Source organism: Pseudomonas sp. COW5, from assembly GCF_026240005.1.
Lineage (GTDB): Bacteria > Pseudomonadota > Gammaproteobacteria > Pseudomonadales > Pseudomonadaceae > Aquipseudomonas > Aquipseudomonas kribbensis.
In genome coordinates, this window is sequence record NZ_JAPHVP010000001.1 from 576,095 (window position 1) to 803,791 (window position 227,697).

221 protein-coding genes, 1 tRNA gene and 1 pseudogene (2 of these 223 only partly in view) are annotated in these 227,697 nt (G+C 60.4%); 77 read left to right on the forward strand and 146 right to left on the reverse strand.

Annotation, left to right across the window (positions count from 1 at the left end):
• The 54 genes from flhB to OQ248_RS02795 all read right to left on the reverse strand — a co-directional run.
• Positions 1 to 1,020: the 5' portion of a flagellar biosynthesis protein FlhB gene (flhB, locus tag OQ248_RS02530; protein ID WP_265811939.1), read on the reverse strand. The gene continues 120 nt to the left of window position 1, outside the view; only the first 1,020 of its 1,140 coding nucleotides appear in the window; the start codon lies at positions 1,018 to 1,020; the stop codon falls past the left edge of the window.
• Between the two features lie 3 nt (positions 1,021 to 1,023).
• Positions 1,024 to 1,809 (reverse strand): flagellar biosynthetic protein FliR, encoded by a 786-nt coding sequence (gene fliR, locus OQ248_RS02535; protein WP_114881905.1) that lies wholly within the window; start codon positions 1,807 to 1,809, stop codon positions 1,024 to 1,026.
• 3 nt (positions 1,810 to 1,812) lie between these two features.
• On the reverse strand, positions 1,813 to 2,082 hold the full coding sequence (fliQ, locus tag OQ248_RS02540) for a flagellar biosynthesis protein FliQ (RefSeq protein WP_085710476.1): 270 nt from the start codon (positions 2,080 to 2,082) through the stop codon (positions 1,813 to 1,815).
• Positions 2,079 to 2,837 carry a flagellar type III secretion system pore protein FliP gene (fliP, locus tag OQ248_RS02545; RefSeq protein WP_265811940.1) on the reverse strand — a complete coding sequence of 253 codons (759 nt, stop codon included), beginning with the start codon at positions 2,835 to 2,837 and terminating at the stop codon, positions 2,079 to 2,081. The genes fliQ and fliP overlap by 4 nt, the downstream gene beginning before the upstream one ends.
• Positions 2,837 to 3,304, reverse strand: coding sequence for a flagellar biosynthetic protein FliO (fliO, locus tag OQ248_RS02550; RefSeq protein WP_265815054.1), 468 nt, complete (start codon positions 3,302 to 3,304; stop codon positions 2,837 to 2,839). Before fliO ends, fliP begins: the two co-directional genes overlap by 1 nt.
• A 12-nt stretch (positions 3,305 to 3,316) precedes the next feature.
• Positions 3,317 to 3,778, reverse strand: a complete 462-nt coding sequence (gene fliN / locus OQ248_RS02555) for a flagellar motor switch protein FliN (protein ID WP_167748731.1) — start codon at positions 3,776 to 3,778, stop codon at positions 3,317 to 3,319.
• Positions 3,779 to 3,831: 53 nt separating this feature from the next.
• On the reverse strand, positions 3,832 to 4,800 hold the full coding sequence (gene fliM / locus OQ248_RS02560; RefSeq protein ID WP_003222890.1) for a flagellar motor switch protein FliM: 969 nt from the start codon (positions 4,798 to 4,800) through the stop codon (positions 3,832 to 3,834).
• A 9-nt stretch (positions 4,801 to 4,809) separates the two neighbouring features.
• Complete coding sequence (gene fliL / locus OQ248_RS02565) at positions 4,810 to 5,313, reverse strand: flagellar basal body-associated protein FliL (RefSeq protein WP_065260765.1); 504 nt, start codon at positions 5,311 to 5,313, stop codon at positions 4,810 to 4,812.
• A gap of 290 nt (positions 5,314 to 5,603) precedes the next feature.
• Positions 5,604 to 6,980, reverse strand: a complete 1,377-nt coding sequence (locus OQ248_RS02570) for a flagellar hook-length control protein FliK (protein ID WP_265811941.1) — start codon at positions 6,978 to 6,980, stop codon at positions 5,604 to 5,606.
• A gap of 105 nt (positions 6,981 to 7,085) precedes the next feature.
• Entirely contained in the window at positions 7,086 to 7,433 is a 348-nt protein-coding gene (locus OQ248_RS02575; protein ID WP_265811942.1) for an Hpt domain-containing protein, read from the reverse strand.
• Between the two features lie 30 nt (positions 7,434 to 7,463).
• Positions 7,464 to 9,167: a fused response regulator/phosphatase gene (locus OQ248_RS02580; protein WP_265811943.1), complete on the reverse strand. Its 1,704-nt coding sequence runs from the start codon at positions 9,165 to 9,167 to the stop codon at positions 7,464 to 7,466.
• A gap of 5 nt (positions 9,168 to 9,172) precedes the next feature.
• The gene (locus tag OQ248_RS02585; protein ID WP_119428818.1) at positions 9,173 to 9,478 is read right to left on the reverse strand and encodes an STAS domain-containing protein; all 306 of its coding nucleotides are present in this window, start codon (positions 9,476 to 9,478) and stop codon (positions 9,173 to 9,175) included.
• A 101-nt stretch (positions 9,479 to 9,579) separates the two neighbouring features.
• Positions 9,580 to 10,029 (reverse strand): flagellar export protein FliJ, encoded by a 450-nt coding sequence (fliJ, locus tag OQ248_RS02590; protein WP_114881898.1) that lies wholly within the window; start codon positions 10,027 to 10,029, stop codon positions 9,580 to 9,582.
• Between the two features lie 6 nt (positions 10,030 to 10,035).
• Complete coding sequence (fliI, locus tag OQ248_RS02595; protein ID WP_085710464.1) at positions 10,036 to 11,394, reverse strand: flagellar protein export ATPase FliI; 1,359 nt, start codon at positions 11,392 to 11,394, stop codon at positions 10,036 to 10,038.
• Positions 11,384 to 12,190, reverse strand: a complete 807-nt coding sequence (fliH, locus tag OQ248_RS02600) for a flagellar assembly protein FliH (protein ID WP_265811944.1) — start codon at positions 12,188 to 12,190, stop codon at positions 11,384 to 11,386. Before fliH ends, fliI begins: the two co-directional genes overlap by 11 nt.
• 4 nt (positions 12,191 to 12,194) lie before the next feature.
• Positions 12,195 to 13,214 carry a flagellar motor switch protein FliG gene (gene fliG, locus OQ248_RS02605; RefSeq protein WP_007958288.1) on the reverse strand — a complete coding sequence of 340 codons (1,020 nt, stop codon included), beginning with the start codon at positions 13,212 to 13,214 and terminating at the stop codon, positions 12,195 to 12,197.
• On the reverse strand, positions 13,207 to 14,994 hold the full coding sequence (fliF, locus tag OQ248_RS02610) for a flagellar basal-body MS-ring/collar protein FliF (RefSeq protein ID WP_119428822.1): 1,788 nt from the start codon (positions 14,992 to 14,994) through the stop codon (positions 13,207 to 13,209). The genes fliG and fliF overlap by 8 nt, the downstream gene beginning before the upstream one ends.
• A 15-nt stretch (positions 14,995 to 15,009) precedes the next feature.
• Entirely contained in the window at positions 15,010 to 15,339 is a 330-nt protein-coding gene (fliE, locus tag OQ248_RS02615; RefSeq protein ID WP_085710460.1) for a flagellar hook-basal body complex protein FliE, read from the reverse strand.
• Between the two features lie 128 nt (positions 15,340 to 15,467).
• Positions 15,468 to 16,859, reverse strand: coding sequence for a sigma-54 dependent transcriptional regulator (locus OQ248_RS02620; RefSeq protein ID WP_265811945.1), 1,392 nt, complete (start codon positions 16,857 to 16,859; stop codon positions 15,468 to 15,470).
• A gap of 5 nt (positions 16,860 to 16,864) precedes the next feature.
• On the reverse strand, positions 16,865 to 18,058 hold the full coding sequence (locus OQ248_RS02625; RefSeq protein WP_265815055.1) for an ATP-binding protein: 1,194 nt from the start codon (positions 18,056 to 18,058) through the stop codon (positions 16,865 to 16,867).
• Positions 18,059 to 18,186: 128 nt separating this feature from the next.
• Positions 18,187 to 19,662 carry a sigma-54 dependent transcriptional regulator gene (locus OQ248_RS02630; RefSeq protein WP_003222863.1) on the reverse strand — a complete coding sequence of 492 codons (1,476 nt, stop codon included), beginning with the start codon at positions 19,660 to 19,662 and terminating at the stop codon, positions 18,187 to 18,189.
• Positions 19,663 to 19,834: 172 nt separating this feature from the next.
• Complete coding sequence (locus OQ248_RS02635; RefSeq protein WP_085733751.1) at positions 19,835 to 20,131, reverse strand: flagellar protein FliT; 297 nt, start codon at positions 20,129 to 20,131, stop codon at positions 19,835 to 19,837.
• A gap of 10 nt (positions 20,132 to 20,141) precedes the next feature.
• A complete protein-coding gene (fliS, locus tag OQ248_RS02640; RefSeq protein ID WP_085733752.1) occupies positions 20,142 to 20,540 on the reverse strand; it encodes a flagellar export chaperone FliS in 399 nt (132 codons plus the stop codon).
• Positions 20,541 to 20,669: 129 nt separating this feature from the next.
• Positions 20,670 to 22,133: a flagellar filament capping protein FliD gene (gene fliD, locus OQ248_RS02645; RefSeq protein ID WP_265811946.1), complete on the reverse strand. Its 1,464-nt coding sequence runs from the start codon at positions 22,131 to 22,133 to the stop codon at positions 20,670 to 20,672.
• Between the two features lie 81 nt (positions 22,134 to 22,214).
• Positions 22,215 to 22,571 (reverse strand): flagellar protein FlaG, encoded by a 357-nt coding sequence (locus OQ248_RS02650; RefSeq protein WP_085733754.1) that lies wholly within the window; start codon positions 22,569 to 22,571, stop codon positions 22,215 to 22,217.
• Between the two features lie 71 nt (positions 22,572 to 22,642).
• Positions 22,643 to 23,494 (reverse strand): flagellin domain-containing protein, encoded by an 852-nt coding sequence (locus tag OQ248_RS02655; RefSeq protein ID WP_064594348.1) that lies wholly within the window; start codon positions 23,492 to 23,494, stop codon positions 22,643 to 22,645.
• 243 nt (positions 23,495 to 23,737) lie between these two features.
• The gene (locus tag OQ248_RS02660; RefSeq protein WP_119428827.1) at positions 23,738 to 24,004 is read right to left on the reverse strand and encodes a hypothetical protein; all 267 of its coding nucleotides are present in this window, start codon (positions 24,002 to 24,004) and stop codon (positions 23,738 to 23,740) included.
• Positions 24,001 to 25,293, reverse strand: coding sequence for a 6-hydroxymethylpterin diphosphokinase MptE-like protein (locus OQ248_RS02665; protein WP_265811947.1), 1,293 nt, complete (start codon positions 25,291 to 25,293; stop codon positions 24,001 to 24,003). The genes OQ248_RS02660 and OQ248_RS02665 overlap by 4 nt, the downstream gene beginning before the upstream one ends.
• 86 nt (positions 25,294 to 25,379) lie before the next feature.
• A complete protein-coding gene (locus OQ248_RS02670) occupies positions 25,380 to 26,306 on the reverse strand; it encodes a ketoacyl-ACP synthase III (RefSeq protein ID WP_085710450.1) in 927 nt (308 codons plus the stop codon).
• Between the two features lie 226 nt (positions 26,307 to 26,532).
• The gene (gene pseI, locus OQ248_RS02675) at positions 26,533 to 27,585 is read right to left on the reverse strand and encodes a pseudaminic acid synthase (RefSeq protein WP_265811948.1); all 1,053 of its coding nucleotides are present in this window, start codon (positions 27,583 to 27,585) and stop codon (positions 26,533 to 26,535) included.
• Complete coding sequence (gene pseG, locus OQ248_RS02680) at positions 27,582 to 29,084, reverse strand: UDP-2,4-diacetamido-2,4,6-trideoxy-beta-L-altropyranose hydrolase (protein ID WP_265811949.1); 1,503 nt, start codon at positions 29,082 to 29,084, stop codon at positions 27,582 to 27,584. Before pseG ends, pseI begins: the two co-directional genes overlap by 4 nt.
• The gene (gene pseF, locus OQ248_RS02685) at positions 29,081 to 29,776 is read right to left on the reverse strand and encodes a pseudaminic acid cytidylyltransferase (RefSeq protein WP_265811950.1); all 696 of its coding nucleotides are present in this window, start codon (positions 29,774 to 29,776) and stop codon (positions 29,081 to 29,083) included. Before pseF ends, pseG begins: the two co-directional genes overlap by 4 nt.
• Complete coding sequence (locus tag OQ248_RS02690; RefSeq protein WP_265811951.1) at positions 29,773 to 30,393, reverse strand: pseudaminic acid biosynthesis-associated methylase; 621 nt, start codon at positions 30,391 to 30,393, stop codon at positions 29,773 to 29,775. Before OQ248_RS02690 ends, pseF begins: the two co-directional genes overlap by 4 nt.
• Before the next feature lie 31 nt (positions 30,394 to 30,424).
• Entirely contained in the window at positions 30,425 to 31,582 is a 1,158-nt protein-coding gene (gene pseC, locus OQ248_RS02695) for a UDP-4-amino-4,6-dideoxy-N-acetyl-beta-L-altrosamine transaminase (protein WP_265811952.1), read from the reverse strand.
• Positions 31,579 to 32,580, reverse strand: coding sequence for a UDP-N-acetylglucosamine 4,6-dehydratase (inverting) (gene pseB, locus OQ248_RS02700; RefSeq protein WP_085710442.1), 1,002 nt, complete (start codon positions 32,578 to 32,580; stop codon positions 31,579 to 31,581). The genes pseC and pseB overlap by 4 nt, the downstream gene beginning before the upstream one ends.
• Positions 32,581 to 32,605: 25 nt before the next feature.
• Positions 32,606 to 35,530, reverse strand: coding sequence for a TIGR00180 family glycosyltransferase (locus OQ248_RS02705; protein WP_265811953.1), 2,925 nt, complete (start codon positions 35,528 to 35,530; stop codon positions 32,606 to 32,608).
• Between the two features lie 49 nt (positions 35,531 to 35,579).
• Complete coding sequence (locus tag OQ248_RS02710; RefSeq protein ID WP_265811954.1) at positions 35,580 to 36,308, reverse strand: cephalosporin hydroxylase family protein; 729 nt, start codon at positions 36,306 to 36,308, stop codon at positions 35,580 to 35,582.
• A gap of 29 nt (positions 36,309 to 36,337) precedes the next feature.
• The gene (locus OQ248_RS02715) at positions 36,338 to 37,003 is read right to left on the reverse strand and encodes an acetyltransferase (RefSeq protein WP_119428837.1); all 666 of its coding nucleotides are present in this window, start codon (positions 37,001 to 37,003) and stop codon (positions 36,338 to 36,340) included.
• A complete protein-coding gene (locus OQ248_RS02720) occupies positions 37,000 to 38,121 on the reverse strand; it encodes a DegT/DnrJ/EryC1/StrS aminotransferase family protein (protein ID WP_265811955.1) in 1,122 nt (373 codons plus the stop codon). The genes OQ248_RS02715 and OQ248_RS02720 overlap by 4 nt, the downstream gene beginning before the upstream one ends.
• Entirely contained in the window at positions 38,118 to 39,344 is a 1,227-nt protein-coding gene (locus OQ248_RS02725; protein WP_265811956.1) for a class I SAM-dependent methyltransferase, read from the reverse strand. Before OQ248_RS02725 ends, OQ248_RS02720 begins: the two co-directional genes overlap by 4 nt.
• On the reverse strand, positions 39,341 to 39,901 hold the full coding sequence (rfbC, locus tag OQ248_RS02730; RefSeq protein WP_265811957.1) for a dTDP-4-dehydrorhamnose 3,5-epimerase: 561 nt from the start codon (positions 39,899 to 39,901) through the stop codon (positions 39,341 to 39,343). Before rfbC ends, OQ248_RS02725 begins: the two co-directional genes overlap by 4 nt.
• The gene (gene rfbG / locus OQ248_RS02735; protein ID WP_096822204.1) at positions 39,898 to 40,980 is read right to left on the reverse strand and encodes a CDP-glucose 4,6-dehydratase; all 1,083 of its coding nucleotides are present in this window, start codon (positions 40,978 to 40,980) and stop codon (positions 39,898 to 39,900) included. The genes rfbC and rfbG overlap by 4 nt, the downstream gene beginning before the upstream one ends.
• Complete coding sequence (gene rfbF, locus OQ248_RS02740; protein WP_085733770.1) at positions 40,962 to 41,735, reverse strand: glucose-1-phosphate cytidylyltransferase; 774 nt, start codon at positions 41,733 to 41,735, stop codon at positions 40,962 to 40,964. The genes rfbG and rfbF overlap by 19 nt, the downstream gene beginning before the upstream one ends.
• A 253-nt stretch (positions 41,736 to 41,988) precedes the next feature.
• Positions 41,989 to 44,397, reverse strand: coding sequence for a calcium-binding protein (locus OQ248_RS02745; RefSeq protein WP_265811958.1), 2,409 nt, complete (start codon positions 44,395 to 44,397; stop codon positions 41,989 to 41,991).
• A gap of 219 nt (positions 44,398 to 44,616) precedes the next feature.
• Positions 44,617 to 47,646 (reverse strand): calcium-binding protein, encoded by a 3,030-nt coding sequence (locus OQ248_RS02750; RefSeq protein ID WP_265811959.1) that lies wholly within the window; start codon positions 47,644 to 47,646, stop codon positions 44,617 to 44,619.
• 229 nt (positions 47,647 to 47,875) lie between these two features.
• Positions 47,876 to 51,472 carry a glycosyltransferase gene (locus OQ248_RS02755; protein ID WP_265811960.1) on the reverse strand — a complete coding sequence of 1,199 codons (3,597 nt, stop codon included), beginning with the start codon at positions 51,470 to 51,472 and terminating at the stop codon, positions 47,876 to 47,878.
• A gap of 117 nt (positions 51,473 to 51,589) precedes the next feature.
• Positions 51,590 to 53,161 carry a flagellar hook-associated protein 3 gene (locus tag OQ248_RS02760; protein ID WP_119428843.1) on the reverse strand — a complete coding sequence of 524 codons (1,572 nt, stop codon included), beginning with the start codon at positions 53,159 to 53,161 and terminating at the stop codon, positions 51,590 to 51,592.
• Between the two features lie 13 nt (positions 53,162 to 53,174).
• Positions 53,175 to 55,220, reverse strand: coding sequence for a flagellar hook-associated protein FlgK (gene flgK, locus OQ248_RS02765; protein WP_119428844.1), 2,046 nt, complete (start codon positions 55,218 to 55,220; stop codon positions 53,175 to 53,177).
• Positions 55,221 to 55,241: 21 nt separating this feature from the next.
• Complete coding sequence (gene flgJ / locus OQ248_RS02770; RefSeq protein ID WP_119428845.1) at positions 55,242 to 56,534, reverse strand: flagellar assembly peptidoglycan hydrolase FlgJ; 1,293 nt, start codon at positions 56,532 to 56,534, stop codon at positions 55,242 to 55,244.
• An 11-nt stretch (positions 56,535 to 56,545) separates the two neighbouring features.
• The gene (locus tag OQ248_RS02775) at positions 56,546 to 57,634 is read right to left on the reverse strand and encodes a flagellar basal body P-ring protein FlgI (protein WP_065260802.1); all 1,089 of its coding nucleotides are present in this window, start codon (positions 57,632 to 57,634) and stop codon (positions 56,546 to 56,548) included.
• Between the two features lie 27 nt (positions 57,635 to 57,661).
• On the reverse strand, positions 57,662 to 58,357 hold the full coding sequence (gene flgH, locus OQ248_RS02780) for a flagellar basal body L-ring protein FlgH (RefSeq protein WP_007965503.1): 696 nt from the start codon (positions 58,355 to 58,357) through the stop codon (positions 57,662 to 57,664).
• A gap of 53 nt (positions 58,358 to 58,410) precedes the next feature.
• Positions 58,411 to 59,196, reverse strand: coding sequence for a flagellar basal-body rod protein FlgG (gene flgG / locus OQ248_RS02785; protein ID WP_007958342.1), 786 nt, complete (start codon positions 59,194 to 59,196; stop codon positions 58,411 to 58,413).
• A 45-nt stretch (positions 59,197 to 59,241) separates the two neighbouring features.
• Complete coding sequence (locus OQ248_RS02790; protein WP_085710427.1) at positions 59,242 to 59,982, reverse strand: flagellar basal body rod protein FlgF; 741 nt, start codon at positions 59,980 to 59,982, stop codon at positions 59,242 to 59,244.
• Positions 59,983 to 60,186: 204 nt separating this feature from the next.
• A complete protein-coding gene (locus OQ248_RS02795; RefSeq protein ID WP_085710425.1) occupies positions 60,187 to 61,749 on the reverse strand; it encodes a sigma-54-dependent transcriptional regulator in 1,563 nt (520 codons plus the stop codon).
• Between the two features lie 223 nt (positions 61,750 to 61,972).
• Between OQ248_RS02795 and phhA the strand changes: the two genes are divergently transcribed.
• The 6 genes from phhA to OQ248_RS02825 all read left to right on the forward strand — a co-directional run bounded on the left by phhA (position 61,973) and on the right by OQ248_RS02825 (position 66,401).
• Complete coding sequence (gene phhA / locus OQ248_RS02800; protein ID WP_225739972.1) at positions 61,973 to 62,809, forward strand: phenylalanine 4-monooxygenase; 837 nt, start codon at positions 61,973 to 61,975, stop codon at positions 62,807 to 62,809.
• A gap of 110 nt (positions 62,810 to 62,919) precedes the next feature.
• A complete protein-coding gene (locus tag OQ248_RS02805; protein WP_003222798.1) occupies positions 62,920 to 63,276 on the forward strand; it encodes a 4a-hydroxytetrahydrobiopterin dehydratase in 357 nt (118 codons plus the stop codon).
• Positions 63,276 to 64,469 (forward strand): amino acid aminotransferase, encoded by a 1,194-nt coding sequence (locus OQ248_RS02810; protein ID WP_265811961.1) that lies wholly within the window; start codon positions 63,276 to 63,278, stop codon positions 64,467 to 64,469. Before OQ248_RS02805 ends, OQ248_RS02810 begins: the two co-directional genes overlap by 1 nt.
• Before the next feature lie 261 nt (positions 64,470 to 64,730).
• Positions 64,731 to 64,862: a hypothetical protein gene (locus tag OQ248_RS02815; protein ID WP_263860085.1), complete on the forward strand. Its 132-nt coding sequence runs from the start codon at positions 64,731 to 64,733 to the stop codon at positions 64,860 to 64,862.
• 73 nt (positions 64,863 to 64,935) lie between these two features.
• Positions 64,936 to 65,118: a hypothetical protein gene (locus OQ248_RS02820; protein ID WP_265811962.1), complete on the forward strand. Its 183-nt coding sequence runs from the start codon at positions 64,936 to 64,938 to the stop codon at positions 65,116 to 65,118.
• 95 nt (positions 65,119 to 65,213) lie between these two features.
• Positions 65,214 to 66,401 (forward strand): MFS transporter, encoded by a 1,188-nt coding sequence (locus tag OQ248_RS02825; protein ID WP_248738403.1) that lies wholly within the window; start codon positions 65,214 to 65,216, stop codon positions 66,399 to 66,401.
• Here OQ248_RS02825 and arfB read toward each other — a convergent pair.
• The 8 genes from arfB to OQ248_RS02865 form a co-directional block, all read right to left on the reverse strand.
• The gene (gene arfB / locus OQ248_RS02830; RefSeq protein WP_007958352.1) at positions 66,398 to 66,811 is read right to left on the reverse strand and encodes an alternative ribosome rescue aminoacyl-tRNA hydrolase ArfB; all 414 of its coding nucleotides are present in this window, start codon (positions 66,809 to 66,811) and stop codon (positions 66,398 to 66,400) included. The two genes, OQ248_RS02825 and arfB, sit on opposite strands and share 4 nt — an antisense overlap.
• A gap of 91 nt (positions 66,812 to 66,902) precedes the next feature.
• Positions 66,903 to 68,321 (reverse strand): amino acid permease, encoded by a 1,419-nt coding sequence (locus tag OQ248_RS02835; RefSeq protein WP_265811963.1) that lies wholly within the window; start codon positions 68,319 to 68,321, stop codon positions 66,903 to 66,905.
• Positions 68,322 to 69,170: 849 nt separating this feature from the next.
• Entirely contained in the window at positions 69,171 to 70,382 is a 1,212-nt protein-coding gene (gene rluB, locus OQ248_RS02840; RefSeq protein WP_085710417.1) for a 23S rRNA pseudouridine(2605) synthase RluB, read from the reverse strand.
• Positions 70,383 to 70,537: 155 nt separating this feature from the next.
• Positions 70,538 to 70,735 (reverse strand): DUF1289 domain-containing protein, encoded by a 198-nt coding sequence (locus OQ248_RS02845; RefSeq protein ID WP_265811964.1) that lies wholly within the window; start codon positions 70,733 to 70,735, stop codon positions 70,538 to 70,540.
• Entirely contained in the window at positions 70,732 to 71,757 is a 1,026-nt protein-coding gene (gene scpB / locus OQ248_RS02850; protein ID WP_265811965.1) for an SMC-Scp complex subunit ScpB, read from the reverse strand. Before scpB ends, OQ248_RS02845 begins: the two co-directional genes overlap by 4 nt.
• Positions 71,758 to 71,768: 11 nt before the next feature.
• Complete coding sequence (locus tag OQ248_RS02855; protein ID WP_265815057.1) at positions 71,769 to 72,467, reverse strand: ScpA family protein; 699 nt, start codon at positions 72,465 to 72,467, stop codon at positions 71,769 to 71,771.
• 120 nt (positions 72,468 to 72,587) lie between these two features.
• Positions 72,588 to 73,217 (reverse strand): L-threonylcarbamoyladenylate synthase, encoded by a 630-nt coding sequence (locus OQ248_RS02860; RefSeq protein ID WP_096822250.1) that lies wholly within the window; start codon positions 73,215 to 73,217, stop codon positions 72,588 to 72,590.
• A 13-nt stretch (positions 73,218 to 73,230) separates the two neighbouring features.
• Positions 73,231 to 74,094 carry a PHP domain-containing protein gene (locus OQ248_RS02865; RefSeq protein WP_114881867.1) on the reverse strand — a complete coding sequence of 288 codons (864 nt, stop codon included), beginning with the start codon at positions 74,092 to 74,094 and terminating at the stop codon, positions 73,231 to 73,233.
• 87 nt (positions 74,095 to 74,181) lie between these two features.
• On the opposite strand from OQ248_RS02865, the gene OQ248_RS02870 reads away from it, so the two are divergent.
• From OQ248_RS02870 to OQ248_RS02895, 6 genes are all read left to right on the forward strand, one after another.
• On the forward strand, positions 74,182 to 74,778 hold the full coding sequence (locus OQ248_RS02870) for a septation protein A (RefSeq protein WP_085710410.1): 597 nt from the start codon (positions 74,182 to 74,184) through the stop codon (positions 74,776 to 74,778).
• A gap of 1 nt (position 74,779) precedes the next feature.
• A complete protein-coding gene (locus OQ248_RS02875) occupies positions 74,780 to 75,079 on the forward strand; it encodes a YciI family protein (RefSeq protein ID WP_265811966.1) in 300 nt (99 codons plus the stop codon).
• 109 nt (positions 75,080 to 75,188) lie between these two features.
• Positions 75,189 to 75,599, forward strand: a complete 411-nt coding sequence (locus OQ248_RS02880; RefSeq protein ID WP_265811967.1) for a translation initiation factor 2 — start codon at positions 75,189 to 75,191, stop codon at positions 75,597 to 75,599.
• A gap of 7 nt (positions 75,600 to 75,606) precedes the next feature.
• Complete coding sequence (locus tag OQ248_RS02885) at positions 75,607 to 76,284, forward strand: response regulator transcription factor (RefSeq protein WP_085710405.1); 678 nt, start codon at positions 75,607 to 75,609, stop codon at positions 76,282 to 76,284.
• Between the two features lie 141 nt (positions 76,285 to 76,425).
• The gene (locus OQ248_RS02890) at positions 76,426 to 76,875 is read left to right on the forward strand and encodes an LTXXQ domain protein (protein WP_134825859.1); all 450 of its coding nucleotides are present in this window, start codon (positions 76,426 to 76,428) and stop codon (positions 76,873 to 76,875) included.
• 178 nt (positions 76,876 to 77,053) lie between these two features.
• Positions 77,054 to 78,394 (forward strand): HAMP domain-containing sensor histidine kinase, encoded by a 1,341-nt coding sequence (locus OQ248_RS02895; RefSeq protein WP_265811968.1) that lies wholly within the window; start codon positions 77,054 to 77,056, stop codon positions 78,392 to 78,394.
• A 51-nt stretch (positions 78,395 to 78,445) separates the two neighbouring features.
• Here the strand turns inward: OQ248_RS02895 and OQ248_RS02900 are convergent, their stop codons facing one another.
• The gene (locus tag OQ248_RS02900) at positions 78,446 to 79,012 is read right to left on the reverse strand and encodes a nitroreductase family protein (protein WP_119430020.1); all 567 of its coding nucleotides are present in this window, start codon (positions 79,010 to 79,012) and stop codon (positions 78,446 to 78,448) included.
• A gap of 121 nt (positions 79,013 to 79,133) precedes the next feature.
• Between OQ248_RS02900 and OQ248_RS02905 the strand changes: the two genes are divergently transcribed.
• Positions 79,134 to 80,588, forward strand: a complete 1,455-nt coding sequence (locus tag OQ248_RS02905; RefSeq protein ID WP_265811969.1) for a TrkH family potassium uptake protein — start codon at positions 79,134 to 79,136, stop codon at positions 80,586 to 80,588.
• Here OQ248_RS02905 and OQ248_RS02910 read toward each other — a convergent pair.
• Entirely contained in the window at positions 80,545 to 81,606 is a 1,062-nt protein-coding gene (locus OQ248_RS02910; protein WP_265811970.1) for an AraC family transcriptional regulator, read from the reverse strand. The genes OQ248_RS02905 and OQ248_RS02910 overlap by 44 nt on opposite strands.
• Before the next feature lie 168 nt (positions 81,607 to 81,774).
• On the opposite strand from OQ248_RS02910, the gene OQ248_RS02915 reads away from it, so the two are divergent.
• Complete coding sequence (locus OQ248_RS02915; RefSeq protein WP_265811971.1) at positions 81,775 to 82,086, forward strand: DUF962 domain-containing protein; 312 nt, start codon at positions 81,775 to 81,777, stop codon at positions 82,084 to 82,086.
• Positions 82,087 to 82,110: 24 nt separating this feature from the next.
• Entirely contained in the window at positions 82,111 to 82,701 is a 591-nt protein-coding gene (locus OQ248_RS02920; protein ID WP_265811972.1) for an HD domain-containing protein, read from the forward strand.
• A 153-nt stretch (positions 82,702 to 82,854) separates the two neighbouring features.
• On the opposite strand, the gene OQ248_RS02925 is transcribed toward OQ248_RS02920, so the two are convergent.
• Positions 82,855 to 83,670 (reverse strand): UDP-2,3-diacylglucosamine diphosphatase, encoded by an 816-nt coding sequence (locus OQ248_RS02925; protein WP_007958385.1) that lies wholly within the window; start codon positions 83,668 to 83,670, stop codon positions 82,855 to 82,857.
• A gap of 132 nt (positions 83,671 to 83,802) precedes the next feature.
• On the opposite strand from OQ248_RS02925, the gene OQ248_RS02930 reads away from it, so the two are divergent.
• Together OQ248_RS02930 and OQ248_RS02935 are read left to right on the forward strand one after the other, a co-directional pair.
• Complete coding sequence (locus OQ248_RS02930; RefSeq protein ID WP_265811973.1) at positions 83,803 to 84,567, forward strand: AraC family transcriptional regulator; 765 nt, start codon at positions 83,803 to 83,805, stop codon at positions 84,565 to 84,567.
• A gap of 72 nt (positions 84,568 to 84,639) precedes the next feature.
• Positions 84,640 to 85,533 (forward strand): DMT family transporter, encoded by an 894-nt coding sequence (locus OQ248_RS02935; RefSeq protein WP_096822236.1) that lies wholly within the window; start codon positions 84,640 to 84,642, stop codon positions 85,531 to 85,533.
• On the opposite strand, the gene OQ248_RS02940 is transcribed toward OQ248_RS02935, so the two are convergent.
• Positions 85,527 to 85,814, reverse strand: a complete 288-nt coding sequence (locus OQ248_RS02940) for a SelT/SelW/SelH family protein (RefSeq protein ID WP_134825853.1) — start codon at positions 85,812 to 85,814, stop codon at positions 85,527 to 85,529. The two genes, OQ248_RS02935 and OQ248_RS02940, sit on opposite strands and share 7 nt — an antisense overlap.
• A 71-nt stretch (positions 85,815 to 85,885) precedes the next feature.
• Here OQ248_RS02940 and OQ248_RS02945 point away from each other — a divergent pair, with 71 nt between their 5' ends.
• The gene (locus OQ248_RS02945; protein WP_265811974.1) at positions 85,886 to 88,075 is read left to right on the forward strand and encodes a patatin-like phospholipase family protein; all 2,190 of its coding nucleotides are present in this window, start codon (positions 85,886 to 85,888) and stop codon (positions 88,073 to 88,075) included.
• A gap of 6 nt (positions 88,076 to 88,081) precedes the next feature.
• Here OQ248_RS02945 and OQ248_RS02950 read toward each other — a convergent pair whose 3' ends face one another.
• The 3 genes from OQ248_RS02950 to recQ all read right to left on the reverse strand — a co-directional run bounded on the left by OQ248_RS02950 (position 88,082) and on the right by recQ (position 92,892).
• Positions 88,082 to 89,887 (reverse strand): FimV/HubP family polar landmark protein, encoded by a 1,806-nt coding sequence (locus tag OQ248_RS02950; protein WP_265811975.1) that lies wholly within the window; start codon positions 89,885 to 89,887, stop codon positions 88,082 to 88,084.
• A gap of 127 nt (positions 89,888 to 90,014) precedes the next feature.
• On the reverse strand, positions 90,015 to 90,449 hold the full coding sequence (locus OQ248_RS02955; RefSeq protein ID WP_065260957.1) for a MarR family transcriptional regulator: 435 nt from the start codon (positions 90,447 to 90,449) through the stop codon (positions 90,015 to 90,017).
• 313 nt (positions 90,450 to 90,762) lie between these two features.
• The gene (gene recQ, locus OQ248_RS02960) at positions 90,763 to 92,892 is read right to left on the reverse strand and encodes a DNA helicase RecQ (RefSeq protein WP_265811976.1); all 2,130 of its coding nucleotides are present in this window, start codon (positions 92,890 to 92,892) and stop codon (positions 90,763 to 90,765) included.
• A gap of 277 nt (positions 92,893 to 93,169) precedes the next feature.
• Here recQ and OQ248_RS02965 point away from each other — a divergent pair, with 277 nt between their 5' ends.
• From OQ248_RS02965 to OQ248_RS02980, 4 genes are all read left to right on the forward strand, one after another.
• Positions 93,170 to 93,757, forward strand: coding sequence for a YecA family protein (locus OQ248_RS02965; RefSeq protein ID WP_085710385.1), 588 nt, complete (start codon positions 93,170 to 93,172; stop codon positions 93,755 to 93,757).
• 10 nt (positions 93,758 to 93,767) lie between these two features.
• A complete protein-coding gene (locus OQ248_RS02970; protein WP_265811977.1) occupies positions 93,768 to 94,163 on the forward strand; it encodes a YbaN family protein in 396 nt (131 codons plus the stop codon).
• Between the two features lie 108 nt (positions 94,164 to 94,271).
• Positions 94,272 to 95,483, forward strand: coding sequence for an Ig-like domain-containing protein (locus OQ248_RS02975; protein WP_265811978.1), 1,212 nt, complete (start codon positions 94,272 to 94,274; stop codon positions 95,481 to 95,483).
• Positions 95,484 to 95,979: 496 nt separating this feature from the next.
• On the forward strand, positions 95,980 to 96,351 hold the full coding sequence (locus OQ248_RS02980; RefSeq protein WP_265811979.1) for a DUF6124 family protein: 372 nt from the start codon (positions 95,980 to 95,982) through the stop codon (positions 96,349 to 96,351).
• Positions 96,352 to 96,418: 67 nt separating this feature from the next.
• On the opposite strand, the gene OQ248_RS02985 is transcribed toward OQ248_RS02980, so the two are convergent.
• Positions 96,419 to 103,600 carry a retention module-containing protein gene (locus tag OQ248_RS02985; protein ID WP_265811980.1) on the reverse strand — a complete coding sequence of 2,394 codons (7,182 nt, stop codon included), beginning with the start codon at positions 103,598 to 103,600 and terminating at the stop codon, positions 96,419 to 96,421.
• A 533-nt stretch (positions 103,601 to 104,133) separates the two neighbouring features.
• Between OQ248_RS02985 and OQ248_RS02990 the strand changes: the two genes are divergently transcribed.
• Genes OQ248_RS02990 through OQ248_RS03000 form a run of 3 tightly spaced genes read left to right on the forward strand, consistent with a single transcriptional unit; the run spans position 104,134 to position 109,053 of the window.
• Positions 104,134 to 105,492, forward strand: a complete 1,359-nt coding sequence (locus tag OQ248_RS02990; RefSeq protein WP_265811981.1) for a TolC family outer membrane protein — start codon at positions 104,134 to 104,136, stop codon at positions 105,490 to 105,492.
• 30 nt (positions 105,493 to 105,522) lie between these two features.
• Positions 105,523 to 107,682, forward strand: coding sequence for a type I secretion system permease/ATPase (locus OQ248_RS02995; protein ID WP_265811982.1), 2,160 nt, complete (start codon positions 105,523 to 105,525; stop codon positions 107,680 to 107,682).
• Positions 107,683 to 107,691: 9 nt separating this feature from the next.
• A complete protein-coding gene (locus OQ248_RS03000) occupies positions 107,692 to 109,053 on the forward strand; it encodes an HlyD family type I secretion periplasmic adaptor subunit (RefSeq protein ID WP_085710363.1) in 1,362 nt (453 codons plus the stop codon).
• A 145-nt stretch (positions 109,054 to 109,198) separates the two neighbouring features.
• Here the strand turns inward: OQ248_RS03000 and OQ248_RS03005 are convergent, their stop codons facing one another.
• The gene (locus OQ248_RS03005; protein ID WP_265811983.1) at positions 109,199 to 109,792 is read right to left on the reverse strand and encodes a DTW domain-containing protein; all 594 of its coding nucleotides are present in this window, start codon (positions 109,790 to 109,792) and stop codon (positions 109,199 to 109,201) included.
• Between the two features lie 6 nt (positions 109,793 to 109,798).
• Entirely contained in the window at positions 109,799 to 110,692 is an 894-nt protein-coding gene (locus OQ248_RS03010) for a LysR family transcriptional regulator (RefSeq protein ID WP_007956593.1), read from the reverse strand.
• A 407-nt stretch (positions 110,693 to 111,099) separates the two neighbouring features.
• Between OQ248_RS03010 and speB the strand changes: the two genes are divergently transcribed.
• The 6 genes from speB (at position 111,100) to OQ248_RS03040 (ending at position 116,617) form a co-directional block, all read left to right on the forward strand.
• Positions 111,100 to 112,050, forward strand: coding sequence for an agmatinase (gene speB, locus OQ248_RS03015; RefSeq protein ID WP_007956591.1), 951 nt, complete (start codon positions 111,100 to 111,102; stop codon positions 112,048 to 112,050).
• A 10-nt stretch (positions 112,051 to 112,060) separates the two neighbouring features.
• Positions 112,061 to 112,483: a nuclear transport factor 2 family protein gene (locus tag OQ248_RS03020; protein WP_265811984.1), complete on the forward strand. Its 423-nt coding sequence runs from the start codon at positions 112,061 to 112,063 to the stop codon at positions 112,481 to 112,483.
• A 56-nt stretch (positions 112,484 to 112,539) separates the two neighbouring features.
• Complete coding sequence (locus tag OQ248_RS03025) at positions 112,540 to 114,051, forward strand: cytosine permease (protein WP_265811985.1); 1,512 nt, start codon at positions 112,540 to 112,542, stop codon at positions 114,049 to 114,051.
• A 79-nt stretch (positions 114,052 to 114,130) separates the two neighbouring features.
• Positions 114,131 to 115,510, forward strand: coding sequence for a sodium:solute symporter (locus OQ248_RS03030; protein WP_265811986.1), 1,380 nt, complete (start codon positions 114,131 to 114,133; stop codon positions 115,508 to 115,510).
• Between the two features lie 85 nt (positions 115,511 to 115,595).
• Entirely contained in the window at positions 115,596 to 116,321 is a 726-nt protein-coding gene (locus tag OQ248_RS03035) for an MBL fold metallo-hydrolase (RefSeq protein WP_265811987.1), read from the forward strand.
• 47 nt (positions 116,322 to 116,368) lie between these two features.
• Positions 116,369 to 116,617: a phosphopantetheine-containing protein gene (locus OQ248_RS03040; protein WP_085710356.1), complete on the forward strand. Its 249-nt coding sequence runs from the start codon at positions 116,369 to 116,371 to the stop codon at positions 116,615 to 116,617.
• A 100-nt stretch (positions 116,618 to 116,717) separates the two neighbouring features.
• Here the strand turns inward: OQ248_RS03040 and OQ248_RS03045 are convergent, their stop codons facing one another.
• Both OQ248_RS03045 and OQ248_RS03050 read right to left on the reverse strand, forming a co-directional pair.
• Positions 116,718 to 116,846, reverse strand: coding sequence for a PA1414 family protein (locus tag OQ248_RS03045; RefSeq protein WP_007914492.1), 129 nt, complete (start codon positions 116,844 to 116,846; stop codon positions 116,718 to 116,720).
• Between the two features lie 142 nt (positions 116,847 to 116,988).
• Entirely contained in the window at positions 116,989 to 117,882 is an 894-nt protein-coding gene (locus OQ248_RS03050) for a LysR family transcriptional regulator (protein ID WP_265811988.1), read from the reverse strand.
• 105 nt (positions 117,883 to 117,987) lie between these two features.
• On the opposite strand from OQ248_RS03050, the gene OQ248_RS03055 reads away from it, so the two are divergent.
• On the forward strand, positions 117,988 to 119,169 hold the full coding sequence (locus OQ248_RS03055) for an MFS transporter (RefSeq protein ID WP_265811989.1): 1,182 nt from the start codon (positions 117,988 to 117,990) through the stop codon (positions 119,167 to 119,169).
• On the opposite strand, the gene OQ248_RS03060 is transcribed toward OQ248_RS03055, so the two are convergent.
• The 3 genes from OQ248_RS03060 to OQ248_RS03070 all read right to left on the reverse strand — a co-directional run bounded on the left by OQ248_RS03060 (position 119,114) and on the right by OQ248_RS03070 (position 121,491).
• Positions 119,114 to 120,046: a DMT family transporter gene (locus OQ248_RS03060; RefSeq protein ID WP_134825833.1), complete on the reverse strand. Its 933-nt coding sequence runs from the start codon at positions 120,044 to 120,046 to the stop codon at positions 119,114 to 119,116. The two genes, OQ248_RS03055 and OQ248_RS03060, sit on opposite strands and share 56 nt — an antisense overlap.
• Positions 120,047 to 120,198: 152 nt before the next feature.
• The gene (locus OQ248_RS03065; RefSeq protein WP_265815058.1) at positions 120,199 to 120,609 is read right to left on the reverse strand and encodes a DUF2177 family protein; all 411 of its coding nucleotides are present in this window, start codon (positions 120,607 to 120,609) and stop codon (positions 120,199 to 120,201) included.
• Between the two features lie 45 nt (positions 120,610 to 120,654).
• On the reverse strand, positions 120,655 to 121,491 hold the full coding sequence (locus tag OQ248_RS03070) for a S1-like domain-containing RNA-binding protein (RefSeq protein ID WP_192563931.1): 837 nt from the start codon (positions 121,489 to 121,491) through the stop codon (positions 120,655 to 120,657).
• Between the two features lie 350 nt (positions 121,492 to 121,841).
• Here OQ248_RS03070 and OQ248_RS03075 point away from each other — a divergent pair, with 350 nt between their 5' ends.
• From OQ248_RS03075 to OQ248_RS03085, 3 genes are all read left to right on the forward strand, one after another.
• Positions 121,842 to 122,030 (forward strand): hypothetical protein, encoded by a 189-nt coding sequence (locus OQ248_RS03075; RefSeq protein ID WP_016985943.1) that lies wholly within the window; start codon positions 121,842 to 121,844, stop codon positions 122,028 to 122,030.
• Between the two features lie 215 nt (positions 122,031 to 122,245).
• Positions 122,246 to 122,962: a TorF family putative porin gene (locus OQ248_RS03080; RefSeq protein WP_265811990.1), complete on the forward strand. Its 717-nt coding sequence runs from the start codon at positions 122,246 to 122,248 to the stop codon at positions 122,960 to 122,962.
• 71 nt (positions 122,963 to 123,033) lie between these two features.
• Positions 123,034 to 123,903 (forward strand): DUF6279 family lipoprotein, encoded by an 870-nt coding sequence (locus OQ248_RS03085; RefSeq protein ID WP_265811991.1) that lies wholly within the window; start codon positions 123,034 to 123,036, stop codon positions 123,901 to 123,903.
• Positions 123,904 to 123,961: 58 nt separating this feature from the next.
• Here OQ248_RS03085 and OQ248_RS03090 read toward each other — a convergent pair whose 3' ends face one another.
• Positions 123,962 to 124,354 (reverse strand): transcriptional regulator, encoded by a 393-nt coding sequence (locus tag OQ248_RS03090; protein ID WP_085710345.1) that lies wholly within the window; start codon positions 124,352 to 124,354, stop codon positions 123,962 to 123,964.
• A 175-nt stretch (positions 124,355 to 124,529) separates the two neighbouring features.
• On the opposite strand from OQ248_RS03090, the gene OQ248_RS03095 reads away from it, so the two are divergent.
• Positions 124,530 to 125,264 carry a thioredoxin family protein gene (locus tag OQ248_RS03095; protein ID WP_265811992.1) on the forward strand — a complete coding sequence of 245 codons (735 nt, stop codon included), beginning with the start codon at positions 124,530 to 124,532 and terminating at the stop codon, positions 125,262 to 125,264.
• Positions 125,265 to 125,371: 107 nt separating this feature from the next.
• On the opposite strand, the gene OQ248_RS03100 is transcribed toward OQ248_RS03095, so the two are convergent.
• Entirely contained in the window at positions 125,372 to 125,719 is a 348-nt protein-coding gene (locus tag OQ248_RS03100) for a hypothetical protein (protein WP_265811993.1), read from the reverse strand.
• Between the two features lie 197 nt (positions 125,720 to 125,916).
• Here OQ248_RS03100 and OQ248_RS03105 point away from each other — a divergent pair, with 197 nt between their 5' ends.
• The 3 genes from OQ248_RS03105 (at position 125,917) to OQ248_RS03115 (ending at position 127,614) form a co-directional block, all read left to right on the forward strand.
• The gene (locus OQ248_RS03105; protein WP_248738005.1) at positions 125,917 to 126,192 is read left to right on the forward strand and encodes a hypothetical protein; all 276 of its coding nucleotides are present in this window, start codon (positions 125,917 to 125,919) and stop codon (positions 126,190 to 126,192) included.
• 225 nt (positions 126,193 to 126,417) lie between these two features.
• On the forward strand, positions 126,418 to 127,002 hold the full coding sequence (locus tag OQ248_RS03110; RefSeq protein ID WP_265811994.1) for a papain-like cysteine protease family protein: 585 nt from the start codon (positions 126,418 to 126,420) through the stop codon (positions 127,000 to 127,002).
• Between the two features lie 12 nt (positions 127,003 to 127,014).
• Complete coding sequence (locus OQ248_RS03115; RefSeq protein WP_265811995.1) at positions 127,015 to 127,614, forward strand: hypothetical protein; 600 nt, start codon at positions 127,015 to 127,017, stop codon at positions 127,612 to 127,614.
• 63 nt (positions 127,615 to 127,677) lie between these two features.
• On the opposite strand, the gene OQ248_RS03120 is transcribed toward OQ248_RS03115, so the two are convergent.
• A complete protein-coding gene (locus OQ248_RS03120) occupies positions 127,678 to 129,018 on the reverse strand; it encodes a DEAD/DEAH box helicase (protein ID WP_085710336.1) in 1,341 nt (446 codons plus the stop codon).
• Positions 129,019 to 129,209: 191 nt separating this feature from the next.
• On the opposite strand from OQ248_RS03120, the gene OQ248_RS03125 reads away from it, so the two are divergent.
• Positions 129,210 to 130,508, forward strand: a complete 1,299-nt coding sequence (locus tag OQ248_RS03125; RefSeq protein WP_085710335.1) for a mechanosensitive ion channel family protein — start codon at positions 129,210 to 129,212, stop codon at positions 130,506 to 130,508.
• A gap of 63 nt (positions 130,509 to 130,571) precedes the next feature.
• Here OQ248_RS03125 and OQ248_RS03130 read toward each other — a convergent pair whose 3' ends face one another.
• A complete protein-coding gene (locus OQ248_RS03130) occupies positions 130,572 to 131,213 on the reverse strand; it encodes a hydrolase (protein ID WP_265811996.1) in 642 nt (213 codons plus the stop codon).
• Positions 131,214 to 131,382: 169 nt separating this feature from the next.
• On the opposite strand from OQ248_RS03130, the gene OQ248_RS03135 reads away from it, so the two are divergent.
• Positions 131,383 to 132,288, forward strand: coding sequence for a LysR family transcriptional regulator (locus tag OQ248_RS03135; RefSeq protein ID WP_265811997.1), 906 nt, complete (start codon positions 131,383 to 131,385; stop codon positions 132,286 to 132,288).
• Here the strand turns inward: OQ248_RS03135 and OQ248_RS03140 are convergent.
• From OQ248_RS03140 to OQ248_RS03150, 3 genes are all read right to left on the reverse strand, one after another.
• Positions 132,233 to 133,114, reverse strand: a complete 882-nt coding sequence (locus OQ248_RS03140) for a carboxylate/amino acid/amine transporter (protein WP_114881835.1) — start codon at positions 133,112 to 133,114, stop codon at positions 132,233 to 132,235. The two genes, OQ248_RS03135 and OQ248_RS03140, sit on opposite strands and share 56 nt — an antisense overlap.
• 212 nt (positions 133,115 to 133,326) lie before the next feature.
• Positions 133,327 to 133,926, reverse strand: a complete 600-nt coding sequence (locus tag OQ248_RS03145; protein WP_134825822.1) for an FMN-dependent NADH-azoreductase — start codon at positions 133,924 to 133,926, stop codon at positions 133,327 to 133,329.
• Positions 133,927 to 134,095: 169 nt separating this feature from the next.
• Positions 134,096 to 134,410 (reverse strand): 3-phosphoglycerate kinase, encoded by a 315-nt coding sequence (locus OQ248_RS03150; protein WP_114881834.1) that lies wholly within the window; start codon positions 134,408 to 134,410, stop codon positions 134,096 to 134,098.
• Between the two features lie 49 nt (positions 134,411 to 134,459).
• Here OQ248_RS03150 and OQ248_RS03155 point away from each other — a divergent pair, with 49 nt between their 5' ends.
• The 5 genes from OQ248_RS03155 to aqpZ all read left to right on the forward strand — a co-directional run bounded on the left by OQ248_RS03155 (position 134,460) and on the right by aqpZ (position 139,570).
• Entirely contained in the window at positions 134,460 to 135,383 is a 924-nt protein-coding gene (locus OQ248_RS03155; protein ID WP_007956543.1) for a LysR family transcriptional regulator, read from the forward strand.
• A 14-nt stretch (positions 135,384 to 135,397) separates the two neighbouring features.
• Positions 135,398 to 136,201: an alpha/beta hydrolase gene (locus tag OQ248_RS03160; protein ID WP_265811998.1), complete on the forward strand. Its 804-nt coding sequence runs from the start codon at positions 135,398 to 135,400 to the stop codon at positions 136,199 to 136,201.
• 3 nt (positions 136,202 to 136,204) lie between these two features.
• Positions 136,205 to 136,768 (forward strand): peptidylprolyl isomerase, encoded by a 564-nt coding sequence (locus tag OQ248_RS03165; RefSeq protein WP_085700647.1) that lies wholly within the window; start codon positions 136,205 to 136,207, stop codon positions 136,766 to 136,768.
• Positions 136,769 to 136,856: 88 nt separating this feature from the next.
• Positions 136,857 to 138,689, forward strand: coding sequence for an ABC transporter ATP-binding protein (locus OQ248_RS03170; protein WP_265811999.1), 1,833 nt, complete (start codon positions 136,857 to 136,859; stop codon positions 138,687 to 138,689).
• 185 nt (positions 138,690 to 138,874) lie between these two features.
• Positions 138,875 to 139,570: an aquaporin Z gene (gene aqpZ, locus OQ248_RS03175; RefSeq protein WP_119428708.1), complete on the forward strand. Its 696-nt coding sequence runs from the start codon at positions 138,875 to 138,877 to the stop codon at positions 139,568 to 139,570.
• Between the two features lie 16 nt (positions 139,571 to 139,586).
• Here the strand turns inward: aqpZ and OQ248_RS03180 are convergent, their stop codons facing one another.
• Complete coding sequence (locus OQ248_RS03180) at positions 139,587 to 140,711, reverse strand: GNAT family N-acetyltransferase (RefSeq protein ID WP_265812000.1); 1,125 nt, start codon at positions 140,709 to 140,711, stop codon at positions 139,587 to 139,589.
• A gap of 280 nt (positions 140,712 to 140,991) precedes the next feature.
• Here OQ248_RS03180 and OQ248_RS03185 point away from each other — a divergent pair, with 280 nt between their 5' ends.
• Complete coding sequence (locus OQ248_RS03185) at positions 140,992 to 142,323, forward strand: putative porin (protein ID WP_114881829.1); 1,332 nt, start codon at positions 140,992 to 140,994, stop codon at positions 142,321 to 142,323.
• Between the two features lie 136 nt (positions 142,324 to 142,459).
• On the opposite strand, the gene OQ248_RS03190 is transcribed toward OQ248_RS03185, so the two are convergent.
• The 5 genes from OQ248_RS03190 to aceK form a co-directional block, all read right to left on the reverse strand.
• Positions 142,460 to 142,696, reverse strand: coding sequence for a zf-HC2 domain-containing protein (locus OQ248_RS03190; protein ID WP_265812001.1), 237 nt, complete (start codon positions 142,694 to 142,696; stop codon positions 142,460 to 142,462).
• On the reverse strand, positions 142,690 to 143,301 hold the full coding sequence (locus OQ248_RS03195) for a sigma-70 family RNA polymerase sigma factor (protein ID WP_119428711.1): 612 nt from the start codon (positions 143,299 to 143,301) through the stop codon (positions 142,690 to 142,692). The genes OQ248_RS03190 and OQ248_RS03195 overlap by 7 nt, the downstream gene beginning before the upstream one ends.
• A 149-nt stretch (positions 143,302 to 143,450) precedes the next feature.
• On the reverse strand, positions 143,451 to 144,572 hold the full coding sequence (locus OQ248_RS03200; RefSeq protein ID WP_114881826.1) for a beta-ketoacyl-ACP synthase III: 1,122 nt from the start codon (positions 144,570 to 144,572) through the stop codon (positions 143,451 to 143,453).
• A 212-nt stretch (positions 144,573 to 144,784) separates the two neighbouring features.
• The gene (hrpA, locus tag OQ248_RS03205; protein ID WP_265812002.1) at positions 144,785 to 148,696 is read right to left on the reverse strand and encodes an ATP-dependent RNA helicase HrpA; all 3,912 of its coding nucleotides are present in this window, start codon (positions 148,694 to 148,696) and stop codon (positions 144,785 to 144,787) included.
• 297 nt (positions 148,697 to 148,993) lie between these two features.
• Entirely contained in the window at positions 148,994 to 150,715 is a 1,722-nt protein-coding gene (gene aceK / locus OQ248_RS03210) for a bifunctional isocitrate dehydrogenase kinase/phosphatase (RefSeq protein ID WP_265812003.1), read from the reverse strand.
• Positions 150,716 to 151,132: 417 nt separating this feature from the next.
• Between aceK and OQ248_RS03215 the strand changes: the two genes are divergently transcribed.
• Both OQ248_RS03215 and OQ248_RS03220 read left to right on the forward strand, forming a co-directional pair.
• The gene (locus tag OQ248_RS03215) at positions 151,133 to 152,758 is read left to right on the forward strand and encodes a methyl-accepting chemotaxis protein (protein WP_265812004.1); all 1,626 of its coding nucleotides are present in this window, start codon (positions 151,133 to 151,135) and stop codon (positions 152,756 to 152,758) included.
• Between the two features lie 84 nt (positions 152,759 to 152,842).
• On the forward strand, positions 152,843 to 153,751 hold the full coding sequence (locus OQ248_RS03220; protein ID WP_265812005.1) for a DMT family transporter: 909 nt from the start codon (positions 152,843 to 152,845) through the stop codon (positions 153,749 to 153,751).
• Positions 153,752 to 153,808: 57 nt separating this feature from the next.
• On the opposite strand, the gene OQ248_RS03225 is transcribed toward OQ248_RS03220, so the two are convergent.
• On the reverse strand, positions 153,809 to 154,672 hold the full coding sequence (locus OQ248_RS03225) for a DMT family transporter (protein ID WP_265812006.1): 864 nt from the start codon (positions 154,670 to 154,672) through the stop codon (positions 153,809 to 153,811).
• A gap of 451 nt (positions 154,673 to 155,123) precedes the next feature.
• Here OQ248_RS03225 and OQ248_RS03230 point away from each other — a divergent pair, with 451 nt between their 5' ends.
• Both OQ248_RS03230 and OQ248_RS03235 read left to right on the forward strand, forming a co-directional pair.
• On the forward strand, positions 155,124 to 155,669 hold the full coding sequence (locus OQ248_RS03230) for a hypothetical protein (RefSeq protein ID WP_265812007.1): 546 nt from the start codon (positions 155,124 to 155,126) through the stop codon (positions 155,667 to 155,669).
• 35 nt (positions 155,670 to 155,704) lie between these two features.
• Entirely contained in the window at positions 155,705 to 155,866 is a 162-nt protein-coding gene (locus tag OQ248_RS03235) for a hypothetical protein (RefSeq protein WP_248738017.1), read from the forward strand.
• A 55-nt stretch (positions 155,867 to 155,921) separates the two neighbouring features.
• Here OQ248_RS03235 and OQ248_RS03240 read toward each other — a convergent pair whose 3' ends face one another.
• Both OQ248_RS03240 and cysK read right to left on the reverse strand, forming a co-directional pair.
• Positions 155,922 to 156,860, reverse strand: a complete 939-nt coding sequence (locus OQ248_RS03240) for an aspartyl/asparaginyl beta-hydroxylase domain-containing protein (protein WP_085710304.1) — start codon at positions 156,858 to 156,860, stop codon at positions 155,922 to 155,924.
• 187 nt (positions 156,861 to 157,047) lie between these two features.
• Positions 157,048 to 158,022: a cysteine synthase A gene (cysK, locus tag OQ248_RS03245; protein WP_265812008.1), complete on the reverse strand. Its 975-nt coding sequence runs from the start codon at positions 158,020 to 158,022 to the stop codon at positions 157,048 to 157,050.
• A gap of 128 nt (positions 158,023 to 158,150) precedes the next feature.
• Between cysK and OQ248_RS03250 the strand changes: the two genes are divergently transcribed.
• The gene (locus OQ248_RS03250) at positions 158,151 to 159,227 is read left to right on the forward strand and encodes a DUF748 domain-containing protein (RefSeq protein WP_265812009.1); all 1,077 of its coding nucleotides are present in this window, start codon (positions 158,151 to 158,153) and stop codon (positions 159,225 to 159,227) included.
• Here OQ248_RS03250 and OQ248_RS03255 read toward each other — a convergent pair.
• Both OQ248_RS03255 and OQ248_RS03260 read right to left on the reverse strand, forming a co-directional pair.
• Positions 159,224 to 159,724, reverse strand: coding sequence for a helix-turn-helix domain-containing protein (locus OQ248_RS03255; RefSeq protein ID WP_265812010.1), 501 nt, complete (start codon positions 159,722 to 159,724; stop codon positions 159,224 to 159,226). The genes OQ248_RS03250 and OQ248_RS03255 overlap by 4 nt on opposite strands.
• Entirely contained in the window at positions 159,712 to 159,942 is a 231-nt protein-coding gene (locus tag OQ248_RS03260) for a DUF4160 domain-containing protein (protein ID WP_064594177.1), read from the reverse strand. Before OQ248_RS03260 ends, OQ248_RS03255 begins: the two co-directional genes overlap by 13 nt.
• 200 nt (positions 159,943 to 160,142) lie before the next feature.
• Between OQ248_RS03260 and OQ248_RS03265 the strand changes: the two genes are divergently transcribed.
• Together OQ248_RS03265 and OQ248_RS03270 are read left to right on the forward strand one after the other, a co-directional pair.
• Positions 160,143 to 160,988 carry a MoxR family ATPase gene (locus tag OQ248_RS03265; RefSeq protein WP_007911294.1) on the forward strand — a complete coding sequence of 282 codons (846 nt, stop codon included), beginning with the start codon at positions 160,143 to 160,145 and terminating at the stop codon, positions 160,986 to 160,988.
• A 12-nt stretch (positions 160,989 to 161,000) separates the two neighbouring features.
• Positions 161,001 to 162,179 (forward strand): VWA domain-containing protein, encoded by a 1,179-nt coding sequence (locus tag OQ248_RS03270; protein WP_007956512.1) that lies wholly within the window; start codon positions 161,001 to 161,003, stop codon positions 162,177 to 162,179.
• A 110-nt stretch (positions 162,180 to 162,289) separates the two neighbouring features.
• Here the strand turns inward: OQ248_RS03270 and OQ248_RS03275 are convergent, their stop codons facing one another.
• The 4 genes from OQ248_RS03275 to OQ248_RS03290 are packed head-to-tail and all read right to left on the reverse strand — an operon-like array spanning position 162,290 to position 166,004.
• Positions 162,290 to 163,207, reverse strand: a complete 918-nt coding sequence (locus tag OQ248_RS03275; protein WP_265812011.1) for a biotin-dependent carboxyltransferase family protein — start codon at positions 163,205 to 163,207, stop codon at positions 162,290 to 162,292.
• A complete protein-coding gene (pxpB, locus tag OQ248_RS03280) occupies positions 163,204 to 163,908 on the reverse strand; it encodes a 5-oxoprolinase subunit PxpB (protein ID WP_265812012.1) in 705 nt (234 codons plus the stop codon). The genes OQ248_RS03275 and pxpB overlap by 4 nt, the downstream gene beginning before the upstream one ends.
• Positions 163,905 to 164,657, reverse strand: a complete 753-nt coding sequence (locus OQ248_RS03285; protein ID WP_265812013.1) for a 5-oxoprolinase subunit PxpA — start codon at positions 164,655 to 164,657, stop codon at positions 163,905 to 163,907. Before OQ248_RS03285 ends, pxpB begins: the two co-directional genes overlap by 4 nt.
• Before the next feature lie 60 nt (positions 164,658 to 164,717).
• Complete coding sequence (locus OQ248_RS03290; protein WP_085710290.1) at positions 164,718 to 166,004, reverse strand: MFS transporter; 1,287 nt, start codon at positions 166,002 to 166,004, stop codon at positions 164,718 to 164,720.
• 146 nt (positions 166,005 to 166,150) lie between these two features.
• On the opposite strand from OQ248_RS03290, the gene OQ248_RS03295 reads away from it, so the two are divergent.
• Positions 166,151 to 167,062, forward strand: a complete 912-nt coding sequence (locus OQ248_RS03295) for a LysR family transcriptional regulator (protein WP_192553062.1) — start codon at positions 166,151 to 166,153, stop codon at positions 167,060 to 167,062.
• A 34-nt stretch (positions 167,063 to 167,096) separates the two neighbouring features.
• On the opposite strand, the gene OQ248_RS03300 is transcribed toward OQ248_RS03295, so the two are convergent.
• From OQ248_RS03300 to OQ248_RS03310, 3 genes are read right to left on the reverse strand one after another with little or no spacing between them, the layout of a single operon-like run.
• Positions 167,097 to 167,639: a DUF2937 family protein gene (locus tag OQ248_RS03300; protein ID WP_007956487.1), complete on the reverse strand. Its 543-nt coding sequence runs from the start codon at positions 167,637 to 167,639 to the stop codon at positions 167,097 to 167,099.
• A gap of 14 nt (positions 167,640 to 167,653) precedes the next feature.
• Positions 167,654 to 168,430 (reverse strand): class II glutamine amidotransferase, encoded by a 777-nt coding sequence (locus OQ248_RS03305; protein WP_003222625.1) that lies wholly within the window; start codon positions 168,428 to 168,430, stop codon positions 167,654 to 167,656.
• A gap of 16 nt (positions 168,431 to 168,446) precedes the next feature.
• Positions 168,447 to 168,947 (reverse strand): MFS transporter, encoded by a 501-nt coding sequence (locus tag OQ248_RS03310; RefSeq protein ID WP_085710282.1) that lies wholly within the window; start codon positions 168,945 to 168,947, stop codon positions 168,447 to 168,449.
• Positions 168,948 to 169,046: 99 nt separating this feature from the next.
• Between OQ248_RS03310 and OQ248_RS03315 the strand changes: the two genes are divergently transcribed.
• The gene (locus OQ248_RS03315; protein WP_265812014.1) at positions 169,047 to 171,101 is read left to right on the forward strand and encodes a S9 family peptidase; all 2,055 of its coding nucleotides are present in this window, start codon (positions 169,047 to 169,049) and stop codon (positions 171,099 to 171,101) included.
• 109 nt (positions 171,102 to 171,210) lie between these two features.
• A complete protein-coding gene (locus OQ248_RS03320) occupies positions 171,211 to 171,684 on the forward strand; it encodes a cyclic nucleotide-binding domain-containing protein (protein ID WP_085710279.1) in 474 nt (157 codons plus the stop codon).
• On the opposite strand, the gene OQ248_RS03325 is transcribed toward OQ248_RS03320, so the two are convergent.
• On the reverse strand, positions 171,681 to 171,965 hold the full coding sequence (locus OQ248_RS03325; protein WP_265812015.1) for a hypothetical protein: 285 nt from the start codon (positions 171,963 to 171,965) through the stop codon (positions 171,681 to 171,683). The genes OQ248_RS03320 and OQ248_RS03325 overlap by 4 nt on opposite strands.
• Before the next feature lie 78 nt (positions 171,966 to 172,043).
• On the opposite strand from OQ248_RS03325, the gene OQ248_RS03330 reads away from it, so the two are divergent.
• The 4 genes from OQ248_RS03330 (at position 172,044) to OQ248_RS03345 (ending at position 174,273) form a co-directional block, all read left to right on the forward strand.
• Positions 172,044 to 172,730 (forward strand): hypothetical protein, encoded by a 687-nt coding sequence (locus OQ248_RS03330; RefSeq protein ID WP_265812016.1) that lies wholly within the window; start codon positions 172,044 to 172,046, stop codon positions 172,728 to 172,730.
• Between the two features lie 49 nt (positions 172,731 to 172,779).
• Positions 172,780 to 173,151: a YajD family HNH nuclease gene (locus OQ248_RS03335; RefSeq protein WP_007944009.1), complete on the forward strand. Its 372-nt coding sequence runs from the start codon at positions 172,780 to 172,782 to the stop codon at positions 173,149 to 173,151.
• A gap of 192 nt (positions 173,152 to 173,343) precedes the next feature.
• Complete coding sequence (locus tag OQ248_RS03340; protein WP_007958066.1) at positions 173,344 to 173,814, forward strand: RNA methyltransferase; 471 nt, start codon at positions 173,344 to 173,346, stop codon at positions 173,812 to 173,814.
• Between the two features lie 81 nt (positions 173,815 to 173,895).
• Positions 173,896 to 174,273 (forward strand): DUF2892 domain-containing protein, encoded by a 378-nt coding sequence (locus OQ248_RS03345; protein ID WP_096819384.1) that lies wholly within the window; start codon positions 173,896 to 173,898, stop codon positions 174,271 to 174,273.
• Positions 174,274 to 174,276: 3 nt separating this feature from the next.
• Here OQ248_RS03345 and OQ248_RS03350 read toward each other — a convergent pair whose 3' ends face one another.
• Together OQ248_RS03350 and OQ248_RS03355 are read right to left on the reverse strand one after the other, a co-directional pair.
• Positions 174,277 to 175,506: a hypothetical protein gene (locus tag OQ248_RS03350; protein WP_265812017.1), complete on the reverse strand. Its 1,230-nt coding sequence runs from the start codon at positions 175,504 to 175,506 to the stop codon at positions 174,277 to 174,279.
• A gap of 50 nt (positions 175,507 to 175,556) precedes the next feature.
• A complete protein-coding gene (locus OQ248_RS03355; RefSeq protein WP_003222605.1) occupies positions 175,557 to 176,006 on the reverse strand; it encodes a YcgN family cysteine cluster protein in 450 nt (149 codons plus the stop codon).
• 282 nt (positions 176,007 to 176,288) lie between these two features.
• Between OQ248_RS03355 and OQ248_RS03360 the strand changes: the two genes are divergently transcribed.
• Positions 176,289 to 176,882, forward strand: a complete 594-nt coding sequence (locus tag OQ248_RS03360; RefSeq protein ID WP_007958056.1) for a nitroreductase family protein — start codon at positions 176,289 to 176,291, stop codon at positions 176,880 to 176,882.
• Positions 176,883 to 177,008: 126 nt separating this feature from the next.
• On the opposite strand, the gene OQ248_RS03365 is transcribed toward OQ248_RS03360, so the two are convergent.
• From OQ248_RS03365 to OQ248_RS03380, 4 genes are all read right to left on the reverse strand, one after another.
• Positions 177,009 to 177,941, reverse strand: coding sequence for a D-2-hydroxyacid dehydrogenase (locus OQ248_RS03365; protein ID WP_265812018.1), 933 nt, complete (start codon positions 177,939 to 177,941; stop codon positions 177,009 to 177,011).
• A gap of 106 nt (positions 177,942 to 178,047) precedes the next feature.
• Complete coding sequence (locus OQ248_RS03370) at positions 178,048 to 178,341, reverse strand: YcgL domain-containing protein (RefSeq protein ID WP_085703814.1); 294 nt, start codon at positions 178,339 to 178,341, stop codon at positions 178,048 to 178,050.
• On the reverse strand, positions 178,338 to 179,471 hold the full coding sequence (gene rnd / locus OQ248_RS03375; protein ID WP_085730021.1) for a ribonuclease D: 1,134 nt from the start codon (positions 179,469 to 179,471) through the stop codon (positions 178,338 to 178,340). The genes OQ248_RS03370 and rnd overlap by 4 nt, the downstream gene beginning before the upstream one ends.
• A 131-nt stretch (positions 179,472 to 179,602) precedes the next feature.
• A complete protein-coding gene (locus OQ248_RS03380; protein ID WP_265812019.1) occupies positions 179,603 to 181,246 on the reverse strand; it encodes a phosphoethanolamine--lipid A transferase in 1,644 nt (547 codons plus the stop codon).
• Between the two features lie 308 nt (positions 181,247 to 181,554).
• Between OQ248_RS03380 and OQ248_RS03385 the strand changes: the two genes are divergently transcribed.
• Positions 181,555 to 182,739 carry a cyanate transporter gene (locus OQ248_RS03385; protein WP_265812020.1) on the forward strand — a complete coding sequence of 395 codons (1,185 nt, stop codon included), beginning with the start codon at positions 181,555 to 181,557 and terminating at the stop codon, positions 182,737 to 182,739.
• A gap of 213 nt (positions 182,740 to 182,952) precedes the next feature.
• Positions 182,953 to 183,888, forward strand: coding sequence for a LysR family transcriptional regulator (locus tag OQ248_RS03390; RefSeq protein ID WP_085710261.1), 936 nt, complete (start codon positions 182,953 to 182,955; stop codon positions 183,886 to 183,888).
• A gap of 3 nt (positions 183,889 to 183,891) precedes the next feature.
• Here the strand turns inward: OQ248_RS03390 and OQ248_RS03395 are convergent, their stop codons facing one another.
• The 7 genes from OQ248_RS03395 to OQ248_RS03425 all read right to left on the reverse strand — a co-directional run bounded on the left by OQ248_RS03395 (position 183,892) and on the right by OQ248_RS03425 (position 190,744).
• The gene (locus tag OQ248_RS03395; RefSeq protein ID WP_192553054.1) at positions 183,892 to 184,257 is read right to left on the reverse strand and encodes a 5-carboxymethyl-2-hydroxymuconate Delta-isomerase; all 366 of its coding nucleotides are present in this window, start codon (positions 184,255 to 184,257) and stop codon (positions 183,892 to 183,894) included.
• 53 nt (positions 184,258 to 184,310) lie between these two features.
• On the reverse strand, positions 184,311 to 185,519 hold the full coding sequence (locus tag OQ248_RS03400; protein WP_265812021.1) for a low temperature requirement protein A: 1,209 nt from the start codon (positions 185,517 to 185,519) through the stop codon (positions 184,311 to 184,313).
• Between the two features lie 63 nt (positions 185,520 to 185,582).
• A complete protein-coding gene (locus tag OQ248_RS03405) occupies positions 185,583 to 186,503 on the reverse strand; it encodes a LysR family transcriptional regulator (RefSeq protein WP_248738031.1) in 921 nt (306 codons plus the stop codon).
• A gap of 70 nt (positions 186,504 to 186,573) precedes the next feature.
• The gene (locus tag OQ248_RS03410; protein WP_265812022.1) at positions 186,574 to 188,682 is read right to left on the reverse strand and encodes a DUF6311 domain-containing protein; all 2,109 of its coding nucleotides are present in this window, start codon (positions 188,680 to 188,682) and stop codon (positions 186,574 to 186,576) included.
• Complete coding sequence (locus tag OQ248_RS03415; RefSeq protein ID WP_347710543.1) at positions 188,679 to 189,065, reverse strand: GtrA family protein; 387 nt, start codon at positions 189,063 to 189,065, stop codon at positions 188,679 to 188,681. The genes OQ248_RS03410 and OQ248_RS03415 overlap by 4 nt, the downstream gene beginning before the upstream one ends.
• Complete coding sequence (locus OQ248_RS03420) at positions 189,062 to 189,772, reverse strand: methyltransferase domain-containing protein (RefSeq protein ID WP_265812023.1); 711 nt, start codon at positions 189,770 to 189,772, stop codon at positions 189,062 to 189,064. The genes OQ248_RS03415 and OQ248_RS03420 overlap by 4 nt, the downstream gene beginning before the upstream one ends.
• A gap of 3 nt (positions 189,773 to 189,775) precedes the next feature.
• Positions 189,776 to 190,744, reverse strand: coding sequence for a glycosyltransferase family 2 protein (locus OQ248_RS03425; RefSeq protein ID WP_265812024.1), 969 nt, complete (start codon positions 190,742 to 190,744; stop codon positions 189,776 to 189,778).
• 278 nt (positions 190,745 to 191,022) lie between these two features.
• On the opposite strand from OQ248_RS03425, the gene OQ248_RS03430 reads away from it, so the two are divergent.
• Entirely contained in the window at positions 191,023 to 191,214 is a 192-nt protein-coding gene (locus OQ248_RS03430; protein WP_085730015.1) for a DUF1508 domain-containing protein, read from the forward strand.
• Positions 191,215 to 191,301: 87 nt separating this feature from the next.
• On the opposite strand, the gene ppk2 is transcribed toward OQ248_RS03430, so the two are convergent.
• Positions 191,302 to 192,126 (reverse strand): polyphosphate kinase 2, encoded by an 825-nt coding sequence (gene ppk2 / locus OQ248_RS03435; RefSeq protein WP_265812025.1) that lies wholly within the window; start codon positions 192,124 to 192,126, stop codon positions 191,302 to 191,304.
• 115 nt (positions 192,127 to 192,241) lie between these two features.
• A pseudogene (locus tag OQ248_RS03440) lies at positions 192,242 to 192,439 on the reverse strand (type II toxin-antitoxin system HicB family antitoxin); the annotation flags it as partial.
• A 400-nt stretch (positions 192,440 to 192,839) separates the two neighbouring features.
• Here OQ248_RS03440 and OQ248_RS03445 point away from each other — a divergent pair.
• Complete coding sequence (locus tag OQ248_RS03445) at positions 192,840 to 193,130, forward strand: DUF3077 domain-containing protein (RefSeq protein ID WP_265812027.1); 291 nt, start codon at positions 192,840 to 192,842, stop codon at positions 193,128 to 193,130.
• Between the two features lie 200 nt (positions 193,131 to 193,330).
• Entirely contained in the window at positions 193,331 to 194,794 is a 1,464-nt protein-coding gene (locus tag OQ248_RS03450; RefSeq protein WP_265812028.1) for a site-specific integrase, read from the forward strand.
• 319 nt (positions 194,795 to 195,113) lie between these two features.
• Here OQ248_RS03450 and OQ248_RS03455 read toward each other — a convergent pair whose 3' ends face one another.
• The 18 genes from OQ248_RS03455 to dapA form a co-directional block, all read right to left on the reverse strand.
• Positions 195,114 to 195,863 (reverse strand): hypothetical protein, encoded by a 750-nt coding sequence (locus OQ248_RS03455; RefSeq protein WP_265812029.1) that lies wholly within the window; start codon positions 195,861 to 195,863, stop codon positions 195,114 to 195,116.
• A 30-nt stretch (positions 195,864 to 195,893) separates the two neighbouring features.
• Positions 195,894 to 196,730: a hypothetical protein gene (locus tag OQ248_RS03460; protein WP_265812030.1), complete on the reverse strand. Its 837-nt coding sequence runs from the start codon at positions 196,728 to 196,730 to the stop codon at positions 195,894 to 195,896.
• Positions 196,731 to 196,966: 236 nt separating this feature from the next.
• A complete protein-coding gene (locus tag OQ248_RS03465; RefSeq protein ID WP_236196145.1) occupies positions 196,967 to 197,521 on the reverse strand; it encodes a tyrosine-type recombinase/integrase in 555 nt (184 codons plus the stop codon).
• Between the two features lie 126 nt (positions 197,522 to 197,647).
• Positions 197,648 to 197,863, reverse strand: coding sequence for a hypothetical protein (locus OQ248_RS03470; protein ID WP_265812031.1), 216 nt, complete (start codon positions 197,861 to 197,863; stop codon positions 197,648 to 197,650).
• Positions 197,864 to 198,445: 582 nt separating this feature from the next.
• Positions 198,446 to 198,739, reverse strand: a complete 294-nt coding sequence (locus OQ248_RS03475; RefSeq protein ID WP_265812032.1) for a hypothetical protein — start codon at positions 198,737 to 198,739, stop codon at positions 198,446 to 198,448.
• 126 nt (positions 198,740 to 198,865) lie between these two features.
• Entirely contained in the window at positions 198,866 to 199,096 is a 231-nt protein-coding gene (locus OQ248_RS03480) for a hypothetical protein (protein ID WP_265812033.1), read from the reverse strand.
• An 11-nt stretch (positions 199,097 to 199,107) separates the two neighbouring features.
• A complete protein-coding gene (locus OQ248_RS03485) occupies positions 199,108 to 200,262 on the reverse strand; it encodes a hypothetical protein (RefSeq protein WP_265812034.1) in 1,155 nt (384 codons plus the stop codon).
• 129 nt (positions 200,263 to 200,391) lie between these two features.
• A complete protein-coding gene (locus OQ248_RS03490) occupies positions 200,392 to 200,574 on the reverse strand; it encodes a hypothetical protein (protein ID WP_265812035.1) in 183 nt (60 codons plus the stop codon).
• Between the two features lie 135 nt (positions 200,575 to 200,709).
• Complete coding sequence (locus OQ248_RS03495; RefSeq protein ID WP_265812036.1) at positions 200,710 to 200,916, reverse strand: hypothetical protein; 207 nt, start codon at positions 200,914 to 200,916, stop codon at positions 200,710 to 200,712.
• On the reverse strand, positions 200,913 to 201,158 hold the full coding sequence (locus tag OQ248_RS03500; RefSeq protein WP_265812037.1) for a hypothetical protein: 246 nt from the start codon (positions 201,156 to 201,158) through the stop codon (positions 200,913 to 200,915). The genes OQ248_RS03495 and OQ248_RS03500 overlap by 4 nt, the downstream gene beginning before the upstream one ends.
• Positions 201,158 to 203,425 carry a hypothetical protein gene (locus OQ248_RS03505; protein WP_265812038.1) on the reverse strand — a complete coding sequence of 756 codons (2,268 nt, stop codon included), beginning with the start codon at positions 203,423 to 203,425 and terminating at the stop codon, positions 201,158 to 201,160. Before OQ248_RS03505 ends, OQ248_RS03500 begins: the two co-directional genes overlap by 1 nt.
• Positions 203,422 to 203,793, reverse strand: a complete 372-nt coding sequence (locus OQ248_RS03510; protein ID WP_265812039.1) for a hypothetical protein — start codon at positions 203,791 to 203,793, stop codon at positions 203,422 to 203,424. Before OQ248_RS03510 ends, OQ248_RS03505 begins: the two co-directional genes overlap by 4 nt.
• Positions 203,790 to 204,296, reverse strand: a complete 507-nt coding sequence (locus OQ248_RS03515) for a hypothetical protein (protein ID WP_265812040.1) — start codon at positions 204,294 to 204,296, stop codon at positions 203,790 to 203,792. The genes OQ248_RS03510 and OQ248_RS03515 overlap by 4 nt, the downstream gene beginning before the upstream one ends.
• A gap of 1,017 nt (positions 204,297 to 205,313) precedes the next feature.
• Positions 205,314 to 205,403 (reverse strand) — tRNA-Ser (locus OQ248_RS03520).
• An 84-nt stretch (positions 205,404 to 205,487) separates the two neighbouring features.
• On the reverse strand, positions 205,488 to 206,201 hold the full coding sequence (gene purC / locus OQ248_RS03525) for a phosphoribosylaminoimidazolesuccinocarboxamide synthase (protein WP_007958019.1): 714 nt from the start codon (positions 206,199 to 206,201) through the stop codon (positions 205,488 to 205,490).
• Positions 206,202 to 206,229: 28 nt separating this feature from the next.
• Positions 206,230 to 206,991, reverse strand: coding sequence for an MBL fold metallo-hydrolase (locus OQ248_RS03530; protein WP_265812041.1), 762 nt, complete (start codon positions 206,989 to 206,991; stop codon positions 206,230 to 206,232).
• A gap of 4 nt (positions 206,992 to 206,995) precedes the next feature.
• Positions 206,996 to 208,111: an outer membrane protein assembly factor BamC gene (gene bamC / locus OQ248_RS03535; RefSeq protein ID WP_085710245.1), complete on the reverse strand. Its 1,116-nt coding sequence runs from the start codon at positions 208,109 to 208,111 to the stop codon at positions 206,996 to 206,998.
• A gap of 17 nt (positions 208,112 to 208,128) precedes the next feature.
• A complete protein-coding gene (dapA, locus tag OQ248_RS03540; RefSeq protein WP_085710243.1) occupies positions 208,129 to 209,007 on the reverse strand; it encodes a 4-hydroxy-tetrahydrodipicolinate synthase in 879 nt (292 codons plus the stop codon).
• A 312-nt stretch (positions 209,008 to 209,319) separates the two neighbouring features.
• Here dapA and OQ248_RS03545 point away from each other — a divergent pair, with 312 nt between their 5' ends.
• Complete coding sequence (locus OQ248_RS03545) at positions 209,320 to 209,880, forward strand: glycine cleavage system protein R (RefSeq protein WP_085710242.1); 561 nt, start codon at positions 209,320 to 209,322, stop codon at positions 209,878 to 209,880.
• A gap of 10 nt (positions 209,881 to 209,890) precedes the next feature.
• Positions 209,891 to 210,364, forward strand: a complete 474-nt coding sequence (locus OQ248_RS03550) for a peroxiredoxin (RefSeq protein WP_192560023.1) — start codon at positions 209,891 to 209,893, stop codon at positions 210,362 to 210,364.
• A gap of 122 nt (positions 210,365 to 210,486) precedes the next feature.
• Here the strand turns inward: OQ248_RS03550 and OQ248_RS03555 are convergent, their stop codons facing one another.
• Positions 210,487 to 211,557 (reverse strand): AI-2E family transporter, encoded by a 1,071-nt coding sequence (locus OQ248_RS03555; protein ID WP_085710240.1) that lies wholly within the window; start codon positions 211,555 to 211,557, stop codon positions 210,487 to 210,489.
• A gap of 32 nt (positions 211,558 to 211,589) precedes the next feature.
• The gene (locus OQ248_RS03560) at positions 211,590 to 211,829 is read right to left on the reverse strand and encodes a sulfurtransferase TusA family protein (protein ID WP_007963279.1); all 240 of its coding nucleotides are present in this window, start codon (positions 211,827 to 211,829) and stop codon (positions 211,590 to 211,592) included.
• A gap of 97 nt (positions 211,830 to 211,926) precedes the next feature.
• On the opposite strand from OQ248_RS03560, the gene OQ248_RS03565 reads away from it, so the two are divergent.
• The gene (locus OQ248_RS03565; RefSeq protein WP_265812042.1) at positions 211,927 to 213,360 is read left to right on the forward strand and encodes a M48 family metalloprotease; all 1,434 of its coding nucleotides are present in this window, start codon (positions 211,927 to 211,929) and stop codon (positions 213,358 to 213,360) included.
• A gap of 77 nt (positions 213,361 to 213,437) precedes the next feature.
• Here the strand turns inward: OQ248_RS03565 and OQ248_RS03570 are convergent, their stop codons facing one another.
• The 4 genes from OQ248_RS03570 to rpoE all read right to left on the reverse strand — a co-directional run bounded on the left by OQ248_RS03570 (position 213,438) and on the right by rpoE (position 217,265).
• Positions 213,438 to 214,886 (reverse strand): DegQ family serine endoprotease, encoded by a 1,449-nt coding sequence (locus OQ248_RS03570; RefSeq protein WP_265812043.1) that lies wholly within the window; start codon positions 214,884 to 214,886, stop codon positions 213,438 to 213,440.
• Positions 214,887 to 215,093: 207 nt separating this feature from the next.
• On the reverse strand, positions 215,094 to 216,056 hold the full coding sequence (locus tag OQ248_RS03575; protein WP_085710237.1) for a MucB/RseB C-terminal domain-containing protein: 963 nt from the start codon (positions 216,054 to 216,056) through the stop codon (positions 215,094 to 215,096).
• Between the two features lie 8 nt (positions 216,057 to 216,064).
• Positions 216,065 to 216,652: an anti sigma-E factor RseA C-terminal domain-containing protein gene (locus OQ248_RS03580; RefSeq protein ID WP_114881793.1), complete on the reverse strand. Its 588-nt coding sequence runs from the start codon at positions 216,650 to 216,652 to the stop codon at positions 216,065 to 216,067.
• 31 nt (positions 216,653 to 216,683) lie between these two features.
• Positions 216,684 to 217,265 (reverse strand): RNA polymerase sigma factor RpoE, encoded by a 582-nt coding sequence (rpoE, locus tag OQ248_RS03585; RefSeq protein WP_003172477.1) that lies wholly within the window; start codon positions 217,263 to 217,265, stop codon positions 216,684 to 216,686.
• A gap of 558 nt (positions 217,266 to 217,823) precedes the next feature.
• Here rpoE and nadB point away from each other — a divergent pair.
• Positions 217,824 to 219,440 carry an L-aspartate oxidase gene (gene nadB, locus OQ248_RS03590; RefSeq protein ID WP_265812044.1) on the forward strand — a complete coding sequence of 539 codons (1,617 nt, stop codon included), beginning with the start codon at positions 217,824 to 217,826 and terminating at the stop codon, positions 219,438 to 219,440.
• Here nadB and OQ248_RS03595 read toward each other — a convergent pair.
• Both OQ248_RS03595 and OQ248_RS03600 read right to left on the reverse strand, forming a co-directional pair.
• On the reverse strand, positions 219,409 to 219,861 hold the full coding sequence (locus tag OQ248_RS03595) for a protein YgfX (protein WP_265812045.1): 453 nt from the start codon (positions 219,859 to 219,861) through the stop codon (positions 219,409 to 219,411). The two genes, nadB and OQ248_RS03595, sit on opposite strands and share 32 nt — an antisense overlap.
• The gene (locus tag OQ248_RS03600; protein ID WP_065257636.1) at positions 219,845 to 220,099 is read right to left on the reverse strand and encodes a succinate dehydrogenase assembly factor 2; all 255 of its coding nucleotides are present in this window, start codon (positions 220,097 to 220,099) and stop codon (positions 219,845 to 219,847) included. Before OQ248_RS03600 ends, OQ248_RS03595 begins: the two co-directional genes overlap by 17 nt.
• A gap of 149 nt (positions 220,100 to 220,248) precedes the next feature.
• Here OQ248_RS03600 and OQ248_RS03605 point away from each other — a divergent pair, with 149 nt between their 5' ends.
• Together OQ248_RS03605 and OQ248_RS03610 are read left to right on the forward strand one after the other, a co-directional pair.
• Entirely contained in the window at positions 220,249 to 221,190 is a 942-nt protein-coding gene (locus tag OQ248_RS03605; RefSeq protein ID WP_265812046.1) for a folate-binding protein YgfZ, read from the forward strand.
• Between the two features lie 35 nt (positions 221,191 to 221,225).
• The gene (locus OQ248_RS03610; RefSeq protein ID WP_114881789.1) at positions 221,226 to 222,047 is read left to right on the forward strand and encodes an HDOD domain-containing protein; all 822 of its coding nucleotides are present in this window, start codon (positions 221,226 to 221,228) and stop codon (positions 222,045 to 222,047) included.
• Between the two features lie 3 nt (positions 222,048 to 222,050).
• Here the strand turns inward: OQ248_RS03610 and OQ248_RS03615 are convergent, their stop codons facing one another.
• Positions 222,051 to 223,436, reverse strand: coding sequence for a sensor histidine kinase (locus tag OQ248_RS03615; RefSeq protein ID WP_265812047.1), 1,386 nt, complete (start codon positions 223,434 to 223,436; stop codon positions 222,051 to 222,053).
• Positions 223,429 to 224,100 (reverse strand): response regulator, encoded by a 672-nt coding sequence (locus tag OQ248_RS03620; protein ID WP_265812048.1) that lies wholly within the window; start codon positions 224,098 to 224,100, stop codon positions 223,429 to 223,431. Before OQ248_RS03620 ends, OQ248_RS03615 begins: the two co-directional genes overlap by 8 nt.
• A 238-nt stretch (positions 224,101 to 224,338) precedes the next feature.
• On the opposite strand from OQ248_RS03620, the gene OQ248_RS03625 reads away from it, so the two are divergent.
• The 4 genes in view from OQ248_RS03625 to OQ248_RS03640 are tightly spaced (at most 58 nt apart) and all read left to right on the forward strand, a layout consistent with a single transcriptional unit that may run on beyond the window.
• Positions 224,339 to 225,631: an OprD family porin gene (locus tag OQ248_RS03625; RefSeq protein WP_085710229.1), complete on the forward strand. Its 1,293-nt coding sequence runs from the start codon at positions 224,339 to 224,341 to the stop codon at positions 225,629 to 225,631.
• A gap of 39 nt (positions 225,632 to 225,670) precedes the next feature.
• Entirely contained in the window at positions 225,671 to 226,648 is a 978-nt protein-coding gene (locus OQ248_RS03630; RefSeq protein WP_085710228.1) for a tripartite tricarboxylate transporter substrate binding protein, read from the forward strand.
• Between the two features lie 58 nt (positions 226,649 to 226,706).
• Positions 226,707 to 227,165, forward strand: coding sequence for a tripartite tricarboxylate transporter TctB family protein (locus OQ248_RS03635; RefSeq protein WP_114886620.1), 459 nt, complete (start codon positions 226,707 to 226,709; stop codon positions 227,163 to 227,165).
• Between the two features lies 1 nt (position 227,166).
• On the forward strand, positions 227,167 to 227,697 hold the beginning of the coding sequence (locus tag OQ248_RS03640; RefSeq protein WP_265812049.1) for a tripartite tricarboxylate transporter permease. 984 nt of this gene lie beyond the right edge of the window; the window shows 531 of its 1,515 coding nt (coding positions 1–531); its start codon is at positions 227,167 to 227,169; its stop codon lies beyond the right edge, outside the window.

The window sequence follows — 227,697 nt, forward strand, 5'->3', positions numbered from 1 at the left end:
CGCCAGGTACAGGCCGCCGGGAATCTCTTCTTCCAGCTCGGTGGAGTAGTAGATCGAACGCGCCAGGGCCGGCGACTCCAGAAGCATCACCTCGTTGGCGGTGGCGATCTCACGGATTTTCAGCGCCAGGAAGTCGGTGCCCTTGGCCAGCAGCACCGGCGCCCCGCCCTTCTCCGAGTCGTACTTGAGTGCCACGGCATAGTGGGTCGGGTTGGTGATGACCACGTCGGCATCCGGGATCGCCGCCATCATCCGCCGCTGCGACATCTCGCGCTGCACCTGACGAATCCGCTGCTTGACCTCCGGCCGGCCTTCCTGGTCCTTGTGCTCGTCGCGCACTTCCTGCTTGGTCATCTTGAGCTTTTTGATGCTCTCCCAGAGCTGCACCGGGACGTCGACGGCCGCGATGATGATCAATCCGCACGCCATCCACAGCGTGCTCCAGCCCACCACTTGCAGGCTGTGAATGATGGCCCGGTCCATCGGCTCATGGGCGATGCGCAGCAGGTCGTCGACATCACCGGACAACACCACCAGCGCCACAGCCAGAATGATCAGGAATTTAGCCAGCGCCTTGAGCAGTTCGACCACCGACTTCATGGAGAACATGCGCTTGATACCGGACAACGGGTTCATCCGACTGAACTTGGGCGCCAGAGAACCCGCCGCGAACAACCAGCCACCGAGGGCGATCGGCCCGAGAAACGCAGCCAGCAGCAACGTGATCATGATCGGCTGAATCGCCAGCAACGCTGACAGCCCGGAACTCATCAGGAACCTGCCCATGGCACCCTGATCCATGATCACTTCCCGCGACAGCGTGAAGTTCATGCGCATCAGTTCCATCAGGTCCTGCGCGAGCATGCCGCCGAACACCAGCAGCGCGCCGGAACCGGCGAGCATGATCGCCAGGGTGTTGAGTTCCTTGGAGCGCGCAATCTCACCCTTTTCCCGGGAGTCCTTTTTGCGCTTCTCCGTGGGGTCTTCTGTCTTGTCCTGACCGCTCTCGCTCTCTGCCATGACTCAGCGCGCCTGTGCCAGTTCGCGTAGCAGCTGCAAGGCCTCGACGGCCAGCGGCTGATACTGGTTGAGAATGTCCGCCAGACCGACCCAGACAATGAACAGACCGAGCACGAGGGTCAGCGGGAAACCGATGGAGAAGATGTTCAATTGCGGCGCCGCCCGGGTCATCACGCCGAACGCAATGTTGACCACCAGCAGCGCGGTCACCGCCGGCAACACCAGCATCAATGCCGCGCCCAGCACCCAACCGAGCTTGCCGGCCAGCTCCCAGTAATGCGCGGTCATCAGGCCCGCGCCGACCGGCAGCGTGGTGAAGCTTTCAGTCAACACCTCGAAGACGACGAGGTGACCGTTCATGCCGAGGAACAGCAACGTCACCAGCATGGTGAAGAACTGCCCGATCACTGCCACCGACACGCCGTTGGTGGGGTCGATCATCGAGGCAAAGCCCATGCCCATCTGAATCGCAACGATCTGCCCCGCGATGACAAACGCCTGGAAGAACAGTTGCAAGGAGAAGCCCAGCACGGCACCGACCAGGATCTGCTCGGCGATCAACAACAAGCCGCTGAGATCGAGAGGACTGACCGCCGGCATGGGCGGCAGGTTGGGCGAGATCACCACGGTGATCGCCAGTGCGAGGTACAGGCGGATGCGTTTGGGAACCAGCGTAGTGCCGAAGACCGGCATCACCATCAGCATCGAGCCGATGCGAAACAGCGGCAACATGAACGTCGCCACCCAGGTGCTGATCTGGGTGTCGGTCAACTGAAGCAGCGATTGCATGACCTAGCCGATGACCAGCGGAATGTTTTTGTACAGCTGGATGATGTATTCCATGAAGGTCTGGATGATCCACGGACCGCCGACGATCAGGGTCACCAGCATCACCAGCAGACGCGGCAGAAAGCTCAGGGTCTGTTCGTTGATCTGCGTCGCCGCCTGGAACATCGACACCAGCAGGCCCACCAGCAGACTCGGGACCACCAGGATCGCGACCATCATCGTGGTCAGCCACAAGGCCTCGCGAAAGATGTCGACCGCTACTTCTGGGGTCATGGCGAAACACCTCCGAAACTGCTGGCCAGGGTGCCGATGATCAGCGCCCATCCGTCAACAAGCACGAACAGCATGATCTTGAACGGCAAGGAAATGATCAGCGGCGACAGCATCATCATACCCATCGCCATCAGCACACTGGCCACGACCAGGTCGATGATCAGGAACGGGATGAAGATCATGAAGCCGATCTGGAACGCGGTTTTCAGTTCAGACGTCACGAACGCCGGCACCAGAATGGTCAGCGGCGCAGCATCCGGAGTGGCGATGTCGGTGCGTTTGGACAGACGCATAAACAGCTCCAGATCGCTGGAGCGGGTCTGCGCGAGCATGAAGTCTTTGATCGGCACCTGGGCCTTTTCCACCGCTTGCTGGGCGGTGAGCTTCTCCGCCAGATACGGTTGCAGCGCATCGTTGTTCACCCGGTCGAACACCGGCGCCATGATGAACAGCGTCAGGAACAGCGCCATGCCGGTGAGGATCTGGTTCGACGGCGTCTGTTGCAGGCCGAGGGCCTGACGCAGGATCGAGAAGACGATGATGATCCGGGTGAAGCTGGTCATCAGGATGACGGCGGCCGGGATGAAGCTCAGCGCCGTCATGATCAGCAGGATCTGCAGGCTGACCGAATACTCCTGCGCCCCGTTGGCATTGGTGCCCAGAGTGACCGCCGGGATCGACAACGGATCGGCGGCGAACGCCAGAGGCGCGGCCAACATCAAGGCCAGGGTCAAGACGATGCGCAACGCACCCATTACTTCTTATCCTTCTGATCCTTGCCGAGGATCTTCAACAGATGCTGGGCAAATTCCGGAGTCGCTTTTTCGGAGGTGGCCGGGACGTCCACCGGTTCCTTGAGTACGTGCAGCGCGGTGATCGTGCCGGGACTCAGCCCAAGCAGGATCTGCTCGTTGCCGACCTGAACCAGCATCAAGCGGTCACGCGGTCCGAGCGCCCGGGAACCGATCAGTTCGATCACCTGCCCCTTGCCCGCCGGCCCTGCGTTCTGCACCCGGCGCAGCAGCCAGGCGAGGAAGAAGATCAACCCCAGCACCAGCAGCAGGCCGAACACCAGTTGCGTCAATTGCCCGGCGACGCCACTGCTGACCGCCGGAGCAATCGCGGGCGCCGCAGGAGACGCCGCAGCGGCAGTCGCGACCGCAGGCTCAGCGGCCATGACCGTCAATGGCAGCGCCAGCACCGCGGCCAGCAAGGAACCCAGAACCTTTTTCACTCAGCGCAGCTTCTTGATGCGTTCGCTTGGGCTGATCACGTCGGTCAGGCGGATGCCGAACTTTTCGTTGACCACAACCACTTCGCCGTGGGCGATGAGGGTACCGTTGACCAGCACGTCCAGCGGCTCACCGGCCAGACGATCGAGCTCGATCACCGAACCCTGGTTGAGTTGCAGCAGGTTACGGATGTTGATGTCGGTACTGCCCACTTCCATCGAGATCGACACCGGGATGTCGAGGATCACGTCCAGGTTCGGACCGTCCAGGCTGACCGGCTCGTTGCTCTTCGGCACGCTGCCGAACTCTTCCATCGGCAGACGGTTGGAGCTCGAAACGCCAGCGTCGGCGGCCAGCAGCGCGTCGATGTCGGCCTGCCCGGCTTCACCGGTTTCTTCCAGGGCGGCAGCCCACTCGTCGGCCAGTGCCTGATCGTCCTGGGCGTTCATTTCGTCGTTCATCATTTGTCCTCGGCGGGCAACAATTCAGTTAAAGGCGTAAGGGGTATTGCGCCGCTTCAGCGGCGCTCGATCGGCTCGATCACCTGCAACGCGAGGTTGCCTTTGTGCGAGCCCATCTTGACCTTGAAGGCCGGCACGCCGTTGGCGCGCATGATCATGTCTTCCGGCATCTCGACCGGGATCACGTCACCCGGCTGCATGTGCAGGATGTCGCGCAGTTTCAACTGGCGGCGAGCCACGGTGGCACCGATCGGCACGTCGACATCGAGCACGTCCTGGCGCAGGGCGTTGACCCAGCGCTCGTCCTGGTCGTCGAGGTCTGACTGGAAACCGGCGTCGAGCATTTCGCGCACCGGCTCGATCATCGAGTACGGCATGGTCACGTGCAGGTCGCCGCCACCGCCGTCGAGTTCGATGTGGAACGTGGAGACCACGATCGCTTCGCTCGGACCGACGATGTTGGCCATGGCCGGGTTCACTTCCGAGTTGATGTACTCGAAATTGACTTCCATGATCGCCTGCCAGGCTTCCTTCAGGTCGACGAACGCCTGCTCCAGCACCATGCGCACCACGCGCAGTTCGGTCGGGGTGAATTCACGCCCTTCGATCTTGGCGTGACGGCCGTCGCCGCCGAAGAAGTTGTCCACCAGCTTGAACACCAGTTTGGCGTCGAGGATGAACAGCGCGGTGCCGCGCAGGGGTTTGATCTTGACCAGGTTAAGACTGGTCGGTACGTACAGCGAGTGCACGTATTCGCCGAACTTCATCACCTGCACGCCACCGACGGCAACGTCCGCCGAGCGGCGCAGCATGTTGAACATGCTGATGCGGGTGTAGCGGGCAAAACGCTCGTTGATCATTTCCAGAGTCGGCATGCGTCCACGGACGATGCGATCCTGGCTGGTCAGGTCGTAGCTTTTGACACTGCCGGGTTCGGCAGCGTTATCGGTCTGTACCAGACCATCGTCGACGCCATGCAACAGCGCGTCGATTTCATCCTGGGACAGCAGATCCTGCACGGCCATGTCGTGTTCCTACTGCAGTACGAAATTAGTGAAAAGCAACTGTTCGATCACCACTTTGCCCAGCTCTTTCTGCGCCACTTCCTGGACGCTGGCCGTGGCCTTCTGGCGCAACATCTCCTGGCCGACCGGGGTCGCCAGTGTGGCGAAGTCCTGACCGGAGAAGAGCATCACCAGGTTGTTGCGGATCACCGGCATGTGCACTTTGAGCGCGTCCAGATCAGCCTGGTTGCGCGCCAGCATGGTGATGCTCACCTGCATGTAGCGCTGACGGCCGTTCTGGTTGTAGTTGGCCACGAAGGCCGGCGCCATCGGCTCGAAAATCGCCGGCTGCTTGCCGACCGGAGCGGTTTCCACGGCAGCCGCAGGTTTGCTCTGGGCGCTGTGCATGAAGAACCACGTCGCCCCCACAGACGCGCCGATGGCCAGCAGCAACCCGAGCACGATCGCGATGATCATCTTGAGTTTGCCTTTGGTTGCGGGGTCTTTTACTGCTGCTGCTTCGCTCTTCGCCATGCCAATAATCCGTCACTAATCGGGTTTTCACAGTCGCACGGCAAGGCAAGAGCAAGTGTTATGCCAGAAGTGTCTGGTAGTAGTGGAGACATCGCTGAAGTCAAAAGCAACCCTCACCCCAGCCCTCTCCCAAAGGGAGAGGGAGCCGATCGAGTTGTTTTGTCGTAATACGTCGACCTGAAGCACCGTGTCGACTTGGATTCAGCTGAAAACAATCAGGTTAGCGAGCATCCCCCAATCAGTTCCCTCTCCCCTTGGGAGAGGGTTAGGGTGAGGGGCTCTTGATTTGATCAGGCGTAATAGTCGACGGCACTGGAGCCGATCACGTGAGTAGTCGCAGCAGCCGCTTCTGCCACGGCCGCAGACGTCAACTCTTCTTCCGAAGAGTCCAGGCGACCGCCGGCGGCACTGGTGCGACCCGTCTGGCCCTGCTGCGCCTGCTCCTGACCCTGCCCTTGCCAGCCACGGTTCTGGTCAGAAACGTTGACATCGACCTGCCCCATGCCCTGCTGGGTGAACATGTCTCGCAGGCGATGCATCTGGCCGTCGAGGGCTTCGCGAACGCTCGGGTGAGCACTCATGAAGGTCACCTGGGTCTGCTGGTCCGGCACCATGTTCACCCGGATATCCAGACGACCCAGTTCAGCCGGCTGCAACTGGATATCGGCAGACTTCAGGTTGTTGCTCGACAGGTACATGACGCGGTTGACCACTTCTTCGGTCCAGCCGTTCTGATGCATGGCAATCGGCTGGTTCACCGGCACCGCGTTGGCGGTTTTCGGTGTGGCGGCCTGAGTCAGTGCCGCCAGACGGTTGGCGAAATCATCGACGCGGGTATCGCTGGTAGCGGATTTCAGGTCTTTCAGGCCATCATCAATCAGACCACTGAAGGCTTTTTCGCCGCCCTGACTGGTGCTGTCCTTGTCGGCCTGCACATCCAGCATGCTGGCCATGCCGGCGGCGAAGGTCTGGGCCGAGGTCAGCTCGCCGTCAGCCTGAGCCTGGGCCGGGGTCGTCTTGGGTTGCGACTGGCTGGAGGCGGAAATGTGACCGCTCTGCTCCATCGCCATACGCAAGGCCGGCATCGAATCGAGCGGATCGGCCTCGGGATCGAAATCACTGTCAACGGCAGGCGTCGTCGCAGTGGCGGCAGCTGGCAATGCCGCCACTGCCGGCGCCTGGGTCTCAGGCTTCACCGGAGGTGTTTCAACGACCGGCGCAGCGACAACCGGCGGCGTGACGACCGGCTGCACGACCTGCATCAGCGCCGGGTCCAGCGTCGGATCCACAACCGGGGTGGTGTCGGCGACCGGCGTGGTCGGCGTATCAGACGTATCGTCGCTGGCCACCGAATCATCCGTTGCGGTCGACGAAGTTTTGTCGGCGGGCAAGGCTTTGCCGCTATCGGCAACCGTCGCGTCCGGAGCGGCAGACTGATCCTTGCCGGCGTCCTTCTTGCCGCTGTTGTCGGCGACCTTGTCGCGTGCGGGTTTTACCGAGTTATCGACCGTGACGGAAGGCTTGTTCTGCCCCTGATCGGCAAACACCTGAGCGAAGCTCGAAGCCTTGTCCCCGGGGCCTGCGGCCACCACTGACGGTTTGGCAGAGGCGGCTTGCGCCTTGGCCTGGGCGGCAGTCTGAATAAGAATGTTAGGGGTTGCAGGCATGGCACGGTCTCCGCTGCACTGGGATCGTAGGTACAGTTGAACGAGATGACTGCAAGTGCCGGGCCAGTTTCGTCCGACGCCGGATAAAAACGCCGGACGGTTGGCTCAATGGGCGGGAGAGCGCTGTCGCTCGGCTTCATAGACGGGGCGCACATCCGCGAATTCATCGTGGATTTCGGCCACCAGCTTGATGATTTCGGACGGGCTCTTGTCCCTGGCGTGCTGTTCCAGCTCCTGACAAAGTTCAGCAAGACGGGTTGCGCCCATGTTGCTGCTACTGCCTTTGAAGCTATGAGCCACCGACGACAAGGCGTCGGCATCGGCGGTTTTTTGCAGTTCACGCAGGCGCGCTTCGGAATCTGCCAGGAACGTATCCAGCAATTCCGGATAGCCATCCTCCATGACTTCTTGCAACGCACTCAGTACGTCGCGATCTACACAGGCATCAGTCACTTGTTCACTCCTTGATCAAGAATGCGCGGATTATGCCAGAGCCTCCCAGAAAAACTCCACGCGAGCACTACGACCATCGTCCGACCAGCTTGGATTCCTGCTCAATTGCCGGATCAGGCTGACGCCGCGCCCCGACAGGCGGACACCGTCGAGCGGCCGCTCCATCACCCGAGCCACGTCAAAGCCTTTGCCGCTGTCTTCGACACGTACGATCAGACAACCGCCCTCGCCCTCTGGGCGAACCTCCAGATGCACGCGCACATATCCATCCTGCAGGGCATCGAGGCGCGCATTGCGCTGCTCATAGTAACGGGCAAAACCCGAAGCGTCGCGCTTGAGGCTGGAGTCCAGCCCCAGCACCCCATGCTCCAGCGCATTGGAGTAAAGCTCGGCGAGCACGCTGTACAGTGCGCCACTCTGCGTGCGCAAGCCATGCACTTCGAGCAGCAATTGCAGCAGGTAGGGCAGCGGATTGAAGCGCTTGAGCGTGGCGCCGCGAAATTCGAAGCTCACCGACCAGTCCAGCGGACAGGACTGACCGCTGTCGGAATACACCGGTGCCGACGGATTGACCTGCGCCATTTCCAGCAGGCTGACCTCGACCATGCTCACATCGTCCCGGGCTTCGCCGCGAAAATCCTGCAACGCCTGCTCGATCTCGGCGAACAGCCGATCCGGCTGGCGATTGCCGGCAAACACCCGCTGCAGGCGCTCGACACCGAACAACTGGTCATTGGCGTCGCAGGTATCGATCACCCCATCGGACAACAGGAACACCCGATCGCCCACCGCCATCGACAGCACTTCGGTTTGATCGTCAAAGACCTGCGGGCTGAGCACACCCAGCGGCAGATGCCGCGCCGTCAGCGGTACCCGCTCGCCCGTGGCGATGCGATGCAGATAGCCGTCGGGCATGCCGCCGTTCCAGATCTCCACGCTGCGCCGCTGAAAACTCAGGCAGAGCAGCGTCGCGCAGCAGAACATGTCCACCGGCAGGATGCGCTTGAGCTTGGCGTTCATTTCCCGCAGGGTTTCGGCCAGCCCGTAACCCTTGGCAGTCATGCCGTAGAACACTTCCGCCAGCGGCATGGCTCCTACCGCCGCCGGCAGACCGTGCCCGGTGAAGTCGCCGAGCAATACATGCATGTCGCCGGCCGGCGTGTAGGCCGCGAGCAATAGATCGCCGTTGAACAGCGCATAGGGTGATTGCAGGTAGCGGATGTTCGGCGCACTCAGGCAACCGGAATGCGCAACCTTGTCGAAAACCGCCTTGGCGACCCGCTGCTCGTTGAGCAGGTAGTCGTGGTGCCGGGCAATCAGGTCGCGCTGCTCCAGCACCGTGGCTTGCAGGCGGCGCAAGCGATCCATCGCCTTGATTTTGGCGGACAGGATCACCTGGTTGTAAGGCTTCGCCAGAAAGTCGTCGCCGCCAGCCTCCAGGCATCGCACCAGCGCTTCGCTCTCGGTCAGCGACGTGAGGAAAATGATCGGCACCAGATTCTCACCCGCCAGCACCTTGATCTGCCGCGCGGCCTCGAAGCCGTCCATGACCGGCATCATCGCGTCCATCAGTACCAGATGCGGCTGCTGACGGGAAAACACCTCGACCGCTTCGGCCCCATTGGTGGCCGTCAGTACCTCATGCCCCTGGCGTCGCACGATGGTCGACAACAGCAGCCGGTCAGCGGCGCTGTCCTCGGCGATCAGGATCGTCAGGGGTTCTTGCGGCTGCATGGCCGTCAACTGATGTCGAACAGTTTGTCGAAGTTGGAGATGGCGAGGATCTTGCGCACATCCGAATTGCTGTTGACCACCCGCACATCGGAGTCGTCGCCGCCGGCATGATCGCGCAGCAGAAGCAGCATGCCCAGGGCCGAACTGTCGAGATAGGTGGCATCCTTGAGATCCACCACGATGGAGTCGGGCTTTTTATTGAGTCGCTCGTAGGACTCGCGAAACTCCTGATGGCGACCGAAATCGAACCGCCCCTTGATCGAGATCGTCAGCTTTTGGCCATCCGGAGAAACTTCTGTAACGACTGACATGTACTGGCTTCCTTGTCATTGACGAACCTGTACAAGGTTTAGCACTTGCAAGGGTAAGGGGCAAGGCAGGAAGTCACCGCAAACTGTCAGAGATCAACCTGTCAGTAGGCGTCGCGGCGCGGCAAACGCTGGGACAGTTCGTCCAGCAGCTTCTGCTCGCGCTTGTCTTCGACTCGCTGGGCTTCATCGCGATAGCGTTGTACAAGTTTTCGCAAGCCTTCGACCCGGGCAAACGCCTGCTGCCAGGCCTCGCGAGCCTTGTCCAGATTGTTCTGGTGCCACTGCAGGCTTTGCCGTTGCTGGTCGACCGCCGTATCGAGCTGGGTCAGAAACCCCTGGAACCCGAGCAGCCACTGCCCGGTCACCCCGGTACTGCCGCGCACAATCCATTGCTCGGAGTAATCCAGACGAAAGGCATGCAGGTCGGCGAGTTTGCTTTCGGCCACTTTCACCTGTCCCTGGAAATACCCGAGACGCTGCACGGCGGTTTTCTCGGCCTTTTCGGCCATTTCCACCACCGGTGCCAGACGCGCGGCGCGGCTCAGGGCCATGGCCGGTTACCCGCCGGTCGCAGGGGCGAGAATCGTTTCGAGGTACGCCTCGCTCTCGCCCAGGCTGATGCTGTCGTTCAGGCCCTGGCGCAGGTATCTGACCAGTTGTGGCTGCAGATTGATAGCAAGGTCAGTCTCGCGATCACCGCCGGCGACATAGGCACCGACACTGATCAGGTCGCGACTCTGCTGATAACGCGACCACAACTGCTTGAAGAATTGCGCCCGGACCATGTGATCGGGTGGCACCACGGCCGGCATTACCCGGCTGATCGACGCTTCGATATCGATGGCCGGGTAATGCCCTTCTTCGGCCAGACGCCGGGACAACACGATGTGGCCGTCGAGCACGCCTCGCGCCGAGTCGGCAATCGGGTCCTGCTGGTCATCGCCCTCGGACAGCACGGTATAGAACGCGGTGATCGAACCACCGCCCTTCTCCGCGTTACCGGCGCGCTCCACCAGTTTCGGCAGTTTGGCAAACACAGAAGGCGGATAACCCTTGGTCGCCGGCGGCTCGCCAATGGCCAAAGCGATTTCCCGCTGGGCCTGGGCAAAACGGGTCAGGGAATCCATCAGCAACAGGACGTTCTTGCCCTTGTCGCGGAAATATTCGGCGATGCGCGTGCAGTACATCGCCGCGCGCAGACGCATCAGTGGCGCGTCGTCCGCAGGGGACGCAACCACCACGGAACGCTTGAGGCCTTCCTCACCGAGAATGTGCTCGATGAATTCTTTAACTTCTCGACCCCGCTCACCGATCAGGCCGACGACGATGATGTCGGCCTCGGTGAAGCGGGTCATCATGCCCAGCAGCACCGACTTACCGACACCGGTACCGGCAAACAGGCCCAGACGCTGGCCGCGACCGACCGTCAGCAAACCGTTGATGCAACGAATGCCCACGTCCAGCGGTACGCTGATCGGGTCGCGGTTGAGCGGGTTGATGGTCGGACCGTCCATCGGCACCCAGTCTTCGGCCTTCATGCCGCCCTTGCCGTCCAGCGCACGTCCGGCGCCGTCCAGCACACGACCGAGCATGCTCATGCCCATCGGCAAACGACCGGTATCAGCCAGCGGCACCACACGGGCGCCCGGCGCAATACCGGCAACACTGCCGACCGGCATCAGGAACACCTTGCTGCCGGAGAAGCCCATCACTTCGGCTTCAACCTGCGACGGGTGATAGCTGTCGTCGTTGATCACCATGCAGCGCGTGCCCATGGCGGCGCGCAGGCCTTCGGCTTCGAGGGTCAGGCCGACCATGCGCAACAGGCGCCCTTCGAGGATCGGCGCACCAGGGATCTCGGTGGCCTCGGCGTAGGTGCTCAGGCGCTTGGCGAAACTGGTGCGTTCAAGGCGCATCGGGGGCGTCCGCGAGCGGCTCGTCGGTGACGGGGGCCGGTTTCGGCGTTTCCGGCAAATCGAGGCTCAAATCCGGTTCGGCCGGATGCAGGGCCTGTTCGTGCAGTTGATCGAACAACTTGGCCATGACCTGGCCGACACGGGTTTCGATGCTCGCATCGATCCGGCTGTGTTCGGTTTCAACGCGGCAACCGCCCGGCAGCAGCGATTCGTCCTCGACGATACGCCAGGTTTCCTCATGGCGTTCGCGCAAGGCTTTGACCTGCTCGAAGTCCTGCGGATTGACGTACAGCCGCACATTGCCCACGCCCAGCGGCAACAGCTTGAGGGCGTCGCGCATGACGTGTTCGATCTGCGTCGAGTCGATGGCCAGCTCGCGCTGGATCACCTGACGGGCGATATGCTGCACGAGGTCGACCAGCGACTTTTCAATCTGCGTGTCTTGTTCGGCGATAGGCTCGAACAGGTTCACCATCAACTGCTCAAGACTATTGACCTTGGCGCTGAGAACCACCTCGGCTTCCTGGCGCACCTTGAGGGTGGCGCTGTGGAAACCTTCTTTTTCGCCGATGGCGAAGCCCTCGTTGTAAGCCTCCTGACGGATGCTTTCGAGTTCTTCCAGGGTCAGTGGCTGGACTTCCTCCAGCGGCACTTCTTCCATTTCCGGCGGTTCGGGCTCCGGCTCCGGCTCGGGTTCCGGTGGCGGCGGATCGAAACTCGGGATGGCCCAGGTTTCGAAACCGCGGACGTCCCGGGCACGGATCAGGTCCGTCACATCGTCGTCGTTCTTGCCCATGGTGTTAGATCATTTCCTCGCCGCCCTTGCCACCGAGCACGATTTCTCCGGCTTCGGCCATACGGCGGGCGATGGTGAGGATTTCCTTCTGCGCGGTTTCCACGTCGCTGACGCGCACCGGGCCTTTGGCCTCGAGGTCGTCGCGCAGCAGTTCGGCAGCACGTTTGGACATGTTCTTGAAGATCTTTTCCTTGACGCCTTCGTCCGAACCCTTGAGGGCCAGCACCAGCACATCGGAGGACACTTCGCGCAACAGCGCCTGGATACCGCGGTCGTCGACATCGGCCAGGTTGTTGAACACAAACATGAGGTCTTCGATCTGACCGGACAGGTCTTCGTCGACTTCGCGGATCGAGTCCATGAGCTGGCCTTCGATCGAGCTGTCGAGGAAGTTCATGATGTCCGCCGCCCGCTTGATACCACCCAGGGTGGTGCGCGAGGCGTTCGAGTTGCCCGAGAACTGCTTCTCGAGGATCTGGTTCAATTCTTTCAGTGCGGCCGGCTGCACGGTGTTCAACGACGAGACGCGCAGGATGATGTCCAGACGCACCTTGTGGTCGAAGTTGCCCAGCACTTCACCGGCCTGGTCCGGATCGAGGTACGCGACCACGATCGCCTGGATCTGCGGGTGTTCGTAGCGGATCACGTCGGCTACGGCGCGCGGCTCCATCCATTTCAGGCTGTCGAGGCCGCTGGTGTTGCCGCCCAGCAGAATGCGGTCGATCAGGCCGTTGGCCTTGTCTTCACCCAGGGCCTGGGTGAGCATTTTGCGCACGTAGTCGTCGGAGCCGACACCCAGGCTGGTCTGGTCGCCGACGATGTCGACGAACTCGCTCATGACCTGCTCGACCTGCTCACGGTGGACGTTGCCCATCTGGGCCATGGCCACGCCGACTCGCTGAACCTCTTTCGGGCCCATGTGGCGCAGCACTTGTGCAGCATCGGTCGAACCCAGGGACAGCAGCAGAATCGCGGCTTTATCGACCCGGGACAGTTTGGCGACGGCGGCTCGGTTATCACTCATCTGCGTTAATCCACTCTTTCACGACCTGGGCCACACGACCCGGGTCTTCTGCCACCAGACTCTTGATTGCGTTCAACTGAGCGTCATAGCCTTCGCTCGGGCTCGGCAGCAGGATGCTGGTCGGGCCGCCGAGGCTGACGCGATCGTTGGACAGTTCACCGTCCAGACCGCCCATGCCACCCAGTTCCACGTCACCGCCCAGACCGGCCAGTTCCTTGCCTTTGCCGCCACCGGTGATGTTGTTCAGCACCGGACGCAGCACGCCGAACACCAGCACCAGGATGAACAGCACACCCAGCACTTGTTTGACGATGTCCCAGAACCATGGCTGGGAGTAGAACGGAATGTCGGCAATCACTTCGCCGCGCTCGGCGGAGAACGGCATGTTGATCACGCTGACACTGTCGCCACGGCTGGCGTCGAAGCCGACCGCGTCCTGCACCAGGCGAGTGAAGCGCGCCAATTCGTCGGCGCTCCAAGGCGCACGAGTAGTTTCGCCGTTGGCCGGGTTGATCTTGACCTGATCGTCCACCACCACCGACACCGACAGGCGATTCAGGCGACCCTGCTGCTGTTTGGTGTGGCTGATGGAACGGTCGAGTTCGAAGTTCTTGGTGGATTGTTGACGCTTGTCCGCCGGGTACGGCGCGAGCATCGGCTGGCCGGTGGCCGGGTCCATGATCTGCTGACCGTTGGCGTCAACCAGTGGCTGGCCAGGTTGCACCATGCTCGTCGAAGTTGCTGCGCCGCCGGTGGTTTGTGGCGCCGAGGCTGGCGATGGCGGCTGGTTGCTCAGGGCACCCGGTACGCCTTGCGGGCCGTTGCTGGCGGTGCGCTGTTCGTTGACCGACTGTTCGCTGCGCAACGCCGGCTGATCCGGGTTGAACTGCTCGGCGGTGGATTCGACGGCACTGAAATCTATGTCGGCCGACACTTCAGCCTTGTAGCGATCATTGCCCAGTACCGGTTGCAGAATATTGTGCACACGCTGGGTCAGCATGCTTTCCATGCGGCGGCTGTAATCGAACTGCTTGCCGGCCATGGTCATTTCGGCGTTTTCCGCCTGATCCGACAGCAGGTTACCCTTCTGGTCGACGACGGTGATCTGCGACTTGCTCAGCTCAGGAACGGAAGTGGCCACCAGGTTGATGATCGCGACAACCTGACCCGGTTCCAGCGAACGGCCGGAGTACAACTCGACCAGTACCGAAGCGCTTGGCTTGCGCTCGTCACGCACGAACACCGAGCTTTTCGGGATCGCCAGGTGAACGCGCGCGCCCTTGACGTTGTTCAGGGCGGAGATGGTGCGGGCCAGTTCGCCTTCGAGGCCGCGACGGTAACGGGTCGCTTCCATGAACTGGCTGGTGCCCAGACCCTGTTCCTTGTCGAGAATCTCGAAACCGATATTGCCGTCGCTGGGAGTGACACCAGCAGCGGCGAGTTTCAGTCGCGCACGGGACAGGTCATCGGCCTTGACCAGCAAGGCACCGGAGTTCGGTTCAACGGTGTAGGGAATGTCGGCGGAGGCCAGGGTATCCATGACCTGCTTGGCGTCCATACCGGCAAGGCTGCCGTACAGAGGCCGGTAGTCCGGCTGCTGCGACCACAGCACCACGGCAAAGCCAATCGCCACGCTCGCAGCCAGGCCGACCAACAGGCCCACCTGACGCAGCATGGTCATCTCGGAGAGGTTTTCCAGGAAGGACAGGCCGAACAGCGGCGGTTTGCCGTCTATCGGGGTGGCCTTGGCCGGAACGTTATCGGCGACTGCTTCTGCCATGACTCAATCTCGTCCTTAAACCGGCATCTGCATGATGTCTTGATAAGCCTGAACCAGTTTGTTGCGCACCTGGGTCAGAGCCTGGAACGACACGCTGGCCTTCTGCGAGGAAATCATCACGTCCGTCAAATCGACGCCGCTCTTGCCGATTTCGAACGCATTGGCCAATTGGCTCGAGGCCTGTTGGGTATCGTTCACTTTGTTGATGGCCTGACCGAGCATGTCGGAAAAGCTGCTGCCCGCCACTTCAGGGACGGCTGCAGTCGATTTCGGCTTCGACATGGCGTCCATTTGCATGGCCTTCATGTCCATCATCAACCGATTAAATTCAATACCTTGGCTCATGGTCTACTCTCTTGGGCGGCCCGCAATTTTTTGACACTCACTCGGCGGGTACTCAGGTGTTAGCAACAACGGTGCCAGCTCACGGGCACCGCTTCGAGAAATGCGTTTTCAAACGTTTGCGCCACCGCTTACGTGGCGAACAGATACCCTTCGACGTCCATCCCCGCATCGCGCATCTGCGCCAGTTTGTAGCGCAATGTACGGGGGCTGATACCGAGTTTTTCGGCAGCTTCCTTGCGTCGACCGCGTTCGCTGCGCAGGGTGTCGATGATCATCTGGAACTCGCGACGACGCAGGTCATCGCCCAGCGCGCCGGCCGAATCCGCTTCGATCTCGACCTCACGAATGACGGGCGCGACCGGCATGGCCACCGGCAACGGCGCGAACAGCGCAGGCCCGGAGAGACAGAAATCCTGCGGCTGGATCAACCCGCCCTGCTGGAGGATCAACGCCCGTTGCACCGCGTTGTCGAGCTCGCGCACGTTGCCCGGCCATGGATAACCGATCAGACACGCCTGCGCCTCGGGCGAGAACTTCGCCATCGCATGCTTCATTTTATTGACGTGTTTGGCCAGCAGGCGCTCGGCCAGCGGCAGGATATCGGCGGTGCGCTCACGCAGCGGACGCCAGGCCAGCGGAAACACCGACAGGCGATAGTAGAGGTCTTCACGGAACCGCCCCGCCGCCACTTCGCCCGCCAGATCACGGTTGGTGGTGGCGACGACACGAATATCGAGAGTGATCGGCTTGCGTGCGCCGACCCGCTCCACCTCACGCTCCTGCAAGACTCGCAGCAACTTGGCCTGCAAGCCCAGAGGCATTTCGGAAATCTCGTCGAGCAGAATGGTGCCGCCGTCGGCCTGCTCGAACTTGCCGGCCTGCGCCGCGATGGCGCCGGTGAACGAACCTTTCTCGTGACCGAACAATGTCGCTTCAAGCATGTTGTCCGGGATCGCTGCGCAGTTGATCGCAATGAACGGCTGACTGGCGCGATGGGATTGCTGGTGAATGTAGCGCGCCAGCACCTCCTTGCCGGTGCCGGACTCGCCGGAAATCAGTACGGTGGAATCGCTGCGGGCGACCCGCGCCGCCAGATCCAGCAACTGCGCACTGGCAGGCTCGACGGCAACCGGCCCTTCTGCGTCAGCTGTGCCGAGGTTGCCCAGGGCATGGCGCGCAACCAGGTCAAGCAGCGCCTTGGGCTCGAATGGCTTGACCAGATAATCTGCCGCGCCCTGACGCATGGCATCGACCGCACGCTCGACAGCGCCGTGAGCTGTCATCAGCAGCACCGGCAATTGCGGCTGGCGCGTACGCAGCAGGCCGAGCAACTGGTGACCATCCATGCCCGGCATGTTGACGTCGCTGACCACCAGGCTGAACGCCTCGCACTCCACGGCTTTCAGCGCCTCCTCGGCAGAACCCACGGCGTGATAGTCGTGACCGGCCAGTAGCAGCGTATCGGCCAGCGCCTCGCGCAATGAACGGTCATCCTCGACCAGCAGAACCTTGATGCCCATGACCTTCACTCAGCTCCCTGTACAGCGGAAAACATCGGCAGGACGACCTGCGCGCACGTGCCGCGCCCGACCCGCGAGCGCAGCTGCAATTCTCCCTGATGCGCACGGGCCACGGCCTTGACCACGGTCAGGCCCAGGCCGGTGCCGGTGACCTTGGTGGTGAAAAACGGCTCGCCCAGCCGCGCCAGCACCACCGGCTCGATACCGCCGCCATTGTCACTGACGCACAGGCGCAGGGTGTTGTCGCGGGTGTAGCAATGCACTTTCAGACGCACATCACCGCCACCGGCCTGAATCGCGTTTTCAATCAGATTGAGGATTGCCCCGACCAGCGTGTCGCGATTGCACAGCAACTCGCCTGCATGGCTGTCGCACTGCCAGCGAATTGGCAGATCCTGCACATGGGTCAGCGCCGCCGCCTGCAAAGACTGCATCAGGGCATTGGGCGTGATGCGGTCGGTCAGCGGCAATTCACCGCGAGCGAACACCAGCATGTCGCGCACCTGATGCTCCAGCTCATGCAGACGCTCCTTGAGGCGCCCGGCAAACCGCTGCTGGGTGGCGACCGGCAGCGCCTGCTCGGTCAAATGACTGGCATAGAGCAGCGCGGCGGACAGCGGCGTACGAATCTGATGAGCCAGCGAGGCGACCATGCGCCCCAACGACGACAGGCGTTCGTGGCGCGCGAGCTGATCCTGCAAGTGACGGGTCTCAGTCAGGTCATTGAGCAGCACCAGTTGCCCCGGCTCGGCATCCAGCGAACGGGTGGCAATCGACAGGCGTCGCCCGTTTCTCAGGGAGATTTCATGACCGTCGTCTTCACGGGGCGCGAAGCAACGGGCAATGACATGGCGCCACAGCTCGCCTTCCAGCGGCAATCCCAGCAGATCGATGGCGGCCGGATTGGCCTCGCACACGATGCCGTGACCATCGATGACGATGACGCCACCGGGCAACAGATCAAGGAGATTTTGCAGACGGTTGGCCAGACGCTCCTTTTCCGCCAGTTCCTGCATGCGCTGGGCACTGACCACGGCCAGCTCACCCTTGAGCTCGGTGACCCGCGCCTCAAGCATGCTGTAGGAGTCGGTCAATTGACTCGACATCTGGTTGAACAGCGCGAACGCCTGCTCAAGACCCTGCCGACTGGCCTGCTCTACGGACGGCAGTTGCCCCGAGGACTCGGGAACAGAAGACATCTGGGAGGCTTGGGGCATTGTGCTCTCTCGCTTGGCTGACCGTCAGTTAAACGGAACGTTGCGAGGGATGTAGCAATACCCGTGCCTAAAAAAAACGGCTTATAAATGAAGGAGTTGAAAAACAGGCGTCAATCATCCGCCTGTTCATCACCTTCACGTCGGCTCATGCCGTACTTGCGCATCTTCTCCACCAGCGTGGTGCGACGAATGCGCAGGCGCTCGGCGGCACGGGCCACGATGCCGTTGGCATCATCCAGCGCCTGCTGAATCAGGCCCTGCTCCAGACCACCAAGGTAGTCCTTCAGGTCCAGGCCTTCCGGCGGCAGCATCGCGTTGGCGGTGAAGTCCGGCGTGTGGCCGTTGATTGCCACGCGCTCTTCCAGATCGCTGCGCAGGCTGTCGACCATTTGCTCGTCTTCGTCGTCGACGTAGCGGAATTTCTTCGGCAGCTCGACCACACCGATCACCCCGTACGGGTGCATGATCGCCATGCGCTCCACCAGGTTGGCCAGCTCGCGGACGTTGCCCGGCCAGCCGTGGCGGCACAGGGACATGATGGCGGCAGAGTTGAAACGGATCGAGCCGCGCTTCTCGTGCTCCATGCGCGAAATCAACTCGTTCATCAGCAACGGGATGTCTTCGACGCGCTCACGCAGCGGCGCCATCTCGATCGGGAACACATTCAGGCGATAGTAGAGGTCTTCGCGAAAGGTGCCGATCTCGATCATGCTTTCGAGATTCTTGTGGGTCGCGGCGATGATCCGCACGTCGACGCTTTGGGTCTTGTTGCTGCCCACGCGCTCGAAGGTGCGCTCCTGCAGCACGCGCAGCAGCTTGACCTGCATCGGCAGCGGCATGTCGCCAATTTCGTCGAGGAACAGCGTACCGCCGTTGGCCAGCTCGAAGCGGCCGGCACGGCTGGTGATCGCGCCGGTGAAGGCACCCTTCTCGTGGCCGAACAGTTCGCTTTCCAGCAGTTCTGCCGGGATCGCCCCGCAGTTGACCGGCACGAACGGCGCATCACGGCGCTTGGAATGGTAATGCAGGTTACGCGCAACCACTTCCTTGCCGGTGCCGGACTCGCCGAGGATCAGCACGCTGGCGTCGGTGTCGGCCACCTGCTGCATCATCTGGCGCACATGCTGGATCGCCCGGCTGGTGCCGACAAGACTGCGGAACAGGTTGGGTTCGCGATGACGGCCGCGCTCGCGGGCCTGATCGTACATTTCGCGATAGACCTGGGCACGGTGCAGGGAGTCCAGCAGTTTGCTGTAGCTCGGCGGCATTTCGAGAGTCGAAAGCACCCGGCGGCGCTGGTCTTCGGGCAAGTCCACCGAAGAATTATCGCCCATCAGCAAAACCGGAAGGAACTCATCCCAGGTTGAGAGTGTCTTTAACAGGCCCAAAAGCGCACCAGGAGCATTGACCGTCCCGATCAGTACGCAAATGACCTCACGACTAGACGACAAAGAGCCGACTGCCTGCTGCCAGTCATGGCTTCCGCAGGGTAAATTTTCTTCGCCAAGAAAATTTAAAATCACCGCCAGGTCGCGGCGGCGGACGCTATCGTCATCGATCAGCAGAATTTTGGTTTCACGCCACATGCAATAGCAACTTCCCTAGTCAACTCAATGCCCGAAACGAGGGGCAAGCGAGACGCTTGCAGGACACTTCGTGCCTGTAGACGCCTGAAATCTGAAAACAGCCACTAGTTAAGTCAAAAAACCGTGCACAGTCAAATTTATGGCGCACATGTCTGGATTAACTGAGGGTTAATTAACCAAACAGATGGTAAACCTTTGCCGCGTTCTGCGCTTGGGTGATCTGCGACATCTCGTCGACTATCGCCTGACGCTCACCCATGGCGACCTCAAGAAGCTGCTTGTAGACATGCAGCAACTCCTCAAGGTTGTCACGCAGCGCCACTTCATCCAGCGAAGCCTCACTCAAGACATCTTCCATGCAGGAACGGCAATCGAGATCCAGTTGACCGATGGCCTCCCAGTTGCGTTCGGCCAGTGCACCGACCAACGCCTCTCGGGTTTCTTCGATTCGCTGCAATACAAGACTCATGGTGATCTCCTTAGAACTGAGGAGCGGGCACAGGCGCGATGGCGTCCCAGCCTTCTTTTACCGTACTCAGCAAGCCGGCTACTTCATCCAGAATACGCGGATCGCTGTTGATGTTGGCCTCGGCCAGGCGCTTCATCATGTAGATGTACAGCCCGTCCAGATCAGCCAGCGTATCGGCGGAATTCTCAAGGTCCAGACCTTCACGCAAGCCGCTGACGATACCAATGGCCTTGCTGATTGCCGTGCATTTGGCAGGAATGTCCTTGCGCTCGATCGCACCTTTGGCCTGGGCAATACGTGCCAGGCCACCTTCCATCAGCATTTGCACCAGACGGTGTGGGCTCGCTTCGGATGTCTGAGCGTGGGCGCCAACTTTCTGGTATTGCCGAAGGGCTAACATCGGATTCATGTTCTACCTCATTTGCCACTATGACTCGTATGAACAGTGTATCGCCTGCGAGTCGAAAAACTTTAGACCATAAGACAAAAACCCGGCACACGCTCGAAAGCGTAGCCGGGTTTTTGTCGCGCTTGCATGTTACTTCGCAGATTGCTGAGCGTTCAGCGAGCTGAAGAACGAAGTAATGTTGCTCGCCGTGGCCTTCATCTGCCCTACCAGCAAGTCCATGGCGTTGTACTTGGCAGTCAACGTCTTGGTCAGGTTGGCGACCCGCAGATCCAGCGCCAGTTGCTGACTGGTGATGTTTTTGGTGTTGTTGTTCAGGATGGTCAGGCGCTGATCCAGCAGACCGCTCGTGGTCTTGCCATCGGGCGAAGCCTTGAGGTAAGGATCGACCGCCTTGCTCATACGGGTCAACAGACCATTGGTGTCGTTGGTGCCGGTGAACATGTCCTGAACCTTGCCGGTCATGCCCGGTGTGGCCATGGCCTTGGTGAACGCAGCCGTGTCGAACGTCAGGTTACCGGTATTGCGGTCAGTCATGACGCCCAACTGCGACAGATAAGCCATCGGAGTGCCAGCGGTAGCACTCTCGGCCGTCAACTGTCCGCGGATATCAGCAACCAATGAGCGCGCCAGGGAGTCACCGGTGAACGCCGCCTGAACGGTCAGCTTGCCATCTTCGTCCGGGGTTGCCTTGGACAAGGTGTCGATGGTGCTTTTCAAGGTGTTGTAGGCATCGACGAACGCCTGAACCGACGTCTGCAAACCCTTGGTGTTACCGTCGACAGTCACCGTGACAGGTGTCGGCGGAGTACCCGGACTGGTCGTTACCAGGTTCATTGTCAGACCGCTGATAGCACCGGTGACCGTGTTGCTCTTGCTGGTCACCGCCAGGCCATCAATGCTCAACGACGCATCCTGAGCGAGACCATTGACCGCGCCGGAAGCGCCAGCGGCAGGGTTGGTACCCATCGGTTGGGTGCCGTCGATTTCCAGACCGGCAATGCCGCTGACCGTCAGGTCGGAACCAGCGCCCGTCTTGCTCGAACTGATCACCAGGCGCGAAGCACCCGAGCTGTCAGTCACGATGTTGGCGGAAATACCGTTGACGGCCTGAGCCGAGTTGATCGCATCCCGAGTGCTCTGCAAAGTGGCATTGGCCGGGATCGTGACATTGTAATCAGTGCCATTCTGACTGATTTTCAGGGTACCACTCGGAATGGCACTGGCAGCACCGCCGGCAAAGGATGCACTGGCGACTTTCGAGCCGGTGGCCAGCTTGTTCACAACGACACTGTAAGTACCCGACACTGCAGTGTTATCCGCAGAGACGCCCAGCACGGCAGGAGTACCCGAAGTCGCCGTGTAACCGGCAAAGGCAGGGTTGGTCTTGCTGCCCAGGTTGGTCATCGCTGTCTGGAACGCGGTCAGCGCGCTCTTCAGCGTACCGATACCGGAAATCTTCAGCGTGTTGGTTTTGGTGGCGTTATCGATCTGCGTCTGCTTCGGCGACTTGTCCGCGTTGACCAGCGCAGTAACGATCGCACCGATGTCCAGGCCGGAACCCAGGCCCGTACCCGGTAAAATTGGACTTGCCATGTGCATCTCCCTTGGGGTTGTTGCCAGTCTTTTGACCCGTGCAGGCGCCTAAAGAACTTCAAACACGATTCATGCCAGCTATCAGACTTTGGCGTCGAACAACACGTGGCTCGCGTTGGCGAGGCTGTCTGCCAGCTTCAGCGCTTCTGCGGAGGGGATCTGCCGTACGACTTCGCCCGTCTCGCTTGCAATCACTTTGACGATGACTTTCCCGGAATGCTCATCAATAGAGAACTCCAGATTGCGCTTGATCGATTGCACGAACTTCTCGATCTCCTGCACCGCCAACTTCAATTTGCTTTCATCCGTTTCCTGACTGTCTTTCACGGCAGTAACGGCATCAGCAGCCTGCGGCTTCGTTTCCGACGGCTTGTCAGTGACAGTATTGGCTGGCTTGGGAGCCGGATAAGTCACGTTAAGCTTTACGCTCATGTCCATGCTCATCACCTCTTAACGTGAAAAAGCGAGAGAGCACGCAAGCGCACTCCCCCGCCAAACTCATTCCGAAATTACTGAAGCAGCTTCAGTACAGCGGAAGGCAGTTGGTTGGCTTGAGCCAGAACAGAGGTCGAAGCCTGTTGCAGGGTTTGCTGCTTGGTCAGGTTAGCAGTCTCTGCGGCGAAGTCGGTATCTTGTACGCGACCTTGTGCAGCAGTGGTGTTCTCGGTGATGTTCTGCAAGTTCTGGATGGTGCTGGTCAGACGGTTTTGCGAAGCACCCAGAGCGGCGCGAGTGGCGTTGATGTTCGCAATTGCAGCGTCGATCGCGGTGATCGCGTTGTCGATGTTCGAAGCGGCGGCAGCCGAAGTAGCACCGGTCAGAACAACAGTACCGCTACCTACCGACAGGCTGACGGCGTCGAACTTGCCGCTCAGTACCAGGTCGATGTGGTTGGCGGAGCCAGTGTTGGCGCCAACTTGCAGAGTTACAGTACCAGCCGAACCGTCCAGCAGGTTTTTGCCGTTCAGGTTGGTAGCAGCCGAGATACGGGTGATTTCGTCAGACATCTGAGCGAATTCAGCGTTGGTTGCGGTCTGGTCAGCAGTGCCGTTGGTACCGTTACGAGCTTTAACAGCCAGTTCACGCATACGCTGCAGGATGTCGGTCGAAGCTTGCAGAGCGCCTTCAGCTGTCTGGGCAACGGAGATACCGTCGTTGGCGTTCTGGATAGCCTGGGTGTTACCACGGATCTGCGAGGACATGCGGGTAGCGATCTGCAGGCCAGCGGCGTCGTCTTTAGCGCTGTTGATTTTCAGGCCGGAAGACAGGCGCTGCATCGAAGTCGACAGAGCGTCGGAGGCGCGGTTCAGGTTTTTCTGAACGTTCAACGACGTGGTGTTGGTGTTTACTGTTAAAGCCATGACGAATTCCTCGTTGGTTGGGTACTGCGGCTTCCGGCCCTGGCAACCGCCGGGTATGGCCTAGAGAACCTTCGTAATAGTTATCGTCGGGTTTGCAGGTTGCTTGAGGGCTTTTTTGAAAATTTTTGCCATCACCCTGCCACCCCCGCGAAAACAAAGACTTAGCAGCACTTCACCCCCGAAAAAATGACGCCATAAAACCGTCCGTGGCGCAAACCTGCGGGCCAGTGCTGTCGGCTTTCTTCAAACCGCAGATTTTTCCAGCAACCCGATCAATTCGTACTCCATGAAATCGGCGAGCCCGAGCCAGTCCTGGCGCTCCTGACATTCGAGCATTTGCGTGAGTACTTGCGCCCACGACTGCTGGACATCCGGCGGAGCGGACACCAGCAGAAGCTGTGCACCTTCGAACACATCCACCATGTCCAGCGCCGCTTCGACATCACGCCCCAGGCGAAACAGGCCTGCACAGCGCCGGCATTCGTCGACACAGCCTTGCAGCGCACTCATTGCACGAACTCCTGATTGAAACGCGTCCCGGCAATCAACGCACCTGCGCGGCTACTGTTGAAAAACTCGACGTGCGGCTGACTGGCGATGTATCGCTCCAGCACACACAGATAGCCGCGAAAATTGAGCTGCGTACTGACCCGCTCACCGAACCCGTCGCGCACCCAGTGCCGCGCCTGATTCACTGAAGGCCCAAGGTCACCATCACTCCAGCCGGCGTGGGTCTTGTTCATCGGAAACGCGAAGTCGGCGCCAAACAACGTGACTCGCGCCGCGCCCATCTTCACCGCCAGATCCACCGCCGGATGAATCACGCTACCGCCTACATGCAGCAGCGCCCGTGGATGTTGCTCTCGCAATGCCGCATAGACCGGGCTGAGCGAATAGCCGCCATAGCGTTTGCCCTTCCAGGCTCTCAATACCTCAGGGTCGCTCATGGGCAGATACACCAGCGGGATGTCGTCGGACTCTTCAAAGGGCAAATGCCGGAAGCTGATGCGCTGATCGATACTCACCACGCAGTCAGGCACGATCCCGTGCTCACGCAGCGGCCGGTAAGCGGTATCGACGCAAATGAACAGCGGGCGCTCGTCTCGCTTGCGAATGGCGGCCAGACGCTCGAAATGCTGCTCAAGGGTCGGCCCGGTGCCGATCACGTAGATCTCCCGACCGACGCAGGTGCCGAACAACTGCGCCACGTCATCGTCAGCGAGCAACACCGGCAGGCAGTCCTGCAGGCGTTGTTGAATGAAGGGCGACTGCGGATCGAACTCACGATTATTGAAGCTCAGGTGCACTTCACTGACCAGACGATCACGGATCTTCGCGTTGAAGTCGTCGGCCAGCAGCATCTCCGCCGGCAAGGCAAAGAACGGCGTGCAGATGTCCGGCAGGTCACCGGCGTATAGAAGCTCTACCCGGGGATCTTCCAGCCATTGCTGCTGATCAATCAGTTGCAACACCAGTGCGAACAGCGCGCCATTGAGGATATGCACATACAAGCGCTCAAGCCCGGCACGCTCCAGCAGCACGGTCGGCAAATCTCCGAGGCCGGTGCCATAGACGTGCAATCGCGACTTGTCCGCCGGCAGGCTGGCGGCCTGAATCCGGGCCTCATGGACGCGGTCGTGGCGACTGGTGAGCTGAATGCCGTTGATGTTCAGCGTCGAACCCAGCCCCTGCGTCAATCCGGCCTCGATCACCGAACTGTCTTCGTTCAGCAATCGCGCGAACAGCGCCGGCCAGCGACGCTCAATGACGTTGGCGTTGGCTTGGAAAAACTCGCTCATGGAGGCTCGCGCTCCTTTCAGGCAAAAAAATAGCGTTCAAGGTTACCCCTTGAACGCTATTTTTGTATCCGTCGTTTTGGGTGGGTTCAAGGACGATAGATAATCGCCGAACCCCACGAAAGACCGACGCCGAAACCGCTAAGCGCCACTCGGTTCCAGCTGGAATCCAGCGCGTGCTTCTCCAGCAGCAGCGGAATGCTCGACGACACGGTATTGCCGGTCTCGACCATGTCCTTGATGAACTTCTCCGGCTCGCCTTCGAAGCGCCGCGCCACGGCATCGACAATCGCCGCGCTGCCCTGGTGAATGCAGAACGCATCGATGTCATCGGCGTTGAGGCCGGAATCGTCGAGCAACTCATGCAGGTGTGCCGGGACTTTCAACAGCGCGAAGTTGAACACCTGACGACCGTTCATGAAGAACACGCCATCGGTGACTTTCAGGTGGGGCGCACCGGAACCGTCGGTGCCGAACTTGGCCTTGCCCAGCGCCCAGACCGGGTCTTCACCCATCCAGGTCGCGGTAGCGGCATCGCCGAACAGCATGGTGGTGTTGCGGTCTTCCGGGTCAACGATCTTCGAATACGGGTCGGCAGTGATCAGCAAACCGTTCTTCAGACCGGCGGCTTCCATGAAGCCCTTGATCGCGTAGATACCGTAGACGTAACCGGAGCAGCCCAGGGAAATGTCGAACGCGGCGACATTGGTTGGCAGGCCAAGCTTGTCCTGCACGATTGCAGCAGTATGCGGCAGGCCTTCTTCGTCACCGTTCTGGGTCACGACGATCAGCGCATCGATGGATTCACGCTTCAGCTCAGGGTTGCTGGCAAACAGCGCATTGGCCGCTTCAACGCACAGATCGGAAGTTTCCTGTTCTGCGTCTTTACGTGGCAGGAAGGCCGAACCGATCTTGCCGAGGATGAATTCTTCATCCTTCTCGAATTTTGCACCTTGTGCGTAATTGTCCACGCCGGCTACAGGAACGTAGCTCGCAATGCTTTTTATGCCAATCATTACGGCTTCCCAATAATAAACAGCCCAATACCACCGCTCGCAAGGATTTCGAGGGGCGCCGACAAACAGAAAACGGCCGCCACAACGGGCAGCCACGGGGAGCGCAAAGGGCTATCACTGGAGCCGCTAACGGGCCAGGCGCCATCTCCCCGGTCAATACAATACAGTGAAGATGCGCGTTATGACTCACAGGTCACGCTATTTTGCCGAATCGGTGCAGATCGGGTTATTCGACCAGCGACCAGTCCAGCGGCGTGCCGCGTTTGATCGGCGCGCGCGCGCGGCGGCCGAGGACGGCATCGGTGTGCTTGGGCGGCAGGCCGAGACCGGGACGAATGGCGCGCAGATTGGCCGCCGTGAAGGGTTCACCGGCCGCCATGTCGGCCGTGACGTACAGCGACCGACGGTAAACCAGAGACTTTTTCTCAGCCTCGGTCACGCCGTAATGCACCTGGCCCATCGCCTGCCAGGCGCGCTCGGTTTCGACCACCAGGCTGGCCATTTCCGCGGGCTCCAGCGAGAAACTCGCGTCCACCCCGCCCGCAGCGCGGTCGAGGGTGAAGTGTTTCTCCACCACGGTTGCGCCCAGCGCCACTGCCGCCACCGACACACCAACGCCCATCGAATGATCGGACAGCCCCACCTGACAGCCGAACAGCTCACGCAGATGCGGGATGGTGCGCACATTGCTGTTGAGCGGCGTCGCCGGGTAGGTGCTGGTGCACTTGAGCAGCACCAGATCCTTGCAACCGGCTTCACGTGCCGCGCGCACGGTTTCATCGAGCTCGGCGATGCTGGCCATGCCGGTAGAAATGATCAAGGGTTTGCCGGTGGCCGCCACACGACGAATCAACGGCAGATCCGTATTTTCGAAGCTGGCGATCTTGTAGGCCGGCACGTCGAGGCTCTCAAGAAAGTCCACAGCGCTGTCATCGAACGGCGTCGAAAACGCGAGCATGCCCAGCTCCTTGGCCCGTGCGAAGATCGGCGCGTGCCATTCCCAAGGCGTGTGGGCCTTTTCGTATAGATCGTACAGCGACGTGCCGGCCCACAGGCTGTCCGGATCCTTGATGAAGAATTCGCCTTCCGCCAGATCCAGCGTCATGGTTTCAGCGGTGTAGGTTTGCAGCTTCAAGGCGTGAGCACCGGCCTTGGCCGCCGCCTCGACAATCCGCAGAGCGACGTCCAGCGACTGGTTATGGTTGCCGCTCATTTCGGCAATGATGAACGGCGGTGCGTCGGCACCGATCAGGCGATCGCCAATCTTGAAACTGTTCATGAACGGTGTTCCTTCAAATCCTTGGTGAACGCGCAGGCACTTTGAGTGAACCCGGCGTCACGAAATACATTCAATGAGGCCTGATTGGCCGGCAATACCTGTGCGCTGATCGCGGTCAGCTGCGGCCAGTGCGCCGTGACGAACGCCTCGCCCCGCGTCAGCAGCGCCCTGCCCCAGCCGAGGCCGAAACGCCCCTCCAGCAGATACAGCGAAACCTCGGCTTCAAAGCCGCGCAGATCGTAGCGCAACACACCGACCGGGCCGTCATCGGCCTCGGCGATCAACAACAGTCGTTGAGGATTGCGCAGACTGGCGCTCAACCAGTTCAGATGCTGCGACCATTCGATCACGCCGCTCTTCACCGACCAGCGCTGCACGGCGTCGGCATTGCGCCCGTCGAACAACACCTGCGCATCGTCCAGCGTCACTGCGCGCAACTTGAGCACCGCACCGGCCAGTGCCGCCGCGACCCGCAGCGCACCACGTCCGTCGACCAGTTGCCGTGAACGCTCGGCCAGGCTCTGCCGCAAATAAAAATTGTCGACGACAAAACCGATGGCATCCCGCAGTTGCTCGACGCTCACCTGCTCCCGGGCTCCCATGAACACATGAGCGCCGGCCGCCGCCATCACCTCGCCGTTGGCCTGCTGGTTGTTCGATACCGCAATGCAGATCGTCGGCAGGCCCAGGGCCGCGCGCTCCCAACTGGTGCCACCGCCGGCGCCGATGAACAGGTCGGCTTCGGTCATGCGCCGATGAAAATCACTGACAAAACTGTGCAGACGCCAGTTCGGCCGCGTCTCGGCCAGTGCCTGCATCTCTGTCCATGCCGGGTTGTCTGCACCCGCGACAAAGTCCACTTCAAGCCCGGAAAAATCCGCCAGCGCCCGCATCGCGTGATGGGTCTGGCGGGCAGCGTCGAAGCCGCCGAAATTCACCAGCACCCGCCGCGCCACAGGTTTGATTTCGATGGCCGGGCCGCCGAACTCTTCACGCAGCATGGCAAAGCGCGGGCCGAGCAACGTTCGGCAGCCAGCCGGCAGCAGCGGCTGATAGTTTTCACTGAGGCCGGAGAGGTTCTGATTGAGCAGCAGGTCCACGCTGTAGCGACGGGTCGCCAGATCGTCCACGGCGGCGATCCGTGGTGCGAAGCGCCGGGCGGCGGTCTGCCAGTGATGATCGAGGCCGTAATGGTCGGCGATGACCCAGTCGAATCCGGCCTGTCCTTCCAGCTGAGTCGCCAGCGCATCGATATCCGCCTGCCACGGCAGCATCGACTCGATGGCCTGCTCCGGATCTTCGTCGGCGTAGCGATCCGGCAACGCAAAAGTCTCGAAACCTTCAGCCTGCAACGCATCGAGACGATGCCCCGGCAAACGACGACAGGCAAATGCCACATGACTGCCCTGGGTGCGCAACACCCGCGCCAGCGTCAGGCATCGGGCGATATGGCCGCTGCCGATGGTGGGCGAGGCGTCGGCGCGGATCAGCACTCTCATCGCAGCTCCCCGCCAGCCTTGAGTGCGGCGTAAAGGTATTCGGCGCGCTTCCAGTCTTCAGCGGTGTCGATATCCTGCACCAGATGTCGGGGCAGGATCACCGGCAGGCTGGCCGGCGAATATAGAATCTCGCCACGCAGCCAGGCCTCGCTGCGGCCCCAGTAGAACTGGCCGGCATCCTGATAGGCAGCGGGCAGATCCTGCGAACGGGTATTGCGAAACTCGGGGTACATCGCCGTCAGCGCACCCTGCCCGTCGACGGTCAAGGCACGCTGCACCGGAAAGCCGAAATCGGTGACCGAAAATGCAAAGGATTTATCTGGATGCCGCTCCAGTAATTCATAACCCTCACGCAGGAACCGCGCCTGCAACAACGGCGCCGTGGCGTACACGCAGCAGGCATAGTCAAAGTGCGGCAGTTGCTGCAAGGCATGCACGATCACCGCCGCCGTACCGGTGAAGTCATCGGCCAGCTCCGCCGGGCGCAAGAACGGCACCTGCGCACCATGAGCCTGCGCCAGCTCGGCGATCTCTTCGTCATCGGTGCTGACCACCACCTGGTCGAACAACCCCGAATCCAGCGCCGTGCGAATCGAGCGGGCAATCATCGGCACACCGTCGAACGGTTTGAGGTTCTTGCGCGGAATGCGTTTGCTTCCGCCACGGGCCGGGATGATTGCGACGTTGCTCAAGGGCGTTTTTCCAGCAGGAACCAGGTGACGTCATCCAGCGGGAATTGCGGATCACGGTGATAACCAAAGCCGTAATCCAGCAGTTGCAGATCCGGATAGCGATCAAGCATTTCTCCGGCGAAATCACGCTTGAACAGCTTGCCGCTGTTGCCGCGATAGGACACTTCCACCGGCGACGGATTGTAGTATTCGGCGATCAAAATGTAGCGCTGGCTCAGTTCGTACAACTGCGCATAAGCGGTCGGCAACAGTTCCGGGGCCAGATGAATCAGCACGCCTTTGCTGAGCGTCAGATCGTATTGGCGCTCTCGGGGAAAGTCGAACAACGAACCGTGCCAGATGCTCGCAATCTCCAGCGCACACGCCTGGGCACAGGCACTGGCATTGATCTCGACGCCGAACAACTCACAGCGCGGCAACAGCTGTCGCAACGCCTGCAAGTTGTTACCGGCGTTGGTGCCGAGCTCCAGCAGGCTGTCGATCCGCCCGGCTCGCGTCAGCGCCTTGGCGAACAACGCCAGGTTGGCGGCCACCAGCGGTTGCCCGATATTGCGGTCGACATACTGGTTACCGAATTCGCCCTGCCAGAATTGTTCCTGTTCGCTCAGATCACGCATTGCCGTTTTCCATCCACCGCCGCAGCGGCACTCATTCAGTCAATCGACGCAATTGCTCGACCACGTAATCCTGCTGCTGATCGCTCAGCAGCGGAAACAGCGGCAGGCTGATCGCTTCGGCGTAATAACGCTCGGCTTCGGGAAAGTCTCCCTCGGCGAAACCCAGTTCACGATAGTACGGCTGCAGATGCACCGGAATGTAGTGCAGGTTCACGCCGATGCCGGCCGCGCGCAAGCCTTCGAACACCTGACGGTGGCTGAGGTTGATGCGATCGGTCTGCAAGCGCACCACGTAAAGGTGCCAGGCCGACTCGGCGTCCGGCTGGATGCCCGGCACGGTAACCGGCAAGTACGCCAGCAAACGGTCGTAACGTGCGGCCAGTTCCCGGCGACGGGCAATGAAGTCGTCCAGTTTGCCCAACTGTGACAGGCCCAGCGCCGCTTGCAGGTCGGTGATCCGGTAATTGAAGCCCAACTCGACCTGCTGGTAGTACCACGGCCCGTGGCTAGCTTCGGTCATCTGCTGCGGGTCGCGGGTCATGCCGTGGCTGCGCAGGCGTTGCAGGCGCTCGGCCAGCTCCGGACGATTGGTCAGCACCATGCCGCCTTCGCCGCTGGTGATGATCTTCACCGGATGGAAGCTGAACACCGTCATCGCCGCGAATTCACCGCAGCCCACCGGACGCCCGGCGTAGCTGGCGCCAACCGCGTGGGAGGCGTCTTCGATCACGGTGAAGTTGTAGCGTTCGGCCAGTTCGGCGATTCGCCGCATGTCGCAGCTCTGCCCGGAGAACGCCACCGCCACCAACACTTTGGGCAAGGTGCCGTCGCGTTCGGCAGCGTCGAGCTTGCTGGCCAGAACTTCGGCATCGAGGTTCCAGGTCAGCGGATCGATGTCCACGAAATCAACGTCGGCGCCGCAGTAACGGCCGCAGTTGGCCGACGCGAGAAAGGTGTTCGGCGTGGTCCACAAACGGTCACCCGCACCCAACCCTGCGGCCAGGCAGGCAATGTGCAGCGCCGCCGTGGCGTTACACACCGCGACCGCGAAATCGGCCTGGCAACGCTCGGCCATCGCCTGCTCGAAGCGCTCGATGGCCGGGCCTTGAGTGAGCCAGTCGGACTGCAACACCTCGACGACTGCGTCGATGTCCGCCTGGTCGAGGCTTTGCCGACCGTAGGGAATCATACCGACAGCTTCGCGTGCAGGTCGGCGATCTGCCCCACCGAGAGGAAATGCGGGTTGGTGTCGGAGCGGTACTCAAAGTCCTCGCCCACCGGCCGCCCGTGTTCGCCGAGTTTATCGACGGCAAAATCGACATCGACGCTGGTGAAGCGGATCGAAGGCTGGATCGTATAGTGATCCTCGAACTCCAGGGTCATCCGCGCATCGTCCAGCGGCACCATCAGCTCGTGCAGCTTCTCGCCGGGACGGATGCCGACGTTCTTGTGCGGCAGGTGCTCGGCCATTCCCCGCGCGAGATCGACAATGCGGATCGACGGGATCTTCGGCACGAACACTTCACCGCCGTGCATCCGTGCAAAGCTGTCGAGCACGAATTGCACGCCGTGATCGAGGGTGATCCAGAAACGGGTCATGCGCTCGTCGGTGATCGGCAGTTCTGTCGCGCCATCGGCAATCAGCTTGCTGAAGAACGGCACCACGGACCCGCGCGAACCGGCCACGTTGCCGTAGCGCACCACGGCAAAACGCGTCTGTTGCTCACCGGCAATGTTGTTGGCGGCGACGAACAACTTGTCCGACAGCAACTTGGTGGCGCCGTACAGGTTGATCGGGCTCGCCGCCTTGTCGGTGGACAGCGCCACGACTTTCTTCACGCCGTTGTCGATGGCGGCGGCGATGATGTTCTCTGCGCCATTGACGTTGGTACGGATGCACTCGGTCGGGTTGTACTCCGCCGCCGGCACCTGCTTCAACGCCGCGGCATGCACCACGTAATCGATGCCGCGCATGGCCTGGCGCAGACGCTCGGCGTCGCGCACGTCACCGAGGAAGTAACGCATGCACGGCGCGTTGAACGTCTGCTGCATTTCGTATTGCTTGAGTTCATCCCGGGAGAACACCACCACGCGCTTGGGCTGGTACTGCTCGAGCAGGCGCGCAATGAACTTGCGCCCGAACGAGCCGGTGCCACCGGAGATGAAAATCGATTTACCGTTGAACATGTCTTGAGTCCTGTTCCCTGTCGACCTAGGCGATCAACTGTGCCCAGTTCAGCGAAGCGCTTTCATCCAGGACAAACCCTTTGCCGATCAGGCTCAGGTTGGCGTTGTAAGCCGAATCGCCCGCGAACGCGCCAGACCATTTCTCACGCAATGCCTGAAGCGCTTGCGACGACTGCGCCTGATGACCGGAATGAATCACCTGGACCAGCGGCGTCCATACGGTGAGGAAACCGGCCTGGCCCGCCTTCAGGCACAGATCGACATCGCTGTAACCGTCGGCGAATGCCTGTTCATCCAGGCCACCCAGCGCATCGAACAGTTCCTTGCGCACCATCAGGCAGACGCCCGATACCGCCGAGTAGTTCTGCTCCACCGCCAGGCGATGCATGTAACCGTTGGCGTCGTGTTTCTCACCGACAAAGGCAGAACCTACGCCGCCATTCAAGCCGAGAATCAGACCCGCCTGGGAGATCTTGCCGTCACGGTCGACCAGTTTCGCACCGACGATGCCGACCTCCGGCCGCAGGGCGTGATTGAGCAACTGCTCGATCCAGTTCGGGTTGACCACTTCACCATCGGCCGCCATCAGCACCAGGAACTCGCCCTGGGCCTCCTGGCTGGCAGCATTGCACAGAGCCACGTCGCTCAGGACCTGCTCGGCGCGCAGCACGCGGACCTTGGCGTTGCGCAGGGTTCCCAGCCAGTCATTGACGTCAGCCGAGAGATTCGGATTGGCCGCGATCAACACTTCATAACGGGTGTAGCGCGTTCTGAGCAAAATACCTTCCAGACAACGCTGCAGTGCCGGCAGATCATCACTGGCCGGCAGGATGACCGATACCAGCGGCTGCTCGGTGTGACGGTAGTCGACCTGATAGGTGCCAGGTTGCGTCGAGGTAATCTTGGCCTTGTAGCCACGATTGCCCAGATGCCGCAGCAGGGCCTGACGCTCGTCGGCGTTTTCTTCCGGTTCCGCTGCCCGGGAAATCAGCAACGGTTCATCAAGGTGCGCCAGACCATTGAGACCGCCCTGCTCGATGATGCGCAGCAGCAGATCGAACTCCAGCGCTTTGCTGAAATCGGCCTGGTAGCCGCCGGCCTCGACCAGTACGTCACGGCGGATCAGCCAATGCCGAGCCATCTGTGCCGGCAGGCTTTGCAGCAGGTCAAGGTTGAAGCCCGGACGGAAGGTATCGATCAATGCGCCTTCGGCGGTGCGCTGGATTTCGTCAGTGGCCACGGCACGGCATTCACCGGCCGACATCAGTTCCAGGCCGGCGCGCAACAGACCGCCCGCCGTGAACTCGTCGCCCGCTTCTGCCAGCAGCAGCCAGTCGCAAGGCGATTGGCGCACGCTCAGATTCAGCTTGTCGACGAAGTTACTCTGGGTGACCCGCACAAAGTGCAGGGTGTTCTGCGCGGTGGTTGCCGCCGGTGGCTCTCCGGTGGTGAACACCACCACTTTGAACGCCTTGCTGTGACCTTCGAGCAAGCTGTCCAGGGTGACTTGCAACTTGTCGATGTCGTTATCCAGGTCGAGCAGGAAAATGCCGAACTGAGGGCCGCCGCCATTCGTCGCCAGGTGACGGGCAATCACCTCGGCCTGCTCGGTGTCGGGCTGACGCGCATCGAGCCACTTGAGCAAGCGGCCAGTGCGCATCTTGCTGAATGTCGCCTGATTGCCTTCCAGCGATGCCGCTTCCAGACGCGCATTCCATTTACGCAGCTTTTCGGCGTCCTCGTCTTCACCCAGCAACTGCAACTGAGCTACCAGACGTTTGATGACGGTACGGTTGAACACGTTGGCGTCGTGGGCTTGCCACAAGCGGTCCACCACACTTTCCGGCGTGTCGTTGTTGCGGGCCAGCATCAGGTTTTCCTGGCGGGCCCAGATGCCCTCCAGCCCTTGCAACTGAATGCGCCCGGCCGGCATGGCGTGCAGCAGAAACTCGAACTGAGTCAGTTGATCGAAAAACGCCTGATTGTAGAACGGCATTTCGACGTACTGTTTCGGCCCGAAACGGCGCTGCGGGCCGGCCTCGATATTGGTCCATGCCGATTCCAGAATCAGCTCGGCGGTCAGTGCGCGACCGGTGCGCAGGCTGTCGGCCAGCGCTTCGAAACTCTTCAGGACAAAGGCTTTGCCTTGCTCCGGGCTTTCATGCCGGACTTGCGTCGGCAGGCCGGCCAGAAACTCGGCAAACGCCTCGCGTTCGGCGACGGACTTGGCGTCGGTGTACGCCAGCGAGTGGAAAATCTCGGTGCTGTGGTCGGAGTGCTGATAGTTGATCTCACGCACAACGTAAGGGATCGGCAGGATCCGTGCCTTGCCCCGCGCCAGCATGTAGTACGTGTGACCGACTTCCTGCCACTGGAAGGTCGTATCTTCGGGCATCGCCTCGTACCAGTCGCGCATGATCTGGGAGCGCTGCACCGCGTAGAACGGCGGCAGGTACTGGTACATGTAATCCACCAGGCGATCCTGGGCCAGATCGGCCGAGTAATCCTCGCAGACCTTCTTGTCACGACGGTAGTAGCTGACGCCGTTGGCCAGCGTCAGGTACATCATGCTGTAGCCGTGGCACATGCTGTAATCAGGGTGGGCGTCCATGAAGGCAACGGCTTCGTGCAAGGCATCGTGCACCAGGAAGTCATCGTCGGCAGCGAACACCATGTAAGGGGTCTGCAACTGCTCGATACCGTAGGCCAGTTTGGCGCGAATGCCCCAATAACCGAACTGCGGCAGGTGCTGATAATCCACGTTGGCAAATTGCCCGGCCACCCCCGGCAATGCCTCGGCGGACGAGTCCAGCACCAGGATCCTGCACGGCAGGGTGCTGTAGAAACGCACGGCCCTGCGCAAAAACGCCGGGCGTTCGTGAGAGATCAGCACAACGGTCAACTGTTCGTTGAGTGCCAAACCGTGTCCAGAACTGTTCTTGCCTTGCATATTTTCCCCACAAGCGGCGAGTCGCCGAAAACTCTGCGTTGTTTGTCGATTAACGTACGCGGCGCAGATAACCATCCGGCGCGACTGTGATCAGCAACTTGCTGTGAATGGACTGGTCGATCTCGAAATCACGGTTCTCTTCCAGGTATGCCCACACGGCGGTTTTCGGGTTGTCACCCTTGCCCCACGGACGATCCGGAAAGGCGTCTTCCGGCATGTCTTCGACCACGGTGTCCATGACCACGCAGTAGCTGCCGACCGACACCAGGGGTGCATAGAGACGCAGTTCCTCGAGGACGTGCTCGTGGGTATGGTTGGAGTCCAGCACCACCAGCACCTTCTTGCCCTGCACGCGCTCGCGCACCTGGTCGACGATGGCCTGATCGATGCTCGAACCCTGGATCATGCTGATGCGTTTGAACATCGGATGCGCTTCGATGGCTTCACGGTTGTGCTGGCGAATGTCGATGTCGACGCCCAGCACTTCACCATGACCGATCAGCTCCAGGATCGAGGCGTAGAACACCAGCGAACCGCCGTGGGCGATACCGGTTTCAACGATCACGTCCGGACGCAGGTTCCAGATGATTTCCTGCATGGCGACCATGTCCTGCGGGAACTGGATGATCGGCCGGCCCATCCAGCTGAAGTTGTAGGTGTATTTGTGTTTGGCAGTAGTGCCGACCCAGTCCAGGGACTCGGTTTGCAATGCTTTGTCTTTCTGCAGGCCTTCGATGTTGGCCTTCACTTCTTCGCAAAACTGCTCATGTGGATTCATTGCAACTCTCCAAAAATTCGGGAAACGGCTTACTTGAACACCTTGGCGTCCGGGTAAGGCACCGTGTTGTTCTTGATGATCCTGGCGGGATTGCCCACCACGACCGAAAAATCCGGGACATCTTTCGTCACCACGGCGCCCGCGCCGATGGTCACCCAGCGACCGATGCGCAGGCGCGGCAGAATCGTGGCGTTGGTACCGATAAAGGTGCCGTCACCGATCTCCACGCAGCCGGCGATACAGACGCCAGGTGCCATGAACACCGAATGGCCGATCCGCCCTTCATGCCCCACCACGCTGCCGGCGCTGATACTGGTGTTGTCGCCGAGTTCGACTTCGGCCTGCATCAACACGCCTTCCTGCAGGTAACTGCCCTGCCCCATGCGGATCATGCTCAGGTCGATACCGGGATGGATGAACTGGCCCAATTGCGCGCCGGCCTCTACCAACTGGCAGGTGGTTTCGTAGCGTAAACGGGTACTGCCGGTGATCAGATTGACGAAGCGCACGTCCGGTCCATTGAGCTCGGCCACCCGCTCCGAACCGCCGACCACCGGCACGCCGTAAAACAGCGTGCCGTGCTTGCGCGGATCGTTGTCGAGAAACGCAAACTCGATGTTCGGCGTGCTGCGCTTGACGGCCTGCAGCATGCGCACCGCTTCCGGGTTGGCAGCGCCCAGCAGATACATCTTCACGGTGCGTTCCTGCTGGCCAGCAAGTCGAGCACCACTTGCACCACGCGCTGCTGATCGGCGTCAGTCATTTCGTGATAACTCGGCAGATTGAAAGCGCGCTCCGGCAGGGCGAAGGACACCGGGGTGTCAACGTTGTGCTCGCTGAACATCGGCAGCGTCGACAGCGGCCAGAAAAATACTCGGGCATCGATGTCGGCGGCCTGGAACGCCGCGATCAGTTGCTCGCGATGGATACCGGTATCGGCATCGAACACCACGGTCGGCATCCAGTAACCGTTGCGCCCGTGAGCCGGCTCGGGATTGAGCGACACGCCCGGCACGCCTTCCAGCGCCTGCGCATAGTTGGCAAAGATCGCCCGCTTGCGCGCAATCAACTCTTCGATGCGCTCGACCTGCGCGCAGCCGACCGCCGCCTGCAGGTTGCTCATCTTGTATTTGAAACCGACGAATTCCGGCCAGAACTGCTTTGTGCAACCCGCTACACGGCCATGGTTGGACAGGGTCAGCACGCGCTCATACAAGGCCTTGTCCGAGGTGACGAACATTCCGCCCTCGCCGGTGGTCATGGTCTTGGTGCCATGGAACGAGAACGCTCCGAAGGCCCCCAGCGAACCGGCAGCCTTGCCACGCCACTGCGAGCCGATGGCTTCGGCGGCGTCCTCGATCACCGGAATGCCGAATTCCTTGCCGATGGCCAGCAAGGCATCCATGTCGCAAAGATTGCCGTAGAGGTGCACCGCAAGAATGGCTTTGGTTTGCGGAGAAATGGCGTTCCGGACCTGCTGCGGATCGAGGCACCAGCTATCGGCCAGGACATCGACAAACACCGGTGTGGCACCCAGGTAGGTAATCGGTGCTGCCGAGGCGATCCAGTTGGTGTTGGCCAGGATCACTTCGTCGCCGGCACCGATGCCCAATGCCGCCATGCCCATGTGCAGGGCGCCGGTGCAACTGGAAGTAGCGATCGCGTAGGTCGACCCCAGATGCTCGGCGAAACCGTGCTCGAAACGGGTCAGGTATTCGTAGCAACGCGCGCCCCAGCCGTTCTGCACGGCGTCCAGGGCATATTGCGCTTCGAGTTCGCCGACACTCGGTTTGGTGTAGTGAATTCTGCTCATTGAATGATCAACTCCGGAACGGCGACGACAAAGCGTGCGCCCCATGCTTTGGCCGACGACAACTGCTGCGTCACTTCGCTCAGCAGATTCCACGGCAGAACCAGGATGTAGTCAGGCCGCTCTTGCGCAATGCGCTCGGGCGCCACGATCGGAATGCGGCTGCCCGGCAGGCACTTGCCCTGCTTGTGCGGGTTGGCGTCGGCGACCCAGGCCAACAGGTCAGGCTTGACCCCGGCGTAGTTGAGCAACGTGTTGCCTTTGGCGGCGGCGCCGTAGCCGACCACTCGCTTGCCATCGGCCCTGGCCTGCAACAGGAAGCGCAGCAGGTCATGCTTGATGCGTTCGGCGGCCGGCGCCAGCGTGGCGTAGTACTCAGTGGTTTTCACACCTGCGTCGAGCTCGGCCTGCAGCTGCTGTTGCACCGCTGGCTGCACGGCACGGCGTTCGCCATCCTTGCGCTGCACGAACACCCGCAATGAGCCGCCGTGAGTGCTCAACTGGCTGACGTCGAACACTTCCAGCCCGTTGCGCTCGCACAGCGTCTGCACGGCGGTCAGGGACAGGTAGGAATAGTGTTCGTGATAGAGCGTGTCGAACTGCGCGCCGGCCATCAGCGTCAGCAGTTGCGGAAATTCGAACGTGGCGACGCCGGTCGGTTTGAGCAGCGCGGCGAAACCACCGAGGAAGTCATTGATATCCGGCACGTGGGCCAGCACGTTGTTGGCGGCCATCAGGTCGGCGGCCCAGCCTTCGCTTTTCAGCTGGGCCGCGGTGTCGCGACCGAAGAACAGTTCACGAATCTCCAGGCCTTTTTCCCGTGCTGCCTGCGCGGTGCTGCGGGTCGGCTCGACGCCCAGGCAGTGGATGCCGCGACCGGCGACGTATTGCAGCAGGTAGCCGTCGTTGGCGGCGACTTCCACTACGCGGCTGTCAGCCGTCAGGCCAAAGCGCTCGACCATCTCGGCCACATAGCGCTCGGCATGGGCCAGCCAGGTGCTGGAGAACGAACTGAAATAGGCGTACTCGGCGTCGAACAGGCTGTCGGCGCTGGTGTAATCCTCGGTCTGCACCAGCCAGCACTGCTGGCACACGGCGACCTTCAGCGGCACCCATTGCTCGGCCTGCTCCAGCCGATCGGCATGCACGTAGGCGTTGGACGGTGGCGAGGTGCCGAGGTCGATCAGCGGCAGGCTCAGCGGTGCGGCGCACCCACGGCAGTTCATAGACGCACTCCAGCAAAGTGTTGATCGAGCGCGGGATGGCTGGAATCACGCGCTGACAAATTATTGACAGGCAACGGCCAGGCAATCGCCAGCCGTGGATCGTTCACCGACAGGCCAGCCTCGTGCTCCGGCGCGTAATCGGCGCTGTGCAGGTAAAGCAGCTCGGCATCTTCGGTGAGGGTCTGGAAACCGTGGGCGAAACCGGCGGGAATCAACAGGCTGCGACCGTCGCCGGCCTTCAGGTGCTCGGCATGCCAGTGCAGGAAAGTTTCCGAATCCGGGCGCAGGTCCACCGCCACGTCCCACACTTCACCGCGCAGGCAGGTGATCAGCTTGGCTTCCGGGGCATTGGCGTTCTGGTAATGCAGACCGCGCACACTGCCCTTCTCACGGGTGCAGGAATGGTTGATCTGGCGGATGTGAAATTCGCCGCCGAACGCTTTCAGGCTGCCTTCGCAGAACAGCCGGGCGAAGTGCCCGCGCTGATCTTCGAAGCGTTTGTGCTGGACGCTGAACAGCCCGGCCAGCGGCAACTGTTTCAAGGAAAACTCGCTCACAGCGCGCCCCGGTACAGGTTCAGTTGGCCGAGGGTCACGGTGCGCATGTCATCGCCGTTCTGCCACGCCAGATGCCAGTCGAGGGTCTGGGTCAGGCATTGCTGCAACGACCAGCGCGGCTGCCAGCCCAGCACCTGACGGGCGCGGCTGCTGTCCAGGCGCAGCAGGCCGGCTTCATGCAGCTCGCTCGGCTCGATGCGCAGACCACGGGCCTGCGGCCAGCGATTGGCGAGCAGTTCGACCACTTCGCCGACGCTGCACATGTCCGTTTCGCCCGGGCCGAAGTTCCACGCCCCGGCGTATTCCGGGCCCTCTTCGTAGAGCCCGGCGGCCAGCTGCAGGTAGCCGGCCAGCGGCTCCAGCGCGTGTTGCCATGGGCGCACGGCTTGCGGGTAACGCAGGGTCACCGGCTCGTCGGCCGACCAGGCTTTCAGTACGTCGGGAATCAGGCGCTCTGGGGCGAAGTCACCGCCACCCAGCACGTTGCCGGCTCGCGCCGTGGCCAGGGCCAGACCATGTTCGGCGTACTTGTCGGCCGGGAAGAACGACGCGGCATAAGACTGCGCCAACAACTCGCAGCAAGCCTTGCTGCTGCTGTAAGGGTCGTGACCACCGAGGGCTTCGTCCTCGCGGTACGGCCACAGCCATTCCTTGTTGGCGTAAACCTTGTCGGTGGTCACCAGCACACAGGCCCGCACGCAACCGACCTGACGAATCGCTTCGAGCAGGTTCAGGGTGCCCATGACGTTGCTGGAATAGGTGCCGAGCGGATCGCGATAACCTTCACGCACCAGTGGCTGGGCCGCCAGGTGCAGGACGATTTCCGGCTCGGTGTCGGCGATGATTTCCAGCAAGGCGCCCAGGTCTCGCAGGTCGCCACGCTGGTCGTTGATGCCTTCGTGCACCCGCGCCAGTTCGAACAGGCTCGGCTCGGTCGAAGGATCGAGGGAGAAACCGCTGACTTGCGCGCCGAGGCTTTGCAGCCACAGGGTCAGCCAGCTGCCCTTGAAACCGGTGTGTCCGGTGACCAGAACCCGCTTGCCGCGCCAGAACTCAGGACTCAGGCCCATTGCTTCCATGGGGCCTCCCCGCTCTGCCACAGCGCTTCGAGATGGTTCTTGTCGCGCAGGGTGTCCATTGGCTGCCAGAAACCTTCGTGCTGGTAGGCCAACAGCTCACCGCGCTCGGCCAGACCGTCCAGCGGACCGGATTCCCACGAGGTCGAATCACCTTCGATCAGCGGCAGGACTTTCGGTGACAGCACGAAGAAACCACCGTTGATCCAGCCACCGTCACCCCGCGGTTTTTCTGTGAACCCGAGTACCCGGTCACCGTCTCGATCCAGAGCACCATATCGGCCCGGTGGCTGCACGGCAGTCACTGTAGCCAGTTTGCCGTGGGTCAGATGGAAGTCGACCAGTGCGCTGATGTTCAGATCAGAAACGCCGTCGCCATAGGTGAAGCAGAAGGCTTTTTCGTCTTCCAGATAGCGCGAAACTCGACGCAGACGGCCACCGGTCATGGTTTCCTCACCCGTGTCCACCAGCGTCACGCGCCATGGTTCACTGTAGTTCTGGTGAACGTCCATGCGGTTTTCGCGCATGTCGAAGGTCACGTCGGAGGTGTGCAGGAAGTAGTTGGCGAAGAAGTCCTTGATCGCGTAGCCCTTGTAGCCGAGGCAAATCACGAAGTCGTGAATTCCGTGGGCGGAATACTGTTTCATGATGTGCCAGAGAATTGGCTTGCCACCGATCTCGATCATCGGTTTCGGTTTGAGGTGCGACTCTTCACTGATGCGCGTGCCCAGGCCACCCGCCAAAATAACTGCCTTCATGGTCTCCCCTCTCGTTCGTCACAGGGCTGCGCGCGGCTTTCCAAGCTTTGCGGCCGTCTGGCTAAACCTTTCTGCCGGTCCGGGCGTCGGGGCAATGGCCGCGAGCGCTCGTTTTATGGCGATTTGAGGGGGACTTGCAGGAAACGCGCCAGCTCCACCGGCACTGCGTCGATGGGGACACGGGCATGAAAAAAGGGATGAGTCGTTGCCGGACTCATCCCTTTCATCGAGCGGCTTCAATCAATCGATCGGATCAACCGAACAGGGCAAACCCGTCGGTAGCGGCTGGCAGGGTGAACGCCAGGCCGTCTGCGGTCTGGATGTGTTCGATGTTGTTGAAACCCGCATACCAGCCCGCCAGTTTCACGCCACCGGTCGGCGCACCGACACTGCCGTCATTGGCGCTGTGCAAATAGGCGTCGTCGCCGATACGGGTCACGTTCAACTGGCTGGCGTTGGCAATGGTGTTCAGGATCAGGGTGTCGTTCAGGCTGGTGCCGCTGTCCTGAATCACCACCAGACCGGAGGTGTTCACCACGTAAGTGTCATCACCTTCACCGCCATTGGCGAAACCACCGGAGACCTGCTGGCCGGCAAGGTTGAGAATCAACCGGTCGTCACCCTCACCTCCGAACAACGAGTAGCTGCTGCCCTTGCCGGTCAATACGTCGTTGCCGATACCGCCGATGGCGCTGCCGTTGACCACCGTCACGGTGTCGTTGCCGTCTTCACCGAATGCGTTGGTGCCCAGATCGTTTTCGGCACTGACAATCACATCGTCGCCCGCCCCGCCATACAACTGATCGGCCTGCGCATTATCAGCCACACCTTCGAGGCTGAACGGTCCGATGTCGGATACCAGGCCGCCGTAGATGACGTCGTTGCCGTCACCGCCATTGATCAGATCGCTGCCGCGCCCGCCTTCCAGGTAGTTGTCCGCTTCGTTGCCGGTCAAGGTGTCGTCGAAATGACTGCCCATCACGCCTTCGACATTGACCAGCGTATCGCCCTGTGCATCGCCACCCAGGTTGATACCGGTCTGCAGATTGATCTCTACCGCCGTGGCACTGGTGAGGTACCAGACGTTATCGATGCCGTCTCGACCATCGACCGTATCACCGCCACCACCACCGATGAACGTTTCGTTGCCGGCCGAACCGATGAAGAAATCAACGTACTGACTGCCTTCGATCAATTCGATGCTGGTGTATTCAGGCATCGGATCCCAAGGCTTGTAGACTGCACCACTCAGGTCGATCGTCATCGGCATGAAGGCGTATTTGAAGCTGATCAGATCCTGCCCCTGTCCGCCATCCAGGCCGAAATACCAGGCCATGCCGGTCGCGTAAAAAGTGTCGTTGAAGTCACTGCCACGGATGATCTCGATGTTCTGGAACGTATCGCCATCAGCGATCCCCGAAAACTCTCGGGTTGCCCAGTTCAGCGTCATGGCGACCGTGCTGTCGCCGTAGCTGAGCACATCGATACCGTCGCCACCGTCGAAGGAGTCGCCTTTGGCACCGCCGAACAGCACGTCGTTGCCACTGCCGCCGACGATCGTGTTCCAGGTGTCGTTGCCGTAGCCGGTAAAGTCGCCGGTCCCGGTGTACGTCAGGTTTTCAACGAACGGATCCAGGTGCATCTCGGACAGCGTGGTGTACACCTGATCGGTGCCGCCCATGAAGCCCTCGGCTTCTTCGATGGTCACACCGGTGCTGTTGATGATGTACACATCGTTCCAATCGCCACCGGCCAGGGTCACGCCACCGATGTTGGCGGTAAACTGATCGGCATTGTTGGTGCCAACGATCTTTTCGACATTGCGAAAGGTGTCGCCCACTGCATTGATACCACTGCCGATCTCGATGGTGACCGGCCCCGCGTTCCATTTATAGCTCACCGTGTCGTAGCCATCGGAGCCGTCAATGATCATCGACCCTTCGGAGCGATAGATCAGATCGTCGAACTTCGAACCTTCAATGGCTTCGATACCGGTGAAGGTGTCTCCGTAGGCAATGGTCAACCCGTCATAGTTGCTCCAGTCCGCGATTCTCACCCCTTCGAGACTGTCGCTGTAGCTGACGGTATCGAAACCTTCGCCACCCACGAAGTGATCCGCCCCGTCGCCACCCCACATCCAGTCGTTGCCGGCACCGCCAACGATCTCGTTGTCGGTGTCACTGCCATAGGCCTTGAAATCACCTGTACCGGTGAAGGTCAGTTTCTCGATGAAAGGGTCCATCTTGATGGTGTTGAGGCTGGTGCGCAGCTCGTCGTAACCGCCGTAGCTTTCTTCGATGATGGTCACGCCTTCGCTGCCGACGATATACACATCGTCACCCCAGCTACCGTCCAGCGTCACACCGGCAATGTTGCCGGTGAAGGTGTCGTTGAAAGACGTACCGATGACTTTCTCGACGTTGAGCAAGGTGTCGTGCTTGCCCTCGGCACCCGTGACAGTCGACGCGTCATTGCCGATCTCGACACTGACTGCCGAAGACAGTACGCGATAATCCGCCGTATCAAACCCCTCGCCACCATCCAGTACGTCCGATCCGGCACTGCCAATCAGTTGGTCATCCGACTCCAGTCCATAGAGTTCATCATTGCCATCGGTGCCCACCAGGTAGTCCACGTCACTCGTTCCATTCACTACTGACATTTGTTTCTTCCTTGCGTTGTTGTTGAACCGGATACCGTCAAAGAGCGCTGAGCGTCAGCTTGCTGAAAATAAACTTCGAACCCATGACTTCGGTCATTTCAAACGACGTCACAGGGAAGGAATCGACTCGAGAAAAAAAAAAAAACAGGCGATCCGGGATCGCCTGTTTTCAATCATCGATGCCCCCACCAAACCATCATGGAGGCGTCTGTCCTGCTATCAACCGAACATCGCGAACCCGTCATTGCCGGTTGGCAGGTTGATGAACTTGCCGTCAGAGGTCTGGATATATTCAATGTTGTTGAAACCGGCGAACCAGTCCTTCAGTCGCACGCCGTCTTCCGGAGTCTGGCCTTCGAAGACGCTGTACTGATGCAGGAACAGATCATTGCCGACCCGGTCGAGCAGCAGTTGCTGAGTACTGATGTTCGTCAGGATCAACGTGTCGCCGGAACTGGTGCCGGTGTCCTGAATGGTGACCAGTTTCGTGGTATTGACGATGTAGGTGTCATTATCCTCGCCGCCGAACGCCGAACCCGGACCACCTACCAGAACCAGTTTGTCAGCACCCGCGCCACCGAACAGCGAGTAGCCGGCGCCAATCCCGGTCAGCGTATCGTTGCCTTCACCACCATCAGCCATGCCATACCCCACGGTAATGGTGTCATTGCCGGCTTCACCAAAGGCCTGGGTGCCTCGGTCATCGGGGGCGCCAACGATGACGTCGTCGCCATTGCCGCCATACAGAAGGTCGGCCTGCGGCCCACCCGCTGCGACATTCACCGCGAACGGTCCGAGCGGGGTGTACAGGCTGCCATAGATGACATCGTTGCCATCCCCGCCATAAATGACGTCGTTACCCAGACCGCCCTCCAGACCATTGGCGGCAGCATTGCCGATCAACGTGTCATTGAAGTTCGTCCCGATCAGACTCTCGATATTGATGAAGACATCGCCCTCGGCATCACCACCCTGGCTGACACCGGTCTGCAGGTTGATATTCACGGCGGTGGCGTTGTTGGCGTACCAGACCGTGTCGATGCCTTCACGACCGTCGAATACGTCGGCACCGGCTCCACCCACGAAGTTGTCGTTGGCGGTGGAACCCAGGAACGTGTCAGCGAAACGACTGCCCTGGAAGATCTCGATCCCGGCGAAGGTATCGCCCGCTGCATCGCCGGCGTTGGCGTTGGTTTTCAGGTCGATGGTGACCGCGCTGTCCGATGACTCATAGCTGACCATGTCCAGGCCAAGACCGCCGTTGATTGCGATTGCCGCAGAGTTGCCGACGAAGACATCGTTGTATTTCGAGCCCGTCATTGCCTCGATGCTGTTGTAGGTGTCGCCTGCTGCGATCCCCGAGTTGACACCGGTTTTCAGGTTGATGCTGACGCCCGTTGTGCTGTCGTCATAGGACACCGTGTCCATGCCCGCGCCACCGATGAACTGGTCGGCACCGCCACCTCCCTTGAAGATATCGTTGCCCGCACCGCCAGTGATGATGTTGTCGCTGTCATTGCCCACGCCGGTAAACGAGCCGGTGCCGACATAAGTCAGACGCTCGATATTGGCCGCCAGCGTGTGATCCTTCCAGCTGACCCGTACCTCATCGTTGCCACCGCCGGCCTGTTCGATGATGGTCACACCACCGCCATTGACGTAGTAGATGTCATCTCCGGCGCCGCCTTCAAAAGTCGCGAAGCTGATGGCGGCGGCCGTGAAGGTGTCGTTGAAGGACGAACCGATGACCTTGTCGATCTCCGTCAGGGTGTCGCCCTGCGCATCACCACCGACACCCGCCAGACCGGTACCCGGACGAATATCCACGTTGACTGCCGCCGACGAAGACGAGTAATCGACCGTATCGAAGCCACCGAGACCACCGTTGAACGCAAACACGCGACCATCGGCAATGAATGTGTCGTTGTATTTGGAGCCACTGATCGCTTCGATGCTGTCATAGACGTCACCTGCAGCGATTCCGCTGTTGACCCCGGTCTTCAGATTGAGCGTGACACCTACGGTGCTGTCGTCATAGGACACGGTGTCCATGCCTGCGCCACCGATGAACTGGTCGGCACCGCCACCTCCCTTGAAGATATCGTTGCCCGCACCGCCAGTGATGATGTTGTCGCTGTCATTGCCCACGCCGGTAAACGAGCCGGTGCCGACATAGGTCAGACGCTCGATATTGGCCGCCAGGGTGTGGTCCTTCCAGCTGACGCGTACCTCATCGTTGCCACCGCCGGCCTGTTCGATGATGGTCACACCACCGCCATTGACGTAATAGGTGTCATCTCCGGCGCCGCCTTCATACGTGGCATACAACGATGCCTCAGTCGTGAAGGTATCGTTGAACGCCGAACCGATGACCTTTTCGATACCGGTCAGGGTCACGCCTTGCGAATCGCCACCAACACCTGCCAGTCCAGTGCCCGGACGAATATCCACATTGACTGCCGCCGACGATGTCGAGTAATCGACCGTATCGAAACCGGCGCCGCCATCAATAGCAGTGATCCGGCTATCGACCACGAAGGTGTCGTTGTAATTGGACCCGGCGATCACTTCGATACTGTTATAAGTGTCACCCGCTGCAATGCCCGAGTTGACGCCGGTTTTCAGGTTGATGCTCACTGCAACGGTGCTGTCGTCGTAGGACACCGTGTCGCGCCCCGCGCCACCGAAAAACTGGTCGGCACCGCCGCCGCCCTTGAGGATGTCGTTATTTGCACCGCCAGTGATGATGTTGTCGCTGGCGTTGCCTACGCCGGTGAACGAACCGGTGCCGACATAAGTCAGGCGCTCGATATTGGCCGCCAGGGTGTGATCCTTCCAGCTGACCCTCACCTCATCGTTGCCACCACCGGCCTGTTCGATGATGGTCACACCACCGCCGTTGACGTAATAGATGTCATCTCCGGCGCCGCCTTCATAGGTGGCATACAACGATGCCTCAGTCGTGAAGGTATCGTTGAACGCCGAACCGATGACCTTTTCAATACCGGTCAGCGTGTCGCCTTGCGCATCACCACCGGTGCCGGGCAACCCGGTACCCGGACGAATGTCGACATTGACCCCGGCGGGCGAAGCCGAGTAATCGACCGTGTCGAAAGCGGCGCCACCGTCAATTTTGTCAGCCCCGGCACTCCCGATAATCACATCATTGCCACCCAGGCCATTGATCTCGTCATCCCCGCTCGTACCGTTCAGCGTATCCGCGCCGTTTGTCCCGTTGATTACTGCCATTACATCTTCCTTGCCTTGTTTGTGAACCGGTACAGGCCAGCGTGGCGATCACACGTCATCGCGGCATCATTTTCTTGAACTGCAATGTGTTGATATCGACAGGTAACACCTTGCGCTTGAGCACGTTGCAAAGAAATGTATCGAGAATGAAATAAAGACGAACAGGCGGGCAAAAAAAAACAGGCGACTGCAATAGTCGCCTGTTTATTTGGGAGCGCGGATGAACCGGTCAGTCCGCCAGCCAGCCGTTTTCCCAGTACCGCAGGTTGTCGCCACGCAGGACGTAATCACGCAGCACGACCTCGCGCAATTCGTCGCCCATGCGGTAGCTGGCGTCCGGATCGGCCAGGTGCATGCGGATCGCCTGCAGCCACTCATCCGTGGTGTTGGTCTTGATCCGCGTGCACGGCAGATAACCGCGATAGGCCTCGGTGTCGGTGCAGATCACCGGGTAGCCGCAGGCGCCATATTCCAGCAGACGCAGGTTGCTCTTGCAGTCGTTGAAGATGTGGAACTCAAGCGGTGCCAGGGCCAGGTCAAGGTTGAGGCTGGCCAGCTTAGCCGGGTACACGTCCAGTCCGATCACGCCGTGGAACTCATGCATGTACGGTCGCAGGTCGTCGGGGCACATGCCGAAAAACACCCAGTCGACTTCGTTGGCCAGTTCGCGCACCACATCGGCGATGACCGCGAGGTCGCCATGGTGACTGGTCCCGCCGCCCCAGCCGACCCGTGGTTTTTTCGAGGTGCGACGCTGACTGCGCAAATCGCTCCACAGGTGTTTGGCCAGCATATTCGGGACGACCCGAATGTCGCTGTGCATGCTCGACAGTGCATTACCCAGCGGCGCCGTGGACACCACGACCCGGTCACACATGCCGATGGCGCGCCGGACCAGTTTTTCCATCTCGTCCTTGTTCGGCATGTTGCGGATGTGTGCATTGCGATGGGGAACGTCGATCACATAGTCATCGAGTTCATAGATCCGCCGGGCATTCGAGTATTTCTGCAGGATCGGGATTTCGTTGATTGGCGCTTCGGCATAGCGCCCCTGCAAAATGATCACGTCAGGGGATTGGCGCTCGACTTCGATGATCGTCGGCAGGTTGTAGTGAATTCGCCCCAGCGCCCTGCCCGCCGCTTCCAGCTCGATCAGTGGCTGGGTCACACGATAGTGACCGATGGCCGACGCATTGACCGGCAGCGCCAGGATCTTCGGCAATTGCGGATGCGAAAACGGACTCCAGCCGGTACGCAGGCCCGGATCGAGACGGAAGCTCGAACCGCCCAGACCGTTGAGCGCCAGGTTGGCGTTGTACGCCGGATCCCGCGCGACGATCGGTAACCAGCGCTTGTAGAACGTTTCCTGTTCCTGGCCGAGCCGTGCTTCTTCGCCGTCCTTCGGCGCCTGTGCCGGCTGTGCGCCCAACGCCAGCTGAGCGTAAGGCGTCCACACCACCAGGTAACCTTCCCGGCCGACCCGCAGGCACAGATCCACTTCATTGAGCGACTGTGCCAGATCCTGCTGATCGAGGCCGCCGACCGCCTCGAACACGGCCTTGCGCACCATCAGGCAATCGCCACCAACGGCGCTCAGGTCATGAGCGACGAGCAGCCGGTACATGTACCCCGTCGCCTGCAGGGTCTCTCCGTAAAACGGTACGCCGGCCGGCCCTTGCAAGCCGAGAATAAGGCCGGCGTGCAGGATCCGCCCATCCGGATTGAACAGCTTGGCGCCGACCACACCGACTTCCGGTCGCTGGGCGTGATTGAGCATTTCCGCCAGCCAGTCGCCCTGGGTGATCACGGCATAAGGATTGAGCAGCAGGACGTATTCGCCCCGCGCCTGACTCACCGCCGCATTGCGCACCGCCGCCATGTTGTCTTGCTGCGGGCAGTCCAGAATGCGGATCCGCTCGCTGCCCAGCTGCCCCATTCCCTCGAACCAGGCCCGTGCTTCGGCACTCTCGCTGCCGTTGTCGACCAGCAGCAACTCATACTCGGCATAGAGGGTTTTCTCCAGCAGGCTCTCGACACAGCGCTGCACGGCTGCCGTCTGATCCTTGCTGACTATGACGATCGACACAAGAGGCTGACGATCATGGTGATAATCGACCCGGTTGAGCAGCGCCGAGGCGCCATTGCGAATCTCGTGGACGATGCCCAGACGCGCCAGGTGAGCCGAGATCAACTGCGAGTTGCGGTCCGCCATTTGCGGTTCGGACAGCCACTTGGAGAGGTCGTACGCCGACTCCAGCAACACCTCGGAAACATGACCGACGACGTGCGTGCCGTCCTGCTCGACCATGCGCCACAGCACATCGTGGGGCGCCAGTTCACCGAATGCGGAATCGAAACCGCCCAGGGCGAGAAAGCGCTCGCGCTCGAAGGCCAGCGCCCTGCCCACATACGGGTAGCTGCGCATCAGGTCCAGGTTGAAGTCCGGCTTGAACACAGGCTCGGTCGACTCACCCTGGCTCAGACCTCCTTCATCGCTGTAGAGGCAGGTAACGGTGCGCGAGAGCGCGATACGTTCGGCCATCACCAGCAACGCCGGCACCACCAGACGATCACCGGCGCGCAGCAGATAGAACCAGTCGGCACCGTCGAGCTGCGGCAACAATTCGTTGATCTGTTGCTGCCAGTCATCCTGCAGCGGCATGCGCACGATGCGCTCCTGCAACTGCGCCTCGGTGCAGGACGCGGAGAGCACGATGGTCAGCTCCGGCAGGTATTCCTGTGCGGCCAGCGATTGCAGGGTGAGTTCGAGCGCCGAACGACTGCCCTGTTCGTCGATGATCACCGGAACGATTTTCGGCACGCGCGGCCAGGCGGCCAGCGTGTCCGGCAACAGTTCACGCTGGCCTTCGGTCAATGCGCGACAGGCCAGCCACTGGGCGTACAGCTCGGCAAAACTGACACTGGCGATTCCGACATGCCAGTCCTGCGTGGTCTGCTTGGTGCCCAGCGTGCGGCTCAGTGGCAACTCTTCCCAGACCCGCGGAGTTTCCAGGGCCCTGGTGATCGGCACATAACGGACCCAGCCCGGCGCCGGTGCGGATTCGCCGCTGCGCGCCTTGAGCATCTGCGTCAGCCATTGCCGCTCGGTCTCGGCTGCATCGCGCATCGCTTGCTGGCTGCTCAAACGCTCAGGGTACAGGCGCTCGATGCTCAGGACATGGTTCGACATCACTACGTTGCCGCGTCGCAGCAGGCAGACGTACAAAGCAAAATCGAGCGTGGCGACAAAACAGTGACCGGACTGGGTCAGGGCCGGCAACAGCTCCTGCACATCGGATCGACGAAACAGGGCATTGCTGAAGCCACCGAGAATGTTCACCGGGAAATTCTCGAAGATCGCCAGCAGGTCATCGCCCTTGAACAATCCGCACACCGGAGACAACGGCGTGTTCTCCAGGCGCGACGGCAACGGCAGGTCGCCAGCATCCCAGAACAGGCGCTGGGCGAGTACCAGATTGACGTCCTGCTGGTCGATCAGCGTCTGTGCCTGGCGTTCGACGCAGGTGGAAAACAACTGATCGTCATCACACAGAAACTTGATGAACTCACCCGTCGCCTGCTCCAGGCACGCATGCAGGTTACCCACCAGCCCGAGCGTCCGGGGATTGCGCACATAACGAACCGTAACCCCGCTGCTCTCGGTGACCGAAGCGACAATGGCCTCGATCTCACTGCCACGACTGTCGTCGCAGACGATGATTTCGAGATTGCCATAGCTTTGGCTCACGGCACTGCTCAAGGCCTTTTCAAAAAAGCGCGGATTGAAGGCGGGAATGACGAGGCTGACAAGCGGGAGTGAATTCACGGCGGACTCGCAAGCGGCGGGAACCCGCCCGGAACAGCGAGCCCTTTGAAACCGCAAAAGAAGAACAATAAATACAGAACGGTCAGAGCAACCGGGCGCTTGCGCGCCCGGTCAGCATCAGATCTTGTTGAACAGGCCCAGCTGGCTGATTTTGCTGAACGCCAGTTGCGAGGCCTGCAGCATGGTCTGCTGCAAGGTCAGGCGGGTCATCACTTCGGCAGGATCCGAATCACGAATCGAACCCTGAGTGGTGGTATTCGCCTGAGTCAGGCTCTGGTTGGTGGTGTTCTGGTCATCCAGCGACTGTCCGCGGGCACCGATCGAAGTCACCGCCGAACCGATCTGGTTGGACGCGCTGTCGATGTTGCCCAGCGCCGACTCCATGGCACCCTGGAATTTCTGCTTGGCCACCGGATCACCATCGATCGGCGCATTCAGCGCCGTGACCATCTGGCCCAGGGTGTCGAGCACGTTCTGGGTCTGGTGGTTGTTGGACTGGATCGAGAACTGATCGCCCGCACCTGGCGTACCGCCGAGGGTGAACGTCACACCGGCGGCGGTAGCATTGTTGCCGACCAGCGTGCCCGACGAAACCGGCTTGCTGTCAGCGGTGACCGGCGCGGCGTACAGGTCGAAAGCCGTGGCGCTGGTGAACTTCAGGATCGCACCGCCGCCGGACGGGAATGCCGCGTCGTAGGCCGCCTGGTTGGTTACGCCGGAGCCCGTGATGACCGCGGTCGACGGGTTGCCCGCGCTGCGCGAGGTGGTGAACGAGTCAGGTGTGGCCGCCAGCTGGAAGCTGTGGCCGGCGATGACCGCATCCGGGTTGGTGTCGCCAGGCTTGAGGTTGATGTTCAACTTCAGGTCGACACCACGGAAGCTGACGGTCTGGTTGGCACCGTTGCTGTTGGTGATAGCACCGCTCTGACTGGCTTCGCTCGTCACGTCGTTGCCCAGGGCATCGGTGATTTTCAACTGCGTGCTGCTGATGAAATCAACGGTGTAAGGCTGGCCGGCCGCGAACTTGGCGTTGTACGTCGCAGCAGTGCCAACGATACCGTTGGTCAGCACCACACGACCATCATCGACGGCAGGCGCGGTCATGGTGGTCGTGGTGCGGCTGGTGTTGATGGTCTGCTGGAATGCATCCCAACCCGTGGTGTTGGTGGCTACCGAGAGGCCGTCGCCAATGCCCAGGTTGATCTGGGTCTGGTCACCATTGTAGGTGTAGGTGCCATCGGCATTCTGCGAGTAAGGCGCGGTATCGGTCTTGGAGCCGGAAAACAGGTAATTGCCATTGGCATCCTTGGAGTTCATCAGGCCCAGCACTTGTTGCTGGATCTGGCTCAGCTCGGATGCGTAGGCCTTGCGGTCTGCGTCGGTGGCGATACCGTTGTTGGCCGCTAGGCCGATTTCCTTGGCGCGCTGCAAGGCCGTGGTGATGGAGTTCAGCGTGGACTCCTGCACGGTCAGTGCACTCTTGGTGGTATCGATGTTGCCCTGATATTGCTCGAGCATTGCGGCCTGTTGACCCAGCTTGAGCAGGCGTCCGGCACCGATCGGATCATCGGCGGCGGTGTTGATGCGTTGCAGGCTGCTCGCTTCGTTCGCGGTGGCAACAGTCTTGCTGTAGTTACGCTGATATTGGGAAGCTTGTGTCGCGTAATACTGAGCGGTGGAAATGCGCATGAATTACGACTCCTTAAAGACTGTTGATCAGCGTGGCGAAGGTTTCCTGCGCAGCCTTGATGATCTGCGAAGACGCTGTGTAGTACTGCTGATACTTGACCAGGTTGCCGGTCTCTTCATCCAGGTTGACCTGGGACAGCGAGTCGCGCGCACCCTTGGCCTGATCGAGGATCGTCGAGGTGGCTTCGTTGTCGGACTTGCTCTGGGCCGCCTTGGTACCGACGTTGGTCACCAGTTTGTTGTAGGCGTCGGTCAGGCTGATGCCCTTGCTGCCGGTGCCGGTGTCCACGGTCTGCTTGGTCTGCAGGCCGACCAGCGCTTGCGCGTTGCGGTTGTCCGAAGAGGCGGCGCCGGTCAGGTTGATCGTGAAGGTTTCGCCTGGCTTCGGCGTTGCGCCCACGGTGGTCTGCACGGTGAAGGTTTTCTGCACGTTCGGCGTGACCGAGGTATCCATCACCGGTGCACCGGTGGAGTCGACCATGCCGATCTTCAGGTTCAGGGTGTTGGCCTGCCCCGGCACGATGGTGCCGGTGCCGATGGTGTTGCCCTTGGCATCGACCATGTTGTACGACTGGCTGCCGCTGGTGACCGCACCCATGACCAGTTTGACCGGCGTCGAATACTTGAGCGCGTTCTGCAACTCGGCCTGGGAGGCCGGGTTGGTGATGTCGAGGGTATCGACCAGTGTCGGCTGGGTGTAGGTGCCGGAGTTGTTGGCACTGGCCACGCCGGTCAATGGTGCTGCCGCCGCGATTTTCTTCGGATCGGTGAGCACGGTCTGAATGTTGGTGGCCGCGTCACGGGTCGGGGTCACCTTGAAGGTGTCACCGGCGTTCATCGCGCCGCCGTTGAGGGCCAGGGTAAAGCCGTCGATCACTGGCGGTGGCGTGGTCGTGGTGCTGAACGAACCCATGTCGGTGCCGTCGGAGCGCTTGACCGAATAGTTGGTGGCGCTGGTGAAGGTGACCTGGTAATCGCTGGTGGTCAGCTTGCCGGTGTCCTTGATGGTGACGTTCAGGTTGCCCGAGCCTGCGCTGTTGCCTGCCGAGGCAATGCTGCGCTGGCTGATCAGCGCGGCACTGTTGATGTCATTGAAGATCGGCGCGCCGAAGTCACCGTTCTTGTCGATGCCCTGGGCTTGCTGGCGGTTCATCTGGTCGGCAATGACCAGTGCTACACGGCCCAGCTCGTTGAGCGACGGGTTGAGCACTTCATTGCGATAGGTCAGCAGACCGCCGATTTCACCGCCGCTGATTACCGAAGTGATGTCGATGGTGCTTGAGCCACGATCCATCTGGATGCCCATGCGCGACGGGTCGTCCTTGCTCGGAACGGTGCTCAGAGTGTTGGTGGTGTTGCCGACAACCAGCGGCTGACCGCTGCCGACGTAGACGTCGAAGCTGGTGCCGCGCTCGACCACTTGCGCGCCGACCAGTTCGGAGAGCTGGCGCACCGCTTCGTTACGGCTGTCGAGCAGATCGTTCGGCTGGCCGCCGCTGGTGGAAACTTCGCCGATCTTCTGGTTGAGATTGGCAATCGAGGTGGCCAGCTTGTTGACCTGGGCGGCCATGTCGCCGAGGTTGCCATTGATCGTGGTGTTCTGATCGTTCAGCTGTTTGGCCAGGGCGTTGAAGCGGCTGGTCAGCGCTTGCGAGCCGGTCAGTACCGACTGACGGGACGTGTCGTCGGTCGCCGAAGTCGCCACACCCTGCATCGAGGTGAAGAACTTCTGCAGCACGCCGGTCAGGCCTGTGTTGGTATCGGACAACGAGTTGTCCAGGGCAGTCGCCTGGCCACCGTAGGCAGCCGCTTCACTGTTGAGCGACGTGGCGGTATGCAGCTGGGTTTCCAGGTAAGAGTTGTACACCCGGCGCACGTCGGCCAGGGTCGTGCCCGTACCGATGAACACGTTGCCAGTCTGGATCGATGACTTGGTGCCCTGCACGGTTTGCTGGCGTGAATAACCGGCGGTGTCGACGTTGGCAATGTTGTTACCTGTCACAGCCAGAGAGGATGAACTCGCGGCCAACCCCGACATCCCGATATTGAGCAAACTCATGATTCAAACCTTACCTTGTGTTTATAAAGGCGTTGTTGAAACGCCGGCCGCAGCGTAGTTCTGATTTACCGTCATCTGCCTGGCAATCTGCGAAATCTTGCTTGCGTAGTTCGGGTCGGTTGCATAACCGGCCTTTTGCAATTCGCGTACAAACTGTTCTGGGTTATCGGCCGACTTCAGCACATCTTGATAGCGATTATTGCTCTGCAGCAAAGTCACCAGATCGTGGAAGCTGTCCTTGTACGAGGCGTAGGAACGGAACTCGGCCGTCTCCTTGACCATCTGCCCGTTGCGGAACTCGCTGGTGATCGCCCGGGCCGAGTCGCCCTTCCAGTTGCTGCTGGCCTTGATGCCGAACAGGTTGTGGCTGCTGGTACCGTCCTGGGCGCGCATGACCGATTTGCCATAACCGGTTTCGAGTGCGGCCTGAGCCACCAGATAACGTGGATCGACACCAATGCGCGCCGCCGCCTCTTTGGCCATCGGCAGCATGGTGTTGACGAATTCGTCGGCGTTGCTGAACGCCTTCTTCGCCGGCGCCAGCGGAATCTGCGCCATGGCGCGACCGTAAATCTGCATCTGCCCGCCGGAGGCCTTGTCCGCCTCGGCGCGGGCCAGCCAGTCGCCGTTGTACAGCGGGCCGGAACCGGTGGCAGCGGCCGTCGCGGCACGTTGCGGCAATTGAGTGGCAGCCGTCGGCGTGGCCGAAGGCACCAGACCGGCGAGCAGGCGGTCAGCCAGTTTCGGCGGCAGTGCCAGGCGACGCTGGTTGATCATTTCCATGTCATTGCGATGGGCGAGCTGGGTGTTCGGCGCATGCACCGAACGCGAAGCCCACAACGGACGTTCGCCATTGAGGCGCGACAGCGGACCGTTGGTGGCCACGGTGCCGGCGGCAATCGGCGTTTCCACCGCAGCGGCCTTGGCCAGCGCTTCCTGCTGCTTGGCAGCGGACGCGGCGGCGGCCTCGCCCGGCGCCATCGGTTTGTTCTTCGACATCTGCTTCATCAGCACGTCGGCCAGACCGATACCACCGCCCTCACGGGACAGGGAAACGGCCAGTTGCTGGTCGTACATTTCCTGATACTGCTTGGCTGCCGGGGTATTGAGCGGGTTGTCCTGGCCCAGTGCTTCAGTGGCCGAGCGCATCGACTTGAGCATCTCGCCGAGAAACAGCGATTCGAATTCCTGCGCCACCTTGCGCATGTTGCCGTCGCTGTTCTTGTCGCCGACCTTGAGCTGGTTCAGACGATTGAGGTCGGAGTACGAACCCGAATCGCTGCTGCTGACCAGACCGCTTTTGCGCATATCCATGGGCGGCGTCCTCAGATCACGATCAGGTCGGCTTGCAACGCGCCGGCCTGCTTCAGTGCTTCGAGAATGGCCATCAGGTCACCCGGTGCCGCGCCGACCTGGTTCACCGCACGGACGATTTCGTCGAGGGTGGTGCCCGGGCCGAACTTGAACATCGGCTTGGCTTCCTGCTGGGCATTCACGCGCGAGCGCGGTACCACGGCGGTCTGGCCGTTGGACAGCGGACCCGGCTGGCTGACGATCGGGTCTTCGGTGATGGTCACAGTCAGACTGCCGTGGGTCACGGCGGCCGGCGACACCTTCACGTTCTGGCCGATGACGATGGTGCCGGTACGGGAGTTGATGATGACTTTCGCCACCGCCTGACCCGGATCGACTTCAAGGTTTTCCAGGATCGACAGATAGTCGACGCGCTGGCTCGGATCGAGCGGCGCGGTGACGCGGATCGAACCGCCGTCGATGGCCTGGGCCACGCCCGGGCCAAGCATGTCGTTGATCTTGTCGACGATGCGCTTGGCGGTGGTGAAGTCGGAACGGTTGAGGTTCAGCGTCAGGCTGTTGCCCTGGTTGAAACCGCTCGGCACCGAACGCTCGACCGAGGCACCGCCGGGGATACGACCGGCCGACGGAACGTTGACGGTGATCTTCGAACCGTCACGACCTTCGGCGTCGAAACCGCCGACCACCAGGTTGCCCTGGGCGATGGCGTAGACATTGCCGTCGATACCCTTGAGCGGGGTCAGCAACAGGGTGCCGCCGCGCAGGCTCTTGGAGTTACCGATGGACGAAACGGTGATGTCGACCTGCTGACCCGGCTTGGCGAACGCCGGCAGATCGGCACTCACCGACACCGCCGCGACGTTTTTCAACTGCACGTTGCCCGATCCCGGCGGCACCTTGATGCCGAACTGCGAGAGCATGTTGTTGAAGGTCTGCAGGGTGAACGGGGTTTGCGTGGTCTGGTCGCCGGTGCCGTTAAGCCCGACCACCAGGCCGTAGCCGATCAACTGGTTGGAACGCACGCCGGAAATGCTGGCGATATCTTTCAGCCGCTCGGCTTGTGCGTTGAAGGCCGCCGACAACAAAACGGCAGCCACCATGAGGCTCTTGAAATTCAACTTGGCCACCTAGAAAGGGAACAGCGGGCTGAGGAAGAAACGGTCGAACCAGCCTGGCTGACTCGCATCGGCGAACGAACCGGTGCCCGAGTAGGTGATGCGCGCATCGGCGACCCGGGTCGACGACACGGTATTGTCGGTGGCGATGTCATCGGCGCGTACGAGGCCGGCGATCCGCACCAGTTCATCACCGGTGTTGAGGGTCATCCACTTCTCGCCGCGCACGGCGATGATGCCGTTGGGCAACACGTCGGCGACGGTCACGGTGATCGAGCCGGTCAGAGTGTTGCCCTGGGCCGCCTTGCTGTCGCCCTTGGTCGCGCGGTCGCCGCTGTAGCCGACGTCCAGGCTCAGATCGTTACCGCCCAACGGGTTGTTGGTGGTGCCACTGCCGCCGAACAGCGAAGTCAGGCCGATGCCGGTCTTGCTGTTCTTGGCCACTTGCGAGTTGGCGTTCTTGCTGGCCTGGGTCTTCTCGTTCAGGGTGATGGTGATGATGTCACCGACCCGGAACGCCTTGCGGTCGCTGTACAGGTTCTGTTCGAAACCGGCCTGATAGATCGAGCCGTTGTTGGCGGCCGCCGGCAACGGCGTACGCGGCAACACCGGGGCGTAGTAAGGGTCATTGGGCTTGGGCGTCGGAGCGACGCAGCCCGCGAGCGAGACGACCCCACCCAATGCCAGAACAGATACGAAGCGTTTCATGACCCTTACCTCACGGTGTTGCAGGCGGCCTCATGGCCGCCTCATAGACTTGATTACAGATTCTGCGTTACGAACGAGAGCATCTGGTCGGCGGTGGAGATCACCTTGGAGTTCATCTCGTAGGCGCGCTGGGTGGTGATCATGTTGACCATCTCTTCCACGGTGCTCACGTTGGAGGTTTCCAGGGTGTTCTGCAGGGTGGTGCCGAAACCGTTCAGGCCCGGAGTACCGACTTGCGGCGCGCCGGAAGCGGCGGTTTCCAGGAACAGGTTGTTGCCCACGGCCTGCAGGCCGGCCGGGTTGATGAAGTCGGCGGTCTGCAGGTTGCCGATCACTTGCGAAGCGGCGTTGCCGGCAACGGTGATCGACACGGTGCCGTCACGGCCGACGGTGAAGGTCTGGGCGTTGTTCGGGATGACAATCGCCGGTTCCAGCGCGAAACCGCTGGCGTTGACGATCTGGCCGTTGGAATCGAGGTGGAACGTACCGTCACGGGTGTAGGACGTGGTGCCGTCCGGCTGCAGGATCTGGAAGAAACCACGGCCGTCGATGGCCATGTCCAGCGGCTGCTCGGTGGTTTGCAGGCTGCCGGCGGTGAAGTTTTTCTGGGTGCCGACGATGCGCACACCGGTACCCACTTGCAGACCCGACGGCAGTTCGCTGTCCTGGGTCGACTGGGCGCCTGGCTGACGCTTGATCTGATACAGCAGGTCCTGGAACTCGGCGCGGTCACGTTTGAAACCCGTGGTCGACACGTTGGCCAGGTTGTTGGAAATGGTGGTCAGGTTGGTGTCCTGGGCGGACAGACCGGTTTTGGCAACCCATAGAGCCGGAAGCATTCGATTCTCCTCGTGCGCCTGTTTTACGGCGCGACGTTCTGATAATTAGCTGATCTGCAAGACCCGAGCCATGGCCTGGTCGTCGTCTTTGGCGGTATTCATCATCTTGACGTGCAACTCGAACTGCTTGGCCAGGGCCAGCACCGAGGTCATCTCTTCCACGGCATTGACGTTGCTCGACTCCAGGAAACCCGACACCAGTTTGACGTTGGCGTCGGCCGGCGCAGGCTGGCCGTCCTTTGTGTAGATCGAACCGTCCAGGCCCTTGTTCATGTTCTTGATGTCCGGGTTGACCAGTTTGATCCGGTCGACCTCGGCCATGACGCGCGGGCCCTCGCCCATCGCACGGATACTGATGGTGCCGTCTTCACCGACTTCCACCTGCTGCTCCGGCGGAATGGCAATCGGCCCGCCATTGCCCAGCACCGGCATGCCGTTGCCGGCACGCAGCACGCCAAGGGCGTCGATATTCAGGCTGCCGGTGCGCACGTAGCTTTCGCCGCCGTTGGGGTTCTGCACGGCAATGAAGCCGTTGCCGCTGACGGCCACGTCGAGGTCACGCCCGGTCTGCACCAGCGAACCCGGTGTGAAATCAGTGGCAGGCCGTTCGCTCATGGCAAACGCACGCGCCGGAAAGCTGTCACCGAACACCGGCATCGAACGCGCCTGCTCCAGGTCGCGCTGAAAACCATTGGTGGAGATGTTCGCCAGGTTGTTGGCATGAGCCTTTTGCGCCAGTGCGTTCTGGCTGGCGCCGGTCATTGCCACATAAAGGTACTTGTCCACACTCTTTCCTCTGCATGCCGGACGTTTGCCGCCCACCGCTGTACTGCTGAGCCACAAGCAATTTGCAGACCAACTTTTTTCTGACAGCCGGAGACCCGATAAACAAAGGACTTGAGGGGTTTTGCGGGAAAGAAGGAAATGTATCGAAGACGAAAAACCGGCGGTGTCATGCCGCTTCGCGGCAATCAACCAGGCCGGTCGGGATCACTCGGACGCGTCTTTGCCGACTTCGTATTCACGCAACTTGTTGGCAATGGTCGTATGGGAAACCCCAAGCCGCTTGCCCAGTTGCCGACTGCTCGGGTGCTCGGAATACAAACGCTCCAGCACCGCTTTCTCGAAGCGCCCGACAATCTCGTCCAGCCCGCCCTCGAGGGAGAAATCGCCAAGCGGCTGACGCACGCCATAGTCCGGCAGACGAATATGCTCGGCCTTGACCGTCCCGCCATCGCACAGCGAAACCGCCTGAAACAGCACGTTCTCCAGTTGCCGCACGTTGCCCGGCCAATGGTAGTGGCTGAGCCGGTCCATCGCCGCCGGTGCCAGTTTCGGCAACGGGCAACCGATCTGCCGGCTGGCCTGATCGAGGAAGTGCTCCACCAGCGGCGTCAAACCGTCGAGGCATTCGCGCAGTGGCGGAATATGCAGGGAAAGCACGTTGAGGCGGTGATACAAATCCTGGCGAAACTCGCCACGAGCACACAACTCGGACAAGTCGACCTGGGTGGCGCAGATCACCCGCACATCCAGATAAACCTCTTCATCACTGCCGACACGCCGGAAGCAACCGTCCTGCAGGAAGCGCAGCAATTTCACCTGCAAGCGCGGGCTCATTTCGCCGACGCCATCGAGGAACAGCGTACCGCCCGCCGTCAGCTCCAGCAGCCCGAGCTTGCCTTCGGCCCGCGCACCCTCAAAGGCACCGGGGCCATAGCCGAACAGTTCGGTCTCGGCCATCGACTCCGGCAGCCCCGCACAGTTGAGCGCCATCAACGGCGACTGGCCGCGCGGGCTCGCCAAGTGACAGGCCCGCGCCAGCAACTCTTTACCGGTGCCTGTTTCGCCTTCAATAAGAAGAGGCGCATCCAGTGGCGCCATGCGCCGGGCTTCGCGCACCACTGCCGCCATCACTTTCGAGCTCTGGAAGATACTGTCGAAACCACGCAGCTCCTGCTTGCGCACGTTGTAGATGCGCTCGCCGACCCGGTCCGCCCGGTGCAGCGTCAGTACCGCACCGGCCATGGCCTCGCTGTCGTCGTGCTCCGATTGGAGGGGAGCGATGTCAGCCAGAAAGATGTCGCCCTTGACCTTGACCCGCATGCCGTTGATTCGCGACTTGTTGGCGCGCACCAGTTCCGGCAGGTCGAAGTCTTCGGCGTAACGCGACAGCGGAATCCCCGGCACCTCGTCCACCCGCACGCCGAGCAACTGCGCCGCCGCGCGGTTGGCGGCAACGATGGAGCCACCCATGTCGATCGACAGCACCGGAAACTCCAGCGCACCGAGCAACGCGTTCAACTCCATGTGCCGGCGCTCGCTGGGCATCAGCCCTACCCGCTTCACACCAAACACCCCGGCGATGGCTTCGAACTTCGGCCGCAACGCCTGGAACTGCAGGTTGATCAGGTTCGGGCAATGCAGGTAGATCGCGTTGCCGTGCTCACCGCCGACCTCGCCCCGGGCGACGTTGATCCCGTACTCCACCAGCAGATTGAGAATGTCGCGCAGGATGCCGATGCGGTTCTGGCAATGGACTTTGATACGCATATAAAGGCCCGAAACAGGTAAAGGGGCGGATTTTTCTCTGCCGCCCGCAAGATAGTCGTCAAGATTATGTGACAGACACAGGTCGTTTCAAACCCGCGAATCACCGCAATCACGACTTATCGCACAAAGCGTAACGATAATTTTACGATTTAAAGAGACTTTTCCTACTCGACGGTTCTTCAACCTGCTGCAACACGGCACGCTCTGGGGTATTTCTCAGTCCATGGCAGGACATAACAAGAACGAATTCCCCTCGCAGGAGAGCAGTATGAAGCAGACGCAATACGTGGCCCGCGAGCCCGATGCGCAAGGTTTTATCGACTACCCCGCCGAAGAACACGCGGTGTGGAACACGCTGATCACCCGCCAGCTGAAAGTGATCGAGGGTCGCGCGTGCCAGGAATACCTGGACGGTATCGAAAAACTCGGCCTGCCCCACGACCGCATCCCGCAACTGGGCGAGATCAACAAGGTGCTCGGCGAGACCACCGGTTGGCAGGTCGCCCGCGTCCCGGCACTGATTCCCTTCCAGACCTTTTTCGAATTGCTCGCCAGCAAGCAGTTCCCGGTGGCCACCTTCATTCGTACCCGTGAAGAACTGGACTACCTGCAAGAGCCGGACATTTTCCACGAGATCTTTGGTCACTGCCCGCTGCTGACCAACCCGTGGTTCGCCGAATTCACCCACACCTACGGCAAGCTCGGCCTGCAAGCGACCAAGGAAGAACGCGTGTATCTGGCGCGCCTGTACTGGATGACCATCGAGTTCGGCCTGGTCGACACCCCGCAGGGCAAACGCATCTACGGCGGTGGCATCCTGTCCTCGCCGAAGGAAACTGTTTACTCGCTGTCGGACGAACCTGAACATCAGGCCTTCGATCCGCTGGAAGCGATGCGCACGCCGTACCGCATCGACATCCTGCAACCGCTGTATTTTGTCCTGCCGAACCTCAAGCGCCTGTTCGACCTCGCCCACGAAGACATCATGGGCATGGTCAAGCAAGGCATGCAGCTGGGTCTGCACGCACCGAAATTTCCGCCGAAACCAAAAGCTGCGTGAACCGTGGCTTTTACTTACAAGTGAGTCTGTCAGTCGTCGCGGCTTTGGTTTAGCGTGACGGCATTGTCAGCCAATATAAAAAAACACCTCTAGATTTCAGGAAGTACACCATGTCCACCTTGAACCAAGCCCATTGCGAAGCGTGCCGTGCCGATGCTCCACAGGTCAGCGATGAAGAATTGCCGATCCTGATCAAGCAGATCCCTGACTGGAACATCGAAGTGCGTGACAGCATCATGCAGCTGGAAAAAGTCTTCCTGTTCAAGAATTTCAAGCACGCCCTGGCGTTCACCAATGCCGTCGGCGAAATCTCCGAGGCCGAAGGTCACCACCCGGGCCTGCTGACCGAATGGGGCAAAGTCACCGTGACCTGGTGGAGCCACTCGATCAAGGGCCTGCACCGCAACGACTTCATCATGGCCGCGCGCACCGACGAAGTGGCCAAGACTGCAGAAGGACGCAAGTAATGCACTTCGACGCCATCGGCCGGGTGCCCGGCGACCCGATCCTCGGCCTGATGGAGGCCTATGCGCAGGACTCCAACCCGCGCAAGTTCGACCTCGGCGTGGGCGTCTACAAGGATGCCCAGGGCCTGACGCCGATTCCCGAAGCGGTGAAAATCGCCGAGGCGCGACTGGTCGAGAGCCAGGACACCAAGACCTACATCGGTGGCCACGGCAATCCGCTGTTCGGCAAGGTGATCAATGAACTGGTGCTCGGTGCCGATTCGGCACTGATTGCCCAGCAGCGTGCCGGCGCCACCCAGACCCCGGGCGGCACGGGTGCCCTGCGCCTGGCGGCGGACTTCATCGCGCAGTGCCTGCCGGGCAAAGGCGTATGGCTGAGCAACCCGACCTGGCCGATCCACGAAACGATTTTCGCGGCAGCCGGGGTCAAGATCAGCCATTACCCGTACGTGGGCAGCGACAACCGTCTCGACGTCGATGCGATGCTCGCCGTGCTCAATGAAGTGCCGAAAGGTGATGTGGTGCTGCTGCACGCGTGCTGCCATAACCCGACCGGTTTCGATCTGAGTCACGACGACTGGCACCGCGTGCTGGACGTGGTGCGTCGCCGCGATCTGCTGCCGCTGATCGACTTTGCCTACCAGGGTTTTGGCGACGGCCTGGAGCAGGACGCATGGTCAACCCGGCTGTTCGCCGCCGAGTTGCCCGAGCTGCTGATCACCAGTTCCTGCTCGAAGAACTTCGGCCTGTACCGCGACCGCACCGGTGCGCTGATCGTCAGCGCGAAAACCGCTGACAAGCTCATCGACATCCGCAGCCAGCTGGCCCACATCGCCCGCAACCTGTGGTCGACGCCACCGGATCACGGCGCCGCAGTCGTCGCCACGATCCTCGCCGATCCGGAGCTGAAACGCCGCTGGGCCGACGAAGTGGAAGCCATGCGTCTGCGCATCGCCCAGTTGCGCAGTGGCCTGGTGGAAGCGCTGGAGCCCCACGGCTTGCGCGAGCGCTTTGCGCACATTGGGGTGCAACGCGGGATGTTTTCCTACACCGGCCTGTCGCCGGAACAAGTGAAAAACCTGCGTGAGCATCACAGCGTGTACATGGTCAGCTCGGGCCGGGCCAACGTCGCCGGGATCGATGCGACACGTCTCGACCTGCTGGCTGAAGCGATCGCCAATGTCTGCAAATAGTCCAGACACCGCACGACCCTGTGGGAGCGGGCTCGCTCGCGAAAGCGCCGGATCAGTCGACATATGTGTCGGATGAGAAGGCCTCTTCGCGAGCAAGCCCGCTCCCACAGTCGTTTGTGTGCTGCTTCCTCCCATGCGGCCATCTGTCGCATTAATTTGAATTAAAAACCTGTTTGTCATTTTTACTGCTGTATCCTTCGCAGGCTTTCTGAAAGCGCGGATCTACCAGATCTATCAACAGACTTAGCGAGGAGCGCAACCATGCACGAGATTCCCAATCTCCCCTTCCCAAGCCTGCACGTACCTGAGCAGACGACCACGCAACAAGCCGGCGCCCAACAGCCCGAGCCGAAAGAAGCCGCCGAGAGCCGCCAGGCCGACAGCGAAGAGTAAGTAACACCCGCCGTACAGACCGTGTGGAAAGCGCTAACATGCGCTTTCCACACTGCCTGAAACCGAGCCCGCCATGACCGACGAATCCTTCAACGCACAACAGGCTGAAATCCTCATCGGCGCCACCGAGAAGATGATCGAGATCTGGAGCCGCCTCTCGCCCGAGAAGCAAGCCGCCCTGCTCGCCCGTTTCGGCAGCGAAGAAAACGCCCTCGCGGCACTGGTCACCACGCAACTGGTCGCCCCGGCCAAATAGTTTTACTTTTCCCCGCCGCAGCATCGTCCACGCCGGTATCATGAGCAGCCTATCTATTCTGCTCTCCCCGTGGATCGTTTCCCATGTCGTCCTCTATGCCAGAACCCCAGCGCCCCCTGGCGGTCACGCTGCAAGTCGTTTCCATCGTCCTGTTCACCTTCATCGGCTACCTGAATATCGGCATTCCGCTGGCCGTGCTGCCCGGTTACGTCCATAGCGACCTGGGCTTCGGCGCGGTCATTGCCGGCCTGGTGATCAGCGTGCAATACCTCGCCACCCTGCTCAGCCGTCCCTATGCCGGCAAGATCATCGACAACCAGGGCAGCAAACGTGCGGTGATGATTGGTCTGGCCGGGTGCGGTTTGAGCGGTGTGTTCATGCTGATTTCGGCGTGGACACCCAATCTGCCGATGCTCAGCCTGATCAGCCTGTTCGTCGGGCGACTGGTGCTGGGCAGCGCGGAAAGTCTTGTCGGCTCGGGATCGATCGGCTGGGGCATCGGCCGCGTCGGCGCGGCCAACACGGCAAAAGTCATCTCGTGGAACGGCATCGCCAGTTATGGCGCGCTGGCCATCGGGGCGCCGCTGGGGGTGTGGCTGGTCAGCCATTTCGGTCTATGGAGCATGGGCGTCAGCATTCTATTGCTCGCATCGCTGGGCCTGCTGTTGGCCTGGCCGAAGACTGCTGCGCCGATTGTCGCTGGCGAACGTTTGCCTTTCATGCATGTGCTGGGTCGCGTTTTCCCGCATGGCTGCGGCCTGGCGCTGGGCTCGATCGGTTTCGGCACCATCGCCACCTTCATCACCCTGTATTACGCCACGCAACACTGGGATAACGCCGTGCTGTGCCTGAGCCTGTTCGGCGCCAGCTTCATCGGTGCGCGCCTGCTGTTCGGCAACCTGATCAATCGCTTGGGCGGCTTTCGCGTGGCGATTGCCTGCCTGTCGGTGGAAACCCTGGGCTTGTTGCTGCTATGGCTGGCACCGGACGCACACTGGGCACTGGCGGGGGCGGCATTAAGCGGTTTCGGCTTCTCGCTGGTATTCCCGGCGCTGGGCGTGGAAGCGGTGAACCTGGTTCCGGCTTCCAGCCGTGGCGCGGCAGTCGGCGCCTATTCGCTGTTCATCGACTTGTCATTGGGGATCACCGGGCCACTGGCCGGGGCTATTGCGGCTGGCTTCGGTTTTGCCTCGATCTTCCTGTTCGCCGCTATTGCCGCGTTGAGTGGCCTGGCGTTGAGCGTCTATCTGTACCGCCACACATCGAAGTACCGCGAAGACTAGAAATCCACCTTGCCGCGCCCGGCCTTGATGCTGCCGCGCTTGGTCTTCGACTCCAGCCGACGTTTCTTCGAACCCAGTGTCGGCTTGGTCGGGCGGCGTTTCTTCTCGACCTTGGTGGCGCTGAGGATCAGCTCGGTCAGACGCTCCAGCGCATCGGCGCGATTCTGTTCCTGCGTTCGGTATTGCTGGGCCTTGATGATCAGCACGCCGTCGCTGGTAATGCGACTGTCACGCAGCGCCAGCAGCCGCTCCTTATAGAACTCGGGCAAGGACGAAGCCGGAATGTCGAAGCGCAGGTGCACGGCGCTGGAGACCTTGTTGACGTTCTGCCCACCGGCGCCCTGGGCGCGGATGTACGTCAGTTCGATCTCGGCATCCGGCAGATGCACGTTGTTGGAAATCACCAGCATGGAAAAGCGTCCGTATTCAGAACTCGCAGGATACCGCGAAAGCACAAAAAACCCGGCACTTGGCCGGGTTTGTTGTTTTTTGCAACGACGCTTATTTGGCAGCGTTCGCCGCGTGCAGCGCCTGCTGTGCGCCGCGCTTGTTCTTGATCACGTAGCAGACCCACATGAACACGACCCACACCGGAATCGCATACACCGAGATCTGGATGCCCGGGATCAGCAGCATGACGCCGAGGATGAACGCCACAAACGCCAGGCAGATGTAGTTGCCATACGGGTACCACAGCGCCTTGAACAGCGGCTTCTGGTTGGTCTTGTTCATGTGCTGGCGGAACTTGAAGTGCGAGAAGCTGATCATCGCCCAGTTGATCACCAGCGTTGCAACCACCAGCGACATCAGCAATTCCAGCGCGTGCTGCGGCATCAGGTAGTTGAGCAGCACAGCCACCAGCGTTACCGCTGCCGAAGCCAGGATCGAACGCACCGGCACGCCGCGCTTGTCGATCTTCGCCAGACCTTTCGGCGCATCGCCCTGCTCGGCCATGCCCAGCAACATGCGGCTGTTGCAGTAGGTGCCGCTGTTGTACACCGACAGTGCCGCCGTCAGGACCACGAAGTTGAGGATGTGCGCGGCGGTGTTGCTGCCGAGCATCGAGAACACCTGCACGAACGGGCTGCCGCTGTAGGAGTCGCCCGACGCGTTGAGGGTTTCCAGCAGACTGTCCCACGGGGTCAGCGACAGCAGGATCACCAGTGCGCCGATGTAGAAAATCAGGATCCGGTAGATCACCTGGTTGATCGCTTTCGGGATCACGGTTTTCGGCTTGTCGGCTTCGGCTGCGGTGAAACCGAGCATTTCCAGACCGCCGAAGGAGAACATGATGATCGCCATGGCCATCACCAGACCGCTGACGCCGTTCGGGAAGAAGCCGCCGTGAGACCACAGGTTGCTCACCGACGCCTGCGGGCCGCCATGACCGCTGACCAGCAGGTAGCTGCCCAGGGCAATCATGCCGACGATCGCCACGACCTTGATGATCGCGAACCAGAATTCGGCCTCACCGAAGACTTTGACGTTGGCCAGGTTGATCGCGTTGATCAGCAGGAAGAACGCGGCTGCGGTGACCCAGCTCGGGATGTCCGGTGCCCAGTAATGGATGTATTTGCCGACCGCCGTCAGCTCCGACATGCCCACCAGGATGTACAGGATCCAGCAGTTCCAGCCCGACAGGAAACCGGCAAAACCACCCCAGTATTTGTGCGCAAAGTGGCTGAAGGAACCGGCCACCGGCTCTTCGACGATCATCTCGCCGAGCTGGCGCATGATCATGAACGCGATGAAGCCGCAAATGGCATAGCCGAGAATCATCGACGGGCCGGCGGATTTCAGCACCCCGGCCGAGCCGAGGAACAATCCGGTACCGATCGCGCCACCGAGGGCGATCAGTTGAATATGGCGATTTTTCAGGCCGCGTTTCAGCTCGCCTGATTGCGAGTTTTGTCCACTCATGAAAAAGGTCTCACGCAAGGTTTGATGATGTTCAGTAGACGTTGCTGCAAGGTTGCGATTTCAACCAACCTTGATCAAACCCCAGCGCAGGCACCAGGAATTCAGCTTTCTTACAACGGTCATGCGTCACCTGTTTGTTTTTATCTGTGACGAAATCGAACCCGACACGCTTGTGACGCGGCGGAGTGAACAAGGCGGATAATCCTTGAGGTTTGCGCGATTACGCAGAGGGTCACAGTTAAAACGCGGCGCATTGTACACCGCTAACCCCCTGCTGCCAGACCCCGCTGGATCAGCGCGTCGGTTGCCGGGATTGCGTGTGTCCGCCCCGAGAGGCCCGGGCGGCTGCAAAAATTGAGTCAGGCCTTTGCAGGCCATCGGCGTGGACGATGGAAAATCCGCCCCACGTAGAGAAGTGAAAATGGATATCGGCGTTCATTGCGCCTCCTTCTTGTTATGCACCTGCACGACAGGCATGGGGCGCATCTCACCTCTCAAACGACCCTGAAACAAGCACGCCAGAGCGCTGCGTCAGGCCCGGCGGCCGGGGCTTCGGCAGATTTTCCTTACAGCCTGGCAGAGGCACAGGATCCACGGGACTTCGCAGGTTTTTTCGTAAATATTTGCTGACAGCGCGTAACGTAAAGTTTCCACTCCAGACCCATCGAAGCCGGAGCCGGTGTTTGACGTTAGCTGGCTAACTATCTGAAAGGCGTCAATTTTTTTGTTTTAAAACAAGAAAAAACACACCCAAAAAAAGAAATAAAAAATCCAAAAAAAAAACGCCAACCCTGAGGTTGGCGTTTCTGTTTTCCGCTTCAAGCTTGCCGCTCGAAGCTTACATCTGCGTTATTCCGGCTTCTTGCGACCGAAACCCGGGCGCTGGCCGGAACCGGCCGGTGCGCCACGACGCTTGCCCGACGGTTTGTCATCGTCAGCCAGCTTGATGCCTGGACGCTTCGGTGCCGGTTTGGCCGGACGCTTGGTCTCGGCAGGACGATCCGCCACTGGCGTACCGCGACCGGCAGGTGCACGACCCTCACCGCGCTCGGTACGGCCGCGCGGAGCGCGCTCGCCATCCGGACGTGCTGCCGGCTTGCGACCCGGACGCTCGCCTTCGATCTGCGGCTCACGCACGGTACGCGGGCCGGCAGCCGCCGGTGCGCCGTTGGCCGGACGCAAGGTACGCACGCGCTCGGTGCGAGGCATCGGGCGCGACGACTTGCGCTGCATGCGGTCGAGCTTGTCTTTGCTCTTGGCGTTCAGTTGCGGCATGGCCACCGGGGTCAGACCGACTTCGGCGCTCAGCACGTCGACTTCGTACTGGCTCATTTCGCGCCAGCGGCCCATCGGCAGGTCGGAGTTGAGGAACACCGGACCGAAACGCACGCGTTTCAGGCGGCTGACCACCAGGCCCTGGGATTCCCACAGACGACGCACTTCACGGTTGCGACCTTCCATCACCACGCAGTGATACCAGTGGTTGAAGCCTTCGCCGCCCGGTGCCTGTTGAATGTCGGTGAAACGCGCCGGGCCGTCTTCCAGCACAACGCCGGCCTTCAGGCGCTCGATCATCTCGTCATCGACTTCGCCGCGAACACGTACCGCGTACTCACGGTCCATCTCGTAGGACGGGTGCATCAAACGGTTGGCCAGCTCACCGTCGGTGGTGAACATCAGCAGACCGGTGGTGTTGATGTCGAGACGGCCGATGTTGATCCAGCGACCTTCTTTCGGACGCGGCAGCTTGTCGAACACGGTCGGACGGCCTTCCGGGTCGTCACGGGTGCAGATCTCGCCATCGGGCTTGTTGTACATGATCACGCGGCGGACCGACTCGGCGGCCTCTTCGCGCTTGATGACCTTGCCATCAATGGTGATTGCATCGTGCATGTCGACACGCAGACCGAGGGTCGCCTCTGCGCCGTTGACCTTGATCCGGCCCTGGCTGATCCACGCTTCCACGTCACGGCGCGAGCCGACGCCGATACGGGCGAGGACTTTCTGCAGTTTTTCGCCTGCCGGGCCGATTTCCTGGTCGTCTTTCTGGTTGTCACTCATCTGTGCACCTCCCGGTGTGATCTGTTCGGCGGCTCTGGATCGGGCCTGCCGAAGCATTGAAATCTGGGTTTTCGGGCGAAGGGATCGCCGAAGGGTCGCGAATCATACGCGGATGTGTTCGTTCGCGCATCAGAGACTAGTCGATCGAGGCAAGGTTATTTCTTTTTCCGCCGACCGGTGGCGCCGAGCTTGACCAGGCGCAGCGCCGCTTCGGCCAGCACCGTGCGCTTGTCGTCCTTGTCGAGTTTCTTCCAGACCCGGATCTCGCGCTTACTGCGGCCGCAGCCGAGGCAGATGTCATCGCTGAACTTGCAGAGGCTGATGCACGGGTCCTTCGTCGAGCTCTGGCTCAATCTTCGAACTCGCGGCGTTCGGCCTCGATGGCTTCGGCCAGGGCGCGGGCTTCGGCTTCTTCTTCGCTCAGTTCTTCCTCAGGTTCCGGTGCGGGTTGTTCGAGGCGAGCAACGGCGGCCAGCAGTTTTTCCCGGGCTTCGGCCACGCCGAGCACATCGTCTTCCTGCTCAGGCTCGGGCTCAAACTCAGGCTCAAATTCTGATTCAGGCTCGAAATCGACCTCCGGCTCTGCTTCGAACTCAACATCGGCTGGCGGCTCGACCGGATCGGACTCAAACCCGGACGGCATCGGCTCGCCATCCGCGACATCACGCAGCAAATCGTCGAAGTCGGTCTTGATCCCCTCCTCCATGCTGTCCAGTTCCAGCAGCAGCGAGTGGAAACTGGTTTCCTCCTTCGGCTCTTCCGGCTCGGCGCTGGCATCGGCCAGCTCCTGCAAGCCCGCAGGCACCGGGGCGTCGTCGAAGTCGAGTACCGGGTCCGGCTCGATCTCGCGCAACTCCGCCAGCGGCGGCAATTCGTCGAGGCTCTTGAGGTTGAAATGATCGAGGAACAGCTTGGTGGTGGCGAACATCGCCGGCTTGCCCGGCACGTCGCGGTAGCCGACGACGCGGATCCACTCACGCTCCATCAAGGTCTTGACGATGTTGGTGTTGACCGCCACGCCCCGCACGTCTTCGATCTCGCCACGGGTGATCGGCTGGCGATAGGCGATCAGCGCCATGGTTTCCAGCAGGGCCCGGGAATAACGCTGCGGGCGCTCTTCCCACAGACGACCGACCCACGGTGCGAACTTCTCGCGGATCTGCAGGCGATAGCCGGAGGCAACCTCCACGAGCTCGAACGCCCGTCCCTCGCAGGACTTGCCGAGCAGGGTCAGGGCTTTCTTGAAGACCGGCGGCTCCGGCCGTTCGCCTTCCTCGAACAACTCGTACAAGCGTTCAAGGGTTTGCGGCTTTCCCGAGGCCAACAGAAAGGCTTCAAGCAGGGGCGCCAGCTCGCGGGGTTCACTCAGGTTCATGTTCGGACTCGTTATTCGACTCGGGCTCGCACGTGGATCGCGGCGAACGGCTCATTCTGCACCAGCTCCACCAGCGATTCCTTGACCAGTTCAAGGATCGCCATGAAGGTCACCACCACACCGAGCCGGCCTTCCTCGGCGGTGAACAGCTCGACGAACGGCACAAACCCGCCGCCCTTGAGCCGTTCCAGCACATCGCTCATGCGTTCTCGGGTGGACAGTGCCTCGCGGCTGACCTGATGGCTTTCGAACATATCGCCACGGCGCAGCACTTCGGCCATGGACATCAGGATTTCTTCCAGCGCCACATCCGGCAGCAACTTGCGCACCGTGACCTGCGGGGCGTCGAGCTTGGGCACGATCACATCGCGACCGACCCGGCTCAGACCGTCGATGCCTTCGGCGGCGGCCTTGAAACGTTCGTATTCCTGCAGGCGGCGGATCAGTTCGGCGCGCGGGTCTTCCTCTTCGTCTTCGACGGTTTCGGCCCGGGGCAACAGCATCCGCGACTTGATCTCGGCCAGCATCGCGGCCATCACCAGGTATTCGGCGGCCAGCTCCAGGCGCACCGACTGCATCAGCTCGACATAGCCCATGTACTGGCGAGTGATTTCCGCCACCGGGATGTCGAGGATGTTGATGTTCTGTTTGCGGATCAGATACAGCAGCAGGTCGAGCGGCCCTTCGAAGGCTTCGAGGAAGACTTCCAGGGCGTCCGGCGGGATGTACAGGTCCAGCGGCATTTCCGTGACGGCCTGGCCATAAACCATGGCAAACGGCAGTTCCTGCTGGGCACCGGCCTGGGGATCAACGGTTTCTACTGCGGACATTCAGGCCTCGACCATGAACGGCGCAGGATCGCCACAACCGACGCGGACCACTTCCGGATCGTCGCCGGTCAGGTCGATCACGGTGGAGGCCTTGATGCCGCCGAAACCGCCGTCGATGATCAGGTCCACCTGATGCTCCAGCAACTGACGCATTTCGTATGGATCGCTCAACGGGTCTTCATCGCCGGGCATGATCAGGGTCACGCTCATCAGCGGTTCGCCCAGTTCGGCCAGCAGCGCCAGGGCGATCGGGTGACTCGGCACGCGCAGACCGATGGTGCGTTTCTTCGGATGCAGCAACAGCCGGGGCACTTCGCGGGTGGCGTTGAGAATGAAGGTGTAAGGCCCCGGCAGATGGGCTTTCAGAATACGGAAGGTGCCGGTGTCGATCTTGGCGTAATTGCCCAGTTGCGACAGGTCGCTGCAGATCAGCGCGAAGTTGTGCTTTTCATCGAGCTGACGCAGGCGTCGAACACGCTCGATGCCGTTCTTGTCGCCAATCTGGCAGCCGATTGCGTAGGAAGAGTCCGTTGGATAGACCACCACCCCGCCCTTGCGGATGATTTCGACAGCCTGTTTGATCAGGCGCGCTTGCGGGTTTTCCGGATGGATCTGGAAAAATTGACTCACATTCTCTACCTGTTCAGACGGCGGCAATAACTGTGTCATGTTTGAACCGACACCACAGGGGTGGAAGGTCCTCAGGGAGCGGCCGGTACTGGCCGATCTCCGACCAGCCTCCAGGGCCATGAAAATCACTGCCGGCACTGACCAGCAGACCGAACTCACGGGCAAGGATCGCCAGGCTGCCCACCTGTTCCGCAGGCTGATGGCCGTTGACCACTTCGAGCGCCTGTCCGCCCGCTTGAATATAGTCGGCAATCAGCTTTCGGCGCTTGCTGCGCGTGAAATCGTAGTGCCAGGGATGCGCCAGGCTGACCCAGGCCCCGGCGGCGCGCAGCGTGCCGACGGTGTCTTCGAGGGTCGGCCAGTGTTGCTTGACGTCCCCCAGCTTGCCGGCGCCGAGCCATTTGCGGAACGCTTCGGCGCGATCCTTGACGAAACCTTCACGCACCATCCAGTCGGCGAAGTGCGGACGGGCCGGTGCGTTGCCGCTGTCGCCCAGTTCCTGCTGGATCTGCCGAGCGCCGTCGAGCGCACCGGGCATGCCCTTGAGGGCGAGCTTGCGGCTTATTTCTTCAGACCGCAGCCAGCGGCCATCGTGCAGACTGGCGATCGCCTCGACCAACGGCGCGGCGTTGACATCGAAACCGTAGCCCAGCACATGAATGGTCGCGCCGCCCCAGGTGCAGGACAGTTCGACGCCGTTGACCAGTTGCATGCCCAGGGCTTCGGCGGCCGTGCGCGCTTCGGCGAGGCCTTCGAGGGTGTCATGGTCGGTCAGGGCCAGGATTCGCACGCCGTTTTCGAACGCACGCGCAACCAGTGCCGCAGGCGCCAGGGCGCCATCGGAGGCCGTGCTGTGGCAGTGCAAATCAACATTCACGGGGATGTGTAACCTCAAATCAGCTGGCGCTATCGCGCGCCCATATGTTTGTTATTATGCCGCCACATCCAGCTTCTGGCTCTCACTGTGAAACAATTCATCGATTTCATCCCGCTTCTGCTGTTCTTCATCGTCTACAAACTCGATCCACGCACCGTCGACGTCGCCGGCCATGAGTTGACCGTAGGCGGCATTTACAGCGCCACCGCCGTGCTGATCATCAGCTCCCTGGTGGTCTACGGTGCGCTCTTCATCAAGCAGCGCAAGCTGGAAAAGAGCCAGTGGCTGACCCTGATCGCCTGCCTCGTGTTCGGCAGCCTGACCCTGGCCTTCCACAGCGAAACCTTCCTGAAATGGAAAGCCCCGGTGGTCAACTGGCTGTTCGCCCTGGCCTTCATCGGCAGCCACTTCATCGGTGACCGCCTGTTGATCAAGCGCATCATGGGTCACGCACTGACCCTGCCGGACGCCGTCTGGACGCGTTTGAACATCGCCTGGATCGGCTTCTTCCTGTTCTGCGGCGCCGCCAACCTGTTCGTCGCGTTCACCTTCCAGGACTACTGGGTGGACTTCAAGGTGTTCGGCAGCCTGGGCTTGACCGTGCTGTTCCTGGTCGCCCAGGGCATCTACCTGTCCCGTCACCTGCACGACGCCGATACCACAACACCAAAAACCGAGGACTGACATGCTCTACGCAATCATTGCCACCGACGTCGCCAACTCCCTGGACGCGCGCCTCGCCGCCCGCCCGGCGCACCTTGAACGCCTGCAAGTGCTCAAGGGCGAAGGCCGTATCGTCCTCGCCGGCCCGCACCCGGCGATCGACAGCAATGATCCGGGCGCAGCGGGTTTCACCGGCAGCCTGATCGTTGCCGAATTCGACTCCCTGGCCGCCGCGCAGGCCTGGGCCGACGCCGATCCTTACATCGCCGCCGGCGTCTACGCCAACGTTGTCGTGAAGCCGTTCAAGCAAGTCCTGCCGTAATCCTTCCCTGCGCGATGAACCTTGTCGGTTCATCGCGTTCTCAATCGCTCATTATTCTCGTTTGCCGGCCGACAACCTGCCCAATATCCATTTGGTAACAGGAGTCGCGATGCGCAAGGGTCCGTTGTGTCTGATGCTGGTCACGTTGTCGATCATGGCGCCCGCCCATGGTGAAGAAAGCACCGAAAACGGCAACTCCACGCCGCTTTCTTTGAGCGCCGGCAGCCAGATCACCGAGTTGCAGCAGCGCCTGAAGGCCAGCGAGCAGCAGCGGGAAGAACTGAGCAAACAACTGCAGAATGCCGATAACACCCGCGAAAGCGCCCAGCTTGCCCGGTTGCGCCAGGAGAACCAGCGTCTGAAGCTGCAACTCAAGGAAGCCCAGGCCAGCCCGCTGCCGCGTCTGCTGACCGAACAGCAGCAATGGTTCGTCACCGGCGCCGGGGTAGCGCTATTGGCCCTGCTCTGCGGTATCTTTGCCAGTGGTGCAAGTCGAAAACGTCGACAATGGCTAAATTGAGTGAGTCATGAGCGAGCTGTTACTGATTGATGATGACCAGGAGCTGTGTGAGCTTCTGAGCAGTTGGCTGAGCCAGGAAGGCTTTCAGGTCCGTGCCTGCCACGACGGCCAGAGCGCCCGCAAGGCTTTGGCCGAATCCGCCCCCGCCGCGGTGGTGCTGGACGTGATGCTGCCTGATGGCAGCGGTCTGGAACTGCTCAAGCAATTGCGCAGTGAACACGCCGATCTGCCGGTGGTGATGCTTTCGGCCCGTGGCGAGCCGCTGGACCGGATCCTCGGCCTGGAACTGGGGGCCGACGATTACCTGGCCAAACCCTGCGACCCCCGCGAGCTCACCGCCCGCCTGCGCGCCGTGTTGCGTCGCAGTCATCCGGCCGCCGTGTCGACCCAGCTCGAGCTGGGCGATCTGAGCTTCAGCCCGGTACGCGGCGTGGTCAGCATCGACGAAAAGGAATTTACCCTCACCGTTTCCGAGAGCCGCCTGCTCGAAGCGCTGCTCAAGCAGCCGGGCGAGCCGCTGGACAAGCAGGAACTGGCGCAGATCGCCCTCGGCCGCAAGCTGACCCTGTACGACCGGAGCCTGGACATGCACGTCAGCAACCTGCGCAAGAAGATCGGCCCCCACGCCGACGGCCGCCCGCGCATCGTGGCCCTGCGCAGCCGCGGCTACTATTACAGCCTCTGAAGCCCCGCACGCGGACGCTTTGTCAGTTCGATGACAAAGCGTCTTTACCCAAGCTTTACCCAGCGCTGACCGCCGCTGACCTTGATCTCCGTAATCTGTACTCATCCGGAACGTACCGGGAACGAGACAAGGAGATACACCATGCGCAAGACTCTTATCGCTCTGATGTTCGCTGCCGCTCTGCCAACCGTCGCCATGGCCGTACCGCAAGATGGTGGCCCGATGGGTGGGCCGGACGGCGGCTGGAGCCACGGCGGTCAGATGCACCGCATGCACGGCAAAGGCCCGTACAGCCAGCTGGACCTCTCCCGTGAACAGCGCGAGCAGATCCGCAAGATCATGGGCGAGCAGATGCACGAACGTAAGCAGACGGTCGAAAAATACCTGGAGAAACTCTCGCCAGCCGACCAGAAAGCCATGAAGGACGAGATGGCGGCCAACCACAAGAAAGCCGAATCCGATGTCCGCGCCGTGCTGAAACCGGATCAACAGAAGAAATTCGACGAGATCCAGAAGAAACAGGCCGAGCGTCGTGCTGAATGGGCCGAGTTCAAGGCCTGGAAAGCGCAACAGCCGCAAAAGGCGCAATAATGCAGTAACTTCGGATCCGACGGCTAAACACCGTCGGATCTGTTGCCACTCAATTCAGATGTGGGAGCGGGCTTGCTCGCGAATGCGGAGTGACGGTCAACATCATCGGTGACTGACACTCCGCATTCGCGAGCAAGCCCGCTCCCACATTAGATTTGTTTTTGATTGAGGATTTTCTGTGCGTTCATTGTTCTGGCGTATTCTCGCGAGCTTCTGGCTGGCCATCGCTCTGGTTGCGGGGCTTTCCATTCTGCTTGGGCACATGCTCAATCAGGACGCATGGATCCTCAGCCGCCATCCGGGCCTGAACACGCTAGCCGCCGACTGGACGCAGACCTACGAATCCCAGGGCGAGGACGCCGCTCAGGACATCCTCCAGCAACGCAAACGCCAGTATCACATCGACGTCCAGGTGCTGAACGAAAGCGGCGACCCGGTGGTGCGCGGCACCTTTCCCCGTCGCGCGGCCGCCTTCGAAGCACGACAGAACAACGACGACCGACGTTTGCCCTGGCGGCGCCTGACCGATGAGTTCACCAGTGAAAAGACCGGTGACACCTACCTGTTCATCTATCGCATCCCGCATCCGGAACTCGATGCCTGGCACCGCGAAAGTCTGCTCTGGCCATTGAGTGCGCTGGGGATCGCGCTGGTGGTGCTGACCCTGTTCAGCTTGCTGGTGACACTCTCCATCACCCGCCCGCTCAACCGCTTGCGCGGTGCGGTGCACGATCTGGGGCAGACCACCTATCAGCAGAACAGCCTGGCGAAACTGGCCAACCGCCGCGATGAGTTCGGTGTGCTGGCCAACGACTTCAACCGCATGGGCGCGCGCCTGCAAAGCCTGATCGGCAGCCAGCGCCAATTGCTGCGTGACGTATCCCACGAATTGCGCTCCCCGCTGGCGCGGCTGCGTATCGCTTTGGCGCTGGCGGAGCGGGCGAGCCCGGAAGAACGGGAAAAACTCTGGCCACGCCTGACCCGCGAGTGCGATCGGTTGGAAGCGTTGATCAGTGAGATTCTGGTGCTGGCACGGGTCGATGCCGACAATGCCAGCGCCGAAGCCGTGGATCTGAATGCGCTGCTGGGTACCCTGCAAAAGGACGCGCAACTTGGCTCGCCGGAGCAGACCGTACGCCTGGAAGCCGAACCGCAGCTCAATCTGACCGGCTGGCCGACCATGATCGAACGTGCCGTGGACAACCTGCTGCGAAATGCCCAGCGCTTCAATCCGGTGGGGCAATCGATCGAAATGCAGGCTTCACGTCAGGGCGAACGAATCGTGGTCAGTGTGCGCGACCATGGCCCTGGGGTGCAGGCCGAGCATTTGAGCCAGTTGGGCGAGCCGTTTTATCGGGCACCGGGGCAGACCGCTGCCGGCCATGGCCTGGGCCTGGCGATTGCCCGGCGGGCAGCGGAGCGTCATGGCGGGACGCTGGTACTGGCCAATCACCCGCAGGGTGGGTTTGTGGCGAGCCTTGAGTTGCCGTTGGAGCCTGGGATTGTGGTCCAACCGTAAGAGCCCTCACCCCCCGGGAGAGGGTTAGGGTGAGGGTTGCTTTTAACACCTTTAGGCTTTACCCGGCCAGGCACTGACAAACTCGGCCAGATCAACCTTCTCCGCCACTCGCGGTTCTTTCTGCGGCGTGCCGAGGTAAAGGAACGCAATCACCTCTTCGTCATCCGTCAGGCCCAGACCCTTGGCGACATGTTTCGAGTACGCCAGATCACCGGTGCGCCACACCGCGCCAATCCCCTGCGCGTATGCCGCCAACAGAATCCCGTGGGCGGCACAGCCTGCGGCCAGCAACTGCTCGGCTTTCGGGTATTTGACGTGATCCTGCAATCTGGCGATGACCACGACCACCAGCGGCGCCCGCAGCGGGCCGTTGCGCGCCTTGTCGATCATCGCTTCGGTGACTTCACCTTCCTGCATCTGCGCCGCTTCGGCCAGCAACTCGCCCATCTGCTCACGCGCCGCGCCTTCGACGGTCAGGAAACGATACGGCTGCAAATGCCCGTGATCCGGTGCACGGGTCGCGGCGGCAAACAGCACTTCGCGCTGTTCGGCGGTGGGGGCCGGGTCGATCAGTCGTGGAACGGAAACACGGTTGAGCAAAGCGTCGAGAGCCTGCATCGGCCACCTCCTGAAAAAAATGTCCGGCTATTCTAGCTGCAAGTGATCCGGCCGCGTCGGTTTACATGCCTTGCCCCGCAGGTAGAATGGCGCCTTTCCCACATCAGCCCGAGCGGACTTCATGGCGTTGCCGACCTTACGGATCATTGGTTTCATCATCGGCATCTTCCTGATCACCCTGGCCATCGCCATGGTCGTGCCCATGGCCACCCTGGTGATTTTCGACCGCACCGGCGACCTGCCGTCGTTCCTCTGGGCGAGCATGATCACCTTCGTCGCCGGCCTGGCGCTGGTGATTCCGGGGCGCCCGGAACACATTCACCTGCGCCCCCGCGACATGTACCTGCTGACCGTCACCAGCTGGCTGGTGGTGTGCATTTTCGCCGCGCTGCCGTTTCTGCTGACCCAGCACATCAGCTACACCGATTCGTTCTTCGAAAGCATGTCCGGCATCACCGCCACCGGTTCGACCGTTCTCAGCGGGCTGGACACCATGTCCCCGGGCATCCTGATGTGGCGCTCGCTGCTGCACTGGCTCGGCGGCATCGGCTTCATCGGCATGGCGGTGGCGATTCTGCCGCTGCTGCGCATCGGCGGCATGCGTCTGTTCCAAACCGAGTCCTCGGACCGCTCGGAAAAGGTCATGCCCCGCTCGCACATGGTGGCGCGGCTGATCGTGGCGGCGTACGTGGGCATCACCATTCTCGGCAGCCTGGCGTTCTGGTGGGCGGGCATGAGCCCGTTCGATGCGATCAACCACGCGATGTCGGCGATCTCCACCGGCGGTTTCTCGACCTCCGACCAGTCCCTGGCCAAGTGGACGCAACCGGCAGTGCACTGGGTGGCGGTGGTGGTGATGATCCTCGGCAGCCTACCGTTCACCCTGTACGTGGCGACGCTGCGCGGCAACCGCCGGGCGCTGATCAAGGATCAACAGGTGCAGGGTTTGCTCGGCATGTTGCTGGTGACCTGGCTGGTGCTCGGCACCTGGTACTGGTGGACCACCAACCTGCATTGGCTGGACGCCCTTCGCCATGTGGCGCTAAACGTGACGTCAGTGGTCACCACCACCGGATTCGCATTGGGGGATTACAGCCTGTGGGGCAATTTCTCGCTGATGCTGTTTTTCTATCTGGGCTTCGTCGGTGGCTGCTCCGGCTCGACGGCGGGCGGGATCAAGATCTTCCGCTTCCAGGTCGCCTATATCCTGCTCAAGGCCAACCTTAACCAGTTGATTCACCCGCGCGCGGTGATCAAGCAGAAGTACAACGGTCATCGCCTCGACGAAGAAATCGTCCGTTCGATTCTGACGTTCTCGTTCTTCTTCGCCATTACCATCTGCGTGATCGCCCTGCTCCTGTCGTTGCTGGGCGTGGACTGGATGACGGCGCTGACCGGCGCCGCCAGCACCGTGTCCGGCGTCGGCCCGGGGCTGGGCGAAACCATCGGCCCGGCCGGCAACTTCGCCAGCCTGCCGGATGCGGCCAAGTGGATCCTGTCGTTCGGCATGCTGCTCGGCCGACTGGAGATCATTACGGTGTTTGTGCTATGTATTCCGGCGTTCTGGCGTCACTGATCGCGTTCGGCGCCTCCAGCAAACGCGCCCGGTAATCGCCGGGCGTGGTGTCGAACCAGCGGCGGAAGGCGCGGAAGAAATTGCTCGGATCGGCAAACCCCAGCAGATAGGCGATTTCCAGCAAGGTCATGCTCGGCTGCGCCAGGTATTGCTCGGCGAGTTCGCGGCGGGTGTCATCGAGCAACTGCTGAAAACTGGTACCCTCCTCCTGCAGACGCCGTTGCAGGGTGCGCTGGGACAGGTGCAGGGTCTGCGCCACCGTGTCGCGCTTGGGCTCGCCCTGGGGCAGCAAACGGCACAGCACCTGGCGTGCCTTGTGGGTCACGCGGCTTTCGGAAAACCTTGCCAGATATTCCCCGGCAAACCGGTCGTGCAGCAGCGCCATCGCCTCGTTGGCGGTGGGCAGCGGCGCTTCCATGTCGGCGCGTTCGAAGATCAGCGCGTCATACGGCGCGTTGAACACCAGCGGTGCATGAAAGGCTTGTCTGTAGGGTTCAAGATCATCCGGCTCGTCGCCCTGCACCAGCACTTTGCGCGGATGCAAGGTGCGCCCGGTCAGCCAGCCGCACAGCGCCAGCGCGCAGGCCAGCGAGGCTTCGGCACTTTGCCGGGTCGGCGGCAGATGATCGCCATGCACCGTCAGGATCAGCGCATAACCTTCGTCGAGCAGGCGAAAACTCAAGTCGGCACTTTCGGCAATGATCCGCTGATACCGCACCAGTCGCTGAAAGCCTTCGGCCAGGGTGTTGCTGGACATCAGCGCGTAGCCCGCGACATGGAACGAGGCCGGTCGCACTACCTTGCCCATGTTCAGGCCGATGGCGGGATTACCGGACAGCTCGACCGCCCGTTGCCAGAGTCGGGTCATGGAGTCCTGCGGGAAGCGTGCGTCCGGATCCTCCAGCGCCGCGTAGTCGAGCCCCAGCTGTTTGAACAGAACCCGGCAATCCAGGCCGTCCATTTCCAGTGCCTTGACAATCCCCATTGCCCAGCTTGCAGATGTCGTTCGTTCGCTCATGGCGCTTTTTTCTTGGATGACATGGTGAGCCGCATACTACGGCCAATTTCCCAAGGATAGTAAAGTGGCGCCGATTGTCACTGGCCGACGCCACTGTTCACTCTAGACTCAAATAAGCTACCCGCCGAACAACTTGCAATCAGAACAATAACCACAGAGATCGCAGTCGTGGAAACCATCAGACATTTCAACAATTTCGCCGAGTTCTACCCGTATTACCTCAGCGAACACAGCAACAGCACCTGCCGTCGCCTGCATTTCATCGGCACGACATTGGTGATCTTCATTCTCGCCATGACCATCGCCAAGGGCGCCTGGCTGCTGTTGCTGGCCCTGCCGCTGGCCGGTTACAGCTTCGCCTGGGTCGGCCATTTTTTCTTCGAGAAAAACCGGCCGGCGACTTTCCAGCATCCGCTCTACAGCCTGCTGGGCGACTTCGTCATGTACCGCGACATGATCCTGGGCCGCGTGGCGTTCTAGAAACCCTGACCAAGAGAATTGCCGATGAATGTCACTGCCCGTTTCACCCACATGAAGGATGGCACGCAGGAAGACTGGGCGATCATTGCGGCGGATTTCAGCGCCTACGCCCGTCAGTTACCGGGCCGGATCATGGCGCACCTGAAACTGCTCGAAGGTGATTTCGGCGGGTTCCCGGTGGATCGCCTGACCCACTCGCTGCAAACCGCGACCCGCGCCCATCGCGACGGGCGCGACGAGGAATACGTGATCTGCGCCCTGCTCCATGACATCGGCGACACGCTGGGCTCCTACAATCACCCGGACATCGCCGCCGCGATTCTCAAGCCGTTCGTCAGCGCCGAGAACCTGTGGATGGTGGAAAAGCACGGGATCTTCCAGGGCTATTACTTCTTCCATCACCTGGGCATGGATCGGCACCTGCGCGAGCAGTTCAGCGGCCATCCGCAGTATCAGGCGACCGCGGAGTTCTGCGCGAAATACGACGCGGCGGCGTTCGACCCGGACTACGACACCCTGCCGCTGAGCTTCTTCGAGCCGATGATGGAACGGCTGTTCGCCCAGCCGAAAAACTCGATCTACAAAGCGGCGATGGAAGAGCACATTCCGGCCTGAATGTGATGTCGGCTGTACCGGCCTCTTCGTCGGATCGCCGCCCGGATCAAGCCCGCTCCCACAGGTTTCGCGCCGTACACAGAATCTATGAGCGACGCGGTCACTGTGGGAGCGGGCTTGCCCGCGAAGAGGCCTTCGAAAACACCAGAGATCCTAAGCCAGCTCGGCAACCTTGGCCGCCTTCAGTTCGGCCTCCCGCGCCTGCGCGTCCGCCAGGCGATACAGCTCGATCGTGCCGTCCCAGTGCTCGATCAGCGCCGTGCACGACTCCACCCAGTCACCGCAATTGAGGTAATCCACCTCGCCGACCTTGCGGATCTCGGCGTGGTGAATGTGCCCGCAGACCACCCCGTGCAACTCGCGCTTCACGCACTCGTGGGCGATGGCTTCTTCGAAGTCGCTGATGAAGCTCACTGCGGTCTTCACCTTGTGCTTGAGGTAGGCCGACAGCGACCAGTAGCCGTAACCGTATTTCGCCCGCCAGTGATTGAGCCAGCGGTTGAGGGTCAGGGTGAATTCGTAGGCGGAGTCGCCGAGAAAGGCCAGCCAGCGGTGATAGCGAGTGATCACGTCGAACTGGTCACCGTGGATCACCAGCAGATGCCGGCCATCGGCGGTGACATGCACGGCTTCGTCGACCAGCTGGATGTTGCCCAGGATCAGCTTCGAATAGCGCCGCAGGAATTCGTCATGGTTGCCGGTGACGTAGATCACCTCAGTGCCACGCTTGCTCATGGTCAGCAGTCGGCGAATGACGTTGGTATGCGCTTGGGGCCAGTACATGCCGCCGCGCAGTTTCCAGCCGTCGATGATGTCGCCGACCAGGTAGATCTTGTCGGCGTGATAGCCCTTGAGAAATTGCGACAGATGCTCGGCCTGGCAATCCCGCGTGCCCAGATGCACGTCGGAAATCCACAAGGTGCGAACCCTTTGTTTACGGCTGGGTCTGGCGAGCTCGGCGCTGGTCATGGGCAACCCTCTGCGATGTTTTCGCCACTGTGCGCGAGCCCGGTTAATCGACCATGACAGGTGTGCGTCAGTCTTGTGACAAACGCGTCGCCCCTGCGCCGGTGTAGACTGGCAGCTCGCCCGGAGACCGCCATGCCACCGATCCTGACCCTGCGCCATTACACCCACGACCTGATCGTCCACAGTCACGACCACGCCCAACTGGTGTTCGGCCTGTCGGGTGCGCTGGATTTCGAGGTCGAAGGGCATGGCAGTCAGGTCTTGCAGCAGAGTTTCGTGGTGATTCCCTCCGGTGCGCATCACGCGTGTGGCAGCCCAAAGGGCAGCCGCTGTCTGGTGCTGGATGTGCCCGACGAGCAATGGCTGGCCCGTTCGCTGGGTGATCACGCCGAGGCCAGCCGCCGTCTGCTGGACAACGCCGCACGCCTGTCGCTGGATGCCGGACAAGGTCAACTGGTCAATTGGCTGGCGAACAGTCCGGTGGACGATCCGCTGATTGCGCAACAGGGTGCGGTGCTGTTGCTGGCGAGCTTGAATCACGCGCAACCTGCCGAGGTCTGCGCCCGTCGACTGCCCTACGCGGCCCTCGATGCGCACATCGAGCAGTACGCGGCCTACCCGCTGCAAGTCGCGGACCTGGCGCGGGTCGCCGGGTTATCCAGCGCCCGCCTGCATGCGCGGTTCGTCGCCGAATGCGGGCAAACGCCCATGGACTACATCCGCAGTCGAAGGCTGCACAAGGCCGTCGCGCTGCTGCGGGAAACCACGCTGCCCATCGGTGAAGTCGCCAGCCGCGTCGGTTATGGATCGCAAAGTGCGTTCTCGGCCGCCGTCCTGCGTGAATTCGGTACCTCTCCTACACAATTGCGACGCGAGGCTGACGACAAAAGTCGATAGTCTGCCGACAGACTTTTCAGCGGCTACACGCTTCAATGTGTGTCTGAAATGGTGTTTGGAAAAAGGACCGCAATGACTCCCCGTACCGCCCTTGGCGCCCTGCATATCGGCGCACTGATGTTCGGACTCACCGGCGTCTTCGGCAAACTCGCCGCCGCAACCCCGGCGGTCATCGTCTTTGGACGGGCCGCGTTTGCCGTTCTAGCGCTGGCGTTTTTCGCCCGTTTCGCCAGTCAGCACGGCTGGCAAAAACTGCAGGCGGTGGACTGGCGACGCCTGGCCCTGAGCGGTGTTTTGCTGGCCGGCCACTGGGTGAGTTTCTTCATTGCGGTGAAGGTGGCCGGTGTCGCGGTGGCCACCCTGGGTTTCGCCAGTTTTCCGGCCTTCACGGTGATTCTCGAAGGACTGATTTTCCGCGAACGTATCCGCGCCAACGAAATCATTCTGGTGGCGCTGGTCAGCGTCGGACTGGTACTGGTGACCCCGGCGTTCGACCTGGCCAGTGGCGCGACCACCGGATTGCTCTGGGCGATCCTCTCCGGCCTGCTGTTTTCCCTGCTGTCGCTGACCAACCGTGCCAGTTCCGGGCGCATTCCGGCGGTGCAGGCAGCACTGTGTCAGAACGTGGTGGTGGCGTTGTGTCTGCTGCCGGTGGCGGCGCCGCAGCTGAGCGAAGTCCGTGCCATCGACTGGTTGTGGATCGCCCTGCTCGGAGTGTTCTGCACCGGCGTCGCCCACAGCCTGTTCGTTGCCAGCCTTGCGGTGATCAAGGCGCGCACCGCCGCGGTGGTGTTCGCCATGGAGCCGGTGTACGGCATCACCGTCGCGTGGCTGCTGTTCGATGAAAACCCGACCCTGCGCATGCTGCTCGGCGGCGCGCTGATCATCGTCGCCATCGTTGTGTCGAGCCAGATGTCAGGCAGCGCCAGCAAAAAAACGGTGGAGGCCGAGGCCGCGTCTCATTGAGTGCGGTCGTTGTGGCCGAGGTCGCGGTCAGGGTCGATCTGGTCGCGTACCCGTTGCTTGAGCACCTTGGCTTCGGGGAAGCCACCGTCGGCCTTGCGCTCCCAGATCTGCACGCCGTCGCAACTGATGTGAAAGATCCCGCCGGTGCCCGGCACCAGTGACACCTTGCCAAGGTCATCGCCAAAGGTGCTGAGCAGCTCCTGCGCCAGCCATGCGGCACGCAACAGCCATTGGCATTGCGTGCAATAGGTGATGACGATTTCCGGTTTTGTCGCGGTCATGATCGCTGAAACTCCTGAGCCAGAGGGCGCCGCTATAATAGCCGGCTTTAACGCTCGCCCCGAGACTCACAATGCGTCGTCTGCTGATCTGCCTTTTGCTTGGTTTCCTACCGCTGCTCGTCCATGCCAGTGAAGCGCCGCGACCGAAAGTCGGCCTGGTGCTGTCCGGTGGCGCGGCCCGTGGGCTGGCGCACATCGGCGTTCTCAAGGCGCTGGAAGAGCAAGGCATCAAGATCGATGCAATTGCCGGCACCAGCATGGGCGCGGTGGTCGGTGGCCTGTACGCCTCGGGCTACAAGATCGACGAACTGGAAAAACTCGCCCTGAGCATCAACTGGCAGGAGGCACTGTCCGATGCGCCGCCCCGGGAAGACGTACCGTTTCGGCGCAAACAGGATGACCGCGACTTTCTGGTGAAGCAGAAACTGAGCTTTCGCGACGACGGCAGTCTCGGTTTGCCATTGGGCGTGATTCAGGGCCAGAACCTCGCGCTGTTGCTGGAGAGCCTGCTGGCCCACACCAGCGACACCCGTGATTTCGACAAGCTGCCGATCCCGTTCCGCGCCGTGGCCACCGACATCGCCAACGGCGAAAAAGTGGTGTTTCGCAAAGGCCATCTACCCCAGGTGATTCGCGCCAGCATGTCGATCCCGGCGGTGTTCGCCCCGGTCGAACTGGATGGCCGGCTGCTGGTGGACGGCGGTATGACCGACAACATTCCCCTCGATGTCGCCCGGGAAATGGGCGTCGATGTGGCCATCGTGGTCGACATCGGTACCCCGCTGCGCAACCGCAAGCAATTGACCACCGTGGTCGATGTGCTGAACCAGTCGATCACCCTGATGACCCGGCGCAATTCCGAAGAACAATTGGCGGCGCTGCACCCGGATGACGTGCTGATTCAGCCGCCGCTGGCCAGTTTCGGCGCCACCGATTTCGGTCGCGCCGAGGAAATGATCGATGCCGGTTACCGCGCCGCCAAGGCCCTCGACGCCCGCCTCGCCCGATTGAAGCCCGCAGAGTCTCAGGACGCCGAGCTTAACGCTGCCCGCGCACCGGGCCAGCGCACGCCGATCATCACCGCGATCAAGGTCGAGAACGACTCGAAAGTCGGCGACGACGTGATCCGCTACTACATCCGCCAGCCCATCGGTGAGCCGCTGGACCTCGGGCGTCTGCACTCGGACATGGGCACCCTGTACGGCCTGGATTACTTCGAACAGGTGCAGTACCGCGTCGTGCACAAGGGCCAGGAACACACACTGGTGATCAGCGCCCGAGGCAAGCGCAGCGGCACCGACTACTTGCGGGTCGGCTTGAACCTGTCGGACGACATGCGCGGCGACAGCGCTTTCAACCTCGGCGCCAGCTACCGCATGAACGGGATCAACCGCCTCGGCGCGGAATGGCTGACCCGGGCGCAGATCGGTGACAAACAGGAACTCTATACCGAGTTCTATCAGCCGCTGGACGTCGGCTCACGCTACTTCGTCGCGCCCTATGCGGCGTTCGAAGCGCAGAACGTCGACTCAGTGCTCGACAACGATCCGATCGCCCAATATCGGGTGGAACGCTACGGCTTCGGCCTCAATGTCGGCCGCCAGATCGGCAACAACGGCGAAATCCGCTTTGGTGTCGGTGAAGCCTGGGGCAAGGCTGACGTACGGATCGGCGATCAGAATCTGCCGAGCGAACACTTCAACGAAGGTTTCTATGCGCTGAAGTATTCGTTCGACTCACTGGATAACGTGTACTTCCCCCACGACGGCAAGGACGTCAGCCTGACCCTGATGCAATTCGAACCTGGCCTGGGCTCCGACACGCGCTACCGGCAGTGGGAATTCAAACTGGACAAGGCCATGAGCAGCGGCCCGAACACGCTGATTCTGGGCGGGCGTTACGGGCGCACGCTGGACGATGCCAATGTGGTGACGTCGAGCTTCCTGCTCGGTGGCGCCCGGCAGCTGTCCGGCTTCCGCGAAGATGCCATCTCCGGCCAGAACGTCAGCCTGATGCGGGCCGTGTACTACCGCCGCCTGACGCCACGCGCCTACCTGCCGCTGGATTTCCCGCTGTATGCCGGCGGCTCGCTGGAGCGCGGCCGGGCCTGGAACAACGACAACGAGTTCGACAGCGGCTACATCAACGCGGCCAGCGTGTTCATCGGTTTCGACACACCGCTGGGGCCGCTGAATTTCAGCTATGGCCTCAACGATGCCAATGAACAGGCGGTTTATCTGAATCTGGGGCAGACCTTCTGACCCGGGTCAGCGAATCCCGGCCAACAGGGTGCGGGCGGTTTGCCTGAGCGGCTCATCGCCCTCTTTCAGCAACTCATTGAGCAAGGCGATCGCACTGTCGAGGTCGCCATCGTCGATGCAGGTCTGGGCCTGTTCGAGCTTGCCGGCGTTGGCGGCCTCTGTCGGATCCGGCTCGGGCTCCGGCGCCTGCAGGTCCAGCGGCTCCAGGGCCAGTGACTGACCGGGATCGCAAAACTCGTTGAGAAAGTCTTCATCGATAGCCTGAACCTCCGGCTCGGCGATCCACTCCAGCTCTGTCGTTTCAACGTCATCGCTGGCGGTTTGCGGCAACTCGAAATCCTGCGGCAAGACTTGCAGGCTCGAGCCAAGTGCCGATGGCGCCGAGGACAACGGGTCGGTTGCCGGGCGACTGTCTTCCAGATCCCAGCTGGAATCCATAGACAGTTGCTCCAGATTCAGCTCGAAATCATCTTCGGCCAGCGGTGTTGTGGGCGCGGCCTGCTCAACGGGTAACGCGGCAATGACCGGAGCCGCCGCAACCAAAGGTTCAGTCCTGGCCAGTTTCGGATATCGGGCGCGAATCTCGTGCAACCGCTGCTCCTCGACACCGAGCTGGCGCAAGTGGTTTTCCTGTTCGTCATAGCCCACCTGATCGCCCTGGCGCCCCAGCACCTCGAGCAACTGCACGCCAAGATCGATGCGCTCCGGTTCCTTTTGCAAGGCGTCGCGCAGCAGTCCAAGCGCTTCGCCCAGTCGTCCGTAGGCCAGATAAATGCCCACGGCTTCCAGCACATCGCCATTTGTCTGTTCGTCTCGATGCTCAACGGCGCCATGGCCAGCATTCGGACGAACATGTTCGCTGTCACTGAGCTCTGGTTCGCTTCGCTGCGGCAGCACGCGTGCCGGCACGTCCGGGATCACTGCCTGCTGACGTCGGCGGCGAACGATCAGCCCGGCCACCAGCCCTCCCAGTAACACCAGCAGGCCACCGAGCAATGGCCAACTGACGGAGTCGTCTTGATTCTCCGCCGGCGCAGCGACGGGAACCGGCACCGAGGCAGGTGCCGCCGGGGCGGCGGGTGCCGTAGGTGTCTGCTGAACCTGTGCGAGATGCGCCTGCAGATCGGCCAGCTGTTTCTTGCCGTCGGCGATTTGCACATCTTGCGCCTGAAGCTTCAGGTTCAGCTCATCGATGGTTTTCTGCAGTTGCTGATTCAGCAGCACACTGGCCGCCAGCTGTTCTGCTTGCGCGTCGTTGGTCGCGGCCGTTTGAGGCGTCGGCGCGGCCGGTGCTGCAGCAGGTTTATTCTTGGGGGCAGCAGCAGGCGCCTCGGGCGTTGGAAACTCCGAAGACTGCGCATGCACATCAGGTTCGTCGGTGGCCGGCACGATGCCCGGCGAACCCGGCGGATCGATCAGCACCGTGTATTCGCGCAGCACGTGGCCGTTGGGCTGATTGAGCTGCACCAGGAAATTCAGGAAAGGTTCGTTGACCGGTTTGGTCGAGGTCACCCGGATCAGGTTGCGACTGCCATGTAGGATCGGAGCGAATTTGAGGTCGTTGAGAAAGAACACCCGCTCGACCCCGGCACGGCCGAATTCGTCCGCCGAGGCCAGGCTGGCCGAAAGCTCGCCGGCACTGAGTCCCGCGGCGTCCACCAGGGCGATGTCGGCCTTGAGCGGCTGATTGAGCGCTGAATGCACGGTGATGTCACCGAGACCCAGCGCCAGTGATGCCGTGGACCAGGTGAGTACACCGGCCACCAGCAGCGAATTGGCGCAACGCAGTACTACGTGCCGACTGTCGAGCATGAGCATCCCTTAAATAAGCAAAACCGACTTCTATGGGTTCGCACATCCGGTACGAACACGATATTGCCCAGTAGTTCTTATAGTCTGCCCAGCGCGATCCCTCAAAAAAACGGCACGTCGTTGTGCCTCAAGATTTTTCCAGGTTGGCCAGAATGTGCCCGTGAACCCGCATGCACACCTTCATGTCAGCCTCATCGATACCCTCGAACAACTCCTTGCGCAGTTGCGTGGCGATGGTTTCGATCTGTTCGATCAGCGGGCGGGCCGGGGCGCACAGCACGATCTTTTTCGCCCGGCGGTCTTCCATCACGGACTGGCGTTGCACCAGGCCCTGGCTTTCCAGGCTGTCGAGCAATCGTGCGAGGGTCGGCCCTTCGACGCCGACGCTTTGCGCCAGCTCCCGTTGGGTCGGCGCCTCTTCGAAACGAGCCAGATGCAGCAGCACCAGCCAGCGCGCCTGGGACAAACCCAGACCGGCCAGCCGACGATCCAGTTCGGCACGCCAGCCACGGGACATCTGGGCCAGTTGCATGCCAAAGCGGTGTTGATCGGTTAACGGCATAAAACACTCATGGTTAGACTGAAGAAATAGAGAAAAACTAATTATTAGTCAGCTAAGCATGACATTTGGCTATAGGCAAGGGGGGACTTGTACTGAATCGTTACATCCAAAAAGCCCCCCTGACCCTCCCGAAACGTCGGACCGCCCGGAGGGAGAGGGAACCGATTGGGGAATATTCAGGAAATACGCCGACCTGAATGCCCTGAGCTGAATCCACAATCGACCCGTTATTTCAGGTCGATGGATAGCTCAAGACAACTCGGTCGGCTCCCTCTCCTGGGGGAGAGGGCTGGGGTGAGGGGAACGAGCCGGATTACATCTCGAATTCCGATTGCAACGCAGCCCTCACGCAATACAGCACCCCCTCCGGTACACGACCGGCAAACAGCTCCGCCACTTCGGCGACCGACGGCAACTCACCCTCGCCGTCGAGGAACGCATCCTGAACTTCGCCCATCAGCTCCTCTGGCAAATCCAGCGCCTGCTCCAGCGACAATTGCTGCTTGCCGATGGCTTCGGCGAGCATGGTGTAGACGTTCTTTTCCGAGCACTGCAACTGACCGGCAATCTGCAGCGGCGTCATGCCGGCGCGGGCCAGGGTGATCAGTTCGTGGCGCACGTCGGCCACCACTTTCGGCGCCTCGGCCTCGCCGCCCAGCACTTCGAGGAAGGCCTCCCCGTAGCGCTCCAGCTTGCGCGCACCGACACCGCTGACCCGGGCCATGTCCGCCAGCGAGGTCGGCTGGCTGCGGAGCATTTCCAGCAGGGTCGAATCGGGGAAGATGACGTACGGCGGCACGCCGTGTTCTTCCGCCAGTTTGCGCCGCAGGGCGCGCAAGGCTTCCCACTGTTCGCGCTCTTCGCCACGCACCAGTTGGCTGGCCTGGCTCTTGCTGCCGCTCTTGGCGGTGATTTGTGGCTTGAGGTCGCGGCGCAGCTCCAGGCTCACCTCGCCCTTGAGCAGCGGCCGGCACGTGTCGCTCAGACGCAGTCCGCCATAGCCTTCATGATCGACGTCCGCCAGACCACGGGCCACCAACTGGCGGAACAGCGAACGCCATTCGCTCTCCCCCAGCGCCTTGCCCACGCCGAACACCGACAGGTGCTGATGGCCGAAGCTGCGGACTTTGTCGTTGTCCTTGCCCAGCAGCACGTCCACCAGATGGCCGACGCCGTAACGCTGCCCGGTGCGGTAGATCGCCGACAGCGCCTGACGCGCAGGCTCGGTGGCGTCCCAGGTCTGCACGCCGTCGATGCAGTTGTCGCAATGGCCGCAAGGCTCGGGCATGTCCTCATCGAAATACGCCAGCAACGCCTGACGGCGGCAACGGGTTTCTTCGCAAAGCGAGAGCATGGCATCGAGCTTGTGCTGCTCCAGACGCTTGTGGCGCTCGTCGCCTTCGGAGTTCTGCAGCATCTGCTTGAGCATCACCACGTCCTGCAGACCGTAGGCCATCCACGCGTCCGCCGGCAGGCCATCACGGCCGCCGCGTCCGGTTTCCTGGTAATAGGCTTCAAGGGATTTCGGCAGGTCGAGGTGAGCGACGAAGCGCACGTTGGGTTTGTCGATGCCCATGCCGAAAGCCACGGTCGCGACCATGATCAGGCCTTCCTCGTTGAGGAAGCGCTTCTGGTGATAAGCGCGCAGGTCGTTGGGCAGACCGGCGTGGTACGGCAGCGCCGGGAAGCCCTGCTCGGTGAGAAACGCGGCGACCTCCTCCACCTTCTTGCGCGACAGGCAGTAGACGATGCCGGCGTCGCTGCGCCGCTCGGCAAGGAACGCCAGCAACTGCTTGCGCGGCTGCTCCTTGGGCACGATGCGGTAGAAGATGTTCGGCCGGTCGAAACTCGACAGGAAACGCTCGGCGTTCTGCAAATGCAGACGGGTGACGATTTCTTCGCGGGTGCGCTTGTCGGCGGTGGCGGTCAGGGCGATGCGCGGCACGTCGGGGAACATTTCCGCCAACTGCCCCAGTTGCAGGTATTCCGGGCGGAAGTCGTGGCCCCATTGCGATACGCAGTGCGCTTCATCGATAGCGAACAACGCGATGTTCAAGCCTTGCAGGAATGAGAGCATGCGCGGCTGCACCAGACGCTCCGGCGCCAGATACAGCATTTTCACTTCGCCGCGCTTGATGCGGTTGGCGAGATCGCGCTGCTGCTCGGCGCTCAGGGTGGAGTTCAACGCGGCAGCCGCCACGCCCAGCTCTTCGAGGGTGGCGACCTGATCGTCCATCAGCGCGATCAGCGGCGACACCACCACCGCCAGGCCATCGCGCAGCAGCGCCGGCACCTGGAAGCACAGGGACTTGCCGCCGCCGGTCGGCATCAGGACAAGGGCATCACCGCCACTGGCCACGCGCTCAATGATTGCACCCTGGCGGCCACGGAAACTGTCGTAGCCGAAGATGTCCTTGAGGACGCGTTGAGCCTGTTCGAGCATAAAAACTCCAAAAATCCACCGAAACATCCCTGCACAGGCTGGTTCAAGACAGCCGAGGCTGCTTTAAACAAAACGTAAGGGCGCATTGCATGACGCCGTACGGATTCAGCCGCGACGCCGGCAGGGATCGCAAAGCGCGGCAGTATACCCGAGCCCTCCCCGGCAAAGGGCACCGCCGATAAGAAGCTTGTGCGGGCAAATCTGCCGTGCGGCTGGCTTGAGGGCTCAAGAAGGCCTAGAATTCCCGCATTGTTTATTCCCCCAAGGTAGCCCTTTAATGTCCTTCGCCGAGCAACTAACCCGCCTGCAAGTCTTCCTCGACGCCGACGAGCTGCATGAAGAGGCGCTGGACTACGTGGCCGCTCACGGTTACCTGACCGCGCTGTCGATCTGCGCCGACGTGGTGCCGGATCGTGAGTGGATCGACGCCCTGTTCGCCGAAGAGCCGCATTACAGCAGCGAAGCCCAGCGCGAAGAGATCGAAGCCACGCTGATCGGCCTCAAGGCCCACATCGCTCGCCAACTGGCGTCGGATGAAGAATTCGAGCTGCCATGCGAACTGGACCTGGGCGACGAGCCGGACGATTCGGAACTGCGCGGCTGGTGCATCGGCTTCATGGAAGGCGTGTTCCTGCGCGAAGCGGCCTGGTTCGAAACCGCCGAAGAAGAAGTCAGCGAAATGCTCCTGCCGATCATGGTCGGTTCGGGCCTGTTCGACGAACAGCCAGAGTTCGAAGACATCGCCAAGGACGCCAACCTGATGGACGACATGATCGTGCAGATCCCGGAAGCCCTGACCGCGCTGTACCTGCTGTGCCAGGCGCCCGACGAAAAACCGGCGATCCTCAAGCCACGTCACCACTAAGATCCGGCCTATGGACAACCCCATAGGCAACCGCCCCCTGATGTTGCGCTACATCCTGCTGGCCATCGGCTGGCTCAGCGTGGCATTGGGGGTGATCGGGATCTTCCTGCCTGTTCTCCCCACTACCCCTTTCCTCCTGCTGGCAGCAGCCTGCTTCGCCCGCAGCTCTCCGCGTTTCTATCAATGGCTGGTCGAGCATCCCCGGCTCGGACCATGGATCCGCGACTACCTCGATGGCAACGGCATACCGCTCAAGGGCAAGGTCTACGCGATCGGGCTGATGTGGGCGAGCATTCTGTTCTCGTGCTACCTGGTGCCGCTGCCGTGGGCGCGTGGGTTCATGTTGACGAGTGCGGTGTTGGTGACGGTTTATATCTTGCGGCAAAGGACGTTGCGCAAGTCCTGACCGTTTGTCGTTACTGTCAGAGTTGACAGGTGTGCAACGCTCCTCTGATGGCGCTCCATGGTGCATGCCCGCTGCCATTACGGCAGAACCTGCGAAGGAGCGTTCCCCATGAGTACTCAAAATCCTTTCTTTAGCTATTGCACGACATATCCCGGCGGGTCCCCGCTCAATCCTGGCGACACGACCCCCTCCACGGGTGTCGAGTTTGGCGGAAGCGGGCCGGCGGGTGCTCCATTTGTGATTACGGATAACGGCTCGGTAGTGGCTAGTGGAGTGTTCAATCCAAGCAGCGCATTCATCCAGCAGTTGGTGAATCTGGCTCAGGGACCGCATCGCTTTGAACTGCGGGGAAATGCCAGTTTGCCTGCGACTGATGTTTGGTTGTTGACCGTGGGTACAGCCGAGACGCTGACGATTGATTCGATCAAAGGCTTGATCAGCGGGGCCGAAATTCCTGAGGGCACCACCACATCCGAAACATTGTTTGCGATGAGCGGGAAAGCCAGGAAGAACTCAACCATTTATCTACGTATCGACGGGATCCGTCAGCCGGGGCTGATCGCCGTGGATGAAAATGGAAACTGGACCTATAACACCGGCACGCAAGCAGCGGGGCCGCGTAGTTATACGATTGAAGGCAACTATGACTCTGGCCCTATATCAACTCCAAGAACGTTGACTATCGCAACCGGATTGGCTATCGATACGACCTTGATGCGACTGAATGGCATCATGGTAAGAACTTCATACTGCAAATACCCTAATGGGGTTGACGCGATAAACAACACAGGTGTGCGAGAGGCATCCGGAGGCACAAAACCGTATAGCTACAAATCTTCCAACTCGAATATCGCAACAGTTAACGCTCAGGGCAAAGTAACCGGAATGGCCAACGGAACTGTCACTATTACCGTCACGGATCAAAAAAATGAGCAGGTCCTCTACCCGCTTGAAGTTTCAAATGTTTACTCCTTATATGTACATGGAGGTGTTGGCTGGACCTATGCCCGCTACCTTTCCAGCAACGCGAGTACTGGGAGAACAGGTTTGACACCACAGCTTCGAGAGGTGATTGCTCGTTGTTACTCTCAGCCTTGGATTCACTGGACTACTGAAGGTAGTGCTTGGAGCGGGCCAGCCAACGGACAAACCGCGGAGGTTTGGAATGTGAAAACCCACTCCTTTAGTTGGCTGTCTCAAACGGCAGACCTAACTTCCGGCCTATCTTTTTATTTATCAAATCCAGGCACACTGGAAACTTATGAGACAGACACTGATTTTGATGTCAGGGCACCTTGGGACGAGTCATCTAGCAATTAGTGAAAAGCAGTGATGATAAGGGGACGTAGAAAGCGTAGAAAAGGGGAAGAAAAGGGGACGTATTTATTTACCAGTTCCACCGATGAAAACCCGCTCTGTGCTTCAACCGGCAGGGCGGTTTTTTTGTCATTTCAACGTCAACGAGACATCCACGTTAATTAGTGTTGAATGTCATGTCCGCAAAGCCACATCACCTTGCGCCTTTGCCTACGCATCCGCCAGAATCCGCCGGCTTGTGCGCCTTGGGGGCGGGTTCTATTGTTTGGCGGTCGCTGAAAAGCAGCGATCGGGTTTAGCAGCCCGGATCTACTCTAGACGCACAATGCCGTTCGTTCGTGATCAGGCTCACGCCTGTCCGTTCACGTTATGGCGGCTTTGCGTGGGGCACTTCGGTGCGCCGGGTTCTAGAGTCCTGGTCTGCTAACCCGCGTACGGCCGCCACCTCTTTCGTTTAGCAGCGAAGCGTGGCGCCTCCACTACTCTAGAGGCTTTACCCATGATCAAACCCACGCCAAACCCGCCGGAAGTCGATTCGACCTCGCCCTACGAAACCCTCGACTCCAAGAAATTCCACGAAGCCGCCGAACGCGCCCTCGATCACTACCTCAATCCGTTCCACCCCAGAAAGCCGCTGCTCAAACCCAACACCCGCTACCTCATCGCCCCCGGCATCCCCAGCGAAGAACTATTGGCCGACGCCTGCGAAACCCTGACCTCGGCCAAAACCATGGCCAGCGATTTCGCCGCGATGATCGATGCGCCGCAGCGGCATGTGCTGCTGGGCATCGGGCAACTGATCATGCTGGCGGAACTGGCGGTGAATCGGGTGCTGGATAATCTGGAACTGAAGACTGAGGCGCCGCTGTAGCCTGAGCAAAGAAAAACCCGCCGCCCCGTTTGATCGGGCCGGCGGGCTTTGTCGTTTCAGCCCCGGCTCACACCGTATCCACCTTCAACGAATGATCATTCAGCATCCCGTTGATGATGGTCGCCGTGTCATGCCCGCCGGCAATCACCCCGCCCGCCCCCGGTGTCACGCCGTAGTGGCTGGCGAGGTTGACGCCTGCCAGGTCGATGGTCTGGTTCGGCGTGGCGCCGGCCATGGCGCTGACGTCGATGGTAGTGACCACCGAAGCGCCGCTGCCGGTGACGGTGAAATGCAGGTAGTCATCCAGTGACGCCGCGGTGCCGTTTTCACCTTGCAGCAGTTGCGACAGGTCGAGCTTGTCGGTGCCGGGGGTGAAGTCGGTGACGGTGTCGTGGCCGCTGTTGCCTTTGAGCCACTGGAAGGTGTCGGCGCCCGGCCCCCCGGTCAGGGTGTTGTTGCCCATGCCGCCGATCAGCAGATCATCACCACCACCGCCATTGAGGATGTCGTTGCCCAGGCCGCCGTTGATCACGTTGTTATTGTTGTCGCCGGTCAGGGTGTCGTTGAAGTTCGAGCCGACGAGGTTTTCGACGTTGCTGATGGTGTCGATGCCGGCGCCGATGGTGTTTTGCGCACCGAGCAGGTTCAGGTTGACCGTGACCCCGGCCGTCGCGTGGGCATAGCTGACCGTGTCGATACCGGTGCCGCCATCGAGGATGTCATTGCCCGGGCCGCTGTAGAGCAAGTCGTTGCCGGCGCCGCCGTGCAGTTCGTTGTTGCCGGAGCCGGCGGTGAGCACGTCGTTGCCGTCGCCACCGTTGAGGATGTTGTCGCCGCTGCCCGCCACCAGCACGTCATCGCCGGACGTACCGGTGAGGGTGTGGCCGTCCTGATAAGTGATGGTCACGTTGGCGGTATCGCTGCCACCGTGGTTGTCGTTGGCGGTGTAGGTGCCGTGGAAGTCCGGGGTGACGTCGTGGGCCCCGGCGTAGTTGACCGTCATGGTCAGTTGGTAGTTTTCCGCCGCATTGGGGTTGCTGCCGCTGGTGTTGGTGATGTTGGTGATGTGGATCTGGTACGTGCCATCGGCGCTGGCGGTGATGGTGCCACCATCGGCGATGCTGACGAACGCCCCGCCGTTCACCGAATACTCCATGGTGATGTGCCCGGCCGCCAGGTTGTGGTCGAGATTGAGGGTCTCGCCCTGTTTCAGTTTGACGGTGATCAGGTCTTCATCGTTGGCATTGGCGTTGGTCACCGCGCCGAGGTAACCGCTGACCACCAGCACCGCCGTCATGGCCGCCGTGTTGGCCGCAAAGGAGTTGCGTACATCGGCCAGGTTCTGGTTGGCGCTGGTGTTGGTGGTGCCGGTGAAGCTGATCGCGCCGCTGCCGGTGAAGTCCGCGCCCTTGGCGGCCCAACCGGTGTTGAAGGTGGTGGGCGAAGCACTGAGGGTATCGCCGTCCGGATCGGTGTCGTTGGCCAGCAGCAACTCGCCCGGCACCACAACGTTGCTCGACAGCACGTTGGTGATGATGTGGTCATCCACTGCCACCGGTGGCGAGTTCGGAATCACTTTCACCGTCAGCGTGGAGCTGGCGAGGTCGCCATCGTTGTCGCTGAGGGTGAAGCCGATGTTCTCGGTGATCACCGTCGTGGTGGTTTTCTGCGAGGTATAGCTGTAGTCGCCGGTATCGAGGTTGACCACCAGCGTACCGCTGTTGTTGGTGGCGATGCTCAGGGTGTTGTTCACCGTGTTGAAGGTGCCGTGGTTGGTGCCGCCGCTGGCAGTGAGCGAACCCTGGCCGCTGTTGGCTTTCGGGTCGTAGGTGTAAGTGGTGCCGTCGACCACGATGGATTTGATGAAACCGCCATCGGCGCCGAACGTCCCGCCATCGCCGAGCAACGAACCGGTGACAGGCGCGCCTTCCACGGTGCCGGACAGCACCGAGTTCAGTTGATTGAGATCGGTGACCACCACGGCGTTGGTGTTGGTGTGGCTGATGCCGTCGTAAGCCAGTGGATCGAGGTTGGCATTGCTGACACCGTTGCCGAGGCCGATCGCGTAGTTCTTGATGTTGTTGGCATCAAGGAAGGCCTTGAGCGCGGTCTCGTCGGCGGTGCCGATTTCCTGGCCGGTGGTGGGTTTGCCGTCGGAGAAAAAGTAGCCGACATTCTGCGCCCCGGTGAGTTTGCCCGAGGTGTTGAACGCGGTCTGCATGGTCGCCACGGCCGCATCGTAGTTGGTGCCGCCACCGGCGCTGAGGCCGGCGAGCAGGGTCTTGGCGGTCGCCACATCGACCCACACCGAGGTACGGTCAGTCGCGTTGCTGCTGAAGGTGACGAGTTGCACTTTCACATCGCCGAGATCGTCGTACTTGTCGAGCAAGGCACTGATCGCCTGCTTGGCCAGGTCCAGCCGCGACAGGCCCGGCACGCCGGAAGCGTCGGCCATGCTGCCGGAGATATCGAGCACGATGAGGATGTTGGAGTCGATCTCCACCGCCGCCACCGAGCGATCCGAGGCCACGGCTTTTGGAACGTCATCGACGATGTTGACCACAATGGTGCTGGTGGTGCTGTTGCCCAGCGCATCGGTGGCCTTGTAGGTGAAACTTTCGCTTAGCGTGTTCGCACCGTCATTGGCGTTTGGCGTGGTTTTCGGTGCCGACGTCAGGGTGTAGGTGTACGTGCCGTCGGGGTTGAGCTGGATCTGCCCGTAGGTGCCGGTGGCGCTGCCGACCAGGGTGTAGGTGATCGCACCGCTGCCGCCGGTGACCGCGCCGACCAGGGTGCCGGTGGCGGTTTCGCCGGTGTTGGTCGGGTCGCTGCCGATGACCGTGCCCGGGGCCAGGTCTTGCCCGTCCTTGGTCAGGTCGAGGGCTTTTTCGTATACGGTCACGTCCTGATCGACCGAGGCCACGAGTTTGCTGTCAGCGACGTTGACGGTGATGGTGGTGGTGCTTTCGTCACCGTCACTGTCGCGGATGGTGTAGGTGAACGTGTCAGTGGCGCCCGGCGGGCTCACCGAGTTCGGGTTGCTGTGGTAGACCGCGTTGCCCGCCGCATCCAGGGTCAGGTAGCCGTAGGTACCGTTGATGTTGCTGTTGAGGCCGCCAATGGCCGAGGTCGAGGTGTCGCTGCCGACCCTTACGCCCACCACCGCACCGCCCGCTGCCGGGCCATCGGCACCGGTGACGTCATTGCCCAGCACGCTGATATTGACCGTACCGCCCTCCACCACCGAACCGGTGTCGGCCTTGGCGGTCGGCAGGTCATCGACGATGTTGACGTTGATCTGCCCGGAGGCAGTGCTGCCATCGCCGTCGGTAGCCACCACGCTGAAGTTCTCGGTGATGCTGTTGGCGCCGTTGCCGGTCGGGTGCGCATCGTTGTGCACCAGGGTGTAGCTGTAGCTCACGACGCCCGTCGTGGGGTTGAAGCCGGTGACGGTCAGTGTGCTGCCCAATGGCGTGGTGACCGATTGCGGGAAGCCTGCGGCCACGCCGTTGGTAACCACCGCGATGCCGCCGACGGTGAGGGTTTGCAGACCGTCGAGGGCGGTGACGGTGAAGGTGCCGCTCTGGGTCAGGGCCGTGGCATTCGGCGCAGTGCCGTTGCCGAGGTTTTTCTCGTAGACGGTGAGCTCGCCGCCGTTGACGTCGAGGCCGTTGATGATCACCGGATCGTCGTTGTTGTGGATTTGCAGAACCAGGTTCGCCGTGCTGGTGTCGCCGTCCGAATCAGTGATGGTGTAGGTGAAGGTTTCGGTGCCGTTGCCACCGCCGTGCAGGTTTTTGAAGTCGGCGTCGTTGGTGTTTAGCGTGTAGGTGTAAGTGCCATTGGCGTTGAGCACCAGCGTGCCGTAAGTCCCGGTGAAGGTGCCGGCGGTGATCGGGCCGGCGTTGGGGCCGGTCGGGACGCGGTCGGCGCCTTGTACGTCGTTGGTCAGGGCATTGCCGGTCAGCGTGAGGTTGGTTTCCGAGGCGGTGCCGGTGTTGGTGTCGTTTACGGCTTTTGGAAGGTCGTCGACGATGTTTACGTCCAGCGATGCGTTGGCCGTGGTGCCATTGTCATCGACGACGGTGACCGCGAACTGTTCGCTCAGCGTGTTGGCGCCGTTGGCGGTTGGGTGGGCGTCGTTGTGGTCGAGGGTGTAGCTGTAACTCACCACACCGGTCGTGGCATTGAATCCGGTAATGGTCAGCGTGCTGCCCAGCGGTGTGGTGACGGATTGCGGGAAGCCTGCGACCACACCGTTGGTAACGACGGCAATACCGCCGACAGTCAGCGTGGTCACGCCGTCCAGCGCGGTGATGGTGAAGGTGCCGCTTTGGGTCAGCGCGGTAGCATCCGGCGCACTACCGGTGCTCAGGTTTTTCTCGAAAACCGTCAGCTCACCGCCGTTAACGTCGAGGCCGTTGATGATCACCGGATCGTCGTTGTTGTGGATCTGCAGAACAAGATTCGCCGTGCTCGTGTCACCGTCCGAGTCGGTGATGGTGTAGGTGAAAGTTTCCGTGCCGTTTCCGCCACCGTGCAGGGCTTTGAATTCCGCGTCGTTAGGGTTGACGGTGTAGGTGTAAGAACCGTCGGCATTCAGAACCAAAGTGCCATAGGTTCCAGTGAACGTGCCGGCAGTAATCGGCCCGGCATTCGGGCCAGTCGGTACACGGTCAGCGCCCTGCACATCGTTGGTCAGGACGTTGCCGGTCAGCGTGAGGTTGGTTTCCGAAGCCGTGCCGGCATTGCTGTCATCCACGGCTTTTGGCACGTCGTCGACGATGTTCACGTCCAGCGATGCGTTGGCCGTGGTGCCGTTGTCATCCACCACGGTGACGGCGAATTGCTCGCTCAGAGTATTGGTGCCGTTGGCGGTTGGGTGCGCATCATTGTGATCGAGGGTGTAGCTGTAGCTGACAACGCCGGTGGCGGCGTTGAACCCGGTGATGGTCAGCGTGCTGCCCAGCGGAGTCGTGACCGATTGCGGAAAGCCTGCGGCCACGCCGTTGGTGACGACGGCGATACCGCCCACGGTCAGGGTCGTTACGCCATCCAGCGCAGTGATGGTGAACGTGCCGCTCTGAGTCAAGGCCGTAGCATCCGGCGCACTGCCGGTGCTGAGGTTTTTCTCGAAGACGGTGAGCTCGCCGCCGTTAACGTCGAGGCCGCTGATAATCACCGGATCGTCGTTGTTGTGAATTTGCAGCACCAGATTCGCGGTGCTGGTGTCGCCGTCGGAATCGGTGATGGTGTAGGTGAAAGTCTCAGTGCCGTTGCCACCGCCGTGCAGGTTTTTGAAGTCTGCGTCGTTAGGGTTGACGGTGTAGGTGTAAGAACCGTCGGCATTCAGAACCAAAGTGCCATAGGTTCCAGTGAACGTGCCGGCAGTAATCGGCCCGGCATTCGGGCCAGTCGGTACACGGTCGGCGCCTTGCACGTCGTTGGTCAGGACGTTGCCAGTCAGCGTCAGATTGGTTTCCGAAGCCGTACCGGTGTTGCTGTCATCCACACCTTTTGGCAGGTCATCGACGATGTTCACATCCAGCGATGCATTGGCGGTGGTTCCGTTGTCATCAACCACCGTCACAGCAAATTGTTCACTCAGGGTGTTGGCGCCGTTGGCAGTCGGGTGGGCGTCATTGTGGTCAAGGGTGTAGCTGTAACTGACAACGCCGGTGGCGGCATTGAACCCGGTGAAGGTCAGTGTGCTGCCCAATGGCGTGGTCACCGATTGCGGGAACCCGGCAGCCACGCCGTTGGTGACGACGGCGATTCCGCCGACAGTCAGCGTGGTCACGCCGTCCAGCGCGGTGATGGTGAAGGTTCCGCTTTGAGTGAGCGCAGTAGCATCCGGCGCACTGCCGGTGCTCAGGTTTTTCTCGAAGACTGTGAGTTCACCACCGTTAACGTCGAGGCCGTTGATGAGCACCGGATCGTCGTTGTTGTGGATCTGCAGAACGAGGTTTGCAGTGCTGGTGTCACCATCGGAATCGCGCAGGGTGTAGGTGAAGGTTTCTGTCCCGCTGCCACCGCCATGCAACGCCTTGAAATCTGCATCGCTGGTATTGAGCGTGTAGGTGTAAGTGCCGTTGGCGTTCAGCACCAGCGTGCCGTAAGTCCCGGTGAACGTACCGGCTACTACCGGGCCGCTGTTGGGGCCTACGGGAATGCGGTCGGCGCCCTGCACGTCGTTGGTCAGCACGTTACCGGTCAGGCTCAGGTTGGTTTCCGAAGCCGTACCGGTGTTGCTGTCATCAACAGCTTTGGGCACATCATCGGTGATGTTCACGTCCAGCGAACCGGTCGCCGTGTCGCCATTGCTGTCACCGGCAATCACCGTGAAATGTTCGCTGAGATTGTTGGCGCCATCACCCGCAGGATGGGCGTCGTTGCCGTTGAGGGTGTAGCTGTAGCTGACCGTGCCGTTCGCCGGGTTGTAACCGGTGATGGTCAGGGTGTTGCCCAGTTGTGTGGTGATCGATTGCGGGAAACCGACGGGCACGCCGCCGACGATTACGTTGATGCCGCCGATGCTCAGGCTGGTCAGCCCATCGGGCGCCGAGATGCTGAAGCTGCCGGCCTGGGTCAGCGCGCCGGGATTGGCGGCGGAACCATCCGGCAGATTGGCTTCGTTGAGCGTCAGTTCGCCCCCGGGTACGTCGAGGCCTGTGAGGGTGACCAGGTTGTTGACCGGTGGCGGGATGACCGGCGCCGGCGTGTTGTCGCCGTTGTCGATGACCGCGTTATGGCGCTCTTGCGGAAACTCGGGAATGCCACCGAAACCGGCCGTGGGGAAACCGATGACCGGATCGACCCGACCACCCACTTCGGTCAACAGCACAAAACTGTGGCCGCCGCCCTTGCCGCCATTGGCATCGCCCGGAGCATCGGGGCCTGCGGCGGTGGCTTCAGCGGATTGGGTCGGGTCTTCACCGGCGGCAATGGCTTTCTGGATCTGTGCCACGTCGGTAAGTTGCGCATCGCTCGGGGTCAGTGCTTCCGGAGCATCCACATGGGGCGCGTGGTTGGCCAACAATTGCCCGGTCAGGGTCAGGCTGCTGTCGCGGCCCAGGGTCAGTTCCTGGCCGTTTTGCAGATGGACGGCGACCGCCCCTTCCGCACCGGTGATCAATTGATCCCCCGTAAACAGCCGATCGCCCTCGACCAATGCACGCCGACTTCCGTCAGCGGCTTGAGCGAAAACCTGACCAATGACTTTGGTGACGGTCCCGATGAGCGTTGCCATGTGCATTTCCTCCGCTGCCGACCACCGTCGGCACTGGTTCGCGAAGCAGCCCATGGCTCAAGCGGGTTGTCGGGGCGACGCTCGCACCTCGACAGTTCGTTTCGCAGGTTGTGCAAGTTCAGAAACTCCAGCGCCCTCAGGCACTTGGAATCCCTGATCGATGCAGCACGCCCACTAGCGCTACGTAACGGTGGTGAATCACCCGAGTGACAAAAAACTGTCGCTCATTTGCCGCTACGCGTCCCTCCCCTTTAGCAGTACTTCGCCCGTATGTCGCAAAGTGAGTGGAACTTTCCTCAAGCCTTCATGCACTCCCTAAAGCACATAAAACAAAGGCTTTCGAATGGAACAATGTGCCGGATTCGGCGAAGCGCATAAGTTTTTTTTGGCATAAGCCATATGAAAAATTTTTCTTAGCTACGCTTCAGGATGTTCTTAGCTCTGTTGTAACAGCGATGAGACGCTAAACACTAAAAATATCGTCAATAAATTGGCGACAGCGGAATACCATCAGGACTCAGGGAGATGCACCCATGCGCGTTCTAACCCCCCTCTGCAGTGCGGTTTTGCTGGCCATGGCTTGCACTTCCCAGGCTCAGGCCATGAACCTCACCGAAGCGATACAAAGCACCATCGCGACCCACCCGGAACTGGCTTCGCGCGTAGACGCCAAACTGTCGGCCGATGAACAGGTGAAAGTTGCCAAGGGTGGCTTCTATCCGTCGGTGGATCTGAACGCCGCGTACGGGCGCGGCTACAGCGACAACACCAACACCCGGGCCCTCGGTAACCACCACACCGAAATCCTCAACTACACCCAGTCCGAGTTGCGTCTGCGGCAGATGCTGTTCGACGGCTTCAACACCGCCAACGAGGTCGAACGCACCAAAGGCGTCTCCAATTCGCGCGCGTATTACGCGCAAGGCACCGCTCAGGATCTGGCCCTGCGCACCATTGAGGTCTACCTCGAAGTGCTCAAGCGCCGCGAACTGGTGACCCTGGCCAGGAACAACCTGCAGGCGCACCTGCGGGTCAACGACCAGATCGGCCTGCGCACCCAGCGCGGCATCGGCAGCACCGCCGACTCCGACCAGTCGGTGGCCCGTAAGGCGCTGGCGCAGAACAACCTCGACACTGCCGAGGTCGATCTGGCAGACGCCGAATCGAACTTCTACGCCGTGGTCGGACGCATGCCCGATGAGCTGGAAGCGCCGGCCTCGACCCGTGGCGAACTGCCCGCCACGCTGCCCGAAGCCCAGCAGAGCATGGTCGAAAACAACCCGTATCTGAAATCCGCCCAGGCCGACGTGCAATCGGCCGAGAGCCAGTACGAAGTCGCCAAGTCGCCGTTCTACCCACGCTTTGATGCCGAAGCGGCGGTCGGCGCCAACAACAACGTGCAGGGTGACGAGGGCCACGACAACGAATGGCGGGTCGGCGTGGTGATGAACTACAACCTGTTCCGCGGCGGCAGCGACAAGGCACGACTGGCCTCCGATGCGCACCAGATCAACCAGGCCATGGACATCCGCAACAACGCCCTGCGCCAGCTCAACGAGAACATTCACCTGGCCTGGAACGCCATGGTCAACGCCAAGAAGCAGACCCCGACCGCCCGCGAATACGCCGAAACCACCAAGCGTGTACGCGCCGCGTATCAGGATCAGTTCGGCCTCGGCCAACGCACCCTGCTCGACCTGCTCGACAGTGAAAACGAGCTGTACAACGCCAACCGCCGCTACACCGAAATCCGCTACACCGAGGAATTTTCGATGTACCGCGTGCTGGCGAACATGGGGCAGTTGCTGAGCAAGCAACGGGTGGTGCTGCCGGCCGACGCGATTGCCGCTGCCGAAGTGAAGAACGAAGCGCGCTTGCCCGAACTGAAGTAGTCCCGATGATGTAGCCAGGGAGCGATCAATATGACCAGCATGGAACCCGGTGTTTCCGGGATCGATCCGCGTCTGAGCTTCGATGATCCGTTACTCGACGGTCTGTTGATCCTCTGCAAACTGCATGGCGCGACGGCCAGTCGCGCCAGCCTGAGTGCCGGGCTGCCCCTGGACAAACAACGCCTGAGCCTGGACCTGCTGCCCCGCGCCGCAGCCCGGGCCGGGTTGCAGGCGCGGCTGCTGCGTCGCGATCTCAAGGACATCTCCCCGCTCAACCTGCCGGTGCTGTTGCTGCTGGGCAATGGCCGCACGGCGGTACTGCGGCGTTTTGCCGATGACGGCAAGGCCCTGATCCTGCCCAGTGAAGCCGACGGCGGCGAGCAGTGGGTCAGCCGCGAAGAACTCGCCGAACACTACACTGGCCAGGCCCTGTTCGCCCGGCCCCGGCATGAACTGGAAGACCTGCGCTCACCGCTGGTGCCGAGGGTTCAGGCGTGGTTTCGCGACACCCTGAAGCTGTCGAAATGGCTGTACAGCGATGCCATCCTCGCCAGTTTCCTGATCAACCTGCTGGGCCTGATGGTGCCGCTGTTCGTCATGCAGACCTACGACCGCGTGGTGCCGAACCAGGCCACGTCGACCCTGTGGGTACTCGCTATCGGATTGTTGATCGGCACCGGTTTCGAACTGGTGCTGCGGGTGGTGCGTGCGCACTTGCTGGACACTGCTGGCAAGAAGACTGACGTGATCCTTTCCGCCACTTTGTTCGAACGCATCACCGGCATGGCGATGAGGGCCCGGCCGGCGACCATCGGCGGCTTCGCCCAGAGCATTCACGACTTTCAGGGGCTGCGGGAATTTCTCACCGCGGTGACCCTGACCAGCCTGATCGACCTGCCCTTCGTGGTGCTGATGCTGGTGGTGATCGGCCTGCTCGGCGGCTGGCTGGTGGTGATTCCACTGCTGGCATTTCCGATCACGATCGTGTTCGCGATGATCATTCAGGTTCGCCTGCGTGACACCGTGCAGAAAAGCCTTAGCCTCGGTGCCGAGCGTCAGGCGTTGCTGATCGAAACCCTCGGCGGCCTGGAAACCCTCAAGGCCTGCAGCGCCGAAAGCGAGCGCCAGCACAAATGGGAAAGTACCCACGGCGCCCTCACCCGCCTCGACAGCCACGCCCGTAACCTCTCGGCGCTGGCCACCAACGGCACGCTGTTCATCCAGCAGTTCTCGGGGATGGCGACCATCGTCGCCGGGGTCTACAGCATCATTGCCGGCAACCTCAGCGTCGGCGCGCTGGTAGCCAGTTACATGCTCGGCAGCCGCGTGCTCGCGCCGCTGGGCCAGATCGCCGGGTTGATCACCCGCTATCAGCAAGCGCAACTGACCATGAAAAGCACCGACGCGCTGATGGCCCTGCCTCAGGAGCGCGACGGCAAACAGCGGCCGCTGGAGCGCACGCAACTGCAAGGCGCACTGGACGTCAGCGGTGTGACCTTCCATTACAATGGCCAGAATGCACCGGCCCTGAGCAATGTCAGTTTCAGCCTCAAACCCGGCGAACGCATCGGCATCATCGGCCGCAGCGGCTCGGGCAAAAGCACCCTGGCGCGGCTGGTGATGGGTTTCTATGAACCAGAGGAAGGCCAGTTGCTGCTCGACGGCCTCGACCTGCGGCAACTGGATGTCGCCGACCTGCGCCAGCAGATCGGTTACGTCGCCCACGACCTGCCGCTGCTGGCCGGCAGTCTACGTGACAACCTCACGCTCGGCGCTCGTTACGTCAGCGATTCGCGGATGCTCGAAGTGGCCGAACTGACCGGCGTCACCGAACTGGCCCGGCAACATCCGCAAGGCTTCGACCGGCCGGTGGGCGAACGCGGACAATTGCTCTCCGGCGGTCAGCGCCAGGCCGTGCTGCTGGCCCGGGCGCTGTTGCTCGACCCGCCGATCATGCTGCTCGACGAACCCACCAGCGCCATGGACAACAGCAGCGAAGACGTCCTGCGCCAGAAGCTCCACGGCTGGGTGCAGGGCAAGACGCTGCTGCTGGTCACCCACCGCACCTCGATGCTGAGCCTGGTGGACCGGTTGCTGGTGCTGGACAACGGCCGGATCGTCGCCGACGGTCCGAAAGAAGCGGTCATCGATGCACTGCGCAAGGGCCGGGTCGGCTCGGCGGCAGTCTAGGAGTTGCCCATGTCTGCTTCCTCTTCTTCAAAATCGCGCGGTTACTTCGACAGTTTCGGCAAAAGCGCCGAGGCCGAATTCATGCCGGAAACCGCCGGCGCGTCGTTGCAGGATTCGCCGCGCTGGTCGCGGATCACCGTGTGGCTGGCGGCAGCGTTGCTGATCAGCGCGCTGGTCTGGGCCAAGTTTGCGGTGCTCGAAGAAGTGACCATGGGCGAAGGCAAGGCGATTCCGTCGAGCAAGGTCCAGGTGATCCAGAACCTCGAAGGCGGGATCGTCACCGAGATCTTCGTGCGTGAAGGGCAAATGGTGAACAAGGGCGACACCCTGCTGCGTCTGGATGACACGCGGTTTCTGTCGAACAAGGGCGAGAGCGAGGCGGATCGCTATGCGTTGATGGCTCAGGTCGAGCGTTTGTCGGCGGAGTCCGAAGGTCGGCCGATGAAGCTCTCCGACGAGATCGTCAGCAAGGCGCCGCAAGTGGCCGAGGACGAACGTGCGCTCTACGACCAGCGCCAGCGGCGCCTGGCCAGCGAACAGCGCACCCTCACCGAACAGCTGCGGCAGAAGACTCAGGAACTGGCGGAGTTTCGCTCCAAACAGGGTCAGTACAGTTCCAGCCTGGCGCTGTTGCAGCAAGAGATGAACATGTCATCGCCGCTGGTGGGCACCGGGGCGGTGTCGCCGGTGGAAATCCTGCGGCTCAAACGCAGCGCAGTGGAAATTCGCGGATCGCTGAACGCCACGACCCTGGCGATTCCCCGGGCTGAATCGGCGATCAACGAGATCAAGAGCAAGATCGACGAATCGGAACAGACTTTCCGTTCCGATGCCGCCAAGGACCTCAACCAGAAACGCACCGACCTGTCGAAAATCACTGCATCGAGCATCGCCATCGACGACCGCGTCAGCCGCACCACCGTGACCTCGCCGGTACACGGAGTGATCAAGCAATTGAAGGTCAACACCATCGGCGGCGTGGTGCAGCCGGGCAGCGACATGGTGGAAATCGTGCCGCTGGAGGACAACCTGCTGATCGAAGCCAAGGTCCGTCCGCAGGACGTGGCATTCCTGCACCCGGGCCAGAAAGCCATGGTCAAGTTCAGTGCCTATGACTACACGATCTACGGCGGGCTCAGTGCCAAGCTTGAGCTGATCGGTGCCGACACAATCACCGACGACAAGGGCAACAGCTTCTACCTGATCCAGGTGCGTACCGACAAAAACCATTTGGGCGGGGATGTGAAACCGCTGCTGATCATTCCGGGGATGGTCGCCACGGTGGACATCATAACCGGGGAGAAAAGCGTGCTGGACTACCTGCTAAAACCGGTGCTGAAGGCCCGGACCGAAGCGATGCGCGAGCGGTAGTGATGATCCGGACTTTGTGGTGAATAATCTGGCCCCATCGCGAGCAAGCTCGCTCCCACAGGTATGGCGTCGTACTCAGGTTTTATGTTCGACAGGGACATTGTGGGAGCGAGCTTGCTCGCGAAGGCGTCGGCACAGGCAGCGATCATTTTGAATGATTGCGCTGGAAAGTCTCCTCCCCCATCGCCGCAATCTGCCCCTCGATCAACGCCTCGAACGGTTTGAGCAATGGATCGAAAGAGACCGGTGCTTCCAGGGTCTGCAACGCCTGCACAATCGCCTCGATGGTCGACAACGCCCCCGGCCCCGGTGCCTTGCGCAACCGATACCGGGAAACACCACCCTCCGCCAAAGTCACCCGAGGCAACGCCGCCAGCAAGGGATTGAGGTGCAACATCTTGCGCGCCTTGCGCCACGTGCCGTCCGGCACCACCAGCAACAGCGGTTCATCGGATGCGGCGTAAGCCTGCATCGGCTGCGCATCGTCCGCCGGGAACAACAACCGCGCCCGATACCCCGGCCGATTCAGCAGCGTTGGCAGATCCTCGAACACCTCGCCGACGATCAGTTCGGCATTGTTCAAACCGAGCGCTGCCAGCCGTGCGGTGTTGAGCGCGTGATTGACCTCGCTCGGGTGCTGCAGCAGCAACACGCGGGTGCGGCTGTCGAGGCTGGGGATCAGCGGGCACAGGCAGTGGGTTTGTGGGCGCAGGCAGCGCGGGCATTGAGGTCTGGACATGAATTCTTATGCCTGATTGAGCTGCGCTTTGAGCAGATCGCGGAAAGTCTGGATCAGCGGCTCGCGGCTGCGGCCACGGCGCATGATCATGGAAAACGGCGCCTGATAACCGAAAGTCGCCGGCAGCAAAACCCGCAGGTCGCCCTTGTCGGCCCAGGCCTGGGCGTAGTGCTCCGGCAGGTAACCGATGTAGGCGCCGGACAGCACCAGAATCAGCTGCGCCTCCATACTTTCCACGGTGGCGGCGCTGTGTTTGAAACCGTGGCGCGCCAGTTCCGCCTGGCTCCAGTAGCCGCGCCCGACCATGCGTTGCTGGGTGATGACCTGCTCGGGAATCCGTCGCTCGTTGAACAACGGGTGACGGCTGCTGCAATACAGCCAGTGCTGTTCGCGGTACAGCGGCATGTACACCAGACCGCTCATGCGCGTGGAAAACGCGCCGATGGCCAGATCGAGGCGGTTGTCCTGCACGCCGAGTTGCAATTCGTAGGGGCTCATCACCGACAGGTGCAAATGCACCGCCGGGTGTTCCTGACTGTAGGCGCCGATGGCTTCGGCGAACGGCAAGGCCTTGTCGCTGACAGTGGAGTCGATCACCCCCAGATTGAGCGTGCCGCGCAGTTCGCCCTTGAGCGCGGCGGCGTATTGCTCGAAGCCTTCGAGTTCGGCGAGCAAGCGCAGGGTTTCCTGATGGAACAGCTCGCCCTTGCTGGTCAGGCTGAAACCACCCCGCCCGCGATGGCACAGCACCAGACCGAGCGCGGCTTCGAGCTGGCTCATGTAGGTGCTGATCGCCGAGGTCGACAGGTTGAGTTCCTGCTGCGCATTGGCAAACCCCTGATGCCGCACGACGCTGACGAAGATGCGCAAAAGTTTCAGGTCGGGTAAAGCGTTGGCCATGTCTACTCCGGGCTTTGGAACTGTGTTGTCTGGTAAATCCCCCCCCTCACCCCAGCCCTCTCCCCAGAGGGGAGAGGGGGAAAGGGAGCCGATCTCCTCGGCTTTCAAATCCTGAGTTCGACTCGATATTGCAGGTCGATGTACCTCTGGAAAACAACTCCGTCAGCTCCCTCTCCCTCCGGGAGAGGGTTGGGGTGAGGGCAGCAATGTTCAGCCAGGCAAGAATCCCGAGACCGCAAAGTCTAATCCCAGCGCCGCCATTAGTTTAGAAAATCCTGAACTAAGTTTTTGTTCGTAGCGATTCTTCCATCTCACTACATTTCGCAGAATCGGCCCCACAGCGGCGTCCGAACCTGTGCTGAACGGCGCGCCGACATAAATAAAACAAAGACGATGAGGCCCTACCCGTGGACAAGATTCTTCACCAACCACTGGGCGGCAACGAAATGCCGCGCTTCGGCGGCATCGCCACCATGCTCCGACTCCCCCACGTACCGACCGCTGCCGGCCTGGACGCTGCCTTCGTTGGCGTGCCACTGGACATCGGTACTTCGCTGCGCCCCGGCACCCGCTTCGGGCCGCGCGACATCCGCACCGAATCGGTGATGATCCGCCCGTACAACATGGCCACCGGCGCTGCGCCGTTCGACTCGCTGTCGGTTGCCGACATCGGTGACGTGGCGATCAACACCTTCAACCTGCTCGACGCCGTGCGCATCATCGAAGAAGCCTACGACAACATCCTCGAGCACAACGTGATCCCGATGACCCTGGGTGGCGACCACACCATCACCCTGCCGATCCTGCGTGCCATCCATAAAAAGCACGGCAAGGTCGGTCTGGTGCACATCGACGCTCACGCTGACGTCAACGATCACATGTTCGGCGAGAAGATCGCCCACGGTACGACCTTCCGTCGCGCCGTCGAAGAAGGTCTTCTGGACTGCGACCGCGTGGTGCAGATTGGTCTGCGTGCGCAGGGTTACACCGCTGACGACTTCAACTGGAGCCGCGATCAGGGCTTCCGTGTGGTGCAGGCCGAAGAGTGCTGGCACAAGTCGCTGGAACCGTTGATGGCCGAAGTGCGCGAGAAAGTCGGTGGCGGCCCGGTGTACCTGAGCTTCGACATCGACGGCATCGACCCGGCCTGGGCACCGGGCACCGGCACCCCGGAAATCGGTGGTCTGACGACCATTCAGGCGATTGAAATCGTTCGCGGCTGCCAAGGCCTCGACCTGATCGGCTGCGATCTGGTAGAAGTCTCGCCCGCTTATGACACCACCGGCAACACCTCGCTGCTGGCCGCCAACCTGCTGTACGAAATGCTCTGCGTACTGCCGGGTGTGGTCCACCGCTGAGGGTCGGGTCATGAACGAACGTGATCAGGTTCTGAAAGCGGCCGCCGATCTGGTGTCCGCCTTCGCCCGCAACGATCGCGAAGCCTACTTCGGCGCGTTCAGCGCCGATGCGAGCTTCGTGTTCTACACCCTCGAACAGCCCCTGCTGTCGCGCGATGCCTATCAGGCGTTGTGGGACAGCTGGCGCGTCGAGGATGGCTTCGAAGTGCTGTCGTGCACTTCGAGCAACGCCTTCGTCAGCCTGCAAGGTGACGTGGCGGTGTTTATCCATGACGTGGCCACCGAGCTGCGCATGCAAGGGGAGCAACACTTCAGCCAGGAGCGCGAGACGATTGTTTTCAAAAAACAAACGTCGAGCCTAGAACAACAAGGCCATTGGCTGGCCTGCCACGAACATTTGTCCGCAATGCCGGAAGGGCTGCCACCCCCTTAGCCAAACAGGTGACGCCTCACACACGATGCGGCGCGCCTTTATGATCGGAGCAGATCATGAATAACAACAACAAAGACCAAAGCCTTACGCAGATTGAAACCCACGGGGTCGAACAGATCCCGGACAACGAACGCACCGCCGGTCCCGTGGACTTGTTCCGCATGATCTTTGGCGGCGCGAATACCTTTGCCACCGCCGTGCTCGGCAGTTTCCCGGTGCTGTTCGGCCTGTCCTTTCAGGCGGGCGTCTGGGCGATTGTCTCGGGCGTGCTGCTCGGCTCGCTGATCCTCGCACCGATGGGCCTGTTCGGCCCGCTCAACGGCACCAACAATGCCGTGTCGTCCGGTGCGCACTTCGGCGTGCATGGGCGGATCGTCGGTTCGTTCCTGTCGCTGTTGACCGCCATCGCCTTCTTCTCGCTCTCGGTGTGGAGTTCGGGGGATGCGCTGATTGGTGGTGCGAAACGCCTGATCGGCCTGCCGGAAACCGACCTGACCCTGGGCCTGGCCTACGGCCTGTTCGCGGTGCTGGTGCTGACCGTGTGCATCTACGGCTTCCGCTTCCTGCTGTGGGTGAACAAGGTCGCGGTGTGGAGCGCGAGCCTGCTGTTCCTGCTGGGCATCTTCGCCTTCGCCGGTCCTTTCGATTCGCACTACGCCGGTACCGTCAGCCTCGGCCAGCCGGGCTTCTGGGCCGCGTTCATCGGCGCCGCGCTGGTGGCCATGAGCAACCCGATTTCCTTCGGCGCGTTCCTCGGCGACTGGGCCCGCTATATCCCGCGTGAAACATCGCGCAAGCGGATCATGGCGGCGGTGATTTTCTCGCAGATCGCTACCTTCATTCCGTTCCTGTTCGGCCTGACCACTGCGACCATCGTAGCGATCCAGGCACCGGACTACATCGCGGCCAACAACTACGTCGGCGGTCTGCTGGCGGTATCGCCGAGCTGGTTCTTCCTGCCGGTGTGCCTGATTGCGGTGATCGGCGGCATGTCCACCGGCACCACTTCGCTGTATGGCACCGGGCTGGACATGTCCAGTGTGTTCCCGCGCCTGCTGTCGCGGGTCAAGGCGACGTTGCTGATCGGCGTGCTGTCGATTGCCTTCATCTTCATCGGGCGCTTCGCGGCGAACCTGGTGCAGAGCGTGTCGACCTTCGCCGTGCTGATCATCACCTGCACCACGCCATGGATGGTGATCATGATCATCGGCCTGGTGGTGCGCCGCGGCTTCTACTGCCCGGACGACCTGCAAGTGTTCACGCGCGGCGAGCAAGGCGGACGCTACTGGTTCAGCCACGGCTGGAACTGGCGCGGCCTGGGTGCATGGATCCCGAGCGCGGCGGTCGGCCTGTGCTTCGTCAACCTGCCGGGGCAGTTCGTCGGCCCGCTCGGTGAGTTGGCTGGAGGCATCGACATCAGCCTGCTGGTGACCCTCGGTCTGGCCTCGGTGATGTACCTGATGCTGCTGAGCCTGTTCCCGGAACCGGCGCTGGTCTACGGGCCGAAGGATCCACGGAGCAAAGGCGCCCATGCGCCGGCTGAAGCGGCGCTGCGTCAGGCCGCCTGAAGAAACGAATCGCCTGTGGGAGTCAGCCTTCTCCCACAGTGTTCCACCCCATAAAAAAGACAATCGGAGACACGCCATCATGGCTTTGGATTTATTCGTCGTCCTCATCTACGCGGCCGGCATGCTGTTGCTCGGCTATTTCGGCATGCGCAAAGCCAAGACCAACGAGGACTTCCTCGTCGCCGGGCGTAACCTCGGCCCGAGCCTGTACATGGGCACCATGGCTGCGACCGTTCTCGGTGGCGCGTCCACCGTCGGCACCGTGCGTCTGGGCTACGTGCACGGCATCTCCGGTTTCTGGCTGTGCGCGGCACTGGGTTGCGGCATCGTCGCGCTGAACCTGTTCCTGGCCAAGCCGCTGCTGAAACTGAAGATCTACACCGTTACCCAGGTCCTGGAAAAACGCTACAACCCGATGGCCCGCTCGGCGAGCGCGGCAATCATGCTGGCCTACGCGCTGATGATCGGCGTGACCTCGATCCTCGCCATCGGCACCGTATTGCAAGTGCTGTTCGGCCTGCCGTTCTGGGTCTCGGTACTGCTCGGCGGTGGCGTCGTGGTGGTGTACTCGGCCATCGGCGGCATGTGGTCGCTGACCCTGACCGACATCGTGCAGTTCATCATCAAGACCGTGGGCCTGATGTTCATCCTGTTGCCAATCTGCCTGTACAAAGTCGGTGGCTGGGACGAACTGGTGCTGAAGCTGCCGGCGGCGGCGTTCAACTTCACCACCATCGGCTGGGACACGATCATCACCTACTTCATGATCTACTTCTTCGGCATCCTGATCGGTCAGGACATCTGGCAACGGGTGTTCACCGTCAAGAATGAAAAAGTGGCTCAGTACGCCGGCAGCTTCGCGGGCATCTACTGCATCCTCTACGGTCTGGCCTGCGCCCTGATCGGCATGGCTGCGCACGTACTGATTCCGGATCTGGATAACGTCAACAACGCCTTCGCCGCGATCGTCAAACTGTCGCTGCCGGACGGCATCCGTGGTCTGGTGATCGCCGCCGCCCTGGCCGCGATGATGTCCACTGCCAGCGCCGGCCTGCTCGCCGCCGCCACCACCCTGACCGAAGACCTGCTGCCGAAACTGCGTGGCGGCAAACAGTCGAGCCTTGGCGTGAACCGTCTGTTCACCCTGCTGACCGGTGTCGTGGTGCTGTGCATCGCGCTGATTGTGAATGACGTGATCAGCGCCCTGACCCTCGCTTACAACCTGCTGGTGGGCGGCATGCTGATCCCGCTGATCGGTGCGATCTTCTGGAAACGCGCCACCACCGCCGGCGCCATCGCCAGCATGGGCCTGGGTTTCGCCACCGCCCTGCTGTTCATGGTCAAGGACGGTCTGGACGCCAACACTCCGATCTATTACAGCCTGGCCGTTGGCCTGGTGAGCTTCGTGGTGGTGAGCCTGGTATCCCGTCGCCCTGCCCCGGTGGCCAGCGCGATCTAAGCTGAACATAACGACTTGATGCTTTCTTCGACGGGTGTGGCGTCGGTTGCCACACCCGTTTTTTTTCGTCTGGAGAACATGGCCGATGAAGATTGTTTCACGGGACCAATGGTTCGAAGTGCAGCACCTGAGCGACGGCATTCGCCTGATCCACGAGCCGTATATCCGCCCGTTCTACCGCTGCAACCTGTGGCATGTGCAGGGTCGGGACAAGGATCTGCTGCTCGACAGCGGTTCCGGACTGGTGAGTCTGCGCGAACAATTGCCGTGGCTGACCGAACGGCCGCTGGTGGCGGTGGCCAGTCATTGCCATTTCGACCACATCGCCGGGCATCACGAATTTGCCGAACGGCTGGTGCATCCCGCCGAGGCGGACATTCTGGCGGCGCCAGATGGCGAGAATGACTTGAGCCGCGCCTTCGTCGGCGACGACATGTTCGAAGCGCATCCGGATTGCCCGTTGTGCTACGCCGAATACCGGGTCAAAGCTGCGCCGGCCACCGGGTTTGTCGAGGACGGTGATGTGCTGGACCTGGGCAACCGCACGTTGCAGGTGCTGCACACGCCGGGGCATTCACCGGGCGGGATCAGTCTCTATGAAGCGGCCACCGAAACCCTGTTCAGCGGCGACATCATCTATGACGGGCCACTGATCGAAGACGCCTACCACTCCAATCTCGAGGATTACGCCGCCAGCCTGCGACGCTTGCAGGCGCTGAGGATCCGCACGGTGCATGGCGGGCATTTCGGCAGTTTCTCGGGAGAGCATTTGCGTTCGATGATTGACGAATGGTTGCGCCGACACGCCTGAGGCCTGCTGTACTCCAGTCAGATCCCGCCACTTTTTGAACATCTGCCATGAGAAGAGCTGCCGTGCGTGCCGCCGTGCACCGATTCATCAAACGCCTGCTGGAACACCGCGACTTCAATGACAACACCAGTCTGGCGGAGCTGGGTCTGGAGAAGGCGGACATCGAGGATCTGATCTTCCATCTGGAAGATGAATTCGGACTGACGGCCTTCACCGCAGAAGAGGACCGCATGCTCAAGAGCGCGAAAACCGCGAATGACCTGAGCCGGTTTCTGTTGGAAATCGGGCGCCACTGAAAAGCAAAAGGTCGCCGTTTCGAGCGGCTCCAGCCTCTTTGTGCTGGAGCCGCCCGAAACGGCGACCTCTCTAATCTTTAATCCTTGGAGCCGGAAGGCATTACCGCCGACGCTGCTGACGCCGACGCTGTTCGTCATCAGTGCGAATCGGGACCGGTTGCAGAGGCGGTTCGATCAAGCCGAGGGCAACACCCAAATCGTGCAGCCAGTTCTGAATTTTCTCTTTCATCGTCATGCCCCCTTCAGGGTGGTGCTGAGCGGCCGGAATTCTGTAGCCGCTTCGCACTGATAATAGTCCGAAGTCCTACGCAATGCTCGGCGAAATCCGCAATGATCTGTTACTGAATGGATCTGAATCCCTGACCGATCGTTCAAGCCGTTTCCCGGGTATCTTCGCCAGCCACGGGATAGAGCGCCTGCTGCTGTTCAATCCACGCATTGAGGTTGGCGCCGACCATGCCCCGGCGCCACATGAGCCACGTTGTCGCACTGGCAAACGGTTCGGCCAGCGGGTGCACTGCGACACTTTCGCGGCCCGGCAGGCTGGCGAGCATCGACTCCGACATCAGCGCCACGCCGCTGCCGGCAATCACGCAAGCCAGCATCCCTTGATAAGACTCGATCTCCATCGCCCGGCCCATCGCCGCGTGATAGTGGGCGAACCACGACTCCAGCCGCGCGCGGTAGGCGCAGCCATGGCGAAAGGTGAACACCGCCCGCCCCTCGACATCCTTGGCACTGCGTACCGGCGGGTGATCCGGCTCGCTGATCAGCACCAGCCGTTCATTGCACAGCGGCACACCGTCGATCCCGGCCAGTTGCGGCGGGCCATCCACCAGCGCCGCATCCAGCCGCCCGGTGAGCAGCCCTTCAAGCAATTCGCCGCTGGGCCCGGACTGCACCTGCAGATTCACCGCCGGATACTGCTTGTGATAGCGCGCCAGCAACGCCGGCAAATGGATCGCGGCGGTGCTGTACAGGGTGCCAAGCACGAAATCCCCCGCCGGTTGCCCGCCCATTACCGCCGCACTGGCCTGATCACGCAGGGCGAACAGTTTGCCGGTGTAGTCCAGCAGGACTTTTCCCGCAGGCGACAACTGCAAACGCTGACGCTCACGGACGAACAGTTCGACACCCAATTGCTCTTCGAGCTGCTTGAGCCGGGTCGACAAATTCGATGGCACACGGTGAAGGCGTTCGGCGGCGCGAGTGATCGAGCCCTCCTCCGCCACGGCCTGGAAGATCCGCAATTGGCTGAACTCCACAACCTTTCTCCCTAACAGAACAAGTTACTCACTATTATTCAATTTTAAAGAAAGTCAATCAGTCCTAGCCTGACGGTCATCGAACCTTCCAACGGAATCCAGACCATGTCGCCGCTGATTCGCTTATCCGCCAGTTTCATTGCCCTGATGATGGCCATGGGCATCGGGCGTTTCGCCCTCACGCCGCAACTTCCCCACCTGATCAGCGAAGGGCAGATCGACCTGACTGCCGCCGGTCTGATTGCGGCCGCCAACTACCTCGGCTATCTGCTCGGGGCGGTGGATGCGATGTTTTCCCGTCGGCCGGATCAAGTGCAGCGGCGTCTGCATGGCGGCTTGTGGTTGTGTGTACTGCTGACACTGGCGTCGTTCTGGGCCAACGGTTTCTGGTCGCATATGCTGCTGCGCTTCGGCACCGGTGTGGCGAGTGCCTGGGTGCTGGTGATGATTACGGCGCTGAGTCAGCCGCTGGCTGCGGCTGCAGGTCGCCCGAGACTGGGCGCGTTGGTATTTGCCGGGCCGGGGCTGGGGATTTTTCTGACGGGGTTGCTGGCGCTGTTCTCGCATCTGGCGCAGCAGACGTCCGCCACCCTGTGGCTGATCTACGCCGCCGTGGCGCTGGTGATGTTGCTGGGGATTGTGCGGATCCTGCCGCAACCGGGCGTCGGTGCAAACGTCGCGCCTGCCGCCGTCAATCATTCGAATCGCGGGATTGCGCGGTTGGCGGTGGTGTATGCCTTGTACGGCGTGGGCTACATCATTCCGGCCACGTTCCTGTCGCAGATGGCCAACGCGCAGTTTCACGGGCAATGGCAGGCCGATCTGTTCTGGCCATGCTTTGGCCTCGGCGCCGCGATTGGCGTGTTGCTGGTGAGTCTGCGTCGGCACGATCCGGACACCACCCGTCACTGGTTGATGGCGACGCTCTGGCTGCAGGCCGCCGGGGTGTTTGCTTGCCTGTTAGGCAGCGGCCTCGGCCTGGCTTTGGGTGTGATCCTGTGCGGCACGCCGTTCCTGGCCTGCATGCAACTGGTGATGCAGCGTTCCCGGGAGCTGGCGCCCCACGCCACCCAGCGCAACGCCGGCCTGCTCACCGCGTGCTTCGCTGTCGGTCAGCTCAGCGGGCCGTTGCTGGCGGCGCTCAGCAGCCACTTCAGCGGTGGCCTGCAACCGGCGCTGGTGATCGCCGGCAGTGGCCTGCTGATTGCCGGTGGCCTGGCGTGGAAACCGCTTACGACTGGCCGAGCGCTTTGCGCAAACGCCGACGTACCCACTGTTCCGCGCTGACGAAAGTGATGCCGAGCAACACCAGCACGGCACCGATGATGAAATTCAGGCTCAGTTCTTCGCCCAGCAGCACCACGCCAAACGTGACACCGAACAACGGCGTCATGAAGGAAAACACCGCCAGATTGGCCGCCAGATAACGGCGCAACAGCCAGAACCAGGTCAGGTAACTGAAGAACGACACCACCAGGCCCTGGAACAGCACGCTGCCCACCGCCACGGCGGTCAGGCTGACGTGGGTGATCTGGCCGCTGAGCAGTGCGATCAACAGCAAACCGACGAAGCCGACGATCAGCTGATAAAACAGCGTCAGCGTCACCGGCGCTTCCGACAGGCGCGAGGCGCGCACCACCACGGTGGTCGCGCCCCAACTGGCCCCGGCCAGTACGCCGAGGGCATCGCCCAGCAGCATACGGTGATCGAGGTTGTCCCATGACACGCCACCGGCAAACGCTACCGCGATCCCGACAAATGCCATGAAAATCCCCAGCCATTGCACCGGCCGCAGACGTTCGCTGGGCAACAGGAAATGCACGCCCAGCGCAGTAAAAATCGGCGCGGTATAGAGGAAAACCGACATGTGCGCCGCAGTGGTCAGTTGCAAACCTTCGGAAATGAACAGGAACTCAAGCCCGAACAAGGCACCGGCCAACAAGCCGCCGCGCCAGGTCGTACCGACCTGATCCCAGCCGCCCTTCCAGCAGATGAGCAGTCCTACAAGCAACGCGGAAATCCCCGACCGCCCAGCCGCCTGCATCACCGGCGCGATATCGCTTGCCGCCCACTTGATCAGCACCTGCTGCACACCCCAGATCAGGCACAGGCCAATCATCACCTGCAGGGCAAAGCCGTCGGCACTGCGCCGACTGACGCTCACCGCAACACCTCGAACACACACGACATGGCAGTTTTTCCAATGGTCAAAACAAAGCCCCGGCTCTTCGTCCGGGGCGAAAAATGGTCTCGGGGATTATTAACCAGTTGGCCAGAAAAAGCCGTCTGGAAGAGACATTTCATTCTCCTGAAGCGTCAGCGGTGACGAGCTGACCAGCCAAACCGGCCGGCCACGACAAATCCGACCGTACAGGCCAGCGCCGTGGCAAACGTCCCCCATGCCCAATCCAGCAACGTCACTTGCACCGACCAGCCGCGCAGCGTCGCCCAATTGGTCAGGTCATAGGTGCCATAAGCGACCAGCCCGAGCAGCGCACCCATGCGGGCAGCGCGTTGCCAGGTAATCGATGGCAACACCACGAACGCCACACAACCGAAAACGTACAGGCAATAAAAAACCGCTGCTGGCACCAGCAACGGTTTTTCGAGCATCAGCGGACCCAGCAGTTCGCGATAGGTCGGCGCCATCAACACGCCGAGCCAGAGGCCGTCGAGCAGTAGAAACGTCAGTAGCGTGGCGACGTAGGCAATCAGCGCTTTTTTCATCTGCCCGACCTCAGGTTGGCCCATGCAACATGGGCCACGTCAGGCTCAGGTTAGTTCAATGCGATCGGCATGAATGACGATCTTGCCTTCCTTGTACAACGAACCGATGGCCTTCTTGAAGTTGCCCTTGCTGACACCGAACAGGCTGCTGATCAGCGCCGGGTCGCTCTTGTCGCTGACGGCCAGGGTGCCATCGTTTTCGCGCAACTTGGCGAGGATCTTCGAACTCAGGCTGCTGGCCGCCTCCTGACCCACCGGTTGCAGGCTCAGGCTGATCTTGCCGTCGGCGCGCACTTCCTTGATGAAGCCTTTCTCGCGCATGCCGGAACGCATGAACTTGAAGATTTCGTTCTTGTGAATCAAACCCCAGTGCTTGTTGTTGATGACCGCCTTGAAACCCATGTCGGTGGCTTCGGCCACCAGCAGATCGACTTCCTGGCCCACGCTGTAGTTGGCCGGGGTCTTGTCGAGGTAGCGATCAAGACGCGCGGTGGCGGTGATGCGGCGGGTGTGTTTGTCGAGATAGACATGCACCACGCAGTATTCGCCGGCGGTCATCTGGCGTTTTTCTTCGGAGTAAGGCAGCAGCAGATCCTTCGGCAGGCCCCAATCGAGGAACACACCGATGCTGTTGACTTCAACAACTTTCAAACTGGCAAATTCACCGACCTGAACTTTTGGTTTTTCAGTGGTGGCAATTAGTTTGTCATCGCTGTCCAGATAAATGAAAACATTGAGCCAGTCTTCATCTTCGCTGGGAATATCTTTGGGGATATAACGGTTGGGCAAAAGAATTTCGCCGTCGGCACCGCCGTCCAGATATAAACCGAAGTTAGTGTGTTTAACCACTTGCAAACTGTTGTAGCGCCCGACTAAAGCCATTTCCAATACCCTCATTGCGTGGGCGGCATTCTACCCGGTTTTGCCGGGTTCGTTGGCCGGCAGATCCTCCCGCCGACTGAAATTTGCGCTAAGCCTTGATTTTCCTTGGTTTGCCGCCGAACAGGTGCCACTCGTCAGACCACCTCGGCGACTCCCCGGCGCGCCGCCCCCGCGAAAAATCCACCCTTCCCGATAAATGTTGTTATTCAAAACAGCAGGTTAGCGGGATATTTCTAATAATTAATCGAGAATAATCCACCCGCACGCTGGGTTATTCCGGGGGATATTTACCAAGCAATTGTCAAGTTATTCCTGTACGATGCTTGGCCGAGTTACTTTTCTACAGGTTAATGGCCGCCATGCGTGTAAAAGCATCCACCAGCAAAGCAAAGCCAGCTCCAGCCGTTGAAACCAGCGAATCGATCAACGATCAGATCGCGGCATTCCTCAAGTCCGGCGGCGAGATCCAGCAAATTGCCAAGGGCGTCAGCGGCCAGACGTTCGGCCCGTCCAAGCAGATCAGCCTGGGCAAGAAGTAACACCCCGCAACATCCCAGTCCCAAGGCGCTTTGAGATTCGAAGCGTCTGGACCGGAACCCTCGCAAGACCTCTCTCGCGTTTAATCAAACCGACAAAACAACAGAAATCGACGAACGGCCCTCGATGCCGATCATTCGCCGGTATCCTTGCACGCGTCTGGATCAAGCGTTTCAGCAGGTACGTCGGCCTGCGCTCGCTGTTCATGGAGTGACGCATGCTCAAACCCCTCTGTTTAATTCTTGCAGGACTGCTGGCGAGCCCGGTGGCGCACGCGCAGATTTTCCAGCGCGAACTCGGCGACTTCGACCTCAAGCTCGGCACCACGCCCAGCCGCAGCATGGCCCAGGGCCTGGTCAAACCTTCTGCCGCCGGCTCGTTCCACGGAGGCCTCGATCTGACCCACGACAGTGGCCTCTACGTCGGCCAATACGCGCCGAGCATGGGGCTGACGCCGGGCAAGAATCTGGAGATCGACTCCTACGTCGGTTTCAAACAACCCTTCGATCAAACCCTCGGCTACGAAGTCGGGATGATTCACTACAGTTATCCCAAGGTCGACACCCTCGACAGCCAGGAGCTGTTCGGCGGCCTGACCCTGCTCGGCAGCCGTTTCGGCATCGCACTGAGCAACGATCCGGACAAACAGAACAACACATTGTTTGCCGATCTGGGCGGCAACCAGCCATTTGGCATCGGGATCAGCATGAAATACACCACCCACCAGCTCAATACGCCGGTCTCGGTGGACGGCGGTTATGTCAGCAGTTTTACCGATTGGTCGGTGAAATTTTCCCGGCCGGTGATGGGCATCGACCTGGACCTGATCTACAGCAATTCCAGCCTCAGCGGCAGCGATTGCTCCGCCTATTCCGGGCATAACAGCCAGTGCGACGGGCTGGTCACGCTCAAGGCCGAACGCGCGTTCTATTGATTGGCTGAACTGCCGGGAGCATCCTGCGTTCACATAAGAATCAGACGCCAGGCTTTCGCAAGGACTCGCTCATGTCTCGCTGGTTCAAACACTGCGCCACGCTGTTGATCTTCACTCTCGCCCTCGGCGCGTGCAGCCGCGTCGGCCTGGCCTATCGCAATCTCGACGTGATCATTCCCTGGACGCTCAGCGACTACCTGGACATGACCGGCGAACAGAAAGGCTGGTTCAACGAACGCCTCAAGGAACACCTGAGCTGGCACTGCACCACGCAATTGCCAGGTTATCTGGACTGGCTGGATCGCCTGCAGACCATGGTCGAAACCAATCAGGTCACCGACGCCGCACTCCAGGCCCGCACTCTGGAAGCCAAGCAGGCGATTGCCGAAACCGCCCGGGAAATCACCCCGTCGGCCATCGAGTTGCTGCAAGGGCTGGACGACAAACAGGTCGCCGACATGAACGATGCGTTTGCCAAGGACTTGCGCAAACGTCAGCAGGAATATGTGAAGCCGCCGCTGGCCCAGCAGATTGCCGAACGTGGCGCCCGCATGGACAAGCGCCTCAACGACTGGCTCGGGCCTTTGAGTGTCACGCAAGAGCAACGGGTGATGGCGTGGTCAACCGCACTCGGCGACCAGAACACCCAATGGATCGCCAACCGCGCGCACTGGCAACAGCAGTTCAGCGCCGCCGTCGCCCAGCGTAAAAGTCCGGATTTCCCACAGCGGATCGAGACACTTCTGGTCTATCGCGAGCGTTTATGGACAGCGGATTACCGCAAGGCCTACGCCGACACCGAGGCTCAGGCGCGCTCGCTGGCGGTGGATCTGATGGCAGAAAGCACACCGCAACAACGCCAGCGCCTGTTGAAGAAAATCGAAGGGGTGCGCAAGGACTTCAATGATTTGAAGTGTCTGAAAGCGGCGAAAGCAGGCTGAGGTTCATTGAACCTGCGGGAGCCGGAAAACCCAGCTCCAGAGGGATCGCAGCAGGCCTTCAGGCAATCTGCGCTTTTGACGCCACACGGTCGAAGGTCGCCTCATCCAGCGCATCCTCCTGCTCATCCAGCACCTGACGCGGATGATCATTACCAGGAATGCTGCTGTCGATCAGGCTCAACAGACTCGACCCGCGCGGGGTCAGGCTGAAATTGTTGCCGGTGCTGCCCTCATCGTCACCACGGGGTTCGATAAAACCGCGCAGCAACAGCTTCTGCTCGTATTCACAGGCGATGGTTTTCAGATGATCCAGATTCTCGATCGGCTCGCCCGCCGCGGCTTTTTCCGCTGCGTAGTCTTCGGCATAGGACCGCGGTGCAAAGCTGTGGCCGGCGCCGTTCTGCACTTCATGCAGCAGGCGTTCAATCAAATCCCAGTTATAAGTCGTCATCCTGATTCAACCTCCGGTGCGCGTGATTAATGGCGCTGTCTTAGGTTGTGACCCGAGCGGGCAATAGCCGTTCAGCTTGATTTGCGGCACCGACCGACCGGCGGTCTGTCGATTTCCGACGGCTTCAAGCGACTAGTCTGAGACAGACGGTTTCAACCCCGCAGGAGAAATCATCATGAACGTTGAGAATCATCCGGTGGTGTCGCGCGAAGAATGGCTCGCCGCCCGCAAGCAGCATCTGGCCGATGAAAAGGCCTTCACCAGGGAACGCGACCGCCTCAGCGCCAAACGCCGCGCTCTGCCGTGGGTGAAAGTCGACAAGGACTATCGCTTCAAGGGGCCGGACGGCGAATTGAAACTCGCCGACCTGTTCGGCCAGCACAGCCAGCTCATCGTCTATCACTTCATGTTCGCCAGGGGCTGGGAAGAAGGCTGCCAGGGATGTTCGTTCCTCGGCGACCACTTCGATGGCGCCAATCTGCACCTGGCTCATCACGACATTGGGCTGGTAGCGGTATCCCACGCGCCATTCGCCGAATTCCAGACGTTCAAGCGGCGGATGGGCTGGAAGTTCGACTGGGTGTCGTCGGACGGTTCCGATTTCAACTACGACTTTGGCGTTTGCGCCCGTGCTGAAGACGCCGAAGCCGGAAAGGCTACGTACAACTATGAAAAGACTGACAGTGGCGAAGAGGAAATGCCGGGGCTGAGCGTGTTCTATCGCGCCAATAACGGCGAGATATTCCACACCTACTCAACCTACGCCCGGGGTCTGGACATGCTGGTCGGTGCCTACAACTTTCTCGACCTTACGCCCAAGGGGCGAAACGAGGACGAGATCATGGAGTGGGTGCGGCATCATGATCGGTATAAGGGAGAAACGAGATCCAGTTGCTGCCACGGGACCTGATCGTCACTTGATAGTGATGAAGCGAGACAGATTGACCAACTCGTTGAATCTGTCTTCGCTTCAAGTGCGAGCAAGCGACGCCGTACGCCATGGATAATTAGAGTCAGTCAATCCGCATACAACGTCTCGTCATACCTGAAGTCGATTTTCAACTTGCCGCCCACAATGTCCATGGCAATCTCACAGGCGTTCCAGACGGGTAATCCGGCGGTAAGGTTTTGCTCTTTGTGCAACTTTCTAAGGGCAACCAGGCTATTCATGACAATGCCGTCAACCTCACCGCTGCTCGGACTGAACCAGTCCCGCTCGCCTTTTCCGTCGACATAATCAAACAGCAACTTGCAGTGATCGTCCTCGGGGGAAAGCTCTGCATCAACGATCACCGTCATCGCTGACTCGGGCGCCTCATCGACCAACACTTGCCCGATCCTTCGGTAAATCTCATCCTCGGTCATCGCGTGTACTTCCTGAGTTCTCAACGGCAAAGAGGCAAGTCACCAGCGCCAAATGATATCAACATAGTGGCGCAATCCAAGTGGAGCACCAAAAAACGGTCAATTACGGGGCAATACGCCAATACAGAAATGAACTTTCCCTAGACCCAAACCCTCAACCGGTTAACCCGCCTTAACCGGATCTGAGGCCTGCCATCATGAAAACCCTGCTCCCCCTCACACTCGCCGCCACCCTCGCCTGCGCCCTGCCCGTCTGGGCCTGCACCCCGGAAGAAGCCACTGCCAAACGCGAACAACTGGCCCAGGAAGTGGCAAAGCTCACCGAGCAAAACCCGACCAAGGCCAAGGAGATCAATGCCGAGTTGCAGAAGATGGACCTGGGCACCGCCTCTGCCGATCTGCCGGACAAATGCCAGTTGATCGATCAGCGCTTGAAAGAACTGGATTCCGCCGAGCATAAAACCGAGGGTTAACGGCCTCAGGCTTCAGTCTCCACCACAAAGGACATGCTCAGGCAGTGTCCTTTCGTCCGCAAAATTGCATTAATGCATTTATTTATTTGCACAAATGCATATTCAGACCTAGGGTTACCTCGAGCCTGATCGGAACCAGCCATCGGAGATGGCAACCCATTTACCGCCGATCGCTCGCAACATCCACAAGCAGGACATTTGTTTTCATTCATGGAGGATTGAAAAATGTTAACCACTGAAACAACGCAATACACCGGCAACACCCTGCCCGGGTGCCTGACCGGCCATCTGCTCGACGCGCAACTGGTCGAGGTCGAAGCCGCGCCACAGGCCGAGGCCCTGGCGGCCTCTAGCCTGAATTTCACGATGCAGCAACAGACCCAGACCAACTGGTGCTGGGCCGCAGTTTCCGCTTCGGTTGGCAACTATTACGGCACCGGGTCCTGGACCCAGTGCGGCGTTGCCAGCACCCAGTTGAACCGCAACTGCTGCAGCCAGCCGGGGCCGTGCAACGTCTATGGCTATCTGGATTCGGCCCTGCAAACCACCCGCAGCTACAACGGGATGAATCAGGGTTCGTTGCAGATGTCGGCCATCCAGAACCAGATCAACATGGGCCGGCCCGTCGGTCTGCGCTGTGCCTGGTACGGCGGCGGTGCGCACTTCCTGACGATCTACGGCACCAACGGCAACTACGTGCTGGTCGCGGATTCGATCTACGGCTATTCGACCCGCGCACTGAGCTCGTTCCCCGGTTCCTACAACGGTGGCGGCAACTGGACCCACACTTACTTCACGGCAAAAAACTAGGAGGGCGACATCATGCAACTGACTTATCCAAAGGCGCCTTCCAACGGCGTACAGACCTTGCGTCCGGTGCTGCAAGCGGCGCTGCAAACCCAGGGATTTGGCATCAATCGCCAGTTCGCCAGTGCTGTACCGGCGAAAATCAGCCTCAGTGAGGCCTATCGTGGCTACTCGCTCAGCCTGGAGGATATGAGCCAGGGCAAAGGCCTCAAGGACGCCCGGATCGGTGACTGGCATTACCTGGTGTTTGCCGACGGCGTGTCGATTGCCGATGCGCAATTGGCCGAAGTCCGCGGTCACGTCGAGTTTGCCTCGTTGAACCACGGCAACCTGGCCACCGCCACGGTCAATGCGCTGAAGCTGGCGGAGCAATCGCCGCAGTTGCAGGGCAAAACCGTTGAGCTGCGAGTGCTGTTCGTTTCGGCGCTGCATGTCGTAGCGATCTGGCTGCATGCGGCAGGTGAAGATGTGCTGATCCCGATCGACCCGACGCCCAAGGAGCTGGCCCTGACCGGGCTGTACAGCGAGGCAGCCCTGCTCGCGCAGCTCAAACCGAAGGCGGATCAGACCAAGCAGCGCTTTGACGCCGACACCCGTGGACAGCTGGGCAACTGATAAACGCAGGCAATAAAAAAACCCGGACACTGTCCGGGTTTTTTATTGCCTGCCTGAAACGCCTTACTCGGCCGCAGGTGCTGCCGGCTTGCGGCGTTTGAGCGGGGCCATGCCGTCGCTGCTCACCAGAGAATCCGGTTTCGGACGGTTGGCGCTCTTGCGCTTAGTCGGGGTCTTGGCGGCGGCTTTTTTCTTGTCGCCCTTGGCGTCGGTCTTTTTCTTCTTCACGCCGACAGCCTTGCCCGAGGCCTTGACCTTCTTCGGTCCGCCGTAGGTGCCTTTGACTTCCTTGATGGTGCGGCGCTCGAAGCTCTGCTTCAGATAACGCTCGATGCTCGACATCAGGTTCCAGTCGCCGTGGCAGATCAGCGAGATCGCCAGACCGTCGTTGCCGGCACGGCCGGTACGGCCGATACGGTGTACATATTCGTCGCCGCTGCGTGGCATGTCGAAGTTGATCACCAGATCCAGGCCATCAACGTCCAGACCACGGGCCGCCACGTCGGTGGCCACCAGAATCTTCACGCCGCCCTGCTTCAGACGGTCGATCGCCAGTTTGCGATCTTTCTGGTCTTTCTCGCCGTGCAGCACGAACGCCTTGTATTCCTGGGCGACGAGGCGACCGTAGATGCGGTCGGCCATGGCCCGGGTGTTGGTGAAGACGATAGCCTTCTGGTAGGTCTCGTTGGCCAGCAGCCAGTTGACGATCTGTTCTTTGTGCTGGTTATGGTCGGCGGTGATGATCTGCTGACGGGTGGTGTCGTTCAGCTGACTGACCGCGTTGAGCTGCAGGTGCTCGGGGTTGTTCAGCACCTTGGCGATCATCTCGCGCAGGCCGGAACCGCCGGTGGTGGCGGAGAACAGCATGGTTTGCTGACGGTTCGGGCATTCGTCGACCAGACGCTGCACGTCTTCGGCGAAACCCATGTCGAGCATGCGGTCGGCTTCGTCGAGCACCAGCACTTCGACTTCTTTCAAATCGAGGTTGCCGGCGTTCAGTTGCTCGATCATCCGGCCCGGAGTGCCGATGAGGATGTCCGGCACCTTGCGCAGCATGGCGGCCTGGACCTTGAAGTCTTCACCGCCGGTGATCAGGCCGGACTTGATGAAAGTGAACTGCGAAAAGCGCTCGACTTCCTTCAGGGTCTGCTGGGCCAGCTCGCGGGTCGGCAGCAGGATCAGGGTCTTGATGCTGACGCGGATCTTGGCCGGGCCGATCAGGCGGTTGAGGATCGGCAGGACAAACGCGGCGGTCTTGCCGCTACCGGTTTGCGCCGTCACCCGCAGGTCACGCCCCTGAAGCGCCAGCGGAATGGCCGCGGCTTGCACAGGCGTTGGCTCGACAAATTTCAGCTCGGCCACGGCTTTGAGCAGGCGTTCGTGCAGGGCGAATTGGGAAAACACGGGTGCTACCTCGAAGATATGCAGAAAAACAGCTGCATAGGTTACCGGTTTCGAGCGCTCAGGCCGAGTTTCTTTATGAAATCAGCCGCAATCAGTGGCTTTTTTGTTGCTCGATTTGTCTCCAACGGTAATACACAGCGTCTTAAATGCTCTAATCGCCCGTCGCGTCCTACAGAAGAATCGTTGCCCTCATGGATTTCAAACAGCTCTGGCTCAACGCCCAAGACCTCTGGGGTGCCCTTGATCAGCACCCGCTCCTGCACGCCGGCCTGGCGCTGATCCTGTTGCTGGTGATCGCGCTGGTCCTCGGACGAGTGGCGCGTTACCTGATCCTGCATGCCAGCCGCATGCTCGGTCGCCAGCCCGCGCTGCACTGGATCAACGACTTTCGGCATAACAAGGTGTTTCAGCGTCTGGCGCAGATGACGCCGTCGCTGGTGATCCAGTTCGGCCTGCACCTGGTGCCGGAGCTGAGCAAGACCGCCATGGTGTTCCTCGGTAATGTGGCGCTGGCGTTCACCATTCTGTTCCTGCTGCTGTCGGTCAGCGCCCTGCTCAATGCGTTGCTGGACATCTACGCCCGCACCGAACACGCGCGCACCCGCTCGATCAAGGGTTACGTGCAACTGGCGAAAATGGTCTTGTACGTGTTCGGCGCGATCATCATCGTCGCCACCCTGATCGACCGCTCGCCGCTGTTGCTGCTGTCGGGTCTGGGTGCGATGTCGGCGGTGATCCTGTTGGTCTACAAGGACACCCTGCTGTCGTTCGTCGCCAGTGTGCAACTGACCAGCAACGACATGCTGCGGGTCGGCGACTGGATCGAAATGCCGCAAGTCGGCGCCGATGGCGACGTGGTCGACATCACCCTGCACACGGTCAAGGTGCAGAATTTCGACAAGACCATCGTCTCGATCCCGACCTGGCGGCTGATGTCCGAATCCTTCCGAAACTGGCGCGGCATGCAGCAATCCGGCGGGCGACGGATCAAGCGCAGCCTGTTCATCGACGCCAGCGGCGTGCGTTTCATCCGCGACGATGAAGAAGAAAAACTCTCCCAGGTGCACCTGCTGACCGCCTACATGGGCCGCAAGAAAGCCGAACTCAAGGCCTGGAACGAAGCCCAGGGCAATGTCGCGGCGATGTCGGCCAACCGTCGGCGCATGACCAACATCGGCACCTTCCGCGCCTATGCCTTGGCTTACTTGAAGAGCCACCCCGAGATTCAGCCGAACATGACCTGCATGGTCCGCCAGATGCAGACCACGGCCCAGGGCATTCCGCTGGAAATCTACTGCTTTACCACTACCACGGTGTGGGCCGATTACGAGCGGATCCAGGGGGATATTTTCGATTACCTGCTGGCAGTGTTGCCGGAGTTCGGGCTGAGTCTGTATCAGCAGCCGAGTGGCGGGGATTTGCGTTCCGGGATATTGCCGGCAGTCCTTGGCGCGAGCCACATTCCAGAAGCCGAGAAACATCTGATGTAGCGCTTTCTTCAGCGCAAAAAAAGACGCAACCCGGGTTGCGTCTTTTTTTGTCCGGCCGACTTGTCAGGCCTTCCGCTGCGGTGCCTTGTGCACCATGGTGTAGGCGTAGTCGACGCCCATGCCGTACGCGCCGCTGTGTTCCAGCACCAGGTCCATCACCGCCTGATAAGTGTCTTTGTGCGCCCAGTCACGCTGGTACTCGAGCAGCACTTGCTGCCAGGTCACCGGTACTGCGCCGGCCTGAATCATCCGCTGTACCGACATGTCGTGGGCTTCTTTGGTGGTGCCGCCGGAAGCGTCGGTGACGATGTACACCTCGTAGCCTTCGGCCAGGGCTTCCAGGGCCGGGAAGGTCAGGCAGACCTCGGTCCACAGTGCGGCGATGATCAGTTTCTTGCGGCCGGTGGCCTTCACCGCGTCAACCAGCGCCTTGTCTTCCCAGGAGTTCATCGAGGTGCGCTCGATCGGCTTCTGCTCCGGGTGTACCGCCAGCAGCTCCGGCCAGATGTAGCCGCTGAAGCTTTCGGTTTCGACCGAGGTGTAGATGGTCGGTACGTTGAAGATCTTCGCTGCCTTGGCCAGGCCGACGGTGTTGTTCTTCAGGGTCTGACGGTCGATCGACTGTACGCCGAAAGCCATTTGCGGCTGGTGGTCGATCAGGATCAGGGCGGAGTTGGTCGGGTTCAGCAGTTCACGGATAGACATGGCGCGTTCCTTTTGATGTCGATTCAGCGTTTCGATTGGGTAATGGGTGAGTCGAGTGGCTTGCCGTCTTCGGCGTTGTTGTCTCGGCTTGGATGTCACTTTAGGGGCTAGCCGATAAAGGGACAATTCCCTAAAATCGAGAATCATTGATTCTAAAAAAGGGACAATCATGGATCGCATCGAATGCATGCGCGCCTTCGTGGTGACGGTCGGCGAAAACGGCTTCGCAGCCGCCGCCCGGGCCATGGACGTGCCCCGCTCGAAAGTCAGCAAACAGATTCAGGCGCTGGAAGAAGCCATCGGCGTGCAGCTGCTGCAACGCACCACCCGCAGCCTGCACCTGACCGAGGCCGGAGCGGAGTATTTCGAAGCGGCGCGGGAAGTGATTGCGGCTCTGGACGAGGCCGAGCAGCGAGCGCGGGACGGGGTTGGCGAATTGCGCGGCGTACTGCGCGTAAACGCGCCGATGTCGTTCGGCCTGCGGCGGCTGGGCAAACTGATCCCGCTGTTTCATGAACAGCACCCGAACATCGAGCTGCAACTGGTGCTCAGCGACCAGCAGGTCGACCCGGTGCGCGGTGGGTTCGACGTGACGATCCGCATCGCCAGCCTGCCCGACTCGACCATGATCGCCCGGCAACTGGCGCCGGCGCCGCGCATCATGGTCGCCTCCCCCGCTTACCTCGAACGCGCGGGCACGCCGCAGTCGCCGCAGGATTTGCGCTCGCATCAATGCTTGAACTACGGCTATCTGCAGAGCGGCGTCAGCCTGCAACTGTGCAACGGCAAGGAGACGCAGCGGGTCAACGTCACCGGGCCGTTGCACGCCAACAACGGCGACCTGCTGGCGCAAACGGCCGAGGCCGGCATGGGCATCGCGCTGCTGCCGGACTTCATCGTCGAAGAAGCACTGGCCGCCGGACGACTGGTGCCGGTGCTGTGCGAATGGCAAGCCCCGGCGATCACCATCAACGCGGTGTACTCGTCAGCCCGGCGGGTGCCGCAGAAGACGCGCGCGTTTATCGAGTTTCTGGTGGGGCAACTGGCGCCGGCTTGCGAATCCCCAACCGGCTGATCCACACCGCCGCCAGAATCACGCTGCCGCCGAGGAACAACCGCCCGAGTTCTTCGTGCTGATTCCAGATCAACAGGTTCAGCAGCAACCCCACCGGTACGTGCAGGTTGTTCATCACCGCCAGGGTGCCGCCGTTGACCAGGCAGGCGCCCTTGTTCCACCAGTACAGACCGAGTGCGGTCGAGACCAGGCCGAGGAACACCAGCACGCCCCATTGCAGCGGCGCTTCGGGCAGGAAGCTGGATTTGCCGAACAGCAGGAACGCCGGCAACGCCACCGCGAGTGCGCCGAGGTAGAAGAAACCGAAGCGCCGGTAATGCGGCAAATCGCTCGGATGCTTCGCCACCAGATGCTTGTACAGCACCTGCCCGGCGGCGTAGGTGAAGTTGGCCAGTTGCAGCAGCAGGAAGCCCATGAAGAAGTCCGGGTTGATCCGGTCGTAGCGAATCACCGCCGCGCCTGCGACCGCCACCAGTGCGGCGATCAGTGCCCACGGGTTGAAGCGGCGGTTCAGCGCGTCTTCGATCAGGGTCACGTGCAGCGGCGTGAGGATGGTGAACAGCAGCACTTCCGGCACCGTCAGCACCCGGAAGCTCAGGTACAGGCAGACGTAGGTCACGCCGAACTGCAACGCGCCGATCAGCAGCATGCCGCGCATGAACGCCGGTTCCACCGAACGCCAGCGCGTCAGCGGGATGAACACCAGCCCGGCCAGCACCACCCGCACCAGCACCGCGAAGTAGCTGTCGACATGCCCGGCCAGGTATTCACCGATCAGACTGAAGGAAAACGCCTGGATCAGCGTGACAATAAGTAGATAGCCCATGGTCGCCTCGATTTCGAATGGCGGCGACGATAGCGGTTTTTGCCGGCCATCGCTAAATCCCGGGCAAAAAAAAGCCCGATCTCGCTAAAGCGTTCAATCGGGCTACAGCACTCAGGAGCAACAAGTGCAAAGGGAGGTTCGATGCGCGTAGAGCCTTGAAGGGGTTGCGCCAGGTCACTAGAACAATCGGCGATTATCTGGCGATTAACATATCAAGCGACCTGGGAGAGTTTGGCGTTGGCCTGGTTGAGGCCTTTCTCCTGGAAGTCGCCGCCCAGGTTCATGCCTTCAGCGTGGATGAAGGTCACGTCGTGGATGCCGATGAAACCCATCACCTGACGCAGGTACGGTTCCTGGTGATCCGCCGGGCCGCCGGCGTAGATGCCGCCGCGAGCGGTCAGCACGTAGGCACGCTTGCCGCTGAGCAGGCCTTGCGGGCCGGTTTCGGTGTACTTGAAGGTCACGCCGGCACGCAGCACGTGGTCGAGCCAGGCTTTCAGGGTGCTTGGAATCGCGAAGTTGTACATCGGCGCGGCCATCACCAGCACATCGGCGGCCAGCAATTCATCGGTCAGTTCGTTGGAGCGATCCAGCGAGGATTGTTCGTTGGCATTGCGCTGTTCGGCGGGTTTCATCCATCCGCCCAGCAGGTTGCTGTCCAGGTGTGGCACCGGGTTCACGGCGAGGTCACGGACGGTGATCTGATCGGCCGGGTGTGCAGCTTTCCACTGACTGATGAAAGTCTGGGTCAGTTGACGGGATACCGAGTCTTGCTGGCGGGCGCTGCTTTCGATGATCAGAACGCGGGACATGGTGTGTAGCCTCCATCCGAGAATGTTGTAAGTCGATGGAGTGAAGGTTAAACAGAGTCTTATCGATGAAAAAGCGCAAATAATTGCTGCAAACCATCGAAATATTCGTTTAGATGCAAGCTGCACCTGCAGGAGCGGGCTGACTCGCTCCCACAGAGAGGCAAAACCGCTATTTCGGGTTGCAGGTCAGTTCGACGCGCAGCTTGATGATCTCGCGGGAGAACTTGGCGGTGGCGTTCGTATGTTTGCCGGCCGGGACTTCGATATTGCGGGTGCGTGGCGCCTCCGGGCCGTTGCTGAACACGACTTTGCAGACCGCGTCGACCTCGCCGTAGTTGGCGACCCGGATGGAGCCGATGTCTTTATCGGTATCGAAGGACTCGTAGTCGATCTTCAGGCCATTGAGATTCTTCTGCACATCGATCGGATACGCAAACGCGGTCAGCGGCAGCAACGCCAGTACCACACAACAGAATTTTTTCATTCGGCAGTCTCCATGAGGGACAGCCAGCTTAGGACAAGAGGAGCTATCGATGAAAGCGCCCCGCGTGACCCTCGATCAATGGCGAACGTTGCAAGCGGTGGTCGACCACGGCGGATTCGCCCAGGCCGCCGAAGCGTTGCACCGTTCGCAATCGTCGGTGAGCTACACCGTCGCCCGCATGCAGGACCAGCTCGGTGTGCCGTTGCTGCGCATCGACGGCCGCAAGGCGGTGCTGACCGAAGCCGGTGGCGTGTTGCTGCGGCGCTCTCGGCAATTGGTGAAACAGGCCAGCCAACTGGAAGACCTCGCTCATCACATGGAGCAAGGCTGGGAAGCCGAAGTGCGGCTGGTGGTCGACGCCGCCTACCCGAGCGCCCGCCTCGTTCGTGCATTGACCGCATTCATGCCTCAGAGCCGTGGCTGCCGCGTGCGTCTGCGTGAAGAAGTGCTGTCGGGTGTCGAGGAGGTGTTGCTCGAAGGCGTGGCCGATCTGGCGATCACCGGCCTGAGCATTCCCGGTTACCTCGGCGCCGAATTGAGCGATGTGGAATTTGTCGCCGTCGCCCATCCCGAACACGCACTGCATCGGCTGAACCGCGAGCTGAATTTCCAGGACCTGGAAACCCAGATGCAAGTGGTGATCCGCGACTCCGGCCGCCAGCAACCCCGGGACGTCGGCTGGCTCGGTGCCGAACAGCGCTGGACCGTCGGCAGCCTCGCCACCGCCGCCAATTTCGTGTCCAGCGGCCTGGGATTCGCCTGGCTGCCACGGCACATGATCGAACGTGAATTGAAGGAAGGCCTGCTCAAGCTGCTACCGTTGGATCAGGGCGGCAGCCGCAATCCGAGTTTCTATCTGTATTCGAACAAGGACAAACCGCTGGGCCCGGCCTCGCAGATCCTCGTCGAACTGTTGCGTACCTTCGACACCTTGCCGCTGGACGCACCGTTCGCCGCCCCCGAACAAGCCTGACACGGAGTTCACCGATGGCGTATTTCGAGCATGAAGGCTGCAACCTGCACTACGAGGAATATGGCCACGGCGATCCGTTGCTGCTGGTTCACGGGCTCGGCTCCAGCACGCTGGACTGGGAAATGCAGATCCCGGCACTGGCTGCGCAATACCGGGTGATCGTCCCGGACGTGCGCGGCCATGGCCGCTCCGACAAGCCCCGCGAGCGCTACAGCATCGCCGGGTTCAGTGCGGACATCGTCGCCCTGATCGAGCATCTGAAGCTCGGCCCGGTGCACTACGCCGGGCTGTCCATGGGCGGCATGATCGGCTTTCAGTTCGCTGTAGATCAACCACAGATGCTCAAGAGCCTGACCATCGTCAACAGCGCGCCCGAGGTCAAGGTGCGCAGTCGCGACGACTACTGGCAGTGGTTCAAGCGCTGGAGCCTGATGCGCGTGCTGAGTCTGGCCACCATCGGCAAGGCCCTTGGCGCCAAGCTGTTCCCCAAACCGGAGCAGGCGGATTTGCGACAGAAGATGGCCGAGCGCTGGGCAAAAAACGACAAACGTGCTTATCTCGCCAGCTTCGATGCGATTGTTGGCTGGGGGGTTCAGGAACGACTTTCGAGGATCTCCTGTCCAACGCTCGTCGTCAGCGCCGACCGGGACTACACCCCCGTCTCGCTGAAAGAAACCTATGTCAGACTGCTGCCCGATGCACGGCTGGTGGTGATCGCCGATTCGCGTCACGCCACCCCGCTCGATCAACCCGAACGCTTCAATCAAACGCTGCTGGCGTTTCTCGCCACAGCCGATATTCACCCTCAGGATCACTGAACCATGCTGAAAAAACTCGCCCTCGCCGCCGGCACCGTGCTGTTCGCCGCCAACCTGATGGCTGCCACGCCGGCCAAGGCGCCACACGTCGAACTGGTGACCACCAACGGCACCATCGAAATCGAGCTGGATCCGGTCAAGGCGCCGATCAGTACCAAGAACTTCCTCGATTACGTCGACAGCGGTTTCTACACCAACACCATTTTCCACCGTGTGATCCCGGGCTTCATGGCCCAGGGCGGCGGCTTCACCCAGCAGATGCAACAGAAAGAAACCAAGGCACCGATCAAGAACGAAGCCAGCAACGGTCTGCACAACGTTCGCGGCACCCTGTCGATGGCCCGCACTTCCGATCCGAACTCGGCCACCAGCCAGTTCTTCATCAACGTCGCCGACAACGCGTTCCTCGATCCGGGCCGCGACGCCGGTTACGCGGTGTTCGCCAAAGTGGTCAAGGGCATGGACGTGGTCGACATCATCGTCAACTCCCAGACCACTACCAAACAGGGCATGCAAAACGTGCCTGTCGACCCTGTGATCATCAAGTCGGCCAAGCGCATCGACTAAGCTTTACAGGGCATATCGAGCGGCTGCAGCTTAATACTGCGCCGCTCACACTGATAAAAGGAGAGCCCGTACTCCGGGCGGTTATCTGATGCTCTATCGCCGTTTCGAACAACTGATCGACATTTTCCGTGACGCGCCTACGGCATCCCCGCCGGACCGTGTTCTGCCCTTCTATACCTATTACCTCAAGCAGGTCTGGCCGAGTTTCGCCGCCCTGCTGATCGTCGGCCTGTTCGGTGCCCTGATCGAAGTGGCGCTGTTCAGCTACCTGAGCCGCATCATCGACCTTGCCCAAGGCACGCCGAACGTCGATTTCTTCAAGGTGCATGGCGCCGAACTGGCGTGGATGGCCGTGGTGGCCCTGCTCCTGCGACCGTTGTTCCTGGCCCTGCACGACATGCTGGTGCACCAGACACTGAGCCCGAGCATGACCAGCCTCATCCGCTGGCAGAACCACAGTTACGTGCTCAAGCAGAGCCTGAATTTCTTCCAGAACGACTTCGCCGGGCGCATCGCCCAGCGCATCATGCAGACCGGCAACTCGCTGCGTGATTCCGCGGTGCAGGCGGTGGATGCGTTGTGGCACGTGCTGATCTACGCGATCAGCTCGCTGGTGCTGTTCGCCGAAGCCGACTGGCGCCTGATGATCCCGCTTCTGACGTGGATCGCCGCCTACATCGGCGCGCTCTACTACTTCGTGCCACGGGTCAAGGACCGCTCCGTCGCCGCTTCCGACGCGCGCTCGAAACTGATGGGGCGCATTGTCGACGGCTACACCAACATCGCCACCCTGAAGCTGTTCGCCCACACCAACTTCGAACAGCACTACGCCCGCGAGGCGATTCAGGAGCAGACCGAAAAAGCCCAGCTGGCCGGCCGCGTGGTCACCAGCATGGACGTTGCCATCACCACCATGAACGGCCTGCTGATCGTCGGCACCACGGGGCTGGCCCTGTGGCTGTGGACGCAATCGGTGATCAGTGTCGGCGCCATCGCCCTGGCCACCGGCCTGGTGATTCGCATCGTCAACATGTCCGGCTGGATCATGTGGGTGGTCACCGGGATCTTCGAGAACATCGGCATGGTCCAGGACGGCCTGCAGACCATCTCGCAACCGGTCAGCGTCACCGACCAGGAACAGGCCAAACCGCTGGCTGTGGCCCGTGGCGAAGTGCGTTTCGAGCACGTGGATTTTCACTACGGCAAGAAGAAAGGCATCATCGGCGACCTCAACCTGACCATCAAACCCGGCGAGAAAATCGGCCTGATCGGCCCGTCCGGCGCCGGCAAATCGACTCTGGTCAACCTGCTGCTGCGTCTGTACGACGTCGAGGGCGGGCGGATCCTGATCGACGGCCAGAACATCGCCGAAGTCGGCCAGGAAAGCCTGCGCGCACGGATCGGCATGATCACCCAGGACACGTCGCTGCTGCACCGTTCGATCCGCGACAACTTGCTGTACGGCAAGCCTGACGCCACCGACGCCGAACTCTGGGAAGCGGTGCGCAAGGCCCGGGCCGACGAGTTCATACCGCTGCTGTCGGATGCCGAAGGACGCACCGGATTCGATGCCCACGTCGGCGAGCGCGGCGTCAAACTGTCCGGCGGTCAGCGCCAACGGATCGCGATTGCCCGGGTGCTGCTCAAGGATGCGCCGATCCTGATCATGGACGAAGCGACCTCGGCACTGGACTCGGAAGTCGAAGCGGCGATCCAGGAAAGCCTGGAAACCCTGATGCAGGGCAAGACCGTGATCGCCATTGCCCACCGCCTCTCGACCATTGCCCGCATGGACCGGCTGGTGGTGCTGGAGAACGGCAGGATCGCCGAGACCGGCAACCATGCCGAACTGCTGGCCCACGGCGGATTGTACGCACGGCTATGGGCGCACCAGACCGGAGGGTTTGTCGGCATCGATTGATCCGCCACGAAACGCAAAAACCGCCACAGCCCTTCCACCACGGGCTCTGGCGGTTTTTTCATGGCTGCTGGAAATCCCCGTATTCCCTGCTGTACTCAGCGAAGGCTCTGGAGATGAACCTGTCGTAATTGCAAGGAAGCACAACTCGATGCAGTCTCGATAGCGCGTCTATCAAGGACTCTCTCATGTCTCTGTTAAAACGTTCAGCCACGGAGTTGTTGGGTACGTTCTGGTTGGTGCTGGGTGGTTGCGGCAGTGCGGTGATCGCTGCGTCCTCACCTGTGGGGATCGGCGTGCTGGGGGTCGCCCTGGCGTTTGGCCTGACGGTGCTGACCATGGCGTTTGCCATCGGCCACATCAGCGGCTGTCATCTCAACCCGGCCGTGTCGGTCGGTCTGGTTGTCGGTGGTCGGTTCCCGGCCAAAGAACTGCCCGCCTACATCATCGCCCAGGTGATCGGCGGGATCCTGGCAGCGGCGCTGCTGTATCACATTGCCAGCGGCAAGGAGGGTTTCGACATCGCCGCCGGCCTTGCTTCAAACGGTTATGGCGAACACTCACCGGGCAAATACTCGATGGCCTCCGGGTTCGTCACGGAGCTGGTTATGACTGCCATGTTCGTGGTGATCATCCTTGGCGCCACCGACAAGCGCGCCCCGGCGGGACTGGCACCGATTGCCATCGGCCTGGCTCTGACGCTGATCCACCTGATCTCGATTCCGGTGACCAACACCTCGGTCAACCCGGCCCGCAGCACGGGCCCGGCGCTGATGGTCGGTGGCTGGGCCATCGCGCAGTTGTGGATGTTCTGGGTCGCGCCGCTGCTGGGCGCGGTGGTGGGCGGCGTGGTCTATCGCTGGCTGGGCAAGGAGGAAACCTGAGGAGAGCGGGCGAGGATCAGGCTTGCCGATACGGCAAGGCGTTCCTCGCCTCTTCCGCGTAAGCCTGCACACCGGTGCGCTCCTGCTGAAGGAAATCCTTCACGGCGGCTTTCAGGCCGGGATGGCGCAGGTAATGCCAGGAATGAGTGATCACCGGTTCAAAGCCGCGAATCAGTTTGTGTTCGCCCTGGGCGCCGGCGTCGAAACGCTGAAAGCCCTGGGCAATCGCGTAGTCCATGCCCTGATAGAAGCAGGTTTCGAAATGCAGCCGGTCGTACTCGGCCAGGCATCCCCAGTAACGCCCGTAAAAACTGTCGCCGCCCACCAGACTGAACGCCATCGCCACCGGCCTTGATCCCTGTCTGGCCAATACAACACGAATCGATTCCGGCATGCGCTCGGCCAGCAGGCTGAAGAACTCCCGCGTCAGGTACGGCGCCTGACGGCGCACGGCATAGGTATTGGCGTAGCAGGCATAGACAAAATCCCACTGTGCCTCATCCAGATCTCGCCCCTCAAGCCATTCGAATTCGAAGCCCTGCCCCGCCACTTGCTCGCGCTCCTTGCGCATCTGCTTGCGCTTGCGCGAGCTGAGCACGTCGAGAAAGTCCTGGAAGTCGCGATAGCCGCGATTCTGCCAGTGGTACTGACAGCCGATGCGTTGCAGCCAGCCCGGCTGCTCGGACATCGCGGCATCGGTAAAGACATCGGTGAAGTTGATATGGGCGCCGGAGAGTTCTTCGATTTCCAGATAACCCGGCAGGCTCTTGAGCAGTTCGAATCCGTCCTCGACGCTCGCCGCCAACAGGCGCGGCCCGGTGACCGGGCTGAACGGCACCGCACTCAAGAACTTGGGGTAGTAATCAATGCCGGCACGGGCACAGGCATCGGCCCAACCGTGATCGAACACGTATTCGCCGTAGGAATGCCACTTGCGATAACCGGGCAGCGCCGCGATCAGACGTCCGTCTTCGACGTGCAGCAAATGCTCCGCCTGCCAGCCGGTGTGCGGACCGACACTGCCGCTGTCTTCCAGTGCGCCGAGGAAGGCATGGCGCAGAAACGGCTGGTTGTCCGGCACCAGTGCATCCCAGAGTGCCGGTTCGATTTCCGACAGTTTTTGCAGGCGCTGCAACGGCATTTTCCTCTCCACTTTTGGCCCTGAAAGCCTCGCGAGTATCGCTGATCGGCCCTGTCTTGCCCATGTCCGATTGCGCGACAGCGCTCTAGATCAATAGTTCACGCAAGTTTTGTATCGTCATCAACCTGCCATCACCGTGCCACTGCTCTGTCATAAACCATCGCGATACTGGCGCCTGTTTTTAGAGCGCCGGGTTCTACCCGGACACAGTTTTCCGACGTTCAAATCGTCGGTTGTGCCCAGGATGGTTCAGCCATCCCTCTCATCTTCGGAGATTGCTATGCGTCTTGCTTCCACGAAAACTGCGGCGGCCCTGTGCGGTGGCCTGTTGCTGGCCATGAGTGTTCCGGCCAGTGCCGCAGTCGACGCCAAACTGCTCGACATGCTCAAGGCTAACGGTTCCATCACCCAGGCGCAGTACGTAGAACTGCAAACCGAACTGGCCCAGGATCAGAAGGCCCAGCAAATCGCGCAGCAGGCGCAGCAAGAGACCAACGAGCAAATCGCGGCAACCGCGAAGAAAACCAACGAGCTGAGCAGCTTCGACCAGAAGCTGGCCTGGGCTGCCAAGACCCAGTTCAAGGGTGACGTACGTTTCCGTCAGGAAACCGTGAAGAACGACGGCGTACCGAACGCCAAGGACCAGGACCGTCAGCGCATTCGTGCCCGTCTGGGTGCCTACACCGAAATCAACCCGCAGGTTGATACCGGTATCCGTATCGCCACCGGCAGCAGCGATGACGCCCGCTCCACCAACCAGGACCTGAACAACTACTTCGACAAGAAGCAGATCTGGCTCGACCTGGGCTACGTCGACTACCACCCTGATGCGGTCAAGAACCTGCACCTGATCGCCGGCAAGATGAACCAGCCTTGGGTGAGCATGGGCGACATCATCTGGGACAGCGACATCAACCCGGAAGGTCTGGCCGTTACCTACAAGTACCCGCTGAACGGCAGCGCCGAACTGTTCGGTAGCGCCGGTCACTACACCCTCAAGGACAACGTCGACGGCGAAGGCGTGCAGTTCAAGCACGACCTGCGTCTGTACGCTGGCCAGCTGGGCGGTCGCTTCGCGCTGACCGACAGCCTGAAACTGACCTTGGGCGGCAGCATCTACTCCTACGACAACGACAAGGACAGCGCCTGCCCTACCAGCGGCACCGTGACTGCGCCATGCGCCCTGGCCGTCAACGGCAACAGCCCGAACGAAACCTTCAAACTGTATGAAGGCTTCGGTCAGCTGGACATCGCCAACCTGCCGGTTCCGCTGTCGATCTACGGTCAATACGTGAACAACAACGACGCCAGCAACGACCAGGACACTGGCTGGCTGGCCGGCGTGAAGACCAAGGTTTACGGCTTCGGCATCGATTACAACTACCGCGACGTACAGCGTAACGCGGTGGTCGGTGCCTTCACCGACTCCGACTTCGCCAACGGTTACACCGGTTCCCGCGGCAGCAAGCTGAAAGTGAGCTACGAGCTGGACAAGAACTTCACCCTCGGCGCCACCTACTTCATGGCTAACTCGGACTACACCAACGCCAGCCTGAAGAAGACCGACTCTGACATCAACACCCTGCAACTGGATGCTGAAGCCAAGTTCTAACACCGCAGTGACAAGCTTCAGGCAACCAGTGAATGCCTCATTTGTAGCCTGAAGCTGATTTTCTCCTACAGCCCGGCGCCGCAGCAGCGATCCCCATCATCCGTTCGCTGCTGTTACGCCGGGCTGTTTTTTTGCCTCAGGAATTGTCTTTGCGCCGCTGCGCCGCCAGCCGCTCGGCCAACGCATCCACATCCTCATCCGGTTTCTCCGGCATCACCCGCAACGTCGCCTGCATCAAGCGCATCTGGCGGATGAAGCGCCGGCAATTTCGGCAGAACATCAGGTGATGACGCACCATCAGCTTCTCGCGAAAGCTCAGCTGGCCATCGAGATAATCGCTGGATCGTGCCACTTGCTCCTTGCAGGTCAACATTCGCCTGTCTCCTCAAAATGTTCCACGGTCGCGAAGACCTTCAAACGTGCCCGGTGCAGCAGCACACGGACATTGGAGAGCGAGATCTCCAGAAGATTACAGATCTCTTCCAGTTCCAGGCCCTGACGTTCGCGCAGCAACAGCACACTGCTTTGCAGTTCTGACAGGCTGAGCAGCGTGTGTTCCAGGCATTCGCGCAGTTCATTTTCGGTCAGCAGCGCTTCGGGCGTGTCCTGATGCCAGGCGAACGGTGCGATCAGCCAGTGGCCGTCGCCGGGGGAAAAACGATCATCGTCGATGGTGCCGTGGGGCGATGGCAGATCATCCATCAGCACCTCGCGACGGTTCTGCTTGTAACGGCCCTTGGCCGAATTGGCGGTGATGGTCAGCAGCCAGGTCTTGAGACTGGAACGTCCCTCGAAGCTGCCGATATGGCGCACCACCGACAGCCAGGCGTCCTGCACCACTTCCTCGACATGACGTTGACCGACAATGGCGTAGGCCACCGCGCGCATGGCGCTCTGGTAGGTAGTGACCAGCTCCTTGAAAGCCTTTTGCTCGCCAGCCAGCAGGCGTGCCAGCAATTGGGTGTCGTCAACCGCCATCCCTCAATCCCCTTGTCCTGACTTCGAAAATGATAACGGCAGGATGGCGCGCAACACACCATCCTGCCGTCAACGTCGAAAATTACAGCGTTATCGCTGATTAGGCTGTAGGAAAGATCAGCGCGGTTAAGAGGAAATTAACCTCAATCTCAGCGCTTGCGCAGAATCACGCTACCAATCGAATAACCGGCGCCGAACGAACTCAGCACCGCCAGCGAACCGGCCGCCAGATCGTCCTGGTATTTGTGGAACGCGATCACAGAACCGGCGGAGCTGGTGTTGGCGTAGGTGTCGAGAATCACCGGTGCTTCTTCTTCGGTCGCTTCGCGGCCCAGCAACTTGCGCACGATCAGGTGGTTCATGCTCAGGTTGGCCTGGTGCAGCCAGAAGCGCTTCACGTCACCGACGTTGAGTTTGTTCTCTTCCAGGTGCTCGCCGATCAGCTCGGCCACCATCGGGCACACGTCCTTGAACACCTTGCGGCCTTCCTGCACGAACAGTTTGTCGCGGGCACCGATGCCCTCTTCCGCTGCGCGGTTGAGGAAGCCGAAGTTGTTGCGGATATTGTTGGAGAACTTGGTCAGCAGTTTGGTGCTGACTACGTCGAACTGGTGCTTCGACGTTGCCGTATCGGCACGCTCGATGACGACGGCGGTAGCGGCGTCACCGAAGATGAAGTGGCTGTCGCGGTCGCGGAAGTTCAGGTGACCGGTGCAGACTTCCGGGTTGACCATCAGGATCGCCCGGGCCTGGCCCAGTTGCACGGTGTTGGCGGCTTGCTGGATGCCGAAGGTCGCCGACGAGCAGGCAACGTTCATGTCGAAACCGAAACCCTGGATGCCCAGTGCTTCCTGGACTTCGATGGCGATGGCCGGATAGGCGCGCTGCAGGTTGGAGCAGGCGACGATCACGCCGTCGATGTCGGCGGCGGTCTTGCCGGCGCGCTGCAAGGCTTGCTCGGCAGCACCGATGGCCATCTGGCAAAGCACCGACCATTCGTCGTTGGAACGCTCCGGCAGGCGTGGCGCCATGCGTTGCGGATCAAGGATGCCATCCTTGTCCATGACAAAGCGGCTCTTGATGCCCGAGGCTTTTTCGATGAACGCGGCGCTGGATTCGGTCAGGGCCTGGATCTCGCCGCTGGCGATGGCGTCGGCGTTGTCCGCGTTGAACTGCGCGACGTAGGTATTGAAAGACTGCACCAGCTCTTCGTTGGAGATGCTGTTGGCCGGGGTGTACAGGCCGGTGCCGCTGATGACGACGTTATGCATGGTCGTTTCTCTAATCTGTTCAGGCAGAAAGTGCTGGCACCGACGTGCCAACACGCAAAGGGTCTATTCCCATAGAGGGGACGCAAAAACCTGGCATCGCTTTATTCCGACCTCACCCTCGGCTGACAAGGCTCAAAACCGCGGGGCCGGCGTTTATAGGCGCGAAGTTTGCCATAAACCTTGGCATTTGGCGCCTTTTGCAGGATCGGAGGTCAGGCCTCGACCTGCGTCCACTGTTTGTTCAGGCGCTTGTCGGAGATCGGCACTTTCGTCCCCAACTGCTGGGCGAACAGCGAAACCCGATACTCCTCCAGCCACCAGCGATACAGCTCGAGCTGCGGATCGCGCTTGCCTTCCTGGGCGTGCTTGGCGGCGCGAGTCTGGTATTGCGTCCAGAGCCCGGCGAGTTCGCCGCTCCAGACCCGATCCTTCTGCACCTGCGCGCCCAGTTTCTCGAAACGCTGCTCGACGGCCTTCAGATAGCGCGGCAACTCCTTGAGCCACACCATCGGCGTTTCCCGGACGAAACCCGGATACACCAGATGGCTGAGCTGCTGCTTGATGTCGTTAAGCGCCACTGCCTGAGCCAGGTCGATCTTGCCCTTGAAGCGTTTTTGCAGACCGTGCCAGAGCTTGAGGATTTCCAGAGTCAGGCGTGCTACCCGCTCCGCATGCTCGGTCCAGCTGCCGCGCTTGCGCTCGGCCAGTGCGGCCAGCCCTGCGCCGTCGCGAGGCAACGGGTCTTCGCCATCAAGAATGCAGCTGTCGAGGCTGGCCAGCAGAATGTCTTCCACCAATGCATCGACCCGGCCCAGTTCGCGGTACAACAGGCCCAGTTCGGTCAGGCCCGGCAGCTTGCCGCGCAGGAATTTGGCCGGTTCGGCCAGTTGCTGCATCAGCAGGCGTTGCAAGGCGCGGCGATGCTGGAACTCGGCCTCGGCCGGGGTCGAGAAACGCCCTTCCTTGACCGTGCCGCCCTCTTCCACCAGCGCCGGATACACCGTCATCGACAGCCCGGCGATCTTCTGCTGAGTCTTTTCCGCCACCGGCGCGAAGACCTTGGCCTCCACCGGTTGCTGGCTTTTCGCACTTTGCGGCACGGCCAAAGCGGCCTGGCTGGCTTCGGCGAAACGCGCCGTCAGCTCCGCCAGATCCCGACCTTCACCGAGGAACTTGCCCTGGCCGTCGACGATTTCCAGGTTCATCCGCAGATGGCTTTCGACTTGCTGCGCCGCTTCGGCCCAGGCTTCGTCGCTGACCCGTGCACCGGTCATGCGCAGCAGTTCACGGCCCAATGCTTGCGGCAACGAACCCTCGGCGAACGTCATGCGTTGCAACGCAGCCTTGATAAAGTCCGGCACCGGCACGAAGTTCTTGCGCAGGGCCTTGGGCAGGTTGCGCACCAGCGCGATGCACTTGGCCTCGATCAACCCTGGCACCAGCCACTCCAGGCGTTCCGGCGGCAGCATCGGCAACAGCGGCGCCGGCACGCGCAGGGTCACGCCGTCGCGTGGGTGATTAGGTTCGAAGTGATAACTCAGGGCCAGTTCCAGATCGCCGATGTGCAGCGTGTCCGGGTAATGCAGGGCGGTGACTTCGCTGGCTTCGCGGGCCAGCACGTCTTCTTCGCGCATGATCAGCAGTTGCGGATCTTTCTGGCTGTTGACCCGATACCAGCTGTCGAACGTCGCGGTCTGGTGGATCTCCGCCGGCAGTCGCGCATCGTAGAAGGCGTAGAGGGTTTCCTCGTCGGCCAGAATGTCCCGGCGACGGGCCTTGGCTTCCAGTTCGTCGAGTTGTTCCAGCAATTGCTTGTTGGCAGTCAGGCACTTGGCCCGGGACTGAATCTCGCCACGCACCAGGCCTTCGCGGATGAACAGCTCTCGCGAAACCACAGGTTCCACCGGGCCGTAATGCACCGGTCGACGACCGACCACGATCAGCCCGAACAGGGTGATCTGTTCGAACGCGACGACCTGGCCGCGCTTCTTCTCCCAGTGCGGTTCGAAGTGGTTCTTCTTGATCAGATGCCCGGCCAGCGGTTCGATCCAGTCGGCGTCGATCTTGGCCACCATCCGCGCGTAGAGCTTGGTGGTTTCCACCAGTTCGGCGGTCATCACCCACTGCGGGCGCTTCTTGCCGATGCCCGATGACGGGTGAATCCAGAACCGCCGCTGACGGGCGCCAAGATAGTCGCCGTCCTCGGTTTTCTGGCCGATTTGGCTGAGCAGGCCGACCAGCACAGCCTTGTGCAGCTTCGGATAATCCGCCGGCTCTTTATTGAGGCTCAGCTGCAGGTCGCGGCAGATCAGGCTCAACTGGCGATGGGAATCACGCCACTCTCGCAACCGCAGGTAGTTGAGGAAATTCTTGCGGCACCAGTTGCGCAGCGGGTTGGCAGTCAACGCCTGGCGCTGTTCTTCGAAGCCACGCCACAGATTGACCAGCGCCGCGAAGTCCGAATCGGCATCCTTCCATTGCGCGTGGGCCTGATCGGCGGCTTGCTGACGCTCCGGCGGACGTTCGCGCGGATCCTGAATCGACATGGCGCTGGCAACGATCAGCACTTCCTGCAAGCTGCCGAGTTTCGCCGCTTCGAGCAGCATGCGACCCATGCGCGGGTCCACCGGCAGGCGCGCCAACTGGCGGCCGAGCGGGGTCAGCTGACTGTTGCGATCCACTGCCGAGAGTTCTTGCAGCAGGTTGAAACCGTCGCTGATCGCCTTGCCGTCCGGCGGCTCGATGAACGGGAACGCGGTGATCTCGCCGAGGCGAAGATGCAGCATCTGCAGGATCACGGCGGCAAGGTTGGTGCGCAGGATTTCCGGATCGGTAAATTCCGGGCGACCGAGGAAATCCTCTTCGCTGTACAGGCGCACGCAAATGCCCGGCTCGACCCGGCCACAACGACCTTTACGCTGGTTGGCGCTGGCCTGGGAAATCGCTTCGATCGGCAGGCGCTGAACCTTGGCGCGATAGCTGTAGCGGCTGATGCGCGCGGTGCCGCTGTCGATCACGTAACGGATGCCCGGCACGGTCAGCGAGGTTTCGGCGACGTTGGTCGCCAGTACCACACGACGGCCCGGGTGGGACTGGAAAATCCGCTGCTGCTCGGCCGGCGACAGGCGCGCGTACAACGGCAGGATTTCGGTGTGTTTGAGCTGGGCCTTGCGCAGCATGTCGGCGGCGTCGCGAATCTCGCGCTCGCCGGGCAGGAACACCAGCACATCGCCGGGACTGCGACGTTCGCTGCGCTCGTAAGCGGCGATTTCGTCGAGGGTGGCGAGGATCGCCTGATCCACGGTCAGGTCGTCCTCGACGCGGTTGCCCTCTTCGTCCTGCTCAAGGGTCAGCGGGCGATACCAGGTTTCCACCGGGAAGGTGCGGCCGGACACCTCGACAATTGGCGCATCGTCGAAATGCTTGGAAAAGCGCTCCAGATCGATGGTCGCCGAGGTGATGATGACTTTCAGATCCGGGCGACGCGGCAGCAGGGTTTTCAGGTAACCCAGCAGGAAGTCGATGTTGAGGCTGCGTTCGTGGGCTTCGTCGACGATGATCGTGTCGTAGCGTTCGAGGTAGCGGTCGTTCTGGGTTTCCGCCAGCAGGATGCCGTCGGTCATCAGTTTGATCAGGGTGTTCGAATCGCTTTGGTCTTCGAAGCGCACCTGATAACCGACAAGCGCGCCCAGCGGCGTACCGAGTTCTTCGGCGACCCGGCTGGCCACACTGCGTGCCGCGATTCGGCGAGGCTGGGTGTGGCCGATCAAACCGTGCTGGCCGCGACCGATTTCCAGGCAGATTTTCGGCAACTGGGTGGTTTTACCCGAGCCGGTCTCACCGGCGATGATCAGCACCTGGTGCTTTTCCAGGGCCTTCTTGATTTCGTCACGCTTGGCCGCAATCGGCAGGCTGTCGTCGTAACGGATCACCGGCAGGCTGGCCTTGCGCACCAGCACCTGATCGCAGGACGCCTGCATGCGCGCCACCCACTGGGCCAGCTTGGCCTCGTCGGGTTTCTTGCGCAGCTCAAGCAACTGCCGCCGCAGCCGGTGGCGGTCGGCGAGCATGGCGTGATCGAGGTTTTTCAGCAGTTTGTCGATGGAGGGCGATTCGTCGGTCATCGGGTACGCAATTCGGTCGTCTAGTGGCGCAAGGACGCGATTGTCGCAGATTTGCGGGATTTGTGGCGTGTCTGGGGGATTGCTGCCCTCACCCTAGCCCTCTCCCGGAGGGAGAGGGGACCGAATGGGGGTTGCTTCAGGGCTACATCGACCTGAGCGAGCCTCTCTGAATCCATAATCGCCACGATCTTCCAGGTCGATGTTTGACCAGAGCCACCTCGGTCGGCTCCCTCTCCCTCCGGGCGGTCCGACGTTTCGGGAGGGCTGGGCGGGCGGCGTTCCGATGAGGGAAAGCCGTTACTCGTTATCCAGGCCCTTGCGCCGATACGGGAAGACGTCGATGACTTTTCCGGCCCGAATCGCCTCCTGCAACCCCTTCCAGTAATCGGCGTTATACAACTCGCCATGCAGTTGATCGAACAGTTTGCGCTGAGCCGCATCGGCAAACAGAAACGGCGGAAACTCCTCGGGGAACACATCCAGCGGCCCGATCGAGTACCACGGTTCGGAGGCCATTTCGTCCTCAGGCGTGCGCGGTGCCGGGATGTGGCGGAAGTTGGCTTCGGTGAGAAAGCAGATCTCGTCGTAGTCGTAGAACACCACCCGGCCATGGCGAGTGACGCCGAAGTTCTTCAGCAGCATGTCGCCGGGGAAGATGTTGGCTGCCGCCAGTTGCTTGATCGCCAGCCCGTAGTCCTCCAGCGCCTCGCGCACCTGGGCTTCGTTGGCGTTGTCCAGATACAGGTTCAGCGGAGTCATCCGGCGTTCGGTCCAGCAGTGGCGGATCAGCACGGTTTCGCCTTCCAGCGACACCGTGGACGGCGCGACTTCCAGCAACTCCGCCAGACACGCCGGATCGAATTTGCTCAGGGGAAAACGGAAGTCGGCGAACTCCTGGGTATCGGCCATGCGCCCTACGCGGTCGACGCTTTTCACCAGTCGGTACTTTTCGATCACCGTGGCGCGGTCGACGTTTTTCGATGGCGAGAAACGGTCCTTGATGATCTTGAACACGGTGTTGAAACCCGGCAGCGTGAACACGCTCATGACCATGCCGCGCACACCCGGGGCCATGATGAACTGGTCGTCGGTATTGGCCAGGTGGTTGATCAGCGCGCGATAGAACTCGGATTTGCCGTGCTTGTAGAAGCCGATCGAGGTGTACAGCTCGGCGATGTGCTTGCCCGGCAGGATGCGCTTGAGGAAGCCAATGAACTCCGCCGGCACCGGCACATCCACCATGAAATACGAACGGGTGAACGAGAAGATGATCGACACATCCGCTTCGTCGGTGATCAGCGCGTCGATCTGAATCCCCCGCCCCTCGCGGTGCAGCAGCGGAATCACCAGCGGCCACTGGTCGTCGTTGGTGTAGATGCGCCCCACCAGATAGGCGCCCTTGTTGCGGTACAGCACCGAGGAAAACAGCTCGACGCTCAGCTCCGGGTCCTTGCACACCCAGTCCGGCAGGTTCTCGCGCAGTTGCGCTTCAAGGCGCTGCAGATCCCGGGACAGATCGGCGTAATCCTCGCTGAATCGGTAATCGGCAAAGATGCTCGCGAGCATGCCCGACAACTGACCTTGCGGCTTGTAGGTGCGGGTCTGTGCGGCCCGGGCGCGACGCAGGCTCGGCCGGGTGGTGTGGATGAACATGCAGCCATCGCTGATCAGGTCGTGGCTGAACAGGCCGCAGAAAATCGAGTTGTACCAGGTCTCGGAGAGTTCATCGTCGAAGCGCAGGTCGATGATGCTGATGTAGGCGCTTTTCACCAGCGGCCAGCAACTGACCTCCATCAGCGTGTCCGCCTCGAAATGCTCACGCAGACGCGCGACGGTTTCGTTGACCTTGTCTTCGTAGAGGTTGATCCGCGCCGCCGACGCGGTTTGCGTGTCCTGCCAGCGCGCCTGTTCGAAACGCTCCCGGGCGCCGTCTGTGATCCGCCGGAAATGCTCGCGGTAATCGTCAAAGCCATCGAGGATCATTCGGGCGATGTCGGTGGCTGGCCATTGCTGCGGCATAGATGAGACCTCTGCGGGAATTGAAGAATCTGTGCTCGAAGGCCTGAGCTTAGCCACGGAACCGGGGGCAGGAGAAGCGTAATTTCTGCCAAATCCGCGACGGCGTTGTACAGCGACACAGTTTTTATCAAAGTTTTTTTAATCGACCGTTCGGTCAGCAAACACATCAACCGGTCGCTCCCGCCGTTCGGCGCCAGCCCGCGAATTCTCTGGGTTTCGGATCCAATCAAGCAACGACATCTCTATTCCGCGGCTTTGCCCTGCCTGCGCATTCCTGCCCATCGCCCGTGACCTTGATTGCGCAGTGACCTTACCAAGGTGATGGCACTTTGATATACAGCCCGCCATCACCCGCCTCACAACAAGATCCTCGGCCCACGAGGACGCCCTCTTTCTCAACGTTCAAGGAGCACATTGATGTCTATCCGGAATCTGCGCATAGGTTTGCGCGCCAGTTTGAGTTTTGCCGTTCTGGCCAGTCTGCTGATGGTGGTTGGCCTGTTCGGTCTGGGCCAGATGAAGGCCCTGCGTGAAAGCGCAGCGGTGATCGAAGAATCGTGGATGCCCAGCATCGAAAGCATCCATGACGCAGCGGCGAACATCGCCAGCATCCGCCTCGAATCCCTGCGTCTGATCACCAGCACTCAGGCCGCCGTGCGCGAACGCAGCAAAGGCATTCTCACGGCGCAACGTCAGGAGTTGCTCAAGCGCCTCGACGATCACAAAGCCCTGATCGCCAACGATCAGGAACGGGCGATGCTGGAAAGTCTGGGCGCCGACACCGCCAAGTACCTGAGCATCCTCGACCAGATCATCAGACAGATCGACGCCGGGCAGAACGATCAGGCCTACACGCGGCTGACCACTGAACTGGCGCCTCAGGGCAGCGTGCTCGACAAGACCCTGGAGCAAATGATCACCCTCAATCAGCAAGGCGCCGATGCCGCCGCAAAATCCGCTGCCGCGACCTATCAGCAGTCACTGTGGATCGTCGCGACAATCATCGTCATCGCCCTGATTGCCACATTGCTGCTGGCCTGGCTGCTGACCCGCAGCATCACCGCGCCGATCAATCAGGCGCTGAGCGTGGCCCGACGGATTGCCTCCGGTGATCTCAGCGGCCGCATCGACAGCGACGGCCGGGATGAAGCCGCGCAACTGCTCACAGCACTGGCCGAGATGCAGGGCAATCTGCGCTCAACCATTCGCGGTATCAGTGAGTCAGCCCAGCAGCTGGCCTCCGCTGCCGAGGAAATGAGTTCGGTGATGGAACAGAGCACTCGCGGCCTGCAACAGCAGAACGACCAGATCGAACAGGCCGCCACGGCCGTCACCGAGATGAGCACAGCGGTGGATGAAGTCGCAGCCAACGCGGTGTCCAGCGCCGAAGCGTCCGAAGCCTCGAACGAGGACAGCAAGCACGGGCATGTGCAGGTCAGTGAGACCATCAGTTCGATTCAGGAACTGGTCAGCGCGGTGCTCGGTGCGTCCGAACAGGCCGAGGGCCTGGCGACCCAGGCCCAGGACATCAGCAAGGTGCTGGAAGTGATTCGCGGCATCGCCGGCCAGACCAACCTGCTGGCGCTCAACGCCGCCATCGAAGCCGCGCGGGCCGGCGAGGCAGGACGTGGTTTTGCAGTCGTTGCCGATGAAGTCCGTTCGCTGGCCCAGCGCACGCAGAACTCCACCGAAGAAATCGAGCTGATGATCAGCAGCATCCAGCAAGGCACCGGTGCCACCGTCGGCGCGTTGCAAAGCAGCGCCGAACAGGCCAGCCAGACCTTGCGCCGGGCCAACAGCGCCGGCCATGCACTGGAGAAAATCACAGCGTCGATCTCACAGATCAACCAGCGCAACCTGGTGATCGCCAGTGCTGCCGAACAACAGGCGCTGGTGGCCCGGGAAGTCGATGAGAACCTGGTGACCATCCGTGACCTGTCCACGCAAACCGCCGCTGGCGCGACCCAGACCTCTGCCGCCAGTCAGGAACTGTCGCGCCTGGCCGTCGACCTCAACGGGCTGGTGACGCGCTTCGTGCTCTGACGGGGAAATTAAATGCCCGATTAGCGGTTGCCATCGTCAGGGCGCTCGGCAACACTCTCGTCCCCATCAAGGAAGGAGTTGCCCGTGAGCCCTGTCGATATTTTCCGTATGTTGTCGCTGGCTGCGATCTGGGGTGCGAGCTTCCTGTTCATGCGCATCATCGCCCCCGCGATCGGCACCGTTCCGACCGGTTTTTTCCGGGTCTCGATTGCGGCCGTCGGTTTGTTGGTGATCCTTGGTCTGATGCGCATCAACTGGGATTTCAAAGGCAAACTCAAGACCGTGATGATGCTGGGGGTGATCAACTCCGGCGTTCCGGCCACCCTGTATTCCGTCGCCGCGCAGGTGCTGCCGGCCGGGTACTCCGCAATTTTCAATGCCACCACGCCGCTGATGGGCGTGTTGATCGGCGGGCTGTTCTTCAGTGAAAAACTCACGGTGGCCAAACTGGCCGGGGTTTTCCTTGGCCTGCTCGGCGTGGGCGTGCTGACCCGCGCCGGCCCGGTCGCGTTCGACCTGCCGCTGTTGATGGGTGCCGTCGCCTGCCTGCTCGCAACAACCTGCTACGGCTTCGCCGGTTTCCTCGCCCGGCGCTGGCTGGATCAGGCCGGCGGGCTCGACAGCCGTCTTTCAGCGCTGGGCAGCATGCTCGGTGCGACACTGTTCCTGTTGCCGCTGTTCGGCTACAGCGTCATCGCCCAGCCACCCGTGAGCTGGGGTGGCTGGAACGTCTGGCTGTCGCTGCTGGGCCTGGGTCTGGGCTGTACCGCGTTTGCCTACATCATCTACTTCCGTCTGCTGAGTTCCATCGGGCCGGTGAAGTCGATGACCGTGACGTTCATGATCCCGCCGTTCGGCGTGTTGTGGGGCGCGCTGTTTCTCGACGAACCGCTGTCGATGGCCCATGTGTATGGCGGAGTGTTGATCGCGATTGCGTTGTGGCTGGTACTGAAGCCGGCGGCGGTGAAACCGGCAGAAGTCGCGACTCGCTGATCGACAGATGCAAAAAGGCCCGGGAGTTTCCTCCCGGGCCTTTTTTATGTGCGGCTGTTACGCCGACTTACGGAACACGAATACCAGACCGACGATGATCAACAGCATCCCCAACACGCTCAACGCGGCCAGGCGATTGCCGAAGATCAGATAATCCATCACCGCCGTCACGGCCGGCACCAGATAGAACAGACTGGTGACATTCACCAGATTGCCCCGGGCGATCAGTCGATACAGCAGCAACGTTGCCAGCACGGAAACCACCAGTCCCATCCACAACACCGGCACGATGAAACCGGCGCTGTGCTCGAAGTGGAACGGCTGGAACGGCACGAAGATCCCGCACAGCAACAGTCCCGCCAGATACTGCACCGGCAGCGTACCGAGGGGATTGTCGGTGATGCGCTTCTGCATGATCGAGCCGAACGTCATGCTCGCCAGCGCCAGCAGCCCGAACAGCATCCCTGCCAGCGACATCCCGGCCAGACCGATGCCCTGGTAAACCACCATGATCAGACCGGCCAGCCCCAACGCCAGACCGAAGATCCGGCTCGCCGAGCGCTGCCGCTCCATGATCACCACCGTGAGGATCGGCTGTACGCCCATGATGGTCGCCATCACCCCGGGGGTGACCTTCAGGTCCAGCGCCAGCAGATAGAAGATCTGATAAGCGCCCAACAGCACCACCCCGGTAGCCATCGCATACAGCATCGGCCGGCCGCCCTTGGGCAGTCTCAGCTTGAGCAACGGCACCAGCAGCACCAGCCCACACAGGGCAATCACAAAACGGATCAGCAGAAAGGCAAAGGGCGAAGCGTGGGCCAGCCCCCACTTGGAGAAGATCGCTCCGCTGCTCCACAGCAGAACGAACAGGCTCGTGGACGCCGCCGCGAGCGCGGACTTTTTCGAAAGGACAAACATGAATACCACCTGTAGTCAGGCAAATAGCCAACTCAGCCGAAGCTGAAATTCAGTAGTTTTTTTTCAGGCGGGCACAGGGGTCAGCAGAAAACGCTGATCAGCCCGAAACGCCAACGCCCGGCGGTGATACGACTGCGCACACCGGCGTGCTACTGACAGGTGGAGGGTAATGGCTGATCTGCACAGGCTGCTGATTCCCGCACGGCACGACGCCAGCGTTGACCGCTGAATCGACTACCGCGTTGATAAGGGATGCAGGCATCTGGGCTGATCTTTTTCGAGGGATTGAAAGGTGAGTCGTGGGACTCACAGGCGCCGACTATAACCAGCCTGCGACATGGATTGCAATGAGTTGGGCAAAGGGCCGCTAGCGACAGGCTGGAAGCAGGCGCATAGGCTCATTAGCAATTGCAACGACCATCGATAGGGGACATGGAATGCGCGAGATCACATGCCAAGGGAACGGAATCATCTGCGGTATCAGTTGTACAAATCGCAAGCCAGGAAGCTTGCCAGCATTGCCACAACTCAACTCCAGATTGACCTGGAGATGGCTGGCCCCACAACTCTTGACCTGTCGAAAGTACGTTTCGAACCTATCGACTCGTTGGCGCTGAGTGCTTTTGGATGTTGGGAGAACCCGCATTTTTCATGGATAGACGTCATTGGATGGAAAGCACGCGAACCTCTCGCTCTCGACATCGCAATCTGGTTTGAATCTGAACTGTGCGGACTGTGTTTTGCCAACCCGAATAAAAGTCGACGACGCATTCGAATCGTACGTCTTGAGGGACGGCGAAGAGAACCCCATCCGTTGAAGAACCGTGTTGCACCGTTATCCGTTCTGGCTATCGAGCAATACGCCCGCATCATTGGAAGCAGTTTGATCGAGGCTCAAGAGCCATTCCAGGGAGCAATACCCATTTACGAACAACTCGGCTTCGGTTTGGATAGCGAGGGTCGCCTTGTCAAAACAGTAGGGAGGCTAGTATTGTGAAAAGCGCTCAAATATTGATCAACCAAGGTGGGAACATGCGCAAAGAAATAAAAAAATCCCCCAGAAAGAAAAAAGCGCACGCAATGAAGTGTGACTCTGATCCGACGGTATTGACAGCCAGTCAACGGCAGCTCTTACAGATCATTGCAACAGGTACCGCTATCGATGAACCAAGCTTGCTGGCTGGCCGTCCCTGATTCAGAAAGAAAAAAACCGCTCAAACGAGCGGTTTTTTATTGTCTGCATCCAGCCTCAACCAAACAACCAATACCCCAGCAACGTCAACACCACCACTGCCAGCACTGGCCGCATCACACGGTAGGCCTTAGGATTGCGGCGTTTCCACTGCTTGACCACGCCGCTGAACCGGTCGCTGAAGTTCTTGGTCCAGGCATAGGCCTGGTTGATCCCGCCGACGCGCTCGTCGTCGAGGTTCTGCGGTGCGGTGGCGCGGCCCAACCAAGCGCTGATGGAGCGGTTGATGCGGGTCATGAGGCGGTTGCTCAGCGGACGCTCGACGTCACAGAACAGGATGACGCGAGTCTGTTCGGTTTCGTTCTTGACCCAGTGCACGTAAGTCTCGTCGAACATCACGTCTTCACCATCACGCCAGGCGTAGACCTGACCGTCGACGAAGATCCGGCAATCGTCGGAGTTCGGCGTCGACAGCCCCAGGTGATAACGCAGGGAACCGGCAAACGGATCACGGTGCGGGTTCAAGTGACTGCCGCCCGGCAACAGCGCGAACATCGCACCCTTGACATTGGGAATGGCGCTAACCAGTGCCACGGTTTTCGGGCACAGGGTCTCGGCCGATGGCAGCGGTTTGTCGTACCACTTGAGGTAGAAACGCTTCCAGCCCTTCTTGAAGAACGAGCCGAAACCGGCGTCGTTGTTCTTCTCGGCAGCGCGAATGTAACCCTCGTCGAACAGGTGCATCGCTTCGTCGCGGATGGTCTCCCAGTTGTCGCGCAACACATCCAGTTCCGGGAACTTGCTGCGGTCCAGGTACGGTTTGGACGGCACGCCGGAAAACAGATACATCAAGGCGTTATACGGAGCGAACAGCGCCGAATGGTTGACGAACTGGCGCAGCACCGGCAAACGCGCCTTGCCGCGCAAATGCACGTAGAGGATGCTGCTCACGAACAGCAGCAACACCAACACCTTGGCGGCCAACGAAAAGGTCATCAACGACTCCTTGAAAAAAGACAACGCCACGCAATGCCATTTACCCGACATGGCGGCCGGCCATGATAAACACTACCGGCTCCGGGAAAAACCCGCCCGACCCAAGATTCAGTGTTAAGAATTGCGCAACAAAGCACTAATTAACATAACGAGCCTGAACCCTGGCTGATCTGAATCAACGGGACGCTTACTGCTGGTTCTCCTGATCGGTGAACAGATCGCTGAACAACATGCTCGACAGATAACGCTCACCGGAGTCCGGCAGTACCACCACGATAGTCTTGCCCTGCATTTCCGGTGTTTCCGCCAGGCGCACCGCCACGGCCATCGCCGCACCGCAGGAGATGCCGCACAGAATCCCCTCTTCCTGCATCAAACGCAGCGCCATGACCTTGGATTCATCGTCGGTGACGCGCTCGACCCGATCCACCATCGACAAATCCAGGTTCTTCGGCACAAAACCGGCACCAATACCCTGAATCTTGTGCGGGCTCGGCTTGATCTCCTCACCGGCCAGCGCCTGAGTGATCACCGGCGAGGACACCGGCTCCACCGCTACCGAGATAATCGGTTTGCCCGCGGTGTTCTTGATATACCGCGACACACCGGTGATGGTTCCGCCCGTGCCGACGCCCGCCACCAGCACGTCGATGGCACCGTCGGTGTCGTTCCAGATTTCCGGGCCGGTGGTTTTTTCGTGGATGGCCGGGTTGGCCGGGTTGTCGAACTGGGCCGGCATGAAATATTTGCCCGGATCGCCGGCAACGATCTCGGCAGCCTTTTCGATTGCGCCCTTCATGCCCTTGGCAGGTTCGGTCAGCACCAGTTCGGCACCCAGCGCCTTCAGTACCTTGCGCCGTTCGATGCTCATCGAGGCCGGCATGGTCAGCATCAGTTTGTAACCGCGAGCAGCCGCCACAAAGGCCAGGCCGATGCCGGTATTGCCCGAAGTCGGCTCGACGATGGTCATGCCCGGCTTGAGTTTGCCGCTGCTTTCGGCGTCCCAGATCATGTTCGCGCCGATCCGGCACTTCACCGAGTAACCCGGGTTGCGACCTTCGATCTTGGCCAGAATGGTCACGCCACGGGGCGCAATGCGATTGATCTGTACCAGCGGCGTATTGCCGATGGAATGGGCGTTGTCAGCAAAAATACGGCTCATGGCTGGGTCCTTGTGCAGCGTTGAATTCAGCTCTCCAAGGTAAGCCTGTTGCTCCTGCCAGTCCAGTCGGGTCGAACGTCTGCAACCGCCGGCAGTCAATCGCTTAACACCGTTCGGGAATTGCCACCATGAAGCGTCGCTACCGCTGGCCGTTGTGGATCCTCGCCACTGTCGTCGTACTGCTGATCGCCCTGCACATCGCCCTGCCGTACCTGGTGCGCGACTATCTGAATGACAAGCTGGCCAACATGGGCGACTACCGTGGCCAGATCACCGATGTCGATCTAGCCCTGTGGCGTGGCGCGTACAAGATCAACGGCCTGAAGATCGTCAAGGTCGACGGCAAGGTGCCAGTGCCGTTCGTCAACGCGCCATTGATCGACTTGTCCGTCAGTTGGCATTCACTGTGGTACGACCATGCGGTGGTGGCCCAGGTGAAGTTCTTCAATCCCGAGGTCAACTTCGTCGATGGCGGTGCCAACAAACAGAACTCCCAGACCGGTAAAGGCACCGACTGGCGCGCACAATTGGGCAAGCTGCTGCCGATCACCCTCGATGAAGTGCAGATCCACGATGGTCGCATCAGCTTCCGCAACTTCAACTCCAAGCCGCCTGTAAATATGAATGCCACGAACGTCGAGGCGAGTATTTACAACCTGACCAACGTCGTGGACACCAAGGGCAAACGCGATGCCCGCTTCGAAGGCAAGGCCCTGCTGCTCGGTCAGGCGCCGCTGGAAACCTCCGCCACGTTCGACCCGCTGAGCAACTTCGAGGATTTCGAATTTCGCCTGCGTGCCCGCGACCTCGAACTCAAACGCATGAACGACTTCGCCTCGGCCTACGGCAAATTCGACTTCAACGCCGGCCACGGCGACGTGGTCATCGAAGCCCAGGCCAAAAAGGCCCAGCTCACCGGATATATCAAGCCGTTGCTGCGCGACGTTGAAGTGTTCAACTGGCAGCAGGACGTGGAAAACAAGAACAAAAGCATCTTCCGCTCAGTCTGGGAGGCACTGGTCGGCGGCACTGAAACCGTGCTGAAAAACCAGGCCAAAAACCAGTTCGCAACCAAGGTCGAACTCAGCGGCAGCGTCCATCAGCAAGATATCAGCGCATTCGAAGCGTTTTTACAGATTTTGCGCAATGGATTCATCCAGGCATTCAATGCCCGGTATGAACGGCCGAAGCCGGATGCGGGTTAAGTTTTACGGTTGACGATGTAGCGCCCAGTGTTCTCTGCTGCGATCAGTGCAGGTTTCTCCTGCAACGAATCCCAACCCAGACAGGCCAGGGCCAACGACCGCGGCACGATTTCCCGGCCATTACTGTAGCGGCTGATGCTACGGGCACTGACACCCAACGCTTCGGCTGCTTCATTGAGTGGTAAACCGGTGCGAGCGCGCCAATCCATGAAGATCCGTGTGTTTTCGTCCGGAGCATTTTGCGCGAGCGCGTCCCGATACAAGGTATCGGCACCAATCTGGATATCCGGCTCCAGCCATTCCACGCTCCAGCCGTCATCACCCAGAACGGCTGTTGCGAATACGGCGGCATCCAGTAACGGTGCGAGTCCCGGATAAGTTTGCAAATCGCGGCTCAAATCCAGAATCATCTGCTGGCCATCTATAAAGGTCAGCAACAAACAAGCACCTGCAAGTGCCTGCACTGCCGCCAACCGTGGCCTCTTCATGGGTAACATCGTTTCCAGTCCTCCAGCAATTGCGTCTGATGGGCCGAAACCCACGCCAACGCTTCCTTGACGATCAGCGGCGGTGCCTTGCCCATCATGACCTCGACGGTTTCCAGACTGAGCATCACATCCACTCCGCCACCGGTCAGGTGAACATGGGGTGGCGGGTGATCCTTCTCGCGCAACTGAATGCGGTATTTTTCGCGAAATCGGTATTTGGTAGTCATGCCCGGAGGCTATCGCCAAATCGGCGATACCTGAATACTGGCCCCGTGCCGAAACTGAGTCAACATGTGACGCCCCATTCAGAGACTGAATAAGCCGTCTGCGTTCACAGTCGACCGGGCCGCGCGTTATAGTCGGGCATCCGATTATTTCGCCCCCGCCCTGCCCGTTCAGGTCGGCGTTACCGTTCGAGGATTAGCAGATGAAGTTCGAAGGCACCCAGGCCTACGTCGCCACCGATGACCTGAAGCTGGCGGTCAACGCCGCCATCACCCTGGAGCGGCCGCTGCTGGTCAAGGGCGAACCGGGCACCGGCAAGACCATGCTCGCCGAGCAACTGGCCGAATCGTTCGGCGCCAAGCTGATCACCTGGCACATCAAGTCCACCACCAAGGCCCATCAGGGCCTGTACGAGTACGACGCGGTCAGCCGTCTGCGCGATTCGCAACTGGGCAATGAAAAAGTCCACGACGTACGCAACTACCTGAAGAAGGGCAAGCTCTGGGAGGCGTTCGAGTCCGAAGAGCGCGTGATTCTGCTGATCGACGAAATCGACAAGGCCGACATCGAGTTCCCCAACGACCTGCTGCAAGAACTCGACAAGATGGAGTTCTACGTTTACGAGATCGACGAGACGATCAAGGCCAAGAAACGTCCGATCATCATCATTACCTCCAACAACGAGAAAGAGCTGCCGGACGCCTTCCTGCGCCGCTGTTTCTTCCACTACATCGCCTTCCCCGACCGCACTACCCTGCAGAAAATCGTCGACGTGCACTACCCGGACATCAAGAAAGACCTGGTCAGCGAAGCGCTGGACGTGTTCTTCGACGTGCGCAAGGTGCCGGGCCTGAAGAAGAAGCCATCGACCTCGGAACTGGTGGACTGGCTGAAACTGCTGATGGCCGACAACATCGGCGAAGCGGTGCTGCGCGAACGCGATCCGACCAAGGCCATCCCGCCGCTGGCCGGTGCACTGGTGAAGAACGAACAGGACGTGCAACTGCTGGAACGCCTGGCGTTCATGAGCCGTCGCGGCACCCGCTAAGAGGCTGACGCCATGTTGCTCAACCTGTTCAATGAAATGCGTGCAGCCAAGGTGCCGGTCTCGGTGCGCGAGCTGCTCGACCTGATCAACGCGCTGAAACAGCGCGTGACCTTCGCCGACATGGACGAGTTCTACTACTTGTCCCGGGCAATCCTGGTGAAGGACGAACGGCATTTCGACAAGTTCGACCGGGCGTTCGGCGCCTACTTCAATGGCCTGGAAAAGCTCGACGATCACTTGCAGGCGCTGATTCCCGAAGACTGGTTGCGCAAGGAATTCGAGCGCTCGCTGACCGACGAGGAACGCGCGCAGATTCAGTCCCTTGGCGGCCTGGACAAGCTGATCGAAGAGTTCAAGAAACGCCTGGAAGAACAGAAGGAACGCCACGCCGGCGGCAACAAATGGATCGGCACTGGCGGCACCAGCCCGTTCGGCTCCGGCGGTTTCAACCCGGAAGGCATCCGGGTCGGCGACGCCGGCAAGCGCCAGGGCAAAGCGGTGAAAGTCTGGGATCAGCGCGAGTACAAGAACCTCGACGACTCCGTGGAGCTGGGCACCCGCAACATCAAGGTCGCCCTGCGTCGCCTGCGTAAATTCGCGCGACAGGGCGCGGCGGAAGAGCTGGATATCGACGGGACCATCGACCACACCGCCAAGGACGCCGGCCTGCTGAACATCCAGATGCGCCCGGAACGGCGCAACACGGTGAAGCTGTTGCTGCTGTTCGACATCGGCGGTTCGATGGACGCCCACGTGAAGATCTGCGAGGAACTGTTCTCGGCCTGCAAGACCGAGTTCAAGCATCTGGAGTACTTCTACTTCCACAACTTCATTTATGAGTCGGTGTGGAAGAACAACATGCGCCGCACCTCCGAGCGCACCTCGACCCAGGACCTGCTGCACAAATACGGCGCCGACTACAAAGTGATCTTCATCGGCGACGCCGCCATGGCGCCCTATGAAATCACCCAGGCCGGCGGCAGCGTCGAACACTGGAACGAAGAGCCGGGTTACGTGTGGATGCAACGCTTCATGGAGAAGTACAAGAAGCTCATCTGGATCAATCCGTACCCGAAAGACACCTGGGGCTACACCTCGTCGACCAACATCGTGCGGGATTTGATCGAGGATCAGATGTATCCGCTGACGTTGCGCGGGCTCGAAGAAGGGATGCGGTTTCTGTCCAAGTAATCAGTGTTAGGACTGACGCTATCGCGAGCAGGCTCGCTCCCACAGGGGAACGCATTTCCAAAGGTGGGAGCGAGCCTGCTCCGGGCGGCGTTCCGACGATGATTTTAGCGTTAAATAAAGCGCTGTAGATATTCGACATGTTCCCGGTGCGCGACCTCCTGCACCACCGGACGCAATCTGACCTTCGCTCCCGGCAGACACTGTGCCAATCGGGCCAGCGCCAACGGCGTCAACGCACCCAATCGCGGATACCCGCCAATGGTCTGCCGATCATTGAGCAACACGATCGGCTGCCCGTCCGGCGGCACCTGCACCGCGCCCAGCGGAATGCCCTCGGAAATCATCGGCTGACCCTGATACTGCAAAGCAGTGCCCAGCAAGCGAATGCCCATGCGGTCGGCACGACTGTCCAGCGTCCAATGACTGTTGAACGCATCGAACAGGCTCTGCCCGCTGAACTGACCGATCTGCGCGCCGAGCACCAGATCCAGCGGCGCGTCGAGGCGCAGATCCGGTCGATGTTGTGCCGGGACCTCATGCACCAGCAGGGTTTCACCCTGATAACTCAGGCTTGCGCCCTTGGCCAATGGCAAACCAAAACCATCAAGACCACCGAGTTCCTCGCGCACCACCGTCGCACTGCTGCCCAACACTTTCGGCGCAGTGAAACCACCGGGCGCCGCCAGGTAGGCTCGAGCCCCCAGCAATGGCTGGGTGAACTTCAAGGTCTGCCCTTTGCGCAACTTGAAACTGCGCCACGGCGCCAGCGTTTCACCGTCAATCTGCGCACCCAGATCGGCACCGGCCAGCGCCAGCAGACAGTCGTCCTCCGCCACCACCGCAAACCCGCCAAGGGTGATTTCGATCACCGGCAGATCCAGGCCATTGCCCAGCAGCCAGTTGGCCCAGGCCATCGACCGCCAGTCCGCCGCGCCGCCCTGGGTCACGCCCAGATGGCGTACGCCAAACCGCCCGGCGTCCTGCAACAGGCACAGCGGTGTGCTCGCTTCAATCGTCAGTCGGCTCATGACAGTGCCTCCAGAGGTGTGTCATCACCGCCGAGGTTGATGAATTCTGCGTGGCTCACCGCTTCGAAGCGCACGGTATCGCCGGGCTGCATGAGGCTGTAGCCATCGCGTTCACGGTCGAACAGTTTTGCCGGCGTGCGGCCGATCAGGTTCCAGCCACCGGGAGACACCACCGGATATGCTGCGGTCTGGCGCTCGGCGATACCGACGCTGCCGGCGGCGACTTTCTTGCGTGGTGTATTCAGACGCGGTGCCGCCAGGACCTCTTCCACCAGACCCATGAAAGCGAAACCCGGCGCAAAACCCAGGGCGAATACCTGATATTCCCGGGCACTGTGGCGGCGGATCACTTCTTCCACCGACAACCCGCTGCGCTGCGACAGCAGGCTCAGTTCCGGCCCAACACTCAGGTCGTACCACACCGGCAACACATGGCACTGGCCGCCGGCTCGCGCATTCGGCGACAGGTCGATCAAGGCTTCGGCGATCAATTCCCGAGCCTGACTCGGATTCAATTCGGTCAGGTCGTAATGCACCATCAACGTGGTGTACGACGGCACCAGATCGATCAGATGTGCGCCGAACACCGTGCGCAACCGCTCGCTGGCGGCGAGCATCCACGGCATGTTGGTTTCGGCGATTTCATCGAAGAGGCGCAACATCAGGCAATCCAGTGCCACCACTTCCACCCGCGGATTCATGGCGCGCTCTGCTCGTTCAAGGCTTGACGAATGCGCTGCACGGCCGCAACCGAACTGGCGTTGTCGCCATGTACGCACAAGGTGTTGGCTTGCAGGTGCAGCGCGCTGCCGTCGCTGGCGGTGAGGTTGTCACCCCGGGCGATGGTCAGCGCTTGCCCGATGATGGTTTCGGCGTCGTGATGCACCGCGCCCGGCAGTTGCCGCGACACCAGTCGGCCGGCACTGTCGTAGGCGCGGTCGGCGAAGGCTTCGAACCACAGGGTCACGCCGTATTCGTCGCCGAGCTGTTGCGCCGCCGTGTTGTCGCGGGTGGCCATCAGCATCAGCGGCAAGCTGCGGTCGTAGGCCGCGACGGCCTGGATCACCGCTCGCAACTGCGCGGGGTTGGCCATCATGTCGTTGTACATTGCGCCGTGGGGTTTGACGTAACTGACTTTTCCACCCTGGGCACGACAAATACCGTCGAGTGCGCCGATCTGGTAATGCAGGATGTCTTGCAGTTCCTGGGCGGCGTAAGCCATGGAACGCCGGCCGAAACCCACCAGATCCTGATAGGCCGGATGCGCACCGATCTGCACGCCGTGGCTCAGGGCCAGGCTGACGGTCTTGCGCATGATGCTCGGGTCGCCGGCGTGGAAGCCGCAGGCAATGTTGGCGCAATCGATGAAGGGCATGACTTCCGCGTCCAGACCCATGGTCCAGCTGCCGAAGCTCTCGCCGATGTCACAGTTCAATAGCAGGCGGCTCACGGTGAACACTCCTGTAGCTTTTGTCTTTTTATGCCGTAGGGCGTTGTCGCAGGTTATCAGTTACTGCGCGTCCAGTTGCTTGCCACGGGTTTCCGGCAGGCTCAACGCCGCCAGGATCACCACGCCGTAGGACACTGCCGCGAAAGCACCGATGCCTACACTCAGCGGTACTTTCTGGCTGAGCAGCCCGATCAACAGCGGGAACAATGCCGCCAGCGCCCGGCCGATGTTGTAGCAGAAGCCCTGCCCCGAACCGCGAATCCGCGTCGGGAACAGCTCGGTGAGAAACGCGCCCATGCCACTGAAAATCCCCGAGGCGAAGAAGCCCAACGGGAAGCCCAGCCACAGCATCACGCCGTTGCTGACCGGCAATTGGGTGTAGAGCAGAACGATGGTGAACGAGCCGACCGCGAACAGGATGAAGTTCTTCTTGCGGCCCAACAGGTCGGTCAAATAGGCGCTGATCACATAACCGGCGTAGGAACCGATGATCACCATCGCCAGATAACCGCCGGTGCCGAGTACGCTCAAGCCGCGCTCGTTCTTCAGAAAGGTCGGCAGCCAGGACGTGATCGCGTAGTAACCGCCGAGGGCGCCGGTGGTCAGCAATGAAGCGCGGAATGTGGTGAAGAGCATGCCGGGGGCGAAGATCTCGTAGAACTTCGACGGACTGTCCGGGGTTTGTTTGGCTTTCGCCTCGCGGTAGATCTCGGGGTCTTTCACCAGACGACGGACGAAAATCACGAACACCGCCGGCACGATGCCGAGGATGAACAGTGCGCGCCAGGCATCTTCCGGTGGCAACACCGAGAACAGCAGCGCATACAGAATCGCCGTCAGCCCCCAACCGAGTGCCCAGCCCGATTGCACCATGCCCACTGCTTTACCGCGATCCTTGGCGCGGATCACTTCACCGATCAGCACCGCGCCGGCGGTCCATTCGCCGCCGAAACCGAAGCCCATCAGGGTGCGGGCGATCAACAGTTGTTCGTAGTTCTGGGCAAAACCGCAGAGGAAGGTGAAGAAGGCGAACCACAGCACCGTCAGTTGCAGGGTGCGCACTCGGCCGATGCGGTCGGAGAGAATCCCCGCCACCCAGCCACCGATGGCCGAGGCGATCAGCGTGCTGGTGTGAATCAGCCCGGCTTCTCCGGTGGTGATGCCCCACATCGCGATCAGGGTCGGCACCACGAAGCTCAGCATCTGAGTGTCCATGCCGTCCAGGCCGTAGCCGATCTTGCAACTCCAGAAGGTGCGACGCTCCTGCTGATTGATGTTGCGATACCAGTCGAACGGTCCGGGACGGGCCGTGGTCTTGGGGAGGTCGAGGGTGTCGGGCGCACTCATGGCATGTCTCCGCAGGCTTTTATTGGTCTTGTTCGAAGCTCCGACGACGCCTATCGTGGGAACCGGATGCGTCGATTCTTGGGTGCGTCACCCGGTCGCGTCCAACGAATAAAAACCCGCCCAAGACATAAGAAAAATTTGTTGCCATGAACCTGAAGTTTCTCGAGACCTTCGTCTGGGTCGCCCGGCTGAAGAGTTTTCGCCTGACCGCCGACAAGCTGTTCACCACTCAGGCTTCGATCTCCAGCCGGATCGCAGTGCTTGAAGGCGAGCTTGGGGTGAAGCTGTTTGTGCGGGACTCGCGCGGTGTGAGCCTGACGCCGGAAGGCCTGAAAGTGCTGGACTATGCCGAGCAGATGCTCGACACGATGCAGGCGCTGAAGCAGTCCATCGAGACCCGGTCGAGCAAGGTCGGCCGGGTACGCATCGGGGTAATGGACACGGTGATTCACACCTGGCTCAGTCCGTTGGTGGCGCAGATGACCGATCTGTACCCACGGGTGGAAATCGAGCTGGTGGCGGATACCTCGCTGAATCTCTGCGATCAACTGCAAAAAGGCTTTCTCGATCTGATCCTGCAAACCGATCTGGTGCGCCATGAAAGCGTGCGCAGTCTGGAACTGGCCAGCCACCCCATCGGCTGGATCGTCGCCAGCAATTCGATCTACAACCGCGACTACCAGAGCCTCGCCGACCTGGCGCAGGAACGGATCATCACCTACTCGAAAAACTCCCGGCCGCATCAGGACATTCTGGCGCTGATGCAGGCCCAGGGCGTGCTGGCGCCACGCTTGAACTGTGTGAACTCGGTGTCGGCGATCACCCGGCTGTTGCGTGACGGATTCGGCATTGGCGCTCTGCCGCCAGTGCTGGTAGCTGAAGAACTGGCGCGGGGCGAACTGACCCTGCTCGACATCGACCAACGGCCACCCGCTCTGCAAGTGGTGGTGTCATGGCGAGTGGGTGTGGAATGGGTCGAAGAGATCGTGACGTTGTGTCAGCAAGTGCTGGAGGGGTACGCGCGCAAGGTGGGCACGGATTACATCGTTCTGAGTTGATCGTTCCCACGGCGTGGGAACGATGCATCGAGGTTTACAGCCCGCGCACATCCCGGTCTTCGATCGGCCGGCTCTGGCGCAGGCGCTTGCCGCCCAGCACCACCCAGTCGATCAGACGGAACAGGCACTCGAGGCCGAACGACAGCAGCAGCGCGCCGCTCATGCCCCAGATCATTGCTTCAGGCGTCAGCAGGATCTGGTAGCTGTAGCCGTTCCAGGTTTCCTTGCGGATATCCGGATCGGCGGCCAGCACCACTTGCAGGAAGCGGATGTACCACGGCCCTTGCATCGCCTGGAATTGCTTGTCCAGCGCCAGTTGACGGTTGAGCAAGGTGCTCAGGCTGTCGGCATCGCTGCGAAACACCGGGTCCTCGCTGGCGCGATAGTGGGCGACCAGCGCCTGAATATCACCCTTGAAGAACTGCTCGGCAGTGCCCTGGAAGCCACGCAGACCGGTCTGCGCCTCGATCAGATGCGCTTCGACCCGCTTGGCGTAATCGTTGATGAAACCCGGCACCTGGACACCGATCAACAGGCCCGCCGCAAACAACACCAGCCGTAGATAACTGAGCAACATCGAGGAGAGATCCTTTATTCGGTCGTGCCTTGGCTGACGCATTCGCCGCGTCGCCACAGGCTCCATTGGCCCGGTTCGTAGCGGGTCCAGGTTTCGTTTTCGGTCAGAGGTTCGGTGGCAATTACCGTGACAACGTCGTTGGGCGTGGTTTCGGCCTGGAAGTCGACGATCACATCGACATCCTTGAGCCGTGCCGGGCCGAACGGTGCGCGCCGGGTGATCTGCGCAAGTTTGGTCGAGCAATAGCAGAACAGCCAGTCGCCGTCGCTGAGCAGGCAGTTGAACACGCCTTTGCTGCGGTATTCGGCGCAAGCCGCGACCAGATCCGGCAGCAGCACTTCTATATCGACCGGTTCCGGAAACGCTGCACGTACGCGGTTGAGCAAATCGCAGAATGCCGCCTCGCTGTCGGTATCGCCGACCGGACGGTAGAAACTCTTGATCGGGGTGAAATCGGCGAGCTGGCCATTGTGCGCGAAGCACCAGTTGCGTCCCCACAGTTCGCGGACGAACGGATGGGTGTTGGACAGGCAGACCTTGCCGACGTTGGCCTGACGGATATGGCCGATCACCACTTCGCTCTTGATCGGATAACGCTGCACCAGATTGGCGACTTCCGACTCGCAGCTGGCTGCCGGGTCCTGGAACAGCCGCAGCCCGCGACCTTCATAGAAGGCGATGCCCCAGCCATCGCGATGCGGCCCGGTGCGACCGCCGCGCTGCATCAGCCCGGTGAAGCTGAACACGATATCGGTCGGCACGTTGGCGCTCATGCCCAATAGTTCACACATGTGCGGGCTCTCGTGATTACAGACGCGGCTCGACGCGCCCGCGCTGCGGATTGCTCGGCAGCGGTGGACGGCCATAACGATCATCGCCGGCGCCGCCGAACGGTTGATCGCCGTCACGCTCGTCTTCGGCACGGGCGGCGGCACGGGCGGCCTCGGCCTGTTCCTTGCGCGCCTTCGAAGCGCGTTCGATCGGGAAGCGGATCAGCACGAAAATCAGGTACAGGCCGAACGCGATCATCGCGTACATGAGCAATTCGGAAATCGCCCGCCAGGCGTTGTTGCCGACCTTGAACGCCAGGTCCAGCGCCGTGATGGCGACGGCCGGGGCGAATTTTTCCTTCACCGGATCGATGATGGTCGGGCTGAACAGCAACACCGCCATCAGCACACGCAGCGGCTCGCGCAGCCAGCGCCACATCCAGCGGGTCATGCGCATCCATACCAACAGGCAGCCTACGGCAGCAAAGGCGTAGAGGCCCCAGGCGATCAGATAGTCGTTCTCGGTCATGGTGTCCATGGCAAGGCAGGCAAAGAGGCGCTTATAGTAACGACTTTTCGCACATCAGGCTTCCCCGCCGTCCGTGCGGTCCTCATTTGTCATGTTCGAGAACCCTCCATGCCCGTATCCGCCAACGTCACCAGCGCCCCGATTGCCCGCAAGGATGCCGGTGCCGACCCGTATGCCTGGCTGCAGGAACGCGACACCGACGCGGTGCTCGACTACCTCAAGGCCGAAAACGACTACCAGCAGGCGCAGACCGCCGATCAGGCAGAGCTGCGCGAAACCCTGTTCGAGGAGATCAAGGGCCGGATCCTCGAAACCGACCTGTCCCTGCCGTCGCCGTGGGGCCCGTATCTGTATTACACCCGCACCACGGCGGGTGACGAATACCCGCGCCACTACCGCTGCCCGCGCCCGGCCGACGACAGCCTGACCCTCGACGAAAGCCGCGAGCAACTGCTGCTCGACCCGAACGCCCTGGCCAATGGCGGCTTTTTCTCCCTCGGCGCGTTCAGCATCAGCCCGGATCACCAGCGTCTGGCCTACAGCGTCGATGCCTCGGGCGACGAGATTTACACGCTGTTCGTGAAGGAACTGGCCAGTGAGCGCATCAGCGAACTGGAATTCCAGGATTGCGACGGCAGCATGACCTGGGCCAACGACAGCCTGACGCTGTTCTTCGGCGTGCTCGACGACACCCATCGCCCGCACAAACTGTTCCGCTACCGCCTCGACGGCACCGCCGCCGAAGAGGTGTTCCACGAGCCGGACGGACGTTTCTTCCTGCATTGCTACCGCGCCAGCTCCGAACAGCAGTTGCTGCTGTCCCTGGGCAGCAAGACCACCAGCGAAGTCTGGGCGCTGGATGCCAATCAGCCGCACCAGCCGTTCACCTGCCTGGCGCCACGGGTCGAGGATCACGAATACGACGTCGACCACGGCAAGCTCGATGGCGAATGGACCTGGTTCATCCGCACCAACCGCGACGGCATCAACTTCGCCCTTTATCAGGCGCCGGACACCGGCATCGCACCGAGTGAAGCCGACTGGCAAAACCTGATCCCGCACAGTGATGCGGTGATGCTTGATGGCGTGACCCTCAACGCCGAAGCCCTGACCCTGAGCCTGCGCGAAGGCGGGCTGCCGATCATCGAAGTGCGCCCACACGGCCTGGCGCCTTATCGCGTGCAATTGCCGGACGCGGCCTACAGCCTCTACGTGCAAAACAGTCTGGAATTCGAAAGCGACCGCATTCGCCTGCGCTATGAAGCGCTGAATCGCCCGGCCCAGGTTCGCCAATTGATCCTCGCTACCGGCGCACAGGAAGTGCTCAAGGAAACCCCGGTACTCGGCCCGTTCGACGCCGACGCCTACGTCAGCCAGCGCCTGTGGGCCACGGCTCCGGACGGCACGCTGGTGCCGATCAGTCTGGTGATGAAACGCGAAATGCTCGGCAAACCGGTGCCGCTGTACCTCTACGGTTACGGCGCCTACGGTTCGAGCCTCGATCCGTGGTTCTCCCACGCCCGCCTGAGCCTGCTGGATCGCGGCATGGCGTTCGCCATCGCCCACGTGCGTGGCGGCGGCGAACTGGGTGAAGCCTGGTATCGCGCCGGCAAGCAGGAACACAAGCAAAACACCTTCAGCGATTTCATTGCCTGCGCCGAGTTCTTGATCCTCAATGGCATCACCACCGCGCCGCAACTGGCGATCAGCGGCGGTAGCGCCGGCGGTTTGCTGATCGGTGCAGTGCTGAACCAGCGCCCGGATCTGTTCGGCGTGGCGATTGCCGAAGTGCCGTTCGTCGATGTGCTCAACACCATGCTCGATCCGGATCTGCCGCTGACCGTCACCGAATACGACGAGTGGGGCAATCCCGAAGAGCCTGACGTCTACGAGCGGATCAAGGCCTACGCGCCGTACGAAAACGTCACCGCCCAGGCCTATCCCGCAACCCTGGTGATCGCCGGCTACAACGACAGCCGCGTGCAGTACTGGGAAGCGGCCAAGTGGGTGGCCAAGCTGCGCGCGACCAAGACCGACAACAACCCGTTGCTGCTCAAGACCGAACTGGGCGCCGGCCATGGCGGCATGAGCGGGCGTTATCAGGGATTACGTGACGTAGCGCTCGAATATGCATTTGTTTTCAAGGTTCTGGGCATCGCCTGAGGAACTCCGCCGGTCACTTGGGTCTTAATTCCGGGCACCGGAAGCCGATAATCAAGTCGGCTCCCGGTGGCGAGCCTGTAACCCGACACAACAAAAAGACCGCGATGACATGTCAGAACCGACCTTACTGAACAACGAAATCCGTGACTGGCTGATGGACTGCGGCCTGTTCGATCAATTGCAACTGGCGGACTTCGCCGCTGCCTCGGGCTACTTCAGCATCAGCACCGTGGCCGAGGGCGAGGCGATCTTTCGCGAAGGCGATGCCGGCAGTTTCATGTGCATCATCCACACCGGCCAGGTGGCCGTGCAGAAAACCGGCGCTGACGGCCAGGTCATTACCATGGCCACTCTGCGCAGCGGTCGGGCGTTCGGCGAAATGGCCGTGCTCGATGGCGAACGCCGCTCGGCGACCTGTGTAGCGGCGAGCAACTGTCAGTTGCTCAACCTGGGCAAGGATTCACTGGAAAAAATGCTCAACGATGCGCCGAAGATCGCCGCCAAGATCATTCGCGCCCTCGCCGTTTCCCTCTCCAAACGTCTGCGCATGGCCGACGGCCAATTGGCGGCGCAACAGATCTAGCCGCCGGGGGATTTGGTTTTACCTTCGGGCTGTTCGATACCCGGCACCGGTTGATCCTTGGACGGCGGGCTGGGCATCTCGATCGGCACCAGCGGTGGCCCGCCACTGCCGGAACCGGCCTTGGGAATCGATACCGGACTGATCTGCGGATACGGCGTCGGCGTTGCGGTGCCGGGCGAACCCGGTTGCGGGGTCGGGCTGGCGGGAATCGTCTGCTGGGCCTGCACTGCAGTAATCGAGAGCGCGGCCAGGGCAATGACCGTTAGAATGGTGCGCTTCATCAAGGGCTCCGTTGCCTGAAGTCTGCTCTCAGGCTACTCCCAACGCGCCTGCTTGCCTTCCCCCCTGTAGAGATTTCCATGAAACGTTTCGTTCTGCTCGACACCACGCCGATCCCTGACAACGGCGGCGCCCTGTGCCTGTTCGAGTATGGCGAGGACTTTGTCATCAAGATCCAGGGCGGCGACGGCGGGCAATTGATGAACACCCGCATGCACGGTTCCGAAGACGCACTGGCCGAGATCCCGTGCCGCAAGGTTGCTGGCCGGCCCGACTCGCGGGTGCTGATCGGCGGCCTGGGCATGGGCTTCACACTCGCCTCCGCGCTCAAGCATCTGGGCAAGAGCGCCGAAGTGGTGGTCGCCGAACTGGTGCCCGGCGTGGTCGAGTGGAACCGCGGCCCGCTCGGTGAAAAGTCCGGGCGCCCGCTGCTCGACCCACGCACGGTGATCCGCCAGGAAGACGTGGCCAAGGTGCTGCAAAGCGAGCCGAACGGCTTCGACGCGATCATGCTCGACGTCGACAATGGCCCCGAAGGCCTGACCCAGAGGGCCAACAGCTGGCTGTATTCCGCCGCCGGTCTGGCCGCTTGTGCCAGGGCGATGCGACCCAAAGGCGTGCTGGCCGTGTGGTCCGCCAGCGCCGACCGGCAGTTTTCCGAAAAATTGAAGAAGGCCGGTTTCAAGGCCGAGGAAGTGCAGGTCTTCGCCCACGGCAACAAGGGCACCCGCCACACGATCTGGATTGCCGAGAAGCTCAAGGGCTGAGCTAAACTTGCGTCATAACCGTCATTAGTCTTTCTACAAAGGTGAACCCATGAGTTCGTCCACCCCGACCAACACTTCGAAGCTGGATCGCATCCTCGCCGACAACCAGCGCGACAAGGAAATGGGCTACCGCGACAAGGCCCTGAAGATGTATCCGCACGTGTGCGGCCGCTGCGCCCGTGAGTTCTCCGGCAAGCGTCTGAGCGAGCTGACCGTGCATCACCGCGATCACAACCACGACAACAACCCGCAGGACGGCTCCAACTGGGAACTGTTGTGCCTGTACTGCCACGACAACGAACACTCGCGCTACACCGACCAGCAATATTTCGGCGAAGGCTCCCTGAGCACGCCGAAAATCGCCAAGGCCACGCACAACCCGTTTGCGGCGCTGGCCGGATTGATGAAGAAAGAAGACTGAAGATCTTCAGCGCCTGACCCGGCCCTTTCGCGAGCAGGCTCGCTCCCACATTGGTTTTGTGTACGACACCGATCAACTGTGGGAGCGAGCCTGCTCGCGAAGGAGGCCTGGCAGACACCGCCAATCTCAAACTGAACACCCCTCCCCCAATCCCCGTATAATCGCCCTCTTTTTCCCGAAGGCACCCCGCTCGTGGCAGACAAACGGTACAGCTGCATTGGTTTGTATAACCCCAAATCACCGGAAAACGTCGGTTCGGTGATGCGCGCCGCAGGCTGCTACGGCGTGTCGACCGTGTTCTACACCGGCAAGCGCTATGAGCGCGCCGCCGATTTCGTCACCGACACCAAGCGCGTGCACTACGACATCCCGCTGATCGGCATCGACGACCTGAAAAAGATCCTGCCGCTCAATTGTGTCCCGGTCGCCGTGGAACTGGTCGACGGCGCCCGCCCGCTGCCGGAATACACCCACCCGGATCGCGCCCTGTACATCTTCGGCCCCGAAGACGGCTCGCTGGATCAGGAAATCCGCGACTGGTGCGAAGACGTCGTGTACATCCCGACCACCGGTTGCATGAACCTCGCCGCCACGGTCAACGTCGTGCTCTACGACCGCATGGCCAAAGGCCTGAACACCCGTTCCGGGCCGAAATTCCGCTGAAACGCCGTACATCCGATGGAACGAGCTGACCGCCGGCGCAGTCAGCTTGTTTATCCATCACTCATTGCCTGGAGAAAGATCATGACCGAGCTCAAACGCGTCGAGCGTATCGAATCCACCCCGTTCCAGACCCGTTCCGAACAGAACGTCGAAGGCTGGGAGCGCATCGGCTCGCTGGCCGGTGGCGTGATCATGGTCGGCAAGGGCCTGCGCCGTGGCGGCGTGTTCGGTCTGATCCAGGTGGCGATTGGCGGCGTGGCCATGGCCCGTGGCATCACCGGGCACAGCTCGGTGAAAAGCCTGCTGGAGAAAAGCCGTCAGGACATGAACAACGTGCGCACGAAGATCGAGCGCGCCGGTGAAGAGCTGAGCAAGCTCAAAGCCAATGCCGAGGCGGCGACAAAAACCGCCACCGTGACCGGCAATGATTCGGTGAAGTCGCCCAAAGCCGGGGTCTGATCGCTACTGAAGCAACCCGGAATCAAGCACCTTGGACGACTCGCCGATGACACTCTCGGCGAGTTGCACAAACGCCTTGGTATCCACCGTCCCCAGATGCATCGCCCCGCGCAGCACATCATCCAGCGAGCGCTTGTTGCGGGTTTTCAGACGGATCTCGCGATCCAGCTCCTGTAACAGCAGAACCGCTTTGGACACCTGCGCCGGGCTGATCTGCTCGCCGCGCAACGTCGTAACCTTCTGGCTGTCCTTCGCCAGTTTCACCTGATACGCCTGATAACGTTCGTCGCTCATGCCACCAGCACGACGCACCAGTTCGACGGCGTAATACTCGGCGAACCCTTCCTTGATCCAGTCACTGCGCTGCTTGTCGTTGATCCGCCCGAACACCTGCGCCAATTCCCGGACCAATGGGCTGCTGCCGCTCTCGCTGACCAGCGGCAACCGCGTGTTGAGGTAGATCGACTCCCGCGCCGCCAGGCTGCCGCGCCACATCGGGTCGTTGGCGCCGACGATCAGCAGTTTGCTCGGATGGCGGGGAAACACCGCTTGCACCTGCGGCCAGACGAAGGTCAGCAGCGTCAGCACATCCATCCGGCGCATGCCCTGCCCTTGCGGCGACGCCACGGTGACTTCGGTTTCACCCAATCGCGTGCGGCGGCTGCCGAGGTGCCCGGCGAGCATCCAGCCAGTGGGCCGGTCGAACAGACGGGACGGATTGTCGATGCGGAATTTGTTCTTGCCGATGCGCGGCCAGGCGGTTTCGACGCTTTTCCAGCCGTCGGGCAATTCGAATTGCAGGCGTGAGACCAGTTCGATGCCGTCCTGCTGGTCGAGCTTCGCCGGCGGCACCAGTTCATCGCCGCGCATCAGCGCCCAGGTCGGGGTCATGCGCGTGTCGAAGCTGCCGTTCTTGCGGCCATGGCTGATGCGTACGCGGTAGGTCAGGCTGGCCTTGTCCGCCGTCGGGCGCCATACGCCGCGCACCTGCTGGCCCGGCGTCAGTTGCCATTGGCCGTCGGCCTTGAAGTCGCTGTAGTGGCTGCCGTCGCCGAGGTCGAAATCCAGACTGCGCACGGCCTCGCCCTTGGCCAGGGTCAGGCGCACTTCCGCCTGATCGCTTTGCGGCAACAGGCGCACGCGGTAATCCAGATCGACCTTCTTTGCCGCCCACACCGGCGCGCTCAGCATCAGCAGTCCGACGATCAGCGTCCGGCGCAATCCCACAGCCATACACACTCCTTGTTGAAACTCGATCTTCGAGGCATGGATCCTCGAGGGGCTTAGCCGGCGCGGAAAATCAGGTGATCTTCCCAATCGTCTTCCGGCACGCTGCCTTCGGCGAGCATGCGCCCGGACTGGGAAATCCGTTCGTGATGCACGGCGTCGCGATCACCGCAGACCAGGTGATGCCACAACGGCAGGTCCTTGCCTTCGCTGACCAGTCGATAACCGCAGGTCGGCGGCAGCCATTTGAATTCTTCGGCCTGGCCCGGGGTGAGCTGGATGCAGTCCGGGACAAACTTGATGCGGTTCGGGTAATCGCTGCACTGACAGGTTTTCAGGTCCAGCAGTTTGCAGGCGATGCGCGTGTAATAGACGCTGTTGTCTTCTTCATCCTCGAGCTTCTGCAGGCAGCACAGGCCACATCCGTCGCACAGCGATTCCCATTCCTCGTGATCCAGTTGATCGAGGGTTTTGCGTTTCCAGAACGGTTCGACTTTGGCGGCCATGGCTCAAGCATCAACATCAGGTGGTGAAAAGGCCGCCAGTCTAGTGCCCAGGGCCCCGTGGGCCAAGCGCTGGCGACTGCCGGTTGTGCAGGGCTTGTCAGTTTTTGCGCGGCCAAGTAGCTTTGCCGTTCTCAAGAAGCCCTGGCTGGATGCCATTAACGCTCGACCGCGTTGCATTCCGGTGAACTGCACGGCTTCGGATTCAACCTCCATCGTTCAGCCCAACTGATCCCGCCGGGTTTTGCTTCAAACCTGTCCTCAAACGTAGCAAGGAATCTCTCGATGAGTGCCAACCCTCGCGTTGCCGAATACGCCATTCACCCGCAGTTCACCGATCGCTGGTCGCCCCGCGCCTTTACCGGCGAAGCGATTTCCGAGGAAACCCTGCTGAGCTTCTTCGAAGCCGCGCGCTGGGCGCCATCGGCGTACAACTCGCAGCCGTGGCGTTTTCTCTACGCCCGTCGCGACACGCCGAACTGGGAGCGTTACCTGGGCCTGCTCAATGAATTCAACCGCAGCTGGGCGCAGCACGCGTCGGCATTGGTGATCGTGATTTCGAAAACCACCTTCACCGCACCGGGCGCCACCGAAGAAACACCGGCGCTGTGGCACACCTTCGACACCGGTTCCGCGTGGGGCCATCTGGCGCTGCAAGCGAGCCTGAGCGGCTGGCACACCCACGGCATGGCCGGCTTCGATCAGGAGCTGACCCGCAAGGAGCTGAACATTCCGCAAGGTTATGCGCTGCACGCCGCCGTTGCGGTGGGCAAGCTGGGTGACAAGGCAACCCTGGCGGATTACCTGCAAGCGCGGGAAACGCCGAGCCCGCGTCGTCCGCTGAGCGAGCTGGCGGCTGAAGGCGATTTCACCCTCTAAGCCACACTGCAAAACGAACTGTGGGAGCGGGCTTGCTCGCGAAAGCGGTGTAACAGTCACGATCATTATTGACTGACACAACGCCTTCGCGAGCAAGCCCGCTCCCACATTTGAATAGCGGCGGACTCAGTAACCGCGCGAGAAATCCACTTCTCCACGCAACACTTCTCCCGCCTGATACGCCCGCAAATTATCCAGAAACAACTGCACCATCATCGGCGGTGAGGTCGGTGCCGAGCTGTGCCCGGTCAACAGCAAACCCCAGGCGGTCCAGAATGGATGGCGTTGCGGCAGCGGCTCCTGTCGGCAGACGTCGATCACCGCGCCGGCCAGATGGCCTTCCTTCAGCGCCTCCACCAGATCCGCATCGACCACCGCCACACCACGCCCGGCGTTGATGAACAGCCCGGTCGGCTTGAATTGCTTGAACAGCGCGGCGTCGTAGATGTCGTGGGTGTGCTCGGTGTTGGGCAGCAGATTGACCACGTAATCCACTTCACCCACCAGCCGTGGCAGGTCCGCCATCGAACCGACTTCGACAAACGGCGCCTGCTCCCGGGCGCTGCTGGCGATGCCGTATAACTCGACGCCGAATGGCCGCAGGAACTGCGCCACGCTCTGGCCGATATCGCCGGTGCCAACAATCAACACCTTGCGCCCGACCAGGCTCTGGCCGGTGCGATTGTCCCACTTGCGCTCGACCTGGCTCACCAGACGCGCCAGTACTTCGCGCTCGTGACCGAGCATGTAGGTCAGCACGTACTCGGCCATCACCTGCCCGAAAATGCCGACCGCCCGGGTCAGGCGGTAATCCCGGCGCAAACCGTCGGCCAGCAGCGGCGTGATGCCGGCCCAGGTCGATTGCAGCCATTGTGGCTGGTGGCCCTGACGCAGCAGGGTCGCCAGCAGATCCGGCTGCCCCAGCCACACCGGGCAATCGACGGCCTGGCGAGCCAGTTCGGCGGAGTCACCGCTGGTCAGCACTTCAAGCTCCGGGGCTGCCTGACGCAGCAGTCGGGCGTATATCGCGTGGTCGTGTTCAGCAATCAGAACGCGCATGTTCAAACCTTTCGCAAACCGTGCAGACGGCCGCCCACTTCGTGGCGGTCGTCGCCGTAAAAACAGTTCCAGGGATTACAAGAGGCCCGGGACCGGGCCTCGCAGGTCAGACCGGGTCGTTGCGTCGCAGCAACTCTTCCGGCAAATGCTCGATGTACTCTTCCTCGGCCGGCGGCATCTGCAGGTGGTAGCCCTGCTTGTCGAGGTTCTCCAGGACGACGGCGATGTCTTCGCTGGCCAGCTTGCGCTCGGGGGTCAGCACCAGATCGAAGGAATGCTTCGCCTTGCCGAACGCCGCCATCAGGCCTTCCGGCACACGCTCCAGCGCATCGCTTTTGAGCACGTAAAGGTACATGCCGCTTTTCTTCGAACTTTGGTAAATGGAGCAAATACGTTTCAAGGCTGTTCTCCGGCAGTGGCCAGGCTGTCGAGCAGCTTCTGGCCCATCAACTCGCGGCGCCAGCCACGCAGCGAATCAGGCAATTGGTAAGGCCCCTCGGGGAAGCCGCTTTTGACCAGCGCTTCGAGGGTTTTCTTGCGCAGCATCAGTTCCGGTGCGATGCCCAGACGCTCGGCCTCGGCCTGGCCCAGGGCACGCAGTTGCTTGATCAGCGCGGCGGCTTCGATCGGCAGCGGCTCCGGCACGGCTGGCGGCCACTGATCAGGCCCCACACTGCCAGAGCGCTTGATCAGATCAAGCAGAAACTCGCCGTCCTGACGCACGGTACGCGGGTGCATGTCTTCGATCTTGCCCAGCGCGCTGAGGTTGTCCGGTTGCGTGCGGGCCAGCGGCCACAACGAATGCTCACGGACGATACGGTTGCGCGGCAGGTCGCGGGCGCGGGCCTCGCGTTCACGCCAGGCGCACAGCTCGCGCAGAACGGCGAGTTGCGCGCGGGACAGTTTCCACGCCAGCTTCGCCTCGCGATACACCTCATACGGATCGGTCTCGCGACGCAGGTTGGCGACCAGCTCGGCGCCGTCCTCCAGCACCCATGAAAATTTGTCGTCAGACAGTTTCGGACGCAGTTGTACGAAAACCTCCGCCAGATGCACGGCATCTTCGGCGGCATAGCTGATTTGCGTGTCGGACAACGGACGCTGCAACCAGTCGGAACGGGTTTCGCCCTTCGGCAGTTCGATGCCGAGCACTTCCTGCACCAGACGCGAATAGCCCATCGAGAACCCGAGGTTCAGATAGGCCGCAGCCAGTTGCGTGTCAAACAGCGGCGCCGGCAGGCTGCCGGTCAGGCGCAGCAGGACTTCGAGGTCTTCGCTGCAGGCGTGCAGAACCTTGAGCACCGCCGGGTTTTCCAGCAACGCCGCCAGCGGTTGCCAGGCGTCAATGGTCAGCGGGTCGATCAGATAGGCGCGTTTGCCGTCGCCGACCTGCAACAGGCCGGCAATCGGGTAGAAGGTGTCGACCCGCATGAATTCGGTGTCGAGGGCAACGAAAGGCAGCTGCTGCCACTCGGCGCAAAACTGCGCGAGGCTATCGTTGTCGCGAATCCAGTGAATATCGATGGCCACACGGCTCTCCCTTCAAGAATGGCGCGCAGTATATATCGCCACCGGCGCTTTCCGCGCCTGTGCAGGGCAAGAGCGTTGATGAAATCTCCTGCCTGCCAGCAAGAATAGTCTTACAGAACAATTCCGACGGATCAGTCCTTGGCCAATACGCCGTCGATGACCGCACCACGGCAACCGGCAAACAGATCCAGATCGTGCTGATAGACCTTGCTCTGCACCTCCAGCAGGCCAAGCATCGAATGGAACAGGTTGTCCTGGCTCAGAGGCTTGTCGCGGCTCATTTGCAGGCAATGGGTGTCGACCGAGTAGGACTTCTGATAGCTGTCGGAGAACCAGGCCAGCATCGCCACATGTTTCTGCTGTTCCGGCGCCAGCATGTACGGCGTGCCGTGCAGGAACAGGTTGTACTCGCCCAGGGACTCGCCGTGATCGGAGAGGTACAGCATGGCGGTATCGACTTTTTCCTGATTGCTGCGCAACACATCGATCAGGCTCGACAGCACATGGTCGGTGTACACCAGCGTGTTGTCGTAACCGTTGACGATGCTTTCGCGGCTGCAATTGTTCAGCGCGTTGCTTTCACATACCGGCGTGAAGTGCTCGTATTCCTTCGGATAACGCTTGAAGTATTCCGGGCCGTGGCTGCCCATCTGGTGCAGCACCAGCACGGTGTCCTTGTCCAGGTGATCGATGAAACTCTGCAGGCCTTGCAGGAGGATTTCATCGCGGCATTCGCTGTTGGCGCAAAGCGCCGGGTCTTTCAGATTGCTCACGTCCTGCAGGGTGACGCGATCGCAGGTGCCCTTGCAGCCCGACTGGTTGTCGCGCCAGATCACATCGATGCCGGCGCGCTTGAGCACGTCCAGCAGCCCTTCCTGATTCTTCGCCTTGCTGGCGTCGTAATCCTGGCGACTCATGTTGGAAAACATGCACGGCACCGAGACCGCAGTTTCCGTACCGCAGGAATGCACGTCGGTGAACGCGATCAGGCCGGCCTCCTTGTCCAGTTTCGGCGTGGTGTCGCGGTGGTAGCCGAGGATGCCGAAGTTCTCCGCCCGGGCACTTTCACCCACCACCAGCACGGTCAGCGACTTGCGCGGACGGTTTTGCAGTGCAGGGTTGCGCTGGGCGTCTTCGCCGATCTTGATGAACGGTTGCTGGGCGGAAACCACCTGCTCACGCAGATAGCCGGCCGATGCGCCGATGTAATTGCTCGGCACCAGCATCAGGCGCAATTCGTGGTGGTTGCGAAACAGCGAAGACAAGCCCTGATAGTTGGCCAGTGCCACGCCACCAATCACGGCGACCGATGCTGCACACACCACAACTTTGCTTAATAACTCTCGATGCCAGCGACGATAGTCAACAGGCAACTTCCACAACAACCACGACGGCAATACACCCAAAAACAATAGATAAACGAATAACTTCAACGACAGCAGATCACGAACTTCCGTTGCATTGGTTTCAGCGAAGTTGCGAAACATGCCGGCGTCAATCATCACGCCATACTGACTCATGAAATAAGCCACACCGGCACTGATCATAAACAGCGCCGTCAACACCGGTTTCAATACCGGGCGAAACGCCAGAAAGGTCAGCACGATGTTGTAGGCCGCGAAGATCATTACCCCGAACGCAATGCCCATGGCGATGCCGTCGGCAGCGGTGATCTCGAGGAGATGTTGCCAAAGTACGAAATTGAATCCGATCAAAAGAAAGGCGCTGGCAAACAACGTCACCCATTCCGGGCGCACGGCTTTTAACTTCAACATATGAGGGGGGCTATTTCCTGAAAAGAAGCGCCGTGGCCAATTGTGAAAACTTCATTGGCCCGGGCAATGAAAACTCTACGTAGCCCGCCATCAATTTTTTGTGAAAAAGAAGCCAACGATTAGTTGGCTCATGAAATAACCATGAAATCCGGACATTCGTCAGGTGTGATTCAGAAAAAATTACGGCTCGCTCCGGCAGAGCGCACAGGAGGCGTATCGACTTTTTAAATACCCCTCGGGATTTTCTGATTTGCCGGCGCCGGTAGCGCGCACGCCTAATCGACAGCCTCTGATTCAAAGGTCTGAAGATGGAAAACGTTCGCGCCACTGCCCGCCCCGCCGTCTGGCTGATGCTCGGTATCGTCCTTGTCGCCCTTAACCTGCGTCCGTCGATGGCCGCCGTCGGGCCTTTGCTGTCGGCGATTCGCGGCGATATCCCGCTGAGCTTCAGCCTGGCATCGCTGCTGACCATGCTGCCGGTGATGGCCATGGGGCTGGCGATGTTTTTCGGAATCGGCATCAGCCAGCGTCTGGGCGAGCGGCGCACGGTGCTGCTGTCGTTGCTGATCATCGGCGTGGCGACGCTGTCGCGGCTGTTTCTCGACTCGGCGGCGCAACTGATCGTCAGCGCCGTGCTCGCCGGGATTGGCATCGCGCTGATTCAGGCCTTGATGCCAGCACTGATCAAATCGCGCTTTCCCGACAACGTGGCGCTGTGCATGGGGTTGTATGTCACCTCGATCATGGGCGGCGCCGCGCTGGCCGCCTCGTTCGCGCCTCGGGTGATGCTCGGGACCGGCAGCTGGCGGGCGGGGCTGGCGATCTGGGCGGTACTGGCGTTGCTCGCCTTGTTGTTCTGGTTGTCACAACGCGATGACGCACCCACCATCACCACCACTGCCGTGAAGAAGGAGGCCTTTTTCACCCATTCCCGCGCCTGGCTGCTCGCCATCTTCTTCGGTCTGGGGACGGCTTCCTACACCTGTGTACTCGCGTGGCTGGCGCCGTACTACGTGGAAAACAGCTGGAGCGAACAGAACGCCGGTCTGCTGTTGGGTTTTCTGACGGCCATGGAGGTGATTTCAGGTCTGGTGGTTCCCGCTGTCGCCAACCGCAGCCGTGACCGACGTTGGGTGTTGGGTGCCCTGTTGGTGCTGATCATCGGCGGATTCTGCGGTTTGATCCTCAGCCCACAACATCTGAGCCTGTTGTGGCCGTGCCTGCTGGGCCTGGGAATTGGCGGGCTGTTCCCGATGAGCCTGATCGTCTCTCTCGATCACCTCGACAACCCGCAGCGCGCCGGTGGGCTGACCGCGTTCGTGCAAGGCATCGGATACCTGATTGCCGGTCTGTCGCCGCTGTTGGCCGGGGTGATCCGTGATCGACTGGGCAGCTTCGAATGGGCCTGGTGGTCGCTGACGGCTGTGATGGTGGTCATGCTGCTGATCGTGCTGCGTTTCGACCCTCGGCAATACGCCCGGCACTTTCAATGATCGGGCGTTGTGCACGGTGCTTCACCCCTCTGGCTAAAGGCTTCTGGCCATCTTTTGCAGGATCGTTTTGGCACGTCGTATTCCTAAAACTTTCTGTCCCACAACTATCCGTGAAAAATCCTACAGGGCTTTCTCCTGGCACCATCGTTCCGTTACGATCATGCGCACACGTTTGCGCGGATTCGGCGCAAGGAGCACAGCGAGACAGAACGGATGCTGAACAGTAACTTGCTTAGAAAGCTCGACATGCAGGATCTCATGGTGTTTGTCGCCGTGTATGAGCAAAGCAGCGTCACCGATGTGTCGGAGGCGCTGTTTGTCAGTCAGTCCACCGTCAGTTACTGCCTGAAGAAACTGCGTACCAGTTTTGAAGACGAATTGTTCGTCAACACCCGCACGGGCATGCGCCCGACCTACAAGGCCAGCAGCATGTATGGCCATGTGCAGAAAATCCTCGAAAGCATCAACCTGTGCCACGCCGGCGCCCCGACCTTCGACCCGATGGCGCAACCGGTGACCTTCAACATCTGCGCCCCGGAATACTTCGAGCAACTGATCCTGCCGCGCATGCTCAAGCGTTTCGACTTCGACGATCTGCCGGTGATGGTCAACATGCACAAGTTCGAAACCGACGTGCCGGCACAAGAACTGCGCGATGGCAGCCTCGACCTGGTGATCTGTTTCGGCCCGCACTTCCACCGCAGCCATACCGACCTGAAATCGCGGATGCTGCTGGAAGATGATCTGGTCTGCGTCTTCGACAAACGTGCGACGCCGCTGGAACCACGCCTCAGCCTGCAGGCCTTCACCGAACGCCGACATGTGTTCCCGACGCCTTGGACCTCGACCACCAACATGGTCGATGGCTGGCTGGCGCGGCAGGCGCAGAAGCGCCAGATCGTCGCTCGCTCCAACAGCTACAGCGCAGCGTTGAAGATGATCACCGGCACGGATTTTATCCTCACCCTGCCCCGGCGGATCCAGCGCTTGCTGACCAACGACGCGGTGTTCAATCACTGCGAGGCCCCCAACGGCCTGCCGGGGTTCACCCTCGACATGCAGTGGAGCCACAACGTCGATCAGGACAGCGCCAACCTCTGGCTGCGCGAGCAGGTGATCAAGACCTGCGCGGAGCTGGAGGCGGCCTGAGCCCTACACGCCGATGGCGACTTTGCTGTAGGACTCGCGATCGATATCGAGCAGTTCCACGCTCAACTGCACTTCGACACCGGCCGGCCACTCGCACAGGTCCTGCAGCACTGCCAACAGGTTTTGCGAGAGTTGCTTCTTGATCTCCGGGGAGCGACCGCTGAGCAGCGCCAGCCTCACCGCCACAAAGGCCCGCTCGCTCATGGCGGTGCCGACCTTGAAGGTTTCGACCTTGACCGCCCGGCTCTTGATATCGAATTCCGCCGCAAACTGACCGGAACCCACCAGGGTGTTGTTGAGCCGGATCAACGCCACGTCGGCGTTCAGTTGCGGCAGGTTGGCGGTGTATTCCATGTGCAGGTGTGGCATCGAAAGACTCCAGTCGGTCGGCAGAAAGGCCGTACATATAACACAGCTGCGCCCTACTCTCCTGCGGCTTTTTCCGATACTGGAACGGGAAGTTCCCGACGCAGTGCCAGGGTTTCCCAGATCGCCACCAGCACCACGACTGCCGTGGTCAACGCACCGAGCGCCAAGGCTGAAAACCAGTGATCCAGTGCCAGCGGCAACAGCAGCGTGAGCGCTATCAGCCCGAATACATGGGACAAGGGTGGAAACGGTCGGTCAGCCATGACCCATTTGAACAGCGCATTGCCGAGCAGGAACAGCCATGGCCCGGCGATGATCACGACGATGCCGGCGTCGCTGGCGTGATCCGGATGAACCAGCACCAGTTCATCGGCCACCGCGCTGACGATGACCCCGGCGACGATCAGCACATGCAGGTAGGTATAGGCGATTCGCGCCTGGCGCCCGGGGTCGGCGGAATGAGCGATGCGGTGATGCGCGCGCTCCGCACCGCTGTCGAAGTACACCCACCACATGGCGATGCTGCCCAGCACCGCCACCAGAAACGCCAGCAGCCCATCGCGACCCGGCGTCAGCTCGGCGAAGGTCGCACCGGTCACCAGCAACGACTCACCCAGAGCGATGATCACGAACAGCGCGCAACGTTCGGCCATGTGATTGCCTTCGACATTCCAGTCGCTCAAAGACGAACGCCCCAGCCCCGGCACCCAGAAATACAGCGACGGCGAAATCAGTTCGATCAACAGCGCCAGCGCCCAGCAGAGCAGCCGCTGCTCGCCTTCGACCAACGCCCCGCCGATCCAGAACACCCCGGACAACGTCAGCCACGCGAGGATGCGCTGGAAGTTGCGGGTCATGTTCAACGACTCGCCGCGTACCGCCCAGATCGCGAACAGCGTGCGCCCGACCTGCATGAACACGAACGCCGCCGCGAACATCAGACCGCGCTCGGTGAATGCCTTGGGAATCGAAGACGAAAGCAGCAAACCGGCGATCATCAGTCCGAACAGCCCGAGGCGCACCGGCAGTTTTTCCGGGTCGAGCCAGTTGGTGATCCAGGACGTGAAAATCCACACCCACCACACCGCGACCATCATCAGCGTCACCTGCACCGCACCGATCATCGACAGGTGCGCGAGCAAGGTGTGGGACAGCTGAGTCACGGCAAACACGAACACCAGATCGAAGAACAGCTCGACCATGCCGACCTTGCCGCTGTCGAGACTGCCGCGCCCACGCAACAAACCACGGGAAATGCTCATGGGTCGAGGCTCCGCCGAATTCAGATGTTACTCAGCAAAGCAGCCGGACAACGGCTCGGCAAGTCAGAGCGGCGAGTGAGGCCGCTCACTCATGAATTGCTCCAGCCGCGAGCGCAGCCAGCGCTCGGCCGGGTCGCTGTCGACATGACTGAGCCAGACCATCGACAGGTCAAGGGTCGGGGTCTTGAACGGAAACGGTTCCTTGAACAGCAGGCCCGAGGCGGCCATGGCCTCGGCGGTGTAGTCCGGCAGGCTGGCGATCAGATCGGTGCCCGCCAGCAGCGCCGGCAACGAACTGTACTGCGGCACCGACAACACCACCTGACGGGTTCGACCGAGGTCCGCCAGCCACTCATCGGCATAACCACTGACATTGGCCGTGTGGGAAACCAGCACATGGGGCCGTGCGCAATATTCGTCGAGGGTCAGCGGGGTGGCGGACTTGTCGGCGCGCAGGATGCTCGGCTGGATATGTCGCAGCAGTTTGCGCTTGGCATTGGCCGGCAGGCCACGGGTCTGGCTGATGCCGACAGTGATGTCACCAGCGGCCAGCAGATCGGGAATCCGCCAGTAATCGACATGCTGCACCACGAACACCACGTTCGGTGCTTCCTGGCGCAAGGCGCGCAACAGCGGTGGCAGCAGACCGAACTCGACGTCATCCGACAGGCCGATGCGAAAGGTCATGGTACTGACGGCGGGATCGAAATCACGGGTCAGGCTCAGTGCCACCGACAGCGAGTCCAGGGCAGGCTTGAGATGGCGATAGATGTCTTCGGCACGGGCCGTCGGTTCCATGCGGTGGCCGACGCGAATGAACAGCGGATCGTTGAGCATGGTGCGCAGGCGATTGAGCGCCGAGCTGATGGTCGGCTGGCCGAGAAACAGCTTCTCGGCGGCCCGGGTCACGTTGCGTTCGAGCATCAAGGTCTCGAACACCACCATCAGGTTGATGTCAGCCTTGCGAAGTTCATTGCGGTTCATCCATTGCCCCCTGTCCCCGGAATGCGGGCAGTGTAGAAAGCCCCGCCGATGCCGTCTATGCACCCATGGATCAGTTGACGGTCAGCGTCTTCAATCCCAGGGCCAGTTTTCTCGGGTCCTGCCCCATGCCCAACTGTTGGGGGCTGATCGCGTCGGCGAACTGCAACTGCAATCGCAGCAAACCTTCTTCTTTGATCCGTTGGCGGATTGCCGGGGTCAAGCTCAGTTCGAGCGTGTTGCCATCAGCCTTGTCCAGTGAGGTCGTCAATGCTTCGAGGCCATTGAGCCTGACCACGACACCCTGGCGGACATGGGACGGTGCAAGGAACGCCGTGGTTTCAAGGTGCAGCGTTCGAGCCGATTCCGGGATCCGCATCACGAGTTCAGCGTCCTGGCCACTGGACCATACGCCCCACGGCTCGGGAACCGACCAGCCCTGTGCAAGAAACACATTGCCGGCAGCGCCAAAGCCGAACGGCGTCTTCTGACCGGCTGGAAGTTCAGTGATCAGTTGCTGCGGGGCTTTTCCAGCGGGCAACTGCAAACACTCTCGGCACTGCTTCCAGCCCGGCGCCAGCACGGTGAAGCCATCGATTTCGGTCAAGAGATCGTTTTGGGTATTGACGGTCTGAACCGCCTGCAACAGAGCGCGATCACTGACCAGGTACAACGAGTCGGCATCGTATTGCCCGGACGCCAATATCTCGGAAGTATGTTTATCGGCGCGAACTCTTTGCTCGATGCTCATGCGTCCGAGGTAAACCGCATCCGTCGACAAACCATGGCTCGCGGCAAACGCGGCGATATCGAGCCATTGCGGTGAGTAGTTCTGCGGCAGGATCCAGCGAATCTTCGGGTAATGCGCGGCCGCGTTTTTCCAGAACGGATCGACAAAAGGCGTTGCCCATTGAGTGGCCGGCTCGACCATCAAGTGCTTGCGCACCACGGACCAGCCGCTACGCGTGTCCGTGGCCTGGACCACAAGGGACATCGCCAGCAGACAGATTGCCGTGCGCGGCTTGTTGGCACGAATCACCAGAAAAAGGATCAGCAGGATGATTGCGTAGTAGACCGGCCAGAACATCCGCCCTGAAGCCCGGAAAATATTGGCGATCGCGATGACTTTTTCCGGCAACGGATAAGAGAAATTCAACGGTCCGAGTGCAATGTTGTTGGACATGGCAAAGACAGTCAGTCCGACCATGGCCAGCAACAAAAAAGGATACCGGCGCAATCTCGTGCCCACGCCTGTCTGCCCTTGCAACCCACCGACTAACCCACAGATGGCCAACAGCAGTAGCCCCAGCCCGAGAAACCCGAAGCCTTCCGAATCCCCCACTCCGCCCGGTATGTCTTTGAGGGCGTAAGACCAGGCGTTGGCACTGAACAGCGTCAGCAGATTGGCCCGGTACAAGCCAAAACCATCGGACGCCGCATCGGCGCCACTCACTGAAAAATACCCGGCTTGCCAGCAACAGACGCTGACCAGGGCAAACAGCGCGACCAGCTCAATCGCTGCGTTGTGCACCGTCAGCCTGTTTTTGAAGCAACGGGCCGCAAGATCCGCCACCCAGATGAGCGCAACCATCGCCAGCAGATAGGCGTGAATCAGCGCCGCACATGCCAGCAATGCTCCCCAGGCCAGACGCCGGCGCTCATCGCCTGGGCGTAGCGCCAGGTACAACGCTGCCAGAATCAGGAAATGTCCGGCCAGTGACAAATGCACCGGCATGCGCATGATCATCGGCGGCGCAAACAGAAACAGCGCAGCGCCCAACGCGCGCAAGGTCACGTTTGGCGTGATCAGCCCCAACAGTTTCCAGGCGAACCACGATTGCAGCATGAAACAGCCGAGAAACCACAGGCCGAAATACTGGAACGTCTCGGGCAATAACCCGGAGAAAGGCTTGAACAACAATGCCAGCAGCGGATTGGAGTCGGAGAAGATCAGGCCGTTGCCCAACTCCAGGCCGTAAGTCGGATTCAGGCCCAGTGGAAAGGTCCAGGGTGACTGGCGGAAGAACACCCACCCCAGATAATGCGTGGCAGGATCTCCCTGCCCCAGCCAGGCAATGTTCTGCGGGTTGAGCGCGCGCGGGCCGACCACGATGAAAAAGGCCAGGACGCCGATCATCAACGGCAACAGAGTGACAGCTAGGCGCCTTGCCGAATCCTTCATCGATACGTCCAGAAGTTATGCAATACAAAAGTGAATGCCGGAATGGTCAGCGCGACCGCCACGATGCCCAGCAGGTAGTGCAGACCGGCCATCTGCGCGGCCCAGGCCACGAACATCGCCAGCACGAAGCCTCCCGCCGATACCATCAAAAAACGCAGCAAGGTCTTGCCGTGCAATCTCGCGGAAAAACTCCAGGTGGTGTTGATCACGTAGGAAACCACCGTCGCCACGACAAATGCCACGCCGTTGGCCAGCGGCGGTTGAGGGCTCACGAAATTGATGAACAACACGGCCACCAGCGCATGCAGGGCCGTGACGAACAAACCCGTCACGGCAAAGCGCAAGCCGCGCTGGATGAGTTCGGAGCGCTGTGTCGCCATCACGGTTTGCGCGCCAGCACGAAGACACTCAGGCCGCCCAGGCGATTCATGCCCATCAACGGCAACTCGAGACCGCACAGGGTTTTCAGCAGCGAATTAACCAACGGGTGATGTTTTTTCAGTTGCGAACGTGGCGCCGAACCGCGCGAAGCACCGGGTATCAGGCGAGACGCGACGGCAATCGGGAACACCGCACCGAAGTAGTAGGCGCCCCGTTCGACCGCCAATCCGGCGTTCTTTGCCAGAGACTCGAACTGGCCCAGGGTGTAGCGCCGCTTGTGTTCGAGGAAATCATCGTGCCCGCTCCACATGAACTGGAACGCCGGCACGGTCATCAGGAAGCGACTGCCGGAGGGCACTTTGTCGACATAGGACTTGAGCAGGCCGAGGTCATCATCGACGTGCTCCAGCACATCCATCAGCAACACCAGATCGGCGTCCACGGTGTCGATCGAGCGGCGGTAATGCACCGGCTTGCCGGCGGTGGTGGCACTGGAGTCGGCCGGATAGCTGATGTCCACGCACCACGCTTCTCGCGCGCCAGTGTGAGTCAACAGATGATGGGAAAAGAACCCCGAACCGGCGCCGACGTCGAGAATGCGTTTGATCGGCGCCTCCCCCAGCAATCGGCGGGTCGCTGCCGCTTTGGAGCAGTAATACCAATGCTCGCCGATGCTGTCGCCGAGGATGTCGGTTTCCTTGAGATCCATGCTTCAGTCCTTCGGGTCATAAATGCGGCGCACCAGGAAAACCGGCCGGCGCTTCGCTTCGATATAAGTTCGGCCCAGATACTCGCCAAGCACACCGATGCCGATCAACTGCAAGCCACCAAGGAAGGTCACGGCGACCATCAGCGACGCATAACCGGGCAGATCGATGCCAAACATCAGCGTGCGGACCACAATGAACATGGCAAAGGCAAACGATATCAAGGACACCATCGCTCCCAGATACGTCCAGATCCGCAACGGCTCGGTGCTGAAACTGGTGATGCCTTCGAGCGCAAAATTCCACAGACGCCAGCCATTGAACCGGCTCGTTCCGACCGCCCGTTCCGGGCGCTCGTACTCGATCTGGGTGGTGCGAAATCCGACCCACGCAAACAGGCCTTTCATGAACCGCCGGGACTCCGGCAGCGTCAGCAGCGCGTCCACCACGCAACGATCCATCAAACGGAAATCGCCGACATTCTCGGGCAGTGACTGATCGGCGATCCGGTTGTGCAGACGATAGAACCAGGTGGCGGAAGTCTGCTTGGCCCAGGAGTCGTTGCGCCGGCTGATGCGATGCCCCAGCACCACTTCATAACCTTCACGCCAGCGCTCGATCATTTGCAGGATGACCTCGGGCGGATCCTGCAGGTCGACATCGATCGGCACCACGATCTGCCCGGTGGCTGTCTGCAAACCGGCGGAAAGCGCTGCTTCCTTGCCGAAATTGCGACTCAGATCGACGATGCGAATCTGCGAATTGCTCTGCTGGCAGAGCAGCAGGCGCTCCAGTGTCGAATCGGTACTGCCGTCGTTGACGAACACCAACTCAAGGCTGATCTGTGCCTCAGGCTCGAACACCTGACGAATACGCAGGAGAAAGCCGTCGAGGCTGTCCTCTTCGTTGAATACGGGAATCACCAGTGACAGCGTCACCGGCCCCGCGTGTTGCGTTCCATGCGGATGGGTCAATGGACTGCTCTTTTTTATAGTGTTTGTCGGTCGTCGAACGAAATCCGACGCCATGAGCCGCACCGTATTAAGCAGCACCACTGGTGCTCATGCAAGGGTGAAAAAAGGACGTACTCGCCAATCCGAAGGCCGATCCCGACGCTCTGCCCCGCGCCTCGCTGAAACATTACCCAACGATTGGAAACAAATCCCCGATAGCCAAATAACTGCTCTCCGCTAGGCTTGCGACGATGCGCCAAACAGCTTGTCGCAATATCCCATCGCATGGAGCGAACTGAATGTATTTCGAGATTTACAGGCAATCCAGGGGCACCCCGAGCACCGGCAAGGGCCAATGGCGCTGGCGGCTACGGGCGGGGAACCATGAGACGGTTGCCAGTGGCGAGTCGTATGTGAACAAGGCGGACTGCCTGCATGTGATCGAACTGATCAAGGGCGTGCAGGGGGATACGCCGGTCAAGGAGATTTGAGGGCTGGCTGATTACTCTGCAGAAATGAAAAAGCCCCGCGGATTTTCATCTGCGGGGCTTTTCCGAGACTGATGCGTACACCTGTCTTCAGAATTTCTCGGGGATGTGCCGGAAGGGATAATCCGATTCCTTGTAGCCCCCGGGCTTCTGCCGCTTGGGTAACTCAACCTTCTCGCGCGAAACACTTTTGTACGGAATGCGGCTCAGAAGATCGGAGATGATGTTCAGGCGCGCTCGCCGTTTGTCGTTGGAATCGGCCACCAGCCATGGCGCATATTCGGTATCGGTTGCCTTGATCATGTCGTCACGCGCCCGCGAATAGTCGTACCAGCGGCTGTACGACTTGAGATCCATGGGCGAAAGCTTCCAGATTTTTCGACCGTCCTTGATACGCTCTTCCAGCCGACGGGTCTGCTCTTCCTGACTGACGTTCAACCAGTATTTGAGCAGAATCACCCCGGAATCGACGATAGCATGCTCCACCAGCGGAACCGTCCTGAGAAATTTTTCGGCCTGATCCTCGGTACAGAACCCCATCACCCGCTCAACACCGGCGCGGTTGTACCAACTGCGATCGAAGATCACCACCTCACCGGCCGCCGGCAGATAGGGCAGGTAACGCTGCATGTACATCTGGCTCTTCTCACGTTCGCTCGGGACCGGCAACGCCACCACCCGAAAGACCCGCGGGCTGACCCGATCGGTAAGCGCCTTGATCGTCCCGCCCTTCCCCGCCCCGTCACGCCCCTCGAAAATCACACAGACCTTGATACCCTCGGCCCTCACCCACTCCTGCAGCTTGACGAGCTCAACGTGCAGTCGACGCAACTCCGCGAGATAGTCTTTGCTCGACAGCTTCGGGCGATCTGCGGGGATGTCTTTGGGCGAGTCTTTCTTCTTTCCCTTTGCCATGACCGAACCTCATGCATTGAAGGGGCTGACCGCCGGATGGCTGGCGGCCCATGAGCTGGAATGCAGGAGTTTAGTCAGTAATTCCAAAGCGTGAGCCGGGATTCAAATCGTTTTACTGCGACGTCCTTCCGAGCTTGGCACAGGCTTCAAGATAGTCGGTGACAGCCTCTTCAAATGCCTTTCGGAGCTCGTTGATCGACTCGCCATGAAATCCCACGACATCCTTTATTCCCGCGATACGGCCAACAAACAGACCGTCCTCGGCACTGTACTCACCATGGCCGACGTAACCGTTGTAGTTCATCTCATTCATCGAGTTGCACCTTTTCGCTTGAAGGTTTGAGCATCATGCCGACAAGAATAATCAGGTGACTCAAAACAGGCTTGTAGGCAGAATCCGCGAGTTGCGTGTGAATGGGCAGTAGTTGGGTGTATAGGCCGATGACTGCCTTGTTGGCCTCCTCCGACGGGATATTCTCAAGACGTCGCTGCTTATCAGCGGCCGGGCTTGGTAACCCGACGGAATTAAGCGCAGCAGCATCTCCATACAATTACGGTCGATATCCGTCCGTGGTTCTGTTTTATGGCGGCTGTGCGTGGGACGGCTTCGGCCGTGCCGGTTTCCTTGATTCCCCGGTTTACCAACCTGCGCATAGCTGCCACCCATTCGCTTGGTATCGGATGCGGCAGCTCTACAAATCAAGGAGTTACTTATGCACGGCGCATCAGAAGAAAAAACCATCGGCCACACCCCCTTCATCTACTGCTCGGACAATCCACTGTTCCACGTAAGCGCCGGCGTTCCAGTGCGCGAAGCACTGGCGCAGGCATCGGATCTGCTGGCCCTCGCCAAAGCCCTTGCAGAAGATGCGGCGTTTATCCGGGAAACCGACCGCTACGCCTGGGCCGCGCATTTCCTGACGGAGATGGGCAAGGCAGTAATCGATGATGTGATGAAGGCTGTTTCACCAGGTCCTGACAGGGAAATGAGCAAAGCAAAATAAACAGGTCGATCGTTGAGGGCGCCTTTTTCAGCGCATACGAAAAAGCCCCGTAGATTTTCATCTACGGGGCTTTTTCTATGTATGGCGGAGAGATAGGGACTCACCATTCGCAACCACGAGACCCAACAAACGCCGTATTCAATGGCTTTCCCGGCGATTTTACGTAGACTCTTTACGTAGAATGAGTGGAGCAAGTCACCATGCCGAAGGCCAACAATCTCGAACTTCAGGGCGGCACCTACCATGTCAGGCTGGACGTCCCTAGGGACGTTCGGGACTCGTTCGGAGGTCGCCGGATACTGTCTCAATCGCTGAGGACAGGGGTGCATAAGGAAGCCCTCGACCGCCGCCTGCCAATCCTTGCCGCATGGAAAGCCCAGATCAAAGCTGCACGTGAAGGACGAGCACTCCCAGAGAGTTGGAAGGAGGACGTCTCAGCGGCAATTGATCAGGTTGACCAGTGGACGCAACAAGCCAAACGGGCAAGGATCGGCGAAGACGGGACGGCAATGCCGACACCAGATCCTGAGGATCTCAGGAAAGCGATGGAAGATCCCAAGCTAGTTGCTGTACTGACGAGTCTGATCGAACGTCGCCGAAGCGAACCCATGGGAATGATCAAACTGGAAGATGACTTAGCCGCTCTCGGTAAGCAGTTTATCGAGCATCAGATTTCCAGCTCACACCGGCTATCTGCCCAACAGAGCCAAGAACTGGAAACACTGGTGAAAGATCCGGCCAGCTACAAGGCTCGCTCGCCGATTACGAGGGTACGGTTAGCCTCATTCCGCACCTACAGGCTTGAGCATCACGTCGCACTCAAGACGGTGAATCAGCAGGAGTCGAAGCTGTTGAATCTGTCGGAGCACCTTCAAACGACTGGCACCAAGCTCGACTTTGATTCGGTGAGTGCTTGGCTACAGGGCATGAAACTCAGTTCGAAGACCAAGCAACAGTACCTGCTCGCTGGTAGTCAGTTTTGGCAGTGGGCAATGACGCATGAGCCACAGTGGCGACAAACCTTCAAAGGGCATGTGAACCCGTTCGAGAAACACACGCTACCTACACTCAAAGGCAAGGCCAAGCTTGACGCGAAACGGAAGGCTTTCACCGTTGAGGAAGTCGGCACCCTGTACAAAGCAGCGAAGGAACAGAATCTCGGCGCGCTACCAGACTTGATCTTGCTGGGTGGGTATACCGGCGCTCGCATTGAGGAACTGTGCCAGCTTCGCAAGGAACATCTGATTACCGTAGACGGGGTGACGATGTTCGATATCGTGGATTCGAAGACAGTAGCGGGAATTCGACAGGTGCCGGTGCATCCCAACCTAACGGCGCTGGTGGATCGACTCAGCGAATCATCTACGGATGGCTATCTGGTGCCTACCGGCAGCAATAACAAATACGGGATTCGGTCGGATGCGCTGAGCAAGGCGTTTGGTAGGCTGAAAACAACCTTAGGCTTTGATCGCACCCGCGTATTCCATTCGATCAGGGCGACGGTTATCACATCACTGGTGAGGGCAGACGTACCTGACAGGCTGATCAAGGAGCTAGTAGGTCACGAAACTGGAACGGTGACGTTCGATGTGTATTCGAATGGATCATCACCGAAACAGAAGTTCGACGCCATCGCGAAGCTGCCCACCATACCAACTGATTAAACGTCAGCGCCGCTGACGGTGGTATTCCCTTTGAGCTAACACCCACCCAGCGGGAACACCTCAACGGAACGGGTTCACCTCGACCAGATACACCATCTACATAAATCAGCTTGTGCTCTTGATCTTGTCTTGGGTGCAGGCACGACAGCGAACGCTGTCATGGTTACTCGTGATCGAAGGTCACAGGGGATTACACGTCTGCTCCCGCTGATAACGTTAGGGGCAAAAGCAACGGCTCGGCTTCGCCTGTATATATTGCTGCGCTATTCCACCAAAGCATTACAGGTAGCCCCTTCAGATCATCGGAGCATATATGCCCCTACTCTCCTGAAGGCAGCGATGGCTGAGGAAACTTGGCGTCTGGAAATTCCTTTTTCAAAGCAGCGTACAACTCGACGGCGGCTTTATCCAACGTCACCACCGCGTCATCCACCTTCACAATCAACGATTTGGTTTGAGCGATCAGCAAGGAAAACAGCCTAGGCCCCAGCTCTGCCTCCAGCACCGCGTAAGGTAAAGGCCCACCTTTTGGAATGATCCGTTCTAGCACCGGCTGCACTTCCACGAGGTGGAGCGTGGAGCGCCTCTTGATCGTATCTATTGCGTCTAGAAATCTTTGCTCCGCAATGGAAAGCGTTTCCAGAATTTGGGCGTTACCAAGATCGAGGAAGAACGCCAAACCATCAATATTGAGTCGCCCTGTCTCGTCCATTGGATAATTGATCGGGGGCAGACCAATAGGCGCTGACGGGCTGTCGCGGTACTCACTAACGTAATCAATCTGTATCTGTGCAACCACGTTCACCTGACGCCAGAGCGTGAACATTGCACGAGCACCTATCCCGATACGACGTTTACGCTCCTCTTCCTGCGCAGCCGCTCTGGTGAGAGATGCACCAAACCAAACACCAGCGTAAGCACCGACCAGTGTGGCCGCTGCGGGAAGGAAATCTTTGGCGAAGGCTGCAAGCTGAGGAGTGCCAAACGGAGCGCTGAAGCAAGCCGCTACAAGAACCAACACAAGCAATGTCAGTGGGTGTTTGAGCCGTCCCATCCCGTTCTTGAACATGAGCACCATCCCTAGTGAAAGAACGCGATGCTAGCCCTGATGCTGAGACCTGGGAATACCTGTGACAACTTCAAGCAAGGGAATACGACTCTCCAGCAATTTCATAACCCTGTGCTGTATGTCCGGCTGCCTATCCAAAAGACTTTCCATCCCAAGACGATCCATGTCCACCCAGAACAACGCAATGGCACTGACATAACGAGTCAAAATATCCAGTGTGATTTGCAAGTGCTGCACTGGCGGTTTTGGGGGAGGTGGTGGTTCCATCGAAGAATCCAGCCAAGGGAACTGTATAGGTGCGGGCCACAATTCTGGGTGCAAGGAGTGAAGGTCTCTAGAGGAATCACCATCGCCGTGACGGCAAGCGTTACCCAGCAACTGCAACTGAGTAAGGGCGGGGTAGGAATCGAAGCTACTCAACTCAACACCTCGCACCTTGAAAAACAGTGCGTTCAACTCAGTGCCCCACGCGCTTTTTTCCAGCTTCTTAAGAGTTACCCCGTCAATGGTGTGACTACCTAAGCAACAGATGAGGTAGGAGCGTATCTGTTGCTCCCACAACGACTGAATAGCGAGGGCAAACGTCATGTATGTGCGCTGGATCAGTCGCTCATGGTCGGACAGAGCAAAATGGAACACCACATCATCTTGAGCAGCACGGGCCAGCTCTTGCCGCTTTTGCTCTAACGCTGCGAGCGACGGTTGCACAACCAGCGAAAGGAAGTCTTGAACAGTGTCGCCGTTGTTGTGAGCGTAAGCATCGGCGAACCCAATCGTCCATTTATAGGGTGCTGTCATGTCTTCATCCTTGTGGCAGTAGGGGCCGAGTTTTTCAGATTCCCATTTTTCGCCGAAAATTTCGACCACTAATGCAAGCCTTCAGGAGTCATGGCTGGAAAAATAAGCTGTGGCCCAGAGTCTTCTCAGAAGCGTTGAGCAGACCACGTCTGAGCGAGGGGTATAGCGTGATGAATTCAAAATAAAGACAGTCACCCTGTAGCGCTCTCAGACGCTGTCGGAGGCGTGTAACCGTACAGATGATGCACAGACTCTAGAGACAACAAAGCCCGCTCAAGGCGGGCTTGGGCGCAGTCTTGCAATGGTTAGAACACGAATTCGTGGTAAGTGGCATCGACCTCGGCTTGGGTGATACCGATGTACGCCATGGTGACAGCAGGGCTGCTGTGATTCAGCACCCTACAAATCAGTTCGATTCCCTTACCTGCGCTGTACATGAGCCAGCCGCGTGTCTTCCGCATTGAGTGCGTGCCAAGCTGGATACTCATCTCATCACCGACAGCCTTGAATGCAGTGGCTACGGCTACACGACTGACAGCCTTGCCCTTGGCCCGATTGCTGTTCACTTGAAACAGAAAGATGTGGTCAGGGTTGGCCTGACGACGGCGAGCAATGATCGCCTTCGCGCCACTGTTCAGATCGATTTGGCGGGTCTTGCCTGTCTTCGCTTCCTTGATCACCAGCTTGTCACCTTGCACATCCTCAAAGGTGAGCGTGAGCAAGTCGCTGATACGGAGTGCGGTGTTGATACCGAACTCCCAGATATCCGCATACAGGGTGTTGCCCTTCGCGTTCAAGGTGAGCTTGCGGCTAACTGTCCTAGCCTCACCCTCTGTTTTCACCGCCTCTACGATATTCATTCTAGTTAACACCCCGCTCACCGGATGACGATGTGTTAATTAGACCACGCCACATGCACCATGAGCAAGGCTTTTAAAGGCCTCGCTAATTTACACAATTGTATTCTGTTAATTAGAAGGCTGTTACTACCCTACCCTCACCGTATTGATCGCATCGATCAGCGCCTGACCGTGCAAGTCCAATCCTTCGAGTGCCACTAGGGCGTTGTCAGCGGCGACACTGCCACCTTGGCTCGCTACCCATTTGGCGAGTTCTTCAACAGCAGCAGCGATTCCGTGCTGCTGGTGGAGCAGCAGGGTTAACGCGTCAGCCATTGCCACAGCCTGATTCTGGGAGGTCATGGGGTCATCCTTGAGGGGTGTGGACGGGAGGATCAATCGCGAAATATCGCTTCATCAACCTTGGCTTGGCCTCTGGGAGTCAGGGCAATGTCACTGTACTGACCCTCACCGTCTTGGGTAGCAGTCACCCACCCGGCGAAGAGCAAAGATCCGAACACTGGTAGATGGCGCTCCTCGATTGCTCGTTTCTCGTGAATCCAAACCAGTAGGCTTTCTTCTTTCGTAAATATGGGCATGACAATCCTTCCTGATAGTGGGCCTCTAGTGCAGAGGATCAATAGTAGTTAGCACCAGCACCGGGCCAGATAGAGCAGTTCCGCACAAATTAGTGATTCCAGCTCAAAACTGCCGTTTTGGCGAAGAAACCTCGGATTGAACGGGTCTCACCGGATCGAGCTTATCCATGGACTACGGGAGGGCCCGAAAATGCTTGCTTAAAGCCACGCACTTTCACCAAGTCAATCATAATAGCCCATCGCAAACACAGGGTTATGACCGGGTTTCCGGGGTAGATATTCAGGGTTATGGCGGAGGTTTTAAGCCTCAGCCACCCTCCAAGCCCAGAAACACCGTGGATGCTTACTACTTGATAGTGGTCTTGTAACCACTCGGGACTTTTTCGGTCTTGCCGGTAATAGCCACACGGTCACCGATCTGGGCGGCGAATGTTACGAGCTTAACCCTAGATGCTGCTGCTGCACTTTCCAAGTCGGTGGTAATGCTACGCCGGATAGAAGGCTCTAGAATTAAGCTTCCAAACTTCTTCTGCCACACAGTGTCAACGTCAGGAAGCTTCACCCAGCCATTTAGATCAAGCAGATTATAAAAATCTTTCCTCTGGTCGTCGTCAGCGTTCGTCAAATCCAGAGATAGCATGCAGTACGTCATTGTCACGTCCTATGTGTTCGATTGAATTGCACGCAGAACCTACCCCGAATAGATGCTTGGAGCAATGCCAATGAGCCACTACCAAGGTGGTATGGAGCGATGGCACCTCAAGGGTTATGACCTCTGCTGCTTTACAACGATGTCACGGATTGTCTGGATGTTCTGGTGAATTGCGGAAAGCGCAAACCAGATACCCGATGCAACACACCCAGCGGCGAACCCGGCAAACGCACCGATATATTCGTAGTTCCCACGTGAGGCGTAATACCCAAATATCGTGGCAATGATGATCCCTATCCAAGCGATGATGTCTACCACGGTGATGACGATATTCTTAAACTCCATTGCTCACTTCCCTATGCTGATTGATGTGAGCAGAAGCGTAGCACTGCGCCAGCATCCAGCTCAGCGGCGAAGCTGACAGGCGCTTGTAGCACCGCCACTACCTTTGCTGGGCGCCGAGCTTTGAACATAATTGGCTTGTACGGCGGGATACGCTCGCCGTTGTCCATGGTGCTTGTGTGACGCTCTATGAACTCCGTCAGCACGTGGCGGATGGCTTCAACAGGCTTGCCGTGGAGCACGTCAAACACTGCCTGAACCTCTTCTTCGGTAAGGGCGGTTCTGCTCATGTGCAGCGCTGTGAAAGGACTTACACGCTTGCAGATAATGTCCAGCACTTCGGTGAGTTCTGGTCGGTGTTGAGCGTGGCGCTCAACTTCCTGGGACAGCACTTGGAACGAGGTAAGGATCGATGTCTTGATCTGGAACCCACCCCCCTCCTTCCCCTCTAGCTTGGCCTTGAGCGCTGACAGCGCTTTGCCTGACATGTCATCTAGGGAATCCAAGTAATTGCGTTGCTCTGGCACTGTTGGGTCTAGGTGGTCATGTAGCCAGCTCAGCACCTTGTGACGCTGGGTTGGCTGGATCTTGGCAATCTTCACCGTTTCAGCGACCACGTCAGCACCAAGAAAGGCAATGATGCGTTGGACTGTTTGCTTACGTGGCGCGCCCTTCTCTACTGAGTGTTTCGATACCAACGCACTACAGCTGATGCTCAGCCCTTGGCCGTAATGAGTAGTACCGTGTTCACGGTTGAGCTTGGTAGGCACCACTACCAAGTTGGAAGCGTGGTAGAGGCCGATTGTTTCGGCGCTATCGCTTCTCACTGGGTGGATGTGGCTGATCTCGTAGTCCTTGGTTTCTCCGTAACGATTCGCCCTGAGCTTCAGCTTGTACACCTCGTAAAGGGCTACCAGTGATTCCACGGTGTGGCCTGTGAGGATCTGGAGGGTTTGAGCACGCTCACATTCGTACGCCAAGTGATAGAAGAACGCTGATTGGGTGGCACGGTCAGTACGGGATACTCGGCGTTTCTTCTTGGTGGCGTCCTTCTGGCACTGGGGGGTGCAGTAGATCTTCCTAATGCTTGTTGTTCTGAATTGCTTTTGGCAATGCTTGCAGCGAGGACGGCGTACAGCTTTATGTGTTGCGGGTGTTGCTTTCGACATTGTTTGCTCCAAACAGGATAGCGGGGATAGGGTTAGGGGCCATATAGGCAGCTCGACAAGTAGAACTACAAAATGGGCGGATGCGTTTGGATGTATACGTATGACCGCATCTCTTACATGTGCATGTCTTCATGCTGTGAATACCTCGTATGGGATTGCTGGGTTACCGTCTGGGTGTGTCACGATCCAACGAAGAGCACCAAACTTATTGATGATCTGAGTTACCACAAACTTCTTACGTGTGGTTCCTATCAGGGTCATGGCAGCGGTTAACGCCGCCCCTGATGATTTGAATTCGAATGGCAGCGCCATACAGTTGTCTCCTGTTGAATGGGATAGACATGTGTGCTCACGCACACGAATTTGAGTCAGATAAAATGGCTACACCCCTTATAGAACAAGGCATAGAGGCGTTTTGTATCATGCGATACTGCTACTAGAGCGGCGTTACTTCTTTTCTGGAACTGGTAGACCTTGATCACTCAGGATATTGCGTTGAGCAAGTTCCTCTATCGCTCCTGCCAGTAATGAAGACCATAGCGTATCTAGTACAGCCGGCAGCTGATGCACTACAGACTCACCGTAAGTCTCAGCGACATAAAGGCCGCAAGCGGCCCTGTAGTCGGATTCATTGACAATCTCATCGTATTTCATTGCGTACGATCCTTGGATAATTGTGATAGACGCAGCTCTATCCGCCTGTCCATCCACGTATGAAGATTCTCGCGTTCCTGAGAGCGCTCCACCTGTAACGCGTTATATTGCAATCGCAGCACTGTATCGGTGTACTGCTCGGCGATAGCAACGGCATGATTGAACAAGTAGGTGGCGAAGAATGCCCCCGCCGCCATTTGCAAAATGCATGCAAAAAAGATGGTTTGAATAATCGATTTCATCATTCAATTTCCTTCTGTTGTGCTCTAGCTTCTTGGAGGATCTGTCTCATCCTGTCGTCAACTTTCTTTCCAACAGCCTCCCCTACAGCCTCGCCTAATGCATCTCCATTCGGATCAAGAGCGTTAACCGTTACATCAACTTTGATATCCGTGTGCGTTGACTGATCGATGTTTCCGCTATGGCTTTTGCCTGATGAAGTATTACTGTAATCACCGGGAGCGATGTAGGCTTCTTGAATCAGCTGCCCTGACCTCACCCGATCACTAGCAGCCTGCATGATGTCTGCTGATGTAATAGGCTGATAACGGAACTGCCTCAAGCTTCCATCTGCCTGATTCTCAGGGTCTTTGCCAAGATCAGGAGATCCGATACGAAACACATCAAAATTCATCAGCTCAACTGGGTTGATACTTCCCGCCCAACGCTCTCGGTTTTCATCGGCTTTCGCCTGATCGCTTGCAACGGATTCGCCCGTAAATAGACGACGTAGGCCATTCAACAATCCGGGGTTTGCACGCTCATCCAAATCTGCTTGAGCATTCGGCGATGCTGGTTTCAATCTTGGGCCAAGAGCAGCACCAACTGAGCCGGGAGTTGGATTAGGATCTTTCGACATTGCATTTGGCGTGGCGTTACCATTTGCATCATGTCCGATTAGCATGCGAATTAACGAAGTGTTGAACTTGGTAAGTCCTTGATCGAACTCCATCAGCGTGTTCCTCAAAGGCTGCATTGCCGTATTCAACTCATTCTCTGCCTTGATTCGATCCAGAATGACCGCCTTCAACTCAGAGTTAGTGTTCACTGTGTTGTCATTCAGATAGGCTTGGTTTTCTGCGCGCTGTTGATTCGCTGCAATGGAGTTCATCTGTCTGGCGAGAAGATCCCTGTTACCGTTCAGGAAGTTGGTCATACCCTGATCAAAATCAGCAGCCTTAATCTTTCCATCGGTTACAGACTGCTTGAACCAACCGGCCTGCTCTTCCACCTTGCCTTTGAAGTTCAAACGCGTGGCCGCTGCCTGACGAATTGAAGCGGCAACGACACCGCCCACGGCGTCAAACAAATCGTTTACGTCGCTTCCCTCAGGCTTCCCCTTTGCCCTGATCTGATTCAACTGATAGGCCGCTCGCTTCTGAGCCTCCTTATCGAGAGCAGCAGCGCGGAATGTCGCAGACTGATCCTCGAACATCTTGGTGGCTTGGGTGAGCGTCTTACCGAGTGCCAGCTGCCCTTGGATAAACAGCGCGAAGCTCTTCCCTGTCTCGACCGACACTTCTTGCCCATAGCGGTTGCTAATGTCGATGAATTGATCGCGAGCAAACTTCTGGTTCGCCGGATTCTTGCCGCCAGCACTTTGAAGAGCTGTATTGAATTGCTCTGCCGTACTCGCACTCTCCTGACGCTGTTGAATCCTTTCGTTCAGGTATCCAATGCCTTTCACAAGGCTGTACACCGCTGCTGAAGCCGCCGAGAAGCCCACGGCCAGACTGCCAAAGCCCACTTCCTTTGGAGCTTCCTGACGGGCTTTCCAAGCAGCGTGACGCTCAGCTGCAAAGGTGAAACGCTGGCTAGCCTGATCCTGCCTCACCGCCGCACGCGCTTCACGCACAGCCGCTGCAACCTTGGACGCCTCGTATCGCTCGGCTTGGCGAATGCCACTAGCACGAGCGTTGTTCAGCGCTATTTCAGCGCGCTGGAACTTGTTCTGAGCCAACATGGCTTGCTGTTGAAGCTGCACTGTTCTGGCTTGTCTCTTTTGCAGAATGTCAGCCAATCGCGCTTGGCGAAGTGCCGACTGTTCAGCAGCACCTTGCAGCTTGGCCTCGCCTAATTTGGTTTTGAGCGTCTCTTGCTGCACCTTCTGCAATTTCGCAGCAACGACTGCACGCTGAATTTGATCTTTAAGCGCTGCACTCTGCATCCAGCTCTCTTGACGTGTGCCTGCTGCAATCAAACGTTGCTGAGCCAGCCCCTCAGCAAACTGTTGACGGCGGAGCTTGGACAACTTGGTCTCAGTGGCAAGTTCTTTATCCAATGATCTACGGATATCGGCGTGGAGCTTGATTCGCTCCGATCCCAGGCCCTTACCGGACACTCCGAACGCCTTATTCAACTGAGCCTGTAGTTGTTGAGCCTCTTTCCCAACACGTGCCATTGCTACCTTGGATTGCTCAAGCATTCCGAGAAACTTCGTCAGCGGCGCACTTGAGACTTCAAAGACGAGCTTACCCGTCAGACGCGCAATTTCTTCTTGGATGCTCATTTCGTTTCACCGTAGGCGCCAAGACCATGTTTCAACTCCAAGAGCTTGGCGAATACTCGTTTGAATGCCACTGAGTTGTTTCCGTATTGCGTTACTGAGTAACTGTCGTAGTAGTTACTACGATTACTCTCTAGGTAGTCGGCGAAGACAAGTTGCACGCTGCGAGAACCGGATAGAGCGAAGTAAAGAGTGCCATCTGCATGGCGTACCCAGCGGTAAGAATAATCGACATCGAATCCATGGCACTTGCGGAGGTGCTGCCCCAATGCACAAGCGAAAAGGCGAATCTTGGGATTTGTCATGCGGGTGATACTGTGGTGTTGCGGAGATTTTTTCAGCTCTTGTTTCGGTGTAACAGTTTCTATCATTCCTTCCCTCCAAGAGCAGCCAACACTTCTGCTTCAACTCTGGCGTACTCTGCTGCCTCTTGCGCTGCCTTCGCGTCTAATTCGGCTTGCTGGCGTTTACGACGCTCACCGGCCAAAAGTGATTCCACTTCTTTTGCTACACAAGCAGCCTTCTCAGCTTCTAGACGAGCAAGGTATTCAGATTCAACTTGAGCCTTGATTTGAGCGATCTCTTTTTCAACTTGTGACTCTGGCTTTCGCAATGAAAGAATTCCGAAATCGATGGTAGGTGTAGCGATCAATTTTGGAAGATGGGTGATTTCATCGACGGCTGTATAGCCAAGCCCAATCAGCCTAACGTATTCATCAAGGGTTTGTTGAAGCCCTTGCACCTCGAACACTTCCATAACACCCATCTGCTCCCTGCCTTGGATACTGCACTGGGTTTGAGTGTTGTAGCGATTTACTTCGATATCTTGTAGACGCTTCAGATGCGCTGCATCTGGTTGGAACAATTGACTCATGGTTTTGTTTCCTTCTGCTTTTATAGTGGGTTGTGTTGCTTGCTGGCGCTGTTTGGCGCGATAGTGGGCTTTCGTGCAGCGCTCGCTACAGGTCTGCTTAGTTGATCTCTGGGTGTTCATTGGTGTGTTACAGACCACGCATGGTCTCACCGCCGTTACTGCCATATGGCCTCCGGGAAGTTGACTTGGTATGTTTGAATTGTCCGTGTAACCCTGCACTAGCCAAAAGAAAGCCGGAACGATGTCCGGCTATCGAATGAACTAGTCATTCCAAGTGAGTTACATGAGTGTTTTGCGAATTAGTATCCATGCCAGTCGAGTAGCTAACCGTAGGATCGACGGTGCGGTGGGTGACCTAAACCCACCTGACAGAGTTTCGACCAGACCGACCTGTCAGCGGCTGAGGCGGAGAACAATGACTCCGTGGTCTACAGGAAACGGCCATCGCCCTGATCACGATTCTGAGGCTCAGCCCGAGCCTTGGCCCTCACGAGCACTGCACCCTATGGCAACACGGGGGACGGCGTAGTGGTTCTGTTCTGGAACGACGAAACCGAACTCAGCTTGGCGGCTGGCTCGGTTGGATGTTCTGGAGTGTGGGTTTGGCGCTGAGGAAGCAGGAAGAACGCTCCCTACCTAAGCTAATTCTACCACAGATTCGACATAAGTCAAGCATTTTTTGTGCCAACTCCATAAAACGACGCATTCACGGCATTAATTGGCGTATCTATCACTGTGCAGCACCGCTCCGGGTGGGCTGGCACGAAAGGTACAGATGCTCCCACGCCTCTCTTTTTGAGCGTTTCCATTCCATCCATTGCGAGGACAAAGGGACGCTCCATCACGCCACAGGCGCGATTAGGTAGACAGGCGGGGCACGAGTGGCACTGGAAGGGAAAAGAGCTACAGAAGCGCTCAGGAGAGCCTACGGAGACAAAAATTTTACGTAGAAACGCTACGTAGAATCCTGAAATGCAAAAAGCCCCGAGACCTTAGTCTACGGGGCTTTTCAATGTATGGCGGAGAGATAGGGATTCGAACCCTAGGTACCGGTGAAGGTACAACGGATTTCGAATCCGTCCCATTCGGCCACTCTGGCATCTCTCCAACGGCGCGCATCATAACAACACTTTCGTTGAATGGGAAACCCCTAAACGAAATTTTTTCCGTGCTATCAGATGCTTGCGTCGATTAAAGCGGTACGCCCAGACGGTTGGCGACTTCTTCGTAGGCTTCGATGACGTCACCGAGGCCTTGACGGAAGCGGTCCTTGTCCATCTTCTTCTTGGTGTCCTTGTCCCACAGACGGCAGCCGTCCGGGCTGAACTCGTCGCCCAGGACGATGGAGCCATCGCTGAACACGCCGAATTCAAGCTTGAAGTCCACCAGCAAGAGGCCTGCGTCGTCGAACAGTTTGCTCAGGACTTCGTTGACCTTGAGCGACAGTTCTTTCATGCGCGCCAGCTGCTCGGCGGTGCCCCAGCCGAATGCCACGACGTGGGATTCGTTGATGAACGGGTCGCCCTTGGCGTCGTCCTTCAGGAACAGTTCGAAGGTGTACGGGTTGAGCTTCATGCCCTCTTCGACGCCCAGACGCTTGACCAGGCTGCCGGCGGCGTAGTTACGCACGACGCACTCGACCGGAATCATGTCGAGTTTTTTCACCAGCACTTCGTTGTCGGCCAGCAGCTTGTCGAACTGGGTCGGAATGCCGGCCGCTTCGAGTTTCTGCATGATGAAGGCGTTGAACTTGTTGTTCACCATGCCTTTGCGGTCGAGCTGCTCGATGCGCTTGCCGTCGAACGCCGAAGTGTCGTTGCGAAACAGCAGGATCAAGCGGTCAGCGTCGTCGGTCTTGTAAACCGATTTGGCTTTGCCGCGGTAGAGTTCTTCACGTTTTTCCATGATGGGCTCCGCTTGCTAAGTAGATGGGCTAGGCGATGTGGCGCCAGTCGAGCCCTGAATCTTGATCGGCCAGTTGCAGCCAGTCCGGGTCGCACCCGAGGGTGTCGACAAAACATTGCCGGGCCAGCTGCGGCAGGTTGTTCTTGCTGCTCAGATGGGCCAGGACCAGGTGTTGCAGGCCTTGCCAGCCCAACTCGGCCACCAGGAATGCCGCCTGATGGTTGTTCAAATGTCCCAGCTCGCCGCCCACCCGCTGCTTGAGAAAGTACGGGTAATGACCACGGGCCAGCATGTCTCGGCAATGATTGGACTCGATCATCAACGCATCGAGGTCCCGATAACCGTCCAGCACCCGCTCGCAGTATGAACCCAGATCGGTCAGCAGGCCGAAGCGCCGCTGTTCCTGATCACAGAAGACATACTGGGTCGGTTCCTGTGCATCGTGGGCCACGGCAATGACCCGGATGTCCAGAGCACCGATCTGCAGTTGCTCGCCGCCGGCCACGAAGCCTGCGGGTTCAATCGGTTTGCGCATCCCGCGCAGAGTGCCGCGACTGAGGTAGACCGGCAGATTGTAGCGCCGAGACAGCAAACCCACGCCATGCACGTGGTCGGCATGTTCGTGGGTCACGAGTATCGCGCTCAGTTGCGCCGGGTTAACACCCAGGCGCAACAGGCGTTTTTCGGTTTCCCGCAGGGAAAAACCACAATCCACCAGTACATACGTATCAGCACTGGCGATCAGCGTGCCGTTCCCTTGGCTACCGCTGCCGAGAACGGCAAAACGCATTGGATCAGCCCAGGTTGTCCTGAATCACGCTCAACACTTTGCGGGCCACATCGGCCGGCGCGACGGTGTTGATGTTTTTCTCGACGGTGACCTGAACGTTGTCGCCAACCTTGCTCAGGCGAACCTGATAACGCTCGGCACGGGCTTCAACTTCTTCCTTGGTCGGCGCGCTGCCGAACAGGCTGCTGAAGAAACCAGGCTTCTCGTCTTTCTTCTCGGCTTTTTCGGCCAGGTTGATGTAGTACAGGCCCAGACTGCGGTTGATGTCTTCAACGCGCCATTGACCTTGCTCCAGCGCACGACCGACGCTCGACCAGGCACGATCCAGATCCGAACCGACGTTCAATACCGGGTTGCCGCTGCCGTCTTCGCTGAGGGCGACACGGCTCGGGGTATCGAAATCACGGGATGCCAGCATCGACACCGAACCGCCCTTCTCGGAGGTCCGGCTCATGCTCGCGAGCATGTCGTCGACCAGGGCAGCGTCCAGGCCAGTGTTGACCGAACGGTTGGTGAAATCGACATTGGCGGTGCTGCCGGCAGGACGCTCGGCGCTGACCACGTAGATTTCACTGGTATTGCGCTGTACGCCCGGCTCGATGCGCACCCGCACGCGGGTTTCGCTGTCGGCACCGACGCCGGCGGCGCTCAGGCGCTTGGCCATGGCGGCGGACAGCTCGTCGGAATGCTGCCAGGTGGTGGTGAATTCGCCGGTTTGCGGACGCTGTTCATCCAGACGGAAACCGTTGTCCTGGAAGAACTGCACAGCCACTGGCCAGACTTCGGCCGGTGGATGCTGGCCCATGACCCAACGCGAATCGCCGCTCTTCTGCAGCGAGTAGTCGCTGGCGTCGGCAATCGCCGACAGCGGCTGAGGGCGCGGAACCACGTATTCGCCGGTAGCGGTATCGTCGGCGACGTTGCGCGGGATCGGCAGCAGCGGATCCAGACGCTTGGAGGTGCTGACACCTTCTGGCAGTTGCATCGGTGCAGTCTGTTTCGCTTCCAGGTAGTCGCTACCACGGTCACGGAAATAACCTTCCGGGCCCCAGATCCATCCGCAGCCACTGGTGCTGGAGATAATCAAGGCAAGTGCGGAAAGTCCGGCCATTCGCTTCATGCGTTGTACTTCCTCAATTAAACCAGGACGCTGCACTGGCGCAGGGCCGAGCGCAACGTTTCATGACAAGGAGCGCTCAGCCAGGTCAGCGGCAGGCGAATGCCTTCGTGCATCAGGCCCATTTCGACCAAAGCCCACTTCACCGGAATCGGGTTGGCTTCGATGAACAGGTCCTTGTGCAGCGGCATCAGTTTTTCGTTGATGGCCCGTGCGGTCTCGGCGTCGCCCTTGAGCGCGGCCTCGCACAGGTCGGCCATTTCGCGCGGGGCGACGTTGGCGGTGACGGAGATGTTGCCTTTTCCGCCCAGCAGAATCAGCTCGACTGCGGTCGGATCATCGCCGGACAGCACGATGAAATCCTTGCTCACGCCGTCGAGGATTGCCTTGGCGCGTTTCAGGTCGCCAGTGGCTTCCTTGATACCGATAATGTTCGGCACGGTGGACAGGCGGATCACAGTCTCGGCCTGCATGTCGCAGGAGGTGCGGCCGGGAACGTTGTAGAGGATCTGCGGGATGTCGACCGCTTCGGCGATGTGCTTGAAGTGCTGGTACAGGCCTTCCTGAGTCGGCTTGTTGTAGTACGGGACTACCAGCAGGCAGGCATCGGCGCCGGCTTCCTTGGCGTTGCGGGTCAGCTCGACGGCTTCGCGGGTCGAGTTGGCACCGGTACCGGCGATCACCGGAATGCGGCCTGCCACCTGTTTGACCACGGCTTTGATGACGGCAATGTGTTCTTCTACATCAAGGGTTGCCGACTCGCCGGTAGTACCGACCGCGACAATGGCATGGGTGCCGTTCTTGAGATGGAAGTCCACGAGTTTGCTGAGGCTGTCCCAGTCAAGACGCCCTTGTGCATCCATGGGTGTGACCAGTGCCACCATACTGCCCGCAATCATGAAACCGCTCCTGCCGGAAAAAGAGAGCGGTAATGGTACTGGCGCCAAGATGCTTGCACAAGCGAAGTACTGCGCCGCCATTCCCCTTGGCGCCGCTTTTCGCTACCCTTCAGACTTTGATCGGTACTGATCAGCTTGTGCGCCGGGTTCCTGCCCCCCGTTTCGGCCTTCCAGACCCCGTTCCAGCGTCGCCGCCTTACGCTTCCTTATTATTGAAGCCGTGGCGACAGGCGAATCGGGTCTTCCGGACAGGTATGTCCCGGCACTCGACGCCTTCACTCTACCGACCGCTCATCGCTTTAGGAATGCTGCATGTCCACCCCCACAGTTCGCGAACAATTCCTTGTCATCAGTGCCCTCGGCGCCAATCCCATGGAGCTGACCAACGTCCTGTGCCGCGCCAGCCATGAAAACCGCTGCGCGGTCGTCACTTCGCGCCTGACCCGCCACGGCGAGTGCAGCGCGCTGGTGCTCGAAGTCTCCGGCAGCTGGGACGCCCTGGCCCGCCTGGAAGGCAGCCTGCCAACATTGGCCAAACGTCACTCGTTCACGGTCAACGTGGTGCGCAGCGCCGCCCTGGAAAACCGTCCGCAAGCCCTGCCGTATGTGGCTTACGTGTCGTCGGCCTATCGCCCGGACATCATCAATGAGCTGTGCCAGTTCTTCATGGATCACAACGTCGAGCTGGAAAACCTGACCTGCGATACCTATCAGGCACCACAGACCGGCGGCACCATGCTCAACGCCACGTTCACCGTGACCCTGCCGGCCGGCACCCAGATCAGCTGGCTGCGCGACCAGTTCCTGGACTTCGCCGACGCCATGAACCTCGACGCGCTGATTGAACCGTGGCGCCCACAGAACCCAATGTAAGGAAGCTTTCATGGCCGTAGCTATCGATCAACCGGTTGCCGACTTCGAAGCACCCGCCACCAGCGGGCAGACCGTCAGCCTGTCGGCGCTCAAGGGCAAGCAAGTGGTGATCTACTTCTATCCGAAGGACAGCACCCCGGGCTGCACCACCGAAGGCCAGGGTTTTCGCGATCAGTACGCCGCGTTCAAGGCTGCCAACACGGAAATTTTCGGCATCTCCCGCGACAGCCTGAAGTCCCACGAGAACTTCAAGTGCAAGCAGGAGTTTCCGTTCGAACTGATCAGCGACAAGGACGAAGCCGTCTGCCAGCTGTTCGACGTGATCAAGCTGAAAAAACTCTACGGCAAGGAATACATGGGCGTGGATCGCAGCACGTTCCTGATCGACAAGAACGGCGTACTGCGCCAGGAATGGCGTGGTGTGAAGGTGCCAGGCCACGTGGATGCAGTGCTGGCCGCTGCTCAGGCGCTGAATAAAGCCTGATATTTCAGCGTCGACTTCAATGACGCCTTCGCGGGCAAGCCCGCTCCCACAGTTGACCGATGTCTAATGTGGGAGCGGGCTTGCTCGCGAAGGGTCCATAAGACGCAACGAATAATCCGGCTTTAAAGTAGCGGAGCGACAACGGGCTCCTTGCGCGGCCAGGCATCAAGCACAGCCTTGAACAGCGTCGCCAGCGGAATCGCGAAGAACACTCCCCAGAACCCCCACAGTCCGCCGAACAACAGCACCGCGCAAATGATCGCCACTGGGTGCAAGTTCACCGCTTCGGAAAACAGCAGCGGCACCAATACGTTCCCATCCAGCGTCTGGATGATCCCGTAGACCGCCATCAGATAGATGAACTGATCGCTCCAGCCCCACTGGAACAGCGCGATCAGCATCACCGGCACCGTCACCACAACCGCCCCGACGTACGGCACCACCACCGACACCCCCACCAGCAACGCCAGCAGCGCCGCGTAGTTCAGCCCGAGGGCGACGAAGGCGATGTAGGTCACCCCGCCACAGATCACGATTTCGATGACCTTGCCGCGAATGTAGTTGGCGATCTGCCGGTTCATTTCCTCGGCAACCCGGGTGATCAGCGCTCGCTCACGCGGCAGATAACCGCGCACCCATTCGCCGATCATCACCCGGTCTTTCAAGAAGAAGAACACCAGGATCGGCACCAGGACCAGGTAGATCATGATGTTCACCAGCAGCGGCAGACTCGACAACGAGAACGTCAGCGCCCACTGGCCGAATTTGCCGATCTCCCCGCGCGCCGCTTCGATGGCTTGCAGCACCTGTTCGTCGGACACCAGATGCGGATAGCGCTCCGGCAGCAGCAACAGCAGCGACTGCCATTTGGCGAGCATGCCCGGCAGTTCGTTGAACAGCGTGATCAATTGATGCCAGAGCAGCGGCAGCACCACGACGATGAATAACAGCAGCACACCCATGAACAGCGCAAACACCAGGCCCACCGCCGCGCCACCAGGCATGCGCAGGCGCTCAAGCGTGACCACCAGCCCCTGCATCAAATACGCCAGCACCATCCCGGCCAGCACGGGCGCGAGCATTCCGCCAAGGGTAAGCACGGCGGTAAAGGCGAGAAACAACAACACCGCCAGCACCACAGCCTCTTCATCGGAGAAGTAGCGCTGAATCCAGTCGCGTAACACTTTGAACATCAATAATCCTTAGGTCTTTTACGCTGTCGATTTCAGGCTTTTTTCAACCAGTAACGGTAGACGCCCGCCTCGTCTTCTTCACGCAGCAGCGTATGACCGGCCAACCGGGCAAAGGTGCGAAAGTCGCGCTGCGAGCCGGCATCCGTGGCGATCACCTTGAGCACTGCGCCACTGGGCAGCTTGTTCAGCTCCATCTTGGCCTTAAGCAACGGCAACGGGCAATTCAGGCCGCTGGCGTCCAGTTCACAGTCATGGGCTACAGCGTCGGTCATGCGTTACTCCGGTTCAGAGGGTCAGGCTGCCTAGAATATCTGGTCGCAAGCCCGGTGTCCGGCTACAGTAAGGTCTTTGTCGACTAAGGCTTTGTGCATGACATTTTTGCGCCCTACCCTGCTGACGCTCGCTTGCCTGCTCGCCTCACCGGGCTTCGCCGACGACCTGCCGTCACTCGGTGACGCCAGCTCTGCCATCGTCTCGCCACAACAGGAATACCAACTGGGCCGCGCTTGGCTGGCGCTGCTGCGCAGCCAGGTTTCACAGCTCAACGATCCGCAACTCAAAGACTACGTCGAGTCCAGCGTCTATAAGCTGGTGGAAACCAGTCAGGTCAACGACCGACGCCTGGAATTCATTCTGATCAACAGCCCGCAGCTCAACGCCTTCGCAGCGCCGGGCGGGATTGTCGGGGTCAACGGCGGCCTGTTCCTCAATGCCCAGACCGAAGGTGAATATGCCTCGGTACTGGCTCACGAACTGGCTCACTTGTCCCAACGCCACTTCGCCCGAGGCGTCGAGGCATCGCAGCGAATGCAGGTGCCGATGATGGCCGCGCTGCTGGCCGGGATCGTCATTGCCGCCGCCGGCGGCGGCGAGGCCGGGATCGCGACCATTGCAGGCACCCAGGCAGCGGCGATCCAGTCGCAACGGACCTTCTCCCGCCAGAACGAACAAGAGGCCGACCGCATCGGCATCCTCAACCTGGAAAAGGCCGGCTACGACCCGCGCTCCATGCCGACCATGTTCGAGCGCTTGATGCGCCAATACCGCTACGACGCCAAGCCGCCAGAATTCCTGCTGACTCACCCGGTGACCGAATCGCGGATCGCCGACACCCGCAACCGTGCCGAGCAGTCCAAGCCCGGCGGCATTGAAGACAGCGTGCGCTATCAATTGATCCGCGCGCGGGTGCAGTTGATCTACGAAGAAACCCCGGGAATGGGTGCCAAGCGCTTCCGGGCACAACTGGACGAAAACCCGAAAAACGATGTGGCCCGTTACGGCCTGGCGATCGCCCAGATCAAGGGTGGCCAGTTGAATGAAGCGCGGGAGAATCTCAAGCAACTGCTGGAGAAATCCCCGAACGAGATCATCTTCAACCTCGCGCAAGTTGACCTCGACATCACCAACAATCGCCTGGCGGATGCGCAGTCGCGCGTCGACCGCATGTTGACGCAATATCCGGGCAACTATCCGCTGAATCAGGTACGCGTCGATCTGTTGTTGAAACAGAATCGCACCGCCGATGCGGAAAAAGCCCTGGAAGGCCTGTTGAAATCGCGCCCGGACGATCCGGACGTCTGGTATCAGGTTGCGGAGACCCGCGGCTTGTCCGGCAACATCATCGGCCTGCATCAGGCCCGTGCCGAGTACTTCGCGCTGGTCGGCGATTACCGCCAGGCCATCCAGCAACTGGACTTCGCCAAACGCAAGGCTGGCAGCAATTTCCCGCTGTCGTCACGGATCGATGCGCGTCAGCGCGAACTGATGGAGCAGGAACGCATGATCAAGGACATGATGGGATAAGCCCGATCCAGGAAAAACTCCGGACAAAAAAAACCGCCTCTTTCGAGGCGGTTTCTTTTTACTCAACCGCTACTGGATCATTCAGCCAGCTTGAACGTGATGAAGCTGGCACGACCCTGACGCAGAACCCGCATCGATACCGAGCGATTCTTCGGCAGTGCCTTGGCGATCTCCCCGAACTCCTTGGCCGAACCAATGGCCTGATTGTTCAGGTGAGTGATGATGTCGCCTGGCTGCAGGCCGATCAGGGCGGCAGGACCGTCCTGCACGTCCTTGATCACCACACCACCCTTGAGGTCGTAGGTTTTCTTCTGCTCGGCAGACAGCTCAGCGACCGAAACACCGAGGCGATTGCTGTTGGTCTCGGCACCGGACTTCGGCAGGGCATCCAGTTCCTTGTCTTCATCCGGAATGGCACCGACGGTCAGCTCGATATTCTTGCGCTTGCCTTCACGAATCACTTCCAGATTGGCCTTGGCGCCAGCCTTCAGTGCACCGACCAGATGAGGAAGATCTGCGGACATGACGATCGGCTGACCGTTCATGCTCAGAATCACGTCGCCCACTTGCAGGCCGCCCTTGGCTGCCGGGCCGTCATCCTGGATCTGTGCCACCAGCGCACCAGCCGGTTTTTCCAGACCGAACGACTCGGCCAGATCCTTGTTCACTTCCTGGATAACCACGCCCAGCCAGCCACGGCTGACCTTGCCACCGCTTTTCAGCTGGTTGGATACGTCCATGGCAACGTCGATCGGAATGGCGAACGAAACGCCCATGAAGCCACCGGAACGGGTGTAGATCTGCGAGTTGATCCCCACCACTTCACCGTTCAGGTTGAACAGCGGACCACCGGAGTTGCCCGGGTTGATCGGCACGTCGGTCTGAATGAACGGCACGTAGTTTTCGTTTGGCAGGCTGCGGCCAACGGCGCTGACGATGCCCTGGGTCACCGTGTGGTCGAAGCCGAACGGCGAGCCGATCGCGACCACCCACTGCCCTGCTTTCAGATCCTGGGATTTGCCGAGTTTAAGTACCGGCAGATCCTTGCCTTCGATTTTCAGCAGGGCCACGTCGGAGCGCGGGTCAGTGCCGATCAGCTTGGCTTTCATTTCACTGCGATCGGCCAGGCGAACGAGAATTTCGTCCGCATCGGCAATCACGTGGTTGTTGGTCAGGATGTAGCCATCAGGCGAGATGATGAAGCCCGAACCCAGCGACTGCGCTTCACGCTGGCGATCACCACGCGGCGAACGCTGTTGCGGCGGCATGCCCCGCTCGAAGAACTCGCGCAGCATCGGTGGCAAGCCTTCCAGATCAGGCATCTGCTGGTTCACTTTGCGATCCGGCAGCTTTTGCGTGGTACTGATGTTCACAACCGCAGGCGAGGCCTGTTCGACCAGCTGGGTGAAATCCGGCAGGTTGACCGGACTGGCCGCATCAGCCGCCTGGACTGCAGGAACAGCCTGACCGAGCACCAGCACGGTGGCGACAATGGAGAGATAAGACTTCAAGCTTGGTATCGACATACAGCTCCCGTTACGACGAGCAGGGTTAAGCGATATGGAGCAAGGAACACCGGGAACTACAGGCCGGCATTTTTGTTCCGGGAACAACAAAACAAGGCCAGAGCCGTGAGGCTCTGACCTATAAAAAATTTTTGGATTATTTGCAAATGAAAATGCTCAGCAAACATTTCATGTCTCGAACACGAAGTGGAAACTGCTGAAATCAGCTCACTGCTTGCTGGTTGCAGCGCCATCGTTGCGTATCGACAAGGCAATCCGCTCGGCAGTACCGATTGGAATTTCGCCGACCACCGTTACCATCATCTCGCCCTGTGGCGTCGTCAAACGGCGGGATACCGCAACCGTGGGACCCAGCTGAGTGCGGGTATCCGTGACGACGGCACCGTTCAGTGGTTCCAGGAACACCGAGAAACGCGCAAGGCCATCGTCATACAGCAGGCTGTTGACCTGGGTCTTGGTGTCTGGGTCCTTGTGCGAGGAACTGCTGGTGAGTTCAAAGCCCGGCGGCAACCAGTCGGATCGCCAGACCTGCGCGGTCTTGACGGCGGAAGCCTTGTCACTGTCGAGGTTGACAGGCTTGCAGTCGGAGGCTGCCTGAAGATCCTTGTCGGATGGAACCTCGGCAGTATCCAGGCGAGTGAACTGGAACCGCTCCAGCAACTGGCCCTTGTCGTTGAGCAGCAACGACTTGAGCGGCAATCCCGTTTCCTTGTCCAGGTGCAGTTCAAATCCGTAGCGATACTGATCCCGTGGCGTCAGCGATACGATTACCGCATCACGCCCGGCCACACGCGACTTGCCGATCACGGCAAGCTCATACCAATTCTTCAGCTTCTGTGGATCGAGTGGACGAGCGGCAGAATTTGGAGAATCTCCCAGCCCCGCAATCAGGGTGCCGCTGACGCATTGAGTATGCCCATCAATGCGTACGACTTCCTGTGCCGAACCGTCGAGCTGGAGCAACCGCTCGCGAACCTGCCCGTTCTGGACGCGATGCCAGATGCTGTGGGTAGAAAAACTACCGTTACGCTCGTAAACGAATGTGCCGTGGAAGCTTTGCTGCTGCTCGGCCTGGCCCAGGCGGGTCAGCCAATCCTGGGCCTCATCGGCATGGGCTGGAACAATGAACCAGCCACTGAGCAGAAGCGAAAGTAGAGGTATGGCGCGCATGATCCTCCTTAACGGTTTTCCAGACTGGCTGCTCGTGCATAAGGCAGTGCGCTTTCAGTACCTTTCAGCGCAGCTTGCTGAGCATGTTGACGCAGGTAACCCGGCAAACGCTGATCGTGCCAGCCTGGCTGGCCTTGCAGCACACCATTGGCCATAGGACCAGTGGCTTCAGAACTCTCATTGTAGCCTGCCAGTACCGCCGGCCCCTTGACCTGAGGAGTTGCCAGCGCTGGCTGATTGGACTGTTGCGCCAGTTCGACACCGGCAATTTCGTCATGGTTATACAGACGAACGCCTGCCAGAACGGCAACGGTCACCGAGGCTGCAACGGCCAGACGACCCAGGCTGCGCCATGGACCGCGGGACACTTTGGCTGGAGTGGCTTCATCTTCCAGCGCGGCAGACACTGCCGCAGCGAGATCCAGGCGTGGGAGCAGCAGATCCTTGTGCATGGCTGCCCGAGCGATCTGGTAACGAGCCCAGGTTTCGCGGGTTTCAACATCATCCAGTGCGTTGAGCACTCGACGCAATTCCAGTTCGTCCGCTTCGTTATCCATCACTGCGGACAGCGATTCCTGCAGGGCTTCCCGACTCATGGCGTTCCTCTCTTGGCTGTCGCCGCTGTCTTTAGTTTTCCTGCAACAACGGCTGCAGGGCTTTATCGATGGCCTCCCGGGCGCGGAAAATCCGGGAGCGCACGGTACCAACCGGACATTGCATGACGCTCGCGATGTCCTCGTAACTCAGACCGTCGAATTCGCGCAAAGTTAATGCCGTACGCAAATCTTCTGGCAGTTGCTGAATGGTTCGATGGACAGTGCCTTCGATCTCATCCCGCAGCAATGCGCGTTCAGGGGATTCGAGATCCTTCAGGCCGTGATCGCCGTCATAGAACTCTGCATCTTCGGAACTGACATCGCTATCCGGCGGCCGACGGCCGCGTGAAACCAGATAGTTTTTCGCCGTGTTGATGGCGATGCGGTAAAGCCACGTATAAAACGCACTGTCTCCGCGAAAATTTCCTAGTGCCCGGTAAGCCTTGATAAAGGCTTCTTGAGCAACATCCTGGGCTTCATGGGTGTCGTGCACGAAACGCACGATCAACCCGAGAATTTTGTGTTGATACTTCAACACGAGCAGATCGAAAGCTCGCTTGTCACCGCGCTGAACGCGCTCGACCAGCTGCTGATCCTCTTCCTGGGTTAGCATGAACACTCCTCGATAAACTCGGAGGAAGCTTGCATGGCTAAACGACCGGACTTGCAAACATAGACTCGGGCTTTTCGCAAAAGTTCTCCCCCTCCAAGCAAGTTTCCTGCGGGCTCTGATTTGGCACGCACGAAAAACGCAGCGCGGGATAAACCGGCTGCGCGAATAATCTTTTCATCGGCTCGCCGGCTAGAACCCAACCGCAGGTTCCGCATTGAAGCCGACACTGTCCCTTGTTTCGGGCAACTGTCTATTGATCTTGGGCCTCTGGCAAAAGTTCCAAATATTTATAGACGGGCCACGCCGACATTGGGCAACCGTGAGCGGAAAAAGCATGTTTCATCTGCGATACAGTCGCTTTTTCCCAAAACCGGCGGAAAAAACTTCCGACAAAGCGTCGGCATTTCACCGTCACAGTAGTTTCACAATGCCATATCCACCCGGCTATTGTGCCGCCCCACCCCTCTATATACTAGTGGGCTGTGTGGCTGTCTCGACTCGCCCATCCGCCTGTCTTGCGCCAACCCCGACCCGGGTCGCATTGAGCGGAATCCTGAAATGAGCCAACAGTTTCAACACGATGTTCTGGTGATTGGCAGCGGCGCTGCCGGTTTGAGTCTCGCGCTGACCCTGCCCGGTCACTTGCGCATCGCCGTACTGAGCAAGGGCGATCTCGCCAACGGTTCGACTTATTGGGCCCAGGGTGGCGTGGCGGCCGTGCTGGACGACACAGACACCGTCGAATCCCACGTCGATGACACCCTCAATGCCGGCGGCGGCCTGTGCCATGAAGATGCGGTGCGTTTCACCGTCGAGCACAGCAAAGAGGCGATCCAGTGGCTGATCGATCAGGGCGTACCCTTCACCCGTGATGAACAGTCCGGGACTGAAGACGGCGGATTCGAGTTTCACCTCACCCGCGAAGGCGGCCACAGCCACCGCCGCATCATCCACGCCGCCGACGCCACCGGCGCCGCAATCTTCACAACGTTGCTGGCCCAGGCAAAACAGCGCCCGAACATCGAGTTGCTGGAACAGCGAGTCGCCGTCGATCTGATCACCGAACGACGCTTGGGGCTGGACGGCGACCGCTGCCTCGGCGCCTACGTGCTCAACCGCAAGACCGGCGAAGTCGACACCTATGGCGCCCGATTCGTGATTCTGGCTTCCGGCGGCGCCGCCAAGGTCTATCTCTATACCAGCAACCCCGACGGTGCCTGTGGCGACGGCATCGCCATGGCCTGGCGTTCGGGTTGCCGCGTGGCGAACCTGGAGTTCAATCAGTTCCACCCCACCTGCCTCTATCACCCGCAGGCCAAGAGCTTCCTGGTGACCGAAGCCCTGCGCGGTGAAGGCGCACATTTGAAGTTGCCCAACGGCGAACGCTTCATGCAGCGATTCGACCCGCGCGCCGAACTGGCACCACGAGACATCGTCGCCCGGGCCATCGACCATGAGATGAAGCGCCTGGGTGTCGATTGCGTCTATCTCGACATCAGCCACAAGCCCGAAGCCTTCATCAAATCGCACTTTCCGACCGTCTACGAGCGCTGCCTCGGATTCGGCATCGACATCACCAAACAGCCGATCCCGGTCGTCCCGGCGGCCCACTACACCTGCGGCGGCGTGATGGTCGACCAACAGGGTCGCACCGACGTACCCGGGCTGTACGCCATCGGCGAAACCAGCTTCACCGGCCTGCACGGCGCCAACCGCATGGCCAGCAACTCGCTGCTGGAGTGCTTCGTTTATGCCCGTTCGGCGGCGGCGGACATTCTCGAGCAACTGTCCGACATCGCCATTCCCCGCGCCCTGCCCGCCTGGGACGCAAGCCAGGTGACCGATTCCGATGAAGACGTGATCATCGCGCACAACTGGGACGAGCTGCGGCGCTTCATGTGGGACTACGTCGGCATCGTGCGCACCAACAAGCGCCTGCAACGGGCACAACATCGCGTGCGACTGCTGCTGGACGAAATCGACGAGTTCTACAGCAACTATAAAGTCAGTCGTGACCTGATCGAGTTGCGCAACCTGGCACAAGTAGCCGAGCTGATGATCCGCTCAGCCATGGAGCGCAAGGAGAGCCGAGGCCTGCATTACACCCTCGACTACCCGGATCTGCTGCCCGAGGCGCTCGACACTATTCTGGTACCGCCCACCTACGCCGGCTGAACTTGAGGCGTACCCGCAGGCGTCGGTGCAGATCCGCCGCCTGCGCATCCCGGGGCACGCAGATCGACCTGACCCGACGCTCGCCGCGCAACCGAAAGCGCAGCACCACGATCAATGGCAGCGCCAGGCTGTCCGGGCGCAACTGCACCGGCTGCCAGCCATCGGCCTGATTCCACAATTGCCAGCCATCGGCGTCACGACGCAATCCGCAGAATGCCTTGGGATGACTCAGCAGAATCTGGCGGGGCAACACCCACGCCGCATGGCACAGACAGCCGATCGCACCGAGCAGGCTGACCCAGAAAGGGATGACAAGCAGAAACAGGGCGCACAGGGCGAACGCCTGGGCCAGGAGATACGCCGCCAGCAACTGCCGTGAGGCCTGCCAGCGGCATTCGAACGTGTTACTTGGGCTGGACACGATCCAGAATCATGCGAACCATGCGTTGCAGCTCCGGATCTTCGGACTCGCTGCGCTCCATGAACCAGCCAAACATGTCCTGATCCTCGCATTCCAGCAGGCGGACATACAGCGCGCGGTCCACCTCGTTCAGATTCGAGTAGACCTCTTTCACGAACGGCACCAGCAACACGTCAAGCTCGAGCATGCCGCGACGGCTGTGCCAAAAGAGGCGATTCAGTTCAACTTGTTCGACCATGGAGCGCTCCTCAAATAGGCCGCAAGTATACAGGCCCGAGGCGGGCCGAACAGTCGGCTTTGGTCGGGCACCACCGATCCTTTATGAACTACCCATTTCAACACCACCCCCTTATGATGTGCCCCAGTCTATTTACCCTGCGATGACCCATGGCCGATTCTGCTTTTTTCTGCACCCTGTCTCATGAAGGCGTTCTCGCGGTTCGCGGCGCGGATGCCGGCAAATTCCTGCAAGGCCAGTTGACCTGCAATATCAATTACCTGAGTGACGACCGGGCCAGCCTCGGCGCCCGCTGCACGCAGAAAGGCCGGATGCAGTCGAGTTTCCGCATCGTGCTTGAAGGCGACGGCGTGCTGCTGGCGATGGCCGGCGAACTGCTGGAGCCACAACTGGCGGATCTGAAAAAGTACGCGGTGTTTTCCAAATCGAAACTGACCGACGAAAGTGCCTCATGGATGCGCTTCGGTCTGGAGCATGGGGACGCAGCCCTGAGCAGCCTGGGTCTGGAACTGCCGGCGGACACCGACAGCGTGGTTCGCCACGAAGGGCTGATCGCGATTCGCGTCTCCCCGAACCGTGCCGAACTCTGGGCGCCAGCCGATCAGGCCGACGCCATCAAAGGCAAGCTGTCTGCGCAATTGACCGAAGCCGAACTCAATCAATGGCTGCTGGGCCAGATCCGCGCCGGTATCGGCCAGGTCATGCCGAGCACCCGCGAACTGTTCATCCCGCAGATGCTCAATCTGCAAGCAGTCGGCGGCGTGAGCTTCAAGAAAGGCTGCTACACCGGCCAGGAAATCGTTGCGCGCATGCAGTACCTGGGCAAGCTCAAGCGTCGCCTGTACCGCGTGCAACTGGACGCCAGTGAATTGCCGGAGCCGGGCACCCAGCTGTTCGCCCCGAGCCACGGCAGTTCCATCGGCGAAGTGGTGCTGGCCGCCCGCGCCGAGAAAAATATTGAACTGCTGGCGGTGTTGCAGGCCGAAGCTGCCGACGCGGGCGATTTGCATCTGGGCACGGCCGAAGGTCCGGCGCTGCACTTGCTCGACCTGCCTTACGAACTGGATCGCGACCGCGAAATCCAGCGTTGATCGCAGCATTTGTTGCAACACCCTAGAGAAATGACATGAGTGATCTGGCGGATAAGGTCCAACAGGATTTGGTTGAGGCCATCGATAACGATGACCTGGTTCTGCCAACGTTACCGGAAGTGGCCCTGCAGATTCGCAAGGCCGCCGAAGACCCGGACATCAGCGTCAGCGACCTGAGCAAAGTGATCGGCCGTGACACGGCGCTCTCGGCGCGCCTGATCAAAGTGGTCAACAGCCCGCTGCTGCGCGCCACCCAGGAAGTCACCGACCTGCACACCGCGATCACCCGGCTGGGCGTCAACTACAGCAGTAACCTGGCGATCGGTCTGGTGATGGAGCAGATCTTCCACGCCCGCTCCGAGGTGGTGGAACAGAAAATGCGCGAAGTCTGGCGCAAGAGTCTGGAAATCGCCGGGGTCAGCTACGCCCTGTGCCGCCGCTATACCCAGCTCAAGCCCGACCAGGCTGCGCTGGGCGGACTGGTGCATCAGATTGGTGTGCTGCCGATCCTGACCTACGCCGAAGACCACTACGAGCTGCTGTCCGATCCCGTCAGCCTCAATCATGTCATCGACCACATTCATCCGCTGATCGGCGACAAGTTGCTGCGGGTCTGGGAATTCCCCGAGCGCCTCGTGGAGTTGCCGGGGCTGTATCAGGACCTGAAACGCGAATCGCCCCAGGTCGACTACGTGGATCTGGTGCAAGTGGCCAGCCTGTATTGCCACAAGGACAGCGATCATCCCCTCGCCCGGATCGACCCGCTCAGCGTTCCGGCCTTTCGCAAGCTCGGGATCGACATCGACAACAAGGTGCTGTGCGCGGATCTGGAAGAATCGCGGTCGATGTTCTACTGAGTCTCAACCCGCGATAAAACTCACCCGCACCTTCAACCCCGCCTGCTCGCCATCATGCAGCGTGATCTGCGCCAGATGCGCGCGGCAGATTTCCCCGACAATCGCCAGACCCAGCCCGGAACCGGCGATCTGCTGATTGCGTCGGTAAAAACGCTCGAACACCCGGTCACGCTCATCCTGGGGAATGCCCGGGCCGTCGTCTTCAACCTCCAGCACCGCCGGCGATTTCACTCGCAAGATCACGTTGCCCCCCGACGGCGTGTGCGCCAGCGCGTTGTCCACCAGATTGCTCAGCAGCTCGTTGAGCAAGGTCGGCTCGCCGCGCAGCCAGACCGGTTCGTCCGCTTCCAGTGCCAACGCCACGCCGCGCGCATGAGCTAGCGGCGCCATGGCCATGCCCAGCTCACGGGCCAACTGGCTCAGATCCAGCAACTGCGCACCGCCCTCGGCAATCGCCCGGGCGCCGTTTTCCACCCGGGCCAACGACAGCAATTGGTTGGCCAGATGGGTCAGCCGATCGGTGCTTTGCGCCGATGACTGCAGCGTGTCGCGCCAGGTCTGCGGCTCGTTTGAGCGCAGGCCCAACTCAAGTCGCGCCTTGAGCGCCGCCAGCGGCGTGCGCAGTTCGTGGGCCGCATCGGCGATAAATTGCGCCTGCCGCTCGAACTGCCCGCGCAAGCGCTCGGTGAAGTGATTGAGCGCCCGCACCAGCGGCCACAATTCGTGCTGCACTTCCACCAGCGGCAAGGGCCGCAGATCATCGGGCTGACGTTCTTCGACCGCGGTGCGCAAACGCTCGATCGGACGCAATGCCGCGCTGACCGCAAACCACACCAGCAACAATGCTCCGATTGCCAACATGCCCAGCCGCAATAAAGTATCGGCCGCCAGACTGCGGGCCATGCTGACGCGTGCTTCGTCGGTTTCGGCAACGCGAATTTCCGCCATGCCGTTCATGTTCGGTTCGGTCACGGCTTTCAACAGGCTGACGACGCGTACGTTCTGCCCCTGATACGTGGCGTTGTAAAAGCGCGCGAGTGCCGGATAGCTGTCGGTTCGCGGCGTCCCCGGCGGCGGGCCCGGCAGGTTTTCGTAGCCGGAAATCAGCTTCTGATGGATGTCGTTGACCTGGTAATAGATGCGTCCCGCACTGTCGTAGGCGAAGGTGTCGAGGGCCACGTAAGGCACGTCGGCACTGAGGCTGCCGTCACGCTGCGAAAGGCCGGCGGCGATGGTCCGTGCCGACGCCAGCAGTGTGCGGTCATAAGCGGTGTCAGCGGCTTCGCGACCGTTCCAGTAAGCGCTCAGGCCGCTGGCCAGCATCAACACCACCAGCAGCAGTGCGAGGTTCCACAGCAGCCGCCAGCGCAGACTGCTGGGCTTATGCATCGCGGCTTTCCAGCAGATAACCCAGGCCACGGAAGGTCACGATGGCCACCGTATGGCCATCGAGCTTCTTGCGCAGGCGATGCACGTAGATTTCGATGGCGTCGGGGCTGGCTTCTTCGTCGAGCCCGAAGACCTGCGACGCCAGTTGCTCCTTGCTCATCACCCGGCCAGGGCGGGCGATCAGCGCTTCAAGCACCGCTTGTTCGCGGGACGTCAGGGTGAGCAATTCTTCGCCGAGGGTGAAGCGCCGGGTCTCCAGGTCATAGGCCAGCACGCCACAGCGCTGGATGCGTTCGCCGCCGAGCACACTGCGACGCAGCAGGGCTTTGACCCGAGCTTCAAGCTCCGTCAGTTCGAACGGTTTGGCCAGATAATCGTCGGCGCCGAGGTTGAGTCCATGGACCCGATCCTTGACGTCGCTGCGAGCGGTCAACATCAGCACCGGCAGGTTCTTGCCCCGGGCCCGCAGACGCGCCAGCACTTCGAATCCGTCCATGCGCGGCAGGCCGACATCGAGGATCGCCATCGCGTATTCCTCGCTGCCCAGCGCCAGGTCGGCGGCCACGCCATCGTGCAGCACGTCCACGGTCAGACCGGTGCTCTTGAGCGCCTGGGCGACGCTTTCGGCCAGTTGCAGATGGTCTTCGACGAGCAGAACACGCATGGATCTCTACCTCATTCAGGGATGGCCGGCGCCATTCTTTGCCGCGGAGTTTACAGCCGCAACCGCCGCTGTGAAGCCCGAAAACGCGTTAAAGCCCGCTGAAAGGTTAGCGAAAGGTTTGGCCGATAGAGTCGGGTTACGGAATGTTTCGGCTTCCGTCGCTGCTGCCACACAGCGATACGAAAAACGCCTCGAAGCGTTTTCGACCAATAAGAACAATAAACGGAGTACACCCCGCATGCCGTCCTTGCAGACCAAGGCTCCTACGCCTGTCCGTCCTTCCCGTTTCAGTCACACCGCCCTTGCCAGTGCCGCCGCCCTCGCCGGTTTTGCACCGATGAGCTACGCCGATTTCATCGAAGACAGTTCCGCCACCTTCGAAACCCGCAACATGTATTTCAACCGCGACTTCCGCGATGGCACCAGTGCCCAGCAGTCCAAGCGCGACGAGTGGGCCCAGGGTTTCATGCTCAATCTGCAATCGGGCTACACCGACGGCACTGTGGGGTTCGGTGTCGATGCGTTGGGGATGTTGGGGGTCAAGCTCGATTCGAGCCCGGACCGCACCGGCACCGGCCTGCTGCCGACCCACGATGACGGGCGCGCGGCAAACGAATACTCCAAGGTCGGCCTGACCGGCAAAGTGAAGATCTCCGCCACCGAACTGAAAATCGGCAGCCTGATTCCGGAACTGCCGATCCTCAAGCCGAACGACGGACGCATCCTGCCGCAGACTTTCGAAGGCGGTTTGCTGACCTCCAAAGAGATCAAGAACCTGACCTTCACCGGCGGCCGTCTGGATAAGGCCAAGGACCGCGACAGCACCGATTTCGAGGACATTGCCCTCAACAACAAGAACGGCCGTTTCGCCGGCACCGTCGCCGGCAAGCACTTCGACTTTGCCGGCGTGGACTACAAGTTCACCGACAAGATCACCGGCAGTTACCACTTCGCCCAGCTCGATGACGTCTACAACCAGCACTTCTTCGGACTGGTCGCCTCGCGGCCGATGGGCCCGGGCACCTTCGCCACCGACCTGCGCTTCGCCGTCAGTGACGATCAGGGCGCAGCCCGTGGCGGCAAGATCGACAACCGCTCGCTCAACGGTCTGGTCAGTTATGCCCTGAGCGGCCACAAGTTCACCGCCGGTTATCAGCACATGTCCGGCGACAGCGCGTTCCCGTATGTCGATGGCAGCGACCCGTACCTGGTCAACTTCGTGCAGATCAACGACTTCGCCGGCGCCGAAGAACGCTCCTGGCAGGCGCGCTACGACTTCGACTTCGCCCGGCTCGGCATCCCCGGCCTGAGCTTCATGAGCCGCTACCTGAGCGGTGACAACATCAAGCTCAAGAACGGTGACGAAGGCAAAGAGTGGGAGCGCAACACCGAGATCAAATATGTAGTACAAAGCGGCGCCCTGAAGGACGTTGCCGTGCGTTTGCGTAATGCCACTTACCGTTCCAACTACTCCGCTCGCGATGCCGATGAAGTGCGTCTGCTGGTGAGCTATAGCGTTGCCCTTTGGTAATTCAGTACGTCCATAACAACAACTCCCAAGGAGACATAGATGAACTTATCACTGCGTAAAGTCGCTCTGGCCGCTGGCGTCATGCTGTTCGCCGGTCAACTGATGGCTGAACCGAAACGTCCGGAATGCATCGCCCCGGCCTCCCCCGGTGGCGGTTTCGACCTGACCTGCAAACTGGCGCAAAGCGCGCTGGTCAACGAAAAACTGCTGACCAAACCGATGCGCGTGACCTACATGCCCGGCGGTGTCGGCGCGGTGGCGTACAACGCCGTTGTAGCCCAGCGTCCGGCGGACGCCGGTACGTTGGTGGCGTGGTCCAGCGGTTCGCTGTTGAACCTGGCGCAAGGCAAGTTCGGCCGTTTCGATGAAACCAACGTGCGCTGGCTGGCGGCCGTCGGCACCAGCTATGGCGCCATCGCGGTGAAAAGCGATTCGCCCTACAAAACCCTTGATGATCTCGTTCAGGCACTGAAGAAAGATCCGAGCGCCGTGGTCATCGGCTCCGGCGGCACCGTCGGCAGCCAGGACTGGATGCAGACCGCACTGATCGCCAAGGCCGCCGGGATCAACCCGCGTGATCTGCGCTACGTCGCCCTCGAAGGTGGCGGCGAGATCGCCACCGCCCTGCTCGGCGGCCACATCCAGGTCGGCAGCACCGACATCTCCGACTCCATGCCGCACATCCAGAGCGGCGACATGCGCCTGCTGGCCGTGTTCGCCGAAAACCGCCTCGACGAGCCGGAAATGAAAGGCATCCCGACCGCTCGCGAGCAAGGCTACGACATCGTCTGGCCGGTGGTTCGCGGTTTCTACCTCGGGCCGAAAGTCAGCGATGAAGACTACGCCTGGTGGAAAGGTGCCTTCGACAAACTGCTGGCTTCCGAAGAGTTCGCCAAGCTGCGCGATCAGCGTGAACTGTTCCCGTTCGCCATGACCGGCCCGGAGCTGGACACCTACGTGAAGAAGCAAGTCGCGGATTACAAAGTGCTGGCCAAAGAGTTCGGCCTGATCCAGTGATCGTCTCTGTCTAGCGGCCATGGCCTCGCGCATCGAGGTCGTGGCCCAGGAGTTCCTCATGTTGATTCAACGCATTTTTGCCTCGGTGTTGCTGCTGGCCTGTGCCGGTCTGGCACTGATGGCCTGGCCCTATCAGGCCGCGTTTTCCTACGAACCGGTCGGCCCGCGGGCGTTTCCCCTGCTGATGCTCGGCCTGATGAGCCTGGCGCTGCTGTACATGGTGTTTCGCCCGGCACCGATCAAACACAGTGAAGACGAGCCGCCGCTGGACCGCGAAACCCTGACCAAGATCAGCATCTGCGTGCTGTTGCTGCTGGTGTTCGCCGGTCTGTTCGAGCCGCTGGGTTTCATCCTCAGCAGTTGCCTGATCGGCATCCCGATGGCGCGCCTGTACGGCGGCCGCTGGTTGCCCAGCATTGTGGTGACCACGCTGATGGCCATCGGTCTGTACCTGCTGTTCGACCGTCTGATGGACGTACCGCTGCCCCTCGGCCTGCTCGACGTTCTGGAGAACTGATATGGATACGCTCGGATATTTGGGACAGGGCTTCGGCGTCGCGCTGAGCCCGTACAACCTGGTCACGGCGCTGACCGGTACGCTGATCGGCACCGTGGTCGGCCTGCTGCCGGGCCTGGGCCCGATCAATGGTGTGGCACTGCTGATTCCGATCGCCTTCGCCCTTGGCCTGCCGCCGGAGTCGGCGCTGATCCTGCTGGCGGCGGTGTACCTGGGCTGCGAATACGGCGGCCGGATCAGTTCGATCCTGCTGAACATTCCCGGCGAAGCCTCCACCGTGATGACCACCCTCGACGGCTACCCGATGGCGCGCCAGGGGCTGGCCGGGGTCGCGTTGTCGCTGTCGGCGTGGAGCTCGTTCATCGGTGCATTCATCGCCACCTGCGGCATGGTGCTGTTCGCCCCGCTGCTGGCGAAATGGGCGATTGCCTTCGGGCCGGCGGAATATTTCGTACTGATGGTGTTCGCGATTGTCTGCCTCGGCGGCATGGCCGGTGACCGACCCTTGAAAACCTTCATCGCGGCGTTGATC

Bases quoted from the DNA above. Each gene is read 5' to 3' on its own strand.
- fliR (WP_114881905.1), bottom strand. From the start codon at position 1,809: ATGCAATCGCTGCTTCAGTTGACCGACACCCAGATCAGCACCTGGGTG.
- fliQ (WP_085710476.1), bottom strand. From the start codon at position 2,082: ATGACCCCAGAAGTAGCGGTCGACATCTTTCGCGAGGCCTTGTGGCTG.
- fliP (WP_265811940.1), bottom strand. From the start codon at position 2,837: ATGGGTGCGTTGCGCATCGTCTTGACCCTGGCCTTGATGTTGGCCGCG.
- fliN (WP_167748731.1), bottom strand. From the start codon at position 3,778: ATGATGAACGACGAAATGAACGCCCAGGACGATCAGGCACTGGCCGAC.
- fliM (WP_003222890.1), bottom strand. From the start codon at position 4,800: ATGGCCGTGCAGGATCTGCTGTCCCAGGATGAAATCGACGCGCTGTTG.
- fliL (WP_065260765.1), bottom strand. From the start codon at position 5,313: ATGGCGAAGAGCGAAGCAGCAGCAGTAAAAGACCCCGCAACCAAAGGC.
- OQ248_RS02570 (WP_265811941.1), bottom strand. From the start codon at position 6,980: ATGCCTGCAACCCCTAACATTCTTATTCAGACTGCCGCCCAGGCCAAG.
- OQ248_RS02580 (WP_265811943.1), bottom strand. From the start codon at position 9,167: ATGCAGCCGCAAGAACCCCTGACGATCCTGATCGCCGAGGACAGCGCC.
- OQ248_RS02585 (WP_119428818.1), bottom strand. From the start codon at position 9,478: ATGTCAGTCGTTACAGAAGTTTCTCCGGATGGCCAAAAGCTGACGATC.
- fliJ (WP_114881898.1), bottom strand. From the start codon at position 10,029: ATGGCCCTGAGCCGCGCCGCGCGTCTGGCACCGGTGGTGGAAATGGCC.
- fliI (WP_085710464.1), bottom strand. From the start codon at position 11,394: ATGCGCCTTGAACGCACCAGTTTCGCCAAGCGCCTGAGCACCTACGCC.
- fliH (WP_265811944.1), bottom strand. From the start codon at position 12,190: ATGGGCAAGAACGACGACGATGTGACGGACCTGATCCGTGCCCGGGAC.
- fliG (WP_007958288.1), bottom strand. From the start codon at position 13,214: ATGAGTGATAACCGAGCCGCCGTCGCCAAACTGTCCCGGGTCGATAAA.
- fliF (WP_119428822.1), bottom strand. From the start codon at position 14,994: ATGGCAGAAGCAGTCGCCGATAACGTTCCGGCCAAGGCCACCCCGATA.
- fliE (WP_085710460.1), bottom strand. From the start codon at position 15,339: ATGAGCCAAGGTATTGAATTTAATCGGTTGATGATGGACATGAAGGCC.
- OQ248_RS02620 (WP_265811945.1), bottom strand. From the start codon at position 16,859: ATGGGCATCAAGGTTCTGCTGGTCGAGGATGACCGTTCATTGCGCGAG.
- OQ248_RS02625 (WP_265815055.1), bottom strand. From the start codon at position 18,058: ATGTCTTCTGTTCCCGAGTCCTCGGGGCAACTGCCGTCCGTAGAGCAG.
- OQ248_RS02630 (WP_003222863.1), bottom strand. From the start codon at position 19,662: ATGTGGCGTGAAACCAAAATTCTGCTGATCGATGACGATAGCGTCCGC.
- OQ248_RS02635 (WP_085733751.1), bottom strand. From the start codon at position 20,131: ATGAGTCTTGTATTGCAGCGAATCGAAGAAACCCGAGAGGCGTTGGTC.
- fliS (WP_085733752.1), bottom strand. From the start codon at position 20,540: ATGAATCCGATGTTAGCCCTTCGGCAATACCAGAAAGTTGGCGCCCAC.
- fliD (WP_265811946.1), bottom strand. From the start codon at position 22,133: ATGGCAAGTCCAATTTTACCGGGTACGGGCCTGGGTTCCGGCCTGGAC.
- OQ248_RS02650 (WP_085733754.1), bottom strand. From the start codon at position 22,571: ATGGACATGAGCGTAAAGCTTAACGTGACTTATCCGGCTCCCAAGCCA.
- OQ248_RS02655 (WP_064594348.1), bottom strand. From the start codon at position 23,494: ATGGCTTTAACAGTAAACACCAACACCACGTCGTTGAACGTTCAGAAA.
- OQ248_RS02660 (WP_119428827.1), bottom strand. From the start codon at position 24,004: ATGAGTGCGCTGCAAGGCTGTGTCGACGAATGCCGGCGCTGTGCAGGC.
- OQ248_RS02665 (WP_265811947.1), bottom strand. From the start codon at position 25,293: ATGAGCGAGTTTTTCCAAGCCAACGCCAACGTCATTGAGCGTCGCTGG.
- OQ248_RS02670 (WP_085710450.1), bottom strand. From the start codon at position 26,306: ATGATTGGCATAAAAAGCATTGCGAGCTACGTTCCTGTAGCCGGCGTG.
- pseI (WP_265811948.1), bottom strand. From the start codon at position 27,585: ATGAACAGTTTCAAGATTGGCGATCGCCTGATCGGTGCCGACGCACCG.
- pseG (WP_265811949.1), bottom strand. From the start codon at position 29,084: ATGAGAGTGCTGATCCGCGCCGACGCCTCGCCCACCATCGGCAGCGGC.
- OQ248_RS02690 (WP_265811951.1), bottom strand. From the start codon at position 30,393: ATGCGTGATCTGAGCGAACAGGAACAATTCTGGCAGGGCGAATTCGGT.
- pseC (WP_265811952.1), bottom strand. From the start codon at position 31,582: ATGATTCCCTACGGTCGGCAAAGCCTCGACCAGGCGGACATCGACGCA.
- pseB (WP_085710442.1), bottom strand. From the start codon at position 32,580: ATGTTCAACGGTAAATCGATTTTCATCTCCGGTGGCACCGGCTCGTTC.
- OQ248_RS02705 (WP_265811953.1), bottom strand. From the start codon at position 35,530: ATGCAAGGCAAGAACAGTTCTGGACACGGTTTGGCACTCAACGAACAG.
- OQ248_RS02710 (WP_265811954.1), bottom strand. From the start codon at position 36,308: ATGAATCCACATGAGCAGTTTTGCGAAGAAGTGAAGGCCAACATCGAA.
- OQ248_RS02720 (WP_265811955.1), bottom strand. From the start codon at position 38,121: ATGAGCAGAATTCACTACACCAAACCGAGTGTCGGCGAACTCGAAGCG.
- OQ248_RS02725 (WP_265811956.1), bottom strand. From the start codon at position 39,344: ATGAACTGCCGTGGGTGCGCCGCACCGCTGAGCCTGCCGCTGATCGAC.
- rfbG (WP_096822204.1), bottom strand. From the start codon at position 40,980: ATGGAAGCAATGGGCCTGAGTCCTGAGTTCTGGCGCGGCAAGCGGGTT.
- rfbF (WP_085733770.1), bottom strand. From the start codon at position 41,735: ATGAAGGCAGTTATTTTGGCGGGTGGCCTGGGCACGCGCATCAGTGAA.
- OQ248_RS02745 (WP_265811958.1), bottom strand. From the start codon at position 44,397: ATGTCAGTAGTGAATGGAACGAGTGACGTGGACTACCTGGTGGGCACC.
- OQ248_RS02750 (WP_265811959.1), bottom strand. From the start codon at position 47,646: ATGGCAGTAATCAACGGGACAAACGGCGCGGATACGCTGAACGGTACG.
- OQ248_RS02760 (WP_119428843.1), bottom strand. From the start codon at position 53,161: ATGCGCATTTCCACCGCTCAGTATTACGCGACACAAGCTTCCCAATAT.
- flgK (WP_119428844.1), bottom strand. From the start codon at position 55,220: ATGAGTTTGCTCAATATCGGGATGTCGGGGTTGGCCGCGAGTTCATCC.
- flgJ (WP_119428845.1), bottom strand. From the start codon at position 56,534: ATGGATATGCGCAAAAGCGGTCTGGTCAGCAGCAGCGATTCGGGTTCG.
- OQ248_RS02775 (WP_065260802.1), bottom strand. From the start codon at position 57,634: ATGGTGGCTGCCGTTTTGTTGTCGGCGGCCTTCAACGCACAAGCCGAG.
- flgH (WP_007965503.1), bottom strand. From the start codon at position 58,357: ATGAAACGCTTCGTATCTGTTCTGGCATTGGGTGGGGTCGTCTCGCTC.
- flgG (WP_007958342.1), bottom strand. From the start codon at position 59,196: ATGCTTCCGGCTCTATGGGTTGCCAAAACCGGTCTGTCCGCCCAGGAC.
- OQ248_RS02795 (WP_085710425.1), bottom strand. From the start codon at position 61,749: ATGCGTATCAAAGTCCATTGCCAGAACCGCATCGGCATCCTGCGCGAC.
- phhA (WP_225739972.1), top strand. From the start codon at position 61,973: ATGGCAGGACATAACAAGAACGAATTCCCCTCGCAGGAGAGCAGTATG.
- OQ248_RS02805 (WP_003222798.1), top strand. From the start codon at position 62,920: ATGTCCACCTTGAACCAAGCCCATTGCGAAGCGTGCCGTGCCGATGCT.
- OQ248_RS02810 (WP_265811961.1), top strand. From the start codon at position 63,276: ATGCACTTCGACGCCATCGGCCGGGTGCCCGGCGACCCGATCCTCGGC.
- OQ248_RS02815 (WP_263860085.1), top strand. From the start codon at position 64,731: ATGCACGAGATTCCCAATCTCCCCTTCCCAAGCCTGCACGTACCTGAG.
- OQ248_RS02820 (WP_265811962.1), top strand. From the start codon at position 64,936: ATGACCGACGAATCCTTCAACGCACAACAGGCTGAAATCCTCATCGGC.
- OQ248_RS02825 (WP_248738403.1), top strand. From the start codon at position 65,214: ATGCCAGAACCCCAGCGCCCCCTGGCGGTCACGCTGCAAGTCGTTTCC.
- arfB (WP_007958352.1), bottom strand. From the start codon at position 66,811: ATGCTGGTGATTTCCAACAACGTGCATCTGCCGGATGCCGAGATCGAA.
- OQ248_RS02835 (WP_265811963.1), bottom strand. From the start codon at position 68,321: ATGAGTGGACAAAACTCGCAATCAGGCGAGCTGAAACGCGGCCTGAAA.
- rluB (WP_085710417.1), bottom strand. From the start codon at position 70,382: ATGAGTGACAACCAGAAAGACGACCAGGAAATCGGCCCGGCAGGCGAA.
- scpB (WP_265811965.1), bottom strand. From the start codon at position 71,757: ATGAACCTGAGTGAACCCCGCGAGCTGGCGCCCCTGCTTGAAGCCTTT.
- OQ248_RS02875 (WP_265811966.1), top strand. From the start codon at position 74,780: ATGCTCTACGCAATCATTGCCACCGACGTCGCCAACTCCCTGGACGCG.
- OQ248_RS02880 (WP_265811967.1), top strand. From the start codon at position 75,189: ATGCGCAAGGGTCCGTTGTGTCTGATGCTGGTCACGTTGTCGATCATG.
- OQ248_RS02885 (WP_085710405.1), top strand. From the start codon at position 75,607: ATGAGCGAGCTGTTACTGATTGATGATGACCAGGAGCTGTGTGAGCTT.
- OQ248_RS02890 (WP_134825859.1), top strand. From the start codon at position 76,426: ATGCGCAAGACTCTTATCGCTCTGATGTTCGCTGCCGCTCTGCCAACC.
- OQ248_RS02900 (WP_119430020.1), bottom strand. From the start codon at position 79,012: ATGCAGGCTCTCGACGCTTTGCTCAACCGTGTTTCCGTTCCACGACTG.
- OQ248_RS02905 (WP_265811969.1), top strand. From the start codon at position 79,134: ATGGCGTTGCCGACCTTACGGATCATTGGTTTCATCATCGGCATCTTC.
- OQ248_RS02910 (WP_265811970.1), bottom strand. From the start codon at position 81,606: ATGAGCGAACGAACGACATCTGCAAGCTGGGCAATGGGGATTGTCAAG.
- OQ248_RS02920 (WP_265811972.1), top strand. From the start codon at position 82,111: ATGAATGTCACTGCCCGTTTCACCCACATGAAGGATGGCACGCAGGAA.
- OQ248_RS02925 (WP_007958385.1), bottom strand. From the start codon at position 83,670: ATGACCAGCGCCGAGCTCGCCAGACCCAGCCGTAAACAAAGGGTTCGC.
- OQ248_RS02930 (WP_265811973.1), top strand. From the start codon at position 83,803: ATGCCACCGATCCTGACCCTGCGCCATTACACCCACGACCTGATCGTC.
- OQ248_RS02935 (WP_096822236.1), top strand. From the start codon at position 84,640: ATGACTCCCCGTACCGCCCTTGGCGCCCTGCATATCGGCGCACTGATG.
- OQ248_RS02940 (WP_134825853.1), bottom strand. From the start codon at position 85,814: ATGACCGCGACAAAACCGGAAATCGTCATCACCTATTGCACGCAATGC.
- OQ248_RS02945 (WP_265811974.1), top strand. From the start codon at position 85,886: ATGCGTCGTCTGCTGATCTGCCTTTTGCTTGGTTTCCTACCGCTGCTC.
- OQ248_RS02950 (WP_265811975.1), bottom strand. From the start codon at position 89,887: ATGCTCGACAGTCGGCACGTAGTACTGCGTTGCGCCAATTCGCTGCTG.
- OQ248_RS02955 (WP_065260957.1), bottom strand. From the start codon at position 90,449: ATGCCGTTAACCGATCAACACCGCTTTGGCATGCAACTGGCCCAGATG.
- recQ (WP_265811976.1), bottom strand. From the start codon at position 92,892: ATGCTCGAACAGGCTCAACGCGTCCTCAAGGACATCTTCGGCTACGAC.
- OQ248_RS02965 (WP_085710385.1), top strand. From the start codon at position 93,170: ATGTCCTTCGCCGAGCAACTAACCCGCCTGCAAGTCTTCCTCGACGCC.
- OQ248_RS02970 (WP_265811977.1), top strand. From the start codon at position 93,768: ATGGACAACCCCATAGGCAACCGCCCCCTGATGTTGCGCTACATCCTG.
- OQ248_RS02975 (WP_265811978.1), top strand. From the start codon at position 94,272: ATGAGTACTCAAAATCCTTTCTTTAGCTATTGCACGACATATCCCGGC.
- OQ248_RS02980 (WP_265811979.1), top strand. From the start codon at position 95,980: ATGATCAAACCCACGCCAAACCCGCCGGAAGTCGATTCGACCTCGCCC.
- OQ248_RS02985 (WP_265811980.1), bottom strand. From the start codon at position 103,600: ATGGCAACGCTCATCGGGACCGTCACCAAAGTCATTGGTCAGGTTTTC.
- OQ248_RS02990 (WP_265811981.1), top strand. From the start codon at position 104,134: ATGCGCGTTCTAACCCCCCTCTGCAGTGCGGTTTTGCTGGCCATGGCT.
- OQ248_RS02995 (WP_265811982.1), top strand. From the start codon at position 105,523: ATGACCAGCATGGAACCCGGTGTTTCCGGGATCGATCCGCGTCTGAGC.
- OQ248_RS03000 (WP_085710363.1), top strand. From the start codon at position 107,692: ATGTCTGCTTCCTCTTCTTCAAAATCGCGCGGTTACTTCGACAGTTTC.
- OQ248_RS03005 (WP_265811983.1), bottom strand. From the start codon at position 109,792: ATGTCCAGACCTCAATGCCCGCGCTGCCTGCGCCCACAAACCCACTGC.
- OQ248_RS03010 (WP_007956593.1), bottom strand. From the start codon at position 110,692: ATGGCCAACGCTTTACCCGACCTGAAACTTTTGCGCATCTTCGTCAGC.
- OQ248_RS03020 (WP_265811984.1), top strand. From the start codon at position 112,061: ATGAACGAACGTGATCAGGTTCTGAAAGCGGCCGCCGATCTGGTGTCC.
- OQ248_RS03025 (WP_265811985.1), top strand. From the start codon at position 112,540: ATGAATAACAACAACAAAGACCAAAGCCTTACGCAGATTGAAACCCAC.
- OQ248_RS03030 (WP_265811986.1), top strand. From the start codon at position 114,131: ATGGCTTTGGATTTATTCGTCGTCCTCATCTACGCGGCCGGCATGCTG.
- OQ248_RS03035 (WP_265811987.1), top strand. From the start codon at position 115,596: ATGAAGATTGTTTCACGGGACCAATGGTTCGAAGTGCAGCACCTGAGC.
- OQ248_RS03040 (WP_085710356.1), top strand. From the start codon at position 116,369: ATGAGAAGAGCTGCCGTGCGTGCCGCCGTGCACCGATTCATCAAACGC.
- OQ248_RS03045 (WP_007914492.1), bottom strand. From the start codon at position 116,846: ATGAAAGAGAAAATTCAGAACTGGCTGCACGATTTGGGTGTTGCCCTC.
- OQ248_RS03055 (WP_265811989.1), top strand. From the start codon at position 117,988: ATGTCGCCGCTGATTCGCTTATCCGCCAGTTTCATTGCCCTGATGATG.
- OQ248_RS03065 (WP_265815058.1), bottom strand. From the start codon at position 120,609: ATGAAAAAAGCGCTGATTGCCTACGTCGCCACGCTACTGACGTTTCTA.
- OQ248_RS03070 (WP_192563931.1), bottom strand. From the start codon at position 121,491: ATGGCTTTAGTCGGGCGCTACAACAGTTTGCAAGTGGTTAAACACACT.
- OQ248_RS03075 (WP_016985943.1), top strand. From the start codon at position 121,842: ATGGCCGCCATGCGTGTAAAAGCATCCACCAGCAAAGCAAAGCCAGCT.
- OQ248_RS03080 (WP_265811990.1), top strand. From the start codon at position 122,246: ATGCTCAAACCCCTCTGTTTAATTCTTGCAGGACTGCTGGCGAGCCCG.
- OQ248_RS03085 (WP_265811991.1), top strand. From the start codon at position 123,034: ATGTCTCGCTGGTTCAAACACTGCGCCACGCTGTTGATCTTCACTCTC.
- OQ248_RS03090 (WP_085710345.1), bottom strand. From the start codon at position 124,354: ATGACGACTTATAACTGGGATTTGATTGAACGCCTGCTGCATGAAGTG.
- OQ248_RS03095 (WP_265811992.1), top strand. From the start codon at position 124,530: ATGAACGTTGAGAATCATCCGGTGGTGTCGCGCGAAGAATGGCTCGCC.
- OQ248_RS03100 (WP_265811993.1), bottom strand. From the start codon at position 125,719: ATGACCGAGGATGAGATTTACCGAAGGATCGGGCAAGTGTTGGTCGAT.
- OQ248_RS03105 (WP_248738005.1), top strand. From the start codon at position 125,917: ATGAAAACCCTGCTCCCCCTCACACTCGCCGCCACCCTCGCCTGCGCC.
- OQ248_RS03110 (WP_265811994.1), top strand. From the start codon at position 126,418: ATGTTAACCACTGAAACAACGCAATACACCGGCAACACCCTGCCCGGG.
- OQ248_RS03115 (WP_265811995.1), top strand. From the start codon at position 127,015: ATGCAACTGACTTATCCAAAGGCGCCTTCCAACGGCGTACAGACCTTG.
- OQ248_RS03125 (WP_085710335.1), top strand. From the start codon at position 129,210: ATGGATTTCAAACAGCTCTGGCTCAACGCCCAAGACCTCTGGGGTGCC.
- OQ248_RS03130 (WP_265811996.1), bottom strand. From the start codon at position 131,213: ATGTCTATCCGTGAACTGCTGAACCCGACCAACTCCGCCCTGATCCTG.
- OQ248_RS03135 (WP_265811997.1), top strand. From the start codon at position 131,383: ATGGATCGCATCGAATGCATGCGCGCCTTCGTGGTGACGGTCGGCGAA.
- OQ248_RS03140 (WP_114881835.1), bottom strand. From the start codon at position 133,114: ATGGGCTATCTACTTATTGTCACGCTGATCCAGGCGTTTTCCTTCAGT.
- OQ248_RS03145 (WP_134825822.1), bottom strand. From the start codon at position 133,926: ATGTCCCGCGTTCTGATCATCGAAAGCAGCGCCCGCCAGCAAGACTCG.
- OQ248_RS03150 (WP_114881834.1), bottom strand. From the start codon at position 134,410: ATGAAAAAATTCTGTTGTGTGGTACTGGCGTTGCTGCCGCTGACCGCG.
- OQ248_RS03155 (WP_007956543.1), top strand. From the start codon at position 134,460: ATGAAAGCGCCCCGCGTGACCCTCGATCAATGGCGAACGTTGCAAGCG.
- OQ248_RS03160 (WP_265811998.1), top strand. From the start codon at position 135,398: ATGGCGTATTTCGAGCATGAAGGCTGCAACCTGCACTACGAGGAATAT.
- OQ248_RS03165 (WP_085700647.1), top strand. From the start codon at position 136,205: ATGCTGAAAAAACTCGCCCTCGCCGCCGGCACCGTGCTGTTCGCCGCC.
- OQ248_RS03170 (WP_265811999.1), top strand. From the start codon at position 136,857: ATGCTCTATCGCCGTTTCGAACAACTGATCGACATTTTCCGTGACGCG.
- aqpZ (WP_119428708.1), top strand. From the start codon at position 138,875: ATGTCTCTGTTAAAACGTTCAGCCACGGAGTTGTTGGGTACGTTCTGG.
- OQ248_RS03180 (WP_265812000.1), bottom strand. From the start codon at position 140,711: ATGCCGTTGCAGCGCCTGCAAAAACTGTCGGAAATCGAACCGGCACTC.
- OQ248_RS03185 (WP_114881829.1), top strand. From the start codon at position 140,992: ATGCGTCTTGCTTCCACGAAAACTGCGGCGGCCCTGTGCGGTGGCCTG.
- OQ248_RS03190 (WP_265812001.1), bottom strand. From the start codon at position 142,696: ATGTTGACCTGCAAGGAGCAAGTGGCACGATCCAGCGATTATCTCGAT.
- OQ248_RS03195 (WP_119428711.1), bottom strand. From the start codon at position 143,301: ATGGCGGTTGACGACACCCAATTGCTGGCACGCCTGCTGGCTGGCGAG.
- OQ248_RS03200 (WP_114881826.1), bottom strand. From the start codon at position 144,572: ATGCATAACGTCGTCATCAGCGGCACCGGCCTGTACACCCCGGCCAAC.
- hrpA (WP_265812002.1), bottom strand. From the start codon at position 148,696: ATGACCGACGAATCGCCCTCCATCGACAAACTGCTGAAAAACCTCGAT.
- aceK (WP_265812003.1), bottom strand. From the start codon at position 150,715: ATGCCGCAGCAATGGCCAGCCACCGACATCGCCCGAATGATCCTCGAT.
- OQ248_RS03215 (WP_265812004.1), top strand. From the start codon at position 151,133: ATGTCTATCCGGAATCTGCGCATAGGTTTGCGCGCCAGTTTGAGTTTT.
- OQ248_RS03225 (WP_265812006.1), bottom strand. From the start codon at position 154,672: ATGTTTGTCCTTTCGAAAAAGTCCGCGCTCGCGGCGGCGTCCACGAGC.
- OQ248_RS03230 (WP_265812007.1), top strand. From the start codon at position 155,124: ATGCCAAGGGAACGGAATCATCTGCGGTATCAGTTGTACAAATCGCAA.
- OQ248_RS03235 (WP_248738017.1), top strand. From the start codon at position 155,705: ATGCGCAAAGAAATAAAAAAATCCCCCAGAAAGAAAAAAGCGCACGCA.
- OQ248_RS03240 (WP_085710304.1), bottom strand. From the start codon at position 156,860: ATGACCTTTTCGTTGGCCGCCAAGGTGTTGGTGTTGCTGCTGTTCGTG.
- cysK (WP_265812008.1), bottom strand. From the start codon at position 158,022: ATGAGCCGTATTTTTGCTGACAACGCCCATTCCATCGGCAATACGCCG.
- OQ248_RS03250 (WP_265812009.1), top strand. From the start codon at position 158,151: ATGAAGCGTCGCTACCGCTGGCCGTTGTGGATCCTCGCCACTGTCGTC.
- OQ248_RS03255 (WP_265812010.1), bottom strand. From the start codon at position 159,724: ATGTTACCCATGAAGAGGCCACGGTTGGCGGCAGTGCAGGCACTTGCA.
- OQ248_RS03260 (WP_064594177.1), bottom strand. From the start codon at position 159,942: ATGACTACCAAATACCGATTTCGCGAAAAATACCGCATTCAGTTGCGC.
- OQ248_RS03265 (WP_007911294.1), top strand. From the start codon at position 160,143: ATGAAGTTCGAAGGCACCCAGGCCTACGTCGCCACCGATGACCTGAAG.
- OQ248_RS03270 (WP_007956512.1), top strand. From the start codon at position 161,001: ATGTTGCTCAACCTGTTCAATGAAATGCGTGCAGCCAAGGTGCCGGTC.
- OQ248_RS03275 (WP_265812011.1), bottom strand. From the start codon at position 163,207: ATGAGCCGACTGACGATTGAAGCGAGCACACCGCTGTGCCTGTTGCAG.
- pxpB (WP_265812012.1), bottom strand. From the start codon at position 163,908: ATGAATCCGCGGGTGGAAGTGGTGGCACTGGATTGCCTGATGTTGCGC.
- OQ248_RS03290 (WP_085710290.1), bottom strand. From the start codon at position 166,004: ATGAGTGCGCCCGACACCCTCGACCTCCCCAAGACCACGGCCCGTCCC.
- OQ248_RS03295 (WP_192553062.1), top strand. From the start codon at position 166,151: ATGAACCTGAAGTTTCTCGAGACCTTCGTCTGGGTCGCCCGGCTGAAG.
- OQ248_RS03300 (WP_007956487.1), bottom strand. From the start codon at position 167,639: ATGTTGCTCAGTTATCTACGGCTGGTGTTGTTTGCGGCGGGCCTGTTG.
- OQ248_RS03305 (WP_003222625.1), bottom strand. From the start codon at position 168,430: ATGTGTGAACTATTGGGCATGAGCGCCAACGTGCCGACCGATATCGTG.
- OQ248_RS03310 (WP_085710282.1), bottom strand. From the start codon at position 168,947: ATGGACACCATGACCGAGAACGACTATCTGATCGCCTGGGGCCTCTAC.
- OQ248_RS03315 (WP_265812014.1), top strand. From the start codon at position 169,047: ATGCCCGTATCCGCCAACGTCACCAGCGCCCCGATTGCCCGCAAGGAT.
- OQ248_RS03320 (WP_085710279.1), top strand. From the start codon at position 171,211: ATGTCAGAACCGACCTTACTGAACAACGAAATCCGTGACTGGCTGATG.
- OQ248_RS03325 (WP_265812015.1), bottom strand. From the start codon at position 171,965: ATGAAGCGCACCATTCTAACGGTCATTGCCCTGGCCGCGCTCTCGATT.
- OQ248_RS03330 (WP_265812016.1), top strand. From the start codon at position 172,044: ATGAAACGTTTCGTTCTGCTCGACACCACGCCGATCCCTGACAACGGC.
- OQ248_RS03335 (WP_007944009.1), top strand. From the start codon at position 172,780: ATGAGTTCGTCCACCCCGACCAACACTTCGAAGCTGGATCGCATCCTC.
- OQ248_RS03345 (WP_096819384.1), top strand. From the start codon at position 173,896: ATGACCGAGCTCAAACGCGTCGAGCGTATCGAATCCACCCCGTTCCAG.
- OQ248_RS03350 (WP_265812017.1), bottom strand. From the start codon at position 175,506: ATGGCTGTGGGATTGCGCCGGACGCTGATCGTCGGACTGCTGATGCTG.
- OQ248_RS03355 (WP_003222605.1), bottom strand. From the start codon at position 176,006: ATGGCCGCCAAAGTCGAACCGTTCTGGAAACGCAAAACCCTCGATCAA.
- OQ248_RS03360 (WP_007958056.1), top strand. From the start codon at position 176,289: ATGAGTGCCAACCCTCGCGTTGCCGAATACGCCATTCACCCGCAGTTC.
- OQ248_RS03365 (WP_265812018.1), bottom strand. From the start codon at position 177,941: ATGCGCGTTCTGATTGCTGAACACGACCACGCGATATACGCCCGACTG.
- OQ248_RS03380 (WP_265812019.1), bottom strand. From the start codon at position 181,246: ATGTTGAAGTTAAAAGCCGTGCGCCCGGAATGGGTGACGTTGTTTGCC.
- OQ248_RS03385 (WP_265812020.1), top strand. From the start codon at position 181,555: ATGGAAAACGTTCGCGCCACTGCCCGCCCCGCCGTCTGGCTGATGCTC.
- OQ248_RS03390 (WP_085710261.1), top strand. From the start codon at position 182,953: ATGCTGAACAGTAACTTGCTTAGAAAGCTCGACATGCAGGATCTCATG.
- OQ248_RS03395 (WP_192553054.1), bottom strand. From the start codon at position 184,257: ATGCCACACCTGCACATGGAATACACCGCCAACCTGCCGCAACTGAAC.
- OQ248_RS03400 (WP_265812021.1), bottom strand. From the start codon at position 185,519: ATGAGCATTTCCCGTGGTTTGTTGCGTGGGCGCGGCAGTCTCGACAGC.
- OQ248_RS03405 (WP_248738031.1), bottom strand. From the start codon at position 186,503: ATGAACCGCAATGAACTTCGCAAGGCTGACATCAACCTGATGGTGGTG.
- OQ248_RS03410 (WP_265812022.1), bottom strand. From the start codon at position 188,682: ATGAAGGATTCGGCAAGGCGCCTAGCTGTCACTCTGTTGCCGTTGATG.
- OQ248_RS03420 (WP_265812023.1), bottom strand. From the start codon at position 189,772: ATGGATCTCAAGGAAACCGACATCCTCGGCGACAGCATCGGCGAGCAT.
- OQ248_RS03430 (WP_085730015.1), top strand. From the start codon at position 191,023: ATGTATTTCGAGATTTACAGGCAATCCAGGGGCACCCCGAGCACCGGC.
- ppk2 (WP_265812025.1), bottom strand. From the start codon at position 192,126: ATGGCAAAGGGAAAGAAGAAAGACTCGCCCAAAGACATCCCCGCAGAT.
- OQ248_RS03445 (WP_265812027.1), top strand. From the start codon at position 192,840: ATGCACGGCGCATCAGAAGAAAAAACCATCGGCCACACCCCCTTCATC.
- OQ248_RS03450 (WP_265812028.1), top strand. From the start codon at position 193,331: ATGCCGAAGGCCAACAATCTCGAACTTCAGGGCGGCACCTACCATGTC.
- OQ248_RS03455 (WP_265812029.1), bottom strand. From the start codon at position 195,863: ATGTTCAAGAACGGGATGGGACGGCTCAAACACCCACTGACATTGCTT.
- OQ248_RS03465 (WP_236196145.1), bottom strand. From the start codon at position 197,521: ATGAATATCGTAGAGGCGGTGAAAACAGAGGGTGAGGCTAGGACAGTT.
- OQ248_RS03470 (WP_265812031.1), bottom strand. From the start codon at position 197,863: ATGACCTCCCAGAATCAGGCTGTGGCAATGGCTGACGCGTTAACCCTG.
- OQ248_RS03475 (WP_265812032.1), bottom strand. From the start codon at position 198,739: ATGCTATCTCTGGATTTGACGAACGCTGACGACGACCAGAGGAAAGAT.
- OQ248_RS03480 (WP_265812033.1), bottom strand. From the start codon at position 199,096: ATGGAGTTTAAGAATATCGTCATCACCGTGGTAGACATCATCGCTTGG.
- OQ248_RS03485 (WP_265812034.1), bottom strand. From the start codon at position 200,262: ATGTCGAAAGCAACACCCGCAACACATAAAGCTGTACGCCGTCCTCGC.
- OQ248_RS03490 (WP_265812035.1), bottom strand. From the start codon at position 200,574: ATGGCGCTGCCATTCGAATTCAAATCATCAGGGGCGGCGTTAACCGCT.
- OQ248_RS03495 (WP_265812036.1), bottom strand. From the start codon at position 200,916: ATGAAATACGATGAGATTGTCAATGAATCCGACTACAGGGCCGCTTGC.
- OQ248_RS03500 (WP_265812037.1), bottom strand. From the start codon at position 201,158: ATGAAATCGATTATTCAAACCATCTTTTTTGCATGCATTTTGCAAATG.
- OQ248_RS03505 (WP_265812038.1), bottom strand. From the start codon at position 203,425: ATGAGCATCCAAGAAGAAATTGCGCGTCTGACGGGTAAGCTCGTCTTT.
- OQ248_RS03510 (WP_265812039.1), bottom strand. From the start codon at position 203,793: ATGATAGAAACTGTTACACCGAAACAAGAGCTGAAAAAATCTCCGCAA.
- OQ248_RS03515 (WP_265812040.1), bottom strand. From the start codon at position 204,296: ATGAGTCAATTGTTCCAACCAGATGCAGCGCATCTGAAGCGTCTACAA.
- purC (WP_007958019.1), bottom strand. From the start codon at position 206,201: ATGGAAAAACGTGAAGAACTCTACCGCGGCAAAGCCAAATCGGTTTAC.
- OQ248_RS03530 (WP_265812041.1), bottom strand. From the start codon at position 206,991: ATGCGTTTTGCCGTTCTCGGCAGCGGTAGCCAAGGGAACGGCACGCTG.
- bamC (WP_085710245.1), bottom strand. From the start codon at position 208,111: ATGAAGCGAATGGCCGGACTTTCCGCACTTGCCTTGATTATCTCCAGC.
- dapA (WP_085710243.1), bottom strand. From the start codon at position 209,007: ATGATTGCGGGCAGTATGGTGGCACTGGTCACACCCATGGATGCACAA.
- OQ248_RS03545 (WP_085710242.1), top strand. From the start codon at position 209,320: ATGTCCACCCCCACAGTTCGCGAACAATTCCTTGTCATCAGTGCCCTC.
- OQ248_RS03550 (WP_192560023.1), top strand. From the start codon at position 209,891: ATGGCCGTAGCTATCGATCAACCGGTTGCCGACTTCGAAGCACCCGCC.
- OQ248_RS03555 (WP_085710240.1), bottom strand. From the start codon at position 211,557: ATGTTCAAAGTGTTACGCGACTGGATTCAGCGCTACTTCTCCGATGAA.
- OQ248_RS03560 (WP_007963279.1), bottom strand. From the start codon at position 211,829: ATGACCGACGCTGTAGCCCATGACTGTGAACTGGACGCCAGCGGCCTG.
- OQ248_RS03565 (WP_265812042.1), top strand. From the start codon at position 211,927: ATGACATTTTTGCGCCCTACCCTGCTGACGCTCGCTTGCCTGCTCGCC.
- OQ248_RS03570 (WP_265812043.1), bottom strand. From the start codon at position 214,886: ATGTCGATACCAAGCTTGAAGTCTTATCTCTCCATTGTCGCCACCGTG.
- OQ248_RS03575 (WP_085710237.1), bottom strand. From the start codon at position 216,056: ATGCGCGCCATACCTCTACTTTCGCTTCTGCTCAGTGGCTGGTTCATT.
- OQ248_RS03580 (WP_114881793.1), bottom strand. From the start codon at position 216,652: ATGAGTCGGGAAGCCCTGCAGGAATCGCTGTCCGCAGTGATGGATAAC.
- rpoE (WP_003172477.1), bottom strand. From the start codon at position 217,265: ATGCTAACCCAGGAAGAGGATCAGCAGCTGGTCGAGCGCGTTCAGCGC.
- nadB (WP_265812044.1), top strand. From the start codon at position 217,824: ATGAGCCAACAGTTTCAACACGATGTTCTGGTGATTGGCAGCGGCGCT.
- OQ248_RS03600 (WP_065257636.1), bottom strand. From the start codon at position 220,099: ATGGTCGAACAAGTTGAACTGAATCGCCTCTTTTGGCACAGCCGTCGC.
- OQ248_RS03605 (WP_265812046.1), top strand. From the start codon at position 220,249: ATGGCCGATTCTGCTTTTTTCTGCACCCTGTCTCATGAAGGCGTTCTC.
- OQ248_RS03610 (WP_114881789.1), top strand. From the start codon at position 221,226: ATGAGTGATCTGGCGGATAAGGTCCAACAGGATTTGGTTGAGGCCATC.
- OQ248_RS03615 (WP_265812047.1), bottom strand. From the start codon at position 223,436: ATGCATAAGCCCAGCAGTCTGCGCTGGCGGCTGCTGTGGAACCTCGCA.
- OQ248_RS03620 (WP_265812048.1), bottom strand. From the start codon at position 224,100: ATGCGTGTTCTGCTCGTCGAAGACCATCTGCAACTGGCCGAAAGCGTC.
- OQ248_RS03625 (WP_085710229.1), top strand. From the start codon at position 224,339: ATGCCGTCCTTGCAGACCAAGGCTCCTACGCCTGTCCGTCCTTCCCGT.
- OQ248_RS03630 (WP_085710228.1), top strand. From the start codon at position 225,671: ATGAACTTATCACTGCGTAAAGTCGCTCTGGCCGCTGGCGTCATGCTG.
- OQ248_RS03635 (WP_114886620.1), top strand. From the start codon at position 226,707: ATGTTGATTCAACGCATTTTTGCCTCGGTGTTGCTGCTGGCCTGTGCC.